Annotated in this window: 238 protein-coding genes, 1 riboswitch and 1 other annotated feature (1 of these 240 cut by a window edge); of the genes, 213 read left to right on the top strand and 25 right to left on the bottom strand. The window is 41.4% G+C overall.

Going from position 1 to position 230,686, the window contains the following annotated elements:
• Positions 1-133: 133 nt before the first annotated feature.
• On the bottom strand, positions 134-1,051 hold the full coding sequence (locus M2369_RS10210; RefSeq protein WP_144678863.1) for a coiled-coil domain-containing protein: 918 nt from the start codon (positions 1,049-1,051) through the stop codon (positions 134-136).
• An 83-nt stretch (positions 1,052-1,134) separates the two neighbouring features.
• Here M2369_RS10210 and M2369_RS10215 point away from each other — a divergent pair, with 83 nt between their 5' ends.
• From M2369_RS10215 to moaD, 6 genes are read left to right on the top strand one after another with little or no spacing between them, the layout of a single operon-like run.
• Positions 1,135-1,716, top strand: a complete 582-nt coding sequence (locus tag M2369_RS10215; RefSeq protein ID WP_019743805.1) for a molybdenum cofactor guanylyltransferase — start codon at positions 1,135-1,137, stop codon at positions 1,714-1,716.
• 29 nt (positions 1,717-1,745) lie between these two features.
• On the top strand, positions 1,746-2,762 hold the full coding sequence (locus tag M2369_RS10220) for a MoeB/ThiF family adenylyltransferase (RefSeq protein WP_024719562.1): 1,017 nt from the start codon (positions 1,746-1,748) through the stop codon (positions 2,760-2,762).
• Positions 2,763-2,771: 9 nt separating this feature from the next.
• Positions 2,772-4,046 carry a molybdopterin molybdotransferase MoeA gene (locus M2369_RS10225; RefSeq protein ID WP_259254147.1) on the top strand — a complete coding sequence of 425 codons (1,275 nt, stop codon included), beginning with the start codon at positions 2,772-2,774 and terminating at the stop codon, positions 4,044-4,046.
• Positions 4,028-4,555, top strand: a complete 528-nt coding sequence (gene mobB / locus M2369_RS10230; RefSeq protein WP_259254148.1) for a molybdopterin-guanine dinucleotide biosynthesis protein B — start codon at positions 4,028-4,030, stop codon at positions 4,553-4,555. Before M2369_RS10225 ends, mobB begins: the two co-directional genes overlap by 19 nt.
• On the top strand, positions 4,548-5,039 hold the full coding sequence (locus M2369_RS10235; RefSeq protein ID WP_041092418.1) for a molybdenum cofactor biosynthesis protein MoaE: 492 nt from the start codon (positions 4,548-4,550) through the stop codon (positions 5,037-5,039). The genes mobB and M2369_RS10235 overlap by 8 nt, the downstream gene beginning before the upstream one ends.
• Positions 5,032-5,265 carry a molybdopterin converting factor subunit 1 gene (moaD, locus tag M2369_RS10240; protein WP_008345159.1) on the top strand — a complete coding sequence of 78 codons (234 nt, stop codon included), beginning with the start codon at positions 5,032-5,034 and terminating at the stop codon, positions 5,263-5,265. The genes M2369_RS10235 and moaD overlap by 8 nt, the downstream gene beginning before the upstream one ends.
• Positions 5,266-5,312: 47 nt before the next feature.
• Here the strand turns inward: moaD and M2369_RS10245 are convergent, their stop codons facing one another.
• Positions 5,313-5,690 (bottom strand): Rok-like winged helix domain-containing protein, encoded by a 378-nt coding sequence (locus M2369_RS10245; RefSeq protein ID WP_039168668.1) that lies wholly within the window; start codon positions 5,688-5,690, stop codon positions 5,313-5,315.
• 514 nt (positions 5,691-6,204) lie between these two features.
• Between M2369_RS10245 and yknW the strand changes: the two genes are divergently transcribed.
• The 8 genes from yknW to lepB all read left to right on the top strand — a co-directional run bounded on the left by yknW (position 6,205) and on the right by lepB (position 14,517).
• Positions 6,205-6,825, top strand: coding sequence for a YknW family membrane protein (gene yknW / locus M2369_RS10250; RefSeq protein ID WP_024719557.1), 621 nt, complete (start codon positions 6,205-6,207; stop codon positions 6,823-6,825).
• Positions 6,826-6,845: 20 nt separating this feature from the next.
• Positions 6,846-7,952, top strand: coding sequence for an efflux RND transporter periplasmic adaptor subunit (locus tag M2369_RS10255; RefSeq protein WP_259254150.1), 1,107 nt, complete (start codon positions 6,846-6,848; stop codon positions 7,950-7,952).
• Complete coding sequence (locus M2369_RS10260) at positions 7,949-8,635, top strand: ABC transporter ATP-binding protein (protein ID WP_045034218.1); 687 nt, start codon at positions 7,949-7,951, stop codon at positions 8,633-8,635. The genes M2369_RS10255 and M2369_RS10260 overlap by 4 nt, the downstream gene beginning before the upstream one ends.
• A complete protein-coding gene (locus M2369_RS10265; protein WP_178930107.1) occupies positions 8,636-9,829 on the top strand; it encodes an ABC transporter permease in 1,194 nt (397 codons plus the stop codon).
• Positions 9,830-10,164: 335 nt separating this feature from the next.
• The gene (locus tag M2369_RS10270; RefSeq protein ID WP_024719553.1) at positions 10,165-10,920 is read left to right on the top strand and encodes a DeoR/GlpR family DNA-binding transcription regulator; all 756 of its coding nucleotides are present in this window, start codon (positions 10,165-10,167) and stop codon (positions 10,918-10,920) included.
• Positions 10,917-11,828, top strand: a complete 912-nt coding sequence (pfkB, locus tag M2369_RS10275) for a 1-phosphofructokinase (protein ID WP_057079601.1) — start codon at positions 10,917-10,919, stop codon at positions 11,826-11,828. Before M2369_RS10270 ends, pfkB begins: the two co-directional genes overlap by 4 nt.
• A gap of 13 nt (positions 11,829-11,841) precedes the next feature.
• A complete protein-coding gene (locus tag M2369_RS10280) occupies positions 11,842-13,734 on the top strand; it encodes a PTS fructose transporter subunit IIABC (protein ID WP_008345139.1) in 1,893 nt (630 codons plus the stop codon).
• Between the two features lie 210 nt (positions 13,735-13,944).
• Entirely contained in the window at positions 13,945-14,517 is a 573-nt protein-coding gene (gene lepB / locus M2369_RS10285) for a signal peptidase I (RefSeq protein ID WP_235701813.1), read from the top strand.
• Positions 14,518-14,580: 63 nt separating this feature from the next.
• Here lepB and M2369_RS10290 read toward each other — a convergent pair whose 3' ends face one another.
• Positions 14,581-14,856 carry a hypothetical protein gene (locus M2369_RS10290; RefSeq protein ID WP_008345136.1) on the bottom strand — a complete coding sequence of 92 codons (276 nt, stop codon included), beginning with the start codon at positions 14,854-14,856 and terminating at the stop codon, positions 14,581-14,583.
• A 144-nt stretch (positions 14,857-15,000) separates the two neighbouring features.
• On the opposite strand from M2369_RS10290, the gene M2369_RS10295 reads away from it, so the two are divergent.
• Positions 15,001-16,620, top strand: coding sequence for an ABC-F family ATP-binding cassette domain-containing protein (locus M2369_RS10295; RefSeq protein ID WP_007498620.1), 1,620 nt, complete (start codon positions 15,001-15,003; stop codon positions 16,618-16,620).
• A gap of 40 nt (positions 16,621-16,660) precedes the next feature.
• Here the strand turns inward: M2369_RS10295 and M2369_RS10300 are convergent, their stop codons facing one another.
• From M2369_RS10300 to mreBH, 3 genes are all read right to left on the bottom strand, one after another.
• On the bottom strand, positions 16,661-17,893 hold the full coding sequence (locus tag M2369_RS10300) for an aminopeptidase (RefSeq protein ID WP_008345134.1): 1,233 nt from the start codon (positions 17,891-17,893) through the stop codon (positions 16,661-16,663).
• A gap of 106 nt (positions 17,894-17,999) precedes the next feature.
• A complete protein-coding gene (locus tag M2369_RS10305; RefSeq protein ID WP_003210922.1) occupies positions 18,000-18,131 on the bottom strand; it encodes a protein YkpC in 132 nt (43 codons plus the stop codon).
• Positions 18,132-18,205: 74 nt separating this feature from the next.
• Positions 18,206-19,213, bottom strand: coding sequence for a rod-share determining protein MreBH (gene mreBH / locus M2369_RS10310; protein ID WP_017359401.1), 1,008 nt, complete (start codon positions 19,211-19,213; stop codon positions 18,206-18,208).
• A 276-nt stretch (positions 19,214-19,489) separates the two neighbouring features.
• Here mreBH and M2369_RS10315 point away from each other — a divergent pair, with 276 nt between their 5' ends.
• The 5 genes from M2369_RS10315 to ade all read left to right on the top strand — a co-directional run bounded on the left by M2369_RS10315 (position 19,490) and on the right by ade (position 24,772).
• Entirely contained in the window at positions 19,490-19,768 is a 279-nt protein-coding gene (locus M2369_RS10315; protein WP_017359400.1) for a transcriptional regulator AbhA, read from the top strand.
• Between the two features lie 144 nt (positions 19,769-19,912).
• Positions 19,913-21,202 (top strand): ATP-binding protein, encoded by a 1,290-nt coding sequence (locus M2369_RS10320; RefSeq protein ID WP_024719547.1) that lies wholly within the window; start codon positions 19,913-19,915, stop codon positions 21,200-21,202.
• Between the two features lie 27 nt (positions 21,203-21,229).
• Positions 21,230-22,072 carry a gamma-glutamylcyclotransferase family protein gene (locus M2369_RS10325; RefSeq protein ID WP_144678854.1) on the top strand — a complete coding sequence of 281 codons (843 nt, stop codon included), beginning with the start codon at positions 21,230-21,232 and terminating at the stop codon, positions 22,070-22,072.
• Between the two features lie 37 nt (positions 22,073-22,109).
• Positions 22,110-22,778 (top strand): potassium channel family protein, encoded by a 669-nt coding sequence (locus tag M2369_RS10330; protein ID WP_008345123.1) that lies wholly within the window; start codon positions 22,110-22,112, stop codon positions 22,776-22,778.
• A 263-nt stretch (positions 22,779-23,041) separates the two neighbouring features.
• Positions 23,042-24,772: an adenine deaminase gene (ade, locus tag M2369_RS10335; protein ID WP_259254152.1), complete on the top strand. Its 1,731-nt coding sequence runs from the start codon at positions 23,042-23,044 to the stop codon at positions 24,770-24,772.
• Positions 24,773-24,871: 99 nt separating this feature from the next.
• Here ade and rnjA read toward each other — a convergent pair whose 3' ends face one another.
• Together rnjA and M2369_RS10345 are read right to left on the bottom strand one after the other, a co-directional pair.
• Entirely contained in the window at positions 24,872-26,539 is a 1,668-nt protein-coding gene (gene rnjA, locus M2369_RS10340; protein ID WP_012009818.1) for a ribonuclease J1, read from the bottom strand.
• A gap of 5 nt (positions 26,540-26,544) precedes the next feature.
• Positions 26,545-26,754, bottom strand: a complete 210-nt coding sequence (locus M2369_RS10345; protein ID WP_008345114.1) for a DNA-dependent RNA polymerase subunit epsilon — start codon at positions 26,752-26,754, stop codon at positions 26,545-26,547.
• Positions 26,755-27,148: 394 nt separating this feature from the next.
• Between M2369_RS10345 and M2369_RS10350 the strand changes: the two genes are divergently transcribed.
• Positions 27,149-27,928 (top strand): Cof-type HAD-IIB family hydrolase, encoded by a 780-nt coding sequence (locus tag M2369_RS10350; protein ID WP_024719544.1) that lies wholly within the window; start codon positions 27,149-27,151, stop codon positions 27,926-27,928.
• Between the two features lie 38 nt (positions 27,929-27,966).
• Here M2369_RS10350 and def (M2369_RS10355) read toward each other — a convergent pair whose 3' ends face one another.
• The gene (def, locus tag M2369_RS10355; RefSeq protein WP_039963315.1) at positions 27,967-28,524 is read right to left on the bottom strand and encodes a peptide deformylase; all 558 of its coding nucleotides are present in this window, start codon (positions 28,522-28,524) and stop codon (positions 27,967-27,969) included.
• Between the two features lie 112 nt (positions 28,525-28,636).
• Positions 28,637-28,816 carry a YjcZ family sporulation protein gene (locus M2369_RS10360; RefSeq protein ID WP_026050085.1) on the bottom strand — a complete coding sequence of 60 codons (180 nt, stop codon included), beginning with the start codon at positions 28,814-28,816 and terminating at the stop codon, positions 28,637-28,639.
• Positions 28,817-29,051: 235 nt separating this feature from the next.
• Between M2369_RS10360 and M2369_RS10365 the strand changes: the two genes are divergently transcribed.
• From M2369_RS10365 to lpdA, 5 genes are all read left to right on the top strand, one after another.
• Positions 29,052-29,720, top strand: a complete 669-nt coding sequence (locus M2369_RS10365; RefSeq protein WP_046343450.1) for a YkyA family protein — start codon at positions 29,052-29,054, stop codon at positions 29,718-29,720.
• Between the two features lie 567 nt (positions 29,721-30,287).
• Positions 30,288-31,403 (top strand): pyruvate dehydrogenase (acetyl-transferring) E1 component subunit alpha, encoded by a 1,116-nt coding sequence (pdhA, locus tag M2369_RS10370; protein ID WP_007498599.1) that lies wholly within the window; start codon positions 30,288-30,290, stop codon positions 31,401-31,403.
• Positions 31,404-31,406: 3 nt separating this feature from the next.
• Positions 31,407-32,384, top strand: coding sequence for a pyruvate dehydrogenase complex E1 component subunit beta (gene pdhB, locus M2369_RS10375; RefSeq protein WP_007498597.1), 978 nt, complete (start codon positions 31,407-31,409; stop codon positions 32,382-32,384).
• Positions 32,385-32,492: 108 nt separating this feature from the next.
• Positions 32,493-33,836: a dihydrolipoamide acetyltransferase family protein gene (locus M2369_RS10380; protein ID WP_072367712.1), complete on the top strand. Its 1,344-nt coding sequence runs from the start codon at positions 32,493-32,495 to the stop codon at positions 33,834-33,836.
• Positions 33,837-33,840: 4 nt separating this feature from the next.
• Positions 33,841-35,253, top strand: a complete 1,413-nt coding sequence (lpdA, locus tag M2369_RS10385; RefSeq protein WP_003211097.1) for a dihydrolipoyl dehydrogenase — start codon at positions 33,841-33,843, stop codon at positions 35,251-35,253.
• 326 nt (positions 35,254-35,579) lie between these two features.
• Here the strand turns inward: lpdA and M2369_RS10390 are convergent, their stop codons facing one another.
• The gene (locus M2369_RS10390; protein ID WP_223255627.1) at positions 35,580-35,960 is read right to left on the bottom strand and encodes a hypothetical protein; all 381 of its coding nucleotides are present in this window, start codon (positions 35,958-35,960) and stop codon (positions 35,580-35,582) included.
• 318 nt (positions 35,961-36,278) lie between these two features.
• Between M2369_RS10390 and M2369_RS10395 the strand changes: the two genes are divergently transcribed.
• Positions 36,279-36,398 (top strand): GapA-binding peptide SR1P, encoded by a 120-nt coding sequence (locus M2369_RS10395; protein ID WP_003212464.1) that lies wholly within the window; start codon positions 36,279-36,281, stop codon positions 36,396-36,398.
• Positions 36,399-36,441: 43 nt separating this feature from the next.
• On the opposite strand, the gene M2369_RS10400 is transcribed toward M2369_RS10395, so the two are convergent.
• Positions 36,442-37,914 carry an aminotransferase class I/II-fold pyridoxal phosphate-dependent enzyme gene (locus tag M2369_RS10400; protein WP_110487304.1) on the bottom strand — a complete coding sequence of 491 codons (1,473 nt, stop codon included), beginning with the start codon at positions 37,912-37,914 and terminating at the stop codon, positions 36,442-36,444.
• A 190-nt stretch (positions 37,915-38,104) separates the two neighbouring features.
• Here M2369_RS10400 and M2369_RS10405 point away from each other — a divergent pair, with 190 nt between their 5' ends.
• Positions 38,105-38,374 (top strand): UPF0223 family protein, encoded by a 270-nt coding sequence (locus M2369_RS10405; RefSeq protein WP_008345089.1) that lies wholly within the window; start codon positions 38,105-38,107, stop codon positions 38,372-38,374.
• Positions 38,375-38,600: 226 nt separating this feature from the next.
• On the opposite strand, the gene M2369_RS10410 is transcribed toward M2369_RS10405, so the two are convergent.
• Positions 38,601-39,236 carry a DUF1054 domain-containing protein gene (locus tag M2369_RS10410; protein ID WP_045034227.1) on the bottom strand — a complete coding sequence of 212 codons (636 nt, stop codon included), beginning with the start codon at positions 39,234-39,236 and terminating at the stop codon, positions 38,601-38,603.
• A 287-nt stretch (positions 39,237-39,523) separates the two neighbouring features.
• On the opposite strand from M2369_RS10410, the gene M2369_RS10415 reads away from it, so the two are divergent.
• The 6 genes from M2369_RS10415 to M2369_RS10440 all read left to right on the top strand — a co-directional run bounded on the left by M2369_RS10415 (position 39,524) and on the right by M2369_RS10440 (position 43,750).
• Positions 39,524-39,712, top strand: coding sequence for a hypothetical protein (locus M2369_RS10415; protein WP_008345085.1), 189 nt, complete (start codon positions 39,524-39,526; stop codon positions 39,710-39,712).
• A 133-nt stretch (positions 39,713-39,845) separates the two neighbouring features.
• On the top strand, positions 39,846-40,652 hold the full coding sequence (locus M2369_RS10420; RefSeq protein WP_039168628.1) for an inositol monophosphatase family protein: 807 nt from the start codon (positions 39,846-39,848) through the stop codon (positions 40,650-40,652).
• A 183-nt stretch (positions 40,653-40,835) separates the two neighbouring features.
• Positions 40,836-42,689 carry a hypothetical protein gene (locus M2369_RS10425; protein WP_259254153.1) on the top strand — a complete coding sequence of 618 codons (1,854 nt, stop codon included), beginning with the start codon at positions 40,836-40,838 and terminating at the stop codon, positions 42,687-42,689.
• Positions 42,679-42,942, top strand: coding sequence for a hypothetical protein (locus M2369_RS10430; protein WP_058337388.1), 264 nt, complete (start codon positions 42,679-42,681; stop codon positions 42,940-42,942). Before M2369_RS10425 ends, M2369_RS10430 begins: the two co-directional genes overlap by 11 nt.
• On the top strand, positions 42,942-43,460 hold the full coding sequence (locus M2369_RS10435) for a sigma-70 family RNA polymerase sigma factor (RefSeq protein WP_058337557.1): 519 nt from the start codon (positions 42,942-42,944) through the stop codon (positions 43,458-43,460). The genes M2369_RS10430 and M2369_RS10435 overlap by 1 nt, the downstream gene beginning before the upstream one ends.
• Complete coding sequence (locus M2369_RS10440) at positions 43,457-43,750, top strand: anti-sigma factor family protein (protein WP_058337387.1); 294 nt, start codon at positions 43,457-43,459, stop codon at positions 43,748-43,750. Before M2369_RS10435 ends, M2369_RS10440 begins: the two co-directional genes overlap by 4 nt.
• A gap of 43 nt (positions 43,751-43,793) precedes the next feature.
• Here M2369_RS10440 and M2369_RS10445 read toward each other — a convergent pair whose 3' ends face one another.
• Together M2369_RS10445 and M2369_RS10450 are read right to left on the bottom strand one after the other, a co-directional pair.
• Positions 43,794-44,429 (bottom strand): hypothetical protein, encoded by a 636-nt coding sequence (locus M2369_RS10445; RefSeq protein WP_072367717.1) that lies wholly within the window; start codon positions 44,427-44,429, stop codon positions 43,794-43,796.
• 273 nt (positions 44,430-44,702) lie between these two features.
• The gene (locus M2369_RS10450; RefSeq protein ID WP_003211596.1) at positions 44,703-44,882 is read right to left on the bottom strand and encodes a DUF5325 family protein; all 180 of its coding nucleotides are present in this window, start codon (positions 44,880-44,882) and stop codon (positions 44,703-44,705) included.
• 113 nt (positions 44,883-44,995) lie between these two features.
• Here M2369_RS10450 and typA point away from each other — a divergent pair, with 113 nt between their 5' ends.
• The gene (gene typA / locus M2369_RS10455; protein WP_012009833.1) at positions 44,996-46,834 is read left to right on the top strand and encodes a translational GTPase TypA; all 1,839 of its coding nucleotides are present in this window, start codon (positions 44,996-44,998) and stop codon (positions 46,832-46,834) included.
• A gap of 96 nt (positions 46,835-46,930) precedes the next feature.
• Complete coding sequence (locus tag M2369_RS10460) at positions 46,931-47,212, top strand: YlaH-like family protein (RefSeq protein WP_045034298.1); 282 nt, start codon at positions 46,931-46,933, stop codon at positions 47,210-47,212.
• 29 nt (positions 47,213-47,241) lie between these two features.
• Here the strand turns inward: M2369_RS10460 and M2369_RS10465 are convergent, their stop codons facing one another.
• Positions 47,242-47,472, bottom strand: coding sequence for a YlaI family protein (locus tag M2369_RS10465; RefSeq protein ID WP_008345063.1), 231 nt, complete (start codon positions 47,470-47,472; stop codon positions 47,242-47,244).
• Between the two features lie 309 nt (positions 47,473-47,781).
• On the bottom strand, positions 47,782-48,399 hold the full coding sequence (locus M2369_RS10470; protein WP_039168625.1) for a YhcN/YlaJ family sporulation lipoprotein: 618 nt from the start codon (positions 48,397-48,399) through the stop codon (positions 47,782-47,784).
• Between the two features lie 140 nt (positions 48,400-48,539).
• On the opposite strand from M2369_RS10470, the gene M2369_RS10475 reads away from it, so the two are divergent.
• Entirely contained in the window at positions 48,540-49,862 is a 1,323-nt protein-coding gene (locus M2369_RS10475) for a PhoH family protein (protein WP_259254357.1), read from the top strand.
• A gap of 15 nt (positions 49,863-49,877) precedes the next feature.
• Here the strand turns inward: M2369_RS10475 and M2369_RS10480 are convergent, their stop codons facing one another.
• Entirely contained in the window at positions 49,878-50,360 is a 483-nt protein-coding gene (locus M2369_RS10480; RefSeq protein WP_259254155.1) for a peptidyl-prolyl cis-trans isomerase, read from the bottom strand.
• A 120-nt stretch (positions 50,361-50,480) separates the two neighbouring features.
• On the opposite strand from M2369_RS10480, the gene glsA reads away from it, so the two are divergent.
• The 5 genes from glsA to M2369_RS10505 all read left to right on the top strand — a co-directional run bounded on the left by glsA (position 50,481) and on the right by M2369_RS10505 (position 58,495).
• Positions 50,481-51,410 (top strand): glutaminase A, encoded by a 930-nt coding sequence (gene glsA, locus M2369_RS10485; protein ID WP_019743436.1) that lies wholly within the window; start codon positions 50,481-50,483, stop codon positions 51,408-51,410.
• A gap of 122 nt (positions 51,411-51,532) precedes the next feature.
• Positions 51,533-51,814, top strand: a complete 282-nt coding sequence (locus M2369_RS10490; RefSeq protein WP_003212509.1) for an Fpa/YlaN family protein — start codon at positions 51,533-51,535, stop codon at positions 51,812-51,814.
• Positions 51,815-52,024: 210 nt separating this feature from the next.
• On the top strand, positions 52,025-53,236 hold the full coding sequence (ftsW, locus tag M2369_RS10495) for a putative lipid II flippase FtsW (protein ID WP_259254156.1): 1,212 nt from the start codon (positions 52,025-52,027) through the stop codon (positions 53,234-53,236).
• A gap of 79 nt (positions 53,237-53,315) precedes the next feature.
• Entirely contained in the window at positions 53,316-56,762 is a 3,447-nt protein-coding gene (gene pyc, locus M2369_RS10500; protein WP_144665342.1) for a pyruvate carboxylase, read from the top strand.
• A gap of 299 nt (positions 56,763-57,061) precedes the next feature.
• Positions 57,062-58,495, top strand: a complete 1,434-nt coding sequence (locus M2369_RS10505; RefSeq protein ID WP_259254157.1) for a cryptochrome/photolyase family protein — start codon at positions 57,062-57,064, stop codon at positions 58,493-58,495.
• A gap of 39 nt (positions 58,496-58,534) precedes the next feature.
• On the opposite strand, the gene M2369_RS10510 is transcribed toward M2369_RS10505, so the two are convergent.
• A complete protein-coding gene (locus M2369_RS10510) occupies positions 58,535-59,458 on the bottom strand; it encodes a COX15/CtaA family protein (RefSeq protein ID WP_024720295.1) in 924 nt (307 codons plus the stop codon).
• 389 nt (positions 59,459-59,847) lie between these two features.
• Between M2369_RS10510 and cyoE the strand changes: the two genes are divergently transcribed.
• The 6 genes from cyoE to ctaG all read left to right on the top strand — a co-directional run bounded on the left by cyoE (position 59,848) and on the right by ctaG (position 66,032).
• Complete coding sequence (gene cyoE / locus M2369_RS10515; RefSeq protein ID WP_007499825.1) at positions 59,848-60,765, top strand: heme o synthase; 918 nt, start codon at positions 59,848-59,850, stop codon at positions 60,763-60,765.
• 278 nt (positions 60,766-61,043) lie between these two features.
• Positions 61,044-62,111 carry a cytochrome c oxidase subunit II gene (coxB, locus tag M2369_RS10520; RefSeq protein WP_039168612.1) on the top strand — a complete coding sequence of 356 codons (1,068 nt, stop codon included), beginning with the start codon at positions 61,044-61,046 and terminating at the stop codon, positions 62,109-62,111.
• Positions 62,112-62,299: 188 nt separating this feature from the next.
• Entirely contained in the window at positions 62,300-64,171 is a 1,872-nt protein-coding gene (gene ctaD, locus M2369_RS10525; protein ID WP_007499823.1) for a cytochrome c oxidase subunit I, read from the top strand.
• A complete protein-coding gene (gene ctaE, locus M2369_RS10530) occupies positions 64,171-64,791 on the top strand; it encodes a cytochrome c oxidase subunit III (protein ID WP_007499822.1) in 621 nt (206 codons plus the stop codon). The genes ctaD and ctaE overlap by 1 nt, the downstream gene beginning before the upstream one ends.
• A gap of 2 nt (positions 64,792-64,793) precedes the next feature.
• A complete protein-coding gene (gene ctaF / locus M2369_RS10535; protein WP_003211520.1) occupies positions 64,794-65,123 on the top strand; it encodes a cytochrome c oxidase subunit IVB in 330 nt (109 codons plus the stop codon).
• A 30-nt stretch (positions 65,124-65,153) separates the two neighbouring features.
• Positions 65,154-66,032, top strand: coding sequence for a cytochrome c oxidase assembly factor CtaG (ctaG, locus tag M2369_RS10540; RefSeq protein WP_017367183.1), 879 nt, complete (start codon positions 65,154-65,156; stop codon positions 66,030-66,032).
• A gap of 31 nt (positions 66,033-66,063) precedes the next feature.
• Here the strand turns inward: ctaG and M2369_RS10545 are convergent, their stop codons facing one another.
• Positions 66,064-66,429, bottom strand: coding sequence for a YugN family protein (locus tag M2369_RS10545; RefSeq protein WP_008345035.1), 366 nt, complete (start codon positions 66,427-66,429; stop codon positions 66,064-66,066).
• Between the two features lie 161 nt (positions 66,430-66,590).
• Between M2369_RS10545 and M2369_RS10550 the strand changes: the two genes are divergently transcribed.
• The 9 genes from M2369_RS10550 to coaD all read left to right on the top strand — a co-directional run bounded on the left by M2369_RS10550 (position 66,591) and on the right by coaD (position 71,652).
• Positions 66,591-67,013: a CBS domain-containing protein gene (locus tag M2369_RS10550; protein ID WP_034646433.1), complete on the top strand. Its 423-nt coding sequence runs from the start codon at positions 66,591-66,593 to the stop codon at positions 67,011-67,013.
• A gap of 122 nt (positions 67,014-67,135) precedes the next feature.
• Complete coding sequence (locus tag M2369_RS10555; RefSeq protein ID WP_008345031.1) at positions 67,136-68,179, top strand: CAP domain-containing protein; 1,044 nt, start codon at positions 67,136-67,138, stop codon at positions 68,177-68,179.
• Positions 68,180-68,288: 109 nt separating this feature from the next.
• Positions 68,289-68,702 (top strand): YlbD family protein, encoded by a 414-nt coding sequence (locus tag M2369_RS10560; RefSeq protein ID WP_024720298.1) that lies wholly within the window; start codon positions 68,289-68,291, stop codon positions 68,700-68,702.
• Positions 68,703-68,721: 19 nt separating this feature from the next.
• Positions 68,722-68,970, top strand: coding sequence for a YlbE-like family protein (locus M2369_RS10565; RefSeq protein ID WP_017359376.1), 249 nt, complete (start codon positions 68,722-68,724; stop codon positions 68,968-68,970).
• 73 nt (positions 68,971-69,043) lie between these two features.
• A complete protein-coding gene (locus M2369_RS10570; RefSeq protein WP_007499810.1) occupies positions 69,044-69,451 on the top strand; it encodes a hypothetical protein in 408 nt (135 codons plus the stop codon).
• 57 nt (positions 69,452-69,508) lie between these two features.
• On the top strand, positions 69,509-69,958 hold the full coding sequence (ricF, locus tag M2369_RS10575) for a regulatory iron-sulfur-containing complex subunit RicF (protein WP_007499807.1): 450 nt from the start codon (positions 69,509-69,511) through the stop codon (positions 69,956-69,958).
• 65 nt (positions 69,959-70,023) lie between these two features.
• Positions 70,024-70,296: a YlbG family protein gene (locus tag M2369_RS10580; RefSeq protein ID WP_008345023.1), complete on the top strand. Its 273-nt coding sequence runs from the start codon at positions 70,024-70,026 to the stop codon at positions 70,294-70,296.
• Positions 70,297-70,608: 312 nt separating this feature from the next.
• On the top strand, positions 70,609-71,166 hold the full coding sequence (gene rsmD, locus M2369_RS10585) for a 16S rRNA (guanine(966)-N(2))-methyltransferase RsmD (protein ID WP_007499805.1): 558 nt from the start codon (positions 70,609-70,611) through the stop codon (positions 71,164-71,166).
• 3 nt (positions 71,167-71,169) lie between these two features.
• The gene (gene coaD / locus M2369_RS10590) at positions 71,170-71,652 is read left to right on the top strand and encodes a pantetheine-phosphate adenylyltransferase (RefSeq protein WP_007499803.1); all 483 of its coding nucleotides are present in this window, start codon (positions 71,170-71,172) and stop codon (positions 71,650-71,652) included.
• A gap of 13 nt (positions 71,653-71,665) precedes the next feature.
• Here coaD and ylbJ read toward each other — a convergent pair whose 3' ends face one another.
• Entirely contained in the window at positions 71,666-72,874 is a 1,209-nt protein-coding gene (gene ylbJ, locus M2369_RS10595; RefSeq protein WP_310503981.1) for a sporulation integral membrane protein YlbJ, read from the bottom strand.
• A gap of 156 nt (positions 72,875-73,030) precedes the next feature.
• Between ylbJ and M2369_RS10600 the strand changes: the two genes are divergently transcribed.
• Both M2369_RS10600 and M2369_RS10605 read left to right on the top strand, forming a co-directional pair.
• Positions 73,031-73,810 (top strand): patatin-like phospholipase family protein, encoded by a 780-nt coding sequence (locus M2369_RS10600; protein ID WP_007499796.1) that lies wholly within the window; start codon positions 73,031-73,033, stop codon positions 73,808-73,810.
• Positions 73,811-73,814: 4 nt separating this feature from the next.
• Positions 73,815-74,843 carry a SepM family pheromone-processing serine protease gene (locus M2369_RS10605; protein ID WP_017359372.1) on the top strand — a complete coding sequence of 343 codons (1,029 nt, stop codon included), beginning with the start codon at positions 73,815-73,817 and terminating at the stop codon, positions 74,841-74,843.
• A 34-nt stretch (positions 74,844-74,877) separates the two neighbouring features.
• On the opposite strand, the gene M2369_RS10610 is transcribed toward M2369_RS10605, so the two are convergent.
• Positions 74,878-76,125: a nucleotidyltransferase gene (locus M2369_RS10610; protein WP_396126110.1), complete on the bottom strand. Its 1,248-nt coding sequence runs from the start codon at positions 76,123-76,125 to the stop codon at positions 74,878-74,880.
• A 206-nt stretch (positions 76,126-76,331) separates the two neighbouring features.
• Between M2369_RS10610 and M2369_RS10615 the strand changes: the two genes are divergently transcribed.
• The 3 genes from M2369_RS10615 to gerR all read left to right on the top strand — a co-directional run bounded on the left by M2369_RS10615 (position 76,332) and on the right by gerR (position 77,723).
• A complete protein-coding gene (locus M2369_RS10615; RefSeq protein ID WP_008345010.1) occupies positions 76,332-76,850 on the top strand; it encodes a YceD family protein in 519 nt (172 codons plus the stop codon).
• Positions 76,851-76,871: 21 nt separating this feature from the next.
• On the top strand, positions 76,872-77,045 hold the full coding sequence (gene rpmF / locus M2369_RS10620) for a 50S ribosomal protein L32 (protein ID WP_008354700.1): 174 nt from the start codon (positions 76,872-76,874) through the stop codon (positions 77,043-77,045).
• A gap of 138 nt (positions 77,046-77,183) precedes the next feature.
• The gene (gene gerR / locus M2369_RS10625; protein ID WP_017359370.1) at positions 77,184-77,723 is read left to right on the top strand and encodes a sporulation-specific transcriptional regulator GerR; all 540 of its coding nucleotides are present in this window, start codon (positions 77,184-77,186) and stop codon (positions 77,721-77,723) included.
• Positions 77,724-77,776: 53 nt separating this feature from the next.
• Here the strand turns inward: gerR and M2369_RS10630 are convergent, their stop codons facing one another.
• Complete coding sequence (locus M2369_RS10630; RefSeq protein ID WP_007499784.1) at positions 77,777-78,256, bottom strand: N-acetyltransferase; 480 nt, start codon at positions 78,254-78,256, stop codon at positions 77,777-77,779.
• A gap of 210 nt (positions 78,257-78,466) precedes the next feature.
• Here M2369_RS10630 and M2369_RS10635 point away from each other — a divergent pair, with 210 nt between their 5' ends.
• The 59 genes from M2369_RS10635 to M2369_RS10925 all read left to right on the top strand — a co-directional run bounded on the left by M2369_RS10635 (position 78,467) and on the right by M2369_RS10925 (position 140,886).
• Positions 78,467-79,360, top strand: a complete 894-nt coding sequence (locus M2369_RS10635; RefSeq protein WP_073413397.1) for a 2-dehydropantoate 2-reductase — start codon at positions 78,467-78,469, stop codon at positions 79,358-79,360.
• A 65-nt stretch (positions 79,361-79,425) separates the two neighbouring features.
• The gene (gene bshC / locus M2369_RS10640; protein ID WP_058337376.1) at positions 79,426-81,045 is read left to right on the top strand and encodes a bacillithiol biosynthesis cysteine-adding enzyme BshC; all 1,620 of its coding nucleotides are present in this window, start codon (positions 79,426-79,428) and stop codon (positions 81,043-81,045) included.
• 128 nt (positions 81,046-81,173) lie between these two features.
• On the top strand, positions 81,174-81,605 hold the full coding sequence (gene mraZ, locus M2369_RS10645) for a division/cell wall cluster transcriptional repressor MraZ (protein WP_003211163.1): 432 nt from the start codon (positions 81,174-81,176) through the stop codon (positions 81,603-81,605).
• Positions 81,606-81,671: 66 nt separating this feature from the next.
• Complete coding sequence (rsmH, locus tag M2369_RS10650; RefSeq protein ID WP_007499781.1) at positions 81,672-82,604, top strand: 16S rRNA (cytosine(1402)-N(4))-methyltransferase RsmH; 933 nt, start codon at positions 81,672-81,674, stop codon at positions 82,602-82,604.
• Positions 82,605-82,640: 36 nt separating this feature from the next.
• Positions 82,641-82,988 (top strand): cell division protein FtsL, encoded by a 348-nt coding sequence (gene ftsL / locus M2369_RS10655; protein ID WP_025207292.1) that lies wholly within the window; start codon positions 82,641-82,643, stop codon positions 82,986-82,988.
• 7 nt (positions 82,989-82,995) lie between these two features.
• The gene (locus M2369_RS10660; protein WP_045034300.1) at positions 82,996-85,146 is read left to right on the top strand and encodes a penicillin-binding protein; all 2,151 of its coding nucleotides are present in this window, start codon (positions 82,996-82,998) and stop codon (positions 85,144-85,146) included.
• A gap of 125 nt (positions 85,147-85,271) precedes the next feature.
• Entirely contained in the window at positions 85,272-87,191 is a 1,920-nt protein-coding gene (locus M2369_RS10665) for a stage V sporulation protein D (protein WP_259254159.1), read from the top strand.
• Positions 87,192-87,402: 211 nt separating this feature from the next.
• Positions 87,403-88,878 (top strand): UDP-N-acetylmuramoyl-L-alanyl-D-glutamate--2,6-diaminopimelate ligase, encoded by a 1,476-nt coding sequence (locus tag M2369_RS10670; RefSeq protein WP_259254161.1) that lies wholly within the window; start codon positions 87,403-87,405, stop codon positions 88,876-88,878.
• A gap of 136 nt (positions 88,879-89,014) precedes the next feature.
• Entirely contained in the window at positions 89,015-89,989 is a 975-nt protein-coding gene (gene mraY, locus M2369_RS10675) for a phospho-N-acetylmuramoyl-pentapeptide-transferase (RefSeq protein WP_007499771.1), read from the top strand.
• A gap of 9 nt (positions 89,990-89,998) precedes the next feature.
• Entirely contained in the window at positions 89,999-91,345 is a 1,347-nt protein-coding gene (gene murD, locus M2369_RS10680; RefSeq protein WP_370539203.1) for a UDP-N-acetylmuramoyl-L-alanine--D-glutamate ligase, read from the top strand.
• 59 nt (positions 91,346-91,404) lie between these two features.
• Positions 91,405-92,505, top strand: a complete 1,101-nt coding sequence (gene spoVE / locus M2369_RS10685) for a stage V sporulation protein E (RefSeq protein ID WP_039166797.1) — start codon at positions 91,405-91,407, stop codon at positions 92,503-92,505.
• Between the two features lie 198 nt (positions 92,506-92,703).
• A complete protein-coding gene (murG, locus tag M2369_RS10690; protein WP_259254166.1) occupies positions 92,704-93,798 on the top strand; it encodes an undecaprenyldiphospho-muramoylpentapeptide beta-N-acetylglucosaminyltransferase in 1,095 nt (364 codons plus the stop codon).
• Between the two features lie 30 nt (positions 93,799-93,828).
• Positions 93,829-94,740, top strand: coding sequence for a UDP-N-acetylmuramate dehydrogenase (gene murB / locus M2369_RS10695; RefSeq protein WP_259254168.1), 912 nt, complete (start codon positions 93,829-93,831; stop codon positions 94,738-94,740).
• Between the two features lie 136 nt (positions 94,741-94,876).
• Positions 94,877-95,656 carry a cell division protein FtsQ/DivIB gene (locus M2369_RS10700; RefSeq protein WP_039166792.1) on the top strand — a complete coding sequence of 260 codons (780 nt, stop codon included), beginning with the start codon at positions 94,877-94,879 and terminating at the stop codon, positions 95,654-95,656.
• A complete protein-coding gene (locus M2369_RS10705) occupies positions 95,653-96,342 on the top strand; it encodes a DUF881 domain-containing protein (protein WP_046527247.1) in 690 nt (229 codons plus the stop codon). The genes M2369_RS10700 and M2369_RS10705 overlap by 4 nt, the downstream gene beginning before the upstream one ends.
• Positions 96,343-96,362: 20 nt before the next feature.
• Complete coding sequence (locus M2369_RS10710; RefSeq protein WP_259254170.1) at positions 96,363-97,088, top strand: DUF881 domain-containing protein; 726 nt, start codon at positions 96,363-96,365, stop codon at positions 97,086-97,088.
• Positions 97,088-97,456, top strand: a complete 369-nt coding sequence (locus M2369_RS10715; RefSeq protein WP_003210988.1) for a small basic family protein — start codon at positions 97,088-97,090, stop codon at positions 97,454-97,456. The genes M2369_RS10710 and M2369_RS10715 overlap by 1 nt, the downstream gene beginning before the upstream one ends.
• A 159-nt stretch (positions 97,457-97,615) precedes the next feature.
• The gene (gene ftsA, locus M2369_RS10720; protein WP_007499754.1) at positions 97,616-98,938 is read left to right on the top strand and encodes a cell division protein FtsA; all 1,323 of its coding nucleotides are present in this window, start codon (positions 97,616-97,618) and stop codon (positions 98,936-98,938) included.
• 33 nt (positions 98,939-98,971) lie between these two features.
• Positions 98,972-100,117 (top strand): cell division protein FtsZ, encoded by a 1,146-nt coding sequence (gene ftsZ, locus M2369_RS10725; protein ID WP_007499752.1) that lies wholly within the window; start codon positions 98,972-98,974, stop codon positions 100,115-100,117.
• Positions 100,118-100,414: 297 nt separating this feature from the next.
• Complete coding sequence (locus tag M2369_RS10730) at positions 100,415-104,734, top strand: S8 family serine peptidase (RefSeq protein ID WP_396126111.1); 4,320 nt, start codon at positions 100,415-100,417, stop codon at positions 104,732-104,734.
• Positions 104,735-104,983: 249 nt separating this feature from the next.
• Positions 104,984-105,913, top strand: a complete 930-nt coding sequence (spoIIGA, locus tag M2369_RS10735) for a sigma-E processing peptidase SpoIIGA (protein WP_017367198.1) — start codon at positions 104,984-104,986, stop codon at positions 105,911-105,913.
• A 59-nt stretch (positions 105,914-105,972) separates the two neighbouring features.
• A complete protein-coding gene (gene sigE, locus M2369_RS10740; protein ID WP_007499746.1) occupies positions 105,973-106,692 on the top strand; it encodes an RNA polymerase sporulation sigma factor SigE in 720 nt (239 codons plus the stop codon).
• 143 nt (positions 106,693-106,835) lie between these two features.
• Positions 106,836-107,615 carry an RNA polymerase sporulation sigma factor SigG gene (sigG, locus tag M2369_RS10745; protein ID WP_003211879.1) on the top strand — a complete coding sequence of 260 codons (780 nt, stop codon included), beginning with the start codon at positions 106,836-106,838 and terminating at the stop codon, positions 107,613-107,615.
• Positions 107,616-107,765: 150 nt separating this feature from the next.
• Positions 107,766-108,704, top strand: a complete 939-nt coding sequence (locus M2369_RS10750; RefSeq protein WP_024720314.1) for a sugar-binding transcriptional regulator — start codon at positions 107,766-107,768, stop codon at positions 108,702-108,704.
• A 243-nt stretch (positions 108,705-108,947) separates the two neighbouring features.
• Entirely contained in the window at positions 108,948-110,192 is a 1,245-nt protein-coding gene (locus M2369_RS10755; RefSeq protein WP_007499740.1) for an NAD(P)H-dependent oxidoreductase, read from the top strand.
• Positions 110,193-110,204: 12 nt separating this feature from the next.
• Positions 110,205-110,636 carry a transcriptional regulator GutM gene (locus tag M2369_RS10760; protein ID WP_008354650.1) on the top strand — a complete coding sequence of 144 codons (432 nt, stop codon included), beginning with the start codon at positions 110,205-110,207 and terminating at the stop codon, positions 110,634-110,636.
• A 17-nt stretch (positions 110,637-110,653) separates the two neighbouring features.
• On the top strand, positions 110,654-111,184 hold the full coding sequence (gene srlA, locus M2369_RS10765) for a PTS glucitol/sorbitol transporter subunit IIC (protein WP_003210918.1): 531 nt from the start codon (positions 110,654-110,656) through the stop codon (positions 111,182-111,184).
• Positions 111,185-111,197: 13 nt separating this feature from the next.
• Positions 111,198-112,208, top strand: coding sequence for a PTS glucitol/sorbitol transporter subunit IIB (srlE, locus tag M2369_RS10770; RefSeq protein ID WP_024720315.1), 1,011 nt, complete (start codon positions 111,198-111,200; stop codon positions 112,206-112,208).
• A gap of 26 nt (positions 112,209-112,234) precedes the next feature.
• Positions 112,235-112,591 (top strand): PTS glucitol/sorbitol transporter subunit IIA, encoded by a 357-nt coding sequence (locus tag M2369_RS10775; RefSeq protein ID WP_007499733.1) that lies wholly within the window; start codon positions 112,235-112,237, stop codon positions 112,589-112,591.
• A 128-nt stretch (positions 112,592-112,719) separates the two neighbouring features.
• Complete coding sequence (locus M2369_RS10780) at positions 112,720-113,496, top strand: ABC transporter ATP-binding protein (protein ID WP_259254179.1); 777 nt, start codon at positions 112,720-112,722, stop codon at positions 113,494-113,496.
• Between the two features lie 79 nt (positions 113,497-113,575).
• Positions 113,576-113,812: a YlmC/YmxH family sporulation protein gene (locus M2369_RS10785; RefSeq protein ID WP_008344958.1), complete on the top strand. Its 237-nt coding sequence runs from the start codon at positions 113,576-113,578 to the stop codon at positions 113,810-113,812.
• Positions 113,813-114,024: 212 nt separating this feature from the next.
• A complete protein-coding gene (gene pgeF / locus M2369_RS10790) occupies positions 114,025-114,888 on the top strand; it encodes a peptidoglycan editing factor PgeF (RefSeq protein ID WP_035700679.1) in 864 nt (287 codons plus the stop codon).
• A 6-nt stretch (positions 114,889-114,894) separates the two neighbouring features.
• On the top strand, positions 114,895-115,584 hold the full coding sequence (locus M2369_RS10795) for a YggS family pyridoxal phosphate-dependent enzyme (protein ID WP_026050091.1): 690 nt from the start codon (positions 114,895-114,897) through the stop codon (positions 115,582-115,584).
• A gap of 1 nt (position 115,585) precedes the next feature.
• Positions 115,586-116,044: a cell division protein SepF gene (gene sepF / locus M2369_RS10800; RefSeq protein ID WP_017359354.1), complete on the top strand. Its 459-nt coding sequence runs from the start codon at positions 115,586-115,588 to the stop codon at positions 116,042-116,044.
• Positions 116,045-116,053: 9 nt separating this feature from the next.
• Positions 116,054-116,332: a YggT family protein gene (locus M2369_RS10805; protein ID WP_370539204.1), complete on the top strand. Its 279-nt coding sequence runs from the start codon at positions 116,054-116,056 to the stop codon at positions 116,330-116,332.
• A gap of 54 nt (positions 116,333-116,386) precedes the next feature.
• Positions 116,387-117,163 (top strand): YlmH family RNA-binding protein, encoded by a 777-nt coding sequence (locus M2369_RS10810; RefSeq protein WP_259254180.1) that lies wholly within the window; start codon positions 116,387-116,389, stop codon positions 117,161-117,163.
• 26 nt (positions 117,164-117,189) lie between these two features.
• The gene (locus M2369_RS10815) at positions 117,190-117,684 is read left to right on the top strand and encodes a DivIVA domain-containing protein (RefSeq protein ID WP_008344947.1); all 495 of its coding nucleotides are present in this window, start codon (positions 117,190-117,192) and stop codon (positions 117,682-117,684) included.
• A 59-nt stretch (positions 117,685-117,743) separates the two neighbouring features.
• Positions 117,744-117,981: a binding site (T-box leader), on the top strand.
• 59 nt (positions 117,982-118,040) lie between these two features.
• Positions 118,041-120,806, top strand: a complete 2,766-nt coding sequence (gene ileS / locus M2369_RS10820; protein WP_008344945.1) for an isoleucine--tRNA ligase — start codon at positions 118,041-118,043, stop codon at positions 120,804-120,806.
• Positions 120,807-120,966: 160 nt separating this feature from the next.
• Positions 120,967-121,341 (top strand): TraR/DksA family transcriptional regulator, encoded by a 375-nt coding sequence (locus tag M2369_RS10825; RefSeq protein ID WP_008344944.1) that lies wholly within the window; start codon positions 120,967-120,969, stop codon positions 121,339-121,341.
• A gap of 94 nt (positions 121,342-121,435) precedes the next feature.
• Positions 121,436-121,903 carry a signal peptidase II gene (gene lspA, locus M2369_RS10830; protein ID WP_008344942.1) on the top strand — a complete coding sequence of 156 codons (468 nt, stop codon included), beginning with the start codon at positions 121,436-121,438 and terminating at the stop codon, positions 121,901-121,903.
• Entirely contained in the window at positions 121,900-122,814 is a 915-nt protein-coding gene (locus M2369_RS10835; protein ID WP_024720321.1) for an RluA family pseudouridine synthase, read from the top strand. The genes lspA and M2369_RS10835 overlap by 4 nt, the downstream gene beginning before the upstream one ends.
• A 170-nt stretch (positions 122,815-122,984) precedes the next feature.
• Positions 122,985-123,527, top strand: coding sequence for a bifunctional pyr operon transcriptional regulator/uracil phosphoribosyltransferase PyrR (gene pyrR / locus M2369_RS10840; protein WP_007499718.1), 543 nt, complete (start codon positions 122,985-122,987; stop codon positions 123,525-123,527).
• 156 nt (positions 123,528-123,683) lie between these two features.
• On the top strand, positions 123,684-125,012 hold the full coding sequence (locus M2369_RS10845) for a uracil-xanthine permease family protein (RefSeq protein WP_045034243.1): 1,329 nt from the start codon (positions 123,684-123,686) through the stop codon (positions 125,010-125,012).
• Between the two features lie 130 nt (positions 125,013-125,142).
• Positions 125,143-126,066, top strand: a complete 924-nt coding sequence (locus M2369_RS10850) for an aspartate carbamoyltransferase catalytic subunit (RefSeq protein ID WP_017367206.1) — start codon at positions 125,143-125,145, stop codon at positions 126,064-126,066.
• Positions 126,050-127,336: a dihydroorotase gene (locus tag M2369_RS10855; protein WP_035392124.1), complete on the top strand. Its 1,287-nt coding sequence runs from the start codon at positions 126,050-126,052 to the stop codon at positions 127,334-127,336. The genes M2369_RS10850 and M2369_RS10855 overlap by 17 nt, the downstream gene beginning before the upstream one ends.
• Entirely contained in the window at positions 127,333-128,427 is a 1,095-nt protein-coding gene (locus M2369_RS10860; protein ID WP_019743288.1) for a carbamoyl phosphate synthase small subunit, read from the top strand. Before M2369_RS10855 ends, M2369_RS10860 begins: the two co-directional genes overlap by 4 nt.
• Positions 128,412-131,627 (top strand): carbamoyl-phosphate synthase (glutamine-hydrolyzing) large subunit, encoded by a 3,216-nt coding sequence (gene carB, locus M2369_RS10865; protein WP_039166760.1) that lies wholly within the window; start codon positions 128,412-128,414, stop codon positions 131,625-131,627. Before M2369_RS10860 ends, carB begins: the two co-directional genes overlap by 16 nt.
• On the top strand, positions 131,624-132,400 hold the full coding sequence (locus M2369_RS10870; protein ID WP_007499709.1) for a dihydroorotate dehydrogenase electron transfer subunit: 777 nt from the start codon (positions 131,624-131,626) through the stop codon (positions 132,398-132,400). Before carB ends, M2369_RS10870 begins: the two co-directional genes overlap by 4 nt.
• Entirely contained in the window at positions 132,394-133,326 is a 933-nt protein-coding gene (locus M2369_RS10875) for a dihydroorotate dehydrogenase (protein ID WP_017359348.1), read from the top strand. The genes M2369_RS10870 and M2369_RS10875 overlap by 7 nt, the downstream gene beginning before the upstream one ends.
• Entirely contained in the window at positions 133,298-134,002 is a 705-nt protein-coding gene (gene pyrF / locus M2369_RS10880) for an orotidine-5'-phosphate decarboxylase (RefSeq protein ID WP_046527254.1), read from the top strand. Before M2369_RS10875 ends, pyrF begins: the two co-directional genes overlap by 29 nt.
• A 7-nt stretch (positions 134,003-134,009) precedes the next feature.
• Complete coding sequence (pyrE, locus tag M2369_RS10885; protein ID WP_017359346.1) at positions 134,010-134,648, top strand: orotate phosphoribosyltransferase; 639 nt, start codon at positions 134,010-134,012, stop codon at positions 134,646-134,648.
• A gap of 158 nt (positions 134,649-134,806) precedes the next feature.
• Positions 134,807-134,909, top strand: a riboswitch (SAM riboswitch).
• A gap of 74 nt (positions 134,910-134,983) precedes the next feature.
• Positions 134,984-135,130: a YezD family protein gene (locus tag M2369_RS10890; RefSeq protein ID WP_008344920.1), complete on the top strand. Its 147-nt coding sequence runs from the start codon at positions 134,984-134,986 to the stop codon at positions 135,128-135,130.
• A 45-nt stretch (positions 135,131-135,175) separates the two neighbouring features.
• Positions 135,176-135,877 carry a phosphoadenylyl-sulfate reductase gene (locus tag M2369_RS10895; protein WP_008344917.1) on the top strand — a complete coding sequence of 234 codons (702 nt, stop codon included), beginning with the start codon at positions 135,176-135,178 and terminating at the stop codon, positions 135,875-135,877.
• A gap of 13 nt (positions 135,878-135,890) precedes the next feature.
• Positions 135,891-136,955, top strand: coding sequence for a sulfate permease (locus M2369_RS10900; RefSeq protein ID WP_008344915.1), 1,065 nt, complete (start codon positions 135,891-135,893; stop codon positions 136,953-136,955).
• Between the two features lie 57 nt (positions 136,956-137,012).
• Complete coding sequence (gene sat / locus M2369_RS10905; RefSeq protein WP_045034247.1) at positions 137,013-138,149, top strand: sulfate adenylyltransferase; 1,137 nt, start codon at positions 137,013-137,015, stop codon at positions 138,147-138,149.
• Between the two features lie 13 nt (positions 138,150-138,162).
• A complete protein-coding gene (gene cysC / locus M2369_RS10910; RefSeq protein ID WP_008344911.1) occupies positions 138,163-138,756 on the top strand; it encodes an adenylyl-sulfate kinase in 594 nt (197 codons plus the stop codon).
• A gap of 28 nt (positions 138,757-138,784) precedes the next feature.
• Positions 138,785-139,540, top strand: a complete 756-nt coding sequence (gene cobA, locus M2369_RS10915) for a uroporphyrinogen-III C-methyltransferase (protein ID WP_144678834.1) — start codon at positions 138,785-138,787, stop codon at positions 139,538-139,540.
• Positions 139,541-139,616: 76 nt separating this feature from the next.
• Positions 139,617-140,402, top strand: coding sequence for a sirohydrochlorin chelatase (locus tag M2369_RS10920; RefSeq protein WP_146270213.1), 786 nt, complete (start codon positions 139,617-139,619; stop codon positions 140,400-140,402).
• Complete coding sequence (locus M2369_RS10925) at positions 140,383-140,886, top strand: precorrin-2 dehydrogenase/sirohydrochlorin ferrochelatase family protein (RefSeq protein WP_039166748.1); 504 nt, start codon at positions 140,383-140,385, stop codon at positions 140,884-140,886. The genes M2369_RS10920 and M2369_RS10925 overlap by 20 nt, the downstream gene beginning before the upstream one ends.
• Before the next feature lie 31 nt (positions 140,887-140,917).
• Here the strand turns inward: M2369_RS10925 and M2369_RS10930 are convergent, their stop codons facing one another.
• Positions 140,918-142,627, bottom strand: a complete 1,710-nt coding sequence (locus M2369_RS10930) for an Rqc2 family fibronectin-binding protein (protein ID WP_259254197.1) — start codon at positions 142,625-142,627, stop codon at positions 140,918-140,920.
• Positions 142,628-142,792: 165 nt separating this feature from the next.
• On the opposite strand from M2369_RS10930, the gene M2369_RS10935 reads away from it, so the two are divergent.
• From M2369_RS10935 to spoVM, 17 genes are all read left to right on the top strand, one after another.
• Complete coding sequence (locus M2369_RS10935; protein WP_259254199.1) at positions 142,793-145,468, top strand: calcium-translocating P-type ATPase, SERCA-type; 2,676 nt, start codon at positions 142,793-142,795, stop codon at positions 145,466-145,468.
• 83 nt (positions 145,469-145,551) lie between these two features.
• Positions 145,552-146,427 (top strand): YicC/YloC family endoribonuclease, encoded by an 876-nt coding sequence (locus M2369_RS10940; protein ID WP_007499682.1) that lies wholly within the window; start codon positions 145,552-145,554, stop codon positions 146,425-146,427.
• A gap of 76 nt (positions 146,428-146,503) precedes the next feature.
• Positions 146,504-146,773: an extracellular matrix/biofilm regulator RemA gene (remA, locus tag M2369_RS10945; protein WP_008344898.1), complete on the top strand. Its 270-nt coding sequence runs from the start codon at positions 146,504-146,506 to the stop codon at positions 146,771-146,773.
• A gap of 9 nt (positions 146,774-146,782) precedes the next feature.
• Complete coding sequence (gene gmk, locus M2369_RS10950; RefSeq protein WP_007499680.1) at positions 146,783-147,397, top strand: guanylate kinase; 615 nt, start codon at positions 146,783-146,785, stop codon at positions 147,395-147,397.
• Between the two features lie 3 nt (positions 147,398-147,400).
• Positions 147,401-147,604, top strand: coding sequence for a DNA-directed RNA polymerase subunit omega (rpoZ, locus tag M2369_RS10955; protein ID WP_008344896.1), 204 nt, complete (start codon positions 147,401-147,403; stop codon positions 147,602-147,604).
• Between the two features lie 115 nt (positions 147,605-147,719).
• Positions 147,720-148,937: a bifunctional phosphopantothenoylcysteine decarboxylase/phosphopantothenate--cysteine ligase CoaBC gene (coaBC, locus tag M2369_RS10960; protein ID WP_144678832.1), complete on the top strand. Its 1,218-nt coding sequence runs from the start codon at positions 147,720-147,722 to the stop codon at positions 148,935-148,937.
• Positions 148,934-151,342: a primosomal protein N' gene (gene priA / locus M2369_RS10965; RefSeq protein ID WP_178896652.1), complete on the top strand. Its 2,409-nt coding sequence runs from the start codon at positions 148,934-148,936 to the stop codon at positions 151,340-151,342. Before coaBC ends, priA begins: the two co-directional genes overlap by 4 nt.
• A gap of 15 nt (positions 151,343-151,357) precedes the next feature.
• Positions 151,358-151,840 carry a peptide deformylase gene (def, locus tag M2369_RS10970; protein ID WP_008344891.1) on the top strand — a complete coding sequence of 161 codons (483 nt, stop codon included), beginning with the start codon at positions 151,358-151,360 and terminating at the stop codon, positions 151,838-151,840.
• 5 nt (positions 151,841-151,845) lie between these two features.
• Entirely contained in the window at positions 151,846-152,799 is a 954-nt protein-coding gene (gene fmt, locus M2369_RS10975) for a methionyl-tRNA formyltransferase (RefSeq protein ID WP_017359336.1), read from the top strand.
• Complete coding sequence (gene rsmB / locus M2369_RS10980; protein WP_058337363.1) at positions 152,786-154,129, top strand: 16S rRNA (cytosine(967)-C(5))-methyltransferase RsmB; 1,344 nt, start codon at positions 152,786-152,788, stop codon at positions 154,127-154,129. The genes fmt and rsmB overlap by 14 nt, the downstream gene beginning before the upstream one ends.
• A 3-nt stretch (positions 154,130-154,132) precedes the next feature.
• Entirely contained in the window at positions 154,133-155,221 is a 1,089-nt protein-coding gene (rlmN, locus tag M2369_RS10985; protein ID WP_024720337.1) for a dual-specificity RNA methyltransferase RlmN, read from the top strand.
• A 3-nt stretch (positions 155,222-155,224) separates the two neighbouring features.
• Positions 155,225-155,995, top strand: a complete 771-nt coding sequence (locus M2369_RS10990; protein ID WP_034647887.1) for a Stp1/IreP family PP2C-type Ser/Thr phosphatase — start codon at positions 155,225-155,227, stop codon at positions 155,993-155,995.
• Entirely contained in the window at positions 155,989-157,944 is a 1,956-nt protein-coding gene (gene pknB, locus M2369_RS10995; RefSeq protein ID WP_041090547.1) for a Stk1 family PASTA domain-containing Ser/Thr kinase, read from the top strand. Before M2369_RS10990 ends, pknB begins: the two co-directional genes overlap by 7 nt.
• A gap of 12 nt (positions 157,945-157,956) precedes the next feature.
• Positions 157,957-158,853 carry a ribosome small subunit-dependent GTPase A gene (gene rsgA / locus M2369_RS11000; RefSeq protein WP_259254204.1) on the top strand — a complete coding sequence of 299 codons (897 nt, stop codon included), beginning with the start codon at positions 157,957-157,959 and terminating at the stop codon, positions 158,851-158,853.
• 3 nt (positions 158,854-158,856) lie between these two features.
• Positions 158,857-159,507, top strand: a complete 651-nt coding sequence (gene rpe, locus M2369_RS11005) for a ribulose-phosphate 3-epimerase (RefSeq protein ID WP_058337360.1) — start codon at positions 158,857-158,859, stop codon at positions 159,505-159,507.
• A 59-nt stretch (positions 159,508-159,566) separates the two neighbouring features.
• Positions 159,567-160,211 (top strand): thiamine diphosphokinase, encoded by a 645-nt coding sequence (locus tag M2369_RS11010; RefSeq protein WP_047947055.1) that lies wholly within the window; start codon positions 159,567-159,569, stop codon positions 160,209-160,211.
• A gap of 71 nt (positions 160,212-160,282) precedes the next feature.
• Positions 160,283-160,363 carry a stage V sporulation protein SpoVM gene (gene spoVM / locus M2369_RS11015; RefSeq protein WP_008354550.1) on the top strand — a complete coding sequence of 27 codons (81 nt, stop codon included), beginning with the start codon at positions 160,283-160,285 and terminating at the stop codon, positions 160,361-160,363.
• Positions 160,364-160,432: 69 nt separating this feature from the next.
• Here the strand turns inward: spoVM and rpmB are convergent, their stop codons facing one another.
• Positions 160,433-160,621: a 50S ribosomal protein L28 gene (gene rpmB, locus M2369_RS11020; RefSeq protein ID WP_003212514.1), complete on the bottom strand. Its 189-nt coding sequence runs from the start codon at positions 160,619-160,621 to the stop codon at positions 160,433-160,435.
• Positions 160,622-160,892: 271 nt separating this feature from the next.
• Here rpmB and M2369_RS11025 point away from each other — a divergent pair, with 271 nt between their 5' ends.
• From M2369_RS11025 to M2369_RS11395, 75 genes are all read left to right on the top strand, one after another.
• A complete protein-coding gene (locus M2369_RS11025) occupies positions 160,893-161,255 on the top strand; it encodes an Asp23/Gls24 family envelope stress response protein (protein ID WP_008344871.1) in 363 nt (120 codons plus the stop codon).
• A gap of 15 nt (positions 161,256-161,270) precedes the next feature.
• Entirely contained in the window at positions 161,271-162,944 is a 1,674-nt protein-coding gene (locus M2369_RS11030) for a DAK2 domain-containing protein (RefSeq protein ID WP_017367228.1), read from the top strand.
• A gap of 149 nt (positions 162,945-163,093) precedes the next feature.
• On the top strand, positions 163,094-163,756 hold the full coding sequence (sdaAB, locus tag M2369_RS11035) for an L-serine ammonia-lyase, iron-sulfur-dependent subunit beta (RefSeq protein ID WP_017367229.1): 663 nt from the start codon (positions 163,094-163,096) through the stop codon (positions 163,754-163,756).
• Positions 163,757-163,776: 20 nt separating this feature from the next.
• Positions 163,777-164,679: an L-serine ammonia-lyase, iron-sulfur-dependent, subunit alpha gene (sdaAA, locus tag M2369_RS11040; RefSeq protein WP_024720342.1), complete on the top strand. Its 903-nt coding sequence runs from the start codon at positions 163,777-163,779 to the stop codon at positions 164,677-164,679.
• Positions 164,657-166,705, top strand: coding sequence for an ATP-dependent DNA helicase RecG (gene recG / locus M2369_RS11045; protein ID WP_259254209.1), 2,049 nt, complete (start codon positions 164,657-164,659; stop codon positions 166,703-166,705). The genes sdaAA and recG overlap by 23 nt, the downstream gene beginning before the upstream one ends.
• Positions 166,706-166,817: 112 nt before the next feature.
• Entirely contained in the window at positions 166,818-167,384 is a 567-nt protein-coding gene (gene fapR / locus M2369_RS11050; RefSeq protein WP_008344859.1) for a transcription factor FapR, read from the top strand.
• 15 nt (positions 167,385-167,399) lie between these two features.
• Positions 167,400-168,398: a phosphate acyltransferase PlsX gene (gene plsX / locus M2369_RS11055; RefSeq protein ID WP_017359101.1), complete on the top strand. Its 999-nt coding sequence runs from the start codon at positions 167,400-167,402 to the stop codon at positions 168,396-168,398.
• Between the two features lie 15 nt (positions 168,399-168,413).
• Positions 168,414-169,358 (top strand): ACP S-malonyltransferase, encoded by a 945-nt coding sequence (gene fabD / locus M2369_RS11060; RefSeq protein ID WP_168948693.1) that lies wholly within the window; start codon positions 168,414-168,416, stop codon positions 169,356-169,358.
• Positions 169,358-170,101 carry a 3-oxoacyl-[acyl-carrier-protein] reductase gene (fabG, locus tag M2369_RS11065; RefSeq protein ID WP_168948692.1) on the top strand — a complete coding sequence of 248 codons (744 nt, stop codon included), beginning with the start codon at positions 169,358-169,360 and terminating at the stop codon, positions 170,099-170,101. Before fabD ends, fabG begins: the two co-directional genes overlap by 1 nt.
• Positions 170,102-170,182: 81 nt before the next feature.
• The gene (gene acpP, locus M2369_RS11070; RefSeq protein WP_003212028.1) at positions 170,183-170,416 is read left to right on the top strand and encodes an acyl carrier protein; all 234 of its coding nucleotides are present in this window, start codon (positions 170,183-170,185) and stop codon (positions 170,414-170,416) included.
• 184 nt (positions 170,417-170,600) lie between these two features.
• Positions 170,601-171,344, top strand: coding sequence for a ribonuclease III (gene rnc / locus M2369_RS11075; RefSeq protein WP_017367233.1), 744 nt, complete (start codon positions 170,601-170,603; stop codon positions 171,342-171,344).
• 105 nt (positions 171,345-171,449) lie between these two features.
• Positions 171,450-175,010 carry a chromosome segregation protein SMC gene (gene smc / locus M2369_RS11080; RefSeq protein WP_041507314.1) on the top strand — a complete coding sequence of 1,187 codons (3,561 nt, stop codon included), beginning with the start codon at positions 171,450-171,452 and terminating at the stop codon, positions 175,008-175,010.
• A gap of 21 nt (positions 175,011-175,031) precedes the next feature.
• Positions 175,032-176,018 (top strand): signal recognition particle-docking protein FtsY, encoded by a 987-nt coding sequence (ftsY, locus tag M2369_RS11085; RefSeq protein ID WP_144665388.1) that lies wholly within the window; start codon positions 175,032-175,034, stop codon positions 176,016-176,018.
• 141 nt (positions 176,019-176,159) lie between these two features.
• Complete coding sequence (locus M2369_RS11090) at positions 176,160-176,492, top strand: putative DNA-binding protein (RefSeq protein WP_008344844.1); 333 nt, start codon at positions 176,160-176,162, stop codon at positions 176,490-176,492.
• Between the two features lie 13 nt (positions 176,493-176,505).
• Positions 176,506-177,849, top strand: a complete 1,344-nt coding sequence (gene ffh / locus M2369_RS11095) for a signal recognition particle protein (protein WP_008344842.1) — start codon at positions 176,506-176,508, stop codon at positions 177,847-177,849.
• A gap of 105 nt (positions 177,850-177,954) precedes the next feature.
• On the top strand, positions 177,955-178,227 hold the full coding sequence (rpsP, locus tag M2369_RS11100) for a 30S ribosomal protein S16 (protein ID WP_003212139.1): 273 nt from the start codon (positions 177,955-177,957) through the stop codon (positions 178,225-178,227).
• A complete protein-coding gene (locus tag M2369_RS11105) occupies positions 178,227-178,472 on the top strand; it encodes a KH domain-containing protein (protein ID WP_012009937.1) in 246 nt (81 codons plus the stop codon). Before rpsP ends, M2369_RS11105 begins: the two co-directional genes overlap by 1 nt.
• A gap of 103 nt (positions 178,473-178,575) precedes the next feature.
• Positions 178,576-178,962 (top strand): YlqD family protein, encoded by a 387-nt coding sequence (locus M2369_RS11110; RefSeq protein WP_008344839.1) that lies wholly within the window; start codon positions 178,576-178,578, stop codon positions 178,960-178,962.
• 8 nt (positions 178,963-178,970) lie between these two features.
• The gene (gene rimM / locus M2369_RS11115; protein ID WP_008344836.1) at positions 178,971-179,495 is read left to right on the top strand and encodes a ribosome maturation factor RimM; all 525 of its coding nucleotides are present in this window, start codon (positions 178,971-178,973) and stop codon (positions 179,493-179,495) included.
• Positions 179,492-180,226, top strand: coding sequence for a tRNA (guanosine(37)-N1)-methyltransferase TrmD (trmD, locus tag M2369_RS11120; RefSeq protein WP_007499635.1), 735 nt, complete (start codon positions 179,492-179,494; stop codon positions 180,224-180,226). The genes rimM and trmD overlap by 4 nt, the downstream gene beginning before the upstream one ends.
• 137 nt (positions 180,227-180,363) lie before the next feature.
• Entirely contained in the window at positions 180,364-180,711 is a 348-nt protein-coding gene (gene rplS / locus M2369_RS11125; RefSeq protein ID WP_008344834.1) for a 50S ribosomal protein L19, read from the top strand.
• Between the two features lie 90 nt (positions 180,712-180,801).
• Positions 180,802-181,650 (top strand): ribosome biogenesis GTPase YlqF, encoded by an 849-nt coding sequence (ylqF, locus tag M2369_RS11130; RefSeq protein ID WP_007499632.1) that lies wholly within the window; start codon positions 180,802-180,804, stop codon positions 181,648-181,650.
• 76 nt (positions 181,651-181,726) lie between these two features.
• Entirely contained in the window at positions 181,727-182,491 is a 765-nt protein-coding gene (locus tag M2369_RS11135) for a ribonuclease HII (RefSeq protein WP_058337357.1), read from the top strand.
• Positions 182,492-182,519: 28 nt separating this feature from the next.
• Complete coding sequence (locus M2369_RS11140; RefSeq protein WP_259254216.1) at positions 182,520-184,253, top strand: glycosyltransferase; 1,734 nt, start codon at positions 182,520-182,522, stop codon at positions 184,251-184,253.
• A complete protein-coding gene (locus tag M2369_RS11145) occupies positions 184,250-184,525 on the top strand; it encodes a FlhB-like flagellar biosynthesis protein (RefSeq protein WP_008344827.1) in 276 nt (91 codons plus the stop codon). The genes M2369_RS11140 and M2369_RS11145 overlap by 4 nt, the downstream gene beginning before the upstream one ends.
• Positions 184,526-184,701: 176 nt before the next feature.
• Positions 184,702-185,862 (top strand): ADP-forming succinate--CoA ligase subunit beta, encoded by a 1,161-nt coding sequence (gene sucC, locus M2369_RS11150; RefSeq protein WP_008344824.1) that lies wholly within the window; start codon positions 184,702-184,704, stop codon positions 185,860-185,862.
• Positions 185,863-185,884: 22 nt separating this feature from the next.
• Entirely contained in the window at positions 185,885-186,787 is a 903-nt protein-coding gene (gene sucD, locus M2369_RS11155; RefSeq protein ID WP_007499624.1) for a succinate--CoA ligase subunit alpha, read from the top strand.
• 63 nt (positions 186,788-186,850) lie between these two features.
• The gene (gene dprA, locus M2369_RS11160; RefSeq protein ID WP_035700738.1) at positions 186,851-187,753 is read left to right on the top strand and encodes a DNA-processing protein DprA; all 903 of its coding nucleotides are present in this window, start codon (positions 186,851-186,853) and stop codon (positions 187,751-187,753) included.
• Positions 187,754-187,947: 194 nt separating this feature from the next.
• Positions 187,948-190,023 carry a type I DNA topoisomerase gene (gene topA, locus M2369_RS11165; RefSeq protein ID WP_008344821.1) on the top strand — a complete coding sequence of 692 codons (2,076 nt, stop codon included), beginning with the start codon at positions 187,948-187,950 and terminating at the stop codon, positions 190,021-190,023.
• A gap of 70 nt (positions 190,024-190,093) precedes the next feature.
• Positions 190,094-191,398 carry an FADH(2)-oxidizing methylenetetrahydrofolate--tRNA-(uracil(54)-C(5))-methyltransferase TrmFO gene (gene trmFO, locus M2369_RS11170; protein ID WP_007499618.1) on the top strand — a complete coding sequence of 435 codons (1,305 nt, stop codon included), beginning with the start codon at positions 190,094-190,096 and terminating at the stop codon, positions 191,396-191,398.
• Positions 191,399-191,460: 62 nt separating this feature from the next.
• On the top strand, positions 191,461-192,378 hold the full coding sequence (gene xerC / locus M2369_RS11175) for a tyrosine recombinase XerC (RefSeq protein WP_007499616.1): 918 nt from the start codon (positions 191,461-191,463) through the stop codon (positions 192,376-192,378).
• Between the two features lie 14 nt (positions 192,379-192,392).
• Complete coding sequence (hslV, locus tag M2369_RS11180) at positions 192,393-192,938, top strand: ATP-dependent protease subunit HslV (protein ID WP_007499614.1); 546 nt, start codon at positions 192,393-192,395, stop codon at positions 192,936-192,938.
• Between the two features lie 16 nt (positions 192,939-192,954).
• Complete coding sequence (gene hslU / locus M2369_RS11185) at positions 192,955-194,355, top strand: ATP-dependent protease ATPase subunit HslU (RefSeq protein ID WP_008344818.1); 1,401 nt, start codon at positions 192,955-192,957, stop codon at positions 194,353-194,355.
• Positions 194,356-194,389: 34 nt separating this feature from the next.
• Complete coding sequence (gene codY / locus M2369_RS11190) at positions 194,390-195,169, top strand: GTP-sensing pleiotropic transcriptional regulator CodY (RefSeq protein WP_007499612.1); 780 nt, start codon at positions 194,390-194,392, stop codon at positions 195,167-195,169.
• A 289-nt stretch (positions 195,170-195,458) separates the two neighbouring features.
• On the top strand, positions 195,459-195,848 hold the full coding sequence (flgB, locus tag M2369_RS11195) for a flagellar basal body rod protein FlgB (protein WP_017359092.1): 390 nt from the start codon (positions 195,459-195,461) through the stop codon (positions 195,846-195,848).
• Positions 195,848-196,300: a flagellar basal body rod protein FlgC gene (gene flgC, locus M2369_RS11200; RefSeq protein WP_007499610.1), complete on the top strand. Its 453-nt coding sequence runs from the start codon at positions 195,848-195,850 to the stop codon at positions 196,298-196,300. Before flgB ends, flgC begins: the two co-directional genes overlap by 1 nt.
• 11 nt (positions 196,301-196,311) lie before the next feature.
• The gene (gene fliE, locus M2369_RS11205) at positions 196,312-196,629 is read left to right on the top strand and encodes a flagellar hook-basal body complex protein FliE (protein ID WP_007499609.1); all 318 of its coding nucleotides are present in this window, start codon (positions 196,312-196,314) and stop codon (positions 196,627-196,629) included.
• Between the two features lie 50 nt (positions 196,630-196,679).
• Complete coding sequence (gene fliF / locus M2369_RS11210; protein WP_017359091.1) at positions 196,680-198,272, top strand: flagellar basal-body MS-ring/collar protein FliF; 1,593 nt, start codon at positions 196,680-196,682, stop codon at positions 198,270-198,272.
• 11 nt (positions 198,273-198,283) lie between these two features.
• Entirely contained in the window at positions 198,284-199,300 is a 1,017-nt protein-coding gene (gene fliG, locus M2369_RS11215; RefSeq protein ID WP_034281776.1) for a flagellar motor switch protein FliG, read from the top strand.
• Positions 199,293-200,057, top strand: coding sequence for a flagellar assembly protein FliH (gene fliH / locus M2369_RS11220; RefSeq protein ID WP_024720351.1), 765 nt, complete (start codon positions 199,293-199,295; stop codon positions 200,055-200,057). The genes fliG and fliH overlap by 8 nt, the downstream gene beginning before the upstream one ends.
• Positions 200,054-201,370, top strand: coding sequence for a flagellar protein export ATPase FliI (gene fliI, locus M2369_RS11225; RefSeq protein ID WP_008344803.1), 1,317 nt, complete (start codon positions 200,054-200,056; stop codon positions 201,368-201,370). Before fliH ends, fliI begins: the two co-directional genes overlap by 4 nt.
• A gap of 8 nt (positions 201,371-201,378) precedes the next feature.
• Positions 201,379-201,822, top strand: coding sequence for a flagellar export protein FliJ (fliJ, locus tag M2369_RS11230; protein WP_024720352.1), 444 nt, complete (start codon positions 201,379-201,381; stop codon positions 201,820-201,822).
• Between the two features lie 12 nt (positions 201,823-201,834).
• Positions 201,835-202,521, top strand: coding sequence for a MotE family protein (locus tag M2369_RS11235; RefSeq protein WP_024720353.1), 687 nt, complete (start codon positions 201,835-201,837; stop codon positions 202,519-202,521).
• The gene (locus M2369_RS11240) at positions 202,522-203,844 is read left to right on the top strand and encodes a flagellar hook-length control protein FliK (RefSeq protein ID WP_259254225.1); all 1,323 of its coding nucleotides are present in this window, start codon (positions 202,522-202,524) and stop codon (positions 203,842-203,844) included.
• Positions 203,844-204,287: a flagellar hook assembly protein FlgD gene (flgD, locus tag M2369_RS11245; RefSeq protein ID WP_041507305.1), complete on the top strand. Its 444-nt coding sequence runs from the start codon at positions 203,844-203,846 to the stop codon at positions 204,285-204,287. Before M2369_RS11240 ends, flgD begins: the two co-directional genes overlap by 1 nt.
• A gap of 21 nt (positions 204,288-204,308) precedes the next feature.
• The gene (gene flgG / locus M2369_RS11250) at positions 204,309-205,103 is read left to right on the top strand and encodes a flagellar basal body rod protein FlgG (RefSeq protein WP_008344796.1); all 795 of its coding nucleotides are present in this window, start codon (positions 204,309-204,311) and stop codon (positions 205,101-205,103) included.
• Positions 205,104-205,140: 37 nt separating this feature from the next.
• Positions 205,141-205,356 carry a swarming motility protein SwrD gene (swrD, locus tag M2369_RS11255; protein WP_008344794.1) on the top strand — a complete coding sequence of 72 codons (216 nt, stop codon included), beginning with the start codon at positions 205,141-205,143 and terminating at the stop codon, positions 205,354-205,356.
• Complete coding sequence (fliL, locus tag M2369_RS11260) at positions 205,353-205,781, top strand: flagellar basal body-associated protein FliL (protein ID WP_041507304.1); 429 nt, start codon at positions 205,353-205,355, stop codon at positions 205,779-205,781. The genes swrD and fliL overlap by 4 nt, the downstream gene beginning before the upstream one ends.
• Before the next feature lie 32 nt (positions 205,782-205,813).
• Complete coding sequence (gene fliM / locus M2369_RS11265; RefSeq protein ID WP_008354483.1) at positions 205,814-206,812, top strand: flagellar motor switch protein FliM; 999 nt, start codon at positions 205,814-205,816, stop codon at positions 206,810-206,812.
• Entirely contained in the window at positions 206,802-207,923 is a 1,122-nt protein-coding gene (gene fliY, locus M2369_RS11270; RefSeq protein WP_007499588.1) for a flagellar motor switch phosphatase FliY, read from the top strand. Before fliM ends, fliY begins: the two co-directional genes overlap by 11 nt.
• 27 nt (positions 207,924-207,950) lie before the next feature.
• The gene (gene cheY, locus M2369_RS11275; RefSeq protein ID WP_007499584.1) at positions 207,951-208,313 is read left to right on the top strand and encodes a chemotaxis protein CheY; all 363 of its coding nucleotides are present in this window, start codon (positions 207,951-207,953) and stop codon (positions 208,311-208,313) included.
• Between the two features lie 18 nt (positions 208,314-208,331).
• The gene (gene fliZ / locus M2369_RS11280) at positions 208,332-208,991 is read left to right on the top strand and encodes a flagella biosynthesis regulatory protein FliZ (RefSeq protein WP_024720357.1); all 660 of its coding nucleotides are present in this window, start codon (positions 208,332-208,334) and stop codon (positions 208,989-208,991) included.
• Positions 208,984-209,649, top strand: a complete 666-nt coding sequence (gene fliP / locus M2369_RS11285) for a flagellar type III secretion system pore protein FliP (protein ID WP_007499580.1) — start codon at positions 208,984-208,986, stop codon at positions 209,647-209,649. Before fliZ ends, fliP begins: the two co-directional genes overlap by 8 nt.
• A gap of 16 nt (positions 209,650-209,665) precedes the next feature.
• Entirely contained in the window at positions 209,666-209,935 is a 270-nt protein-coding gene (fliQ, locus tag M2369_RS11290) for a flagellar biosynthesis protein FliQ (RefSeq protein WP_003211206.1), read from the top strand.
• Between the two features lie 6 nt (positions 209,936-209,941).
• Positions 209,942-210,721 (top strand): flagellar biosynthetic protein FliR, encoded by a 780-nt coding sequence (fliR, locus tag M2369_RS11295; protein WP_007499578.1) that lies wholly within the window; start codon positions 209,942-209,944, stop codon positions 210,719-210,721.
• The gene (gene flhB, locus M2369_RS11300; protein WP_041507303.1) at positions 210,718-211,806 is read left to right on the top strand and encodes a flagellar biosynthesis protein FlhB; all 1,089 of its coding nucleotides are present in this window, start codon (positions 210,718-210,720) and stop codon (positions 211,804-211,806) included. The genes fliR and flhB overlap by 4 nt, the downstream gene beginning before the upstream one ends.
• A gap of 29 nt (positions 211,807-211,835) precedes the next feature.
• Complete coding sequence (gene flhA / locus M2369_RS11305; protein WP_008344782.1) at positions 211,836-213,869, top strand: flagellar biosynthesis protein FlhA; 2,034 nt, start codon at positions 211,836-211,838, stop codon at positions 213,867-213,869.
• The gene (gene flhF / locus M2369_RS11310; protein WP_039166667.1) at positions 213,869-214,987 is read left to right on the top strand and encodes a flagellar biosynthesis GTPase FlhF; all 1,119 of its coding nucleotides are present in this window, start codon (positions 213,869-213,871) and stop codon (positions 214,985-214,987) included. Before flhA ends, flhF begins: the two co-directional genes overlap by 1 nt.
• Positions 214,984-215,889 (top strand): MinD/ParA family protein, encoded by a 906-nt coding sequence (locus M2369_RS11315; RefSeq protein WP_259254233.1) that lies wholly within the window; start codon positions 214,984-214,986, stop codon positions 215,887-215,889. The genes flhF and M2369_RS11315 overlap by 4 nt, the downstream gene beginning before the upstream one ends.
• Positions 215,886-216,968: a protein-glutamate methylesterase/protein-glutamine glutaminase gene (locus M2369_RS11320; protein ID WP_024720361.1), complete on the top strand. Its 1,083-nt coding sequence runs from the start codon at positions 215,886-215,888 to the stop codon at positions 216,966-216,968. The genes M2369_RS11315 and M2369_RS11320 overlap by 4 nt, the downstream gene beginning before the upstream one ends.
• Before the next feature lie 5 nt (positions 216,969-216,973).
• The gene (locus tag M2369_RS11325; RefSeq protein ID WP_216895104.1) at positions 216,974-219,001 is read left to right on the top strand and encodes a chemotaxis protein CheA; all 2,028 of its coding nucleotides are present in this window, start codon (positions 216,974-216,976) and stop codon (positions 218,999-219,001) included.
• A gap of 24 nt (positions 219,002-219,025) precedes the next feature.
• The gene (locus tag M2369_RS11330; protein ID WP_045034266.1) at positions 219,026-219,487 is read left to right on the top strand and encodes a chemotaxis protein CheW; all 462 of its coding nucleotides are present in this window, start codon (positions 219,026-219,028) and stop codon (positions 219,485-219,487) included.
• A 12-nt stretch (positions 219,488-219,499) separates the two neighbouring features.
• Entirely contained in the window at positions 219,500-220,126 is a 627-nt protein-coding gene (locus tag M2369_RS11335) for a chemotaxis protein CheC (RefSeq protein ID WP_007499567.1), read from the top strand.
• On the top strand, positions 220,126-220,626 hold the full coding sequence (locus tag M2369_RS11340) for a chemotaxis protein CheD (protein ID WP_173407999.1): 501 nt from the start codon (positions 220,126-220,128) through the stop codon (positions 220,624-220,626). The genes M2369_RS11335 and M2369_RS11340 overlap by 1 nt, the downstream gene beginning before the upstream one ends.
• Positions 220,627-220,650: 24 nt before the next feature.
• Positions 220,651-221,418 (top strand): FliA/WhiG family RNA polymerase sigma factor, encoded by a 768-nt coding sequence (locus M2369_RS11345; protein WP_007499565.1) that lies wholly within the window; start codon positions 220,651-220,653, stop codon positions 221,416-221,418.
• A 21-nt stretch (positions 221,419-221,439) separates the two neighbouring features.
• The gene (locus M2369_RS11350) at positions 221,440-221,979 is read left to right on the top strand and encodes a hypothetical protein (protein ID WP_045034267.1); all 540 of its coding nucleotides are present in this window, start codon (positions 221,440-221,442) and stop codon (positions 221,977-221,979) included.
• Between the two features lie 155 nt (positions 221,980-222,134).
• The gene (gene rpsB, locus M2369_RS11355) at positions 222,135-222,869 is read left to right on the top strand and encodes a 30S ribosomal protein S2 (RefSeq protein ID WP_007499561.1); all 735 of its coding nucleotides are present in this window, start codon (positions 222,135-222,137) and stop codon (positions 222,867-222,869) included.
• Positions 222,870-222,960: 91 nt separating this feature from the next.
• A complete protein-coding gene (tsf, locus tag M2369_RS11360; protein WP_007499558.1) occupies positions 222,961-223,842 on the top strand; it encodes a translation elongation factor Ts in 882 nt (293 codons plus the stop codon).
• A 134-nt stretch (positions 223,843-223,976) separates the two neighbouring features.
• Positions 223,977-224,699 carry a UMP kinase gene (gene pyrH / locus M2369_RS11365; RefSeq protein ID WP_008344767.1) on the top strand — a complete coding sequence of 241 codons (723 nt, stop codon included), beginning with the start codon at positions 223,977-223,979 and terminating at the stop codon, positions 224,697-224,699.
• 1 nt (position 224,700) lies between these two features.
• Positions 224,701-225,258 (top strand): ribosome recycling factor, encoded by a 558-nt coding sequence (frr, locus tag M2369_RS11370; RefSeq protein WP_008344764.1) that lies wholly within the window; start codon positions 224,701-224,703, stop codon positions 225,256-225,258.
• 129 nt (positions 225,259-225,387) lie between these two features.
• Positions 225,388-226,170: an undecaprenyl pyrophosphate synthase gene (locus M2369_RS11375; protein WP_110487244.1), complete on the top strand. Its 783-nt coding sequence runs from the start codon at positions 225,388-225,390 to the stop codon at positions 226,168-226,170.
• A 12-nt stretch (positions 226,171-226,182) separates the two neighbouring features.
• Positions 226,183-226,977 (top strand): phosphatidate cytidylyltransferase, encoded by a 795-nt coding sequence (locus tag M2369_RS11380; protein WP_007499550.1) that lies wholly within the window; start codon positions 226,183-226,185, stop codon positions 226,975-226,977.
• A gap of 39 nt (positions 226,978-227,016) precedes the next feature.
• Complete coding sequence (dxr, locus tag M2369_RS11385) at positions 227,017-228,168, top strand: 1-deoxy-D-xylulose-5-phosphate reductoisomerase (protein WP_259254239.1); 1,152 nt, start codon at positions 227,017-227,019, stop codon at positions 228,166-228,168.
• Between the two features lie 6 nt (positions 228,169-228,174).
• Entirely contained in the window at positions 228,175-229,440 is a 1,266-nt protein-coding gene (gene rseP, locus M2369_RS11390; protein ID WP_173408001.1) for an RIP metalloprotease RseP, read from the top strand.
• A gap of 80 nt (positions 229,441-229,520) precedes the next feature.
• A protein-coding gene (locus M2369_RS11395) for a proline--tRNA ligase (RefSeq protein WP_041507297.1) crosses the window boundary here: on the top strand, positions 229,521-230,686 show its 5' portion. Its footprint extends 532 nt past the window's final position; the window shows 1,166 of its 1,698 coding nt (coding positions 1-1,166); its start codon is at positions 229,521-229,523; the stop codon falls past the right edge of the window.

Here is a 230,686-nt window from a genome sequence, read left to right on the forward strand (position 1 = left end):
AGAAAAAACACCTCCATGTTTTATTTCGGATCACAACGATCCGTTTTCAAACTTGAAGGTGTTTTTTATTTGTCTCATCTTATGGGGTCAGTCCCAATGCCAGCAGTTTTTTCTTGCGTACGTGATGAACTGATCACTTTTTTTGATCAACTGTATAGACAATCTTTCGTTCTTTGGGCATGTTGTCGCGCTGTTTTTTAAATCCATCGATCTTCACTGTCATGACCTCTCCACTCCGCTGCACCGCATCAACTTTTGCCTGGAGCGTTTCTACTTGTTCGTTTAGTTTCTTCAAAATCGGTCCTATTTCTTCGGTTGTTTGCAAAATAGGGTCTTGTGAGATCGGCTCGGCATTTGTTTGGGCTGACTGGTCGATATCAGCAAAATGAGAAGCGATCCATTCCTCGCTTTCGGCTAACTGTTTTTGGTAGCTCGTGAGTGTTTCATAAAAAATGGCTTCTTTTGCTTTTTCGATTTGCAGTAATTTTTCTTGTGTTTCATAAAAACGCTCCTGTAGATGCCGCACGCCTTCTTGTAATAAATGAAGCTCTGCGTTTTTATCGCCTAGAGTTTGTTGCAGTTTTTCAATCACAGCGGATAAAGTATTTCCTTTTTTCTCCTCTTTTGCAAGCTGTTTATCTTGGTCTAGTAATCGCTCCTGTAGTTGCTGAGACATTTCCTTATATTTTACAACCTTCAAATGCAATCGGTGCTTTTCCTCTGTTTCTTTTCGTCTATGATAGGTTTCCTTTTGCAGCATTTCATGAAGAAGGACGATTTTATGTAATAATTCCGATTTGCTATAAGAGAGATCCTGTATTTTAGATGATGCTTCGTCCTGGTCAATGGTCATTTCATCCAATTGTTGTTTTAATTGAGTGAAATCCTTTTTCATCTCATGATATTCTTGAGATAGCTTCTTGTTTTTAGCATACGTATACGTGGACTGTAAATCTGAAATCATCTGTTGATATTTGGCCGTTTCAGCTTTTAAAAATAGATTTTCTTGAGACAGATCATGGAATAGGGGAGAAGCATGGCGCCGGTTCATAGGTAGACCCTCCTTATTCATGTTATCAATAAAGTATGCGAAATGAGTGCGATTAGAACAACCATATCAAAGGGGATGAGATGATGAGAATAGTGAATGTGATACTAGCCGGAGGTGCTTCTAGGCGTTTTGGAGAGCCAAAGGCAAGTCATGTCTATCAGGGGAAACCACTATATGAACATGTGAAAGAGCAACTTTTGAAAGGGGAAACCATCATCATCAGTCACCCGAAGCTTCTGCCTTTTTTCAAAGCGAGAGGGGAACAAGCTGTTTGGTTAGATGATGAACAGGTGCGTGGGTATGGCCCGCTTGCAGGCATATATACCGCTATGCAAAAGCAAGAAGCAGAGTGGTATTTAGTGACGGCATGTGATATGCCATTCATACGAAAAGAGACAGCCGTCGCTTTATCTTCTTATTGCCATGAGCATGTAGATGCTGTGGTCCCGATGGTGCAGGAAAGATTACAGCCGTTATTTGCGCTTTATCACCGCCGCAGTCTTCCGTTTATTTCTGCGTGCTTAAAAGAGAATCAATTAGCTATCAAAGACTTATTACAAAAACTTCACGTCCAGGTTGTTCCAGCCGACGAACTGAACGTGGCACCAAATGAATTTCACAATATCAATAAAAGAAGCGATTTACCTGAAAACGGTATGATATGATACATAAAAACGAGGAGGAGAGAACAATATTGAACGAGCGATATTCAAGGCAAATCTTGTTCACTCCGGTAGGGGAAAAAGGGCAGTCTGCGCTTGCCGAAAGCCATGTCCTTATTGTTGGAGCTGGTGCACTTGGAACAGCGTCTGCTGAAGGGCTTGTCCGTTCAGGAATTGGTACTTTGACGATTGTAGATCGTGATTATGTCGAATTCTCAAATTTACAGCGGCAGCAGCTGTACACTGAATACGATGCAAAGATGCATGTGCCAAAAGCGGCAGCAGCTAAAAAACGTCTCCAAGAGATCAACCATGAAGTGACCATTCACGCTCTTATTGAAGATGCAGGAGTAGAGCTGTTAAGACCTTTATTCCGAAAAGCAAATATCGTCATTGATGCGACTGATAATTTTGAGACAAGAATGGTGATGAATGACTTATCTTTAGAAACAAATACGCCTTGGATTTACGGTGCCTGTGTGAGCAGTCAGGGAATGTATATGACCATTTTGCCGGGCAAAACACCTTGCTTATCCTGTGTGTTTACCTCAATGCCTGTTGGGGGTTTGACATGTGATACAGCTGGTATTATTTCTCCTGCTGTCCAAATGGTGTCGGCTTATCAGCAAACAGAGGCATTAAAATATTTAACAGGGCATGAAGAGCAAATGGAGCGAAAGTTTGTCACGTTTGATTTGTGGCAGTCGTCTTCGTTTAAAATGGATGTATCTCGTACGAAGCAGGAGAGCTGTCCTTCTTGCGGCACAAATAGAACGTATCCATATTTACAGGAACAGCGCAAAAAAACAGCGGTTCTTTGCGGACGTGACACCGTTCAAATCATATCGAAGGATTTAGAAAACCTTTCATTTCAGCATGTAAAAGAGCGTCTGTCCTCTATTTGTGAGGTGGAAGTGAACGATTTTTTAATTCATATACGCTATGAAAGACACCGTATCGTTTGTTTTAAAGGAGGACGTGTATTAATCCATGGGACAAATGATGAAAAAGTAGCCAATTCATTACTAGCAAGACTGCTAGGCATATAGGAGTGAGAAGTGATGGAAAGACGACAGCCAATTCCAGTAGAAGAGGCAGTAAAGAAAGTCCACCAATTTCAAAAACATGGACAAGTCGAATGGGTTCCTTTAAAGAATAGCCTTGGAAGATATATTGCAGAAGATATTTTAGCAGACCACGATGTTCCTGCCTTTGATCGTTCTCCGTATGATGGTTTTGCACTTCGAGCAGAAGATACAAAGGATGCATCGAGCGAGCATCCGGTTGAATTTGAGGTCATTGATCATATAGGGGCAGGTATTGTTTCTGCAAAAACGATCGGCCCTTTTCAAGCGATTCGCATCATGACAGGAGCGAAGATTCCAAAAGGAGCAAATGTTGTGATCATGCTCGAATTGACGAAAACGTTTAAAAAAGACGGCAAATCAATGATGTCACTTAAAAGACCTCTGAAAAAGGGAGACAATATTTCTCGGCAAGGAGAAGAGACCCTCAAAGGGAAAGTCATGATCAAAAAAGGCTCAAAAGTTACCCCAGGCGTGACGGCGATATTGGCAACGTTCGGGTATGCGGTTGTGCCGGTCGTCAAAAAACCGGTCATCGGTATCATCTCAACAGGCACCGAGCTCCTACAAGTAAGTGATGCCATGGTGGACGGTAAAATTAGAAATAGTAACCTGAGTATGGTGTACGCCCAGGTTCTTGAAGCTGGAGGAGAACCGCTTGATTTAGGCGGTGTATCCGATGATTTTGATCAAAGCTATGAAGCCGTAAAAGCAGCCTTAAGCAAAGTTGATATGCTCATCACAACAGGTGGTGTATCGGTAGGTGATTTTGACTTTTTACCTGCTATTTATGAAAAACTAGGTGCAGATGTGTTGTTTAATAAAGTCGCCATGAGACCTGGAAGTGTGACGACCGTTGCTGCGTTGCCAAATGGTCAATTGCTTTATGGGCTGTCAGGAAATCCAGCTGCCTGTTTTGTTGGCTTTGAACTATTTGTCAAACCGATCATTTATAAATGGTGTTTGAAAGAAAATCCATTTCCCGTTTTTACTGAGGCGAAGCTGACACATGATTTTCCAAAAGCCAATCCGTTCACACGATTTGTTAGAGCATCACTTGATTTCGCTGGCAGCCAGCTGAGTGTGACGCCAACAGGTCTTGATAAATCTAGTGCGGTGACATCGATTGCTCATGCTGATTGTTTCATTGTTTTGCCCGGAGGAACAAGAGGGTTTAGTGCAGGTGACCAGGTCAGCGTTCTGCTATTTCACCACGAAGGCGGTGCTCCATGTTGGATGACAAATTAAACATTCTACAAGTCGTGGGCTATCAAAATAGTGGTAAAACGACGCTGATCGAAAAATTATGTCAGCTGGCGGATGAAGAAGAAATGAAGCTAGGCTGCTTCAAACATCACGGACATGGTGGAAAGCCAGACCGTCTGTTCAAACAAAAAGATACGGATCGATATGTTCAAGCGGGGGCATTTGCCGCAGGTGTGGAGGGAGAAGGTGAATGTCACTTTTTCATAGGGCATATGACATTCGCACAACTACTCAATATGTGTCAGTATCTTCCTTTAGATGCCGTCTTGATCGAAGGATACAAACAGGCGCCTTACCGCAAAATCCTGTGTGTCAAAGACGAACAGGAACTCATTGATCTTTCAACACTTTCTCATATACAAGCAGCCATTTATTTCAATAAAGAAATACAATTCACTGAGAAATACCCGTTTCCTGTGTTTTCAGCATTTGATAAGCGCGGGATCACATTTGCTTTTAATTTATTGAAGGGGGAAGCCTCGTATGAATGAACTTTTTAACATCACAAAAGAGCCAATTGATGTGAATGAATTGATTCAGCATGTCACAAGACGCAAAGCGGGAGCCATTACGACATTCATAGGCACGGTAAGAGAATGGACAAATGGCAAAAAAACGCTGCGTTTAACATATGAAGCATACATACCAATGGCGGAAAATATGTTGAGTCAAATTGGACAAGAAATTAAAAAACGCTGGCCCGATACAGAAGCTGCTATTGTTCATCGTATTGGCACTCTTGAGATATGTGACATTGCAGTGGCAATAGCTGTTTCATCACCTCATCGGAAAGCTGCATACGAAGCCAATGAATATGCGATTGAACGAATAAAGGAAATCGTTCCTATTTGGAAAAAGGAATACTGGGAAGATGGAGAGGCTTGGATAGGTGATCAGCTTGAAACCGTTTCATACCCGGAAGGAAAACCTAGTACTCTCCAACTTAACGAGAAAGAAGGGAAGCGGCATGATTAGCGTATTATTGTTCGCCGGCCTTGCTGAGAAGGCCGGTAAACAACAAATCATCATTCAAAAAGATCAAACAACGGTTGATGAGATTAAAATAGAATTACAGGAGGTATATGGTGTTGATACTGCACAAAACGTGATGGTTGCAGTCAACGAAATATATACGAGGGGAAATGCTGAAGTGCGTAGCGGGGACACTGTTGCACTCATTCCTCCTGTAAGTGGTGGATAATAGATATTAGAGGACTTGGTTATGGCCGGCGGCTGTAACCAATTTTTTTATGTGTGAAAAGATTGTAGAGGTACTTGGGTATGATCTTCGTAAATAAAACATCCCCGGCGTGCTTTAGAAATGTGAGGATCGAGCTGTTGAATGAGATCATACAATTCGCTGATTCGTCTCACATTGAAATCTGTTCGTGCTTGAAGCTGTTCTTTTAATTCTTTTGTGCTCACAATGCTTCCCTTTTTTTCTTTAATAATATCTACACACCTTGCTGCGTAGTATATTTTGTCATTAGAAGGTCTGCTCTCTTTCATATCAAGTAATTTAAGCTCATGATAAATCAGTTCTCTTTCCTTTCGAAAGTATTGCCATGCTTCTTGTTCCTTTTCATAAAGTAAAATCAATTGCAGTTTCAATTTTTCTCTTAACATTCACTTGACTCCATTTCCACTATCATTTAACCTACCTCTATTTTACATTATATGAAAAAATAACATTTGATCAAGTAAAATCCTTTTATTTTTATTTTTTTAATATGAAAGTATTGTTACTAAAGGCTCATCTGTTCTATAAAAGGCGCTAAACATAGTCCTATAAAGCCGGGATTCATTGAAATTACTAGGAATATTTTAACAAAAAATTGTTGTGTCTAACTGAGACCATCTGAATCCAAAGGAAAAGGATATTTATTCCGAAAGACATGTTGACTTCATAAAATGTTTTTCAGTCAGTAAAATCATGATTTTTTCATATGAATATGGTCGGTCCAAGTATCATTTGAAGGATGTCGTTCATGAAAATAGAATAATAGATTCAATCCTATCACTATGAAAATAAGAAAATCAAATGATCTATCACTTATTGGCAATCTTTTGATAAAATAGAAACAACAAGAGTATGAAAAAACGTTTCCATACTTACAGCACATGGAGAGGATGACATTTGATGAAAGAAACAACGCAAAAACCCACAATTATAGGCGTAAGCACAAGACCATCAGAGCATTTAAAAAGAGTGTGGGAGCAGCCATTCGTTTGGTGGCCTTTATCATGTGTGCTTGTATTAACAGTTGTTGTCACTTATTTGTCTCAGCTAGTGAATGAAGGAATGTGGGCAGATTTAATTTTACCAATCCCTTTCGTTTATGTGATCACGCTCATTGGTTTGGTCATTGGGATTGTCATTAATACTGCCGTATACAAGTTCATCGTCTTTTTAGCAAAAGGTGATGCAACGTTTCAGCAGCTATTTTCAGGTGTGCTTTATATCACACCTATTACGATCATTGGTACGATCATTTCTCATTTAGCGATCATCATGTTTCATGTGCCAAAAGATATCACTATTACCTCATTAAACGCATTCATTCGAATGTCTGGTTCATGGCATGCTGTGTTAGGAAATATTGACCTTTTTGTGATCTGGAATCTTGTTTTAACAGGCTTTTTATTGATCAAGGTCGGCCGCATTTCGCCAAGAATATCTTGGATTATTGTGAGTGTCTTTTATGTATTATCTTTAATTTTTCAATATGTAGGAACTACGATCACCATCAACATGCAGTAAGCTGGGGGTAGAATGTTTTTATGAGAAAGAAAATCATCATCGGATCCATTTTGATTATTGTGATTGGTTTATTTATTGGATTTAACATTGCAAAAAACCAATCAAAACCTGTGTCTACGGCAGCATTTAAAACAGTTAAACTCACACCAAAAGAAATAACTTCTAAGGTGATGACGCCTGGAACACTTTCATTCTCGGAGGAGCAATTTATTTATACAGAAGAGGAGAAGGGAAGCCTGAATCATATCGCTGTGAAAGAAGGAGAAAAAGTGAAAGCTGGAACACCGCTCCTTACATATGAAAATAAGGAACTGGAGCTTGAAGAACAGCAGCAAGCACTTGCGGCTGAATCAAGTACACTAAAGCTTGAACAATTACAAAATAGACTCAATTCATTAGATGAAAATCAGGGAAAAAAGGCGGGCTCTGATTCGAAAAACGAGCGAGATCAGCTTGAACTCGAACTCAAAGCTGCTGAATTAGAGCAAAAACAAGCGGAGCTTAACCAAGAAAAAGTAAAGGCACAAATAGAAGATTTAACGATACATAGCAAAATTGAAGGAACAGTCATCTCCATCGAGCAAGATGCTGGCGCAGGGAAGCTAGAAGAGAGACAGCCGGTAATCCATATTGGCAATGAGAAAAAAATGATTGTACGAGGCTTAATCAGTGAGTATGATGCTATGAAAGTCAAAAAGAAACAAAAAGTAAAGGTAACGTCTGATGTCATTCGCGGAAAGAGTTGGCAAGGAGTGGTGAAAAAAGTGGGCGCTGTGCCTGCCGAGTCAACAGCAGAAACAGCTGCTAGTGATCAAACCGTACAATATCCAGTCGAAATTGAAATAAAAGGGAAAAAGCCGGATGCAAAACCAGGCTTTAAAATGATCATGGAAATTGAAACGGACAAGCGTCAAGTGCACACAATTCCTGAAACAGCTGTGAAAAAAGACAAAGATGGTTCATACGTTTATGTTGTTGAAAAGAATGCACTGAAGAAAGTAAAAGTGACATTAGGTGAAACGTCAGGTCAAGATCTTGAAGTGACGAAAGGTTTAACAAAAGAAGATCAAATCATTGCAGAGCCATCAGATGATATGTATGACGGAATGGAAGTGAATGCTGAATGATTCAGCTTTCAAACGTGACAAAAAGCTACGAAGTCGCTGAGGAGACATTTGATGTATTAAGTGAAGTGGACCTCGTCATTGGTAAAGGCGAGTATATGTCCATTATGGGCCCGTCCGGTTCTGGAAAATCAACGTTAATGAATATCATTGGCTGTTTGGACCACCCGACCTCCGGACAGTACCATTTTCAAGGTATGGAGCTGTCGGCAGCAAAGGATCAAGAACTGGCAGTGATTCGAAATCGATCCATTGGTTTTGTTTTTCAACAATTTTATTTACTGCCTAGATTAAATGCGAGGCGAAATGTTGAACTTCCGATGATTTACGCTGGTATCAGTCAAAAGGAAAGAAAAGAACGTGCGGAAATGGCACTTGAAAAGGTTGGTTTGGCAGATCGAATGAAGCATATGCCAAACGAGTTGTCAGGGGGTCAAAAGCAAAGAGTAGCCATCGCACGTGCGATTGTCAATGAGCCGGAGCTCATCTTGGCAGATGAACCAACAGGCGCTCTTGATTCAAAAACGAGCGGCTCGATTATGGAACAGTTTACAAAGCTCAATGAGGAAGGAACAACGGTTGTGCTCGTTACTCATGAAGAAGAAATAGCTGCGTATACAAACCGGATAGTCGTTGTAAGAGATGGACGCCTCGCTCAAGATAGATTGATACAAGGAGACGAATGAATGAAACTCTTTGAAAATATCAAAATAGCGCTGAATTCTGTCCTTGCTCATAAATTGCGGTCTATTTTAACGATGCTTGGCATTATTATTGGGGTTGGCTCGGTGATTGCAGTCGTTGCCATCGGTCAAGGCGGCGAGCAAATGCTGAAAGAATCAATTTCAGGGCCAAACAATACCATTGATATGACCTATACACCCTCTGATGAGGAGTTAAATGCGAATCCGAATGCGTTATTTGAAACCACATTTACTGAAGAAGACATTCAAAGTGTTCAAGCATTGAATGGGGTTAAACAGGTTGCCTCCTCCACGGCACAAGGCATGCAATTAAGATTCCAAGATACAACAATAGATGCAACGGTCAATGGGATTAATGAAGGCTACACGAATGTACATTCATTACATATAGCAGAAGGACAGGACTTACGTGAAATCGATTTTAGGAGCGGAAGAAGGGCAGCTGTTATTTCAGAAGGGATACAAAAAGAATTGTTTAATGGAGAGAAGGCAGTAGGCGAGTTGATTTGGATGAATGGACAGCCGGTTGAGGTGATCGGGGTTTTAGCAAAACAGGAAGGGCTGTTTTCATTTGATATGAATGAAATATATGTCCCTTTTGCAATGCTGACAACTGCATTTGGTGTGAAAGAATATGATAAGTTGTCTATTCAAGTTGCACATGTTGATCAAATGAAAGAAGTAGGAAAGAGTGCGGCTGCACGCTTAAATGAAAATCACCATACAGACGATGCTTACGAAATGATCAATCTGGAAGAGATTGCAGCAGGCATTGGTCAGATTACGTCTGTTATGACAACAATCATTGGCTCAATTGCTGGTATCTCATTACTTGTCGGCGGCATTGGTGTCATGAATATTATGCTCGTATCTGTCACAGAAAGAACAAGAGAAATCGGAATTCGAAAGGCACTTGGGGCAACTAGGATTCAAATACTCGTTCAGTTTTTAATTGAGTCTGTCGTTCTTACACTGATCGGTGGGTTACTTGGAATCGCGCTTGGCTTAGGAGGTGCTTCACTTGTGTCACTGTTTGCAGGGTGGCCTTCTCTTGTATCGTGGCAGATCGTATGTGGAGGCGTCCTATTTAGTATGCTCATTGGTATTATTTTTGGACTGATTCCTGCCAATAAAGCAGCGAGGCTCGATCCTATTGAATCACTTAGATATGAATAATCCTAAAGTTAACGTTCAAGGTGCTGACAAGAAGGTAGAACGAGATATGTTGCCTGCTGTTCCGCACCTGAAGCCTTTATGCAAAACGCATAAAGGCTTTTTTTCGTTCAATTGAATGAAATGAAAAATGATAGAAATGCTAATATCATGACTTTCTTCTCAATGTCACATATTTTTCAGTTTACAAATGGTACATATAAAGGTAAGATGACCATTGTGAAAGATTTTGATAGTTATTGAATGTATTTGATTGTTTTGTATTGATAATGTTGAAAAAAGCGATTACAATAAAGGTGCGCGCAAAATGAATACGTTTTCAAAAGGGGGTGTTTTCAATGCTAACACCAGAAAGACATCAACTCATTATCGACTATTTAGAAGAAAACGATGTCATCAAAATACAGGACTTAACGATTATGACGGATGCGTCTGAATCTACAATTAGAAGAGATTTGTCAGCCCTCGAAGAAAAAGGTTTTCTTAAAAGAGTTCATGGAGGAGCTGCTAAAATATCTAGTATTCGTCTTGAGCCAGATGTGTTTGAGAAATCTGCCAAAAACCTTCATGAAAAGTCATTGATTGCAGAGGCAGCTGCATCACTTTTAAAACAAGGCGATTGTATTTACTTAGATGCTGGTACGACAACACAGCAAATGATTGACTTTATCGATCCAGATCAAGATATCGTGGTGGTGACAAATGGTGTCATGCACATTGAAGCACTCATGAGAAAAGGCATTTCTTTTTACCTGATAGGCGGATCAGTGAAACATCGAACAGGAGCCATGGTGGGAGCCGCAGCTTTGACAGCTATGGAAAATTACCGTTTTGACAAAAGCTTTGTTGGGACGAACGGCATTCATCCCGAGGCAGGGTTTACAACACCTGATCCAGAAGAAGCGCTCATTAAAAAAAGAGCTATAAAGCAGGCGAAAAAAACCTACATTTTAACAGATGCCTCAAAGTTTGGCGAAATATCGTTTTCAACCTTTGCTAGTTTACAGGAAGCCACCATTATCACAAACGACGCAAAAGAGGATTCATTCGATAATTACCATGAAAAAACGGTTATAAAGGTAGTGAAAACATGATTTATACAGTTACTTTAAACCCATCAGTTGATTACATCGTACACGTGGAGGATTTTGCGGTCGGCGGTTTAAATCGTTCAACCTATGACAAAAAATATCCAGGTGGTAAAGGAATCAATGTCTCAAGGCTTTTAAAACGGCACGGTGTTGAATCAAAAGCACTTGGATTCATTGGCGGTTTTACAGGCAAATATATTCAAGACTTTTTACAAAACGAACAATTACAAACAGCCTTTCATGAGGTGCCAGAAGATACACGTATCAATGTGAAACTAAAAACAGGCGAAGAAACGGAAATCAATGGGCTCGGTCCAAGTATTACTGAAGCACAGTTCGATTCGTTTTTATCCCAATTCACTTCATTAACAGAAGGCGATGTCGTTGTATTAGCAGGCAGCATTCCTTCTTCGCTGCCTCATAACACATATGAGCGCATTGCTGAAGTATGTGCGAAGCAAGGGGTAAGAGTAGTACTTGATATTTCTGGAGAAGCCTTAAAAAAAGCAGCAGATCTGAAACCATTCTTAATGAAACCAAACCATCATGAGTTAGGTGAAATGTTTGAAACCAGTATTTCATCTGCAGAAGAAGCCATTCCTTATGGGAAAAAGCTGTTGGAACAAGGTGCTGAACATGTCATTGTATCTATGGCTGGAGACGGCGCTCTCTTATTCAGTAAGGAAGGGATCTTTCAATCTAATGTTCCAAAAGGCAAGCTGATCAACTCAGTTGGTGCAGGTGATTCAGTCGTTGCAGGATTCTTAGCTGGCGTTTCTAAAGGCCTTTCCATAGAAGAATCATTTAAGCTTGGCGTCACATCAGGAAGTGCTACAGCATTTTCTGAGGAACTTGGAACAAAAGAGCTTGTCGATACATTATTGCCACAAGTAAAAGTCACACGCATTTAAAGGAGGAGTCATCATGAAAATTACAGAACTACTCACGAAGCATACGATTAAGCTTCAATTAGACAGCCAGCAAAAAGAAGCCGTTATTGAAGAACTGGTCACTGTATTAGATACAGCTGGTAAATTAAATGATAAAGAAGGCTACAAAGCAGCTGTTGTTAATCGTGAAAAACAAAGCTCTACGGGAATCGGAGAAGGAATTGCGATTCCTCATGCGAAAACAGCAAGTGTGAAAGAACCTGCTATTGCATTTGGTCGTTCAACAGCTGGTGTAGATTATGAATCATTAGACGGACAGCCAAGTCATCTTGTCTTTATGATTGCAGCAACTGAAGGCGCAAACAACACGCATTTAGAAGCACTTTCTCGTTTATCCACACTTCTCATGCGTGAAGAGATCCGAAAGCAGCTTCTTGAAGCGGCTACTGAAGATGAAATCATTGAAATTATCAATACACATGATAAAGACGATGAAGAAGAAGAGGAAGTCAAAGAGGAACCGGCTGCACCGGGAAAACCTGCTAAAATTTTAGCGGTGACAGCTTGTCCAACAGGCATCGCGCATACATTTATGGCCGCAGATGCTTTGAAAGAAAAAGCAAAAGAAATGGGCGTTGACATTAAAGTTGAGACAAACGGCTCTAGTGGAATTAAACATGCCCTGACAGCAAAAGAAATTGAAGAAGCGCCAGCTATTATTGTGGCAGCTGATAAACAAGTGGAAATGGAACGCTTTAAAGGCAAACATGTCATTGAAGTACCTGTGACAGCTGGAATTCGCCGTCCGCAAGAATTGATCGAAAAAGCCATCAATCAAGATGCGCCGATTTATAAAGGTTCAGGCGGCAGTTCTTCAAAAGATGAAAATGAATCATCAGGCAAGGGAAGAAGTGGATTCTATAAGCACTTAATGAGCGGTGTAAGCAACATGCTTCCGTTTGTTGTTGGGGGCGGTATCCTCGTTGCGATTTCATTCTTCTGGGGAATTAACTCAGCTGACCCTAAAGATCCTTCTTTCAATTCATTTGCAGCTGTTTTAAAAGGAATTGGCGGAGATAATGCGCTTGCCTTAATCGTTGCTGTATTAGCTGGATTTATCGCAATGAGTATTGCAGACCGTCCAGGTTTCGCACCAGGTATGGTTGGCGGATTCATGGCCTCTGCAGCAGGAGCTGGATTCTTAGGCGGATTGATTGCTGGTTTCCTTGCTGGTTACATCGTGGTGCTACTCAAAAAAGTATTCACTTTTGTACCACAGTCGCTCGATGGAATTAAACCAGTTCTGCTCTATCCATTGTTCGGTATTTTCTTTACAGGGATTATCATGCATTACATCGTCAACACACCTGTTAAAATGGTAATGGACGGCTTAACACACTGGCTTGAATCACTTGGTACTGGAAACCTTGTATTAATGGGGATTATTTTAGCTGGTATGATGGCCATTGATATGGGTGGTCCGATTAACAAAGCGGCCTACACATTTGGTCTTGCGATGATTGCTGCTGGCAACTATGCACCGCATGCTGCGATTATGGCAGGCGGAATGGTGCCGCCTCTAGGAATTGCCCTAGCGACAACGATCTTTAGAAACAAATTCTCTAAACGTGACCGTGAAGCAGGTATTACATGTTACTTCATGGGAGCTGCGTTCATTACGGAAGGGGCGATCCCGTTTGCAGCGGCAGATCCTCTGCGCGTCATTCCTTCAGCTGTGATTGGTGCAGCAGTTGCAGGTGGATTAACAGAATTCTTTAGAGTGACGCTTCCTGCACCGCACGGCGGACTATTCGTTTTCTGGGTAACAAACCATCCAGTTCTTTACATCATCAGCATCTTAATCGGTGCCATTGTTACAGCGCTACTTCTCGGAATTCTAAAAAAACCAGTCCGACAAGAAGCTTAATTTGAAAAGAAGCATCGTGAAGAGCGGTGCTTCTTTTTGTTTAATTATCAGCAAATTAGGAAAAAATATCTAATTGAATGGTTGTCTTGTGAATTTTTAAATGACATGTGATAAAGTAAAGTTATTCAATTCGCGTTTCAAGTCTTTTAGCAGAAAGTCTTAGGAGGAAGCAGTATTTTGAACGAAGAAAACAAACAAAACGAAAATGACATTCAATCTGATGGGAAACAAGCCAAAACAGAGAAGAAAAGTTCTCTGTTTGAATGGATCAAAGCCATTTTAATTGCACTTGCCCTCGTCCTCATCATCCGTACGTTTATTTTTGAGCCGTATGTGGTGGAAGGAGAGTCAATGGAACCAACCCTTCATGATGGAGAAAAGCTGTTTGTTAACAAAACCATCAACTATCTCGGTGGAGTCAAACGTGGTGACATCGTGATTATTAACGGAAAAGACGGTCAGAAAATTCATTATGTCAAACGATTGATCGGCCTTCCAGGCGACACGATTGAAATGAAGGATGATACGCTTTACATTAATGGTAAAAAAGTAGATGAGCCTTATTTAAAAGAGAACAAGGCGCATGCCAAAGAGTATGAGGTACATTTAACAGGAGATTTTGGTCCAGTGAAAGTACCGAAAAACGATTACTTTGTTATGGGTGACAACAGACTGAATTCTATGGACAGTCGAAATGGACTCGGACTCATTGAAAAGGATCGGATTGTCGGCACATCAGAATTTGTTTTCTTCCCATTTGGCGATATTCGACAAACACAATAAATACACCTTTCTCAATGCGTAAGAAAGGTGCTTGAATGGACGACCCTTCATGTAGGGTCGTTTTTAATTTGGTGTGAGCATCGTGACAATGATGACAATGGCCAAAACAGAAGCGAAAACGGACCCAGTAATCGCCAAAACAGAACGGAATAATCCAATTTTCACATTGTCTTTTCCGCGCTTTTGTAAAAAGCGTTTTGAAAAGATATGGACCAGTGTGTAAATGAGGACAAGCCCAATATAAAGGCCAAAGTCTCTTGCATTAAAGCCAGTCGCCGATAAATAAATGCCCATAAAGAAAATCAATAAACAGTATTCCATGAGTGTGAGTAATCTCAAATCGCCCGAACTCCTTCAACAAAAACATTCCCACTTATTATACCATATTGGACAAAAAGCCTTTGTTCTTAGCGAGAGACGTTTCTATCAATCGCTATTCATGTTATACTTCATATTGATGAATGAGTGATGGAGGATTAATAAATGATTGCAGTGAATAATGTTAGTTTGCGATTTGCTGATCGTAAATTATTTGAAGAAGTAAATATTAAGTTCACTCCTGGCAACTGCTACGGACTAATTGGTGCCAATGGAGCTGGTAAATCAACGTTCTTAAAGATTCTTTCTGGAGAAATTGAAGCTCAAACGGGCGATGTTCATATGAGTCCTGGTGAACGTTTAGCGATTTTAAAACAGAACCACTTTGAATACGAAGAGTTTGAAGTGTTAAAAGTCGTCATCATGGGTCACAAACGTCTATATGATGTGATGCAGGAAAAAGATGCGATTTATATGAAACCTGATTTCTCAGATGAAGACGGGATTCGTGCAGCAGAGCTTGAAGGTGAGTTTGCTGAGTTAAACGGATGGGAAGCGGAAAGTGAAGCTGCGATCTTATTAAAAGGTCTTGGCATTCCAGAGAGCTTGCAATCGAAGAAAATGTCTGAGCTTGGCGGATCTGAAAAGGTAAAAGTATTGTTAGCACAAGCTTTATTCGGTAAACCTGACGTTCTCCTTCTCGATGAGCCAACGAACCACTTGGACTTACAAGCGATCCAGTGGCTGGAAGAGTTCCTCATTAACTTTGAGAATACCGTCATCGTCGTATCGCATGACCGTCATTTCTTAAACAAAGTATGTACGCATATTGCAGACCTTGACTTTGGAAAAATTCAAGTGTATGTCGGAAACTATGATTTCTGGTATGAATCAAGCCAGCTGGCATTAAAACTCAGCCAGGATGCCAACAAGAAAAAAGAAGAACAGATTAAGCAGCTTCAAGAATTCGTTGCTCGGTTCAGTGCGAACGCATCTAAATCGAAGCAAGCGACATCAAGAAAAAAATTGCTTGATAAGATTTCGCTAGATGACATTAAACCATCTTCTCGTAAATATCCTTATGTTCATTTTGCGCCAGAGCGTGAAATCGGAAATGATGTCCTTCAAGTAGAAGGTCTATCAAAAACGATTGACGGTGTAAAAGTACTGGATAACGTCAGCTTTATTATGAATCGTGAGGATAAAATTGCGTTCTTAAGCCGTAATGAGCTTGCTGTCTCTACTTTATTTAAAATCCTTGCTGGTGAAATGGAGCCAGACAGCGGGACGTTTAAATGGGGCGTGACAACATCTCAAGCCTTTTTCCCTAAAGACAACAGCGAATATTTTGAAGGAAGCGATTTAGATCTTGTTGATTGGCTTCGTCAATATTCTCCTAATGATCAAAGTGAAAGCTTCCTGCGTGGTTTCTTAGGCCGTATGCTTTTCTCTGGGGAAGAAGTGAAGAAAAAAGCAAGCGTCTTATCAGGTGGAGAAAAGGTTCGTTGTATGTTATCAAAAATGATGCTGTCTGGAGCGAATATTTTGCTGTTAGACGAGCCGACGAACCATTTAGACCTAGAGTCCATCACAGCGCTGAATAACGGTCTAATGAGCTTTAAAGGGGCTATGCTCTTCTCATCTCATGACCATCAGTTTGTTGAAACAGTTGCAAACCGTATTATCGAAGTGACGCCAAATGGCATCGTTGATAAACAAACAACTTATGATGAGTTCTTATCAGATCAAGAAATTCAAAAAAGACTACAAGAACTGTATGCATAAACATAAAGAAAAGACATCCACATGAGGATGTCTTTTTTCTTTAAAAAGCCCAATTTCCATTTCGGAAAATCGGTTCACGTTTACCATCTTTTGTGATCCCATCAATATTCATTTCCTTTGAACCAATCATGAAATCGACGTGTGTAATACTGCTGTTCACACCAGCTGCGTCTAATTCCTCACGTTTCATCTCTTTACCGCCTTCGATATTAAATGCATAACCGCTGCCGATGGCAAGGTGATTGGATGCATTTTCATCGTAAAGTGTATTGTAATAGAGGATATTTGAGTTAGAAATTGGTGAATCATCTGGTACAAGGGCAACCTCACCTAGATAATGTGAGCCTTCATCTGTTTCAACGAGAGAGGTTAAAATGTCTTCGCCCTCTTTGGCTTTCACATCTACAATACGCCCATTTTCAAAGGTTAACGTAAATTCATCGATAATGTTTCCTGCATAACTAAGTGGCTTAGTGCTAGAGACAGTCCCGTTTACACCATCTTTTTTAGGTACGGTAAAGACCTCTTCTGTCGGCATATTGGCCATGAATGATACGCCGCGTTCACTCACGCTGCCAGCACCTACCCAAATATGCTGCTCTGGAAGTTCAATCGTTAAATCTGTACCTGGTGCTTCATAGTGCAGCTTGTGGTAGTGACGTTCATTTAATACTTTTACTTTTTCATTTAGTGATTCATCATGCTTTTTCCACGCTTCAACAGGATCTGGCTGATCAGCGCGGGCGACTTTAAAGATTTGATCCCATAATAATGCAACAGCTTCTTCATCTGCATGCTCAGGGAAAATCTTTTTCGCCCAATCTTTTGATGCAGCACCGACGACTGTCCATGCAACTTTGTCAGATTGAACGTATTGACGATATGTATGAAGTGCTGAACCTGCAGCTTTTTGCTGTGAAGCAATTTTTTTCGAGTCAATGCCACTTAGAAGATCAGGGCTTTCTGACAAGATCGTAATAAAAGCACCGCCACGTTTTGCGATGGTTTCCATCATCTGTGCTTCCCATTCTGGAAATTGCTCAAACACATCTTGTGGGGCATGTTCATATTTTAAACGGGTCAGGACACCATCACTCCAGCGGATATGTACGTTTTTCGCTCCGCGCTCATATGCGTGTTTTGCCACAAGACGGACAAGGTCTACAGATTCAGTGAACGCAGATACGACCACTTCTTGACCACTTTGAACATTTACACCTACTTCAACGATGGTTTTTGCATATTGATCTAGTTGTTTTTCAAATGAACTCATAAAAAACCCTCCTTTAGTCATGTTCATCATATCAGATTTAAGACCGAAAAGGAAAATGGGGAGCCGTCCCGAAGCAAAATAAAAAAGCCGCTTTCGTGCGGCTTTTTTAGCGGTTCAGTTGTTTCACAGGCTGTGCATTAGAAGGGGGCATATGTGAAAACGACAGGCTCATTCCTCCTAAAATAATACCGGTTAAAATGACTGTGACAACGACCCGTTTACCTAAATCAAGCAACATGTTCTTCCTCCTTCACGTTTATCCATTCATCACGATATGATCGAAATGAAGAAAAAAGAAGTAGAACATGAAGATTATTTTAATGTTTTTTGCAATTTGTCGATTACTTCTAATGAACGACCTGTTCCAATTGCGACAGATTCAAGAGGATTTGCTGCGATATGAACTGGGACGACAATTTCTTGAGAGAGCCATTCTTGAATGCCGTTTAATAGTGCACCACCGCCAGTTAGAATGACGCCACGATCTACGATATCACCACTCAGTTCTGGAGGGCTGTCTTCTAATGTAGCCCGAATCGCCTCTAAAATATGAAGAAGTGATTCTCGCATAGCACCTTGAATTTCTGTTGATTCAAGTGTAATTGTTTTTGGAAGACCTGTGACAAGGTCGCGTCCACGAACTTCTAATGACTCAGGTTCGTGTTCAATGAGTCCATAACCAATTTCCATTTTTACCTGTTCAGCTGTCCGTTCACCAATCAGTAAATTGTATTTTTTTCTCACAAAAGTAATGATATCTTCATCCAGTTGATCTCCGCCAATTCGGATCGAGTGGCAAGAGACAACTCCGCCAAATGAAATGATCGCTACCTCTGTTGTTCCTCCGCCAATATCTACAACGACGTTGGCAACAGGCTCGTCCACCGGGAGATCAGCACCGATTGCAGCTGCGACGGGTTCTTCAATTAAATGCACATGCTTTGCTCCGCAATTTTTGACAGCATCGCTGATCGCGCGGCGTTCGACAGCTGTTGAACCTGATGGTGTACAAACAACCACAGTCGGCTTTCTAAAGGTAAACCCAATATTTTTTCCTGCTTTTTTCATAATTTGTTTGAGTAAATCGGTTGTCATATCATAATCAGCGATGACACCATCTTTCATCGGACGGATCGCTACAATTTTTCCAGGTGTTTTCCCAATCATCTCTTTTGCTTCTGACCCCACTGCAAGGACAGTTTTTGTTTCCGTATCTACTGCCACAACGGATGGTTCATTGAGAATAATTCCTTTATTTTTACTGTAAACCAATATGTTAGCTGTTCCTAAATCAATTCCAATTTCGGCATTTTGAAACATGTTTTCACCCAATCTCTATTTTTGCTGTTTTAAACAATTTTACATTTAAAAGTTCAGAGGGTTGAGGTCATTTGTGGGGGTTTGTGATCACCTTGAAATGAATCTGTAAAATTCAAGTCTCATTTTGACAATCACAATAAATTTTCCCTTTGGTTTTTCGATTTTGAAAAAAATTTTTATGCAGGAGAAACCTTTTAAGAATCTCTTACGTCTACGATATATCAATTGGTGAAAAACAGATTGATCTTGAGCTAATGAAAGAAAGAGGGAACGAAATTGAAATCTATCGGAGTTGTAAGAAAAGTAGATGAACTAGGGCGTATTGTGATGCCAATCGAATTGAGAAGAGCACTTGATATCGCTATTAAAGACAGTATGGAATTTTTTATAGATGGAGATAAAATCGTCTTGAAAAAATATCAGCCAGAGGGCGTCTGCCTGATGACTGGTGAGATTACTTCTGAGAACCACGAGTATGGAAATGGTCAAATTACATTAAGCGCTGAAGGCGCAGAACTACTGCTAAAAGAGCTTCAAGAAGCCCTTCAGCAGTAAATAAAAATAGCCTGTTCTCTCCCATTGTGCTGAGAGCAGGCTATTTTTTCTAAAAAAGTTCCTTAAAAATGCCGCATCTCCCTCAAAAAATAAGTGGAAAATGGTACAATTGACAAAGAATCTCAGGGCGGCAGGTGGAATTATTTGAACAAAACATATCAAGTACGGATCCTGTTATCCGTTCTTGCATTTATATTAATTTTGAGCTGGGATTTCTTTTATTATCTTAGCGGCTATCACATTAATTGGCCGCTCGATCTAGCCTTTACAGTCGTTGTTTTGGCCGGTATTTGGAGCATCTCAGGCTATGTGGACCGGTTGAATTTGCTTGTATCAGATTTAAATAAACGAGAAAAAGAAGCACACGAACTGACAGAGCGGCTGAATCGAATAACAGATAACTTGCAAGAAATCGTCTTTGAAACCAATGAAAAAGGTGAAATCATTTTTTTAAATCAAGCATGGAAACAAATGACGGGTTACGACATAGAGGAGTGTCTAGGTACGATGTATAATCAGTACTTTGATCAAGAAGAGCATGTCGTTCAGCATTTGTTGTCTGTGATCAAAGAGCATAAGGATGAGGGGCGGGTGGAGCTGCAGCTTCTCCATAAAGAAGGAAAAAAGGTATGGGGAGATGTGCATTATAAGCTTTATTTCGATGAACAGCACCAGTTTACTGGAGGTATTGGAACGGTTGCAGATATCACGAAACAAAAGCAGGCAAAGCTTGAACTTGAAAGATCAAATCAGCAATTACAAATGCAGGCACAAAAGCTGGCTGTTGCAGGACAAATAGCTGCTGGCATTGCCCATGAAGTCAGAAATCCGCTCACCTCAGTCAATGGATTTTTGCAGCTGATGAAAACGCAATATCCTGAAAGAACCGATTATTTTGATATCATCTTTTCTGAAATTAAACGCATTGATTTTGTTTTAAGTGAGCTGCTTGTCTTAGCAAAACCTCAATCGGTTCAATTTCAAGAAGTACAGCTCCATGATTTGCTAGAGCAGGTGATTACGTTATTAAAGACCAATGCCGTTCTTTCAAATATTGATCTCAAACAGCCATTTAAAAAGCAGGATGCTGGCACGATATTAGCAGACGCCAATCAAATGAAGCAACTGTTCATTAACTTAATCAAAAATGCGATCGAGGCGATGCCTGAAGGCGGCAGTATATACATATCAACAGAAAAAGTGATGAATGAATGGAAAATCACGATTCAAGATGAAGGAAAAGGAATGTCCGAAGAGGACATTCTGAAAATATATGATCCTTTCTTTTCGACTAAAAAAGAAGGTACAGGACTTGGTTTAACGATCTGTGCGACGATCTTAAAAGATCACCATGGAAGAATGGATGTAAAGAGCGAGCTCAGCAAAGGGACGGCTTTTGATATTTACTTACCTGTGTATCAAAAAAGCAGATAGTAGCAAGGTGAGAGGATGTGATGTGTGATGACGAAAGAGACAAAGACGTTATTTGTGTATGGGACACTTTTAAAGCACGAAAAGTATCACGAGACATTGATGAAAGAAAGCAGTCCATTAGCAGCATCTGCTTGGATAAAAGGGAGACTGTACGATACAGGTGAGGGTTACCCTGTGTGTGTTGTCTCGGAACAAAACACAGTATATGGAGAATTGTATGAGGTCAGTGATGAAACGCTGCATAAGATAGATGAGCTAGAGGAAGGGTATGACCAGCAGGAAATAGAGGTTATGACAGACCAGGGGCCAAGGTCAGCCGTTGCTTATACAATATGTAAGCAGAAGGCATCGAGCCTGAAGGAGATTGAAAGCGGCTGCTGGAAGTCATATCAACTATGGGAGCGCAAACCGTCTTCCTTCTATTATTTTGCCTATGGGTCCTGTATGGATGATGCAAGGTTTAAGCTTGCGAAAGTGGAACATTATTTCAAACAAATCATCGGCGGCGGCACACTTGATCGTTTTACCACAAGGTTTACATTGGTGCGCCCTGATGGATCAAGAGCAGATTTGGTAGAAGACGGCGGAGAAACAGAGGGTGTTCTATATGAAGTACCTTTTGATGCCATTCGTTATTTGTACAAACGAGAAGGTGTAAATGAAGGGACTTATCGTCCAGCATTTGTCGATGTCACAGTAGGTGATCAAGTGTATGAGGACTGCTTGACGTTTCTCGTTTTAAAAAAGAGCGAAGAAATTGCGCCTCCTGGTCATTATCGCAGTGAAATCGAAAAAGGAGCAGACCTTTACTTAAGTGAAGCGTTCCGTAAAAAAATACGGTCGCATATGGATTCATTAATGAAACCGTAGTAAAATGCATGGTAAGTGATATAAAAGGAGTCTGAACATGAAAAAGGAATATGCAGTCATTGGTCTTGGACGCTTCGGCGGAAGTATCTGCAAGGCGCTAAGCGAAGAAGGACTTGAAGTCATGGCCATGGATATGAATGAAGATCGTGTGAACGAATATGCTAAAATTGCATCACATGCCGTGATTGGTGATTCGACGGACGAATCTGTCCTAAAAAACCTAGGCATCCGCAATTTTGATCATGTGATCGTGGCGATAGGTGAAAACATTCAGGCGAGTATTTTAACAACGATTATGCTGAAAGAGCTTGGTGTCAAAATGGTCACAGTGAAAGCTCAAAATGACTACCATGAAAAGGTTTTGAATAAAATTGGTGCGGACCGTATTGTCCATCCTGAACGAGACATGGGCAGACGGATTGCACATAAAATTATTTCTAACAACGTGCTTGATTATTTAGAGCTGTCAGATGAGTACAGCCTCATTGAAATCGTCGCCAACAGCAGACTTGCTGGGCACTCTTTGTTAGATCTCGACATTCGTGCAAGGTACGGGATCAATATCGTGGCAATTAAACGCGGGAAAGAAGTGATCGTTTCACCGCTCGCAGATGAAATGATTCAAAAAGAAGATATCCTCATTGTCATTGGGGCAGTGGCAGATATCGGGCGCTTTGAAAAACGGGAAATGCAGAACGACTATTAAACACTCCGAGAAGGGGTGTTTTTTTGCTTTAGAAGTGTACATATGGGGCGGACATTGTGGGAGAGAACAAAGTGGAAAAGAGCCGTTTACTTTCTAAAAGAACAGCAAAATAGAACATGGTTATTTTTCAGCCAATTATCACTATTCAGAAATAAAAATCAATCTTTTGATATGGTTGATTTTCTCTAAATGTCATTGACTGGGCAAACAGATTCGTTTACGATAAGAAACATTATATTGTTTACTCGGAGGAGGCAGTGTCGTTGGATAAGGAGCTTTTCAGACATCAAATTGAGGTAGCTGCAAAGAGAAAAAAAGCAGCCCTAGTGATTAAACATGCGAAGGTTATGGACGTGTTTAACCAGGAATGGATAGACGCTGATGTCGCTGTTGAAAATGGAAAAATAGTAGGAATTGGGGAGTATGAAGGAGAACAGGAGCTGGATGCAACAGGTCAAATGCTTGTTCCCGGTTTCATTGACGGCCACGTTCATATCGAATCCTCGATGGTGACTCCTGCTGAATTTTCCAAAGCTGTCGTTCCTCACGGTGTGACAACTGTTGTAACAGACCCGCATGAAATTGCCAATGTATCCGGTGTTGCAGGTATCCGTTTTATGCTCGAAGAAGCGAGAAAAGCTGCTCTAAATATATATTTCATGCTGCCATCCTGTGTACCGGCAGTCAGCTTTGAACGATCAGGTGCTACACTAAAAGCAAAAGATTTAAAGCCTCTTTATCAGGAGAAAGAAGTGCTTGGTCTTGCCGAAGTGATGGATTATGTCGCGGTGGAACAAGCGGAAGAAGATATGCTTCAAAAACTGCTTGATGCTCAACATGAACATAAACTCATTGATGGCCATCTAGCAGGATTAACGGACCGATTAATTAATGTGTACCGAACAGCTAATGTCCAAACGGATCATGAGGTGACAACAGCTCAAGAGGCCCTTGAACGTGTCAAAAGAGGCATGTATGTCATGCTGAGAGAAGGCTCTGTTGCTAAAAACGTGAAAAACGTATTGCCTGCTGTCAATGAGAAGAATGCGAGACGCTTTTTCTTTTGTACGGATGATAAACATTTAGATGATTTAATGGCTCAAGGAAGTATTGATGAACAAGTACGGATGTCGATACAAGAAGGATTGGACCCCTTTTTAGCATATCAAATGGGAAGTTTAAACGCAGCGGAGTGCTTCGGTCTCAAAACAAAGGGAGCAATTGCACCAGGCTTTGACGCGGACTTTATGCTCATTTCTGACTTACATGAGGTAGGAATTACAAGCGTCTTTATCGCAGGAGAATTGGTCTCTGAACATGGAGAATATTTGCCAAGTGTCGACAAGATCACGCCAAATTCTTCGCTCATGCAATCGGTACATGCAGTGGACGTTCAAGAGAAAGATCTAACGCTGCCTATAACAGATCACCAAAAGATGAATGTCATTCGCATTATACCGAATCAGCTTGAAACGAAATTAGAACAAATATCTCCTTCTGGAAGCGATGGACAATTTACGAGTGATATTGATCGAGATGTATTAAAAATAGTACTTGTCGAACGCCATAAAGGTCTATCTGAAATTGGGATAGGGGTCGTCAGCGGTTTCGGCTTAAAAGAGGGGGCGATTGCAACAACAGTTGCCCATGACTCGCATAACTTAATTGCTGTTGGAACAAATGATGCTGATATGATCAAAGCCATTGAGACGTTAAAAGAAGCAGGGGGCGGTTTGACCGTTGTAAAAGACGGAGAAGTTCTTCATACGCTTCCATTACCGATTTCCGGTTTATTATCAGATCAACCTGCACATACGGTCAATGAAAGCCTTCATGCACTCCATGATGCTTTAAAGGAAACAGGCTTTGCCTTAGACTTTAATCCGTTTTTGACATTATCCTTCTTGGCACTGCCAGTCATTCCTGATGTGAAAATGACAACACAAGGATTGTTTGATGTGAGAAGTTTTCAGCATCTCCCGATTCAATCGTAAAACAATGACTGAACCCGCACGTATCGTACAGATATGCGGGTTTTTTTATTACGCATAAAAAAGAGACACAGCCAATTGGCTGTGTCTCCTTGTACGTCATTACACTTCCATAATAATCGGTAAGATCATTGGGCGGCGTCTTGTTTTTTCATAAAGGAAAGGAGCAAGAGTGTCAGTAATCTCGTTCTTAATTTCTGACCATTGAGTCGTCTTACGTTCCATTACTTTTTCAAGATGCTTTGAAATGAGATCTTGTGCGTCGTTGATGAGGTCGCCAGATTCTCTCATGTAGACAAAGCCTCTTGAGATTAAATCAGGACCTGCAGAAATTTTGAATTCTTTCATATCCATGCTGACAACAACAATGACAAGACCTTCTTCTGAAAGAATGCGGCGGTCTCTTAACACGATGTTGCCGATATCACCAATACCGCTACCGTCGATATACACGTTGCCTGATGGAATTTTGCCAGCGACACTTGCTTCGTCACCTTTCAGTGCAAGTACTTCACCGTTATCCATGATAAAGCAGTTTTCCTCAGGGATTCCGCAATCATTCGCAAGTTTAATATGCGTTTTTTGCATGCGGTACTCACCGTGAATCGGCATGAAGAATTTTGGTTTAATTAAACGGAGCATCAGCTTTTGTTCTTCCTGCCCGCCGTGTCCAGAGGTATGAATATTATTGAGTGAGCCATGAATGACTTCAGCACCAGCACGATAAAGCTGGTTAATGGTACGGCTTACGCTAATATTGTTACCTGGGATCGGTGAAGACGAGAAGACAACAGTGTCTCCAGGGTTAATTGAAATCTGGCGGTGCGTACCGTTGGCAATACGAGAAAGAGCGGCCATCGGTTCGCCCTGACTACCAGTACAAAGAATGGTTACTTTGTTTGCTGGAAGGCGGTTAATTTCATTGTGTTCAATGAACGTGTTTTTTGGACATTTAATGTAGCCAAGATCTTGTCCAATATCAATAGCAGACTCCATACTTCGTCCAAACACCGCAACTTTTCGACCGTTGGCAACAGCGGACTCGATCACTTGCTGAAGTCTGTGAATGTTAGATGCAAATGTAGCAAAGATAATACGTCCATCTACTTTTCTGAAGATGTCATCAATGCTTTCACCTACACGTCTTTCGGACATCGTAAATTCTGGAATTTCACTATTTGTACTGTCAGATAGAAGACAAAGAACGCCTTCTTTTCCGATCTCAGCCATTTTCGTTAAATTGGCAGGCTCGCCAACAGGAGTAAAGTCAAACTTGAAATCGCCTGTATGTACGATGTTACCAGGAGGTGTCTTCACGACAATTCCATAAGAATCTGGGATACTGTGCGTCGTTCTAAAGAAAGACACAGCTGTTTTTCTAAATTTGATCGTATCTTCTTCTTCAAAGATGTGAAGTTTGGTCTGTCTTAATAGACCATGCTCTTCCAATTTGTTACGAAGTAGGCCGATTGCGAGTTTGCCTCCGTAAACTGGAATATTCACTTGCTTGAGAAGGTAAGGGATACCGCCGATGTGGTCTTCATGTCCGTGAGTAATAAAAAGACCTTTGATTTTATCTTCGTTTTTAACTAAATACGTATAGTCAGGGATGACGTAATCAATTCCAAGAAGTTCATCTTCAGGGAACTTAATACCAGCATCAATCAAAATGATTTCATCTTGAAATTGAACGCCATACGTGTTTTTACCGATCTCGCCTAATCCGCCGAGCGCAAAAACTGCCGCCTGATCGTTTTTTACAAATTTCATTCCTCTCATAGCTCCAATACTTTAAAATTTTCACTTTCTCGTTCATAGTCTAAAAAAGCACCGTCTACAGGCTGAATGAATTCAATATTGTAGTTATGTTTTTTCAACTTATCGCGTACGTCTCTTTCAGAAACCGCTTCAACGTATAGTGAATCTGTGTGTTCTCTCACAGGTACCTCAGTCGTACTTGCCTGAAAAAATACCTTATATATCATCCAAATCTCTCCTTAAATACCGTATGTTACACTCGCTTATTCTATTATATTAAAAAAACGCGCATAAGAAAAGTCTCAGAGAAAAAAGGACCTTCAGCAAATGTGCGGAAGATCCTTTTAAGCAATCGATTTTTTACGAAGCATGTCCTTCCATTGTCTTCGAATTTTCTTGCGCAGACGACGAAGCATCGCGGATCGCCTCCTTTCGGTATGAGTCTCATTCAGCCATTTGTTCCGTTCTCTCTATATACTTGTATTATATGATGTTTCCACTTAATGTTACATGGTTATATGTGGGAAATGGGCGTTTTAAGAGGAAGTGGTTTCGTCAGTGAAGATCTTTCTGTATGATGAAGGGGAGAGGGTATACATAACAAGAGACAGGAGACGAGATATGAATAAAAAAGTCATCTTCTTTGATATCGACGGTACTTTATATGACCATGATAAAAAAATACCTGAATCAACGAAGCGAGCTGTTCGTTTATTAAAAGAAAAAGGGCATCATCTCTTCATTGCATCTGGTCGTTCGCCTTTTCTCATCCAGCCTATTTTAGAAGAAATAGGGCTTGACTCATTTATTGCTTATAACGGTCAGTATGTCATGTACGAAGGAGAAGTCATTTACGGCAATCCGCTTAAGCAAGAGCTGATGGATAAAATTTATGAAACAGCGGATCAACATGATCATCCGCTTGTTTTCATGGGAGAGAAGACGATGAAGGCGTCTGTGCCGAACCATCCATTTATCCATGAAGGGATTGGCACTTTAAAAACAGAGCATCCCGAGCATGATTTGTCATTCTTTAAAGAAAACGTCATTTATCAAATGCTGTTATTTTGTAAAGCAGAAGAGGAACATCTATATGAAGCGTTCCGTGAAGAAATTGATCTCGTCAGGTGGCATGAGCTGTCTACTGATGTCCTGCCAAAAGGTGGATCAAAGGCTGAAGGAATTAAACGAGTCATTGAAAGACTTCCTTACGATCAAAAGGACACAATTGCCTTCGGTGACGGGCTGAACGATCGAGAAATGATTTCTTTTGTTGGAACAGGCGTTGCGATGGGGAATGCAGTCAATGAATTAAAAACATTAGCTGACTTTGTCACCAAACCTGTAGATGAGGATGGCATATTCCACGCTGTGACTGAATTAGGCCTTATTGATGAATAAAAAACAAGACCCGCTGATGGACGGGTCTTGTTTTTATATTATGATCTGCCGATCGCAACCGCGTTTTCTGGCTCGGCGAATGGATGATCTTTTTGAATATGATCATAAAACATAATGCCATTTAAGTGGTCAATTTCATGCTGAAAAACGATGGCCGGAAACCCTTTTAGGCGAATATCAATGTCTTCACCTTCAAGCGTTGTACCTTTCACCCTGATTTTTTCATAGCGCGGGACGAATCCAGGGATGGCTTCATCAACAGATAAACAGCCTTCTCCAGTAGCTAAATAAGCTCTTTTGACTGAATGGCTAACAATGCGAGGATTGAATAATGCATAGCTGTAAAGTTCTCCGCCCTCGTCTTCACAGTGAACAGCGATCATTCGTTTACTGATATTGATTTGCGGAGCTGCTAGGCCAACACCGGGTCTAAGTTCATATTTTTCAGCAATGTCTGCATCCTGACTGTTTTTGACAAATTCAATCATGTCAGCTAATTGCTGTTTTTCTTCTTCTGTTGGCGGGAGTTCGACCGCTTCAGCTGTTTGTCTTAAGACGGGATGCCCGTCTCGTACGATATCATCCATGGTAATCACAAAACTTCACTCCTATTTCCTTTGTATGTAAAGTATATAAAATGATACACAACATATGCAATGAAATAAAGAAGACCGGTCGTATGAGACCGGTCAGAGGCTTATTCAGCCATTAGCAGCAGCCACCGCCGCCTAAGAATGCTGCGCCAACAATGATCAATAGAATGAATAGGACGACGATTAAAGCGAATGTACGTCCACCACCGTAACCGCAACCGTATCCACCACCATAACTTGGATAGCAACAACCGCCGCCGTATCCATAACCGTAACCGCCGTATCCACCATACATACTTCCATGACTATAATTAGACATACTTTTGACCTCCTTTGGAAATACACTCGGCCTCTCATAAGTGAAGGCGAAGCGTGTAATATAAACTATGTATGAATGCACTATTTGTATAGTCATGAGCCTAGAGCATGAAAAAAATCTTCTTTCCCCTCAAAAAACCATCCTCTTTCCTTGTCACAACCGCCCTGAAAAATTATAGTGGTATGTGGAGATGTAAAGGGGGACCTTGTAATTGAAACAGATGAAAAGAAGAATAAAAGCAGGTGCAACTTTAGCGGGGATATGCACCCTCTTGCTTGCGGGCTGCGGAGGTCAAAATCCGCTTTATGAGATGCAAGATGCCATGACAAAAATGAGCGAAAAAGAAGCATCCTTTGAAAAAGAACAAGGCGCACTGCAAAGCTATGAGAAAAAAGAGCAGCAGTTGTATAAAAAAATGATTCAAACAACAAAAGACCACACAAAAACCGTCTCAAACTTGTCTGATCAAGCATTAGCATCGGCAGAAAAGCGTGAAGAACATTTAAAAACAGAAAAAGACAGCATGGATCAATCGAAAAAAGAATTTCAATCTGTAAAGGAATTCGCTGAACAGATAAAAGATGCGGAAGTAAAAGACAAAGCAGAACAAACAGTCAAATCAATTGAAAAAAGATATGCATCGTATGATCAGCTTTACCGTGAGTATCAAAAGGCGCTGAAACAAGACAAGCACTTGTATGAATCCTTAAAAAGAAAAGACTTAGGATACGCCGAACTGAAATCCAAACTGAAAACAGTCAATCGTTCCTATAGTAAAGTTAGAAAAGAAAGCAAGAAGTTCAATCAATATACAGATCAATTGAACGAATATAAACAAGCTTTATACAAAACAGCTCAGAAAGAATCACAAAATAGCTAAAAACAGTACTTGCATATTTGCTAGCTCTGTTTATCGCTGCTACTCACAAAGTGCCTGCGTGTCGTTACTCGTTTTTCCAAGATGTCAAACTGAAAAGAAGAGAGAGGGTTAAAATGAAGTTCATTTTAACCCTTTGTCCATCACGATCAAAAGAGCTGAAAATAGCTCTTTTTTTATTTTTCGACAAAAACAAACATGTGCTATTGTAGTACAGTGATCCACTCTATACTAGTACAGTTTGTGCTGTTGATTAAACAGATTGATACAGGTCACCATAAAAAGTAAAGCGAATACATTTATTTAAATAAAGCCGTTAAATCAATTGACGGACTATTTTTCTTGTTGTAAACTATTCCTTGTTAACAGAAGTTGTATTAGTTTTTTGTGAACTATCGTTAATACAGTTAGAAAAACTCAAAAGCAAGCGATCATCCAATGTTTCGACAATGATCTTTGTGGCTATTATATACAGGAGTCATATGAGCATTTTGGGTTATCCTATATCTGTATGTATAAATGGATTCACGACAAATTGACTGTTAAAAGAAAGGAAGAGGTGACTTTAGAATGGCTGCAAAAACAAAAAAAGCAATTGTTGATAGCAAAAAGCAATTCGATGCCATCAAAAAGCAGTTTGAAACGTTCCAAATTTTAAACGAAAAAGGCGAAGTCGTAAACGAAGCGGCAATGCCAGATCTTTCAGATGACCAATTAAAAGAATTAATGCGCCGTATGGTGTTTACACGTGTATTAGATCAACGTTCAATTTCATTGAACCGTCAAGGACGTCTTGGCTTCTATGCGCCAACAGCTGGACAAGAAGCTTCTCAGCTTGCAACTCACTTTGCACTTGAGAAAGAAGATTTCATTCTTCCAGGATATCGTGATGTACCACAATTAATCTGGCATGGTCTTCCACTAACAAAAGCATTCTTGTTCTCTCGTGGACACTTTGTTGGAAACCAAATGCCTGAAGATGTGAATGCACTTTCTCCGCAAATTATTATCGGTGCACAAATCATTCAAGCTGCTGGTGTAGCTCTTGGTTTGAAAAAGCGCGGTAAAAATGCTGTTGCAATCACTTACACTGGTGATGGTGGAGCTTCACAAGGTGATTTCTACGAAGGTATTAACTTTGCAGGGGCTTACAAAGCGCCAGCGATTTTTGTTGTCCAAAACAACAGATATGCGATCTCTACACCTGTTGAAAAGCAATCTGCTGCACAAACGATTGCACAAAAAGCAGCTGCAGCTGGTATCGTAGGCGTACAAGTTGACGGTATGGATGCATTAGCTGTATATGCAGCGACTGCTGAAGCTCGTGAGCGTGCTGTAAATGGTGAAGGTCCAACATTAATTGAAACTCTTACATTCCGTTACGGCCCACATACAATGGCTGGTGACGATCCAACAAGATATCGTACAAAAGAAGATGAAAATGAGTGGGAGCAAAAAGATCCATTGGTACGCTACCGCAAATTCTTGGAAAACAAAGGCCTTTGGTCTGAAGAAGAAGAGAATAAAGTCATCGAAGATGCAAAAGAACAAATCAAACAAGCAATCAAAGAAGCTGACGAACAGCCTAAGCAGAAAGTCACTGATTTGATTGAAAACATGTACGATGTGAAACCATTTAACTTGGTTGAACAGCTTGAAATCTACAAACAGAAGGAGTCGAAGTAAGCCATGGCGCAAATGACATTGATTCAAGCGATCACTGATGCGTTACGCACAGAACTGAAAAATGACGAAAACGTTCTTGTTTTCGGAGAAGACGTTGGTAAAAACGGCGGCGTATTCCGTGCGACTGAAGGATTGCAAAAAGAGTTTGGTGAGGATCGTGTATTCGATACTCCACTTGCTGAATCTGGTATTGGCGGTCTTGCAATTGGCCTTGGACTACAAGAATTCCGCCCAGTAATGGAAATTCAATTCTTCGGATTCGTTTACGAAGTATTAGATTCTGTTTCTGGACAAATGGCTCGTATGCGTTACCGTTCTGGTGGACGCTGGCATTCTCCAGTGACAATCCGTTCTCCATTTGGCGGAGGAGTTCACACACCTGAGCTTCACGCTGATAGCTTAGAAGGTCTTATTGCACAACAGCCTGGTATCAAGGTTGTTATTCCTTCAACACCTTACGATGCAAAAGGACTATTAATTTCTGCAATCCGTGACAACGATCCGGTTGTATTCCTTGAGCATATGAAACTTTATCGTTCTTTCCGTCAGGAAGTTCCTGAAGAAGAGTACACAATTGAAATCGGTAAAGCTGACGTGAAACGTGAAGGTTCTGACCTTTCAATCATCACTTACGGTGCAATGGTTCACGAATCACTTAAAGCTGCTGAAGAACTTGAAAAAGAAGGCGTTTCTGCTGAGGTCGTTGACCTTCGTACAGTGAGCCCGCTTGATATTGAAACAATCATCGCTTCTGTTGAAAAAACAGGCCGTGCGATCGTTGTTCAAGAAGCACAAAAACAAGCTGGTATTGCAGCAAACGTAGTAGCTGAAATCAATGATAGAGCAATTCTTAGCCTAGAAGCACCAGTACTTCGTGTAGCTGCACCTGATACTGTATTTGCTTTCTCTCAAGCTGAGAGCGTATGGCTTCCAAACCATAAAGACGTGCTTGAAACAGCTAAGAAAGTTCTTGAATTTTAATTAAATGACAGAGGGGAAAAGAATTTATTTCTCTTCCCCTTTATCAATTACATGACCGTGTAATGTTGACAGAACAAGGGTTTAACATAATCTAGGAGGCGAAAAACAGTGGCATTTGAATTTAAACTTCCGGACATCGGAGAAGGTATCCACGAAGGTGAGATCGTTAAGTGGTTTGTAAAACCAAACGACGAAATCAATGAAGATGACGTTTTAGCAGAGGTACAAAATGATAAAGCAGTTGTAGAAATTCCTTCACCTGTTAAAGGAAAAGTATTAGAATTAAAAGTTGAAGAGGGAACAGTTGCAACTGTAGGACAAACAATCATTACGTTTGATGCACCTGGTTACGAAAATCTTCAATTTAAAGGCAGCGAAGAAGAAGGCGAAGCGAAAACTGAAGCTCAAGTACAAGGTACTGCTGAAGCTGGTAACGAGCCTGAAAAGAAAGAAGTTGCTCAAGAAGAAGCGGCAGCAGCAACTGGTGCTGGCGCACAAGAGCAAGTAGATGCTGATCCTAACAAACGCGTTATTGCTATGCCATCTGTACGTAAATATGCGCGTGAAAAAGGCGTTGAAATTTACAAAGTTGCAGGTACTGGTAAAAATGGCCGCGTGCTAAAAGAAGATATCGACAGCTTCCTTAATGGCGGTTCTGCAGCACCTCAAGCAGCAGCACCTCAAGCAGCTGAAAGTGCGAAAGAAGAAGCGGCTCCAAAAGCGGCAGCAGCTCCAGTTCTAGAAGGAGAATTCCCAGAAACTCGCGAGAAAATGAGCGGAATCCGCAAAGCGATCGCGAAAGCAATGGTGAACTCTAAGCACACAGCTCCTCACGTAACATTAATGGATGAAGTTGATGTAACAAACCTTGTTGCACATCGTAAACAATTCAAACAAGTTGCAGCTGATCAAGGAATCAAGTTAACTTACTTGCCTTACGTTGTAAAAGCTCTAACTTCTGCTTTGAAAAAGTACCCAGTACTTAACACTTCTATCGATGATAAAACAGATGAAGTTGTTCAAAAGCATTACTACAACATCGGAATTGCAGCTGATACTGAAAAAGGCTTGCTCGTTCCAGTTGTGAAAAATGCAGATCGCAAAGCGATTTTCGAAGTATCTAATGAAATCAACGAGCTTGCAACAAAAGCACGTGATGGTAAATTGGCTCCAGCTGAAATGAAGGGTGCATCTTGCACAATCACAAACATCGGTTCTGCTGGTGGACAATGGTTTACTCCAGTCATCAACCACCCAGAAGTAGCGATCCTTGGTATTGGCCGTATCGCTGAAAAAGCGGTTGTTCGTGATGGCGAAATCGTTGCAGCTCCAGTCTTAGCTCTTTCCCTAAGCTTTGACCACCGTATGATTGATGGAGCTACTGCGCAAAATGCCCTTAACCACATCAAGCGTTTATTGAATGATCCACAATTAATTTTAATGGAGGCGTAAATTCATGGTAGTAGGAGATTTCCCAATCGAAACAGATACTCTTGTCATCGGTGCAGGTCCTGGTGGATATGTAGCTGCTATTCGTGCTGCACAGCTAGGACAAAAAGTAACAATCGTTGAAAAAGGAACACTTGGCGGCGTATGTCTAAACGTCGGCTGTATCCCTTCAAAAGCATTGATCAATGCTGGACATCGTTTCGAGAATGCAAAGCATTCTGAAGACATGGGTATCAAAGCTGAAAACGTAACAGTTGATTTCACAAAAGTTCAAGAGTGGAAAGCTTCTGTTGTAAACAAATTAACAGGTGGAGTTCAAGGTCTTCTAAAAGGAAATAAAGTAGACATCGTCAAAGGTGAAGCTTATTTCGTAGATAGCAACTCTGTACGTGTCATGGATGAAAATTCAGCGCAGACTTATACATTTAAAAATGCAATTCTTGCAACTGGATCTCGTCCAATCGAATTGCCTACATTTAAATACACAGACCGCGTGATTAACTCAACTGGTGCTTTAGCGCTTAAAGAAGTACCTAAAAAGTTAGTTGTCATCGGTGGTGGATACATCGGTACTGAGCTTGGTACTGCTTATGCGAACTTTGGAACAGAAGTTGTCATCCTTGAAGGTGGAGACGAAATCCTTCCAGGTTTTGAAAAGCAAATGAGCTCATTAGTGAAACGTAACCTGAAGAAAAAAGGAAACGTTGAAATTCACACAAACGCTCTTGCAAAAGGCGTTGAAGAAAAATCTGACGGTGTCACTGTTACTTTCGAAGTAAAAGGTGAAGAAAAAACTGTCGATGCTGACTACGTACTTGTGACTGTTGGTCGTCGTCCAAACACAGATGAGCTTGGTCTTGAGCAAGTTGGTGTTGAACTGACAGACCGCGGAGTTGTCAAAACTGACAAACAATGCCGTACAAGCGTTTCAAACATCTATGCAATTGGTGACATCGTTGATGGACCACCACTTGCACACAAAGCTTCTTACGAAGGTAAAATTGCTGCTGAAGCAATCGCTGGAGAGCCAGCTGAAATTGATTACCTTGGTATTCCTGCTGTTGTATTCTCTGAGCCAGAACTTGCAACTGTTGGATACACTGAAGCAGAAGCAAAAGAAGAAGGAATCGACATCGTTGCAGCGAAATTCCCATTCGCAGCGAACGGACGTGCACTTTCTCTTGATGCAACTGATGGCTTCATGAAGATGATCACTCGTAAAGAGGATGGTCTTGTGATCGGTGCACAAATCGCAGGTGTTGGTGCTTCTGATATGATTTCAGAGCTTAGCCTTGCAATTGAAGCTGGTGTGACAGCTGAAGATATCGCAATGACAATTCACGCTCACCCAACTTTAGGTGAAATCACAATGGAAACGGCTGAAGTAGCAATCGGAAGCCCAATCCATATCGTAAAATAATGAACGTTGAAACCCTCTCCACACGGAGAGGGTTTCAGATTGTTGACAAAGGGCTAAAATGAACTTGATTTTAGCCCTTTGTCTTCTTTTCAGCGTGATAGAAAAACTTTGAAGTCTAGGAAGGACGAGTACTGGCGCGGAGCGAATTTGACATTCGTGAGCACCAGCACGCAGGACTGACAAAGAATGCGAGGGTTTGTCTACACGCTGAAGCCCTCTCCACATGGAGAGGGTTTTTTTATGTATGTGAAACCTCGCTGAAAACGAAAAGCCCTCATGAGCTGAGGGCTTTTTTCATATGGATATATAAGTGCAAAGTCGAACCGTTAATTTGTATTCACTCGATCTAATGCTTGGCATATGGGTGATAAGATATCCTCTTTACTTCGGACATTACCTTCCACCTTCACAATGACCTTTTCATTATTGACAAGTAAAATAGCCGGCAGTTCGTCTACTTCATTTTTCCAGCCTTTACGATCTTCTTTGACAATCATCTTGGACATTTCCTTCGGATATTCATTTTTTAAATCGAGCACTGCGTCATAATAAGGACTTTCTTTATCAAGATTTTCTGCATCAGTAAAAAAGAGAATTCTCGGCTTTTGAATATGACTGACCTGGTCTGTCTGATTCGGTATGATATACGCAAATGAGCATGAACTAAGTACAAAGAGCATAGGGAATATAATGAGAAGGGTCCTCATAAAATTCAATCTATTCACCTCAAAATCCTTTGGGGTTGTACCAACATTTTTAGGAGCCAGTTCCCTGTTAGTCACTCTAGTGTATCACGTCCTTTTTGACAATTTTCGATTGTTACTCAATTGTTACAGAATTGATATGAAGCAAAATACATTTGAAACGTTTCCTCAATATGTTGAGAAAAAAGCATATTTTTATAAAAAATGATTAAATGTGTCATACAATTAACCGTTGACAACTTAAATGTGACATCATATTATAGAGATATGAAATAGATTAAACGCTTTCAAACTTTGAGTAAAGAAAAGGGGAATGTACAAGTGGGTACAATTATTTGTCAAGATTGCAATGAAACCATTGATCAATTTGAAAATGAAAAAGTGACAACACTTTATGGAACATGTGGTCACTGTCATTGCTGTGATGAAGCCTCTGAATAAATAAAAAAGCATGCAGCTCCAATTGGGGCTGCATGTTTCTTTTTTATAAAATGGCTTTTTGTTCTTTAATGACACGAATCATATCTAGTGTGGAATCTTCAGGTCCTTGAACAGGAAGACCGATTTCGATATTTTTAAAGATATAGGAGATATTTTCTTCTGTGATGATTTCTCCTGGTATAAAAATAGGAATACCAGGCGGATAAACCATGACAAATTCTGCAATGATCCGGCCAGCCGCTTCTTTAAATGGAATGACTTCCGTTGTTGCGTAAAAAGCGTCACGCGGCGTCATCGCAAGCGAAGGGATCTCAGGCAGTAACACTTCTGTCACGGCTTGTTTGCCGCCTTGACGTGCAGAGGTTGCCGCAATTTCCTCCATAGCCGTTACAAGCGTATCGATCGTCTCATCACAATCGCCAGGCGTTACGATACATAAAATGTTGTATAGGTCAGAGAGCTCTACTTCAATTCGGTAGCTTTCTCTTAGCCATTTCTCCACATCATGGCCATTGAGTCCAAGGTCTTTAATGGAGATGATTAATTTTGTTGGGTCATAATCGTAAGTAGAAGGTGAACCGAGAATTTCTTGACCAATACAAGTAATACCTTCAATTTCGTTTAAACGAGTTCTTGCTGATTCAGCTAATCGAATGGCTTCATCTGCAAGTGCCTTTCCTTCAGTCGCTAATCGCTTTCTAGCGACATCCAGGGAGGCTAAAAGCAAATAAGAAGTAGACGTAGTTGTCAGCATGCTTAAAATAGATTGTACTCGATCCTTTGAAACAAGCCCTTCTTTTATATTTAAAATCGAGCTTTGGGTGAGAGAGCCGCCAAGTTTATGCACACTTGTTGCTGCCATATCAGCTCCCGCCTGCATCGCAGACAATGGAAGCTCATCGTGAAAATGAATATGCACACCATGTGCCTCATCTACTAGAACAGGTACGTCATATGAATGAGCAATCTCTACAATGGTTTTTAAATCAGCTGAAATGCCAAAATACGTTGGGTTAATTACAAGCAGCCCTTTCGCATCTGGATGTTTAGTCAGCGCTCTTTTAGCTGACTCTGGCGTGATGCCATGAGAGATGCCAAGCTCTTTGTCAATTTCCGGGTGAATAAAAACAGGTACTGCACCAGAAAATACAATAGCAGACATAATCGACTTATGGACATTACGAGGAACAATAATTTTGTCTCCAGGGCCACAGACGGTCATCACCATTGTCATGATCGCACCGCTTGTTCCTTGTATAGAGAAAAACGTATGGTCGGCACCAAATGCTTCTGCTGCAAGCTCCTGTGCTTCTTTGATCATTCCTCGAGGCGAATGTAAATCATCAAGAGGTTCTATATTAATAAGGTCAATGCTTAATGCATTGTCTCCAATGAATGCTCTAAATTCAGGATCCATTCCGGCTCCTTTTTTATGGCCTGGAATGTGAAATTGGACTGGATTGGTTGAAGCGTGTTTTTTTAGTCCAGTGTATAAGGGTGTATCATGTTGTGACAATTGCTTTCCCACCTTCATCGAAATACCTGCTATTATTATCCCAATAACAGCAGATTTCATTGCATAAAACAAAAGAATTATATTATGAACTGATCGGAATGTAAAGCATAAAATCAATCGGATTCTGATCAAACAGATGCTATAATAAAAGTTCAAATAAGAAATGTGGATTAAAGTGAGGGACAAGTAAATGGAATATCAATATCCAATGGACGTCGACTGGACAACTGAAGAAAAGATGGCGGTCATTTCATTTTTTCAAGCCGTTGAAAAAGCCTATGAAACAGGAATTGCGAAACAAGCGTTACTAGAGGCTTATAAACGATTTAAAGAAGTTGTACCATCAAAAGCAGAAGAAAAGACGCATTGTGCGGCGTTTGAAAAGGGAAGTGGGTATTCCCCTTATCGCACAGTAAAAAGTGCAAGAGAGGCTGAAGAAACAGCTATGATACGGATGTGAAAAACGAGCCAATATAGGCTCGTTTCAGCGTGTAGACAAACCCTCGCATTCGTTGTCAGTCCTGCGCGCTGGTGCTCACGAATGACAAATTCGCTCCGCGCAAGTAGCTGTCCTTCCTAGACTGCAAAGGTTTTCTATCACGCTGAAAAGAAGACAAAGGGCTAAAATAAAGTTCATTTTAGCCCTTTGTCAACAATCTGAAACGAGCCAACATAGGCTCGTTTTTTTATACAGATTCTTTTTGTGTAAAGCGGTATAGATAAGTTACTGTGCGGAAGGCATCTTCAATTTTTGATAAGAATTCTTCATTATTCATTTGAATAACTTCTTCTCTAGGAAGCTGGATGCCGCAAAGGAGTTCGGCCTTTTTGACTGTTTGAACACGTTCAAATAGTGTTCTCAGCTGTTCAGCATCAAGTTCGCTGTGGCGGAGGACGTCCGGTTTCATATGATCCTTAGACCAAACAAAGTCTTGCGGTATTTTCTTTTGGATCGTGTCCAGCTCTTTTTCGAATAGTTGCCCATATTCACCTTTCACTGGAGATTCATAAATGAGCGCAAACCATACAAATACATGAGTTTTCCAAAGCCCAATTTGAAAATGAGGGAGCTTTTTATACCCACGCTTACTGTTAGCGAAAGCCACCCAAGTGTCATTTGGCGGGTTGACTGATCTTCTTGCATGTTTTGCCACGTGGACAAACATTTCGTCACCTGTAATAGAAGAAAGAAGCGGTGCAAAATGTTCACCAAGTGCTTCAAGCTTTGGACGGACTCTCTCTTTTAATACGGTCATACGTTCATCTAAACCGTCTACTGTGAATGTTTCAAAATCTTCATCTCTAAAACGCATTTCACTCATGTTATGCCTCCTGTATCTTTTCGCTGATCATATTTTATCATAGCTTGGGTCAAGCTCAAAAAAAGATGCACTTTAAAGAGAAAGATAGCAGGGATCTTGGTTCGGCGTTTAAAAACTTCGATTTTGTGGTACATAACAAATAGGTAAAAACACAATTTTCAGAATGTCGTTGCGGTTATGCGATCGCTTCATACGATATAAGCAAGAACCATTTCTCTTATCGATTGTATTTTTTATCAATGAAAACTGACAAGGAATGAATCATTCTCTGGAAGGGGCGTTGACCAGTGAAGCAAATCGTGAAGCATGGGTATAGACAAGAGAAGAAGAATCGCATCGCTGTGTGGAGATTAGAGGTTGATTATGAGCTTTCTACGCTTCATGAAGCCATCGAGCAAAAAGATGATATCCAGGTAGAACGCAGCAAACGAAAGCTTGAGCGCCTAAGAAAAGAATGGGAGCAGCTTCAAGGGTAAAACAAGGTGAGGTAAAAACGAACCAATTCATCGGTTCGTTTTTGTATGAAGCTGCTTTTTTCTTGCTTTTACGTACATAATATCAGTATGCTAATACAAATAGGTACTACATAGAAAAGAGGTTTACAGTCCGATGACAAACTGGGTGGAAATTGACCGACTTGCAAAGCTTTGGGTAAAAGAAGCGGGTAGCCGCATTAAAGCATCCATGCAGGAAGGTCTATCAATTGAAACAAAATCAAATCCAAATGATCTTGTCACAAACATCGATAAAGAAACAGAACGTTTCTTCATTGAAAAGATACAGTCGACATTTTCAGATCATCATATTTTAGGAGAAGAGGGCCAAGGGGAAGAAGTGACCTCTCTAGACGGGATAGTATGGATCATTGATCCAATTGATGGCACCATGAACTTTATCCATCAAAAACGAAATTTTGCCATTTCAATTGGGATATTTGAACATGGTGTGGGGAAAATCGGCCTTATTTATGACGTCATCCATGACGAGCTCTATCATGCAGTCAAAGGAGAAGGGGCGTATATGAACGATACCTTACTCCCGCCTTTAAAAGATGTTGCCATTGAAAAAGCCATTGTCGGCATTAACCCAACATGGGCGATTGAAAGCCCCCATTTTGACGCTAAGCCGTTTGCCCGTCTCGTACGCGATGTGAGAGGAACACGAACGATTGGGTCAGCTGCACTTGAACTAGCTTATATTGCAAGCGGAAGAAGCGACGCATATGTCACGTTAAGGTTAGCGCCTTGGGATTATGCGGCTGGATGTGTGTTACTTGATGAAGTAGGCGCTGTTTACTCGAATATTCACGGCGAACGCTTGACATTTCTAGAGAAAAATAGCATTGTTGCTGGAAATCGATCCGTCTGTGAAAAAATCTTGCATGATTACATAAAGGGAAGCGGAAATAAAAAATAAACAACATCACTTCATGAGAATGAAGTGATTTTTTGTATTTGATGAAACTTTTTGACAAGTCAAATGTCTATACGAACGAGGCCTTAATTTGAAGTAAAGGATTGTGTAGCGATGTTTGATTTGTTTAGTGATTTATCCCTCCATTTTGAAAGGTTTTTTATTTTAAATGAGTACAGTATTCACATGATTCAATGGTGTGTGCTTGGACTATTTGTCCTTTTCATTACACTTCCCATATGGAAAGAAAAGAAGAGTATTTATGTATTTTATGCTGGAATCGTATTAAGAGTAGTTCTGCTAGGGAGTATGACACTTGAGATGATTCACCAAGTGCTAGCTAGACAGTATACGATCGAAACATTTGAAGTGCTGACAGATTTCATGCAATTTCTCATCTATGGATATGTCTTGCTTGCATCACTTTTCTATGTGATTTCTCTTCCTTATTTAAAAAATAGGGGCATGTTTTTTGCATTTGATTTATCTGTGTTACTTCTGCCTTTATGTCAAACGGTATTTATTGTGTTAGTTGAAAGCAAAAAGTTCTTTCTCAGCGGTGATACGGAGCTGATATGGAGAAATTTGATGACCATTGTGCTTATGATTGGCTTTGCCGCTTTGGTACTTTACCTATTCTTTCGTTTGTTTTGGCATCAGAAGTGGAAAGAATTGCTGTTTTTCTATGGCCTGATTTTCGCTGCGCTGCTGTATATTTTTTATCCTTCTATCTCGAAGCATGAGCTGCAATCTTCGTTTAAATCCATTGTGATTTTAGTAGCGGCCGCAGGAAGCTTTATGACATTACATTTGTTATGTGCGTTACTACAAAACAAGGTGAAGTTGAGAAAGTGGGGTGCTTGGGGAATTGTCGTCTTTTTTATGCTAATGCTAAACCCGGTCCTAAATCTCCCACATATCATGTTTCAATTTACTAAAACGGAACTGACAGATACTTTCTCAGAAGAATATCGCCCTTTATCTGAAGCAAGTGCAAAAGCATTCGCTTCAAAGTTTGTACCAGCGGACACTACATTATATTCAACGACTATTAAACAGCCGATCTCTGATAACTACGTGTTTGCAGCCGATCAGTATGAAGTGAATGTTTCTGCGTTTACAGGTGAATTAAACAGCTATTTTTATCATGGTCGCGCAAAGGGTCAGCATTTGACCGATAAAGAATATAGGGAAAAAACCATTGAATTTTTTGAAAGAAGCGGCCGATCCGTTGATCTAGACCGCATTCATGTAGTGGTTGAAAAAGAAGACGGGGAGACAAGCGTTCTTCTTTTGCCAAAAATGTCTCAGAATAAAGATGAGAGCTTAGCGTTTGCCACCTGGAAAAAAGAGACGCTTCGACAAGCGCAATATGGGAACGCCATCTTTCAATTGAAGGATGTAGACGGGATCAATTTAACAAACAAAGAAATGAAAACGAAAATTAATCGTATTTATAAAAAGTTAAATTTACAGCCCCCAGCTTACCAGATCACAGACGTTGATGCTTTTTATTTTGAATGGCAGCATGAAGTGGCGGTAAAGACAGCCGATCAATCTGAATTTCTGTTTAATGGTTCAACGAAAGAATTGCTGAAAATACAGCTATCAAAAGCGATTCTTCAACAGAAAAAAGGAAATATCAGTGACGAAGATTTGTTGGAATTGATAGGGGAACAGTCAAAAGACGTGAAGATAGAAACAGGAACTCGTGAACACAAACAATATACTTTTCACGGATCATCAAATTTACTTCATGTGACGAGAGATGCCGATGGAATTGAGTTGAATTGGCAATCAGACTCTTCTTTACCGCATACGGTATCGAATCAAGAACGTGATGAAGTCTATCAGCAAGTTCTCAAAAAGTATGAACCTTATGCCATCTATAAAAAACAAATCAAGCCGGTGAGAATGATCGACAAAGAGGGGAAAATGAGCATTTCGTGGTTTGTGATCATTCAAACCTTCGGATCGAATGAGCGGAAAATATATGAAGTAAATGGACGAACAAAAGAGGTGCAACGTTTTGACAGATAAAGAAAAACAAGCCATCTTTCAAGACTTATATGAATTGTATCAGGAAGGGGAGCTTGGAGAAGAGGCTTCTAACTGGATGAAGACGCATGAAAAGCAGTTTCAGCATTCTGTTAAGGGAAACGAGTTTGCTCCTGTCCACACTGAGGATCAGAGCGATTATCACGAATTAAAACGCATGAAGTGGTTTATTTCTTCGTTATACTTCTTTTTTATCGTTTTATCAATTTGGATGACTGTGTGGTTTTATTTTTGATGTCTAGACCGACCAATCAAATTGAAAAAATATATGAAGAATATTTTCAGGAAATCACCAAATATTTATATCGCAGAACGGGAAATGTCGAAACAGCCAAGGATCTTGCGCAGGATGTATTTATCAAGGCACTGCATGGATTATCCTCTTTTAAAGGACATTCAAGCATTAAAACATGGCTTTACACCATTGCTTATCATACATTTGTCAACGACTATCGCCGAAAAGTAAAACGAACTTTTACGGATGTAGAAAAAGCTGACTTTTTAGAGCAGCAGATATTCATGACACCTGAAGCGCATTTAGAAACTCAAGCTGATATTCAAAGGCTGTGGAGCCATATCAATCAATTGAAGGATTCTTACCGAGAAGTCCTCATTTTAAGAGATATTCAGGAATTATCGTATGAAGAAGTAGCGGAAATTTTGAATTGGACTTTATCTAAAGTAAAGACAACCCTTCATCGAGCAAGATTAGAGCTGAAACGAAAGCTACATTGTGAGGAGTTCAACAAATGAACTGTTATTTGATTGAAGAACTATTACCACTTTATATAGAAGGGGACACGAGTGAAGAAACAAATCAATTAGTGAATGAGCACTTACGTTCATGCAAAAAATGCCTTCATCTATATGAAGAAATGAAAGAACCAGTCTCTATTGCAAAGTCAACAGATTTCATACCGTTCATAGATGAAAAAGAAGAAAAAAGAAAGTTTGAAATGCGCTACTATGGAAAACTGTTATTACGGGCAAGTATCGTTTTTAGTATCGTCTATCTCATCATGCTCTTGATCTATTGGATATAAGAAAGAACCCCCATCTGGATGAACCGGATGGGGGTTTTTGAGCTCAGTTCAATTTTTCTTTAGCAATTTGAACTGCATCATAGAATGTTTTTAATTGCTCTTGAGGAATTTTCTTAAGCAATTGGTTGAAAACAAGTAATTCAGTAGAGCTGAATCCAAGACCTTTAGCGATTTTAGAATCAATTACAACGTTTCCTTTTTTGTCTAGAACAAGTGCATCACCAGCAAGATCAGCAATTCTGATCACTGATTTGAAAAGCTTTTCGAATTTAGTTGCTTCTTCTTTAGTTAGACCAAGTTCAACAGCTTTCGCTGCATCAAAAACCAATTTCCCTTTTTCGTTTTTAGAGATGCTTTCACTGAAAACGATTGTAAGAACAGCTGCGCGATCTAAGAATTTCTCAGCAGTCGCCGCTTCTTCTTCAGTCAAACCGAGCTCAACAGCTTTTTTCACATCAAATGTGTAGTTGTTGTCTTCCTCAACAAATGAATTGATGAGAATGTTGATAACACGCTCGTTTTTCTCCAATAATTCTTTAATAATTTGTTGCTGCTCAAAAGGAATCCCTTTGAAAGTTGCAGCACTTGCTTGCCCAGGAGCTACTGTTGTGAAAGTAAAAATGATAGCTAAAGCGAAAAATACAACAGAGCTGAGCGATTTGCTCAAAAACTTCTTCATGCTTCTTTTCTCTCCCTTTTCTGTTAAATTTTGTTGCAAGAACAGCATACCATGAGAAACTTTGTGGAAGAATAGGAAAAATGTAACTTTGTGTTTGATTTTGGAGAACTATAAAAGTTCTTGTCGAAAAATGGAAGAGTTCAGATTGCTTAGATTTGCCAACACTATATGAATTTTTTAGTTGAATCATTAGGATTACATAGGTGGTTGGTCTTGTTTTTACCCAAAATAAAAGCCTTCTACATGTAAAATGTAAAAGGCTTTTCATAAATTTTATGATTGTACGTTTAATTTTCGTTTTAATGTAAATCCTGTACCCATGAAAATCATGGCGAACACAATACTTAGACAAATACCCAGCACGTTTTTTTCTGCAAGAGTTACCCCAATAAACGCCATACTGACAACCGCAAGTAATGCACATAATAATAGAAGCCATTTGATTTGTTTCATTTGTCTCCATCCCTTTTTTTAGAGTTAATATAAGTTTACAGAAAAACGATCGGCATTTAAAGGGGATTGTGATATAATATGAAAGTTATCTAATTATTTTAGGAGATGAAAATGTGAAACTTCGAAAAGACCTTCGCAACATCGCAATTATTGCCCACGTTGACCATGGTAAAACGACGCTTGTTGACCAATTGCTCCATCAAGCTGGTACTTTCCGTGCGAATGAAAATATCGCTGAGAGAGCCATGGATTCAAATGATTTAGAGCGAGAGCGCGGTATTACGATCTTAGCTAAAAATACTGCGATCCATTATAAAGATACACGCATTAATATTTTAGATACACCAGGACACGCCGATTTCGGTGGTGAAGTTGAGCGTATCATGAAAATGGTAGATGGTGTACTTCTCGTTGTGGATGCATATGAAGGTTGTATGCCTCAAACACGATTCGTGCTAAAAAAAGCACTTGAGCAAAACTTAACACCAATTGTTGTTGTCAATAAAATTGACCGTGACTTTGCTCGTCCAGCTGAAGTAGTCGATGAAGTCATTGACTTGTTCATTGAATTGGATGCAACAGAAGAACAGCTTGAATTCCCAGTTGTATATGCATCAGCAATCAATGGTACAGCAAGTAACGATGCTAGTAAGCAAGATGAAAACATGGAATCGTTGTTTGAAGCGATTGTCAACCATATCCCATGCCCAGTCGACAACCATGAAGAGCCGCTTCAATTCCAAGTGGCGCTACTTGATTACAATGATTATGTTGGAAGAATTGGAATTGGCCGTGTATTTAGAGGAACGATGCAAGTAGGACAGCAAGTTGCTCTAATGAAAGTGGATGGCAGTGTAAAACAATTCCGCGTGACGAAGATTTTTGGTTTCCAAGGGTTAAAACGAGTGGAAATCAATGAAGCGAAAGCTGGAGATCTTGTCGCAGTATCTGGTATGGAAGACATCAACGTAGGTGAAACAGTCTGCCCGGTAGAACACCAAGAGGCTTTGCCGATCCTTCGTATTGATGAGCCGACACTTCAAATGACATTTGTTGTGAATAACAGCCCATTTGCAGGCCGTGAAGGAAAGTACGTGACATCACGTAAAATTGAAGAGCGTTTAGAACAGCAGCTTCAAACAGACGTAAGTCTTCGTGTAGATCCAACGGATTCACCTGATGCTTGGGTCGTATCAGGACGCGGTGAGCTTCACTTATCCATTCTGATTGAGAATATGAGACGTGAAGGATTTGAACTGCAAGTATCGAAGCCAGAAGTTATTGTAAAAGAAGTTGACGGTGTTCGATGTGAGCCTGTTGAGCGCGTTCAAATTGATGTACCAGAAGAGCACACTGGCTCTATCATGGAATCAATGGGCGCAAGAAAAGGTGAAATGATTGACATGATCAATAATGGTAATGGTCAAGTTCGCCTGATCTTTACAGTGCCATCACGTGGTTTAATCGGATATACAACTGAATTTCTTTCATTAACTCGTGGTTTTGGTATTTTGAACCATACGTTTGACAGCTACCAGCCGATGCAGTCTGGTCAAGTTGGCGGACGCCGTCAAGGTGTACTTGTTTCAATGGAAACAGGTAAAGCAACTGCTTACGGAATCCAAGGCGTTGAAGAGCGCGGTGTGATTTTCGTTGAGCCGGGTGTTGAAGTATACCAAGGAATGATTGTTGGTGAGCATAACCGTGAAAACGATCTTGTTGTCAACGTGAGCCGTATGAAACAACAAACAAACGTACGTTCAGCGACAAAAGATCAAACGGTTAGTATGAAAAAACCACGTATTATGTCACTTGAGGAATCTCTTGAGTACTTAAATGAAGACGAATACTGTGAGGTTACACCGGAATCTATCCGTTTAAGAAAGAAAATTTTAGATAAAAACGAACGTGAGAAAGCAGCGAAGAAGAAAAAGCTAGCAGGATTATCGTAATTCCATGAAGAATTAAAAAGATAGAACCCTGAAAGATAAGGGGAGGGAATCTTTTTGAATGATCAGGAAGTAAGTGAGAATCTATCCTTTTTCGCGATGCTGTTTCGTGTCGATGAAAATCCGCAAACAGGGATGTGGCTCTTATATGGCACCATCCTTGTTTTAGCGATTATTGTTTTTAAACTCGGCTTTGCTAGACGTTTACCGATTTTAAAAGCACTTGTCATTTATTTGTTTTTGATTTTTGGCTGCACGTTTCTCACATTTCTAGGTATCTTCTTGCCAGTCGCAGAAGGCCTGGTTGTGGCAGCTGTCATTTTGATTATTTATAAAATACGGCTGCATCGTGCGAAAAAAGAAGGAACAGTAAGTACGTAAAAAAGACCTGAACTTGTGTCAGGTCTTTTTTACGTCTTCTGTTCTTTTTTTCCTTTTTTCTTCTTTTTCTCTTTCGTCGCAGGATCTTGATAAAGAGAGAATCTGCCAGTTTTGATGCGTGCCTCTGTCTTTACTTTAATTCTTTCCTGGCAGTCATCGCACATATATGTATGAATCGGTCGATTTCTTAACCGTTTAGCAACAAGTGTATCATCATTAATGGTTTCAAGCTTTTCACATAATGAGCACTTCACTCTCATCATTTTCACCTCACTTTGGTCATGCCTTCATTATAGCATGTTTTTTGAGCCACTTAAAATCAGCATAAAAAAGGCTTATATCACAAGAGATATAAGCCGCAGCGTGTAGACAAACCCTCGCATTCGGTGTCAGTCCTGCGCTTCGGTGCTCACGAATGTCAAATTCGCTCCGCGCCGATGCTCGTCCTTCCTAGGGCTGCAAAGGTTTTCTATCACGCTGAAAAGAAGACAAAGAGCCAAAATAAAGTTCATTTTAGCCCTTTGTCAACAATCTGATGATTATATCACAATAGATATAAGCCGTTCTCATTATTTCTTCTGATTCATATGATGGTTTGATTGATCATTTTGGTTTTTTTCTAATTGCTTTTGATCTTGTTGTTTGAGCTGATGATTCGGATCATTTGTCGGATCTATTTCGTTACGGTCGATTTCATTTCGAGGCATTTCTGGCATAACACGGCCCACAATAGCTGCTAATTCGTCCATAATTCCACTTACTGGCCTGCCAGCTTGTATTTCTTTGCCCATTTCCTTTAAACGGCTCACTGTATCAGGGTCAGCGACGACAACAGCATTCGCACCTTCTGGGTCATTTTTCAGTGCTTTGGCGACTGAATATTTAATGGTTTCAACTTTGCTTCTATCTAAATCATCTTTTACATCAATGCCGACGACAGCATACTTGCCGATGACGATCGCTGTTGCGTCATTTACATCTGCTACATGCTCAGTCACATTCACTAGGTGCTTTGCCACATCTGTTGATGGGCGGGCTTTGTCAGTGTTTTTCTTGGATGAGTCTGATACTCTTACTAAATGCTTGTTTCCGTCTTGATGTTCTTGTGCCAAAGGCTTCTCTTGATGCTGGCAAGCGCCTAATAAAAGAATGGTTTGAACCATGAATAACGTCAAAAATAGTCGCATGTGTATTCCCTCCTTCACAAACTGCATGATTTATTTTATTGTTGAATTAACCTTCTAACTTTATTCATGAAAACATATATTTTAACAATCGTTTTTGGAAAGACAAGGATGAATGAAACCCCGATCAGGAGGCGAAGGACCTGAGTAAAATTTATGTATTAGACACAAATGTGTTATTACAGGATCCGAATTCAATCTTTTCATTTGAAGACAACGAGGTCGTGATTCCGGCCGTAGTGTTAGAAGAAGTAGACTCGAAAAAAAGATATATGGACGAGGTTGGGCAAAATGCACGACGTGTCTCACGTTTAATCGACGGGTTGAGATCGAAAGGGAGACTGCATGAAAAAATTACGCTGGAGTCAAAAGGAACGCTGCGTATTGAGCTGAATCATCGCTCTTTCCATGAACTTCAAGAAATTTTCATCGAAAAAACAAACGATAACCGGATTTTGGCTGTTGCGAAGAATTTGAGCTTAGAGGAAGAAACAAAACCGGATGGCCGGCCTGTTATTTTGGTCAGCAAAGATGTCCTAGTGCGAGTAAAGGCGGATGCCATTGGTCTGCAAGCAGAGGATTTCTTAAGCGATCGAGTGCTACAAAATGAAGACATTGATAACGGCTATCACGAGCTCTATATTCCGACTGAGCAGCTGAATACATTTTATAAGCAAAATCAGTTACCGATAAAAGAAGTCACCCAGGCGCCATTAAACCCTCATCAATTTATCATTATGAAGGGAAATGAAGGTGGTTCTGCTTTGGGGATGCTTGATCAAAAAGCAGAGCATGTGAAACGGCTTATTTATGACCAAGAACATATTTGGGGAATTCGCCCAAAAAATGTCCAGCAAACGATGGCGCTTGAGTTACTTTTACGCCGCGATATTCCGCTTGTGACACTTATCGGAAAAGCGGGAACAGGAAAGACACTGCTTGCACTTGCTGCTGGATTAATGCAGACAGAGGACCTCGGCATGTTTAAAAAGCTCATCGTGGCCCGCTCCATAGTTCCTGTTGGTAAGGACTTAGGGTATTTGCCAGGCGAAAAAGAAGAGAAACTCAGACCGTGGATGCAGCCGATTTATGACAACCTAGAATTTTTATTTAACACAAAAAAACCTGGTGAACTCGATGCGATACTAGCGGGCATCGGTTCAATTCAAGTGGAAGCTTTAACGTATATTCGCGGGAGAAGTATCCCTGATCAATTTATCATTATCGATGAGGCGCAAAATTTAACAAAACACGAAGTAAAAACATTATTAACGCGGGTTGGTGAGGGAAGTAAAATTGTGCTCATGGGGGACCCAGAGCAGATAGATCACCCTTATTTAGACAGCTTAAATAATGGGCTCACATATGTCATTGAGCGTTTCAAAGGGCAGCAAATATCTGGACATGTCAAGCTTGTCAAAGGAGAAAGGTCTGGACTTGCACAGCTTGCAGCTGATTTATTATAGTCCAGACCCGTCATCTTATGTAATGATTAACTCTTTGACGCCTTTAATCGGCTGAGTGATGTTGGACTGATCCTCGAAATATACGTGGATTGGTCCTTCTTCTGTTATAGGCTTTCCATTTTGGCTGAAATGGGCAATGCTATCCATCGCCTTAGAGAGCGGAACAGCAATTGTTTCTGTTTCTGTGACAAATTCACACGTCTCCGCTTGTTCGAGCGGTTCTGCATTTTTTATCATGTCGCCAAGTTTCATCCCGAAGCTGCCTGTGACAAGTCTTTCTTTTTCGTACTTTTTCTCTGTTTTTAATGTGGGTGGAAGTGTTTGACCTTCTCTTATGACCCGCTCTTGATCGAGCTCCTGATCGAGCTGCTGCTCTTCGCTTGCTTCACTTTTCTCAAAAAATGAATCCATTAAAAATTTACGGTCATCAAAAATCCATACACTCGGATCAATGGTGATCTTGTATTGTACGTTCCCCTTGATTTGAATAATGCTCATGTTCAAGACAACCCCTTTCCAACATAAATTATAGAAGTTTTCGCCCGCTTTGTCACTTTCATAAACATGCACCTCCTTGTACACACTACGATTAGACGAAAAATAGGGAGGATTTTGGGCATGGCATGTCGTGACAATGAAGAGCTTCAGCGATTTGTAGAAGAGGCAAAAAAGGTGGCCAAAAATGGAAAGGTAGCATCCTATATTCCGGCACTCGGTAAAGCGGATCAATCGGATTTATCTGTCGCTGTTTATCATGTGAGTAATACGTGCCACTCAGCGGGAGATGTTGATAAACGATTCACCCTGCAAAGTATTTCAAAAGTATTAGCCCTGGCGCTCGTGCTCTCAGAAGAAGGACCGAAAAAAGTGTTTCAATATGTTGGACAAGAACCGACTGGCGACCCGTTTAATTCGATGATTAAACTAGAGACTGCAAGCCCCAATAAGCCGCTTAATCCAATGATTAATGCAGGAGCACTTGCCGTTACAAGTTTAATAAGAGGGGCAACGCCGCAAGATCAGCTGAACCGGCTGCTTGGTTTTATTAGAGAGCTTGCCAATGACACCACCATTACATATTGCAAAGAAACCGCTGCATCCGAATTTGAAACATCAATGATTAACCGCGCAATGTGCTATTATATGAAGCAATATCATATCATTAAAGGGAATGTAGAAGAGGTGATGGATGTCTATACGAAGCAGTGCGCCGTCATGATGAATAGCCTGGATTTGGCGAAGATCGCGTGTGTTTTTTCATTAGATGGCAGGCATCCAGAGACAGGAAAGCAAATCCTTTCGAAAGATGTTGCTAGAATTTGTAAAACGTTTATGGTCACATGCGGTATGTACAATGCGAGCGGGGAATTTGCGATCAATATCGGAATCCCTGCTAAAAGTGGTGTTTCAGGCGGAATTATGGGGGCGGCGCCATACGACTTTGGGATAGGTATATTCGGGCCTGCTTTGGATGAAAAAGGGAATAGTATTGCGGGTATTAAGCTGCTTGAGCTCATGAGTGAAAAATATGAGATGAGTATCTTTTAATGACGAATGGCTTCTTTTTATTTTTACAGAGCGAACTGTACAAATCTGCTTGCAATTTTGGGCGTTTCGCTTTATGATAAATAGAAGAATTAGGTACTCGCCTGGGGAACGGAGGGATACTTTTGGCGTCAGAAATTTTAGTCGATCATCGGCAAAAAGCACTGGCTTTATTAAAATTGGATGCAGATAAAATTTTAAAATTGATCCAAGTGCAAATGGACAACTTAACGATGCCGCAATGTCCTCTTTATGAAGAGGTTTTAGATACTCAAATGTTCGGATTATCGAGAGAAATTGATTTCGCTGTCCGGCTTGGATTAGTTGATCAACATGAAGGCAAAAAACTACTCGATAAACTTGAGAGAGAACTATCCGCACTTCATGATGCGTTCACAAAAAAATAATGATTGAAAACTCAAACTTCCACAACATAAGTTTGAGTTTTTTTGTCCGCCTTTTTATTTTGATTGATGCCCAACGGACTTGATTGTCTCATGAAAGACGAACAATATAAAGAGGTAAAACGGGATCAAACGGAGAAAATGTAGTAGAATAAGAACAGCTAAGAGAAGAGAATATCAAGCAGTAGAAATAGACGTTAGGAAGAGGATTATATGTTAAAGAGAATGCTAAAATCGTATGACTACTCATTATTGTTCGCCATTATATTAATTAGCGCATTCGGCTTGGTGATGGTGTATAGCTCAAGTATGATTACATCTGTGATCAGATATGATGCTGCGCCAGATAATTTTTTCAAGAAACAGCTTTTATTTATGATTGTCGGGTCGGTCATCTTGATTTTTACAGCCCTCATTCCGTATCAGCTGCTCTTAAATAAAAGATTCCAAATTGTGATGCTTTTGCTATCTGTGTTTTCTCTCATCTATGTGTACTTTGGCGGTCACATTGCAGGGAATGCTAGAAGCTGGATCAAATTTGGGCCTTTTAGTCTTCAGCCAGCGGAATTCGTGAAGATCGTTGTCATCATTTATCTTGCTGCTGTCTATGCAAAGAAGCAGCATTATATTGACCATATTTTAAGAGGGGTTACACCTCCAATTGTGGTTGTCTCCATCCTATGCGGATTTATTATTTTGCAGCCAGACTATGGGACAGCTTTTATCATTGGTATGATTGCCCTTGCGATGATTTTATGCTCAGGGTTTAGCGGTAAAACGCTGGCCAAGCTGCTCGCTTTATTTAGTGCGGTGATGGTTGTTGTGACACCGTTTATTATTCTTTTTTGGGATAAAATTTTTACGCAGAATCGTCTTGGACGTTTTGAGAGTTTCCAAGACCCATTTAAAGACGCAGGCGCTTCTGGGCATCAATTGATTAATTCATATTATGCGATTGGATCAGGCGGCTTTTTTGGGCTTGGTCTTGGAGAGAGTGTACAAAAGTATGGATACCTTCCAGAACCGCATACAGATTTTATCATGGCAATTATCTCGGAAGAGCTTGGTTTTTTCGGTGTATTTTTTGTCCTTGCTCTCCTTGGCTTTATTGTTGTGAAAGGTTTTTACATTGCGAGAAAGTGTGAAGATCCGTTTGGAAGTTTGCTTGCAATAGGAATTTCTTCAATGATTGCCATCCAAACGTGTATTAATTTGGGCGGTGTTTCAGGTCTCATTCCGATCACTGGGGTCACACTTCCGTTTATCAGCTACGGGGGATCCTCTATCATTTTACTGAGTGGATGTATGGGAATATTGCTGAATATCAGCATGTTCACTGAATATAAAGAGCGTTATAAAAAGAAAAAATCAATCAGCAAACCATCGCTTCAAAAAAATGGATTGCAGAAAACTTTGAATCTTTAGAAAACAAAAGTGTACAGTTTTCATTTCTTCCTTTATTATAGAGTACATATAAAATTTTAAGGGATATGGAGGAGTGAGAATGTCACAGAGAACAATTCAAAAGGTTCTAGTTGCAAACAGAGGGGAAATCGCTATCAGAGTCTTTAGGGCCTGTACGGAGCTCAACTTACGTACAGTGGCCATTTACTCCAAAGAAGACTCGGGCTCTTATCATCGCTATAAAGCCGATGAAGCATATCTAGTTGGAGAAGGGAAAAAGCCGATTGATGCCTACCTTGATATCGAGGGGATCATCGAAATTGCAAAACGAAATGACGTGGATGCGATTCATCCAGGATACGGATTTTTATCTGAAAACATTCATTTTGCAAGACGATGCGAAGAGGAAGGCATCCAATTCATCGGCCCAACTTCTCAACATTTAGATATGTTTGGAGATAAAGTAAAAGCGAGAGATGAAGCGAAAAAAGCTGGGATTCCAGTCATTCCAGGAAGTGACGGGCCAGTTGATTCGGTCAAAGAAGTCGAAAAATTCGGTGAAGAATACGGTTACCCGTTTATTATTAAAGCTTCACTTGGAGGCGGCGGCCGAGGTATGCGGATTGTCAGATCAAAAGAGGAGCTGAACGAAGCCTATGACCGTGCAAAGTCAGAGGCGAAAGCGGCTTTTGGAAATGACGAAGTATACGTTGAAAAGCTGATTGAAAATCCGAAACATATTGAAGTGCAGGTGATTGGAGACAATCACGGCAATATCATTCATTTATACGAGCGTGACTGCTCTGTTCAAAGGCGTCATCAAAAAGTCATTGAGGTTGCGCCAAGTGTGTCTCTTTCTAATCAATTACGTGAAGATATCTGTGAAGCGGCTGTTCAGCTGGCCCAGAATGTATCGTATATCAATGCAGGGACTGTAGAATTCCTAGTGGCAAATGGGGAGTTTTATTTTATTGAAGTCAATCCTAGGGTCCAGGTGGAACACACGATCACAGAAATGATCACAGGTGTCGATATCGTCCAAACCCAAATTCTTGTCGCAAAAGGACATGACCTTCACAGCAAAGAAGTCGGGATACCAAAACAAGAAGATATCTTTACACATGGATTTGCCATTCAATCAAGGGTCACAACAGAAGATCCTTTGAATGATTTTATGCCAGATACAGGAAAAATCATGGCTTACCGTTCAGGCGGTGGTTTTGGTGTACGTCTTGATACAGGGAACAGCTTCCAAGGTGCGGTGATTACACCTTATTACGATTCACTGTTGGTCAAGCTGTCAACTTGGGCACTTACATTTGATCAAGCTGCGGCTAAAATGGTCCGAAATTTACAAGAATTCAGGATTCGTGGCATTAAAACAAATATCCCGTTTCTTGAAAACGTCGCAAAGCACGAGAAGTTTCTAAGAGGGGAATATGATACATCGTTTATTGATTCAACACCTGAGCTATTTAACTTCCCTAAGCAAAAAGACCGCGGAACGAAAATGCTTACTTATATTGGTAACGTTACCATTAATGGGTTCCCTGGTATTTCGGAAAATAAGAAGCCTCATTTTGATCAACCAAATGTGCCGAAACTTGCTGTCCATGAAACGATACCTTCTGGAACAAAACAATTGTTAGACAAGCATGGACCTGAGGGGCTCGCCAATTGGGTGAAAGAGCAAAGCGGTGTACTCTTAACAGATACAACCTTTAGAGACGCGCATCAATCGCTGCTTGCAACACGCTTTAGAACACACGACTTAAAGAAAGTTGCGCAGCCAACAGCAGGTTTATGGCCAGAGTTATTCAGTATGGAAATGTGGGGCGGTGCTACATTTGATGTGGCATATCGTTTCTTGAAAGAAGATCCTTGGGAAAGATTGAAAGAGCTTCGTCAAGAAGTGCCAAACACTTTGTTCCAAATGCTATTAAGATCATCAAACGCTGTCGGATATACAAACTATGCGGATAATGTGATTAAAGCATTTGTAAAGGAATCGGCAGAGGCAGGCATTGACGTTTTCCGTATTTTCGACAGTCTAAACTGGGTCAAAGGTATGACGCTTGCCATTGATTCTGTTCGTGAATCAGGCAAAGTGGCAGAGGCAGCGATTTGTTATACAGGTGATATTCTTGATCCATCACGTCCGAAATATGATTTGAAATATTATGTCTCTCTTGCGAAGGAGCTTGAATCCGCAGGCGCTCATATTTTAGGCATTAAAGATATGGCGGGATTATTAAAACCGCAAGCGGCTTATGAGCTTGTATCGGCTCTAAAAGACGAGCTCACGATTCCAATCCATCTTCATACACACGATACGAGTGGAAATGGACTCTTCACCTATGCAAGAGCGATTGATGCAGGTGTTGATATTGTTGATGTTGCAGTCAGCTCTATGGCGGGGCTCACATCACAACCAAGTGCGAGCTCATTATATTATGCTCTAGACGGACATGAAAGAAAGCCAGAAATGAATGTTCAAGCGGTTGAACGTCTTTCTCAATATTGGGATTCCGTCAGAAAATATTATCATGAGTTTGAAAGCGGAATGAATTCACCGCATACAGAAATTTATGAGCATGAAATGCCTGGCGGTCAGTATAGTAACCTGCAGCAGCAGGCGAAAGGGGTCGGCCTTGGCGAACGCTGGAATGAAGTAAAAGAAATGTACAGACGTGTAAATGACATGTTTGGTGATATCGTGAAGGTAACACCGTCTTCTAAAGTGGTCGGAGATATGGCACTTTATATGGTGCAAAACGATCTGACAGAAGAGGATGTCTATGAAAAAGGAGCAACACTGGATTTCCCAGATTCGGTTGTTGAATTGTTTAAAGGTTATTTAGGGCAGCCTCATGGCGGATTCCCAGAAAAGCTGCAAAAGCTGATTTTAAAAGGGGAGGAGCCGCTTACTGTCAGACCGGGTGAGAAACTGAAGCCTGTGGACTTTGAAGAAATCAAAAAGCAGTTCAAAGAATCACATGATCTGACGCTGACAGAACAAGATGCCATTGCATATGCTTTATACCCGAAAGTCTTTTCTGAATTTGTTCAAACAGCAGAAAGCTATGGAGACATCTCTGTTCTTGACACACCAACCTTCTTCTACGGGATGAGACTTGGTGAAGAAATTGAGGTAGAAATTGAAAAAGGGAAAACCCTCATTGTCAAACTCGTGTCGATTGGAGAACCGAATCCGGACGCTACAAGAGTGCTTTACTTTGAATTGAATGGACAGCCGCGTGAAGTGGTCATTAAGGATGAAAGCATCAAATCCTCCGTTCAAGAAAAAATGAAGGCAGATCGCTCAAATCCAAATCACATTGCCGCATCGATGCCAGGCACTGTGATCAAAGTGCTTGTTGAAAAAGGACAGAAAATTTCTCAAGGTGAGCACTTGATGATCAATGAAGCGATGAAAATGGAAACGACGGTACAAGCACCGTTCTCAGCAATCGTGGATGAAATTCATGTCACGAATGGAGAAGGGATTCAAACTGGAGATCTGTTGATTGTCTTAAAGCCTGAATAATGAGTGAGACACATCCACTGCGATGTGTCTCAGCGTGTAGACAAACCCTTGCATTCTTTGTCAGTCCTGCGTGCTGGTGCTCACGAATGTCACATTCGCTCCGCTCCAGTACTCGTTCTTCCTAGACTTCAAGGGCTTTCTATCACGCTGAAAAGAAGACAAAGGGCTAAAATAAAGAGCATTTTAGCCCTTTGTCAACAATCCAAGACACATCCACTGCGATGTGTCTTTTTTTGAGCGCATTAAAATGTGCAGCCGCCTGCTAGAGTGATTACACTATAGAATGAGGTGAAGAAAGAGTGGAAATTGTCGTGATTTGGTTTCGCCGAGATATGCGATTGGATGATCATATCGCCTTATCAAAAGCGATCACATATGCAAAAAAACGTCAGTACCGATTATTTGCTTTTTATCATCTAGATCCATTTTTTACAGAAATGGAACTGGATTTGAACAACGAACATTTCTTTCAAAACTTGGCCAATTTCGTCAAGGAAGCGAGAGAATCTCACATGTATGTTCATCTCATTCATGATGATATTTTGTCCGCTTTTCAAAAGCTCATGAATGCTTATGACATCAATGCGGTCTTTTTTAATGAGGACGAAGTAGGAAATGGTCGAATTCGTGATGAGCAAGTGACCTGTTTCTTAGAAGAAAAGGGCATTCATGTGTCAAAGTGGCAAGATACGCATCTGCATGGGGCGAGAGATATTTTAAAAGCGGATGGGACTCATTATCAAGTGTTTACTCCATACTATCAAGCGTGGCGGAAGCAGGAGAAGCAGTCTGTGATAAAAGTTGACAAATCATTTCTGAGCAGCAAGCATACGATTTGTGATGAGTCACTTTCTGAAAAGGGAGATGCGAAACTAAGGGACATCATCAAGAAATGTACAAGGAAGTTCGATCAGATTGGGCCAGACAAAGCGATGAGCACGCTAGGCGGCTTTATTCAAGAAAGATTGACGCGTTATCACGAGAAACGAGATATTCCGTCTGTTTTTGGGACGAGCAAGCTGTCTCGGTTCTTAAAAACCGGAACCATTTCTATTCGCACAATCTTTCATGCGGTCAATGAGGAAGAACTTTTTGAAGATAAGGGCAAGGAAACATTTATGAAAGAGCTAGCGTGGCGTGATTTTTATCATATGATCTTTGCGCATTATCCAGAGATGAAAGAAAAAGAAATCAACTCCTCCTTTCAACATATAAAATGGAATGATGATGAGACACTTTTTGAAGCTTGGTGTAAAGGACAAACAGGCTTCCCGCTCGTTGACGCTGGGATGAGACAGTTAAATGAAGAAGGCTGGATGCATAACCGTTTGAGAATGGTGACGGCTTCATTCCTGACAAAAGATTATCTCATCGATTGGAGAATGGGCGAAGCGTATTTTGCGAGAAAACTTGTCGACTATGATGAGGCTTCGAATATTGGAGGATTTCAGTGGGCAGCCTCTGTCGGAACGGATGCTGTTCCTTACTTCCGTATTTTTAACCCAACGACCCAGTCGAAACGATTTGATCCAAGCGGAGAATATATTAGAAGGTATGTACCAGAACTAAAGCATGTGAATGAAAAATGGATTCATGAACCGAGTAAAATGCCGATAGATGAGCAAATGAAATCGGGATGTGTGCTGGGGGATACATATCCTCTGCCTACAGTCGATCATCAAGAAAGACGAAAAAAGGCCATTTCGCTATTTGAAGAAGCGAAACAAACATAAAAGAAATCCCCCTTTTCGGATGAAAGGGGGATTGTATGTTTATCTGAAAGGCTCTCTATTTTCATATTTAAACCGGGCAATGAGTAAGCAGAAGTAGCATAGTACCCCAAACAAACAAGAAATAAAGAATGAATGAGCAAGCGCATAACCGAGTGCGAGCTGAGAATAAACAGACATGACACCTGAGATCGCTTGAAGTGTAATCAGAATGGCTGAAATGATCCATCCATAATACAGCTGCTTTTGTTCTTTATAATGTTTAAGGGCATGGAACATCGCAACAAATATCCAAACGAATAAAAGAAGGGCTGCTGCTCGGTGAGACATTTGAACCCATTGATTAAAATACGCTGGAAGTGCGCCGTCTTTTGAACAAAATGGGAAGACAGAGCATGCAAGACTTGATTTTGTATGTCTCACATAGGCGCCCGTATACACCACAATATACGTATATGTGATCAACCCATAAATATGGAACTGCATTCTTTTGCCGATATGAAGCGGCTTCACAAGCTTTGTTTCAGATCTGGTGGCTTCAAACACAAGCAGTGCCAGCAGTAAAACGGAAGCAAAAGAAATCAGTGAAATACCGAAGTGCAGTGCCATGACAAGTGCGTTAGAACCAAACACAACGGCGAGTGCCCCTAACAGCGCTTGAAGCAGTAAGAATATAATGGACATGATGACCAAAAATTTGGTTTCACGGAATACTGGACTGATTTTTTTCCAGCATAAGACCGCCAGTGCCAATACAAGAATGGTGGAAACTCCTGTTGACATGCGGTGGCTCCATTCGATAATGGAAGCAGGGTTCATTTCTGGAAAGAAACGACCGTGGCAAAGGGGCCATTGTCTGCCGCAGCCAAGACCGGAGCCAGTTTTCGTCACAAGCGCACCGCCAATCAGAACGATCAGCATCACAAATGTTGTGACAACGCTCAATAACCTTAAAGCAAATTTCATCAAATGATTTCACCTTCTCTAAATAACTTCTGATCTAAATGAAAACCTCACATGCTCTCAAGTTTAAGCCAAATGCGTGTTCTGTTGCAATTCATAATGACCAAAGTTCACAAAAAAATGATATGTTAGTTCACAAAGTTTACAGATTTAGAGTGCTTGATCTTTCTTTGACAGTCTGATAGAAATAGAGGAGAGAATATTTCATTTTGCACCGCCTTCTGAAACGCACATCCTAATAAATTCACGAAAAGTTCACAAATAACTTCAAGTTTGTCGTTTATTATTTAATAGGATGTTTTTTTACAGCTCTTTATCTTGTATGATAGAGTTGTAACGATTTTACGTTTTATTCGTTCGTTTGAAGGTTTGGGCAAGGGAGGTTATACACATTGGCAAATTCCAAAACAGCCGCGGAAGCAGCTATTCATGGACAAATAGAAGAAACAACCGCTTTAAAAGATTTTCTTGCTCTTATTAAAATGGGCATCGTCAATTCCAATTTCATTACAACATTTACTGGAATGTGGCTTGCTTTTTATTTTACAGATATGAGTTTTCTTGGGAATCTTGATATTGTGCTGTTAACAATGATTGGTTCTTCTCTTATTATTGCCGGTTCATGCGCCATTAATAATGCGTTTGACCGTGATATTGATATACTAATGGAAAGAACAAAAACAAGACCGACGGTGACAGGTAAAGTTCAGCCAGGTCAAGCGTATGCATTTGGTATTCTGCTTGTTGTACTTGGACTGATTATGCTTCTGATGACAACTGTTACATCAGCAGTGATTGGATTTATCGGTGTCTTTACTTATGCAGTTCTATACACGATGTGGTCTAAACGTCATTACACCATTAATACAGTCATTGGGAGTGTATCTGGTGCGGTTCCGCCATTAATTGGCTGGACAGCTGTTACAGGCACCATCGACACAACGGCTTGGGTCCTGTTTATGATTATGTTCATCTGGCAAATTCCGCATTTCTTATCACTTGCGATTAAGAAAACGGAAGATTACCGTAAAGCAGGTATTCCAATGCTGCCAGTTGTTTACGGCTTTGAAGTCACAAAACGCCAAATCATCATTTGGACAGCATGTCTTCTTCCGCTTCCATTTTTCTTAGGTGGATTAGGATGGCCGATTGTCGCACTTGGCACATTGCTGAACATTGGATGGCTCGTCATTGGGCTTATGGGCTTTAAAATGAAAGATATCATGAAGTGGTCAACACTCATGTTCGTTTATTCATTAAACTACTTAACGATCTTTTTCGTTGCGATGATTATTATTACACTATTCTAGAGTGAAATACACTTTGATCACATCAAAACAATGGCTATATCTTATAACACAACATTTTCTTACAACTATGAAAGCCGCCTGATATTCAGTTCTATTTAGGCGGCTTTCTGTTTATACATAGATGGTATTTTGAGTAAAAACATCATTTTTTTATGAAAAGAGGAAATGTAAGTGCTTTTATAAGAGGCGGGGGTTATGGATGGGTGAAAGGTGATTTTATAAATAAGAGGTAAAAGCGAAAGGCAAAGGAGATCAAGCAAAAGGGGTTGGGACAAATTATGATAAGAAAATGGCGTGTTTATTCACTGTTTCTCTTACTGACGCTCGTTTTGGCGGGCTGCGGTGAACCATACTTATCAACACTCAAGCCAGTTGGGGAAGTAGCAGATAAACAGTTTTTCCTAACGGTACTGAGTACACTTATTATGGTTCTTGTCGTTATTGTTGTATCGATCATTTTCTTTTACGTCATCATTAAATTCAAACGTTCTAAAGTGGGAGAAGATACGATTCCTAAACAGGTAGAAGGGAACCGTAACCTCGAAATTACGTGGACAGCGATTCCGATACTTCTACTCATTATTCTCGTTGTACCTGTTGTGGCATACACGCTTGAGCTAGGGGATACAAGCGCCATGGATAAGAAAAAACGAGATCCTGAAAAGACACTTGTAGTGAATGTAAGAGCCAGCTTATATTGGTGGGAATTTGAATACCCTGATTATGGGATTGTGACAAGTCAGGAATTGATTGTTCCAACTGATCAAAAGGTTTATTTTAAGCTGAAAGCATCTGATGTGAAACACTCATTCTGGATTCCATCAGCTGGGGGTAAAATTGATACAAATACAGACAACGAGAACAAGTTTTATTTAACGTTTGACTCAAAACGAACGAAAGATGCTGGAGAATATTTCTATGGGAAATGTGCAGAGCTTTGTGGTCCATCACATGCTTTAATGGACTTTAAAGTTAAAACGCTTTCTCAAGATGAGTTTTTAGGCTGGACGAAAAAGATGACAGATTATAAGAAGCCTGCATCTACGTCAGATCTAGCCCTTGAGGGTGAAAAACTCTTTAAAGAGAAAAACTGTTTAAGCTGTCATGCGGTAGAGCCTGGAGATGAACGGCCAGAGGCGGCAAGGACTGCACCAAACCTTGCAACCTTCGGAGAGCGGACAAAAGTAGCTGGAATTAAAGACATGAACAAAGAAAATGTCAAAGCATGGCTGAAAGATCCAGAGAGCTTTAAACCAGGTAATAAGATGACAGGGACGTACCCTAAACTAAATGACTCAGAAGCAGACGCACTCTACGAGTATTTAAAAGGTCTTAAAATACAGTAAATGCCTTGAGCAGCTTGAAGTTGCGTACATTCAAAAGGGTATACGATCTATGTGAAGTTTTTGTTAAGAGCTCCCGAATAAGTCTCTACATCCAAGAATAAGTCATCTGTCAGATATAGTCTGTTTTTAGAACGTGAAGATAGACATTGATATGAAAAGGGGCAAATGGGAGATAAGAGGGGGATTTCATGGTGAGTACAATAGCTAAAAAGCGGGGGTTTGGCGCTGTCTTATGGGATTACTTAACGACGGTTGACCACAAAAAAATTGCCATACTATATTTAGTGGCAGGGGGATTTTTCTTTTTAATTGGTGGCCTGGAAGCGATGATTATCCGTATTCAGCTAGCCATCCCTGAAAATGATTTTGTGAGTGCAGGGTTTTACAATGAAGTCATGACGATGCATGGAACAACGATGATTTTCCTTGCAGCAATGCCGCTTTTATTTGCATTAATGAATGCGGTTGTACCCATTCAAATTGGTGCACGTGACGTAGCGTTTCCATTTGTGAATTCACTTGGTTTTTGGCTGTTCTTTTTCGGAGGTATTTTCTTAAACCTTGGATGGTTTATGGGCGGAGCACCTGATGCAGGCTGGACTGCCTATGCGTCGCTCACGCTGAATTCAGAAGGGCACGGCATGGATTTCTATATTTTAGGGTTGCAGATAGCGGGTATTGGTACGCTAATTGCCGGAATCAACTTTCTTGCAACGATTATTAATATGAGAGCGCCAGGTATGACGTATATGAGAATGCCGCTCTTTACCTGGACGACGTTTGTGGCATCTGCACTAATTTTATTCGCATTCCCGCCGCTGACAGCAGGGCTTGCGATGCTGATGCTTGATCGAATGTTTGATACGAGCTTTTTTAATCCAGAGCTCGGAGGAAATACAATCATCTGGGAGCATTTGTTCTGGATTTTTGGACACCCAGAAGTGTATATCTTGATTTTGCCGGCATTTGGGATTTTCTCTGAGATCATTCCGGTGTTTGCAAGAAAAAGATTGTTTGGTTATTCGTCCATGGTGTTTGCGACTGTATTAATTGGTTTCCTTGGATTCATGGTGTGGGCGCATCACATGTTCACAACAGGACTTGGTCCAATTGCCAATGCGATCTTTGCCGTAGCCACAATGGCGATTGCGGTGCCAACTGGAATTAAAGTATTTAACTGGTTGCTCACCATATGGGGCGGTAATGTGAAGTTTACAACGCCGATGCTATATTCCGTTGCGTTCATTCCGTCATTCTTACTTGGCGGTGTAACCGGCGTCATGCTTGCAGCAGCAGCAGCGGATTATCAGTTCCATGACACGTACTTCGTTGTGGCGCATTTCCACTATGTCATTATCGGTGGTGTGGTCTTCGGTATTTTAGCTGGTGTGCATTATTGGTGGCCGAAGATGTTTGGGAAAATACTGAATGAGAAGCTTGGGAAAATTGGCTTTGTGCTGTTTTTCGTCGGTTTCCATTTAACGTTCTTTATCCAGCATTTTCTCGGTCTTTGGGGCATGCCGCGCCGAGTCTTTACATTCTTGCCAGGTCAGGGTCTAGACCTTGGGAACTTGGTGAGTACGATTGGGGCACTGTTCATGTTTGTAGCAGTTGTCATCATGCTGATTAATATCATCTGGACGACAGCAAAAGGGGAGCGTGTATCGGGCGATCCTTGGGGAGATGGAAGAACGCTTGAATGGGCAGTATCTTCACCTCCGCCAGAATATAACTTTAAGCAGCTGCCTCTTGTACGGGGACTTGATCCATTATGGATTGAGAAAATGGATGGTAAAAAAGGAATGACAGCATCTGAACCGCTCGATGATATTCACATGCCGAATAATTCCATCTTGCCTATCATTATCTCATTCGGTCTATTTGTGTCAGCGTTTGGTTTTATGTATCGTCAAGAACACAGCTGGGGTCTACCGGTGATCTTCATTGGTCTTGGCATCACGTTTGCGACCATGCTCGTTCGCTCTCTTAAAGATGATCATGGATACCATATTCACAAAGAAGATTTGACGGATGACGATGACAAAGGGGTGAAAGCATAATGGAACCACAAAAAATGACAGCGGAAACCTTTCCAGCTTCTCCTGAGAAAGCCACGTTAGAAGGAAAGAATAAGTTCGTCGGGTTCTGGTTGTTTCTTGGGGGAGAAACGGTCCTGTTTGCATCTTTGTTTGCCACTTATTTGGCGCTGAAAAATTCAAATGCAGGCGGCGCAACAACAACTGAAATGTTTGACCTCACACTTGTCTTTATTGCCACAATGCTTCTGTTAACGAGCAGTTTAACGAGTGTGTATGCTATGTATCATATGAAAAACTTTGCCTTTAAAAAAATGCAGCTTTGGCTAGGTGTAACCGTTCTTTTAGGTGCTGGATTTTTAGGGGTAGAAATTTATGAGTTTTATCATTATGTGCATGCGTATGAATTTACCATTACGAGCTCTGCACTTGGCTCTTCCTTCTATACGCTTGTTGGAACACACGGGGCTCACGTCGCATTTGGACTTTGCTGGATCACCGCTCTGATGATTCGGAATATGAGACGCGGACTCGATTTATACAATGCACCAAAATATTATGTGGCAAGCCTTTATTGGCACTTCATTGATGTTGTGTGGGTCTTCATCTTTACCGTTGTATATTTGATGGGAATGGTGGGATAAGAATGGGAAATAAAAACACAAATCAGTCCAAAGTCGATCTTGTCTATCGGAAAAAGAAAAATGCCGAAGAAATGAAGCATCAGCTCATTTCTTTCGGCTTGATGATTGGTTTAACGTTTGTTGCCTTTTTAACAATCGCCTCTGAAGACGTCGGAAATTGGTTCGCTGTCCCTTTTATTTTACTGCTTGCAGTGATTCAGGTCGCTTTTCAGCTTTATTATTTTATGCACATGAACCAAAAAGGGCATGAAACACCCGCGTTGTTTCTTTACTCAGGTGTGTTTGTCGCGTTTATTACCGTTTTAGCCTTTTTGACCATTATTTGGTGGTAAGCTCGCTTTGCCCTTGAAGGAGGCGCAGCAATGGAAAACTTAGAGATATTTGGATTTCGTGCATTATGGAGTCCTTACTATTTGACATGTATTGTAGCAGCAGCCGCTTTTTATCTGCTTCTCGTGACGAAGGGGAAGCACCGTGCGACGGTGAAAGAGAAAACGCTGTTTCTCACGGGACTTGTGCTGCTTTATGCAGTGAAGGGGAGCCCGATTGATTTAATGGGGCATATTATGTTCAGTGCGCATATGGCGCAAATGGCAGTGCTCTATTTGGTCATCCCGCCCCTTCTTATTACAGGTTTACCTGCGGCGATTTGGGAGCGGATCATTCAAACACGGGGTATTCAGCCGATTTTCCGCTTGTTTTCTAAGCCGTTGATTGCCTTACTCGGTTTTAACGGGTTGTTTTCGCTGTATCATATTCCGCTTGTGTTCGATTTTGTCAAAACAGATCCGTTTTATCACGCATTGATGACGGTTGTCATTTTTATCGCTGCCTTTTTCATGTGGTGGCCGCTTGTCCATAAAGTGCAAAGTCAGCCGCAGATTACAGGCATTTTAAAGCTTGGATATATTATGGCAGATGGGATTTTAATGACACCTGCCTGCGCACTCATTATGTTTAGTGAAGCGCCTATCTATGCCACTTATTCAGATGCCGGCGCATGGATACAAGCACTGCACCTATGCGTACCGAGTGATATGCTTGCTGGTCTTGCACTTACGGGACCTGACATGTTTCATACATTGCCGCTGCTAGAAGATCAGCAGCTAGGTGCTATTTTGATGAAAATCATTCAGGAGATTGTATACGGATCGATTCTTGCTGTTGTCTTCTTTGACTGGGCGAGAAAAGAAAGAGCGAAAGATGCCGTACCAGATGCGCTCATTCCGAAATATGAATAAATGAAAAGCACAGCCGCAAGGGCTGTGCTTTTTATGCTTCAGCAGTTATCGCTTCTAGTTTTTCTTTCAATTGGTTCAGTGTTTTTTTGCTGGATTGAATAAGAGATTTAGGGAAATCTTCGCCTTCTCCATATTCAACACCATGCGGATAATAGTGTTTTCCAAGTAAAGGTGTCAGCAGCTGGATGTGGGCTTTTTTGGAGCCGACATCTCCCTCAGTGGCGTAGCCAGAGATCCGTAAGTAAAACGTCCCCTCTACCATGTTATACTTCCTATCGTACGTCACACGCTCATAATCCCATTGATCGGCTCGTACAAATCCTTCACTTTCCATAATGAAATCCAATTTATTTAAGTCAGCTGATACCTTTTCAATCCCCGTACCTTCAAACTTCACCCAAAACCCCTCCTTATAAAAATTCCCTTTACTGACAATCATAGTATGAAAGCGTTAAACTTTCAACTGTGAAGGGTATGTTCTTTTATAAGCTGGTTACAGTAATAAAGAAAATAACGGATGGAGGAATCAACGTGAAAACGAAAAAAATCAAAGATATCATGACGAAAAAAGTAGTGACGTTGCAAAAGGACGACAACGCGTATGAAGCGGCAGTCAAAATGAAAGATGCTGATATTGGTGCCATTCCAGTAGTCGACGGAGATCAGCTTGTTGGTATTGTCACAGACCGCGACCTTGTACTTAGAGGTATTGCTGAGAAAAAGCCGAACTCACAAGAGGTTGGTGCCATTATGACGAAGGAAGTTTTGACAGCTGAAGAAGATGCAACCCTAGAAGAAATTGTCCGGTTGATGTCAGAACATCAGCTCCGCCGTATCCCGGTTGTCAAAAACGGGGCACTCACAGGGATCGTAGCCCTTGGGGATTTATCAGTTGAAGATTTATCAAACGATCGTGCAGGTGATGCCCTGACGGAAATCTCTCAACAAGACCAGGATCATGGCCAAGGATTTCTTCATTAGGAGGGGCATATTTTAAATTCGTGTTAAATAGGCTGTATTGTCGTTGATAAATGGAGCAAGTTTTGTTTAAATGACAGTAGAAGGTACTTTTTGTACCTTGCCAATTTAACGGAGGTGTTTATTTGAAAACTGTGCTGAAAACACTCTTCATCCTCCTGATTATATCTGGAACGTACGTTCTGTTTATTCAATATGGATCTTCACCAGAAAAAGAAAACAGCAATGAGCCGAAGGTGTCTAATGAAGAAACATCTAGCGATAAGCCGATCAACATTCCGAAAAAAGGTCTCATGTCCTTTATGGGGAAGTCTTCAAACGAAGTGCTTAAACAGCTAGGGGAACCAGATCGCATTGATCCTTCCGCATATGATTATGACTGGTGGATATACAATCAATCGAAGAAGCACTATATTCAAGTAGGGGTAAAGGACAGTAAAGTGGTGACCTTGTTTGCGACAGGGGACGGGCTGAATGTTGAGCCGTTTAAAATCGGTCAAGCCACAAGTGAAGTGTTTAAAAAAACACAAATCGCTCCTTACATTCATGTAGAGGACGAGGGAAATTCATATCGCTTTGAATTCTCAGAAGATGATATGAATACCAGGCCGACGGTGAAAGTGGGAGATGATGTGTATGTCCAGCTCTACATGGATAAGTTTGAAAGCACTCTTTCGAGCATTCGAGCCTTTAACGCAGATACATTTGTCAAACAAAAGCCGTATGAAGTCGTTTATCGAGGTCAATTAATTGAACCTGAGGCGATATCAGGCGAAAAGTGGAAGGATATTGAAGCGTCGAGTCAAAAACAAATTTTTGATATGACCAATATTATCCGCCATAAGTACAAACTGCCGACCTTAAAGTGGGACGATGAAACCTCTGAAGTGGCATTCATGCATAGTGAGGACATGAAGGATCATCATTATTTCTCCCATGAATCTAAAAAATACGGCACGCTGAAAGACCGGTTAGAAAGAGGCGAGGTCGCATTTCAGCTTGCGGGGGAAAACATTGCGTATAATTATGTTGATGGCCCTGCAGCTGTAGAAGGTTGGCTGAATAGCGAAGGTCACCGGAAGGCATTGTTAAATCAAGATTACACGCACCTTGGCGTTGGTGTGAAAGAAAAGTATTATACACAAAACTTCATTAAGAAAACGTCTTAATCCTCTAAACAGCTGCGCACAGATGGCGGCTGTTTTTTTATGAAAAGGGCTCACCAAAATAGACCCAGATGTATATAGTATAGTAGGCATTTGTATGGGGGGTGAGGATATGACAAATAAGCAAAAGCAAACATCCATTGATGAATTTAAACAGTTCGTCAGACGCCATCCGAAATTAATTCAAGAAGTGCAGACGCAAGAAAAAAGCTGGCAAAGTTTATACGAGAATTGGGTCATGTTTGGTGAGGAAGATGACATGTGGTCTCCTTACCGGCAAACACAAACGGAAGAAGCAAAAGAAGAAAAAGCCGCTAAGCAAAGTGAACCGGGAAAAGCAGATTTTATGTCTAAAATGGTTTCTGCAGTGAAAAAAATGGACGCTGATCAGATGAATGAACAAATTAATAAAATGAGCCAGTCTATTTCCTCTTTACAAAGCTTACTCGGTCAATTTTCATCAAATGGCTCAAAGAAGGGTTCATCTGGAGGCAGCCAGCACCCATTCTCCTTCAGGAAAGATTAATTGAAAGGGGATGCTTTTGGTGCGGAGAGAAGTACAAGAGTTTGTCATGGCCGAAGAGGATCGAATCAAATTCATCAGGCAGCGCCCACTCTGGTATAGACAGTTAACGCGGCATCCTGAAAATGTCACTTCGTTTGAATTAGATAAAATGAACTTTTACGAAAAAACCATTCCTCATCGTGTGAGCCAGTTGAGCAATAGTGTCCAAATGGCTGAAATGATGATCCAGATGTTCCAAGCAATGCGCAATCAAAATGGAGCCGGGTGAGGCTTTTTTTGAGTTGATTAAGATGTCTATTTCATGAGCATCCTATGAAAGTAGACGAAAGGAGAATCAGAACATGAAATGGATGCTGTCAATATGCGCATTGCTTTTTCTTCTCACCGGATGTCAAAGTCAACATGATCAAGAGCAAGTAACTAGGCAAGAACCAGCAGTACCAGTCATGCAGCAGACGCAAAGTGAAATGAAGCAGCAAGGCTTTTTAAAATACAAAGTGCAGGGATCTGTTGTGTATATAGAAAGTACACTTCAAGATTTTCACCTTGAACCTTCACCCCTAAAAAAGGATAAGAAGGCTGGGTATTTTACTGTGTATGTAGACGGGAAACGGGCAGGCAATGAGTATACTGCGGCGTTTGTGGTCAAGCACCTTTCAAAAGGAAAGCATAAAATGACCGTTGTGCTAAATTCTCGTCACCCTGAATATAAGCAGAAAAGAGAGACGTGGGATGTATTTGTGACGTAAAAGCATTTTCTGATCCATAGGTTTCGTGGTAAACTATGAATTGGAGGTGCAACATTTATGTATGCGACAATCGAATCTGTGGAGCTCCAAGAGGAAGCAAATCAATTGGCTGCCATGATTCTTCAGTCGGAGGAGGCTGAACATTACCGCAACTGCTTTAAGCGTCTCCAGCAAGACGAAGAAGCCCAACAAATTATTGCCCATTTTACAAAAGTAAAAGAGCAATATGAAGATGTGCAGCGGTTCGGCAAATACCATCCGGACTATAGAACGATCTCAAAAGAAATGCGTGAGGTCAAAAGAAAGCTAGATCTTCACGATACAGTGGTTGATTTCAAAAAAGCAGAAACAGCGATTCAATCCATCTTAGATGAGATTAGTATTGAAATCGGTCAAGCTGTATCAGCATATATTAAAGTTCCAACAGGGAACCCATATTTTGATGGTCTATCATCATGCGGCGGTGGCTGTGGATCAGGAGGCAGCTGTGGCTGTAAAGTATCTTGACGAGACTTGAACGTCTCGTCTTTTACATAATGAACGGAAAGAATTGAAAAGCGGAAGGTGAAAAGATGGATACCAAACGTCAAGGGATGGTCGTTTGGCTGCATTCGTTAAAGCAGTCAAAAGCGCTAAGGAAATTTGGGAATGTTCACTATATTTCAAGGAAAATGAAATATGCAGTGATTTATTGTGATATGAATGATCTTGAGCGCCACATGGCAAAGCTCAGTTCATTGCCATTTGTAAAACGTGTTGAGCCTTCCTATAAACCTTTTATTAAATTAGAGTACGAATCGAAATTGGACAAAGCAAAAGAGTATGATTATAAGGTGGGCTTTTAAAGACACAAAAAAACCCCCGCGGCATCACCCGCGGGGTCCTTCTATTCTTAATGATTCATTAAGGAGAAGGCAAAGGGAGAGGAGAAACCGGAGGAAGAACTTATGGGGAAACGTAAGTCTTCTCCGCGGTTGGCAACAGCACCACATCAGATGCTGTTAACAGTAGTATGACCCTCTCTTTTGTGATCTATACATAGAAAATGAATGGAATTCAGTGCATTGTCCCATGTGGAGTGGATATGGTAAGATAATGTTGAATTTTTTGTCATCAAACAATATTCAATAGATGCAAGCAGAAAAAGTGGTGGAAAAATGAGAGTGATTTCTGGAACAAAAAAAGGCCGCACGCTGAAAGCCGTACCCGGCCAATCAACAAGACCAACAACAGATAAAGTAAAAGAATCCATTTTTAATATGATTGGACCGTATTTTGATGGGGGATGGGCCCTTGATTTATTTGCTGGAAGTGGTGGTTTAGGAATTGAAGCGCTTTCTAGAGGATTCGATCATTGTATATTTGTGGATCGAGATATGAAGGCGATTCAGACGATTAAAGGCAACTTGAATCAATTGTCGCTGATGGATCAAAGTGAAGTGTTTCGAAATGATGCAAACCGTGCACTCGCCGCTGTAGTGAAGCGAGAAGAATCTTTTCAAGCCATCTTCCTGGATCCGCCGTATAAAGATCAAAAGTTGAAAGCACTTCTTGATACGATTGATGAGCATTCCTTATTAGCAGATGATGGCGTCATTGTGTGTGAGCATGATAAAGATGTGACACTGCCAGAGGAAGCAGGACAGCTGCATATCTCAAGGCAGGAAATGTACGGAATGACTGGCATTACGATCTATAGAAAGCGGGGAAATTAAAGCATGGGGAATATAGCCGTTTGTCCGGGTAGCTTCGATCCAGTCACATTGGGCCATTTGGATATTATCAAAAGAGGGGCAAAGATTTTTGATGAAGTATATGTGTGCGTCCTCAATAACTCGTCAAAAAAGCCGTTGTTTACTGTTGAAGAGCGATGTGAACTCATTCGTCAAGCAACAAAGGAGCTACCAAATATCAAAGTGGAATCCTTTCATGGACTGCTCGTTGATTATGCGAAACAAAAAGAGGCGAAAGTCATTTTGCGCGGACTTAGAGCGGTGACGGACTTTGAATACGAGATGCAAGGGACATCAATGAACAAAGTGTTGAATGATGACATTGAAACGTTCTTTATGATGACGAATAATCAATACTCCTTCTTAAGTTCAAGCATTGTTAAAGAAGTAGCGAAATATCATGGATCAGTCAAAGAGCTTGTACCGCAAGAGGTCGAAGCTGCGCTGAAAGAAAAATTTAATGGATGAGTGCATTGTGCACTCATCCATTTTTTAATTTCTGATAATAGAGCGCAATATACACGATCAGACTGAACAAGGTGATGAGAGGACCAGCAGATACAAGCTGATTCCATAACATGCTGCTAAACATCACGACTTGCTCGCTTGTTTCAAATGCCCCTGCTGGAAGCGCCATGTCTGCTTTAGAGACATAAAGGGGTTTGAATAACAAAAAAGTAAAGACGGCTGCGTAAATACCGTGAAGCAAACGGGCGAAGAAAAACGGTTTAAAGCGTATATCGGTGGCTGCCAAAATCCCGGCTACCTGAGCTTGAACGGAGAATCCGCTAAATCCTAAAATAAAGCTGACCACAATTGTTTTAGCGAGCATGGAAACCTCTTGTGATCCTGTGAGCTGACTTCCTAATGTGATTTCAAATAGACCCGCAATCATGGCTAGATCTAATTCCGGCGGAAGGTGCATCGTTTTCAGTATAGAGCCGATCCCGATAGAGAGAAGATCTGTCACATGAACGACAGCGAGCATTTGACTAAAGACAGAAAATAAAATGATAAAGCCGCCAATCATTAAGAGCGTTTGAACAGATGACATGACAGCGTCACTTAATATTTGGCCAAGTGGTCTTTTTTCTGCAAGTCTTGCCGTATGAAGAGCGCTGAATGCTTCTCGAATTGGAGGCAATAAAAATCCTTTTCGGCTTCTGAGGTGCGCATCATGACGTGCTTTATATCCGCGCATCGTCACCCCAACCGCGAGATTTCCTAAATAATGTGCACAGGCTAACACAATGCCTATAGCTGGGTGATGAAAAAATCCTACAGCCACTGCTCCAAAAATGAACAAAGGGTTTGAAGAATTGGTAAATGACACAAGGCGTTCTGCTTCAATTCTTGTCAGCTGTCCTTCCTGCCGAAGTCTTGTCGTCAATTTAGCGCCAGAAGGAAAACCAGAGGCCATTCCCATCGCCAGTACAAATCCGCCGACACCAGGCACCCGAAAGATAGGCCGCATAAATGGCTCTAATAATACGCCGACAAATCTGACAATCCCGAAACTGATTAATAGCTCGGACAAAATAAAAAAAGGTAGCAGCGATGGAAAAACCACTTCCCACCACATTGCAAGTCCATTTTTCGATGCTTGCAAAGAGGCTTGTGGATGTGTAATCACAGTGGCTGTTAAAAAGATAAAAAAAGCAGCGATGAACAGAGTGTTCCATTTTTTCATGGAGATGTCGCTCCTTGCCGTTATAATCTATTGGCGAGCTCGTGATTAAAGAAAAAGAGATGCTAGCCGAGCCTGTCTTCTATTACTATACGATGAGAAGGGGCATGTTTAGACCTATAGATTCGTATATATGCATAGAAAGAGGAGGGTGGATTCATGAAACGACCGATTATCGGGCTTGCGCTGGGCTCCGGGGGTGCCAGAGGGATGGCGCATATCGGGGTTTTATCTAGTCTTGAGAAACAAGGAATTCAGGTGGATATGATCGCAGGAAGCAGTATTGGTGCTCTTGTGGGGAGCTTTTATGCAGCAGGACAAGACGTAGAAAAAATGAAAAAACTTGCACTTGTCTTCAGAAGAAAGTATTATGCTGACTATACACTGCCAAAAATCGGTCTGTTAAAAGGAAATCGAATTTTGCAACTGATTCACACGTTTACATATGGGAAGAATATTGAAGAAATGCGCGTGCCTCTTGCGATTGTCGCCTGTGACCTTCAGACAGGGGAGAAGGTTGTGTTCAAAGAAGGGTCTGTCTCACAAGCAGTCAGGGCAAGCATTAGCATTCCGGGTGTGTTTGTTCCGCATGAAATAGGCGGCAGGCAATTGGTGGATGGAGCGGTAGTGGACCGCATTCCTGTTTCTGTTCTCAAAGAAATGGGGGCAGATCTCATTATCGCCTCTGATGTATCAAGGGTGAAAAAAACAGAAAAGGCAACGAGATTATCGGATGTCATTATGCAAAGTTTGGACATCCTTCAAAATGAATTGGTTCGTCACCAAACCATTCATGCAGATCTCATGATTCGGCCGAAGCTCGAGACCTTTAGCTCTAGTGCGTTTACACAGGTTCAAGAAATGATTGAAGCAGGTGAACTCGCCGCCGACCAACTAAAAGAAAAACTGAAAGATGTCATTGATAAATGGGAGTGTTAATCGAATGAAAAAATTAAATATTCGCTGGCTCAGCTTTTTTGCTGTTGTTCTAGTCTTATTTGGCTTAACTTTTGTGAAACTGCCCTATTACGTCACAAAGCCAGGTGATGCAACAGAAATTGCGCCACACATTCAAGTAGACGGAGGATATGGCGAGAAAGGCAGCTTTTCTCTTATGACCATTAAAGTAGGTCCAGCCAATCCATATACGTATTTACTTGCAAAAATGAACAAGTATGACGAAATCGTTCCAGAAGAAAATATTAAAGCGGACGGAGAGTCTGATGAGGATTATATGAAACGGCAGCTGCAGCTCATGAAAAGTTCTCAAGAAAATGCAATGATTGCCGCTTATACAAAAGCGGGGAAAAAAGTAGATTATACGTTTAATGGGGTATATGCGAGCTATGTGATGAAAGGAATGCCTGCATATGGGAAGATTGAAGTTGGCGATAAGATCAAAAGCGTCGACGGCCATACATATGAGTCAGCAGATAAAATGGTTTCGTATATCAGCAGTAAAAAAGCAGGCACGACTGTCCGTTTTGTACTTGAACGTAATGGCAAAGAAATTACGCAGAACGTGACGTTAAAACCATTTAAAGAAGAGCCAAAACGAGTGGGAATTGGCGTATCACTATTTACAGACCGTCATGTGAAAGTGTCTCCTTCTGTGAAAGTGGATATTGAAAACATCGGCGGTCCATCGGCTGGTTTAATGATGTCACTTGAAATTTACAATCAGCTGACAAAAGAAGATGAAACACATGGCTATGCGATCGCAGGAACTGGAACGATTGATGCAGATGGTACAGTCGGACCGATTGGCGGAATTGATCAAAAGGTTGTTGCAGCAGACAAAGCAGGGAAAGACATCTTCTTTGCACCGAATGATAAAGGTGACCCAAACTCTGACTACAAAAATGCAGTCAAAACAGCAAAAGATATTAAAAGTGATATGAAAATCGTTCCTGTGGATACCATGCAGGACGCACTAAACTATTTAAACAAATTAAAAGAGAAAGCATCATAAAAAAGAGCAGCCTGACTTGCAGGCTGCTTTTTTTCTATCGAGATGAAAAGAGTCCGCTCTCTTCATCATATCGAATCGGTGATGTTTTAAACTCTGCTTTTGTTAACTCTGTTTGCATGGGTTCACAGATGGGAAGGCTAAACACCCTTGAAGCGCGAATATCAAGATCAAGGGCGGGATGTGAAAAGGAAGACAGTTTACTCACAAGTGGTACATCCAACTCTTTTTTTACAAGAGACAAGTACTGTTGTCCTTTCCTTGTCATTCCAAGTAAACGAATATAGGGCGCTTTTTTCTCTTCAAGCAGCTCGTGCATCGTCTTTTTCTTCATGTTCATTAATAGATGCGTATTCATCCGCTGTAACCTTGTCCACGTATATCGTTTTGTTTTGACAAGTGATAGATACTCATCGTAGGAAGACGCATGTGTTATGGCTTTTTGCATGCGGTGTTCAATGCCTTCTTCAATTTCATAGATGCCCTCTAATTCACTCGTATCCATTGTATGAAAAACATGTTTCAGAAAGCGAAAATAGGCTTCTTGCGTATGTAAAAGACCATATGAAGAATGATAGTCGTGTAATTGCTTTAAAGTAGCGTCTGGTAGGTAGGGCGTGACTTCTTGAAATGAGCTCTGTTCTTTTAATGCTTTTCGGATACTTGTGGCGCTTGCGATTTTTTGGTTGTCAGGCAGTTCTTCATCATGATAATCAGATGCAATTCTTTGAGACGTAAAAGGCTGCATGTGAGGAGCTCTCTCTAAGATGGCTTTAACATAATGAAAGCCTAAAATGTTATTTGGTTTGGACAAATCCAGTAAGTGTTCAGAATGAATGGCCTCTTGAAATGCACCTGCTGCTGCTGCGGGATAACTAAGACCTTCTTTCACCTTTTCTTTTGTTAAAAGATCAATCTCTGCCTTTTTTTCATGCCAAGCGTGTGCTGTGCGCTCAAATGCGTTGATCTCTCCATCCTCACTGCCGAAAAAAAGAGAATGGCATTTTAATGCATCGAGGATGGACACAGCGCCATTGGCGAAGGTTTCTGCCTTTTGTACGGCATATATGTATGGAAGCTCACACACAATGTCTACACCGTTTTGCAGTGCCATTTTTGTACGTGCCCATTTTGAGACGATGGCAGGCTCCCCGCGCTGGAGGAAAGAACCGCTCATGACGGCAATGGCAACATCTGAGGAGGTTTGTTTTTTCGCCTGATTCACATGATAGGCATGCCCATAATGAAATGGATTGTACTCGACAACGACTCCCACTGCTTTCAATAGATGTTCCGCCTTTCTTGCTATGGTTAAATGGTCTGTGCTACAGTAGCATAAGGGAAAAATGAAGACCATTTTTTTCAGTGTAGGCATTCCGAGAACTGATGTCAAACAGCCCTTTGACATCATGAAGGACTGTAAAGAAAAAATATTGACAAATAGCATGATGAAAGCTATAATCATGTTTGTTGCTCTTAGAGGTGATACAATTGAAATGGACAGTTTATCAGTTACATCAAAAAGCTAAAAACAGCTTCGATTTTCATGAGACGGTTGACTTAAATGAACTTACTAGCCTTCATTCAGATATACGTCGCATTTCACCAGTAGAGGTGAAAGGGACTGGAGTGATCGAATCAAAGCAAGTCGCATTTGATTTAACCATCACAGGTGAAATGACATTGCCTTGTTCAAGAACGCTTGTTGATGTAAATTATCCATTTGCGATTTCAACAAAAGAACTATTTGTACTTCATAAGACAGACGATATAGAAGATGAAGACGTATCTGTTGTAGAAGACGATATCATCGACTTAACGCCTATAGTCAAGGAAGAAATTCTTCTTGAAGTGCCCATGCAAATCTTTTGCGACCAAGCTGACGTAAAAGGTGCTGCACCACAGGAAGGGAATGACTGGGCGGTCATTTCGGAAGATGCACATCAAAACCGAATTGATCCTCGTCTGGAAGGCTTGAAGAAGCTCTTAGAAGAAAATAATGAATCTTAACTCTTTAAGGAGGTGGGAATAATGGCTGTACCTTTTAGAAGAACTTCTAAAATGAAAAAAAGATTGCGTCGTACGCATTTCAAACTACAAGTACCTGGTATGGTAGCTTGCCCAGAATGCGGTGAAATGAAAATTTCTCATCGTGTCTGCAAATCTTGCGGAACATACAAAGGCAAAGACGTAAAAAGCAACTAATGCTTGATAAAAAAACGTGAGGGAATCTTCCCTTGCGTTTTTTTATTGATCTATTTTTTAGGTTTCTCTCCTGCAAATAGTCTATCTACTCTAGTAAGCGCATATGATGTGGTATTCAGATTCAGGGGGGATGATGAGTTGACGATTACACGGCAGGACGCATGGACACAAGATGAAGATTTACTTTTAGCAGAAGTTGTTTTAAGGCATATCCGAGATGGGGGTACCCAGCTTTCAGCATTTGAAGAGGTTGGAAAAGCATTGTCAAGAACAGCAGCAGCATGTGGATTCAGGTGGAATTCTTACGTCAGAAAGCAGTACCAGGCAGGCATTGAGCTTGCCAAAAAACAGCGAAAAGAACTGCGTAAAAAAATTGGTATCCATTCTTCGGGTTTACCGCAGCATGCGTTCACCATAGAAGAGAAGGCATCTTCTGATCAGACTGAACTGACGCTTCGAGAAGTAATTCGGTTTCTAGAGCAGCTTGAGAAAGAACCATCTGGTCCAGCTTATTTACGGGAGGAGCTTAAAGATGCACAGCATCAATTAAAATCACTCACCGAAGAAAATGAACAGCTGAAACGTCAATTAAAAATGACAGAAGAAGATTACCGGGCACTTATTGGTATTGTTGAAAGAGTCAAACAGAATATCAGCTTAAAAGATTACGCAAAATAAGAAAACGCCCCTCACAGATGGAAAGAGGGGCGTTTTCTTAATGATTAAAATGATTAAGCGGACTCACCTGTGTTCTTTTGAATATGTGCCGGCTCCCAAATGAGTGGGTTTTCTCCTTTATCGCGTTCCATATCATATTTCACCGCTTCAAAGCCCATTTTATCCCAAAAACCGGCAGATTTGACGCGTGGATTCGTTCGAATTGGAAGGCCAAAAGATTTTGCGAAATCAACAAGTGCTTCGCCGTAACCTTTACGCTGATATCCTGGCAACACTTCTAGCTTCCACAGCTCTAGATAATCATGATTATGGTCAAAATACGTCGTCGTCGAGCCATCTACTTGATAGAGGCTCATACGTGCCACAAGCTTATCTCCAAAGTAAATCCCATAAAATGGAGAGTTGCTGTCATTTTCAATCATATTACTTTCTAGGTCTTCAAGCATGGAAAGTTCTTGTATGCCATATTCCTTAAATTGTTTAAATTCCTCTAATGTTTTGTAGTTAATCAGAAGACGTTTTACTTGTGTCATGTGATCTTCCCCCTTACACACATAATGTCGACAGTGATGTCATTGAAGGCGTTTTCATCCCATCCGCCTAAAAAAGTTTTTACACTTATTATTATAGTTTTTTAATTAAAAAAATTCAATCATAGCGCGTTATCTGCTTTTTGCATCGTAGCACGAAACTGGTAAAATAGTTGATAACATGAAGTAAACAGAAAAAGGGAAGTGCGGCAATTGAAAATTGGAATCATTGGCGGTGGTGCGATTGGTCTGCTTTGTGCCAGTTATTTATCAGAACATCATGACATCACCGTCTTTACAAGAAGGAAACAGCAGGCAGAAGAAATTCGAGCATTAGGCATTGAACGAATGGTAAGAGGGGAAACCATTCAATCAGCTGTTGGGGCCGATACGGGGGTCAAAGGAATATTTGATTTGCTGATTGTGACAGTGAAGTATCATCATCTGCAAGATGTTCTAGGGGAATTATCGGGACTGCCTCGTCATCGGATCTTATTTTTGCAGAACGGAATGGCCCACCTCGTCGATTTAAAGAACTGGAAAACGGCACATCAGTTATATATTGGTGTAGTAGAGCATGGCGCAATGAAGGTGTCTGATCGCGCAGTAAACCATACAGGAATTGGTGTCATCAAGTGGGGAGCATTTCTGCATGAGGAAAAAGAACCTATGGGTAGTGAACTATCAACGTGCGATTTTCAAATGGTTTATACAGATGAATGGAAGAAAGTACTGGAGGAAAAGCTGCTCGTCAATGTGTGTATTAATCCGTTGACGGCTCTATTACATGTGAATAATGGGGAATTGGTATCGAACCCATCATATGAACATATGATGACATGTGCATTTGAAGAAGCGGTTTCCATTCTAGGGTTGCTTGAGAAAGATCGTCTATGGGCTCATGTGAAATCAATTTGCCATCAAACGGCTGCCAATCAATCGTCAATGCTACAAGATATCGTCAAAGGCCGCCAAACTGAAAGAAAAGCAATCATTGGCTACCTTTTAAAAAAAGCTCAAGGTCAAGGGATGACGCCGCCATTCCTCACTTTCTTGAATAGAAGCTTGGAAGTATTGGAAAAAAAGCAAACAAAATCTTTTGAGTGAGCTCATTTACATGCTATACTTTTTTCGGGAAACTAACTATTTATTGAAGAAAGGAAGTTCTAAACATGCAATTGACTGAACTTTCCATCCGAAGTCAGAATTTATTCATACGTGATTATATAGAAGAAAAAAAAGAGATGACTGCTTTTTTTGATTATGATATACATTCTGAGCACACATGGAAAAAGAGATACGACGATCTCATGGAAAGGAGCTTCCCGCGCGAGGCTTTAGCGGATTATATGAGCGCATATCATGCAAAATTTGATTCGGCTGCGATGCGTGAGAATATTGAGAAGATACGTGATGAACGGAGCGTCATGGTGGTTGGAGGACAGCAGGCAGGCCTACTGACAGGTCCGCTTTATACCATACATAAAATCATTTCCATTATTCAGTTTGCCAAAGAAAAAGAATCAGAGCTTGGCGTTCCTGTTATTCCGGTCTTTTGGGTAGCGGGTGAAGATCACGACGTAGACGAAATTAACTTTGTGTACACGTCTGGCGAAAAAGGCCCAGTCAAACAAAAGCTTCCATTACATCATGTGAAAAAAACAGCTGCGAAAAGAACACCTCTCCACCAAGAGAAAACAGAGAGATGGCTTCGTGATGTATTTTCAACCTATGAGGAATCTGCTTACACAAATGACTTGTTTGATCAGCTTCTTCGATGTTTACGCAAATCAGAAACGTTTACTGATTTCTTTGAGTGGATTGTTTGCGATCTATTTGAAGAAGATGGACTGCTGTTATTGAATTCAGGAGACTTCGGCGTGAAGCCACTTGAACGTACGTTATTCAAGCAAATTGTGGAGTCGAGTGATGCGATCGTGGCTCACTTAAATAACACGCAGGCTGCCATGGAACAAGCGGGGTATCAGCCGATTATTGAAGCTGGTGACCATCAAGCCAACTTGTTTTACGAATATGATGATGAGCGTTTCCTCATTGAACAAGAGAATGGCCAATTTTCTATATCTGAAGTGGGGCTTACTTGGACAAAAGATGAGCTTTTGCAGGAAGTCGAGGAGCACCCAGAGCGGTTTAGCAATAATGTGGTGACCCGTCCATTGATGCAGGAAACCCTTCTTCCAACGCTTGCTTTTATGGCTGGACACGGTGAAGTGAACTATTGGGGTGAGCTGAAAGGCATCTTCGAGTACTTCGATGTCAAAATGGCACCCGTTCTTCCAAGATTGCACGTCACCATTCTTGAAAGGCATATTGATAAGAAGCTGCCGATAAGAGAATTGTCGGTTGAAGAAGTGCTGACAAAAGGCGTGAAAGAAAAGAAGGATGCGCACTTTCAGCAAAGTCTCCCAGACAGCTTCGTTCAATCGGTTCAACATGCCAAACGTGAATTAGCGAATGTTCACGAGGCAATGAGACAAGAAGCGCTAGAGATCGAACCAAGCTTTGAACAGCTATTAGATAAAAATGCCAAATTTATAGAAGACCAGCTTCAATTTGTTTATCAAAAGGTTGCAAAGCGTGTGGAAGAGAAGGAAGGATACATCCTTCGAGATTTTGAACGGATTGAAAATAGCTTAAAACCACTCGAAGCACCACAAGAAAGAATTTGGAATATCATGTACTTTTTAAACAAATATGGTCCAGAATTCTTCAAAACGTTCAAAAATCTGCCATTTTCATTTCAAAACAAGCAACAAATTGTCAAACTTTGAAATAAAGTTTTAATGAACCCTGACTAGTTCAGGGTTTTTTTTTATGTAGAAACAGTGTAAAATAAGTTTTGTGGAGAGAAGTGGTGGATAGTGGAGAGTATAGGTGAGAAAGTGGGGCTCTGATGATCATGTTCATGGGTGAATACCAACATACGATTGATACAAAAGGGCGCATGATCATCCCTGCTAAATTTAGAGACGGTCTCGGAGAACAGTTTGTGCTGACGAGAGGGCTTGATCAATGTTTATTTGGCTACCCTATGAGTGAGTGGAAACTAATTGAAGAGAAACTCAAAGCACTGCCGCTAACGAAAAAAGATGCACGTGCGTTTACCCGGTTCTTCTTCTCCGGCGCAGTTGAATGTGATCTGGACAAGCAGGGGCGCATTAACATCGCATCCAACCTACTCCAATATGCAAAACTCGAAAAAGAATGTGTGGTCATCGGCGTTTCAAATCGAATTGAGTTGTGGAGTAAGTCGATCTGGGAACAATATACAGAAGAGCAAGAAGATTCTTTTGCTGAAATTGCTGAAAACATGATTGGATTTGATATATAATAATCCCTTGTGCAGCAAGCTTTCTACACATTCATTTCTATTTGAAAAAGGTGGGACCATATCATCATGTTTCAACATGAGACAGTATTATTAAAAGAAACAGTTGACGGTTTAAACGTCAAAGAAGACGGTACATATGTGGACTGCACGCTAGGCGGCGCAGGTCATAGCTCATATTTACTATCTCAATTATCAGAAAAAGGTACATTAATTGGGTTTGACCAAGACGATGCTGCACTGGATCATGCACGAGAGAAGCTCGCACATGTTAAAGCGAACATTCTTTTCATAAAAAGCAACTTCCGATATTTAAAAGAACGTCTGAATGAACAAGGAATTACAAGCGTAGACGGTGTGATTTTTGACCTTGGGGTTTCATCACCTCAGCTTGACACACCAGAGAGAGGCTTTAGTTATCACCATGATGCACCTCTTGACATGCGAATGGATCAAACCGCTGCTTTGTCGGCAAAACAAGTGGTGAATGAATGGCCATTTGAAGATCTAGTTCGGATTTTCTACAAATATGGGGAAGAAAAGTTCAGCAAGCAAATCGCACGCAAAATTGAAGAAGCCAGAAAAAAAGCGCCAATTGAAACAACAGGAGAGCTTGTCGACATTATTAAAGAAGGAATTCCCGCACCTGCAAGACGAAAAGGCGGACATCCAGCGAAAAGAGTATTTCAAGCGATCCGAATTGCCGTAAATGATGAATTGAAAGTATTTGAAGAAGCACTAGAACAAGCAATAGAGTTACTCAATCCGAAGGGGAGAATTTCTGTCATTACATTCCATTCACTTGAAGATCGGATTTGTAAAAGTACATTTAAAGAAATGTCTTCTCTTCCAGAACTTCCGCACGGACTGCCAGTAATTCCAGAAGGACTTGAACCAAAACTGAAGCTGATCACGAGAAAACCAATCGTTGCATCAGAACAAGAGCTGGAATATAACAACCGTGCCCGTTCAGCGAAGCTCCGAATTGCAGAAAAAAAGTAAACGACACCATAGATGATGATAAAAAGGAGGTTTCTTATGAGTAATTTGGCTTACCAAAGAGAAGTAAAGCAACATCAAACCGAGCAACAAGGTCAATCGGTTGTGATTAGAAGAAGAGGTTCTATTACACTTGGTGAAAAAATCTTACTTGTCATGTTTGTCATGGCTCTCATGTGCAGCTCGATCCTCATTATTTCTAAAGCCTTTGCTGTTTATCACGCAAATATCGAAGTGCAGAAGCTAGAACAGCAAGTGTCTTTAGAATCGAAAAAGATCACTGAACTGCAAAAGCAAAAAGATTTACTAAGTGAACCAGAGAGAATCATTGAAGCCGCTAAAAAAGCAGGCTTAAGCATGTCGAAAGATGTTAAGAAGGTCGATTAACATGGCGATGCCTAAAAAGAATAAAATGATGAACAGAGGCGCGGCAATTGCGAGTATTTGCTTCGCCCTGTTTTTCTTTATCATCCTTGCACGTTTTATTTATATTCAGATTACGGGAACCGTCGATGGACAAGTGTTAGCTGCAAAAGCCAATGAACAATATCAATCGAAAAAAACACTTGAAGCCAAAAGAGGGTCCATTTTAGACAGAAACGGAAATGTGATTGCAGAAGATACATCTGTGTATAAACTGATTGCGATCATGAGCAAGAAAATGACGGTCGATCCAAAGCATCCGATGCATGTCGTTGACAAAGAAAAGACAGCAAAAGAGCTGTCAAAAGTCATTGATATGAGTGAGAGTGAAATTTTAAAGCGTCTGAATACAAAGGATGCGTTCCAAGTCGAGTTTGGTAAAGCCGGAAAGGATATTAGTTTTTCAACTAAGGAAAAAATTGAAAAGCTAAAACTTCCTGGGATCGCCTTTGAAAAAGATACAAAGAGGTATTATCCAAACGGCATGTTTGCTTCGAACTTAATCGGTTATGCTAGATTAGATGAAGCCACCAAGGACATGTCAGGCGCAATGGGTCTAGAAAAGGCTCTGAATAAATATTTAAAAGAAAAAGATGGCTATGTAACGTATAACAGCGACAGAAGCGGATGGGCACTTCCGAATAGTAAAGAAGACATCGTTGCCCCAAAAGACGGGAAAAACGTCACACTGACCATCGACCAAAAAATTCAAGCATTTCTTGAAGAAAGTATGACGCAGGTCGCTAAAAAATATAAGCCGAAGAAAATCATTGCGACAGTCGTTGATCCGAAAACTGGAAGAGTTCTTGCAATGGGACAGCGGCCAAGCTTTAATTTAAATGAACTCGACATTACGAATTATAACAACGATGTCATTTCTTACGCATTTGAACCAGGTTCAACGATGAAAATTTTTACACTTGCTGCTGCTATCCAAGAAGGAGTGTACCAAGGCAGTGACAAGTATCAGTCTGGTACTTATAAAGTAGGCGGCGGTCTTGTAAGAGACCATAACAACGGAAATGGCTGGGGAAAAATTGATTTTCATGAAGGTGTTCTACGTTCTTCAAACGTAGCTTTTGCGAAATTGGCAAAAGAAAAATTAGGTTTCACACGCTATGAACAATACTTGCAAAAATTCCATTTCTATGACAAAACAGGCATAGACTTGCCGAACGAAGCGTCTAGTAAAATCAATTTCAGATACGAATATGACAAAGCATCGACTGCTTATGGTCAGGCGTCAGCGATTACCCCAATTCAGCAAATTGAAGCGGCGACAGCCATTGCAAACGGTGGAACGATGATGAAGCCATATGTAATCGATCATATTACAGACCCGAACACGAACAAAACAATTTTACAGCACGAACCAACAGTAGCAGGAAAACCAATTTCTTCTGATACAGCGAAGCAAGTCCGTGACATTTTAGGTGAGGTCGTTTCCTCAAAAATTGGCACTGGACAGCCATACCAAATCAAAGGTTTTGATGTCGCTGGGAAAACGGGTACAGGACAAATTGGCGGTGCTGGCGGCTACCTTCAAGGGAGAAACGATTACGTCTTTTCATTTATGGGAATGGCACCAAAAGATGATCCGAAGCTGCTCGTTTATGTGGCTGTCCAACAGCCTCAGCTATCTGAAACACAAACGGGCTCTGCCCCTGTTTCAGAAATCTTTAACCCTGTGATGAAAAATAGTTTGCTCTATTTAAATATCGCACCAACAAAAACAGACGATAAAAAATCTGGCAAACAGAAAATAAAACAAGAAACAATGCCGTCATTCCTAGATTTAGAAGTGAAACAGGCAGAAACAGAAGCAAAAAACAAAAAGTTATCACCTGTTGTCATTGGTGACGGTCTATCCATTAAACGCCAATGGCCAAGTGCGGGCTCTGAATTCTCTGAAAGCCAGAAAGTCTTTTTGAAAACAGCAGGGAAAACCATTAAAATGCCTGATATGACAGGCTGGTCCAGAAGGGAAGTTCTTCAATATGCGTCTATTTCAGGTGTGCATATTGAAACAAATGGACAGGGATATGCTGTCAAACAAAGCGTGAAAAGTGGAGCGGAGATTTCAGATAAAGTCGTCACAGTGACCTTCAAAAGTCCAAATTAACTTGAAAACCTAGCAAATCATTTGCTAGGTTTTTTTCTTTTGCTTGAGCGATGGACGAGATCGTTCTATAAAAAGACGAGCCTGCATATGATGAAAACAAGCCATATGTAAGGAGTGAACCGGGCGTGCGAGTGTCAAGTGTAACAGTGAGAAAACGATTGCTTTTCGTGCTGCTGTTTGGGGTGATCATTTTTTTCATCATAGATACTAGATTAGGATATGTGCAGTTTATTATGGGCGAGAAGCTGACAAGTTTAGCGAAAGATTCATGGAGCCGTAACCTCCCATTTGAACCAGAACGAGGAGATATTTTGGACCGAAATGGGGTGGAGCTTGCGACGAACAAAAGTGCTCCCTCTATTTTAGTCGTGCCGCGGCAGGTGAAAGACCCAGCAGAAACAAGCAAAAAATTAGCTGCAGTACTGAATATGTCTGAGGAGAAAGCGTACAAGCATGTCACCAAGAAAACGTCTATAGAACGAATTTCCCCAGAGGGGAGAAAAGTATCTCATGAAAAAGCAAAAGAAGTCAGAGAACTTGATTTAGATGGAGTCTATGTAGCAGAAGACAGCATCAGACATTACCCGTTTGGAAGTTTCTTATCTCATGTATTGGGTTTTGCTGGAATTGATAATCAAGGCTTACTTGGACTAGAAGCGTACTATGATGATGACTTAAAAGGTGAAAAAGGCTCTGTGAAATTTTATTCTGATGCAAAAGGGAAGAAAATGCCAGATGAAGCAGATGATTATACACCGCCTAAAGATGGGCTTGATATGAAATTAACAGTTGATTCAAAAGTGCAAACCATCATCGAACGAGAACTAGACAATGCTCAGGCAAAATATAACCCAGATGGCATGATTGCCATTGCCATGAATCCGAAAAATGGTGAGGTGCTGGGAATGTCGAGCAGACCTGACTTTGATCCGGCTGACTATCAATCAGTTGATTCAAAAGTATTTAACCGAAACTTACCGGTGTGGAGCACATATGAGCCAGGATCGACGTTTAAAATCATTACACTGGCAGCTGCCCTGGAAGAAAATAAAGTAAATTTAAAACGTGATCAATTCTTTGACAGCGGATCTGTGACAGTGGATGGCGCAAGGCTCAGATGCTGGAAAAAGGGAGGACATGGATCACAGTCGTTTCTAGAAGTGGTACAAAACTCTTGTAACCCAGGATTCGTCGAGCTAGGCGACCGTCTTGGAAAAGATAAACTATTTTCTTATATTAAAAATTTCGGCTTTGGTCAAAAGACAGGCATCGACCTTCAAGGAGAAGGTAGAGGAATTTTGTTCCCGCTTGATCGTGTTGGTCCTGTAGAACAGGCAACAACAGCCTTTGGTCAAGGTGTATCTGTTACGCCGATTCAACAAGTAGCTGCAGTGGCAGCCGCAGTAAATGGAGGAACGCTTTACACGCCGTATATTGCAAAAGAATGGATCGATCCAATTACAAAAGAGGTAGTTAAAAAGCAATCACCAATTGCCAAGAAGAAAGTCATTTCAGCGGAGACGTCTAAAGAAATCAGGTATGCCCTTGAAAGTGTAGTCGCTCAAGGAACTGGCCGGAATGCATTCGTTGAAGGATATCGGGTGGGCGGAAAAACAGGAACAGCACAGAAAGTAAAAGACGGAAAGTACATGGAAAATAACCACATTGTGTCATTTATCGGGTTTGCACCTGCGGATGATCCAAGCATTGTTGTATATGTAGCAGTAGATAACCCAAAAGGCACGATTCAATTTGGTGGGACAGTAGCCGCACCTATTGTGGGCCATATTATGCGAGACAGTCTGCCTGAAATGGGCGTGAAAAAAAGAAAAGGACAAATTGAAAAGAAGTACCAATGGCTGGACACAAAAACCATTGAGGTACCGAATCTTGTAGGAGGATCTGTTTCTGACCTTGAATCACTCCTGATTAATTTAAAGATTGATGCTTCAGGAACTGGCAGTAAAGTGGTGAAGCAATCGCCTGCTGCCGGCACAAAGGTTAAAGAAGGTTCCACGATCCGATTATACTTAAATGATGAATAATAAAGAATGAACAGAGGGTAGCCGCACTCATTCGGCTGCCTCTTTTTGTTGAAAGAGAAGGGTCGCTTAAAAAAAAGAGCATAAAGTGTGCTTTTTCCAAGAGAAACTTAAGGAATACGCTGGATGTATCCTTTTTTTTACGATAAAATATAGACTGTGTGTTTTTTTCACAAGACATGCACGTGAACGAATTTGAGAGGTTTGATATGAAATGAAATTACAAGAACTCCTTACATACTTTAAAAGTGAAAACAGTGAACTGATAAACGAAAATCCGGAGATTACTTCCATTGAAATGGATTCAAGAGAAGTGAAAAAAGGGAGTCTTTTTGTCTGTATAAAAGGCTATACAGTAGATGGACATGATTACGCTGAAAAAGCTGTGAAAAGCGGGGCTGCAGCGATTGTAGCAGAACACCCACTTCACCTAACAGATGTACCAGTCATTATTGTAAAACACTCTCAAAGAGCACTTGCAAGAATGGCAGATGCTTTTTACGAACAGCCAACTCATAAACTCAATCTAATTGGTATTACAGGAACGAACGGGAAAACGTCTACAACACACATGATTGAGCAAATCATGAGAAAAGCCGATAAAAAAACAGGTTTAATCGGTACGATGTATATGAAGGTAAACGATGAAATTCTCGAAGTGAAAAACACAACACCTGAGAGTGTCACGCTTCAGAAGACCTTTAAGCAGATGCTTGATCAAGACGTAGATACGGCCATTATGGAAGTATCATCACATGCTTTGCATCTTGGGCGTGTTCATGGATGTGATTATGATATTGCCGTCTTTACAAATCTTACCCAAGATCATCTGGACTACCACAACACAATGGAAGAATATAAACATGCGAAAAGCTTGCTCTTTTCCCAGCTCGGAAGTGCCTTTCAGCACGATAAGCCGAAGCATGCCATTTTAAATGCAGATGATGAAGCGTCTAATTATTTTGAAAAAGTCACAGCAGCTGAAATTATGACGTATGGCTTAGAGCAAGAATCAGATGTAATGGCAAAGAACATTCAAATCAAACCAAAGGGAACACAATTTGATTTGATCACCCCAATCGGCACAAAAAATGTGACGGTTGCCCTTATTGGGAAATTCAATGTGTATAACATTCTAGCAGCTGTATCAGTAGGAATTGTATCAGGCTTAACGTTTGAAACGATCGTTAGTGCCATTGAAGAACTTGAGGGAGTCAAAGGAAGATTCGAACTTGTGAATTTTGATCAAGACTTCCCAGTCATCGTTGATTATGCGCACACACCTGACAGTTTAGAAAATGTACTGACTACGTGTAGAGAATTAACAGAAGGTAGAATTTTCTGTGTAGTTGGCTGCGGGGGCGACCGTGATAAAACCAAGCGCCCTCAGATGGCCCAAATCGCTGTGAAATATGCAGATGAGCCTGTTTTCACATCAGATAATCCAAGAAGTGAAGATCCATCAGCCATTTTGAAAGACATGGAAAATGGCGTGCCAAACGCCTATTATCACAGCTTTGTGAACCGGAAACAGGCCATCTTTTTTGCCATTGCTAATGCAAAAAAGGGCGATACAGTCTTAATAGCTGGAAAAGGCCATGAGACGTACCAAATCATTGGTGATCAAGTCTATGACTTTGATGATGCCAAGGTGGCAGCGGACGCTATTTTAGATCTAAACAAATCTTAAAAATGATGAAAAGAGTGTAATGAAATGAAGCATTTTGTACAAAAACAACATACGAAAGACACGAATGAATATCATAATAATGAATGCTATTTTCTAATGGAAAACGGCTTTGGAAATTCGGAAGGAGTAAAGAACAATGCTTGAACAGGTGATATTGTTTACAATCATAATGGGATTTTTAATCAGTGTTCTTTTATCCCCGATTTTTATTCCGTTTTTAAGAAGACTTAAATTTGGTCAAAGTATTAGAGAAGAAGGACCTCAGTCTCACCAAAAGAAATCTGGTACCCCAACAATGGGCGGAATTATGATTATCTTTTCTATTACAATTACAACGATCGTAATGATTAACAAATTCTCTGAGATTAGTCCAGAAATGTTTTTATTGTTATTTGTCACCCTTGGCTACGGATTATTAGGATTTTTAGATGATTATATTAAAGTAGCGATGAAGCGAAATCTTGGCTTAACATCGAAACAAAAACTGATCGGGCAAATTGTGATTGCTGTGATTTTCTATGCAGTCTTCCATTATTATGAGTTTGCAACGACTATTCGCATTCCAGGAACAGATGTCAGCTTTGACTTAGGATGGGCATACTTTATCCTCGTCGTTTTCATGCTTGTCGGTGGTTCTAATGCGGTAAACCTTACGGATGGACTTGATGGTTTATTATCTGGAACAGCTGCTATTGCATTCGGAGCTTTTGCTATATTGGCTTGGAATCAATCTCAGTATGATGTGGCGATCTTTTCGGTAGCAGTAGCAGGCGCTGTCCTTGGGTTCCTTGTCTTTAATGCGCATCCTGCAAAAGTATTTATGGGTGATACGGGATCGCTTGCTTTAGGCGGTGCCATAGTGGCCATTGCCATTTTAACGAAACTTGAGATTTTACTCGTCATTATTGGAGGAGTATTTGTTGTTGAAACGTTATCCGTTATCCTTCAAGTCATCTCCTTCAAAACAACTGGAAAAAGAATCTTTAAGATGAGCCCGCTTCACCACCACTATGAGTTAGTTGGCTGGTCTGAGTGGAGAGTAGTTGTCACCTTCTGGACAGCTGGTTTATTGCTTGCTGTTTTAGGAATTTACATCGAGGTGTGGTTATAATTGAATAGGATGCAAATGTTAAAAGACGAACATGTACTAGTACTAGGCCTTGCAAAAAGCGGATATGCGGCAGCCTCAATTCTTCACGAACACGGAATAAACGTGACGGTCAATGACCAAAAAGCTTTTGAAGAAAACGAGCCTGCTCAGTTACTTTCTGAAAAGGGGATTGATGTCATTTGTGGCAGTCATCCTCTTCGTATGTTCGACGATAAAGAAATTACGATTTTAATTAAGAACCCTGGAATTCCTTATGAGAATGTGATGGTTCAAGAGGCGCTTCGCCGAAAAATTCCAGTTTGGACTGAAATAGAATTGGCGTATCATTTGACCTCATCTCCTTTTATTGGGATTACCGGATCAAATGGAAAAACGACCACGACCACTTTGATTTATGAAATGTTGAAAAAAGACAGCCAAAAAACATTGGTAGCAGGTAATATCGGAACGGTCGCAAGTGAAGTTGCCGCGCGTGCAGCGGGCGATGAATGGATCGTAACTGAGCTCTCTTCATTTCAGTTAATGGGAACCGTTGAATTCAGACCTAAAATCAGCTTAATATTAAATATTTTTGACGCACATTTAGACTATCATCACACGCGTGAAGAATACGAAAAAGCAAAACAGAAAGTGTATGCACATCAACAAGAAGATGACATAGCTGTGGTTAACCTAGATGATCCATCTGTTGTCAAACTAGCAGAAGATTCGAAAGCGCAAAAAGTGTTTTTCTCTGTTAAAGAGCCGGTAGCACATGGAGCGTTTATTAAAGATGGTGCCATCTACTATATGAATGAACATGTCATTGACCTCAAGGATGTTGTTCTTCCTGGTGAGCATAACCAAGAAAATATTCTAGCAGCTATTTGTGTTGTGAAAAATGCAGGCTGCTCAAACGAAGCGATTGCGCAAGTTCTTACTACATTTAGTGGAGTGAAGCATCGTTTGCAATTTGTGGAGACGATTCAAAATAGAAAATTTTATAATGACAGTAAAGCGACCAATATACTGGCAACAAGTAAAGCTTTGTCTGCCTTCAAGCAGCCGACCATTTTACTAGCAGGTGGACTGGATCGTGGCAATGAATTTGATGAATTAAAACCTTTTATGAAGAATGTAAAAGGAATGATTACATTTGGTGAGACTGCGCCTAAGTTTGTGAAGCTTGGTGAAGAGCTGGGAATACATCACGTAAAACATGTCGATAATGTTGAACAAGCAGTACCTGCGGCGTTTAGCATATCTGAAGAAGAAGACGTGATTTTATTGTCTCCAGCTTGTGCAAGTTGGGATCAGCATAAAACATTTGAAGAACGTGGAGACATGTTTGTAAACGCCGTGCATATGCTTAAATAAGGGCTTGTCTCTCATATGACTGACAGCCCAAATGAAATTATGCTTGGGGTGTCGGTCTCTTGACGAATAAGAAAACTTCTCCGGATTTTTTGCTTGTTGTCATTACGTTACTTTTATTGACGATTGGTTTAATTATGGTGTACAGCGCAAGTGCTGTGTGGGCATCGTATAAATTTGATGATTCGTTTTATTTTGCAAAAAGACAGCTTTTGTTTGCCGGAATCGGAGTTATCGCAATGTTTTTCATTATGCGGGTCGATTATTGGACGTGGCGGACTTGGTCAAAGATACTGATTGCAGTGTGTTTTCTCCTTCTCGTGCTTGTCTTGATTCCTGGTATCGGTATGGAGAGAAATGGTTCAAGAAGCTGGATTGGTGTCGGTGCGTTTAGTATTCAGCCCTCTGAATTTATGAAGCTTGCGATGATTGCGTTTCTTGCAAAATTCTTATCTGAAAAACAAAAGAATATCACATCCTTTCGTAAAGGTTTCGCCCCAGCACTAGGCATTGTGTTTTCTGCATTTGCCATCATTATGCTACAGCCGGACCTAGGTACAGGAACGGTTATGGTTGGAACCTGTATTATTATGATATTTGTTTCAGGTGCGAGAATCGCTCACTTTATCTTTCTCGGTCTTTTAGGGCTTAGCGGATTTGCCGCACTTGTCTTATCAGCACCCTATCGAATAAAACGAATTACATCTTATTTAAATCCTTGGGAGGATCCACTTGGCAGCGGGTTTCAAATTATTCAATCCTTATACGCTGTCGGTCCAGGCGGTCTGTTTGGAATGGGGCTAGGTCAGAGTAGACAAAAATTCTTCTATTTGCCTGAGCCTCAAACAGACTTTATCTTTGCTATATTGTCTGAAGAACTTGGATTTATAGGTGGATCACTCATTTTGCTGCTCTTTAGTGTTCTATTGTGGAGAGGCATTAGAATAGCCCTCGGTGCACCAGATTTATATGGAAGTTTCTTAGCAGTGGGCATCATCTCAATGGTTGCCATTCAAGTAATGATTAATATCGCAGTTGTCACTGGTCTCATCCCTGTGACGGGCATCACACTCCCATTCATAAGTTATGGCGGTTCATCACTGACATTAATGCTGATGGCAATTGGCGTACTTTTGAATGTAAGCAGGTATGCTAGATATTAATGTGCTGATAGTTCATGAAACCATATAGACTTTTATTTTGCAAAAGTATGAAAAAATGATTTGAAGAGTGAAAATGGCAGTTTCTGTTTCGAAAACATGATGATTGACTCTTCTTTACAGGTTTTGACGGAGCCCTGTTGTTTAAAACAGGGTTTATACTTTGTTCAGAGCAGAAAAAAATTGAGGGGAAATGGTATAATGCGTATAGTTATTAGTGGAGGCGGAACAGGCGGGCATATTTATCCTGCTCTAGCTTTTATTAAAGAAGTGAAAAGACTGCATCCTGATGTGGAATTTTTATATATTGGCACTGAGAATGGGCTTGAAAAGAAAATTGTAGAAAGAGAAAATATCCCTTTTAAATCAATTGAAATTTCAGGTTTTAAAAGAAAGCTTTCCTTTGATAATGTAAAAACAGTGATGAGGTTTCTAAAGGGCGTCCAAAAAAGTAAATCTTATTTAAAAGAATTTAAGCCGGATGCTGTTATTGGAACAGGTGGTTATGTGTGTGGTCCTGTTGTTTATGCTGCGTCTAAGCTAAAAATCTCGACGATCATTCACGAACAAAATAGCCTGCCAGGCATCACAAATAAGTTTCTGGCACGGTATGTGAATAAAGTAGCCATCTGTTTTGAAGAAGCAAAGGAACACTTTCCTTCAGAAAAGGTTGTTTTTACGGGAAACCCAAGAGCCTCTGAAGTCGTCTCTATTAAAGAGGGAAAATCTCTTAAAGAGTTCGGGCTGGATGAGAAGAAAAAAACGGTTCTCATTTTTGGCGGGAGCAGAGGTGCAGCTCCAATCAATCAAGCAGTGATTGACATGCAAGATGAATTAAAGGCAAAGAACTATCAGCTTTTATATATTACAGGTGAGGTTCATTATGAAAAAGTGCTGAACGAATTAAAAGAAAAAGGTGAAGCACCGAATATGATCACAAAGCCTTTCTTGCATCAAATGCCGGAGTATTTAAAATCAATTGATGTCATTGTTGCAAGAGCGGGAGCCACAACGATTGCTGAAGTGACGGCACTTGGAATTCCGACCATCTTCATTCCAAGTCCATACGTGACCGCAAATCATCAAGAAATTAACGCAAGATCACTTGAAAAACATGATGCTGCGATCGTTTTAAGAGAATCAGAGCTTTCTGGAGATCGCTTGCTTCATGCAATTGATGAAATTGCTGGTAATGACGAGAAACTACATCAAATGAGCCGTTTAACAAAAGAACTCGGAGTACCAGATGCGGCCACACGTTTATATAATGTGTTAAAAGAAATTACGACTTCATGATGAATGATATGAGGTAAGGCGGAGGGTAATATGGAGAACTTGAAGAATGAATTATTAGAAGCGCAAGTTGGTAAAGTACTTGAAAATGAACCGCTTGCAAATCATACGACAATGAAAATAGGCGGACCGGCCGATCTATTAGTCATCCCTAAAGATGTCGATGCTGTCAAAACAATTATGGATCAGGTGAAAAAACATGATACTCAATGGACGGTCATTGGGAGAGGATCCAATTTACTTGTCCTTGATAAAGGAATTCGCGGGGTCGTTTTAAAGCTGGGCGCTGGGCTTGATCACTTAACTGTCAATGATGAAGAGATTACAGTTGGTGGAGGCTATTCAGTTGTAAGACTCGCGACGTCTCTTAGTAAGCAGGGGCTGTCAGGATTGGAATTCGCAGCTGGTATTCCAGGATCTATTGGTGGTGCTGTTTATATGAACGCAGGGGCACATGGATCTGACATTAGCAAGATTCTTGTGAAAGCGAGAGTCTTATTTGAAGATGGAACGATCGAGTGGTTAACTAATGAGCAAATGAATTTTAGCTATCGAACTTCTGTGCTTCAAAAGGAACGCCCTGGAATTGTTCTCGAAGCAGTGTTCAAGCTTAAACAGGACGAACGTGAGAAAATCACAAAGAAAATGCAGCAAAATAAAGATTATCGCAAGGAAACACAACCGTATAATAAACCATGCGCCGGCAGTATTTTCCGAAATCCATTACCTGAATATGCAGGACAGCTTGTAGAAAAGGCGAATTTAAAAGGATATCAGATTGGCGGCGCTAGAATTTCTGATATGCACGGAAACTTTATTGTCAACACTGGTGGGGCGAAGGCTCAAGATGTACTCGACTTAATTCAGTACATTCAAAAGAAAATCAAAGATGACTACAATGTAGAGATGCATACAGAAGTAGAAATTATTGGTGAAGCAAATTAAAGGCTACTACTTATGAATGATGGTATCACAGGAAAACAAACGGCATTTTTTCATGCCGTTTGTTTTCTAATCAATATGAGATAAAGAATGATCCAAAGGTGCGGACAAGCAGCTTTGAATGAGGTGAAGAGTATATATGCGGCCTGATCATGAAAATGAAAAGATCGTCAATATAGAAGAGCGAATCCCTAAAATTAAAGAACAAAGGAAGCAGAAAGCGAATCGGAGATTAATCTCTTTTATTCTGCTGTTTTTTATCATGGTTTTAATTATTGTCTATTTGCAAACACCAATCAGTAAAATTTCTTCTTTAACCATTACCGGTAATGAACATGTACCAACAAAACAGCTCGTTAAACTTTCGCAAATTAAAGAAGGCGAGACAGAGTTTTGGAATTTAAATAAAGATATAACAGCAGACCATATAAAGCAAAATAAATTGATTAAAAGTGTCAGTATCAAAAAACATTTCCCTAATAAGGTCAGTATTGCTGTCAAAGAGTATGCAAATATTGCGTATCTGCAAAAGGGACATTTTTATTATGAGCTTCTTGAAAACGGGACGGCTTTGCCAGATGAAGTAACACCAAGTCACGCAGGACCTATTTTTGTCGATTGGGACAATAAAGAGAAATTGAAGCAAACAGTGAAAGCTCTAAATCAACTGCCGGCTTCTATTCAGGAACTAATCTCAGAAGTATATTACGTACCGACTAGCTCCAATCAGTGGCTCGTTAAATTTTATATGAATGATGGAAACACCGTTATTGCATCAATTAAAACATTCGCAGATAAAATGACGACGTACCCTGCCATTGTCAAAGAGCTTTCGTCCTCTGAGAAAGGTACGATTCATATGGAAGTAGCTACGTATTTTGAAGCTTTTAAATCTAAGAAAAAGGAAGATGAACGTTGAGAGGCAAAACCGTCATATTCTCAATTGTAATGCTTGTTCTTGGATTTCTGATTTCTTTTTCATACCAATATACGAAGCAGCATCGAGCAGATGTCAATCGAACAGAACAATGGAAAAAAGAATATTCTTTGAAAAGTCAGCTAACAAAGCAAGAAAAGGCGAATCAAAAACTTGAAAAAGAACTTTATCGTCTTCAATCAAAGGTCCAAGCAACAGAGTTTGGTTTGAAAAATGAAAAAGAGCAGTATTTTAATGTTTTGGAAGATGTTGAGAAATACAGAATGTTTACAGGAGAAATAGGTGTAAAAGGGAAAGGGGTAAAAGTATCTCTTGAAGATGCATCTTATATCCCGAGTGGACAAAATGTCAATAATTACATTGTGCATGAGAGCCACATTTTCCATGTGATAAACGAACTATTTATATCAGGGGCATCTGCTGTAGCTATAAACGGACAAAGAATCACACACCAATCATACATACATTGTAACGGTCCAGTCGTCACGGTTGATGGTGTTCAACATCCAGCACCATTTGTCATTTCTGCTATTGGAGATCCAGCTGTTTTAATTCCTGCATTAAACATTGCAGGCGGGGTGGTTGATCAGCTGACAAGTGATCATATTTCCATGACGATTGAAAAGAAGGATATTCGTATGAATCCTCTTCTAAGAAACAAAGATTAAATGTGAAAAGGTGAGTGGTGTTGAGGAAAAAGAAGCCATTACTTAGTTTGACAGTCCTGATGGTCATATTTGGCATCATGGTCTCCATCCAGTTTAACTCTCTACAAAAGCCTAAAGTTCGCGATACTCGAGACGTTTGGGAATTAAGAGAGGATTTATCTGCATCTAAAAGTAAAGAACTGGATTTATTGAAAGAAATTGACAAATATGATGAAATGCTAAAAAAGTATGGCAACCAAGAAGATCAATCAAAAGAAGCACAATTAACAAAAACGTTGAAGGATTTGAAAGAAAAGGCTGGTTTTACAGAGGTAACGGGTGAAGGAGTTGAAATAGAAATTACTCAGCTTTTTTCTAAGGAACTTACCGGAGAAGAAGTCAAAAATATACCACCTGATCTTCTGAAAAAATTAATCAACGAAGCCAATATGTTTGGGGCAAAACATATTTCCATTAATGAACACCGGGTGATTAACACCAGTGTTATTCGAGATATTAATGGTACGACGAAAATGGATGGTTACAGCATAGATGGTGATACAGTCACGATTAAGATGGTCAGTGAGCAGGCCGATAAATTATACAGCCGTTTAAATGTATCAGATATTGGTGATTTGTTTGCTCAGGAAAATTTCAGTTTGAGTATTAGACCGCCGAAGAAAAAAATTCATTTAAAAGCATTTGTCGGTACAATTCAATTAAATGAATTGAAGCCTCTTGACGATGTAAAGGAGGGAAAATCTTAATGTGGCTTCCTGTACTTGGTTTAATCATAGGAGTTGCGATCGGTTTCTTAACGAATTTTACGATACCGAATGAGTATTCTAACTATCTTTCCCTCGCTGTACTTGCTGCGCTTGATACATTGATTGGTGGAATCAGAGCACATCTGCAAGGGGCATACGATGAACTAGTGTTTGTATCAGGTTTCTTCTTTAATATTATACTCGCAATAAGTTTAGCTTTTCTGGGCGTCCATCTTGGTGTAGACTTGTATTTAGTCGGAATGTTTGCATTCGGTGTTAGATTGTTTCAAAATATCGCCGTTATTCGAAGAATTCTACTAACAAAATGGACAATTTCTAGAGAAAAAAAGAAAAAAAGTGAGTCATAAAAAAGGATATACATATGATGTAACGAATATTTTCAGTAATCCTAATAAAAAATGTTGATTTTTTAAGTTTTGTTACACACTTGTAAAAACACATTCATTGTATTGTTGTTCAGCAAATAATAGAATAGAAAGTATTGATATGTGAGGAGGTGCCATAGAATGAACAACAATGAAATTTACGTCAGCCTTGACATCGGTACATCCAATATAAAAGTCATCGTCGGAGAAATGGCGGATGATTCGCTTAACATTATAGGTGTTGGAAATGTCCCTTCAGAGGGGTTAAAAAAAGGATCGATTGTTGATATAGATGAAACAGTTCATTCTATTAGACAAGCATTTGAACAGGCTGAGAGAATGGTAGGTTTTCCTTTACAAAAGGCGATAGTCGGAATTAACGGAAACCACATTCATATTCAGAATACGAGCGGCGTGGTCGCAGTGTCTAGTGAAAATAAAGAAATACATGCTGAAGATGTGAGACGTGTCTTGGATGCTGCACAGGTAGTATCTATTCCGCAAGAACATCTCGTAGTAGACGTAATTCCGAGACAATTTATCGTCGACGGAAGAGATGAGATCACAGATCCGAAAAAAATGCTAGGTGTACGGCTAGAAGTGGATGGATCGTTAATCACAGGTTCTAAAACGATTCTACATAACTGGCTCCGATGTGTAGAGCGGGCTGGTATTGAAATTATGGATATTTGCTTGCAGCCACTCGCATCGGGTTCAGCGGCGTTATCGAAAGATGAAAAAAATCTAGGGGTAGCTCTTGTCGATATTGGCGGCGGCTCTACTACGATATCCGTATTTGAAAACGGGCATCTCTATTCTACTCACAGTATCCCATTGGGCGGAGAGAACATTACAAAAGATTTGTCTATAGGACTTAGAACTTCCACTGAAGAAGCTGAACGAATCAAAAAGCAATTTGGGCATGCATTCTATGATGAGGCATCGTCTGAGGAGACATTTGAAGTTTCCGTCATCGGTACGGACCAAAAACAGACGTATACACAACTTGAAGCAGCCAATATCATTGAAGCACGATTAGAAGAGATTCTGCTTTTTGTGGCAGAGGAATTACGCAATATGGGTGTCCATGATTTGCCTGGCGGATTCGTTCTAACAGGTGGACAGGCAGCTATACCAGGTATCCTTTCTCTGGCACAAACGGTCTTACAAAACAATGTAAGAATCGCAAGTCCTAATTATATTGGGGTCAGGGAACCTCAATATATGACAGGAGTGGGCCTGATCCATTTTGCTTATCGCAATGCAAAGATTCAGGGCAGACAGGTTGGATTCCAAATGCCGGATGAAGCATTTCATGAAGTAGGCGCGTCCATGGAGCCGGTTTCTTCTACACCACAAGTAAAAGAAGCTCAGCCAAGACCGAAAGTGAAACAAAAAGCGCAACAAGAGACAAATAAAAAACCGGGCAAAATGAAAAAACTATTTAATATGTTCTGGGAATAGAACTAGATTTTCGACGGATTAGGAGGATTCAGCATGTTGGAGTTTGAAACAAATATAGACGGCCTAGCATCAATTAAAGTAATCGGTGTAGGTGGCGGTGGAAATAACGCTGTCAACCGAATGATTGAAAATGACGTACAGGGTGTCGATTTTATTGCAGTGAATACAGATGCACAGGCGTTAAACTTATCAAAAGCAGAAACAAAAATGCAAATCGGTGCTAAGCTGACAAGAGGGCTTGGAGCAGGTGCGAATCCTGAAGTCGGTAAAAAAGCTGCTGAAGAAAGCAAAGAACAAATTGAAGAAGTCCTAAAAGGCGCTGACATGGTCTTTGTGACAGCCGGTATGGGCGGTGGAACTGGTACGGGTGCTGCACCTGTCATTGCGAAAATCGCAAAAGATTCTGGAGCCTTGACAGTTGGAGTTGTGACTCGTCCTTTCACATTTGAAGGAAGAAAGCGTCAGCTTCAAGCAGTTGAAGGGATTGCTTCTATGAAAGAAGCAGTTGATACGTTAATCGTGATTCCAAACGATCGCCTGCTTGAAATTGTCGATAAAAACACGCCAATGCTTGAAGCATTCCGTGCAGCAGATAACGTGTTAAGACAAGGTGTTCAAGGGATCTCAGATCTCATTGCAACACCAGGTTTAATTAACCTTGACTTTGCTGACGTGAAAACGATCATGTCTAACAAAGGTTCAGCTCTTATGGGAATTGGTGTCGCAACAGGCGAAAACCGTGCTGCTGAAGCAGCGAAAAAAGCCATTTCTTCACCACTTCTTGAAACAGCGATTGATGGAGCACAAGGTGTTATCATGAATATTACTGGTGGTACGAACCTTAGTCTTTATGAGGTACAAGAAGCAGCGGATATTGTTGCATCAGCCTCTGATGAAGATGTCAACATGATCTTTGGATCTGTCATTAATGATAACTTGAAGGATGAAATTGTGGTCACAGTCATCGCAACCGGTTTTATTGAGCAAGAGCCGGAAGTGACAAAACCTCAAAGAAATCCATTAGGACAAGGATTAAAGCAAAATCAATCCATTCCACAAAAGCGTGAAGTGAAACGTGAGGAACATCAGCAAACATCATCACAACCAAGACAAAATACACAGTCAAGTGATGATACATTGGATATCCCAACGTTCTTACGTAACCGCAACAAACGATAAGCAGGCACGATTCATCCCCTTCCTTTGGAAGGGGTTTTTTTATGTCTGCACGGTGAGAAGATCCTGCGTCTGATTGATATAAAAGTCTTGTTTCTGCGTGTTATTTGGATCTATCGTATGTGTTTTAGCTTGAGTCTTTTAAGTCAAAAGAATCATTTTCAATTCCCTTTACAAAAAACGACAAAATGTTGAACTTTATTTGACTACATTAATGAGAACACCATGAATCTTGTCATGATCAAAAAGAAGGGGAGGGGCAGGATACACTGTTTGACCATTTGAGGAGGAGGGATTTTATTGAAAGTGAAGTTTCGCAAAACCGCCGTCTATCGTTTCATGAGTCTTTTGGTGATTGGTACTTTAACGATGACAAGCTTTGGGATGGTTCAAGCAAAATCGACTTCTACCTCATATCAGGAGGAAGCCGTTTCCTCTAAGACAACAAAAGCCAAGATTTCTTCGAGATTAAAGAAGCAGTTTCAAAAGGAAGATAAGGTGACCTTCTTAGTCAAAATGAAGGAACAAACGAATGTACAAAAAGTAGCAAAAGAAGCTGTATCAAAAGCAAAAAAACAAAAATTAACTGCGGCTAAAACGCAGTACACAAAAAGATCAGCCGTTGTATCTGAGCTGAGAGCAACATCTGATGAAACGCAGCAAGCGCTCCTAGCGTATTTACAAAAGGAAAAAAAGAATAAGCAAGTGAAAGATATTCATTCCTACTATATTGTGAATGGTCTAGCTGTGACGGCAACAAAAGAAGTGATGGAAAAGGTTGCTTCTTTTCCAGAAGTAGCTCAAGTGCTGCCGAATGAAACACGTCAACTTCATCGTCCTGTTGATTTGAAGCATGCTAAGCCAAACAAACAAATCAAAGCAGTAGATGGAGTCGAATGGAATATTGCTCAGGTGCATGCACCAGAAGCGTGGGATTTAGGCTATGACGGGACTGGAACCGTTGTGGCAAGTATTGATACTGGTGTCGAATGGGATCATCCTGCGCTAAAAGAAAAATACCGCGGGTTTGATCCTGCTCGTCCGAACGAACCATCTCATGAACTGAATTGGTATGATGCCACGACAGGCTCTGAAGTCCCTTATGATGACTTGGAGCACGGGACCCATGTGACAGGCACAATGGTTGGTTCTGAGCCAGATGGAAAGAATCAAATTGGGGTCGCACCGGGAGCAGAATGGATTGCAGTGAAAGCTTTTTCAGAAGATGGCGGTACAGATGCTGATCTGTTAGATGCCGGTGAGTGGATTTTAGCACCGAAAGATCATAACGGAAATCCTCACCCAGAAAAGGCACCTGATGTTGTGAATAATTCGTGGGGCGGTGGGCCAGGTCTTGATGATTGGTATAAAGATGTAGTGAATGCTTGGAGAGCAGCAGACATCTTTCCAGAATTTTCAGCCGGTAATACCGATTTATTCAATCCAGGCGGCGCGGGTTCGATTGCAAATCCCGCTAACTATCAAGAAGCCTTTGCTACAGGCGCAACAGATCATGACAACAAGTTAGGGTCTTTCTCCCTTCAGGGTCCTTCTCCATATGGCGTAATGAAACCAGATATTGCTGCTCCGGGAGTAAACATTCGTTCTTCGATCCCGGGAAAAGGATATGAGGATGGATGGAATGGTACATCGATGGCAGGTCCGCATGTCTCAGCTGTTGTTCTTCTTCTTCGCCAAGTGCAATCAGACCTTTCTGTTGATGAAATTCAGCAAATTCTCATTGAGACAGCGAAACCACTGACAGATCAGCAATTTCCTGAATCCCCTAACAACGGCTATGGGGCAGGGTTAGTTGATGCAAGAGAGGCGATTACGGCTTTAACCAATGGAATCGGTACGATTGAAGGCCAGGTGACAAAAGAGGGAGAAGATACAGAACCACCTGTTTTTTCACATAAAGGTCCGAATGAAATTTTTGCTGCAACGCCAACCCCATTGACCATCACTGCAGAAGATGGGATAGCAGTGACAAATGTTTCTTTGACTTACCGAGTAGATCAAGGTGAATGGGAGACATTGCAAGCCAACCGCACGGATGGAAATCATTTAAAAGGAACCTATACGGTGCAGCTCCCTGAACTTGAGGGGGAAAACGTGACGTACCGATGGATTGTGAAAGATTTTGGAGAAAATGAAGCGGCATCAGATTCTTATACACTTCCAATTAAAACATCCATCACCACTGGCTACTCACAAGATTTTGAAGCATGGCCAAGTGGATGGTTCAGTGGTGGAACAAAAGATCCGTGGCAGTGGGGAAAACCGTCCACAGGTCCAAAACAAGCATTTAGCGGGGAACATGTCTATGCCACCAATTTAGACAGTCCTTATGAAAATAAAACGGACGCCAATTTGTCTATGCCGCTCATTGCTGTACCAGATTCAGGTTCTTCCTACCTGCAATATCAATACTGGCATGATCTCGAAGCCAATTATGATTATGTGCATGTCTATGTACAGCCAGAGGGTGAAGACGCCGTTCAAGTGACAGCTTATACGGGGAAAACAAATGCGTGGACAGCAGGCGAAGTTGATTTATCTGCTTATAAAGGGCAAAAAGTGAGAGTCCTGTTTCAGATAAGAACAGATGGCAGTGTCACAAAAGATGGCTTTTATTTAGATGATGTGAAAATCACAGATGAGGCTTTGTCTCAACAAGCTAAGAACCAGCTAGGTGTGATCAAAAAAGAAAAATCCACAAGCCAGAATAAGAAATCAGTTGATCCAAAAAAGGCAAAGCCTGCTAAAGTAAAAAATAAACATGTACACATTCAAAAGCAAAACAGTCATGATGCTCCATCTATTCAAGCTCTTCCAATGAAAGCGCAAATCAGTGTTCTAGAAAGCGGAAAATCAACTTCCACCGATGAAGCGACAGGGAAATATCAGCTGTCTCAAGGAGCAGGAGAATGGACAGTGAAAGCGGAAGCTTACGGCTTTGAATCACGGTCCCAAAAAGTCAAAGTGGCATCAAAAGAAACAGCAGAAGCGAATTTCTCCTTACAGCCGCTAGAGAAACGAACGATCTCCGGCACGGTCGTCAATGAAACAACTGGTGAAAAGGTGAAGAATGCAACTGTTTATCTTGTGGAGGACGCAAAAATTGAGCCGGTGAAAACAGATGAATCCGGTGAATTTTCTCTAGAGGCATTAAGCGGTGTCTATACAGTCAAAATTTTTGCAAAGGGGTTTAAAGGCTATACGTTTACAGCGGATGTGACGGAAAAGCCACTTGAAAAGTCAGTGAAACTTGAGCCTTTTATCGGTTTTCCGGGAGAGATTGGCTACGATGATGGAACGGCTGAAAATGCACGGGCTTTCTACGATCCTGGCAATGGCTGGGCTGTAAAGTTTTCATTAGAAAAAGGAAAGAAACAAGCACAAGTCACAGGTGGTCTTTTCCGGTTTTGGACATCAGAATGGCCAGCTCCTGGAGGCGATGAATTTGCTGTTGAAGTATATGATTCTTCTGGGAAGGGTGGCGCACCAGGTGAGAAAATCGCAGGACCTTTAAAAGCAAATGCGCTGCGTAATGGTGAATGGACAAAAGTAGATTTAGAAGATCAAGCCATTACAGTGGATGGAGATTTCTATCTTGTTTATATTCAAACGAAAAAGAATACCGAATCTCCGGGACTTGCCACAGATGAAGATGGCCCTAATGCTGAAAGAAGCTGGCAGCTGACGAGCGGTGCTTTTTCTCCTTCTCCGAAAGAAGAGGGGAATTATATGATTCGTGCGCTCGTAAACTATGAAGCAGATGTACCAGAAATCACTTCTCCAAAGGAAGGAACCATTACAAATAAAGGTGAATTGACGATTGAAGGCACAGCCTCTCCGGGTCTCGATGTGGCCATTTATCAGAATGATGAAGAGGTGGCCAACGTCAAATCAGATGAGTCGGGTACTTTCAAAGAAAATGTATCTGTTCCAAGTGGAGAGCATGTCTTCACGGCGGCGACTGTAACGGATAAAGGCTCAACAAAACATTCCAAGCCAGTCAAGGTGATCATCGATCAAACAGCACCGACATTGACCATTGATACACCGAAAAAAGGCGACAAGTCTAATAGAGAATCACTCACGGTGGAAGGGAAAGTAGCGGATGATTATCTAGATCAAGTCACAGTCAATGGAAAAAAAGCGACCGTAAAGGATGGGGCATATTCTGCAAGGGTGCTGCTTGAGAACGGGAAAAATACAATCAAAGTGACAGCAAAAGATGCAGCTGGAAACAAAACGACTAAAAAGGTCGACATCGATGTTCAATATGATGCACCTGTCATTTCTGAATTAACGCCAAAAGATAATATGAATCTATCATCAGGTGAATCGGTTAAGATTTCATTTAAAAGCAGGGAAAAGCTAGATGCCACCTTTGTTCTTCATATGCCGCTGACAAATGCTAGATCAAAACTTCAAAACACAACCGAACTGCCGATTCGTGAAGTAGCACCGGGAACGTATGAAGGCTACTGGACGGCGACATCTATTGCAAAAGCAAAAGGTGCAGTGATTGAAGTCATTGTCAAAGATGATTATGGAAATGTCACAAGACAGAAGGCAGAAGGAACACTCACCATCAATGAGAAAGAATGACAGCGAAAAAGACACGACTCTTCGGAGCGTGTCTTTTTTTGTGCAATGGATAGAGGAGACACTTGTCCAACAAATCATTCGGATGTTCTTTCTGTCTCCTACGTCGACAAAAACGATAACAATCCACCAAAAGTTCTCTATCATCCCCTACAAGAATTGACAGACTTCCATCCGATGACTGTTTTATACTGGTACAAACAAGTGCAAGTACTGCTTTTGATTCTTTGTTTCAGATGAAAGGAGCAGAAGGTGGTCATTTATTTAGATGTCATTTGGCTGTTAAACTTTTGTTTTGATCTATTGCTGCTCTTACTCACGGCATTTATTCTCAAACGACAAGTGAAAAAAAGGCGATATATGTTAGGAGCTCTCATTGGATCGAGCATTGTTCTCTTGCTCTTTACGCCATTTGCAATGATTGTGTCGCACCCATTAGGCAAACTGCTTTTTTCTGTCTTGATCGTGCTTGGAACCTTTGGCTTTCAAAGATTTCGTTCCTTTTTTCAAAACCTGTTTGCTTTTTACTTTGTCACATTTTTGATGGGAGGGGGCATGATCGGGGTTCATTCGTTTTTGCAGACAAATACAGTCATTCAAGATGGACTGCTTATTTCACAAAATGATGGATTTGGTGATCCCATTAGCTGGCTTTTTGTTCTCACTGGCTTTCCGGCCATTTGGCTGTTTTCAAAGAAACGATTAGGAGAGGTTGGTGCGAAAAAAAGACAATATGACGAACAAGTACTTGTGGAGATACACATTCAAGGAGAAACAATCCGCTTAAATGGGCTGGTCGATTCTGGAAATCAGCTGTATGATCCATTGACGAAAACACCTGTCATGATCGTCCAGCTCGATCAGCTCACATCTATTTTTGGAGAGCCATTTATAGAAAAAATGAAACAGTTTCATCCTGTTGAAGTGATGCAAAAGCTCGATGACCATTTTCCGCTGCTTGATCGTTTAAGACTCGTTCCGTATCGCGCAGTCGGTCATGATCACGGGTTTCTACTATGCTTTAAACCAGATACGGTCGTCCTTTATACAAAAACGCATATGATCCAGCCAGCGAAGTGTTTTGTTGGGATGAGTCTAAGCGGATTATCAGCAGATCAGGAATTTCAATCCATCATTCATCCAGAGATGTTAGACGGAAAAATGATACAAGGGGTGTCGTAGTTTTTTTGTGATGTCTTTTATCTTACGAAGTCAACTGGACATTTAGAAGGGAGAAGAAGATGAAAAAATTAAAATTTAAACTCACTTACTACTGGTATAAACTCCTCATGAAGCTAGGGCTAAAGAGTGATGAGATTTATTATATTGGTGGAAGTGAGGCACTGCCTCCGCCATTATCAAAGGATGAAGAACAAGAATTGCTCGTTAAATTACCTAAAGGGGATCAAACAGCAAGAGCCATTTTGATCGAAAGAAACTTGCGATTGGTCGTTTATATCGCAAGAAAATTTGAAAACACAGGCATTAATATTGAGGATTTGATTAGTATCGGAACGATAGGCCTCATAAAGGCAGTAAATACGTTTAATCCAGAAAAAAAGATCAAACTGGCCACATATGCGTCTAGATGTATTGAAAATGAGATTTTGATGTATTTGCGCCGAAATAATAAAATCCGTTCAGAAGTATCGTTTGATGAGCCGCTTAACATTGACTGGGACGGCAATGAATTGCTTTTATCAGATGTACTTGGGACAGATGATGATATTATCACCCGCGATATTGAAGCAAATGTCGATAAAAAATTACTGAAAAAAGCGTTAGAACAATTAAACGATCGTGAAAAACAGATCATGGAACTGAGATTCGGTTTAGTTGGCGGTGAAGAAAAGACCCAAAAAGATGTTGCCGACATGCTTGGTATTTCTCAGTCCTATATTTCAAGGCTCGAAAAAAGAATTATTAAACGATTGCAAAAAGAATTTAATAAGATGGTCTAAAAAAAAATTTTTGAAAGCTTTATCCCTGTACTGTCAAAGGGATCACCATTTTTTCACATATTTCTCGTCATAGACCGTGCATATTTTTCCATCCCACGGAGATACTGAACTTTGTACAACAGCTCCTGTAGGGAGGGAAAAAAGTGTCCAGAAATAAAGTGGAAATCTGCGGAGTCGACACCTCCAAACTGCCTGTTCTGAAAAACGACGAGATGAGAAAATTATTCAGACAGCTGCAAGATGAAGGTGACGATACAGCAAGAGAAAAGCTAGTCAATGGCAATTTGCGGTTGGTTTTAAGTGTGATTCAGCGTTTTAACAACAGAGGCGAGTATGTTGATGATCTCTTCCAAGTAGGCTGTATCGGATTAATGAAATCAATTGATAATTTTGATTTAAGCCACAATGTCAGATTTTCAACTTATGCGGTCCCTATGATCATAGGAGAAATCCGTCGATACTTGCGCGATAACAACCCAATCCGGGTGTCTCGTTCACTAAGAGATATTGCCTATAAGGCGCTTCAAGTCCGTGAGAGACTGATTAGTGAGACAAGCAAGGAACCAACGGCAGAAGACATTGCCAAAGTGTTAGAAGTCCCTCATGAGGAAATTGTTTTTGCCCTAGATGCCATTCAAGATCCTGTTTCTTTGTTTGAACCGATTTATAATGACGGAGGAGATCCGATTTATGTGATGGATCAAATTAGTGATGAACGGAACAAAGATACACAATGGGTAGAAGAATTGGCCTTAAAAGAGGGAATGCGCAGATTGAATGATCGAGAAAAAATGATTCTTCGTAAACGCTTCTTCCAAGGCAAAACACAAATGGAAGTGGCAGAAGAAATCGGCATTTCTCAAGCACAAGTATCAAGGCTTGAAAAAGCAGCAATCAAACAAATGAATAAAAATATTTTTTAAAGCCGCCGCTAATGTGCGGCTTTTTTCATTCTTTTTAGAGAACCCATCTGTAGTATTGACTCTGTTATTTTTTTCATTTAATCTGTTTTTAACAAATGTTATTTAAAATATCATTTGTGAGGGAATAGAGAAGCGGAAAGAAGGGTTATTATGACATTCCATGATGAAAGAAGGCTGCTCATTAAGGTTGCGCATATGTACTATGAAGAAGGCGCCACTCAATCTAAAATTGCAGAAGCTGTTGGGGTTAGCCGTTCGCTCATATCGAAATATTTGGCAAAAGCACGTGAAGCAGGAATCGTGGAAATCATTATTCATGATGAAGTAAATCAACAATATGGTTCGTTAGAAAGAAAAATAGAGCGGAAATACGGGCTGCGAGAAGTCGTGTGTGTGGAATCTCTCAGTCAAGAAACAACAAAAAGTCGAATAGGAGCTGCGGCTGCGGGCTTTTTATTAAAAGTCATGAAGGATGGACAAGTCATCGGTTTTTCATCAGGGACAACCTTGCATGAAATGGCGAAAGCGCTTACGTCTGTTCAGCATTTTCCATCTGTGACATTTGTTCCGCTTGTCGGAGGCGTCGGAAATGAAGATGTTGATATTCATGCCAACTATATTATTGGAAGATGCTCAGAAGCACTCAAATCCAAATGTGAGTTTTTACATGTGCCTGTCATGCTTGATACGAAAGAAGCGAAAGATGTACTCATTAGACAGCCGTCGATCAAAAAAGTCATTGAATTAGGAGAATCATCAAATATCGCGGTCGTAGGAATAGGCGGGGTTCCGCAACATTCAACGATGGTGAAATCCTATATGACAAGTGGTGAGGAAGATATCCTGCAAGCGAAAGATGTCGCGGGTGACATTTGTTATAACTTTATTGATCATAAAGGTGAAGTGTATCCGCATCCGTGGAACGACCGGGTGATGGGGATCAGTCCTCTAAAACTGAAAGAGATCCCTCTTGTGATTGGTGTCGCTGGAGGAGAAGAAAAAATTGAAGCGATCAGGGCAGCGTTAGAAGGTGGATTAATTCATGTGTTAATTACAGATGAACAAACCGGAGATGCCCTATTAAAGTAACTACCTAAGCCGATTAGGTAGTTTTTTTGAGTCTTTAGACTCAAAAAGATTGAGAATTTTATCGATTTTATCTTGACACAAAGTTGACACATCATATAAACTAAGTTCATAACAAATGATAAATAAAATAACAAATGTTACAGTAAACAGATTTTTGTTAATTTTTATAACATTTGTTAAAAGTTTCAGATTATTTTTCTAGCAATCTATTGTGAAGCAAGAAAACCTGAAAGGATGATTTAGATGTCAATTTATCAACAATTGTTAGCACGAGAACGCAGCGGAGATCCAATCAAAGTTGGGATTATCGGGGCAGGCCAAATGGGGTTTGGACTCATTTCACAAATTTCTAAAATTCCAGGCATGATTGTCGCAGGTGTTTGTGATATTCATCTTAGTGCAGCTGAGAAAGCAGCGAATTTTTACAAGCAACATGCGAAACCACATCAAATGGTCGTCACAAATGATTACAGAGAAGTGATTCAATCAGATTCTGTGGAAGTCGTTGTGGATGCAACAGGTGTTCCAGAGGTCGGAGCAAACATTTCTTTGGAAGCGCTTAATTCAAAAAAACATCTCGTTCTTTTAAATGTAGAAGTCGATATTACGATCGGCTTGGTCATGCATAAATTATTCACGAATGCAGGACTTGTTTACTCTGGATCAGCTGGAGATGAACCAGCAGCAACGCTAGAACTATACGAATTTGCAAAAACAATGGGGCTTGAAGTATTGGTTGCTGGGAAAGGTAAGAACAACCCATTCTTCCCAGAAGCAAACCCAGATACGTGTAAAGCTGAAGCAGATAGTAAACATATGAGTGCCCACATGCTGGCAGCATTCCAAGACGGAACAAAAACGATGGCAGAAATGAACCTATTAAGTAATGCAACAGGACTTTTGCCTGATAAAGTCGGCATGCATGGAGTAGAAGCGAATTTAGAAAATGTAGCAGATAAATTAAATCAAAAACAGCAAGGCGGCGTACTGGATAACTTCGGAGTCGTTGAATATGTAAACGGACTTGCACCAGGTGTCTTTGTCATCGTCAAGAGTGATCTTGAGCCAGTAGATGAAGAACTTCGCTACTTAAAAGTTGGAAAAGGTCCTCACTACACACTGTATCGTCCTTTCCACTTAGCAAGTCTTGAAACACCAGTGACGATCGCAAAAGCAGTCTTACAACACGATTCTTCAATCCATCCAATTGGTGTACCAGTATCAGAAACTGTCGCTGTGGCGAAAAGAGATATTAAAGCAGGAGAAACACTTGATGGTATTGGCGGATACTCCGTAAGAGGTGTACTTGAAACACATCAAGACATGAAAGCGAACGGCCACATCCCAATTGGCTTAATCAGCGGAAAAGTGGTAGCGAAAAAAGATATCAAATTGGGGCAATTCCTATCTCATGATGATGTAGAACTTGATGCAAGCACAACGGTCTGGAAGCTGCGTTCATTACAAGATCACTTATTTCAATCATAAGGACGTGAGGCTATGGAAAAATTAGCAATCGTACTTTGTATCATTTTGATTGTGCAGTATGGTTTATCGTTTATTCAAATCAAGTACTACCGCAAGAGCATGGATTCACTGATTGACGACTATAAAGGGAAACAAGGCTATCACTTGTTTTCAGGAATGGAGCGGCGCAAATTTGGTCCTGGAGCCATTGCGCTCATCATTGTCGATGAATCATACATCATTCAAAAGTGTCATGTGCTGGGTGGCGTCTCGATTTTGTCTAAATTTAAGGAACTGCCTTCCTATGAAGGAAAACATGTGGGGGCTGTGCTTGATGAGCATCACATGATGAAACAAACATTGAAAAAGCGCAAAAGGGGACCAGCTGTCATGCAAGCACTCTCCATGGCAGCGGAGCAGGCGCTTGTCTCGATTTCTAAAAAAAATATAACAAATGTGAACTAAGAAAGGGGAGATGAAACATGGAATGGATTCAATGGTTTGGAGAGCACTTTATCGGGATGTTTGAAGCCGGCGGAAAGCAGTTCATGGGTCTTGTTACAGGTATCGTTCCAACGCTTGTTGTGTTACTTACTTTCACTTATGCTGTCATGAAGTTTATTGGAGAAGAGCGAGTGAATAGAGCGATTCAGTTTGCAGCGAAATATACCATTTTGCGCTATACGTTAATGCCGATCTTATCCGTTCTTATTTTGACAAACCCAATGGCTTATACGTTTGGCCGCTTCTTACCTGAAAAACAAAAACCAGCATTCTATGATTCAGCTGTTTCATTTGTTCATCCGGTGACATCGCTGTTCCCGTATGCCAACGCAGGAGAACTGTTTGTCTACTTAGGAATTGCGAACGGGATTAAAGAAGCTGGATACTCTATGTCAGAGCTGGCTGTTCGTTACTTCTTAGTCGGGATCGTTGTCATTTTACTTCGCGGAATCATTACGGAATGGATCACAAAGTACTTAGCAGGAAAAATGAAAGCGAATTCACAATAGGGGAGGGTTAGACATGACAAACCACAAAGTATTTGTTGCAAAAGGTGCTGGCGGATGGGGAAAAGGATTAGAGCTTGAACCAACCGGTAAAAGAAGAAAGGTCGTTTCCATTACAGGAGGAGGCATTCACCCAGTTGCACGAAAAATTGCAGAAATGACAGGGACAGAAGCATGTGATGGCTTTAAAAATTCTATACCAGAAGATGAAATGATGTGTGTTGTCATTGACTGCGGAGGAACAGCGCGAATTGGGCTTTATCCAATGAAACGCATTCCTACTGTCGATGTGCTGGCATCCTCTCCTTCTGGACCGCTTGCAAAACATATTACAGAGGATATCTTCGTATCAGGTGTCACAGAAAAAGATATTTCCTTTGCTGAAGCATCTGATAGTGAAGGGAATGTAGAAGGTCAAGAAAGCAGCGGCCCAATTGACAAAGAGAATTTCAAAGAAACCTATTCAAAACTGAAAGAGGAAAATATCGAGCGTCAAGAAAAAGGGAATTTCCTCATGAGATTCTCAAGAGGAATCGGAAAAGTAACCGGCACATTCTATCAAGCTGGTCGTGATTCTGTTGATATGCTCCTTAAAAACATTATTCCATTCATGGCCTTTGTCAGTATGTTAATTGGAATTATCAATTATACAAAAATCGGTGATCTGATTGCCCATTTCCTTTCACCTTTGGCAGGATCTTTATGGGGGCTCTTACTGCTCGTTGTTGTCTGTACCTTACCGTTCCTATCGCCTGTCTTAGGACCTGGGGCAGTCATCGCACAAGTCATCGGTGTACTGATTGGTAGTCAAATTGCACTAGGAAACATTCCGCCTCAATTTGCTCTTCCAGCACTGTTTGCAATCAACGGTCAAGTAGGGTGTGACTTTATCCCGGTGGGGCTATCACTTGGTGAAGCGAAGCCGGAAACGGTACAATATGGGGTACCAGCTGTTTTGTATAGCCGTCTCATTACAGGCGTTCTATCTGTTGTGATCGCATACGTTGCCAGCTTCGGTATGTATTAAACGTATTAAAGGAGGAATCGAGATACATGGTAACACAATCTGTCGTAAAAGAAATTGGGATCTTAGTCCCGCAGTTTAAAGAAGATAAGCTGATTGTTTTATTTGGACCAGCAGCGCCGCAGGAATTAAGAGATATGTCTGTCATTCATGAGTTTGAACACTTAGAAGAAGAGCCGCTGAAATTAGGCGGAACGATTCAAGTGGGCGACCAAACTTATACCATTACTGCTTTAGGCAATAAAGCAAATGACAACTTTAAGGAACTCGGCCATATTTCGATCTACTTCCAAGAGCCGTTTGATGATGTATTACCGGGAGCTGTCTTTGCATCCCCGCATACGTTTCCTGATATTAAAGAAGGCGTACGAATTGAAATTTCGTAACCATGGAAAAAAGCTGTTCCTTATAGGGAGCAGCTTTTTTGCGTTAGGTTTACTGATTGAAACATTTGCGATATGCTGTAGACGTTATTATTTGTATATTCAGAATTTTTATTCAGGGGGAAAAGATCGTGTCGCTTGACTTGAAGGATGTTTCTTTAAAACGAAATGGAAAATGGCTGCTTCGTTCTATTGACTGGCAGGTGAAAAACCAGGAACACTGGGTGCTTTATGGTTTAAATGGTGCTGGGAAAACGGCTTTATTAAATATGCTTTGCTCATATTATTTTCCAACGTCAGGTGAGATGACGGTGTTAGGCCATGTGTTTGGCAAGGAAGCGCTTGGTGAAAAACTAAGGAAGAAAATTGGTCTCATCTCTGCTGGTCTTGAAAAGAAGCTGCACAGAGATGACAATGCATTTGAAATTGTTTTGAGCGGGGCATTTGCTTCCATCGGACTTTATGAAACACCGACAGATGAGATAAGAGAGAAGGCGATTGATTTATTAAAAACATTTGGCTCGTTTCAATATGCCAATCGCACGTATGAAACCCTGTCGCAAGGAGAGAAACAAAAAGTGCTCATCGCAAGAGCTTTAATGAATGATCCGAAGCTTCTGATCTTAGATGAACCTGTGACGGGTCTTGATTTTTTAGCAAGAGAACAGGTGCTAGAGACGATCTCATTGATTGCATCAAAACCAGATGTGCCCACATTGCTCTATACGACCCACCATGCAGAAGAGATTCTCCCGATTTTTCAGCACACCTTATTATTAAAAGAAGGTACTGTTTTTCATAAAGGGGAGACAAAGCAGATGATGACAAGTGACTTGCTTTCTTCCTTTTTTGAATGTCCAGTCGAAGTCATGTGGCAAAACGGCCGCCCTCACTTAAGTAAATTGTAGATAAGAGAAACTATTGGTCTGCTTCCCTGCTTTTCCATCATACATATTATAGTAGAAAACGAAAGGCGGGGAAGGACAGATGATCAGTATTTCTGAATTCCAAATCAAAGATGTCGTCGATGTGTCCAGCGGAAAAAAATTAGGTACTATTGGAGACATCGATATCAATGTCACGAGCGGTAAAATACAAGCGATTATCATTGGCGGTACAGGTAAAATGATGGGATTTTTCGGAAAAGAAGAGGAAATGATTGTCCCGTGGCGAAATATAGTAAAAATTGGCGAAGATGTGATACTTGTCCGTTTGTCTTCTTAATTTGTGTAAATTCCTCAACTAATAGATCAAATTTTCCTTAAAACAAGCTCTCCATTCTCAGCAATCAATGTCTTTTTCGGGTAAAAAGATTACGTTTTCATATCAATTTGAAAAAAAACCTGTAGAAAGGGCACATTTGAGTGTAATATTTAATGAATCCCACTAACTGTCTTAGCAGGTCTTGTGGTAAAATAGGAGCGATATAAAGAGAGATGAATGAAAGGTGGGAGGCAGCTTTGATAGACAAATATGACCCCTTTCAGCAGAAATCACCTTATGCAATGCTGATTCATGATTGGACGAACATGACATGTTCTGGAAAAGAGATATTGGCCGGTTTTACGACAAAAAATGGCGGCTTTAGTCTTTCTCCATATCAATCAATGAACACTGGACTCCATGTAGGAGATGATGCTTCTAGTGTCCAAATGAATCGTCAAGTCATTGCAGATGCTACTGCTGTGCCGCTCTCTAATTGGGTGTTTGCTGACCAAACACACGAGGATCGCATCATGAAAGTCACGAAGGAACAAAAGGGAAGAGGAAGTCTTCAGTATGATGAAGCGCTCTCTAGAACAGATGGTTTATACACCTCTGAACCAAACATCATGCTCGCTCTTTGTTTCGCTGACTGTGTTCCGCTTTATTTTCTAGCGCCGCAATCTGGGCTGATTGGAACGGCTCATGCCGGCTGGAAAGGAACCGTCAAACAAATTGGCGCCAACATGGTTGATGCATGGGTTCGCCAAGAAGGCGCTGATGCCGATCATATACAAGTCGTCATTGGACCATCCATTGGCAGCTGCTGCTACATAGTAGATGATGTTGTCATAGATCAAGTGAAACAGCTTCCTTTTTCAACAGAGGATGTGTATTCCGAGATGTCACAAGGACAATACAAAATTGACTTAAAAACACTAAACAAAAACGTATTACTTCATGCAGGATTAAAAGAAGAAAACATACATGTCAGTTCGATGTGCACAAGTTGCAATGAGCAACATTTCTTCTCACACCGGCGTGATCAAGGGAAAACAGGACGTATGATGTCTTTTGTCGGGTTTAAGGAGGCATAAGTGCAATTGAATGTACGAGAGAATCTCAGACAAATAAATGAACAAATAAACGAAGCATGTAAAAGAGCAGGTAGACATCCAGACGATGTATCGGTTGTCGCTGTCACAAAGTATGTCTCGATTGAACGAGCATTAGAAGCCAAGGATGCCGGAATTTTGCACTTTGGTGAAAATCGTGACCAAGGGTTACTTGAAAAACAGGCAGCCATAACCGATGAAAACATTAGCTGGCACTTCATCGGCAGTTTACAGACGCGAAAAGTGAAATCTGTCATTCAGACCATTGACTACTTACATTCGCTAGACAGAATGTCTCTTGCGAATGAAATTGAAAAAAGAGCGGATCACACGGTTCGCTGTTTTGTACAGGTGAACACATCACTTGAGGAGTCAAAACACGGCTTACAAAGCGAAGACGTGATTCCATTTGTCAAACAGCTGGCTGATTTCAAACATATTGAAATTGCTGGACTCATGACGATGGCTCCATTTACAGATGATCACACGGTGATACGAAACTGTTTTAAAACATTAAAAAGCCTTCAACAAGAGGTAAAACAACTGAACCAAGTAAATGCACCTTGTCAGCATTTATCGATGGGCATGTCAAACGATTTTGAAATTGCAATTGAAGAAGGTGCGACATTTGTTCGGATTGGCTCTTCACTTGTTGGAAATGAAACAGGAGGTGCGTGACATGAGCATAAAAAATAAGTTTAAAAGCTTCTTCACACTCGATGATGAAGAGTATGAGTACGAATATATTGATGAAGAAAGAGAACCAGCACAAGAAGAAAAAAACACAAAAGATAAAGCGGCATTTCAAGAGCGTCCTCAGGCAGGAAAACAAAATGTCGTCAGCTTGCAAAGCGTGCAAAAATCCTCTAAAGTGGTGTTAAGTGAGCCACGTGTTTATGCAGAGGCACAGGAGATTGCAGATCATATTAAAAATCGGCGTGCAGTCGTCGTCAATTTGCAGCGCATTCAGCACGATCAAGCAAAGCGAATCATCGACTTCTTAAGCGGAACGGTTTATGCAATCGGTGGAGACATTCAGCGTATTGGCTCGAATATATTCCTCTGCACTCCTGATAATGTGGATGTATCTGGCACAATATCAGAGCTATTGACAGAGGAAGAACCTCAGAGGTGGTAAATCATAGTTATTCTAAATTTCATTTTTAATATTTTGGGTACGGTATTAACGATTTACTCATTCGCGATCATTATTTACATCTTTATGTCATGGGTGCCATCTGCAAGAGAAACAGCGATTGGCCGCTTCTTGACAAACATTTGCGAACCGTATTTAGAACCATTCCGTAAAATTATTCCGCCAATTGGCATGATTGACATCTCGCCGATTGTGGCATTGCTTGTGATTCGTTTCGCATCATCGTATGGACTAACGGGTCTTTATAATATGATTGTACGATTCATGTAAACAGGCTGCCGGGCTTGGCATCTGCCAGGCTCTTTTACATAAAAGGGGAACAAAATGAGCGATATTTATCAACATTTTAGAAAAGACGAACAGCCATTTGTCGACCAAGTATTAGGCTGGAAAAACATCGCACTCGAACAATATCGAATGAAATTAACAGACTTTCTTGATCCGCGTGAGCAGTTCATTACCCAGTCCGTGATTCAGCATTCTGATGAACTGGGTCTCATGTTTTTTGGCGGGTATGAGGAAGCAGAGCGGAAAAGGGCTTTGATCTATCCTGACTATTTAGCACCGACCATACAGGATTTTGAACTGACTTATTTTCAGGTGAACTATGCGAAAAAGTTTATTTCGATAGAACACCCCAACCTTCTCGGTTCGCTCATTGGGACAGGCCTGAAGCGTCAAAAATTCGGTGATTTGTTGTTTTCAGAGGACAGCGTGCAATTTATTTGTACAAGCGATGTTGCCGATTTTGTTCGGGCTCAGCTGACGCATGTCGGCAGAGCATCTGTTTCATTAGAGGAAATCAGCAAGGCAGATCTTCAGCCAGTCATCAGCAAAACCGATATCAAAGAAGATACGATTGCTTCACTGCGGCTTGACGCTGTATGTGCTGCTGTCAGCCGTCAGTCTCGGCAAAAAGCACAGCTTTTGGTCAAAAATGGTCTTGTCAAAGTAAACTGGAAAGTCACTGAAGACCCTTCCTTTACAATTGGTGAAGGTGATCAGCTCTCTGTCAGGGGATTTGGCCGCTTTAGCTTAAAAACAATTGATGGGAAGACGAAAAAAGATAAATTCAAAGTAACATTTGAGCTTCTGACATAACGAATTTGAATCTGGAGGTGGCAAGAGTGCCATTAACACCTAATGATATTCATAATAAAACGTTCACAAAAAGTTTTCGCGGCTATGACGAAGATGAAGTAAATGAGTTTTTAAGCCAAGTACGTAAAGATTACGAGATCGTACTTCGCAAAAAGAACGAGCTTGAAGACAAAGTCAACGAGCTTGATGAAAGACTAGGCCATTTTGCAACAATTGAAGAAACATTAAACAAATCCATTCTTGTGGCGCAAGAAGCAGCAGAAGACGTGAAGCGTCATTCTGATAAAGAAGCGAAATTGATCATTCGTGAAGCTGAGAAAAATGCAGACCGTATTATCAACGAAGCGTTATCAAAATCAAGAAAGATTGCAATGGAAATCGAAGAGCTCAAGAAACAGTCGAAAGTCTTTAGAACTCGTTTCCAAATGCTCATCGAAGCTCAGCTTGATCTTCTGAAAAATGATGATTGGGATCATTTGCTGGAATATGAAGTTGACGCTGTCTTTGACGAAAAAGAATAAGCGCATCACCTTGACATGACGTGCTCATGTTGCATATAATACCATCATAAATTAACAAGAGATAAACGTTTGAAAGGGACACTCGCAGCGGTTACATGCGTAATAAAGCGAATCAGGGACGGTGGAAGCCTGACATTACGAAACGCTGCAATGAGATCACCCCTTTAGTTCCTTTTCTGAAATGAATGAGTAAGAAAAGGCGTCAGATCACGTTACGATTTTAGAGTGGATAAGCGGCAATTTCAAAGCGCTTGTCTAAAAGGGTGGTACCGCGAGACAAGCCTTCTCGTCCCTTATGGGATGAGAGGGCTTTTTTTATTGTTTTTTAATACGAATTTGCATGTGGAGGAATAGGTATGAACTACAAAGACACCTTATTAATGCCAAAAACAGAATTCCCGATGAGAGGGAACTTGCCGAACAAAGAGCCTGAAATCCAAGAGGAGTGGGCAGAAAAAGACATCTATCAAATGGTTTTAGAGCGGACAAAAGGACGCCCAACCTTTATTTTGCATGATGGACCTCCATATGCGAATGGTGACATTCATATGGGGCACGCACTCAATAAAATCCTCAAAGATTTTATTGTCCGTTTTAAATCAATGAATGGATTCCATGCACCGTACGTACCGGGCTGGGATACACATGGCTTACCGATTGAAACAGCCCTTACGAAAAATAAAAAAGTCAAACGCAAAGAAATGTCGACAGCAGAATTCCGTAAACTATGTGAGGAGTATGCTTGGAAACAAATCGAAGGTCAGCGCAATCAGTTTAAACGTTTGGGCGTAAGAGCAGACTGGGATAATCCATATGTGACATTGAAGCCTGAATACGAAGCGCAGCAAATTCTTGTCTTTGGTGAAATGGCGAAAAGAGGCTATATTTACAAAGGTCTTAAGCCTGTTAACTGGTCTCCTTCAAGTGAATCAGCACTTGCTGAAGCAGAAATTGAATACAAGGACAAACGTTCACCATCGATTTACGTATCATTTAAAGTGAAAGATGGCAAAGGCGTACTTGAAAACGGCGAGCAGTTCATCATCTGGACAACAACACCTTGGACACTTCCTGCAAACCTTGGCATTTGTGTTCATCCAAACCTAGAGTACAGCGTGCTTCAAGTGGGTGCTGAGCGATATGTCATCGCATCTGAGCTAGTTGAACAAGTGGCAAAAACACTTGGATTTGAAGAGTACGAAGTTGTGAAAACCTTAAAAGGTAAAGAATTAGATAAGGTCGTTGCAGCACATCCAATTTACGATAGAGATTCTCTAGTGATGCTTGGCGATCACGTCACAACAGATGCAGGAACAGGCTGTGTTCACACAGCGCCAGGTCACGGGGAAGATGACTTTATCGTAAGTATGAAGTACGGTCTTGATGTGTTATGTCCAGTAGATGAAAAAGGTGTGATGACAGAAGAAGCACCTGGTTTTGAAGGACTATTCTATGAGGATGCCAATAAAGCCATCACAGAACAGCTTGAAGCAAAAGGCGCATTGAAAAAGCTCGACTTTATCACGCACTCCTATCCGCATGACTGGAGAACGAAAAAACCAACAATTTATCGTGCAACTGCTCAGTGGTTTGCTTCCATTAAAGATTTCAGAGAAGCACTATTAGATAATATTAAAGAAACGAAATGGGTTCCAGCTTGGGGCGAAACGCGCCTGTTCAATATGGTGCGTGACAGAGGTGACTGGTGCATTTCAAGACAGCGTGTATGGGGCGTTCCAATCCCAGTCTTCTATGCTGAAAATGGTGAGCCAATCATCACAGATGAAACGATTCAGCACGTCTCTCAATTATTTAGAGAACATGGCTCGAATATTTGGTTTGAAAAAGAAGCAAAAGAATTATTGCCTGAAGGCTTTACACATCCAGGCAGCCCGAACGGTGAATTTACAAAAGAGCAAGATATCATGGATGTATGGTTTGATTCTGGTTCTTCTCACCAAGCGGTATTAGAAGAACGAGATGATCTGGTTCGTCCGGCAGACCTTTACCTTGAAGGTTCTGATCAATATCGCGGCTGGTTTAACTCATCTTTATCTACAGCAGTTGCAGTCACTGGAAAAGCGCCATATAAAGGTGTTCTCAGCCATGGCTTTACGCTTGATAAAGAAGGACGCAAGATGAGTAAATCATTAGGCAATACGATTGATCCGACGAAAGTGGCGAAGCAGCTTGGTGCGGAAATTCTTAGACTTTGGGTATCTTCTGTCAACTATCAAGCCGATCATCCAGTGTCTGACGACATTTTAAAACAAGTCGCAGAAGTTTATCGTAAAATTCGTAACACGTTCCGCTTCTTGCATGGTAACCTGTTTGACTTTGATCCAGCAGTCAATGCAGTACCAGTCGAAGAGCTTCGCGAAGTGGATCAGTATATCTTAATCAAATTAAACAAATTGATTGATAAAGTGAAAAAAGCTTATGATGATTACGAATTTGCGGTTGTCTATCATGCCATCCACAACTTCTGTACGATTGAGCTTAGCTCTTTCTATCTCGATTTTGCAAAAGATGTGGTATACATTGAGCATGCGGATCATCCAGACCGCCGCAGCATGCAAACGGTTTTCTATGAAACATTAATGGCGTTAGTGAAGCTAACAGCACCAATTCTTCCGCATACAGCAGATGAACTATGGAGCCACTTAAGCTTTGTTGAAGAGCCAAGTGTTCAGTTAACAGATATGCCAGAAGGTGTAGCTGTTCCTCAAGCAGAAGCGACAGAAGTGAAGTTTGACCGCTTTATGGAAGTACGTGACGATGTGCTAAAAGCGCTGGAAATTGCGCGTAATGAGAAAGTCATCGGACGTTCACTTGAAGCGAGTGTGACCCTTTATGCAACAGAGGAAGTGAAAAACCTTCTTGCATCCATTAAAGAAGATGTGAAGCAGCTCTTTATCATTTCTGAGTTAACAGTAGAAGATGAGAAGCATGCAGACGCATCAGCGCCTGAATACACATCAGGACGTATTGTTGTTCAAAAAGCAGAAGGCGAACTGTGCGAACGCTCCCGCATTATTTCAAAAGATGTTGGCGCAAATCCAAAATACCCAACATTGTCGCTCAAAAATGCTGAAATCGTGGAGAAATATTACCAGAATTAACAGCGTGATATCACCAACTAGCGCCCCGCATATAGCGGGGCGTTTTTGATATAGAGAAAATGACAGCGTTTAGAACGAAAGGAAAAATCTTATGGCTTTAAAGTGAACAGGCGGGGCAACAATATGATTATCACGACAGGGCAGGAGTTGAAACAGCGACATGAATGGCGATCTAGAGACGATTTACATGGAACTCCTTCAAATGAGAGAAGAACTGCAATCGAAACTGTTTGAATATGCATCATTGCGTTCACCCGCTGAACATGTCACGTTCGATCAAGCAAAAACGACCACGCTTCTTTATCACATCAAAGAAGAACTGCAAGATGTTTCGCTCGCGATTGCAAAAATTGAACAAGGAACTTATGGCATATGTGAGGCGACAGGGCATACAATGCCCATTGAACAAATGAGTATTCTTCCGACAGCTCGTACGACTGACGACTTTTTATATCATAAGCAATACGAGAAAAAAGCATTCACCCCTTATCCTTATGAATCAAACGATTCTCATTTTGAAGCCTTCCACATGTAGGGAGGTTTTTGTCTGTCAACTAAAGTTTCTTTACTCCATCCTGTTTTCTTGATAAAATGCATAAAGACCAAAGTATGAAGATGGAGGAACGTGTGTGTTCTATTACATAATCGCATTCGTGATAATTTGTTTAGATCAATTAACAAAATGGCTCATTGTCAAACATATGATGCTCGGTGATTCTATTCCTGTGATTGATGGCTTCTTTTACATCACATCCCACCGAAATTCAGGAGCCGCATGGGGGATTCTCCAAGGACAAATGTGGTTTTTCTATGTGATCACACTCGTTGTTATTGCAGGAATTGTTTATTATTTGCAAAAACATGGACAAAAGGACAAGCTACTTGGCGTAGCGCTTGCCTTAATGCTTGGCGGAGCGATTGGAAACTTTATTGACCGTATTTTCCGTCAAGAAGTGGTTGATTTTGCTCATTTCGTATTTGGGGATTATCATTATCCAATCTTTAATATCGCAGATTCCTCTCTATGTGTGGGGGTCATTCTGCTCTTTATTCAAATGCTGTTAGATGGAAAGAAAAATAAGGAGTCAACTACATGAATCAAGTAAACATTGCCGTTTCAGAAGAACAAACGAGTGAACGGCTTGATAAATTTTTAAGCACAACTGAACCAGAATGGTCAAGAACCCAAGTCCAGCAGTGGGTGAAAGATGGGCTCATCGAAGTAAATGGAAAACAAGTGAAGGCCAATTATAAAGTACAAGCTGGAGATCAAATCAAAGTAGAGATTCCAGATCCAGAAGCACTAGATGTAGAAGCGGAATCAATGGATCTTGATATTTATTATGAGGATGAAGATGTACTAGTGGTTAATAAACCAAGAGGAATGGTCGTTCATCCAGCACCAGGACATGTGACAGGTACTCTTGTCAATGGCCTCATGGCTCATTGCAATGATTTGTCAGGCATTAATGGTGTGATGAGACCAGGAATTGTCCACCGGATTGATAAAGATACTTCAGGGCTTTTAATGGTCGCAAAAAATGATATGGCGCATGAATCACTCGTCAATCAGCTGGTGGCGAAAACGGTCACTAGAAAATACACGGCCGTTGTTCATGGCATCATTCAGCATGATACTGGAACGATTGATGCACCAATTGGTCGAGACAAAAAAGATCGCCAAAGCATGACGGTCACAAAAGAAAATGCAAAGCAGGCAGTCACTCATTTTGATGTGATGGAGCGCTTTAAAGACTTTACCGTTGTAGAATGCCGCCTTGAAACAGGAAGAACCCACCAAATTCGTGTTCATATGAAATACATTGGCTATCCTCTTGCCGGAGATCCAAAATATGGCCCGAGAAAAACTGTTGATTTCAATGGACAACTGCTGCATGCAGGCGTGTTAGGATTTGATCACCCTAGAACAGGAGAATATATGGAGTTTACAGCTCCAATTCCAGCTGATATGCAAGCTTTTATCGATTCATTAAGAAATAACGATTGACAGGCCGTTCTTTTTTTGAAATAATAAACGAAGAAATTGAGATTCTTTAAAACAGTCCAGAGAGGCTGAGAAGGATAACGGATCAATTTGTGCACGAGTATGCACAAATGAGCGCCCCTCTCTGCCCTTTGCAGAAGGGGCTTTTTATTTGTCAAAAAGAGGTGTAAAAGATGGAACAAAAAGCAGTCATTCTTGATGAACAAGCGATAAGACGAGCGCTTACCCGTATTGCACATGAAATGATTGAGCGCAACAAAGGGATGAAGGATGTCATCCTGGCCGGGATCAAGACAAGAGGTATTCATCTTGCAAAGCGCCTTGCAGAGCGCATCGAGCAAATTGAAGGAAACCCCGTGACTGTGGGTGAACTGGATATTACGCTATACCGTGATGACCTGACAAAAAAGACAGAGAATCAAGACCCACTTGTCAAGGGTGCAGACATTCCAGCTGACATTAATGACAAAACACTCATTGTCGTGGATGATGTGCTGTTCACAGGCAGAACGGTGAGAGCAGCTATGGATGCGCTTGTGGATGTAGGAAGACCATCTTCCATTCAGCTGGCTGTTTTAGTCGACCGGGGACACCGGGAGCTGCCGATTCGGGCAGATTATATCGGAAAAAACATCCCGACATCAAAAGCAGAGACAGTCATGGTTCAGCTCAATGAAGTAGATCAAAACGACCTTGTCGCTATATATGAAAAATAACCTTTTTAAATGCATTCCAGAGAGTTTGCAAAGAGGGCATTAACAAGAGACACCGAGCACACGGCTAAAGTGACGTGTACGGTTTTTCTAGGCCTCTTTGCGCATACTCGCAAAGAGGCTTTTTTAATGAAAAAGGACACATCTAGGAGGAAAATCATGAGTCAGCAAAAAGCCAATTTAGGCATTCGAGATATCCCAAAACCGTTCACATGGCTGTCACTCAGCCTGCAGCACTTGTTTGCCATGTTTGGTGCAACCATTCTTGTACCAAAGATCATTGATATGAGCCCAGCCGTTGCGCTCATATCAAGCGGGGTTGGAACCATTGTGTACTTAATCATCACAAGAGGGCAAATTCCGGCGTATCTTGGATCGTCCTTTGCCTTTATCGCCCCTATCTTGAATGTAAAAGCCACCGGCGGCCCAGGAGCCGCAATGGTAGGTGCCTTTATGGCGGGTGTGGCATATGCACTCATCGCATTATTTATCAAATGGCTCGGCACAGGCTGGCTAATGAAGCTTCTGCCGCCTGTCGTTGTAGGACCCGTTATTATGGTCATCGGACTCGGACTCGCTGGAACAGCTGTTAACATGGCGATGTACGTGGATCCAAATGCAAAGGAGCTTGTTTACAGCCTGAAGCATTTAATGGTTGCAGGCTTCACGCTCGCTGTCACCATTATTAGTATGATCTTCCTAAGAGGATTCCTTAGCTTGATTCCAGTCTTAATCGGCATTATCAGCGGCTACCTTTTTGCTTTAACACAAGGCATTGTGAACTTCCAGCCGGTCATTGACGCAAAATGGTTTGCTGTACCAGACTTTGTTGTGCCATTTGTCGACTATACACCTGCTGTGACCTTAAGCATTCTCACAGTGATGGTGCCGGTTGCCTTTGTGACCATGTCTGAGCACATCGGCCATCAAGTCGTGTTAAGCAAAGTTGTTGGACAAGATTTTATTAAAAAGCCAGGTCTTCATCGCTCCATTTTAGGAGACAGTGCGGCGACAATCTTCGCTTCACTCATCGGCGGACCTCCAACAACGACTTATGGAGAGAACATTGGCGTCCTTGCGATCACAAGAGTGTTCAGTATCTTCGTCATCGGCGGAGCAGCGGTGTTTGCGATCTGCTTCGGCTTTGTTGGGAAAATTTCAGCATTAATCAGTACAGTACCGTCCGCGGTTATGGGGGGCGTTTCGTTCCTGCTCTTTGGAATCATAGCCTCAAGCGGACTGCGAATCCTGATTGATCATAAAGTGAACTTTGAAGAAAAGCGCAATCTCATTATCGCATCAGTCATCTTAGTCATTGGAATTGGCGGGGCATTCATTGAGGTGAAACAAATCAATCTGACGCTGTCAGGAATGGCACTCGCTGCCATTACTGGCGTCCTGTTAAACCTGATTCTGCCGCATCAGAAGGCAGAAGATGATGAGTCAAATGAATCGAATACTGAAAACCTTTTAAAAGAAGTCCAGTGAGGCTGACAAGGGTTCTAAACGGAGCAGAACGTGCGAAAGCACCCCTGCTTCTTTTGGAGAACCCTAAGCTGCCGAGGCTTAGGGTTTTTTTGAACCTGAAAGTGATGAAAAACTAGAGGGGGCAGAAAAAATGAATGATTTATCGACAATGAGCAGCTTGTCAAAGGAAGAAATTTTACAGCTGATTGAAGAAGCATGTGCATTGAAAAAAGGGAAACAGGAACATGGTTTAGCAGGTGAATTTGTAGCGAACCTCTTCTTTGAACCAAGTACAAGAACGCGTTTTAGCTTTGAGGTGGCAGAGAAGAAACTTGGAATGAATGTGCTGAACCTAGACGCAGCAAGTACCTCTGTTCAAAAGGGAGAGACCCTTTACGATACAGTGAAAACACTTGAATCCATCGGAGTTAAGGCATGTGTCATCAGAGACAGTACAGACGAATATTACAAAGAGCTGATTGGGAAGGTCGGGATTCCAATCATTAATGCGGGAGATGGCTGCGGTCAGCATCCTACCCAATCATTGCTGGATTTGATGACGATCTTCGAAGAGTTTGGCGGCTTTGAAGGATTAACGATCTCGATTCATGGTGATATCAAACATAGCAGGGTGGCAAGGTCCAATGCTGAAGTCCTCGCAAGACTAGGAGCGACAGTGCTCTTTTCAGGACCAGCTTCTTTCCAAGATGAACAAAATCCTCATGGAACGTATGTCGAAGTGGACGAAGCCATGAAGCGGTCTGACGTGGTGATGCTGCTGAGAATTCAGCATGAAAGACACTCAGAAAAGATGGGCAACGAGGGTTACTTATCGACTTATGGATTAACAGTAGACAGGGCAAGCAAAATGAAAGAAAGAGCAATTATTATGCATCCAGCACCAGTAAATAGAGGTGTTGAAATAGATGATTCATTAGTAGAGTCAAAACAGTCAAGGATTTTTAAACAAATGGAAAATGGTGTGTATATCCGAATGGCTGTGTTAAAAAGAGCTTTTCAAAATAGCAGACTACATCAAAAAGGGAGAGATTCTGTCTATGTCATATCTCATTAAAAACGGTTTTATCTTAACAAGCACAGGGGAAAGAGTGCAGCAGGATATTAGGGTAGAAGGAAAAGTAATCCAAGCAATGGGTCACTTAGAAAGAGAAGACGGAGAAGAAGTCATTGATGCAGCAGGGCTATTTGTATCACCAGGTTTGATTGATCTGCATGTGCATTTAAGAGAGCCAGGCGGCGAGAAAAAAGAAACCATTGAAACAGGTTCTAAGGCAGCAGCAAGAGGCGGGTATACGACCATTGCAGCAATGCCGAATACACGACCAGTTCCAGATACAAAAGAACAAATGGAATGGCTGATGAATCGAATCAAAGAGACCTCCTCTGTAAGAGTACTGCCATACGCTTCCATCACGACGAGACAAATTGGCGAAGAGATGACAGACTTTGCAGCGTTAAAAGAAGCGGGCGCATTTGCCTTTACGGATGACGGTGTTGGTATTCAAACCGCGGGCATGATGTACGAAGCAATGAAAAAGGCAGCAAGCCTTGATCAAGCCATAGTGGCGCACTGTGAAGATAACTCACTCATTTATGGAGGATGCGTTCATGAAGGAGACTTTTCAAAAGCAAATGGGTTAAACGGAATACCATCAATTTGTGAATCGGTGCATATTGCAAGAGATGTCCTCTTAGCAGAAGCAGCGAATTGTCATTATCATGTATGTCATATCAGTACAAAGGAATCCGTCCGAGTGGTACGCGATGCAAAAAAAGCAGGCATTCGTGTGACGGCTGAGGTCTCTCCACATCACCTTCTCTTATGTGATGCAGACATTCCAGGTCTTGACACAAACTATAAAATGAATCCGCCGCTCAGAGGAGCAGAAGATCGCGAGGCACTGATCGAGGGACTTTTAGATGGCACGATTGATTTTATTGCCACAGACCATGCACCGCATACAGAAGAAGAAAAGAACGAAACGATGCAGAGGGCACCATTTGGGATTGTCGGACTTGAAACAGCGTTCCCGCTTCTGTACACACGTTTTGTGAAAACAGGGGAATGGACATTAAAAGAACTAGTTGATTATATGACCATCAAACCAGCAGAAGCCTTTGCTCTTCCATACGGAAAGCTGGAAGAAGGTCAAATCGCTGATATCACACTGATTGATTTAAACAAAGAAATGGCAATTGACAAAAAAAGCTTCTTATCTAAAGGGCAAAATACACCGTTTGACAAATTGACTGTATCAGGATGGCCGGTCATGACACTTGCATCTGGGAAAGTCGTTTATGAAGAGGGGAGACTAGTAAAATGAAGAGACGCTTAGTGCTAGAAAACGGAACAGTATTCGAAGGAACAGGCTTTGGCAGCTTAGAACCGTCAGTCGGAGAAGTCGTCTTTAACACAGGGATGACAGGCTATCAAGAAATTTTGTCTGACCCGTCGTACTGCGGACAAATTGTCACACTCACTTACCCGCTGATCGGCAACTATGGCATTAACCGTGATGATTTTGAATCGATCACACCGTTTGTGAAAGGGCTGATCGTGAAAGAGCTTTGTGAAAAGCCTTCAAACTGGCGCTCTTCATACTCACTTGATGAGTATTTAAAAATGAAAAATATCCCGGGTCTTAGCGGCATTGATACACGCAAGCTCACGCGCATGATTCGAAGTGCAGGTACATTAAGAGGAGCTTTTGCAGGACCGGATGAACAAGTAGAAGACGTTGTGAGCCGCCTTCAAACGATGCAGCTACCAACAGATCAAGTAAGCCAAGTATCTGTGAAAAATGCGTATCCAAGTCCAGGAAGAGGCAAAAGAATTGTGCTTGTCGATTTCGGCATGAAGCATGGCATTTTGCGCGAACTCAATAAGCGAGATTGTGATGTCATTGTGGTGCCATACAATATCACGGCAGATGAAGTATTACAGTTAAAACCAGATGGCATCATGCTTTCAAACGGACCTGGGGATCCAGTCGATGTGCCAGAAGCGGTTGAAATGATTCAGCAGCTGATTGGAAAGGTACCACTCTTTGGTATCTGCCTAGGACACCAGTTATTCGCGCTTGCGTGCGGCGCAAGTACAGAAAAAATGAAATTTGGGCATAGAGGATCCAATCATCCAGTCAAAGAACTAGCAACTGGCAAGGTAACCTTGACGTCTCAAAACCATGGCTACACGGTTAGCGCCATTAATGAAGACGTGCTTGAAGTCACACATATTGCGCTAAATGATAATACGATTGAAGGATTAAAACATAAAGAAGCACCAGCATTCACTGTCCAGTATCACCCAGAAGCATCACCGGGTCCAGAAGATGCGAACTACTTATTTGACGAGTTCATGGACATGATTCATACAACTGAGAAAGAAGGGGAAGAAGTATGCCAAAACGCGTAGATATCAAAAAGATTTTAGTGATCGGTTCAGGTCCAATCATCATCGGTCAGGCAGCGGAGTTTGACTATGCAGGCACACAGGCTTGCTTAGCGCTAAAAGAAGAGGGCTATGAAGTCGTTCTTGTGAACTCTAACCCTGCGACGATCATGACGGATACAGAAATGGCCGATAAGGTATACATCGAACCACTGACACCAGAATTTTTAACACGAATCATTCGAAAAGAACGTCCTGATGCGATTTTGCCGACACTTGGCGGACAAACTGGATTGAACCTTGCTGTTGAATTATCAGATCTTGGTGTACTCGCTGAATGCGGTGTTGAAGTACTAGGCACCAAGCTGTCAGCTATTCAAAAAGCAGAGGACAGAGATTTATTCCGTAATCTAATGAATGAATTAAATGAACCTGTACCAGAAAGTGAAATCATCCATAACCTTGAAGAAGCGATGGCATTCACAGATCAAATCGGTTTCCCGGTCATTGTTAGACCAGCCTATACACTAGGCGGAACAGGCGGCGGAATTTGTACAAATGAGCAAGAATTAAAAGAAATCGTCGAGAATGGACTGAAGTTAAGTCCGGTGACACAATGTTTGCTTGAAAAAAGTATCGCAGGCTTTAAAGAAATTGAATATGAGGTCATGCGTGACAGCGGAGATCATGCCATTGTGGTTTGTAACATGGAAAACTTTGATCCTGTCGGCATCCACACAGGCGACAGTATCGTTGTGGCACCAAGTCAAACGCTAAGTGATCGTGAATATCAGCTGCTTCGTAATGTGTCACTCAAGCTGATCCGTGCACTTGGCATTGAAGGCGGATGTAACGTACAGCTGGCGATTGACCCAGACAGCTTCCAATACTATATTATCGAAGTAAACCCGCGCGTGAGCCGTTCTTCTGCTCTTGCGTCTAAAGCAACTGGATATCCAATTGCAAAACTTGCAGCGAAAATCGCAGTCGGCCTAACACTTGATGAAATGATGAACCCAGTCACAGGCAAAACATATGCAGCGTTCGAGCCAGCACTTGACTATATTGTTTCAAAAATCCCGCGCTGGCCTTTCGATAAATTTGAATCTGCCAACAGACGACTTGGAACACAAATGAAAGCAACGGGTGAAGTCATGGCGATTGGCCGCACATTAGAAGAGTCTCTTTTAAAGGCTGTGCGTTCACTTGAAGCGGATGTGCATCACATTGAATTAAAAGACGAAGCGGACATTACAAACGAAGTGCTTGAAAAGCGGATTATCAAAGCAGGAGATGAGCGTCTGTTTTATATCGCTGAGGCGCTAAGAAGAGGCTATACTGTCGAACAGATTCATGAATTCTCGAAAATTGATTATTTCTTCCTTCATAAACTGGAAGGCATCATCGCTTTTGAAAAGACACTAAAAGAAAACAAAGGCAATGTAGACGTTTTAAAAGAAGCGAAAGAAAAAGGTTTCTCAGATATTTATATTAGCCGCGAATGGAATATGAATGAGGCAGATGTCTATAACCTAAGAACAGAAGCAGGCATCGTTCCTGTGTATAAGATGGTGGACACATGTGCGGCAGAATTTGAATCAGAAACACCGTATTTCTACAGCACATATGAAGATGAAAATGAATCCGAACGAACAGATAAGAAAAGTGTCATCGTGCTAGGCTCAGGTCCAATCAGAATCGGACAAGGGGTTGAATTCGATTATGCGACCGTTCATTCAGTGTGGGCAATCAAACAAGCAGGCTATGAAGCCATTATTATTAACAACAACCCTGAAACCGTCTCAACAGACTTTAGTATTTCAGATAAGCTCTACTTTGAACCACTCACTGTAGAAGATGTGATGCACATCATCGACCTTGAACAACCAGAAGGTGTCGTCGTTCAGTTTGGCGGACAAACAGCGATTAACTTAGCAGATGAATTATCAAATAGAGGGGTTAAGATTCTTGGAACTTCGCTTGAAGACCTTGACCGTGCGGAAAACCGTGACAAGTTTGAACAAACATTAGAAACACTCGGCGTGCCGCAGCCAAATGGTAAGACAGCAACGTCTGTGCCAGAGGCAGTAGCGATTGCGAATCAAATCGGTTACCCCGTGCTTGTCCGTCCTTCCTATGTATTAGGCGGCCGTGCAATGGAAATTGTGTATCAAGAAGCTGAACTCCTTCACTACATGGAGAATGCGGTGAAAGTCAATCCGCAGCATCCAGTGCTCATTGACAAGTATTTGACAGGAAAAGAAATTGAAGTAGATGCTGTGTCTGACGGAGAAACGGTTGTCATACCAGGCATTATGGAACACATTGAAAGAGCCGGCGTTCACTCTGGAGACTCCATTGCGGTCTACCCGCCGCAAACTTTGTCTGAGGACATCAAAGCGAAAATCGCAGAATACACGATTAAACTCGCAAAAGGCCTTAACATCATTGGGCTTTTGAACATTCAATTTGTTCTATCAAAAGGTGAAGTGTACGTACTTGAAGTGAATCCGCGTTCAAGCCGGACTGTCCCATTCTTAAGTAAAATTACAGGCATTCCAATGGCGAACTTAGCTACAAAGGTTATTTTAGGAGAAAAACTGAAAAACTATGGCTACCAAGAAGGGCTTCATGTTGAGCAAGAAGGCGTATATGTTAAAGTTCCAGTCTTCTCTTTTGCAAAACTAAGAAGAGTAGATATTACACTAGGGCCTGAAATGAAATCAACAGGTGAAGTCATGGGGAAAGATGTCACAATCGAAAAAGCCCTCTACAAAGGATTGATTGCATCAGGCATTCAAATTCCAAAAGACGGAACGGTTCTCCTGACAGTGGCTGATAAAGATAAAGAAGAAGGACTTGAGATTGCAAGAAGATTCCATTCCATCGGCTATCATATTTTAGCAACAGAAGGAACAGCGAATTACTTAAAACAAGCTTCCATTCCATCAAGTGTTGTCGGCAAAATAGGAGAAGAAGGAAAGAATCTGCTGGATGTCATTCGAAATGGTGAAGCCCAATTTGTCATCAACACCTTAACAAAAGGAAAACAGCCAGCAAGAGACGGCTTTAGAATTAGACGTGAATCTGTTGAAAATGGTGTCGCTTGCTTAACGTCACTAGATACAGCGGAAGCGATTTTAAGAGTGCTAGAGAGCATGACATTTAGAGCAGATGAAATGCCAGAAGTGAAAACGAATGCTGAGGTGACAGTAACGATATGAAAAAAGCATACTTGACGGTCGTCTCGAACCGAGAGATCGCTGATCATATTTACGAAATGACATTAAAGGGTGATCTTGTTGAATCCTTTCAAACAGCTGGACAGTTTCTTCATATAAAGGTCAGTGAATCCATGACACCGCTGCTGAGAAGACCGATCAGTATTGCCAACATTCATGCCGAAAAGCAAGAAGCAACCATCATTTACCGCGCAGAGGGAGAGGGCACAAAGCTCCTTTCCCAAAAGCGGGCGGGAGAGTCAGTCGATGTGTTAGGTCCGCTTGGAAACGGCTATGACCCTTCAGTCGTTCAGGCTGGACAGACCGCATTATTAGTCGGTGGAGGAATCGGTGTGCCTCCGCTATATGAACTGTCTAAGCGGTTAACGAAAAAAGGCGTCATCGTAAAACATGTTCTCGGTTTTCAATCGAAAAAGGATGTATTTTATGAGGAGAAATTTCAAGCACTCGGAGATACGTTTATCGCAACCGTTGATGGGACATATGGTTCGAAAGGTTTCGTGACAAATGTCATTGAAGAGAATGAGCTGGACTTTGATGTCTTGCTTTCCTGTGGACCGACACCTATGTTAAAAGCACTAAAAGACTCTTATCCCGATAAGCCTGTCTATATTTCAATGGAAGAACGAATGGGCTGCGGAATCGGTGCATGCTTTGCTTGTGTCTGTCATACCGATCAGCACGAGAAACCGTACGTTAAAGTTTGTCTGGATGGACCTGTTTTTAAAGCGGAGGAGGTGGCGCTATCATGCTAAACATCGAATTACCCGGCTTATCTTTAAAAAATCCAATCATTCCTGCATCAGGCTGTTTTGGATTTGGAAAAGAATTCGCATCATTATATGACCTTTCCTTGCTGGGCGGCATCATGATTAAAGCCACGACCCTTGAACCGAGATTTGGCAACCCGACACCGAGGGTAGCTGAGACAGGAGCCGGTATGTTGAATGCGATTGGTCTCCAAAATCCAGGTCTAAAAGGCGTGCTTGAACATGAATTACCTTGGCTTGAGCAGTTCGATACCCCTATTATTGCCAATGTTGCTGGATCACAAGTTGATGATTATGTTGAAGTAGCAAAGCAAATTAGTCAAGCAAGCAATGTTCACGCCCTTGAACTGAATATCTCGTGTCCGAATGTGAAAACAGGCGGAATTGCCTTTGGGACCGATCCAGAAATGGCGGCTACATTGACAAAAGCTGTTAAGGAAGTTTCCTCCGTTCCTGTTTATGTGAAACTGTCACCTAATGTAGCCAATATCGTTGAGATTGCTAAAGCGATTGAATCGGCTGGAGCGGATGGACTCACCATGATCAATACCTTGATTGGGATGCGTTTAGATTTAAAAACAGGCAAACCCATTCTTGCTAATAAAACAGGCGGATTATCAGGTCCTGCTGTAAAACCTGTAGCCATCCGAATGGTGCATGAGGTCAGTCAGGCCGTTTCTATTCCGATTATTGGGATGGGCGGGGTGCAAAGCGCTGAAGATGTACTTGAATTTTTACTAGCTGGCGCAAGTGCGGTAGCTGTTGGGACAGCCAATTTTGTGAACCCATTTATTTGCCCGGAAATCATTGATGAACTACCGAATGTGTTAGCGGCTTATGGGTATTCATCTGTAGAGGAATGCATCGGAAGGAGCTGGAAACATGAAGCACTTGCCCATCATCGCGCTTGATTTTCCATCAGGACAGGAGGCGCACGCCTTTATAGATCGTTTTGAAGGCACTCCATTATTCGTAAAGGTCGGCATGGAGCTGTTTTACCAAGAAGGTCCTGCCATTATTGATGCACTGAAAGAAAAAAATTGCCGTATTTTCCTTGATCTGAAGCTTCATGACATTCCAACAACTGTGCAAAAAGCGATGAACAGACTTGCTGCACTTGGTGTTGATTTGGTGAATGTGCATGCAGCCGGCGGGAAAAGAATGATGCAGGCGGCCATAGAGGGGCTTGAAAGCGGAACCCCTGCCGGGCAAAATCGCCCAGGCATTATTGCAGTGACCCAGCTGACAAGCACGTCAGAAGATATGATGAAAAAAGAATTACTAATTGACCGCCCATTGCAAGAGGCTGTGCTTCATTATGGACAATTGGCATATGAAAGTGGACTTGATGGTGTGGTGTGCTCTGTTCATGAATCAAAACAGCTTCATGAACAAATCTCTCCTTCCTTTCTCACTGTGACGCCAGGAATTCGCTTACCAAATGATCAAACGGATGACCAAAAGCGTGTGGCGACACCTGCCTTTGCCAAAGAACAGGGTGTTTCACAGATTGTTGTGGGAAGATCGATCACAAAAGCCACAAACCCAGTGGAAGCTTATCAACAAATTTTGAAAGAGTGGGAGTGACTGCCGGATGAAAACGAAAATCGCGAAGCATTTATTACAAATCAAAGCTGTCTCTTTAAAACCAGACGAACCATTTACATGGGCGAGCGGTATCAAATCACCGATTTACTGTGACAATCGCCTCACCTTGTCTTATCCTGAGGTCAGAGGGGACATTGCGGAAGGTTTAAAAGACTTGATTCTCACTCATTTTGAAGGAGCGGAAGTTGTCGCAGGTACAGCTACAGCTGGCATTCCTCATGCGGCATTAGCAGCTGATCGTCTGAATGTACCGATGTGTTATGTAAGAAGTAAACCAAAAGCACACGGAAAAGGAAATCAAATTGAAGGAGCCGTATCACCTGGACAAAAGGTGGTTGTCGTAGAAGACCTCATCTCAACTGGAGGCAGCGTTCTTGAAGTTGTGGCTGCTCTAGAAGAAGAAGGCTGTGACGTACTCGGAGTTGTTGCGATCTTTACTTATGGACTGCCAAAAGCAGCTGCGGCTTTTCAAGAGAAAAACATTCCCTATGTCACGCTGACAGACTATGACACACTGACAGAAGTGGCACTTGAGCTAAAAGCAATTGAGCCTTCTGCTATGAATAAACTAAAACGCTGGAGACAGGATCCTTCGTCTGAATCTTGGATGGAAGAAACGGTCTAAAAAGCTTGTCTTGTTTTAAAAAAGCTGTGCTGCACTGCACAGCTTTTTATTTGGTTAAAAATAGTAAAATAGACTCAAATTTAAATAAAAACTAATCCTATCAATAAAGTCGGGTTGACTTTTGTTTGAATTGTGTTAATATTTAATACAAATTAAAACTCTTATCCAGAGAGGTGGAGGGACTGGCCCGATGAAGCCCGGCAACCTGCGATTTGCAAGGTGCTACTTCCTGCAAAATGATTCTATTTTGAAAGATAAGGAAATCGTGAGCTTCCTCATCTTTCTTTCGGACTGAAAGAAAGTTTTTTTATTTTAACGGTGAGGAGGAAGAGGAGATGGAACTGAAACAAAACCAGGATGAGGACTTAGTGAAGCATATGCAAGAGCTGATTGGGGATATGAAATTCGGTTCAATTACGTTGATCGTTCAGGACGGTCAAGTGATTCAAGTGGAAAAAAATGAAAAAATCAGATTAAAGTAGTGCGGAGAATAGCAATAGAAGCAGTACTCCGGAAGGGGAGAAACAATGTTAACTTATGAAAATTGGCAAGAGCCGTCCATTACATTTCAAGAGGACGATTTGTATAAAGGGGCCCTATCTGTGCTGAAATGGGCGTACGGCCACTATGGTGATCAGCTCGTTTATGCATGCAGTTTTGGCATTGAAGGCATTGTCCTGATCGATCTTATTGCGAAAGTAAAAAAAGATGCAAGAATTGTCTTTTTAGATACAGGTCTGCATTTCAAGGAAACATACGACACCATTGATGCAGTTAAGGAAAGATATCCTGGGTTAGACATCGTGCTGAAAACACCTGAGCTGACGGTGGAAGAGCAGAATGAGCAGCATGGTGATAAATTATGGGAAACGAATCCTCAAAGCTGCTGCCATATGAGAAAGGTCATTCCATTGCAAGAGGCACTATCTGGCTATCCGGCATGGCTGTCTGGTTTAAGAAGAGAGCAGTCGCCTAAACGAGCAGGTACGAACTTCTTAAATAAGGATGAAAAATTCCAATCAGTCAAAGTATGTCCGCTCATCCACTGGACGTGGAAGGACATATGGAGATATGCGTCTAGAGAGGATCTTACTTATAATCCGCTACATGACCAAGGATATCCAAGCATCGGGTGTGCACCTTGTACACAGCCGGCATTTACTGCTGATGATTTGCGTTCTGGAAGATGGTCAGGGACAGCAAAGACTGAGTGCGGATTACATGAGTAAGGGAGCATAATGTATGGAAATCGCCGCAATTTTATTTAGCTTATTCTTTGCTTTAAATATTGGCGCAAGCGGAGCAGCCGCTTCGATGGGCATCGCATATGGTTCAGGTGCGATCAAAAAGCCAATATACGCGCTCAGCGTTTGTGCGGTTGGAATATTAGCAGGTTCAGTGATTGGCGGCGGCGAGGTCGTCAAAACGATCAGCTCCGGGATTATGCCTGAATCTGTCATCACACTTGAAATTGTGTGTATCATCATTGGCTCGGCCGCATTATCACTTTTCATAGCGAACCTCTTGGCCATTCCTTTATCCACAAGTGAGGTCACAGTAGGAGCTGTGGTCGGTGTGGCAGCCGCATATAAAGTGCTGTATGTGAAATCGATCTTAGTCATTGTCTCTTTTTGGGTGATTATTCCGATTGTTGCCTTTGTTTTTACCTTTGCTGTTGTCAAAATCATCAGATTGTTCCCTAAACGGACATTATCCAAAAAAGGTACATTGATCTTATCTGTTGTTTTGATTATCAGTGGGTTTTTAGAAGCATTTTCAGCCGGCATGAACAATGTCGCCAATGCGGTCGGCCCGCTTGTCGCATCAGGTGTTTTATCAGTCGGGCAAGGAACCCTTTACGGCGGAATCTTTGTGGCCATTGGGGCGCTGCTTCTAGGAAGAAGGGTACTAGAAACAAACGGAAAGAAAATTACACGCTATCAAACGGGTGAAGGCATTCTATTATCGAGCACCGGTGCAGGACTTGTCATCGTCAGCTCTATATTCGGACTCCCTGTTCCCCTTACTCAAATTACCTCCTCGTCCATTATTGGGCTTGGTATGGCAAAGGGTGGACCGAACATTTTTCATAAACATGTTGTGAAAAAAATGCTGAAGGTATGGGTTGTGTCACCTTTCTTATCACTTAGTCTATCTTATTTGTTGGTAAGCCTTTTCTTAAAAGGAGACTATTACTCTATCTTTATCATGATGAGTGTACTGCTTGCTTCACTAGGTGCACTGAGTCTTATGAAGGCAGTTAAAAATGAGAGCAGCTCGATTCATGAACAGGGCGGCGGGATTTAAATATAAATCCGACTATTAACATCTAATAAATATGAACATTGAGAGGAAGATGAACAAATGAGTTTAACACCACATGGTGGCGTATTAATTAATCGAGTAAATGAAGAATTTGATCTAAGCACAGCTGCGAAAGAAATTGAGCTGGATGCCATCTCTTTTGCAGACCTTGAACTCATCGCAATTGGCGGGTATAGTCCAATTGAAGGGTTTTTAACGAAAGCTGATTATGAAGCAGTTGTCAGCAGTATGCGACTAGCAAGTGGTGTCGTTTGGTCTCTTCCGATTACTTTGCCTGTCACAAAGGAAAAAGCAGCGGAGATCAATCAAGGTGACATTGTTCGTCTATCGTATAATGGAACAGTATACGGGGTCATTGAGGTGGAAGATCAATACACACCTGATAAGGAAAAAGAAGCAGTGAATGTGTATAAAACAGATGACCGCAATCACCCAGGCGTGAAAAAATTATTTGAACGCGGTGATACGTATATTGGTGGTAAAATTACACTGACGAAACGCAGCGAAAAACCTTTCCCGCAATTTACGTATGAGCCAGAAGAAACAAGAAAACAGTTTAAAGAAAACGGCTGGAAAACCATTGTCGGTTTCCAAACGAGAAACCCAGTCCATCGTGCGCATGAATACATTCAAAAGACAGCACTGGAAACAGTGGATGGTCTATTTCTAAATCCACTTGTTGGTGAAACAAAATCTGATGATATTCCAGCAGATGTAAGAATGAAAAGCTATCAAGTGTTACTGAACGGTTATTACCCGAAAGACCGCGTCTTTTTAGGTGTTTTTCCTGCTGCCATGCGTTATGCTGGACCAAAAGAAGCCATTTTTCATGCGCTTGTGCGTAAAAATTATGGCTGTACACATTTTATTGTCGGCAGAGATCATGCAGGTGTTGGTGATTATTACGGCACATACGAAGCGCAGGAGCTATTTGAACAATTTACAAGCGAAGAAATTGGGATCACACCATTAAAATTTGAGCACAGCTTTTACTGCAATACATGTGAAGCCATGGCAACACCGAAAACATGCCCACATGATAAAAGCGAACATGTCATTCTCTCAGGTACAAAGGTCAGAACGATGCTGAGAAATGGTGAATTACCACCGAGCACGTTCAGCCGAAAAGAAGTCATTGAAACATTAATCGAAGGATTAAAAACGACGGTATCTTAAAGGAGGATATGACATGAGCAACGAACATATCGTGTGGCATGATTCATCTATTACTAAAAAAGAATATCAACAGAAAAACAACCATACAAGCGGGATCATTTGGCTGACAGGTCTAAGCGGTTCAGGTAAATCGACGATCGCCAACGCAGCGGCTCGAGAGCTGTTTGAACAGGGGTACCAAGTGACAGTTCTTGACGGCGATAACGTACGCCATGGACTCAATAAAGACTTAGGCTTTTCAGATGACGACAGAAAAGAGAACATTCGGCGCATCGGTGAAGTGGCGAAATTATTTGTTGAGCAAGGAACGATTGTTATTACTGCTTTTATTTCACCATTTCAAGAAGACCGCCAAATCGTAAGACAGTTAGTCGAAGACGGAGAATTTCACGAAGTGTTTGTGAAATGTGATCTGAACGTGTGTGAAGAGCGTGATCCAAAGGGATTATATAAAAAAGCAAGAAACGGCGAAATTCCATTTTTCACGGGAATCGATTCACCATACGAAGAGCCAGCTGCGCCTGAGCTCGTCCTAGATACAGGTGAATTATCACGCGAGGAGTCAAAACAGCGCCTTGTTGATTATGTAAAGGATAAAACGAAATAATCGCCTGATGGCAGGGGGAGAAAGCAAGATGGGGAAAGTATACATTGTTGGTGCCGGACCGGGTGACCCAGACTTAATTACACTAAAGGCCCATAAGGCAATACAGCAGGCAGATGTCATTTTATATGATCGTCTTGTCAATCAAGAGATTCTTGCCCATGCCAAACCGGAGGCGGAGTTGATCTATTGCGGCAAACTGCCGAATCATCATACGATGAGACAGGAAGCGATTAACGAAGCACTTGTTGCTCATGCGAAGGAAGGGAACATAGTCGTTCGTCTAAAAGGCGGTGATCCCTTTGTATTTGGCCGTGGCGGTGAAGAAATCGAATGCTTAGCTCAGCATGGTATTCCGTATGAAGTTGTCCCGGGGATTACTTCTGGCATTGCAGCCGCTGCTTATGCAGGCATTCCAGTCACGCACCGAGAATTCAGCTCAAATGTTGCGTTTGTGACAGGGCATTATCAAAAGGATGAACATTTTGAAGAAAAGTGGGAAGCGCTGGCGACGGGGATTGATACCCTTGTCATTTACATGGGCGTCAAAAACGTGGAAAGAGTTCAGCGGCTGCTTTTGAAAAATGGGCGGAATCCTGAAACCCCAGCTGCGTTTATTCACTGGGGAACGACCACAAGGCAAAAGACGACTTGCTGCACGGTGGCGACACTATCTGAAACGGTTGAAAAAGAAGGGATCGAGCACCCAAGTTTAATCGTGGTAGGAGATGTCGTTCACTTTCATCAAAAGTTGAACTGGTTTGAACCAGCACTGATTGAGAAATGAGAACAAAGGTGAAAAGACACGTGTGGACATCGTGTCTTTTCGTCTGAATAAAACTAGGGTTGCAAGGAGGAGTCAAATGAAACAAGCTGTCCTTTATGTTGGGCATGGAAGCAGGGTAAAAGAAGCACAGGATAAAGCCATTTCTTTTATGAAAAGCTGTATGCCGTTAGTCGAAGCAGATATCCAAGAAATTTGTTTTTTAGAGTTGACGGACCCTTCAATCGAAGAAGGGTTTGAGACTTGTGTACAAAAAGGAGCAACCCACATTGCGATCGTCCCGCTCCTCCTTTTAACTGCCATGCACGCCAAATCAGATATTCCAGATGAGATTGTGAAAGTACAAAAACGTTTCCCACAAGTGAAGGTAACATATGGAAGACCTATAGGCGTGAACCAAGAAGTCACGAAAGCGGTTATCGCAAGGATTGAAGAAGCAGGATACAAGGGAGAGCGTGCAAAAATTCTCTTAATTGGCCGCGGAAGCTCTGATCCAGATGTAAAGCGGGATGTGTTTGGCATTGCAGATGATGTCCGAAGCATGTTGCCTTGTGCAGAGGTTTTTCCGTGTTTTATTACAGCGTGTGAACCGAATTATCGTGACGTCTTAGCACAGTTAACAGTAGATAATGATACGCCTGTCTATCTCGTGCCTTATCTTTTATTTACCGGCATTTTAATGAAAGAGATTGAGAGTGAAGCGAATCAGGCGAGAGAGCGGCTGCGAGATGTCCGTGTCTGCCGATATATTGGGTTTCATCCCCATGTAAAAGCAGCTTATATTGAACGTGTGCAGGAAACCATCTTAAACAAAGAGGATGCGTTTCGTTTTCAAGGAGAAAGCCATGCTTCCAGTTCATCTTGATCTAACCAATAAACATGTGCTAATTGCCGGCGGTGGAAGGATTGCGGCTAGAAGGACGAGTGCGCTATGCATGGAGCCATGCAGCATAACCATTGTGAGCCCTGACATTTGTGATGAAATGGCGAATCTCATTGAGACATATCAGCTGACTTGGAAGAAAAAGAAAGTTGATGCGGAAGATGTAAAGGATGCATTTTTAATTGTCGCCGCTACAGATGATCCTTCAGTAAACGAGTGGATGACGCAATCAGCGCTTCCGCATCAGCTCGTCAACTGTGTGAGTCAGTCAGAGCTAGGCAATGTGATTGTGCCAAAGGTTGTAAGGGCAGGAAAAGTGACAATCTCCATATCTACGAGTGGTGCAAGCCCAGCCCGTACTAAACAGCTGGCTGCGGCCATTGAGACCTTGCTTGAACAAGAGGATGTAGATGCACTGGATGAGCTCTATATAGAAAGAAAAAAAAGACAAAGAAAAAGCCGATAAAATCTCATCTAAAGATTTAATCGGCTCTTTTTTATTTTCTCAGCTTTAGGACAACATCCTCATCAGGCGTCACAAATAATGTTTGCTGTTGATCATATGTGACAAAGCCCGGTTTTGCTCCGTTTGGTTTTTTCACATGCCGGATTTTCGTATAATCGACAGGGACGGAGCTTGATTCTTTTGCCTTCGAGAAGTAGGCAGCAATTTGTGCCGCTTCAAGCAAGGTTTGTTCATCAGGCGCTTTGTGACGAATGACAACATGTGATCCAGGAATATCCTTTGTGTGCAGCCAAATGTCATCACGAGCTGCCGCCTTTGTGGTCAAATATTCGTTTTGCTTGTTGTTTTTTCCAACGAGAATCGGAACACCTTGAGAAGATTCATATGCTTCAAGCTGAATGGCCGATGGTTTTTTCTTTTTGGCGTTGCGTTTTTGTTTGGGACGCAAATATTTTCCTTCCACCAGTTCTTCTCTTATTTCCTCTAAATCTTTTGGTGAGGCAGAGGACAGCTGCTGGATCAGCTCGTCAAAATAAACAATTTCTTCATGTGTTCGCTTGATTTGTTCATTTACGGCCTCTACTGCATTTTTTGCCTTTTGGTATTTTGTAAAATACGCTTGTGCATTTTCAGAAGGGGTTTTGTTTGTTTTGAGCGGGATCGTGATCTCTCCGCCTTCTTCATCATAATAATTGATGACAGTTGCTTCTTTATCCCCTTTTTTAATCGCATATATATTGGCAGTAAGCAATTCACCATAAAGCTGATACTTATGCGCATTTTGAGATTCTTCAAGTGTTCTTGTTAGTTTTTTCAGCTTGTTTTCATTTTTCTTTTTTTCATTGGTAACAAAACGTTCAAGATCAGCCGCCTGCTGTTTGACTCTGTCTCTTTCAGCTTTTCCGAAATAAAAACGGTCAAGTAGCTCGCTAAGAGAATCAAACGTCTTCATGTCACCATCGACGTGCTGAAGTTCTAATAAATAAAAATACTCTTTCCCGTCTTTTCTCGTGAGCTGAGGGGTAAAAGAATGCGCCTGAATGAGCTGAAACATCTCGAGCAATGTACTTGGAATCGTTTCCTGATTGGCAAGACCGGCCCTGTGGACAGCTTCCTTAGCAAACAGCGGAGAAACCCCAGAGAATGTATCGACAATTTGATTGGCGATTTTCCCTTCTTGAAAACGTAAATGCTTTAAAATATCTTCCTTCGTCACGTTAAAAGGATTCAGCTTTTGCTGTGCCGGCGGCAGAAGATATTGATGTCCTGGTAGCACCGTTCGATAGCTGTTCACAGATGGAGAAAGATGTTTCAGTCCGTCAATGATCTGCTCCGTTTCGTCCTCCACGAGAATTAAGTTGCTGTGCCGGCCCATAATTTCAATATACAGCTTACGGGTTTGTTCATCGCCAATTTCATTTCGGCTTCGCACGTGCAGCACGATCACCCGATCTAACCCAATTTGTTCAAAACGTTCAATGAACCCACCCTCAAGATGTTTTCTGAGAAGCATACAAAACATTGGCGGTTCGCTCGGATTATCATCATGGTGCTCAGTGAGCTGTACCCTTGCATAGCTCGGGTGAGCGGATAAAAGAAGCTTATGATTCTTCCCCTTTGACCGGATATGAAAAATCAGCTCATGCTTGTAGGGCTGATGTATTTTCGAAATTCTTCCGCCAGTTAATGTTTCTTGCAATTCATTTGTCATACCGTATGTAAAAATGCCGTCAAATGACATGTTGGATACACCCTCTTCTTTCACACAAATCTACTGAAAGAACCTTACGTTTTCTCGTTCTTTAGGCAGTCTTATTATTATAGCATGATTTAGGACGAGTCTGAATAAACTGGCTTATAGAACACTGCATAAGAGAGAGAACAAAAGAGGAGTGGACGAGGTCAAATGAATTGGCATGAACTGAACCAAACCGATTTATTAAAAACAATGAATACATCGATAGGTGACGGACTGTCAGAAAAAGATGTGCAAAAGCGGCTTGAAAAGCATGGGCCAAATGAATTACAGGAAGGGAAAAAGGTGTCGGCGTTCGTTATTTTTTTGGCGCAATTTAAAGACTTTATGGTGTTAATCCTGCTTGCGGCAACGATTATTTCTGCTTTTTTAGGTGAATACATTGATGCTGTGGCGATTGTGGCGATTGTGCTGATAAATGGTGTGCTTGGCTTTTATCAGGAACGCCGTGCAGAAAAGTCCCTCCAAGCACTAAAGGAATTATCAACGCCGCATGTCTATGCAAGGAGAAACAATGAATGGGTCAAGATCCCATCCAAGCACCTCGTGCCGGGAGATATTGTGAAGTTTTCAAGCGGGGACCGAATTGGGGCAGATATCAGATTACTAGAAACAAAGAGTTTGGAAATTGAAGAATCTGCCCTCACCGGAGAGTCCATCCCAGCGGTCAAACATGCGAGTCCGCTCTCACGAGATCATGTCTCGCTTGGAGATTTGACGAATATGGCCTTTATGGGGACGCTTGTTACAAGAGGAAGCGGTGTAGGGGTTGTCATTGGTACAGGGATGAATACGGCGATGGGACAAATTGCCGGTATGCTGGATTCAGCAGGTAATATGGAAACACCGCTGCAAAGACGCCTTGAGCAGCTGGGGAAAATTTTAATTGTTGCTGCATTATTTTTAACTGTTCTTGTGGTTGTTCTTGGTGTGGTGCAAGGTCATGATTTGTATCATATGTTCTTAGCGGGTGTATCTCTCGCTGTTGCTGCGATTCCAGAAGGACTGCCGGCGATCGTCACTGTCGCACTTTCCCTAGGTGTGCAGCGGATGATTAAACAAAAATCCATTGTCAGAAAGCTGCCGGCTGTGGAAACACTCGGCTGCGCCTCGATTATTTGCTCAGATAAAACAGGCACAATGACACAAAATAAAATGACAGTGACACATGTATGGGCAGAGGGGAAAACATGGAATATTTCTGGCACTGGGTACGAGCCGTCAGGTGATTTTACCTTAAACGGAGAACTTGTCCATGTAGACAAACATCCAAGCCTGCAAAAGGTGCTATTATACGGAGCACTTTGTAATACATCGACCATCGTTGAAAAAGACGGAGAGATGAGACTTGATGGCGATCCGACAGAAGGAGCACTTCTAACCGCTGCGCGTAAAGCGGGTTTTACAGAGCAATTCATCGAAGCGGGATTTCGTGTGGTGGAGGAATTCCCTTTTGACTCTGAAAGAAAAATGATGTCAGTCGTCGTGGAAACGAATCAGAAGGAGCGGTATGTCATTGCCAAAGGGGCGCCAGATGTGCTGATGAACCGTTCAAGTCATATGATGCACGGCGGACGCACCGCCTCATTTTCAAAGGCCCACCGGCAAGAAACAGAAGCTGCCATTCAAGGTTTAGCAAGACAAGCGCTTAGAACCATTGCGATTGCATATAAAAAAGTAAGCCTGACAGAAAAAATTACCTCTGTTCAGCAGGCAGAAACTGGCCTCACATTTATCGGTCTAGAGGGCATGATTGATCCACCTCGTCCTGAAGTGAGACGAGCGATTAAAGAATGCCGGGATGCTGGCATTAAAACAGTGATGATTACAGGCGATCACGTAGAAACGGCCAAAGCGATCGCTAAAGATTTAAGTCTCTTACCGAAGCAAGGAAAGGTGCTTGATGGAAAAGCTCTGGATCAGCTAAGTGACAAAGAGCTGGAGCAAACAGCAGAAGATGTGTACGTCTTTGCCCGTGTATCACCTGAGCATAAACTGAGAATTGTGAAGGCCTATCAAAAAAATGGCCATATTGTCGCGATGACAGGTGATGGGGTGAATGATGCGCCAGCGATTAAACAGGCGGATATCGGCATATCCATGGGGATTACCGGAACAGACGTTGCCAAAGAAGCTTCTTCTCTTATTTTGCTTGATGACAACTTTGCGACCATTAAATCCGCTATTAAAGAGGGCCGGAATATTTATGAAAACATTCGCAAATTTGTCCGCTATTTGCTGGCATCGAATGTGGGAGAAATTTTGGTCATGCTGTTTGCGATGCTTCTTGCGCTTCCATTGCCTCTCGTTCCAATTCAAATTTTGTGGGTAAACCTTGTCACAGACGGCTTGCCGGCTATGGCACTTGGAATGGATAAACCAGAAGGCGATGTCATGAAGAGAAAGCCGCGGAACATGAAAGAGGGGATTTTTGCAAGAGGGCTTGGTTGGAAGGTCATATCAAGAGGGTTTCTGATCGGGATTGCCACTTTGTTAGCCTTTATGTTTGTGTATCACCGTGATCCGAACAATCTTCAATATGCGCAGACGGTTGCATTCAGCACACTCGTTTTTGCGCAGCTCATTCATGTGTTTGACTGCCGCAGTGAACGGTCTATTTTTGAACGCAATCCATTCGGGAATATGTACTTGATCGGCGCCGTTGTGTCTTCACTGCTGCTGATGCTTGTGGTCATTTATTATCCGCCGCTTCAGCCGATTTTCAAAACGGTGGCGGTCGCACCAGTCGATTGGCTTCTGATCATCGGTATGTCTGCATTGCCAACTTTTTTACTGGCGGGATCACTTTTGACAAGAAAAAAATAATTGGTTATGGTATAATTTTGAGGTAATAGTGTCTGCTATTACCTTTTTCATTTTATTAATATGAAAGAATTGGGTGTTTTCACATGATACGCAGTATGACGGGATTCGGCCAAGCGAGTAAAACGGATGGTGAACTGACAGTGTCAGTTGAGCTAAAATCGGTCAATCACCGTTTTAAAGAGGTTCATGCCCGTTTGCCGAGGCCGCTTTTATATTTCGAAGATACATTAAAAAAAATCATTCTTCGTCACGTGCAGCGCGGTCGAATTGAGCTGTTTGTTACGATTGAAGGCGGTAAACTTGCAAGCCGGTCTTTACAGATTGACTGGCCGCTGCTTGATGAATATATGAAAGCCGCAAAAGACCTTGAGGACCGCTATCATATTTCAGGTATTCAGCATGCACATGACTTACTGAAGCTGGAACAGGCTGTTCAGGTGGAAGAGTCAGTCAGCCGAAATGAGCAGCTGGAGCATTTGCTGATAGACACTTGTGAAGAAGCTGTCAAGGAGCTTTGCTTTATGAGAGAGCAGGAGGGAACATCACTTCAAAAAGACTGTGAACTCAGGCTGTCAGAACTCGAGGCATTTACAGAAGAAATCAAAGTGTTTGCACCAGAGGTTGTGAGTCAGTACAAAGAACGATTGAATCAAAGATTGCAAGAATGGATCGGAGAGGCGCTTGAAGAGAGCAGGCTGACCACAGAAGCGGCCATCTTTGCTGATCGCTGTGACATTACAGAAGAGATTACGAGGCTGAAAAGTCATTTTCAGCAGTTCCAGCAAATTTTGACGCAAGGCGGCGCTGCCGGACGAAAGCTTGACTTTCTTGTACAGGAGCTCAACCGTGAAGTGAACACGATTGGATCAAAAGCAAACCATCACCATTTAACAAAGCTGGTGGTTGAAATGAAAAGCGCTATTGAAAAAATAAAAGAACAAGTGCAAAATATAGAATAGTCATTGTGTATGCTGTTTACAGTGCGTCTCTTTCGGCGAGACTAGAGACGTTTATATTACAGGGGGACGAAAGAAGATGACCATAAAGTTGATCAATATCGGATTTGGAAACATCATTTCAGCGAATCGGATGATTTCGATCGTCAGTCCGGAATCAGCACCGATTAAACGAATGATACAAGACGCAAGAGATCGAGGCATGCTCATTGATGCGACATACGGAAGAAGAACCCGTGCTGTTGTCATTATGGACAGTGACCATGTCATCTTATCTGCCGTTCAGCCTGAGACTGTCGCGCAAAGACTTTCTGTAAAAGAAGAAATCATAGATGAAGGGCAGGGGTAATACGCCATTATGAAAGAAAGAGGACTTTTAATCGTTCTCTCTGGACCTTCGGGAGTTGGAAAAGGAACGGTCAGACAAGCCATTTTCTCCCAGGAAGATACGAAATTTGAATACTCTATTTCTGTGACAACCCGCAAACCGCGTGAAGGTGAAAGAAATGGTGTTGATTATTTCTTTAAAACCAGGGAAGAATTTGAACATATGATTGAAAACAAAAAGCTGTTAGAATGGGCAGAATATGTCGGGAATTACTACGGCACGCCTGTTGACTATGTAGAACAAACATTGAGCGAAGGAAAAGATGTTTTCCTTGAAATCGAAGTGCAAGGTGCACTTCAAGTAAGAGAAGCATTCCCGGAAGGTCTCTTTATTTTCCTTGCACCGCCAAGTCTTTCAGAACTTCAAAACCGCATTATTACACGCGGGACAGAATCTGAGGATCTCATCCGTAACCGAATGGCTGCTGCAAAAGAAGAAATTGAAATGATGGATGCTTATGACTATGTCGTTGAAAACGACGATGTCGAGCTTGCATGTGAAAGAATTAAAGCGATCGTCCTTGCAGAGCACCTGCGAAGAGACAGAGTCGCACCAAGATATAAAAAAATGCTGGGGGTAGAATAAACCATGTTAGATCCTTCAATTGACTCATTGATGAACAAACTTGACTCAAAATATACACTTGTCACAGTGTCTGCACGCCGTGCACGTGAAATGCAAATCCATCAAGATCAACAAATCGAAAACACAAAATCCTACAAATTTGTAGGGAAAGCTCTTGAAGAAATCGATGCTGGTCTTTTGACATTTGAAAAAGAAGAGCAAGAATAACATCGCTTCTGCTATGCAGATACGATACGTTCAAAAAAGTCAAAACTATGATTGGTTTTGACTTTTTTGAATTGTAGACGAATTTGTGAAAAAGGCCGTTAAGGGGGACAAACAAATGTTACAGTCAAAAAATATTTTGCTCGGCGTCAGCGGAGGAATCGCCGTATATAAAGCAGCTGCACTCACTAGTAAACTCGTACAGGCAGGCGCAAACGTAAGAGTGATTATGACAGAATCTGCCCGTGAGTTTGTGTCTCCGCTCACCTTTCAAGCCCTATCTCGGCATGAGGTGTATGTGGATACATTTAAAGAAAATAATCCAAAAGTCATAGCGCATATTGATGTAGCTGACTGGGCCGATCTCATTCTTGTTGCCCCTGCAACAGCACATACCATTGGTAAAATGGCCGCAGGACTTGCTGATGATATGCTCACAACGACCTTGCTTGCTTCAACAGCTCCTGTATGGGTTGCACCGGCTATGAATGTGCACATGTATGACCATCCAGCTGTCAAGCGGAACATCCGCACTTTATATGAAGACGGCTACCGGTTTATAGAGCCAAGTGAAGGCTATTTAGCATGCGGCTACATTGGAAAAGGACGCTTAGAGGAGCCTGAAAAAATTGTTGAACACATCCGTGCGTTTTTTGATGAGCCAACCAGCTTGCCGCTTTCAGGCAAAAAAGTTGTGGTCACAGCTGGTCCTACACGAGAAGTGATCGACCCTGTTCGTTTTCTTTCAAATCGATCTTCTGGGAAAATGGGCTATGCCATTGCAGAAGCTGCCGAGCAAATGGGGGCTGATGTCACGCTCATTTCAGGACCTGTTTCGTTAACTGCGCCTGAGCATGTGAATGTGGTGCAAGTGGAATCGGCTGAGGAGATGTATCAAGCAGCGTTAGAGGTGTACGAGACAGCAGATATAGTGATTAAATCAGCAGCCGTTGCCGATTATACGCCTGTCACGACGTATTCTCATAAAATGAAAAAACAAGACGGTGAACTAGCGGTTGAATTTAAGCGGACGAAAGATATTTTAAAAGAGCTTGGGAAGAGAAAAGAACATCAGGTGCTAGTCGGCTTTGCAGCTGAGACGCAGGATGTAGAATACTATGCGAAAAAGAAAATCGAATCCAAGCATTTAGATATGATTGTCGCGAACAATGTTGCAGCAGAGGGCGCGGGCTTTGGCACAGATACGAATGTCGCAGCATTGATCAAAGCAGACGGAACAAAAAAAGAGCTGCCAATGATGAGCAAAAAAGACCTTGCCTTTGAAATCTTACAGGAGGCAAAGCAGCTGCTGCCAAAAGAGCGTGATCGAGCATGATTGCTGAAGTGATCGTCGATGTCACAACGAAAGCCATTGACAGGCCATTTGACTATCGTGTGCCAGACCGCTTTAAAGGCCTTGTCAAGGCTGGTATGAGGGTAGTGGTTCCTTTTGGCCCAAGGAAGATTCAAGGGTTTGTGACAAAAATCAAAGAAGAAACAGACGTACAGTCAGGAAACATCAAGGACATTGTCGATTTATTTGATTTATCTCCTGTTCTGACAGATGAGCTATTGGAGCTTTCCCACTGGCTGACGGAAAAAACATTGTCCTATCATATTACGGCGCTTCAATCGATGCTTCCAGCAGCGATGAAAGCCAAATATGAAAAAGAAATTCAGGTGTTATCAGCTGAGGAACTTCCGCAGTCATTGAAAGAGCTTTTCGGTCAGCAAGAGAGCATCCTTTACGCTGACATTCCGCCTGAACAGCTGAAGCCTATTCAAAAGCATGTCCAAAAAGGCCATCTAGAAGTCAGATATCACGTCTCACAAAAATCCGGAAAGAAAAAGGTGCGGACACTTCAGATAGCAGTTACGAAAGAAAAACTTGAAGAAAAGCAGGAACAGTTAAAGAAAAATGCGGTGAAACAGAAGGCGCTGCTTACCTTTTTATTTCAAGCGAATGAAACGACGTTTTTAGCAAAAGATTTGCAGCAGCAAACAGGTGCTAGTTCTCAAACGATAAAAGCCTTGATTCAAGAAGGTCTGTTAACAGAAAGCTATGAAGAGATTTATCGAGATCCTTATCGGGATAGGGAGTTTACACCGTCTACTCCTCTTGATCTCACAACAGAGCAAGCAGAAGCGGCAAAACCCATTCATCAAGCAGTGAGCGATGAAAAACATGAAACGTTTTTACTGCACGGGGTCACAGGAAGCGGTAAAACCGAAATTTATTTACAGACGATTGATCATGTCCTCCAAAAGGGAAAAGAAGCGATCGTCCTAGTTCCTGAAATTTCATTAACGCCTCAAATGGTCCAGCGTTTTAAAGAGCGCTTCGGCTCCAATGTGGCTGTCCTTCATAGCGGCTTATCGACTGGGGAAAAATACGATGAATGGCGGAAAATCCACCGCAAGGAAGTCAAACTTGTCGTTGGCGCAAGATCGGCTGTTTTTGCCCCGTTTGAGAATCTAGGAATGATCATTATAGATGAAGAACACGAATCGTCATATAAACAAGAAGAAATGCCTCGGTATCATGCGAAAGATGTGGCCATTGAACGAGCAGGGCGGCACCAATGTCCGGTTGTATTAGGCAGTGCAACGCCTTCACTTGAGTCATATGCGCGTGCGAAAAAGGGTGTGTATACACTGCTGACGCTCAAACGGCGCGTCAATCAGCAGCAGCTGCCGCACGTTTCTTTAATTGATATGAGAGAAGAATTAAGAAACGGCAACCGCTCCATGTTCTCAGAAGAATTAATGCTCAGGTTAAAAGAAGTACTTGAAAGGAAAGAGCAGGCAGTTTTATTTCTCAATAAAAGAGGTTATTCATCCTTTGTGATGTGCCGGGATTGCGGATATGTGGAACAATGTCCTCATTGTGAGATCTCTCTCACTTATCACCGCTTTCAAAAACGGCTGAAGTGCCATTACTGCGGTCACGAAGCTCCTGTACCTGCAGAATGTCCAGAATGCCATAGTGAGCATATTCGCTATTTTGGTACAGGCACGCAGCGTGTGGAAGAAGAGCTGACGAAGGTATTGCCAGAAGCAAGGGTCATCCGAATGGATGTAGATACAACCTCTCGGAAAGGTGCGCACGAAAAGCTTCTCACGTCCTTTGGTAATAAAGAAGCAGACATTCTGCTTGGGACGCAAATGATTGCAAAAGGATTAGACTTCCCAGATGTTACACTTGTCGGTGTCCTTAGTGCGGATACGTCTCTTCACATCCCTGATTTTCGTTCAAGTGAAAAAACGTTTCAGCTTCTTACACAAGTAAGCGGACGTGCGGGACGTCATGAAAAAGCGGGATCAGTCATTATTCAATCATATACACCTTCGCATTATAGTATTGAATTAACCAAACAGCATGATTATGAAGCCTTTTATGAGCAGGAGATGTTGCACCGTCGTCATCAGTCCTATCCGCCATTTTATTTTTTGGCGATGGTGACTGTATCACATGAAGAAGTGACAAAGGCAGCGCATGTCACAGACAAAATTGTTCAGTTCCTGAAAATGAATTGTGCACCGAATACAAGAATTCTCGGTCCTGCTGCTTCTCCGATCGCTAAGATCAAAGATAGATATCGATATCAATGCGTGATAAAATACAAAAGGGAAAATGAACTGGCAAGTTTATTACGAAAAATACAAGATCATTATCAAAAAGAAATGGAACAAAAACAGTTGATGATATCAATCGATATGAATCCATATATGATGATGTAAAACGGAGGTCTTTTCGTGGCAATCAAACCGATAGTCTTACATCCTGCAGACGTGCTTGAACAACAAACAGAGCTTGTTGATACATTCGATAAAAAACTGAAAAAACTGCTGGATGATATGTATGATACAATGCTTGAACTAGATGGAGTCGGCCTAGCCGCACCACAAATCGGCATCTCAAAAAGAATCGCCGTGGTCGATATCGGAGAAGATTCTGGGAGGATTGACTTAGTAAATCCTGAGATTCTTGATGTGGAAGGGAGCCAGACAGACATTGAAGGCTGCCTGAGCTTTCCATCTTTGTACGGAACGGTTGAAAGACCAAATTATGTGAAGGTGAAAGCCTTTGATAAGAAAGGCAAACCATTTACAATAGAAGCAGAAGGATTTTTAGCAAGAGCTTTATTGCATGAAATTGATCACTTAGACGGCGTATTATTCACGTCGAAGATCATTCAAACCTATACAGAAAAAGAACTTGCGGAAATGGAAGGGTGAAGAAAATGGCACGTATCGTATTTATGGGAACCCCTGATTTCTCAGTACCTGTGCTGCAAACACTTATAACAGAAGGATACGAAGTTGTCGGGGTCGTCACACAGCCAGATCGCCCGAAAGGCAGAAAACGAGTGCTCACGCCGCCTCCTGTAAAAGTAGAAGCCTTAAAACACGGCATTCCAGTTTTACAGCCTGAAAAGGTACGTCTTGATGAAGAAATTGATAAAGTGCTTGCGTTAAAGCCAGATTTGATCGTAACAGCAGCATTCGGACAAATTTTGCCAAAAAGATTACTTGATGAACCTGAATTTGGCTGTATCAACGTTCATGCCTCACTGCTGCCAGAACTAAGAGGCGGTGCACCGATCCATTATGCGATCCTGCAAGGCAAAAAGAAAACAGGCGTGACGATCATGTATATGGTAGAAAAGCTTGATGCAGGTGACATGATTAGCAAAGTAGAAGTAGAAATTGATGAATTAGACAACGTCGGAACACTGCATGATAAATTAAGTGTGGCTGGTGCGGCCTTATTAAAAGACACAGTTCCAAATGTGTTAAGCAGGTCTATCTCGCCAATTCCGCAAAATGAAGAGGCAGCAACGTATGCACCAAATATTAAGCGGGAGCAGGAAAGGCTAGACTGGACCAAGCCAGGAGAAGAGCTTTACAACCAAGTTCGCGGCTTAAATCCATGGCCAGTTGCCTATACTGAATGGAACGGTGCTAACTTAAAAGTATGGGAAGCGAAAAAAGTTCCGCTTCAAGCACCAGAAGAACCTGGGAAAGTGATTGAACTTCAAAAAGAAGGACCAGTCGTTGGAACAGGAAATCAGCAAGGCCTTTTATTAACGAGTGTACAGCCCGCTGGAAAGAAAAAAATGAGCGGTGAAGACTTCTTAAGAGGCGCAAATATCGAAATTGGACAGAAATTAGGGCTAATCAATGAAGAAAAGTAATGTGAGAGAAGTAGCGCTAGACGCTTTAATCAAACTCGAACAAAATCAAGCCTACAGTAACTTGCTTTTGCAGTCAGTGATGAAAGAGAAAGAACTCTCCGATCAAGACAAACCGCTATTAACAGAACTTGTATACGGTACACTGCAAAACAAGCTGGCACTTGATTATATGCTCACACCCTTTGTGAAAAAACCGCAAAAAGTGGCTCCTTGGGTGATGCAGCTTTTACGGATGTCTCTTTATCAGATGGTTTATCTTGAAAAAATTCCAGATCGTGCAGCCATCCATGAAGCAGTGGAACTCACGAAAAAGCGCGGACATAAAGGTATTTCTTCACTAGTCAACGGCGTTCTTCGTTCTGTGCAAAGAGAAGGCGTGCCATCATTTGATGCGATCAAAGATCCGGTCAAGCGGCTATCGGTTGAGACAAGCCATCCATTGTGGCTCGTACAAGAATGGGTGGAGGCGTACGGTTTTGAAGCAGCAGAAAGCATGTGCCGTATTCATTTAGTCCCGCCAAAGCAGACATTGCGTGTCAATCAAATGAAAAAAAACCGCACTGCACTGCAGCAAGAACTCATGGATGCAGGAATTGAGACAGAACTCGGCGATCTCTCTGAGGATGCACTCAAACTCATGAAAGGATCTATCGTATCCACTCCTTTCTTTCAAGAGGGCTTTGTCACGATCCAAGATGAAAGCTCCATGCTTGTCGCAAGAGCGCTGGACCCTCAGCCGGGAGAAATGGTGCTTGATGCCTGTGCCGCCCCTGGTGGTAAATCAACACATATTGCAGAGCGAATGAACGATGAGGGGAACATTGTGTCTCTTGATTTACATGAGCACAAAGTAAAACTGATCAAACAGGCGGCAAAGCGTCTAAACTTAACGCATATTGAGGCAAAAGCGCTTGATGCAAGAAAAGCATCCGACCATTATGATGATGCTTCGTTTGACCGTATTCTCATTGATGCACCATGTTCAGGTTTTGGCGTCATCAGACGAAAACCAGATATGAAATATACAAAGTCCTCGGAAGACTCAGCAAGACTTGCGACAATTCAGCAATCGATCTTGCATGAAACAGCCCAGCTGCTAAAGCCAGGCGGAACCCTTGTATACAGTACATGTACAATGGATCCAACAGAAAATCAACAAGTGATTCATGCGTTTTTACAAGAACACCAAGACTTCGAACCCGATCTATCTCTTAATGAACGGCTGCCTGAGCAGGTTGCTCCGTTTGTTCAAAACGGAAGTGTACAAATACTTCCTCATTATTTCGGAACAGATGGTTTCTTTATTTGCAGCATGAGAAAGAAGGGATAAAAAATGACAGAACAAAAACAAAAAGTAAGAAAAGAACTGAAAACAGACATGCCGTCGATCTACTCATTTGAACTAAATGAAATCAAAGACTGGTTAAAGGAACAAGGCGAAAAGCCTTTCCGTGCAACACAAATTTTTGAGTGGCTTTATGAAAAACGCGTCACATCCTTTGATGAAATGTCTAACCTTTCAAAGGAATTAAGAGAAAAATTAAAAGATCAATTTGCCATCACGACTTTAAAAACAGTGATCAAACAAACATCTCAAGATGGAACGATCAAGTTCTTATTTGAATTACACGATGGCTATACCATTGAAACCGTGCTAATGCGCCACGAATACGGCAACTCTGTCTGCGTCACAACACAGGTAGGCTGCCGGATTGGTTGTACATTCTGTGCATCTACACTTGGTGGTTTGAAACGTAACCTTGAGGCGGGAGAAATAGTGGCCCAAGTATTGAAAGTACAACAGGCGCTTGATGAAACAGATGAACGCGTCAGCTCAGTTGTCATCATGGGAATTGGCGAACCGTTTGATAACTTTGATGAAATGCTTGCATTCCTTAAAATCATTAACCATGATAACGGCTTAAATATTGGAGCACGTCATATTACGGTTTCGACGAGCGGGATCATTCCAAAGATTTATCAATTTGCGGATGAGCAAATGCAAATCAACTTTGCTGTCTCCCTGCACGCACCAAATACAGAAATTCGAAGCCGCCTCATGCCAATCAATAAGGCATACAAGCTGCCAAAATTAATGGAAGCTATCGAATACTACATTCAAAAAACAGGCAGACGCGTGAGCTTTGAATACGGTTTGTTTGGCGGAGTCAATGATCAAGTTCATCACGCAGAAGAACTTGCTGATTTATTAAAAGGAATCAAATGCCATGTAAACCTCATCCCGGTGAACTATGTACCAGAAAGAGATTACGTGAGAACACCAAGAGAACAAATCTTCCTATTTGAAAAAACGCTGAAAGAACGAGGCGTAAACGTAACGATTAGACGAGAGCAAGGCCATGATATTGATGCTGCTTGCGGTCAGCTAAGAGCGAAGGAGCGTCAGGAAGAGACGAGGTGACGAATGTTGATAAGGGCAGCCTTTCAAACCGATACAGGAAAAGTCCGTCAGCATAATGAAGATGATGCAGGTATTTTTGAAGCAAAAGAAGACACACTTCTAGCTGTTGTAGCAGATGGAATGGGAGGTCATCTTGCTGGTGATGTAGCCAGCAAGATGGCAGTTTCTTCTTTAAAAGAATACTGGCAGGAAACATCTTCAATTCCAAATAAACCAGCCGATCAAGAAAATTGGTTAATCTCAAAAATTAGCGACATTAATGACCAAGTATACGAACATGCGAAAAACAATGAGGAATGCCAAGGAATGGGGACGACCATCGTTTGTGCGCTCGTTCATTTGCAAACGGTCACAATTGCCCATATTGGTGACAGCCGCTGCTATTTGCTAAGAGAAGGCGCGCTGACCCAATTAACAGATGATCACTCACTAGTGAATGAGTTAGTGAAAACAGGAGAGATTTCAAAAGCGGATGCAGAATATCATCCGAGAAAAAATGTGCTGACCAAAGCGTTAGGAACGGATAAACACGTTCAAATTGATGCACGAACTTTTGAAGTGGATCCAGGAGATCAAATTTTGCTTTGCTCAGACGGATTATCGAATAAAGTAGAAGAAGAACATTTGATTCAGATTTTATCGCAAACAACCGCACCAGATGAAAAAGTAACAGAGTTAGTTCAAACAGCGAATGACAACGGCGGTGAAGATAACATTACAGCAGTACTGTTAGAAATCTCCTCCCAAACAGAGGAGGGTGACAGCAAGTGTTGATCGGAAAAAGGATCAGCGGCCGTTATCAAATTCTTCGCGCCATAGGCGGAGGCGGAATGGCCAACGTTTATTTGGCGGAGGATATGATTTTAGATCGCGAAGTGGCGATTAAAATTTTACGGTTTGACTTTGCAAGCGATGATGATTTTATTAGACGGTTCCGGAGAGAAGCGCAATCAGCAGCCAGCTTAGATCATCCGAATATTGTCAGTATCTACGATGTAGGAGAAGAAGATGACATTTATTATATTGTCATGGAATATGTCGAGGGGATGACGCTGAAAGAATACATACACGCCAATGGACCGCTTCATCCAAAAGAAGCCGTTCGCATCATGGAGCAAGTCGTTGCGGCGATGGAAGAAGCCCATGCGAAACAGCTCGTCCATAGAGACATTAAGCCTCACAATATATTAATAGACAACTTGGGGAATATCAAAGTCACTGATTTTGGCATTGCCATGGCACTTAGCTCAGCGACCATTACCCATACGAATTCTGTTCTTGGCTCCGTGCATTATTTGTCCCCAGAGCAAGCGCGCGGCGGTCTTGCAACGAAAAAGTCAGACATTTATTCACTTGGTATTGTTCTTTATGAGCTGATTTCAGGACGCATGCCATTTGAAGGAGAATCCGCTGTCAGTGTGGCACTGAAGCATTTGCAATCAGAGCCGCCATCTGTGAGAAGATGGAATCCTTCTGTTCCGCAAAGCGTGGAGAACATCATTTTAAAATCGATGGCCAAAGATCCATTCTATCGATACGAAGATGCATCTGAAATGCAAAAAGACTTAAAAACGGCTTTTGACCCTGCAAGACTAAAAGAAAAGCGCTTTGTCATTGAAGAAGATCATGAAGCAACAAAAGCCATTCCTATTATAAAAGATCATCAAGTCGATCAAGACAATGAAAAAACAGCCGTCCACCCGGTTCAAAAACCAAAGAAAAAAGAGAAACAAAAACCGAAGAAAAAACGGAAAAAATGGCCGTGGATTGTAGCATCGATCTTATTTGTTTTGACGGCTGCGACCATTTTAGCGATCACGGTCTTCCCAGGATTACTCTTTCCAAAAGACGTAGAGGTAACCGATGTTTCTGGCATGACGGTTGAAAAAGCGGAAGACACCTTGAAGAAAGCCGGATTTACCGTCGCTTCTGAACCCATTGATATTGCCGACGAGAAGATTGAAAAAGGGCTGGTTGTCAAAACAGACCCGAAAATCGGAACGAAGGTAAAAGAAGGGACAGAAATTCAGCTTTATCAAAGTACAGGTAAAGAAAAAACCGAATTACCTGATGTAACTGGTGAAAAGGTCGAGAAAGCAAAAGAACTATTAGAGAAAAAAGGGTTTAAACAGGTTGTTGTAGAGGAAGTGAATGATAATGACACAGAATCAGGCATTGTCATGGAACAGAAACCTTCCGCGAATACAGAACTTGTCGCAGCAGATGAAGAAGTCACATTGACCGTCAGTATAGGCCCTGCCGATATTACCTTACGGGATTTAACGACGTATAGTAAACAGGCTGCATCAAATTATCTAGAGGATAATGGACTAAAGCTAGATGAAAAAGAAGCATATTCTGACGATGTGCCAAAAGGTGAGGTTATGAAGCAGGAACCGGGAGCTGGGACAGCTGTTAAACCTGGTGATACGGTCAAAATTACGTTCTCTCTTGGCCCAAAAGAGAAACCGGCTAAAACGGTGACTGAAAAGATTGCGATCCCGTATGAACCAGAAACAGAAGGACAAGAAATGAATGTTCAAATATCCATTGACGATGCAGAACATAGCATTTCTGATTTATATGAAACCTTTAAAATCACTGCGCCTACTGAGCGAACGATTAAATTTAAGATAGAACCTGGTCAAAAAGGATACTATCAGGTGACAGTGGATGATAAAGTAGTAAGCTCCAAAACGATTGAATACCCTGATGATGAATAAAGGAGGGACTTTATGCCTGAGGGCAAAATTATTAAAGCATTAAGCGGATTTTATTATGTGCTGGATGAGTCTCTAGAAAGTGGCAAAGTAATTCAGTGTAGAGCAAGAGGGATTTTTCGTAAAAACAAAATAACCCCGCTTGTTGGAGATTATGTCGTCTATCAAGCAGATAACGATAAGGAAGGCTATTTGCTGGAAGTAAAAGAGCGGACCAATGAGCTGATTCGCCCGCCTATTAGCAACGTTGATCAAGCGGTGCTCGTTTTCTCAGCAGCAGAGCCGACCTTTAGTACATCGCTGTTAGACAGATTCCTAGTGCTTGTTGAAGAGAGCCAGATTGAACCGATTATCTGCATCACAAAAATGGACTTGCTGAAAACAGAGCAAGAGCGAGAAATGATTCAAGCCTATGCAGAAGACTATCGCCAAATTGGATACGACGTTCATTTAACATCGACGATCGAAGGGGATGGAATTGAAAAGCTGACCCCGCATTTCCATCACAAAATTACTGTATTTGCAGGTCAATCAGGTGTAGGGAAGTCTTCTCTCTTAAATGCGATGAGTCCTGATTTAGCACTGAAAACAAATGATATTTCCTCCCATCTTGGCAGGGGGAAACATACAACAAGACATGTGGAACTCATTCGAACGGCTGAAGGGCTCATTGCCGATACACCAGGATTCAGCTCACTTGAATTTACAGGTATCGAAGCGGAAGATTTAGGGCTCTATTTCTTAGAAATCAGAGAGAAGAGTGCAGAATGTAAATTCAGGGGCTGTTTGCACGTAAAAGAACCTGGATGTGCGGTAAAAGAGGCAGTAGAAGACGATCGCATCAGAGAGTATCGCTATCAGCATTATTTAGAGTTTTTAACTGAAATTAAAGACAGAAAGCCGAGGTACTAAATCATGGTTTATATTGCCCCATCCATTTTATCAGCCGATTTTGCCAATCTGGAGAAAGATATCCGTGATGTGGAACAAGGTGGAGCGGATTATATTCATATTGATGTGATGGACGGTCATTTTGTACCGAATATGACATTTGGACCAAATGTAGTGGAGGCGATCAGGCCGCATACAAAGCTGCCGCTCGATGTTCACTTAATGATTGAGCAGCCAGACCAGTATATCCCTGCATTTGCAAAAGCGGGCGCTGATATTATTTCTGTTCATGTTGAAGCGTGTCCACACTTACATCGCACGATTCAGCATATAAAAGAACAAGGTGTCAAAGCAGGGGTTGTTTTAAACCCGCACACACCCGTTTCTCAAATCGCGCATGTATTAGAGGATGTTGACCTAGTCTTATTCATGACGGTGAACCCTGGTTTTGGCGGACAGGCGTTTATTCCATCTGTTCTCTCAAAGGTAAAAGAAGTAAAGACACTTAGTGAACAAAAAGGCTTAACTGATTTACTCATTGAAATAGATGGCGGTGTCAATGTAGAGACAGCAAAGAGCTGCAAAGAAGCAGGCGCTAATCTACTTGTTGCCGGCTCAGCGGTATATGGGAAAGAAGACCGCGCGGCGGCCATTCAGGCCATTCGAGAAGCATAAGAAAAAGAACCAAAGTCATTGTGATCTTTGGTTCTTTTTCAATGGAGAGGAGCGTAATCATGCACATACATATCGTAGCCGGCGGTCCTTTTGCGTACATCCCGCCGCTTGATCATGAAGCATCTGAGGAGGACATTCTCTGGGTCGGCGTAGATCGGGGGACCCTTTTCTTACTAGAGCATGGCATTGTACCTGACAGAGCATTTGGTGATTTTGATAGTGTGACAGAAGAAGAGCTTCATGAACTGAAAAAGAAATTGCCTGCACTCAATCTATTTCAGGCAGAGAAAGATGAAACGGATTTAGAACTTGCGCTGAACTGGTCTTTGCGTCAGAATCCAGCACATATTCAAATTTACGGCATCACAGGCGGAAGAGCAGATCATTTTCTTGGGAATATCCATCTCCTTTACAAAGGCATTCAGCACAAACAGAGCATGACCCTTGTAGATAAACAAAATATCATTCAAATGTTTGGACCTGGTACATACGAAATCAAACAAGACTCGGATAAAAAATATGTGTCGTTTTTGCCCTTCGGTACATCGGTTGAAAAGCTGACATTAAAAGGTTTCAAATATCCTCTGAAAAATTGTCATATTGAGCCTGGTTCCACACTATGTATTAGTAACGAACTCATCCACTCAAATGGTACTTTTTCTTTTCATGAAGGCATATTAATAATGGTAAGAAGCAAAGATTGACCAACCTATCAATGTGGATGGCTGATTAAGCTCAATTGTGCTGCAAGCGGTACTTTTAGGAGGGGGACAAAATGAAATTTTATACAATCAAACTGCCTAGATTTCTTGGCGGCATTGTCCGTGCGATGCTTGGTTCATTTAAGAAAGATTAATGAGTAATCTCCTTTATTTCCACATAAAAACGCCTGCTACAGTTAAATGTAGCAGGCGTTTACTCTTGCTTATACACGCTCAACTTTACCAGATTTCAAAGCTCGAGCTGATACATATACTCTTTTAGGCTTACCGTCCACTAGAATACGAACTTTTTGAAGGTTCGCGCCCCATGTACGTTTTGTAGAGTTCATTGCGTGAGAACGGTTGTTCCCAGCTTTTGTTTTTCTGCCTGTAATAACGCATTTACGTGCCATTTGTTTCCCTCCTAACTGCGAAAACATCATCATATTCTTCATATACGTACTTAGAGATGCCTCAAGATACTTTAATAATTTACCACAGCTTCAAGGGGTTTGCAAGGATTGTTTGCTCCTCTTTCAAGAAAAATACCTTGACATCTTGATAAAAAATCAAGGCTATAGTATAAGTAGGATTGGGTCGGATTGAATGATTTCTTTTAAAAAGAAGGGTCTTATAGTAAAATAGTGATAACTCAGGGCAATTTCTCAAAAAGGGGGAACCAATGTGTCCATTGAACTTAGAACGAAATACGGACAAATTGATATATCAAATGAAGTCATTGCAATGGTGGCAGGAGGCGCTGCGATCGATTGCTATGGTATTGTTGGCATGGCGTCCAAAAATCAAATAAAGGACGGCTTGACGGATATTCTCCGCAAAGAGAACTTCAGCCGGGGTGTTCTTGTGCGTCAAAAAGAAGATCGCATTCATATTGATATGTACATCATCGTCAGCTACGGTACAAAAATATCAGAAGTCGCACATAATGTTCAAACGAAAGTCAAATATACGATTCATCACACGATTGGACTTTCAGTTGACTCAGTCAACATTTATGTACAAGGAGTAAAAGTTACGAACCCGTAGTAAGGAGGAAATATATTGTCTATTAGAAATCTGGGTGGCCGCTCATTTGCAAAAATGATTCTTGCAGGTGCTCACCATCTTTCTCAAAACGCACAAATTGTTGATGCGTTAAATGTTTTTCCAGTGCCAGACGGAGACACGGGGACAAATATGAATTTGTCAATGACTTCAGGGGCAAAAGCAGTTGAAGAAACAAATACCGATCACATTGGTAAGGTCGGTGTGGCTCTGTCGAAAGGGCTGTTAATGGGGGCAAGAGGAAACTCAGGTGTGATCCTGTCTCAGCTCTTCAGAGGTTTCAGCAAAAATATAGAACAAAAAGAAACAATTGACGCAAAAGAATTTGCGCTTGCCTTGCAGGCTGGTGTTGATACAGCATATAAAGCCGTCATGAAACCGATTGAAGGAACCATCTTAACGGTTGCAAAAGACGCAGCAAAGAAAGCGGTTGCTGTTTCAGCAACAGAAGACCAAATCGATCGTGTGCTTGAATTAACGATTGAGGAAGCAAGAGCATCACTTGACCGCACACCAGATCTCCTTCCTGTTTTAAAAGAAGTCGGCGTTGTAGATAGCGGCGGTAAAGGACTTCTTTGTGTATATGAAGGTTTCCTTGCTTCATTAAGAGGAGAAGAGCTTCCTCCTAAAACGGCCTCTTTGCCAACATTAAAAGAATTAGTGAGTGCAGAGCATCATAAAAGTGCACAAAGCCATATGAACACAGAAGATATTGAATTTGGCTATTGTACAGAATTTATGGTGAAATTCGAAGAAGACAAACAGTCCTTTGACGAAAATGCCTTCAGAGAAGAATTAAGCGAATTCGGAGATTCACTTCTTGTGGTATCTGATGATACGCTTGCAAAAGTTCATATTCATGCAGAGCAGCCAGGAGATGTCTTATCATATGCACAGCGCTACGGCAGCTTGATTAATATGAAAATTGAAAACATGAGAGAGCAGCATAGCTCGATCGTCAATGAAGAAAAAGATCACTCGCCTGCTGCACCAAAAGCAACAGCTGCTGAAAAACAGCGTTTTGGAGTAGTGAGTGTCGCAATGGGAGAAGGGATTGCTGACTTGTTTAAAAGTATCGGAGCATCCGTCGTCATTGAAGGCGGACAGACAATGAATCCGAGCACAGAAGACATTGTCAAAGCAATTGATAGCATTCATGCCGAAACCGTCTTTATCTTACCTAATAATTCTAATATTGTCATGGCAGCTAAACAGGCGGCAACTGTCTCAAGTCGTGAGGTCGTTGTTATTCCGACAAAGACCGTTCCTCAAGGAATGTCGGCACTTCTTTCTCTAAATGAAGCAGCTTCAAATGAAGACAATGAAGCAGCGATGTTAGAAGCGATTGATCATGTGAAAAGCGGCCAAATTACCTTTGCAGTGAGAGATACTCAAATTGATGGGATCGACATTGCCAAAGGCGATTATATGGGCCTATACAATGGAAAAATCACCTTAACAGCTAAAAATCAATTAGATGCAGCAAAAGAGCTTTTGACCCAAATGGTGACAGAAGATGATGAGATTGTCACAATCATCAAAGGGGAAGATGCATCATCTGATGAGATGGAAGCTTTAGAAGCATATATTGAAGAAACATTTGAAGATGTAGAAGTTGAAGTCCACGATGGAAAACAGCCGCTTTATTCATATATTTTGGCTGTTGAATAAAGAAAGAAGGGCACATGAAGCCCTTCTTCTTCTTTTGCATTTTTTTACTATGTGTTCATCGGTGAAATGAGTTGCGGGAATCGAATGAATCCATTAGTCTAAAGGGAGTAACAAACCAATCTGTGATTGGTGATGAGAGGGGAAGACCTATGAAATTTAGAAGTGTGTTTGATATTATTGGACCCGTCATGATTGGTCCATCAAGTTCGCACACGGCGGGTGCGGCTCGTATTGGAAGAGTGGCTCGCAGCTTGTTCGGAAGAGAACCGAAACGAATTACTGTATCGTTTTATGGCTCTTTTAAAGATACGTATAAAGGACACGGGACAGATGTAGCCATTATCGGCGGTGTTCTTGACTTTGATACATTTGATGAACGAATTAAAACAGCGATCGATATTGCAAAAAGCAAAGAAATCGACATTGAGTTTAAAGAAGAAGATGCGGTACCAGCGCATCCAAATACAGCAAAAGTAGAAATTTCAGATGCGAATGGAAGCCTTGAATTAATCGGGATTTCCATTGGCGGAGGTAAAATTGAAATCACAGAATTAAATGGCTTTGAACTGAGACTCTCAGGGAATCACCCGGCCATTCTTGTGGTTCATAACGACCGTTACGGGACGATTGCAGCAGTTGCCAATGTGTTAGCGAAATTCGCCATCAACATTGGTCATATGGAAGTGGCACGTAAAGAGGTCGGGCAAGAAGCACTCATGACGATTGAAGTGGATCAGAATATTGATCCAGCGGTTTTAACAGAGCTTGAGACGCTGCCAAACATTATTCAAGTCACACAAATTGCAGAGTAACAACAAGGAGGTTATGTATGATGTTTAAAAACGTCAAAGAACTCGTGCAGCTAACAGAAGAACGGAATACCTCCATTTCAGAAATTATGATTACTCAAGAAATGGAAGTGACAGGGAAGTCACGTGAAGACATTTTCTCACAGATGTACCGCAACCTAGAAGTGATGGAACAGGCCGTTGAAAACGGACTGAAAGGTGTGAAATCATTATCTGGTTTAACAGGCGGGGATGCGGTGAAACTTCAAGCATATATCGCATCAGGCAAAACATTGTCTGGTCATACCATTTTAGATGCTGTCAGTAAGGCAGTGGCAACAAATGAAGTGAACGCAGCAATGGGAACGATCTGTGCAACGCCTACAGCTGGCTCAGCAGGTGTTGTGCCAGGAACGCTCTTTGCAGTGAAAGAAACATTAAAGCCAACAAAGGAACAAATGGTCAGATTCCTATTTACATCTGGTGCATTTGGTTTTGTTGTCGCCAATAACGCAAGTATCTCTGGTGCAGCAGGCGGCTGTCAGGCAGAAGTAGGATCTGCATCAGGTATGGCAGCAGCAGCCATTGTAGAAATGGCAGGCGGTACGCCACAGCAATCCGCTGAAGCCATGGCCATCACCCTAAAAAATATGCTAGGTCTTGTTTGCGATCCAGTCGCAGGACTTGTGGAAGTGCCATGTGTGAAACGAAACGCAATGGGCGCTTCTAATGCGATGATTGCAGCAGATATGGCACTTGCCGGCATTACAAGCCGCATCCCTTGTGATGAAGTCATTGATGCGATGTACAAAATTGGTCAAACGATGCCAACCGCTCTTCGTGAGACTGCACAAGGCGGACTTGCTGCAACACCGACAGCTAGGGAGCTTGAAAAGAAGATTTTCGGAGGTGTGACCTCATCTCGTGATACAGAAATTGCAAGATAAGATCTCTGCCTTGAAAGGGATTGGAGAAGAAACAGAAAAAACCCTAAATGAACTTGGAATCTACACAGTAGCCGATTTACTCGGCTACTTTCCTTATCGATATGACGACTATGAGCTTCGCAACTTAGAAGAAGTCAGGCATGACGAACGTGTCACAGTTGAAGGAAAAGTGCACAGTGAGCCCGTTCTCACCTATTATGGAAAAAAACGAAGCAGGCTGACATTCAGGCTGCTTGTCGGTCGTTTTTTGATTACAGCCATATGCTTCAATCGCCCTTATTTAAAACGAAGTCTTGTTTTAGGCGATACGGTATCCGTCACAGGGAAATGGGATAAAAACCGGCAATCCATTATGGTTCAGGAATTTAAAAAAGGAACACACGAACAAGATGGCAGTATAGAACCTGTTTATTCGGTCAAAGAAAATGTAACCGTGAAAATGATGAGGCGTTTTGTGAAACAAGCGTTGTCACTCTATGTAGACCATGCAGAAGATCCACTGCCAAAGCAGCTTGTAGCTGCTTATAAACTCATGTCTTATCAAGAAGCACTAAAAACCATTCATCTCCCTGAAACGAGAGACTCGCTCAAGCAAGCAAGACGACGCTTCGTGTACGAGGAATTTCTCATCTTCCAGCTGAAGATGCAGGCGATCAGAAAAAAAGAACGAGAAAAAACATCAGGCATCCAGCATCCGTTCTCAAAAGAGGCGGTCTTTGAGTTTGTTCATAGCCTGCCGTTCCCGCTGACAAAAGCACAATCAAGAGTGCTGGATGAAATTATGTCAGATATGGCATCCCCGTACCGAATGAACCGGCTTCTTCAAGGGGATGTTGGATCGGGGAAAACAGCTGTAGCGGCAATTGCCCTTTATGCCGCTCATTTATCCGGCTTTCAAGGTGCGCTGATGGTGCCAACTGAAATTTTGGCTGAACAGCATGCCGATTCACTGTATCAGTTATTTGAAAAATGGGGGCTAAATATTGCTCTTTTGACGAGTTCAGTGAAAGGAAAGCGCCGCAGAGAACTGTTTGAACGTCTGAAAGAGGGAGATATTGATATTTTAGTCGGCACGCATGCCCTTATCCAGGACGAAGTGGAATTTCAGCAGCTTGGTCTTGTTATTACAGATGAACAGCACAGGTTCGGCGTGGAACAGCGGAAAAAACTGCGAAGCAAAGGACAGGACCCAGATGTTTTGTTTATGACCGCAACGCCGATTCCAAGAACGCTTGCCATCACAGTATTTGGAGAAATGGACGTCTCTGTCATTGATGAGCTGCCAGCTGGCCGAAAGCAGATTGAAACGTATTGGGTGAAGCATGACATGCTTGAGCGGATTCTTGCTTTTGTTGATAAAGAGCTGAGAAAAGGCAGACAAGCGTATATTATTTGTCCACTTATAGAAGAATCAGACAAACTGGATGTCCAAAATGCGATTGATGTTCACAGCATGCTGACAGAGGCGTATCGCGGAAAATGGTCGATCGGCTTAATGCACGGGAAACTTGCAAGTGATGAAAAAGATCAAGTGATGAGAGATTTCACTTCCAATGAAGTGCAAATCCTTGTGTCAACGACAGTTGTTGAAGTTGGAGTCAACGTGCCAAATGCGACCATCATGGTCATTTATGATGCGGACCGTTTTGGGCTGTCACAGCTTCATCAGTTAAGAGGCCGGGTCGGACGCGGAGAGCATCAATCTTTTTGTATTTTAATGGCGGACCCTAAATCAGAGACCGGTAAAGAGCGCATGCGGATCATGTCTGAAACAACGGATGGCTTTGAACTGTCTGAAAAGGACTTAGAACTAAGAGGCCCTGGCGACTTCTTTGGCAAAAAACAAAGCGGAATGCCTGAATTTAAAGTGGCAGATATGGTTCATGACTATAGAGCGCTTGAAACCGCTAGAAAAGATGCGGCAGAGCTCGTGCAGTCTGAAGCCTTTTGGACAGACCCTGAATACAAAGAACTTAGGCAAACACTCGTAGACAGCGGTGTGCTTGGCGGAGATAAATTGAGCTGATCAAGTGCTGGAGGAATTTTCTTGTCTTTTTGAAACAAGGATTGATTTATCATCTATGAGATTATATACTACTATTAGTACCTAGTCATAAATGTACGGATGGTGTCTGCATATGAAACTAAATAAAAAAGAACGACAAAGGCTTCTCCAGCAAACGATCAGCTCGACTCCGTTCATTACTGATGAAGAATTGGCAAGTAAGTTCGGTGTAAGCATTCAAACAGTTCGTCTTGACCGTTTGGAGCTGTCAATCCCTGAATTACGCGAACGAATTAAGCACGTGGCCGAAAAGACATTAGAGGATGAAGTGAAGTCTCTTCCGCTGGATGAAGTCATTGGAGAAATGATTGATGTAGAGCTTGATGATCAAGCGATTTCCATTTTTGAAGTAAGAAAAGAGCATGTATTCAGCCGTAACCAAATTGCCAGGGGACATCATCTTTTTGCCCAGGCAAATTCGCTGGCAGTAGCCGTCATCGACGATGAACTGGCTTTGACAGCAAAAGCAAATATTAAGTTTACAAGGCAGGTCAAACAAGGCGAAAGAGTCGTCTCAAAAGCCAAAGTTGCCTCACATGATAAAGAAAAAGGCAGAACCGTAGTTGAAGTAAACAGCTATGTAGGTGAGGAAGTTGTCTTCTCAGGCGATTTCGTCATGTATCGCTCAAAACAAAAGTAAAAGGTGGCACATAATATGAGAATTGCAGTCGATGCAATGGGGGGAGATCATGCCCCTAAAGCCATTATTGACGGTGTGCAAAAAAGCTTAGAAGCATTTTCAGATATCGAGATTACACTAGTCGGCGATGAAAGCAAGATCAAATCATACATAACAAATCATGAACGCATCACGATCTTAGATGCAAAAGAAGTCATCGAACCAACGGATGAACCAGTGCGTGCAGTGAGACGTAAAAAGGATTCTTCTATGGTGAAAATGGCGCAGGAAGTTTCAGAAGGAAGAGCAGATGCCTGTATTTCAGCTGGAAATACTGGGGCACTCATGACAGCAGGCCTGTTTATCGTAGGCAGAATTGATGGCATTGACAGACCAGCACTTGCTCCGACGTTGCCAACACTTGATGGCAGCGGGTTCTTATTGTTGGATGTCGGCGCAAACGTTGATGCAAAGCCAGAGCATCTTGTGCAATATGCCATGATGGGATCTATTTACGCAGAGCATGTCTTCCCGAAGAGCAATCCACGCGTTGGACTTTTAAATGTCGGGACAGAAGATAAAAAAGGCAACGATTTAACGAAAAAAACCTTTGAATTATTAAAAGCATCAGATTTGAATTTCGTAGGAAATGTAGAATCGCGTGACTTATTAGAGGGTGTAGCTGATGTCGTTGTCACAGATGGTTTCACTGGGAATATCGCCCTTAAAACGATCGAAGGCACAGCCCTTTCTGTTTTTAAAATGCTGAAAGAAACCTTAACATCCAGCTTCACAGCTAAAATAGCAGCAGGTATGATGAAGCCAAAATTAATGCAGATGAAATCTAAAATGGATTACTCCGAATATGGTGGTGCCGCATTATTTGGTTTAAAAGCACCCGTTATTAAAGCGCATGGTTCCTCTGATGAAAATGCGATTTTTCATGCCATTCGTCAGGCGCGCGACATCGTTAAAAAAGACGTTTCAGCTATCATTCATCAAGAAGTTCAAAAAGAAGACACGAATGAGTCGTAATGGAGGTAGAGCAGCATGAGTAAAATTGCTTTTTTATTCCCAGGCCAAGGCTCTCAAAAAATTGGCATGGGAAAAGATTTATTTGACCAAGAAGCAGCATCTAAAGCTGTGTTTGAAAAAGCAGATCAGACCCTTGGTTTTGATTTATCTTCAATGATTTTTGAAGGAGATGCAGAAGAACTGACGCTGACATATAATGCACAGCCAGCTCTTTTAACGACAAGCATCGCGATCTTAAAGAAATTTGAAGAGAGCGGAATCAAAGCAGATTATGCAGCAGGGCACAGCCTGGGTGAATATACGGCCCTTGTTGCAGCGGGAGCTCTTTCGTTTAAAGATGCCGTTTTCGCAGTGAGAAAGCGCGGCGAATTAATGAATGAAGCCGTTCCAGCAGGAGAAGGCGCAATGGCGGCAATTCTTGGCTTAGACCAAGCAGCGCTTGTAGAAGTGACAAAAGAAGTGACAGAAAGCGGTCATCTTGTAGAACTTGCGAACTTAAACTGTCCGGGCCAAATCGTCATCTCTGGTACAGCAAAAGGTGTGGAACTTGCATCAGAGAAAGCGAAAGAAAAGGGCGCAAAACGTGCAATTCCACTTGAAGTGAGTGGACCTTTCCATTCTGCATTAATGAAACCAGCAGCTGAAAAATTCACAGATGTATTATCTAAATTAGACATTTCTGATGCCGCGACGCCAGTGATTTCAAACGTAACAGCAGACATCGTGACATCACGTAATGAAATTGAAACGAAGCTGATTGAACAATTGTATTCTCCTGTTCGATTTGAAGAAAGTGTAGAACGCCTGATTGACTTAGGCGTGACAACATTTATTGAAATTGGTCCTGGTAAAGTGCTCTCAGGTCTTGTGAAAAAAGTCAATCGCCGCCTGACGACCATTTCCGTATCAGATCAAGAAACAATTGAAGCAGCCATTCAAACACTCAAGGGGGATTCTTGATGCTTACAAATAAAACAGCCGTTGTCACAGGTGCATCTCGCGGTATTGGTCGTTCGATTGCGATCGATTTGGCGAAAAAAGGTGCCAATGTTGTGGTGAACTATTCAGGCAACGAAGCAAAAGCAAATGAAGTCGTAGATGAGATCAAAGCACTTGGCCAGCAGGCTTTTTCTGTCAAAGCGGATGTGTCAAATGCAGAAGAAGTACAGGCATTAATGAAACAAGCCGTTGATACATTTGGTTCAATCGACATTCTTGTGAATAATGCTGGAATTACAAAGGACAACCTGCTCATGAGAATGAAAGAAAATGAATGGGATGATGTCATTAACATAAACTTAAAAGGTGTCTTCAACTGTACAAAAGCTGTGACACGTCAAATGATGAAACAGCGCAGCGGAAGAATCATCAATGTAGCATCTGTTGTCGGCGTTTGCGGAAACCCTGGACAAGCAAACTACGTTGCAGCAAAAGCTGGTGTGATCGGTTTAACGAAAACAACAGCGAAAGAGCTGGCAAGCCGTCATATTACAGTCAATGCCGTAGCACCAGGCTTTATTTCTACTGATATGACTGACAAGCTTGATGAGAATGTTCAAACAGAAATGCTGAAGCAAATCCCGCTCGCACGCTTTGGTGCGCCTGAAGATATAAGCAACGTTGTTGTCTTTTTAGCTTCAGAAGGAGCAGGTTATATTACAGGCCAAACCATCCAAGTAGATGGCGGAATGGTTATGTCCTAAGAAATATCAAAATTTCGTTACGTTTTCTCTAGTTTTTTAAAAACGAATCAACTATAATACTTTGAGGGGAGGTGAAAGGCAATGGCAGACGTATTAGAGCGTGTATCAAAAATTATTGTAGACCGCCTTGGCGTTGATGAGGCTGACGTGAAAATGGAAGCTTCATTTAAAGAAGATTTAGGCGCTGATTCCCTTGATGTAGTTGAGCTAGTTATGGAACTTGAAGATGAGTTCGATATGGAAATTTCTGACGAAGATGCTGAAAAAATTGCAACAGTCGGTGACGCTGTGAACTACATAAATAGCCAGCAATAAGCGTAACAAAGTCCCGTCTATTTTCATGGCGGGACTTTGAAAATTTATGTTAGTTTCAACATATTCAGCTGATCAATTGTCAGCCTTTTTCAGATGCTAAGGAGCACGGTTTCCTTGCATGTAGAAAGAGAGACTCCATATAATCAGTATCCTTAAAGGCGATGACGCCTACCTGGAGGTTGCTATGCCAAAACACTATAAAGACAAACAGAAACAGAGCAAAAAACTAGAGCAATTCAGAGAATTTCAGCAGCGCATTTCTGTACACTTTAAAAATGAAAAACTACTCTATCAAGCCTTTACACATTCCTCTTATGTGAATGAGCATCGGAAAAAACCTTATGAGGATAATGAAAGACTTGAATTTTTAGGGGACGCTGTTTTAGAATTGACGATCTCACAGTTCTTATTTGCAAAGTATCCAGCCATGAGCGAGGGAGATTTAACAAAATTGAGAGCGGCGATCGTATGTGAGCCATCACTTGTGTCATTAGCACATGAGCTGTCCTTCGGAGACCTTGTTCTTTTAGGAAAAGGGGAAGAAATGACAGGCGGCAGAAAGCGTCCGGCACTCTTAGCAGACGTATTTGAGGCGTTTATCGGAGCGCTTTATTTAGATCAAGGACTTGAGCCTGTTGAACGATTCCTAGAAGCCTATGTGTACCCGAAAATTAATGACGGGGCATTCTCACATGTTATGGACTTTAAAAGCCAGCTTCAAGAATTTGTTCAGCGAGATGGAAAAGGTGTACTTGAATACCGAATCCTGCATGAAAAAGGCCCAGCACATAACCGGGAATTTGAAGCCAATGTATCCCTTAGAGGAGAAGTGCTCGGAATTGGAAATGGCCGTTCAAAAAAAGAAGCGGAACAGCATGCTGCACAGGAAGCACTTGCTAAATTACAGAAACATCATATGAACCAATAAAATCCCCCTCGTGATTCAGGGGGATTTCACTCTGTTTTCCATCATCTTTTTTCAGTTCATATGGTAAGATAATAGTACTTTAAATACATAAGGAGGATCACTCTCATGTTCCTCAAACGTTTAGACGTGATAGGATTCAAATCTTTCGCACAGCGGGTGACTGTAGACTTTGTCAAAGGGGTTACAGCTGTTGTTGGACCAAACGGAAGCGGCAAAAGTAATATTACTGATGCGATCCGCTGGGTACTTGGAGAGCAATCAGCAAAAAGCCTCCGCGGAGGAAAAATGGAAGACATCATTTTTGCAGGAAGTGACTCAAGAAAACGAGTCAACTTAGCAGAAGTGACATTAACGCTCGATAACGAAGATCACTTTTTGCCGATCGATTTTCACGAAGTCAGTGTGACAAGAAGAGTCTATCGTTCTGGAGAAAGTGAATTTCTCATTAACAATCAATCTGTCCGCTTAAAGGATATTATTGATCTTTTCATGGATTCAGGTCTTGGAAAAGAAGCTTTTTCGATCATCAGCCAAGGTAAGGTAGAAGAGATTCTATCGAGTAAAGCTGAAGAAAGACGTAGCATCTTTGAAGAAGCAGCTGGTGTCCTGAAATATAAAACAAGAAAGAAAAAAGCCGAGAATAAACTGTTTGAAACGCAGGACAACTTAAACCGGGTAGAAGATATTCTGCATGAACTAGAAGATCAAGTAGAACCACTAAGAATGCAGGCATCTATTGCAAAAGACTATTTGCAAAAGAAAGAAGAACTTGAAAATGTAGAAATTGCTCTCACCGTCCATGATATTGAAGCACTGCACAAAAAATGGACAACACTTGGTGAAGCTGTCGAGCGGTTCAAACAAGATGAAATGAAGCAGTCCACAGACATTCAAGCGAAGGAAGCCAAAATCGAAGAATCGAGAGACCGTATTCAGGCACTTGACGATTCGATTCATGACCTTCAAGAAGTCCTCCTTTTCACAAGTGAAGAACTAGAAAAACTTGAAGGGAAAAAAGAAGTTCTAAAAGAACGGAAAAAAAATGCGGCCGCTAACCAAGGTCAGCTAGAAGATACGCTCGTGCGTTTAACCGAAAAACAGGCGTTGTTAACGGAAAAGATTGAACAGCAGAAAGTCACACGTGACAGCCTGCAAACAGAAGTGCAGCAGCTAAAAGATGAAGTGAAAACAAAACAGCATCAGCTGTCTCTTCATAGTGAAGATGTGGAAGGGCAAATTGAACAGCTGAAAAGCGATTATTTTGACCTATTAAACGAGCAAGCTTCTATCCGAAACGAACGTAAATTACTAGAAGAACAGCAGCGCCAAGCAGCCTTGCAGCTAGAGCGGTTAACGCAAAATAATCAGAAACATATCGAAGAACGGGTATCTGTGAAGGAAAAGAAAACAGAAGCCGAGAAGCAACTTTCAGAACGAGAAGAAGACATTTTGGCTCAGGTGAAACGCTTTAGAGAAGCGGAACAAAAGCTAGAGCAGATGAAACGTCAATACGAGAAAAAAGAAACAGCTCTTTACCAAGCCTATCAATATGTACAGCAGGCAAAATCTAAAAAAGAAATGCTTGAATCCATGCAGGAAGACTTCTCAGGATTTTTCCAAGGAGTGAAAGAGGTTTTAAAGGCAAAGGACCGGTTAGGCGGTATTCACGGGGCGATTGCAGAGCTGATTCAAACAGAGCAGCAACATGAAACAGCGATTGAAATTGCACTTGGCGCAGCCACGCAGCATGTCGTTACTGAAAATGAAGCGGCTGCCAGACAGGCCATTGGATACTTAAAGCAGCATTCCTTTGGGCGTGCGACCTTCCTGCCGATGAACGTCATCAAAGAACGAACCATTCAGTTCAGAGATATTCAAACAGCTGAGCAGCATGACGCATTTATCGGCGTGGCGAGTCAGCTCGTTTCCTTTAACGAAAAGTATGAAAAAGTCATTCGGAATTTGCTTGGAACGGTCCTGATTGTTCAAGACTTAAAAGGTGCCAACGAGCTAGCGAAAATGCTTGGACATCGTTATCGTATCGTGACCCTTGATGGGGACGTCGTGAACCCAGGCGGTTCAATGACTGGGGGAGGCGTAAAGAAAAAGAACAATTCCCTCCTGTCCAGAAACCGAGAGATTGAAACATTAACAAAGCAGCTCGTTGAAATGGAAGAAAAAACAACGATCCTTGAAAAAGAAACAAAAGAAACGAAGCAATCGATTGCCGAAAGCGAAGTCCAATTAAATGAATTGCGTCAGCGCGGCGAAATGCTTCGAGAAAAGCAGCAAGAGTTAAAAGGGACATTATATGAACTGCAAGTAGCTGAAAAAAATATTAACGCTCATCTAGAGCTCTATGATCAAGAAAAAGAAGAGTTGCAGCAGCGCTCTAGCGAACTTGCGAGCAAGGATAAAGAGCAGGCAGCCCTTGAAACATCTATAGGTGAGAAACTGACCTCTCTTGATGAAGAGATCAACACGTTAACAAAACGGAAACAGACCCAAAGCTCAACGAAAGAAACCATTTCTTCCGAATTAACAGAGCTGAAAATCTCGCTTGCCAAAAAAGAGCAGTCTTTAGCAAATGAACAAGAAAAACTGTCGAGCTTAACGGCTGAATTAGAAGAGGCTGAAAAGACGCTGACAGAAACAAAAGAAGATTTGTCCCTCTTAACAAGTGAAATGTCATCCAGCTCAAGCGGCGCCGAACAACTGGAAGAAGCGGCAAAAGAGAAACTGGAACATAAAAACAAAACGACAGCGCTTATCTCAGAGCGACGCAAACAGCGCCTGGCTCTTTCTGAAACATTAGAATTCGCTGAACGTGAACTGAAAGAGCAAAAACGCCTGTATAAACAGCTCACGACAAGCTTAAAAGATGAAGAGATCAAGCTTGGCCGCATGGAAGTTGAACTTGATAACCTCATCGCCTATTTAAACGAAGAGTATGCCCTTTCGTTTGAAGGAGCAAAAGAAATGTATCATCTGACGCTATCGCCGGATGAAGCAAGAAAACGCGTGAAATTGATCAAACTAGCCATTGAAGAGCTTGGAACAGTGAACTTAGGCAGCATTGACGAGTATGAACGTGTGAATGAACGTTTTCTCTTCTTAACTGAACAGCGCAATGATCTGACAGAAGCGAAAAATACGTTATTCCAAGTCATTGAAGAAATGGATCAGGAGATGACGAAACGTTTCTCTGAGACATTCTCTCAAATCCGCGGGCATTTTGAATCTGTTTTCCAAGCATTATTTGGGGGAGGAAGAGCAGACCTTAAGTTGACAGATCCAAACGATTTACTAAACTCAGGTGTCGATATTGTGGCGCAGCCGCCGGGGAAAAAGCTGCAAAATCTAAGCCTGCTTTCAGGCGGAGAAAGAGCATTAACAGCCATCGCTTTATTATTCTCGATCTTAAAAGTGAGACCAGTACCATTCTGTGTGCTAGATGAGGTAGAAGCGGCGCTTGATGAAGCGAATGTGTTCCGCTTTGCTCAGTATTTAAAGAAATACAGCCAAGAAACACAGTTCATTGTGATTACACACCGAAAAGGAACCATGGAAGAAGCAGATGTTCTGTACGGTGTCACGATGCAGGAGTCAGGTGTCTCAAAACTGGTATCTGTCAAACTAGAGGAAACGAAAGAGCTTGTCCAGTAATTAAAGGAGGTTTTTGAACCCATGAGCTTTTTTAAGAAATTAAAAGAAAAATTTACGCAGCAAACCGATTCAGTATCAGAAAAGTTTAAAGATGGACTTGAAAAAACGAGAAATTCGTTCCAGGGAAAAGTAAATGAACTCATTTCTCGCTATCGTAAAGTGGATGAAGACTTTTTTGAAGAACTAGAAGAAGTGTTAATCGGTGCGGATGTTGGTTTCACGACTGTGATGGAACTGATTGATGAGCTGAAAAAAGAAGTGAAATTAAGAAACATTCAAGACCCAAGTGAAGTACAAGCAGTCATCTCTGAAAAACTTGTGGAGATTTACAATAGCGGTGAGGAACAAATCTCTGAACTGAACCTTGAAGACGGCCGTTTAAATATTATTTTATTTGTAGGCGTGAACGGTGTCGGTAAAACCACAACCATTGGTAAGCTGGCAAACAAGCTGAAAAATGAAGGGAAATCCGTCATTTTAGCAGCAGGTGATACGTTCCGTGCGGGGGCGATTGAGCAGCTTGAAGTATGGGGCGAGCGCTCTGGTGTTCCTGTCGTTAAACAAACAGCAGGCTCTGACCCGGCAGCGGTCATCTATGATGCCGTTCAATCAGCTAAAGCCAAAAAAGCAGATGTCTTGATCTGTGATACAGCAGGCAGACTGCAAAACAAAGTCAACTTGATGAAAGAGCTAGAGAAGGTCAAGAGAGTCATTGAACGCGAAGTGCCCGATGCACCGCACGAAGTACTGCTTGCTCTTGATGCGACAACGGGTCAAAATGCGATGGCGCAAGCGAAGGAATTTTCTAAAGCGACAAACGTGACAGGTATCGCTTTAACAAAGCTTGACGGTACTGCAAAAGGCGGGATTGTTCTTGCCATTCGCAATGAGCTCAACATCCCTGTAAAACTTGTCGGATTAGGTGAAAAAGTAGACGATCTGCAAGAGTTCGATGCTGAATCGTATGTGTACGGATTATTCTCAGACATGATTGATCAAGAAGACTAATCAAAATGCCGGCAAAACTGCCGGCTTTTTTATGTAAATATCGCCGCAGGAAGTGACAAGATAAAAACTTGACACATAGATCAGAACCGTGTAAACTTAGTTGTTGTAAAGGGAATGAACTTAACAAAGGGGAGAGAGCCCATGACGCTTGAAAAGACAACGAGAATGAACTACTTGTTTGATTTCTATCAATCGTTGTTGACCGCAAAACAAAAGAGCTACATGTCGCTTTACTACCTAGACGATTTTTCCCTCGGTGAAATTGCGGATGAATATGAAGTATCAAGACAGGCTGTTTATGATAATATTAAACGGACTGAAGCGATGCTTGAACAATATGAAGAAAAGCTGCTCTTGTTTAAGAAATTTAAAGAGCGTAAAGAACTTCTCACAAAAATGAGAGAGCTTGTAGCAGATTCCGCGCAAAAGGAAGAAGCAGAAGCTTTAATTGAATCGCTTGAGAAATTAGATTAGGAGGCGGCACAGTATGGCATTTGAAGGATTAGCCGACCGACTGCAGCAGACGATTTCAAAAATCCGCGGCAAAGGAAAAGTGTCAGAGCAAGATGTAAAAGAAATGATGCGCGAGGTGCGCCTTGCCCTTCTTGAAGCTGACGTCAATTTTAAAGTAGTCAAAGACTTTGTGAAAAAAGTAAGCGAGCGGGCAGTTGGACAAGAGGTCATGCAAAGTCTTACCCCAGGACAACAGGTCATTAAAGTTGTAAAAGAAGAACTCACTGAATTAATGGGCGGGGAAGAGAGTAAAATCGCTGTAGCGAAAAAGTCTCCAACTGTCATTATGATGGTTGGTCTTCAAGGGGCAGGTAAAACGACCACAACTGGAAAGCTTGCCAACTTACTTCGCAAAAAACATAATCGCAAGCCGATGATGGTGGCCGCTGATATTTACAGACCAGCAGCGATCCAGCAGCTTCAAACGCTTGGGAAACAGCTTGATATGCCCGTATTCTCATTAGGTGATCAGGTCAGTCCTGTCGAAATTGCCAAACAGGCAATTGAAAAAGCGAAAGAAGAACATCACGATTATGTCATTTTAGATACAGCAGGACGTCTTCATATTGATGAAGACTTAATGGATGAACTTCAGAAAGTAAAAGAAGTCGCAAATCCAGAAGAGATTTTCCTCGTTGTTGACTCGATGACTGGTCAAGATGCTGTCAATGTCGCAAAAAGCTTTAATGAACAGCTTGGTTTAACAGGTGTCGTTCTGACAAAACTAGACGGTGATACGCGAGGCGGGGCAGCACTATCAATTCGTGCAGTCACAAATACGCCGATTAAATTCGCCGCACTAGGTGAAAAGCTTGATGCAATTGAACCATTCCATCCGGAGCGGATGGCATCAAGAATTCTTGGCATGGGAGATGTGCTCACGCTTATTGAAAAAGCACAAGCAAACGTTGACCAAGATAAAGCGAAAGAGCTTGAACAAAAAATGCGGACAATGAGCTTCACGCTCGATGATTTCCTCGAGCAGCTTGGGCAGGTTCGCAACATGGGTCCACTTGATGAACTGATCCAAATGATGCCGGGAGCCGGTAAAATGAAAGGGCTCAAAAACGTCCAAGTAGACGAAAAGCAGCTCAATCACATCGAAGCGATCATTAAATCAATGACGACCGAAGAAAAAGAACAGCCAGAGGTCATCAATGCAAGCCGAAGAAAACGGATTGCAAAAGGAAGCGGGACATCTGTACAGGAAGTCAATCGCCTTTTAAAACAATTTGACGAAATGAAAAAGATGATGAAGCAAATGACCAATATGTCCAAAGGAAAGAAAAAAGGCGGCTTTAAATTACCATTTATGTAATTGGTTATACATGATAAAACCGTTGTTAAGAAAAAACACTTTACAAACCCTTTTATCATTGTTAATATACTATCTTGTTGAAATATTTTCGGAGGTGCTAGTAAAATGGCAGTAAAAATTCGTTTAAAACGTATGGGATCAAAAAGATCTCCTTTCTATCGTATTGTTGTAGCAGATTCTCGTTCACCACGTGACGGTCGTTTCATCGAAACAGTTGGAACATACAATCCAGTGTTATCACCAGCTGAGGTGAAAATCAACGAAGAATTAGCGCTTAAATGGCTTCAAAATGGTGCGAAACCATCTGATACAGTTCGTAACCTTTTCTCAAGCCAAGGAATTCTTGAAAAATTTCATAATGCGAAAAACAGCAAATAATGAATGAGCTGTCCTTGGAAGAATTGATTGTGTCCATCGTCGAGCCACTTGTTGATTTCCCTGAAGATATTCACGTATCTTCATTAGAAAAAGATGAGCAGGTCATTTACACACTGTCTGTCAATGCTGAAGATACCGGAAAAGTGATCGGAAAGCAGGGACGTACAGCTAAAGCGATACGAACAGTCATGTTTGCAGCAAGTGCAGAGTCTTCTAAGAAAGTTCAACTTGAGATTGCTGACTAAAAAGGGAGAGGGCTTAGGACCTCCCCTTTTTTTACACGTTTAAATCTATTTTTCGTTATACTGTAGAGGACAAATGCCTTCGGATAGGGGGACAAAAAGGAAGATGCAGATCATTCAACATGTCACCGTCATGCAAGTATTAACTGAAAGCAGTAAGGACAAACTGTTAACGACTTTTTTGGAGAAAAAAGAAAGACTAGAACGTGAGTGCAATCAACTATATTTTCAACTCAAAAAGCATGAAAAAGAACCACATCAGCAAGAAGCCATCCCTCAATTTCAAAAAGCCATTGAAAAAAGACAAGAGAAAATGAGGCAAATTGACTTTCAAGTCGAGCAGCTGCATATCTTGCCTCTTGGCAGTGAAATGAAAGAAACAGAAGTGGATGCGCTGATTGAAGTGAAAATAGGTGATAAATGGGATGACAAAATGCAAGACAATGTCATCGTCGTGAAAGACGGCACCATTGTGGAAATACGTCAGGGGTGATTGAGAACATGGAGCTAGAATGGTTGAATGTCGGAAAGATCGTCAATACACATGGAGTGCGTGGAGAAGTACGTGTTGTGTCAAAGACTGATTTCCCAGAAGAACGCTACAAAAAAGGCAGCGTCCTTTATATTTTCAAACAAAATCAAAAAGAACCGCTAAAAGTGACTGTCGCATCACATAGACAGCACAAACAATTTGATTTACTGACATTTGAAGAAGTCGGCTCGTTAAATGAAGCTGAGCAATTAAAAGAGTCGATTTTAAAAGTAGAAAAAGAACATCTTGGTTCATTAGATGAAGGGGAATTCTATTTCCACGAAATCATCGGCTGTGAAGTATATGATGAAGAGGACAAACTGATTGGTCAAATCAAAGAAGTTTTAACGCCAGGGGCAAATGATGTATGGGTGGTTGGAAGAAAAGGCAAAAAAGATGCCCTCATCCCGTATATTCCATCTGTCGTCAAAACAGTTGATATTTCATCCAAGAAAGTACACATTGAAGTGATGGAAGGACTCATTGACGAATGAAAATTGACTTTTTAACACTGTTTCCTGAAATGTTTGAAGGAGTGCTTCACTCATCGATCTTAAAAAAAGCTCAGGAAAAAGATGCGGTCTCATTTGATGTCGTGAATTTTAGGGAGTATTCCGATCATAAACATAAAACAGTGGATGACTATCCGTATGGCGGCGGTGCTGGCATGGTTCTGAAAGCACAGCCTGTATTTGATGCGGTAGAAGATTTAACGAAAAAAGCAAACAAGAAGCCCCGCATTATTCTTGTCTGTCCTCAAGGAGAAAGATATACACAAAAGAAAGCAGAAGAGCTTGCAAAAGAAGAGCATCTTATGTTCATTTGCGGCCACTATGAAGGCTACGATGAGCGCATCAGGGAGCATCTTGTCACAGATGAAATCTCAATCGGAGATTTCGTTCTCACAGGCGGAGAGCTGCCGGCGATGATGATTGCAGACAGTGTGGTCAGGCTTTTGCCTCATGTGCTTGGAAAAGAAGCGTCTCATATCGAAGATTCATTTAGTACAGGTCTGCTTGAGCATCCGCACTATACAAGACCAGCTGATTATAAAGGATTGAAAGTACCAGATGTGCTTCTTTCTGGAAATCATGCCAAAATTGAAGAGTGGCGGCGTAAAGAATCGTTGAAGCGAACCTATACAAGACGGCCAGATTTGATCGATTCTTGCAAAACATTAACGGATGAAGAAAAAAGATGGCTTTGGCAGCTTCATAATGACTAGATTGTATTGCACAAGGTATACAGGTGTGGTATGATACTACTTGTGACTTGGACGGCTTGCCGATTCAAGTTTGAAAACGATGTTCCGCTGCAATGAAGAAAGAGGACATGAGCATCTGTTGGAAGGAGTTGAAAACGATGCAACAATTGATTGAAGAAATCACAAAAGAACAATTACGCACTGATCTTCCTGCGTTCCGTCCTGGTGACACTTTACGTGTACACGTGAAAGTTGTCGAGGGTACTCGTGAGCGTATCCAGATCTTTGAAGGTGTTGTAATTAAGCGTCGTGGTGGTGGAATCAGCGAAACTTTCACAGTTCGTAAGATCTCTTACGGTGTAGGCGTTGAGCGTACATTCCCTGTACACACACCAAAAATCGCTAAGATCGAAGTTGTACGTCACGGTAAGGTACGTCGTGCGAAACTTTACTACCTACGTGAACTTCGCGGTAAAGCGGCTCGTATCAAAGAAATCAGACGATAATGATATCAAAGGAAAGAGCTTGTTACCTGTAACAGGCTCTTTTTTTGTACAATGTATAGAGACAACCGTTAGAAGAGAGAAGGTGCACATATGACAATTCAATGGTTTCCAGGCCATATGGCAAAAGCAAGACGGGAAGTCACAGAAAAATTAAAGCTCATCGACATCGTATTTGAATTAACCGATGCAAGAATTCCGATGTCCTCTAGAAACCCAATGATTGAAGAAATCCTCCAAAACAAACCGAAAATTATGCTTTTGAACAAAGCAGATAAAGCAGATCCTCGTATGACAAAAGAGTGGCAGGCACACTTTGAAGCGCAAGGTGTACGGTCACTTGCCATTAATTCTGTCGATGGACAAGGGTTAAATCAAATCATAACGACATCAAAAGAAATCTTAAAAGAAAAGTTCGATCGAATGAAAGCAAAAGGTGTTAAGCCGCGTGCCATTCGAGCTTTGATTATCGGAATTCCCAATGTCGGCAAATCAACGCTGATCAATCGGTTGGCAAAGAAAAATATTGCGAAAACAGGAGATCGACCTGGTATTACGACGTCACAGCAATGGGTGAAGGTCGGAAAAGAACTTGAACTGCTCGATACCCCCGGAATTCTCTGGCCGAAATTTGAAGATGAACAAGTAGGTCTTAGGCTGGCCGTCACTGGAGCGATTAAAGACTCTATCATCAACTTGCAGGATGTCGCAGTGTATGCGCTCCGCTTTTTAGAAGAGCACTATCCAGAGCGGTTAAAAAAACGCTATGATTTAGCAGAAATACCTGAAGATACAGTTGAGCTGTTTGATGCCATTGGCACAAAACGCGGCTGTCTGATGAGTGGAGGATTCATTAATTACGACAAAACGACCGAAATCATTATTCGGGATATTCGAACGGAAAAATTTGGTCCCCTCACTTTTGAGAAGCCTGAAAGCTAAAAGACACGCAGCTCATGCGGGTCTTTATTTTTTGCGAAAAACTGCCGATATAAAGAAGGAGGCTGCGGAAAAGCCAATGTACACGGTCAAACAAATAAAAGAATTAATAGAACAACATGCTGACGACGAGTCATACATTCGTGAACTATTGAAAGACGATACAAGAAAAAGTGTCCATAAGCTGATGGACAAATGGAACAAAGAGAGAGAAAAGCAGCAAGAACTACGTGCAGCATGGAAGCAAATGCTGCAATTTGAAACCAAAGCAAGAGCTCAAGGATACAATTGTATTGCAGGCATAGATGAAGCAGGAAGAGGACCACTTGCTGGCCCAGTTGTTGCGGCAGCTGTGATATTAAAAGAGGATACCGTCCTACTCGGTTTAAATGATTCAAAACAGCTATCTGAGAAAAAAAGAATGACCTATTATGAGCTCATTCAAAAGGAAGCACTCGACATCGGCATCGGCATTGTTGATGCGGCAACGATTGACGAAATAAATATATACGAAGCATCAAGACTGGCGATGGTGAAGGCTGTAAAGCAGCTCACTCACACACCTGATTATCTACTCATAGATGCGATGACGCTCCCGCTTCCTACTCAACAGGAGAATATCATCAAAGGAGATGCTAAAAGCGCATCCATCGCAGCTGGTGCATGTATTGCCAAAGTGACAAGGGACAAAATGATGGAAGAGTATGGACGCCAGTACCCTGAGTATCAATTTGAAAAACATAAAGGGTATGGAACGAAAGAGCACCTGGCTGCCATTCAAACACATGGCGCCACACCTATCCACCGGTTATCATTTGCACCAGTGAAATCTGTTATTTCATAAATATTTTGACACAAGGAGGCTGCCTGTGATGACAAGAGTTGAAGATATACATACTGCACTGAATAGTCGGCTGAATACAGCAGAATCTGTTCCGCTTAACACGGAAGGAAAGGAAAATATTCACCGGCTCATTCTCGGCAAAGTACTGAAAATGCTTGGGGATGATACAGCACTTGTTCAAATAGGTTCGACCAAAATCAAAGCGCAGCTAGCGGCTCAGCTAAAAGCCGATTCTTTCTACTGGTTCCAATTAGAACAAGAAGGTGGAGGCAGTCTGAGTAAATTAAGACCTGTTCAGCAATTTGACCAAGATCCTAAAACATTAAAGGATGCCGCAGCTAAACTACTAGAAGGTCTGTCGCTTAAAAATGGACTTGAACAAATGTTAACAGCTACAGCCTTTTTAAAAGAAAAACCGGTCATCAACGAAGCAGAGTTAAAAACGGCAGTAAAATGGATTGAACAACTTCAAGGCGCGGATATCAAAAAAGGCCTGCAAGCACTTCTTTTTGCTTTAAAGAAAGATTTGCCGATTCAACAAGGAGTACTCCAATCAATATTAGCGATGAAATCCCCCTCTACACTTCATCAGGATGTGACAGCACTGCTAGATCGATTAACACAGCTTCCGAAGCAATCAGAAGCCACACAGGCTCTTACACAGGCCGTTCGTACGGTTGTAAATGCTGAGACAACTGTTCATGCAGAAAAGCTCTTATCGGTGCTTCTAGGAGCAAAAGAAGGTCAAACGAAGCAAGGAGAAAGCTTGCAGCAGGTGCAGCCTCATGTCAATCCGGCTCAGCAAACAAAGCAGAGCCAGCCCGCCGCTATACAAGGGCGACAGGTGGATACAGTGAATCAGAACAGCGTGCAGCAATTATTAAGTCCAAAACAGCTCCCGCTTCAGCAAATAGAACGCATTCTGACAAGCATCACAAAGCAAGGCACAGACGGACAGCAGCAGCTTGATGTAAAACAACTCACATCACTGGTTCAAGCAGTCCAGCAGGCAGGGCCACAGGCTGACGCAAAGGCAGCCGTGCTTCAAAAGGAATTTCCGTTTCTTTCAAAAACAGAGGCGAACGCATTGGCAAAGGTCATTCAGCAGACTGAACCAGCATTAAGCAATAAAACCGATGTACTCGATTTACTGATGACGATGAAAAAAGCGATAGGTGTACGAGATGAAATTGGGATGCTGAAATTACTGGAAAAGGGCAGCCAAGATGTCAAAAGCCAAGAGCTTCACCAATTAAAGATGGTTTTAAATGATGCAAGGCAAGCTGATGTTCCGGAACCCGTAAAAAAAGAAATGGATCAATTATTCCATAGATTAAATGGGCAGTTACTAGTGCATCAGGAAAACCAAACAGTTAGTCAAATGATGGTTTCTTACCCTCTTTTCTCAAAACATAGTGTTCAAGATTTAACCTTTATTCTAAAAGGGCATAAGAAAAAAGATGGCTCTATTGATATTTCTCAGTGCCGTTTAATGTTTTATTTAAACATGGAGAACTTAGAAGAAACGTTAATAGACTGTACGATTCAGCAAAAAGTGATGTCAATTACAGTCGAGACGGCTCACGAACTTCAAGGGACCATTAATCCAATGGTTCCAGCTGTTCGAGAGAATTTAAATGCCCTAGGGTATAGTTTAACGGGGATTACAGCGAAAAAGAGAGAAGAGCCAATTGATCCGTCTGACTTTCTAGATGAACACTTTCATAAAATCAGCGAGAAAGGGCTGGACTTACGAGTATGAAAGATTCAAAACCGCTTAGAAGAGCGGTCGCTCTACACTATGATGAAGAAAAACAAAAGGCGCCAAAAGTCGTTGCAACAGGCAGCGGCTATGTGGCTGATCATATTATTGAAGAAGCTCAAAAAGCTGGCGTCCCTATCCAAGAAGACCGTAATTTAGTAGAACTGATGCGCCACTTAACGCTCGATGAGGAAATCCCAGAAGCGTTATACGATACTGTAGCAGAAATATTTTCATTTATCTATCGGTTGGATCAAAAAATGAAAAAATAAGGTAAAATAAGTGTTTTGACTGAAAAATTTATATTTTTAATAAAATAAAAGTTTGAATGTTTAGAAGGATTTTACGATTTTACATAGAACCCTAGACATTCTCTTTTTTATTCTTTAAAATGAAAGCGCAGTCTATTTTATAATTTTTGTTTCTACATATGTTGGGAGGATGGGAAATGAATATCCATGAGTACCAAGGAAAAGAAATCCTAAGAAAATATGGGGTTTCAGTTCCAAATGGTAAAGTAGCATTTACACCTGATGAAGCAGTGAAAGCATCAGAAGAGCTAGGAAGCTCTGTATATGTCGTAAAAGCACAGATTCATGCAGGCGGCCGTGGTAAAGCAGGTGGGGTAAAAATTGCAAAAACAAAAGATGAAGTGAAAGGGTTTGCAGAGGAATTGCTCGGCAAGACACTTGTCACACATCAAACAGGGCCTGAAGGGCGCGAAATAAAACGCTTACTTATTGAAGAAGGCTGCGATATTCAAAAAGAGTACTATGTAGGACTCGTTTTGGATAGAGCGACATCAAGAATTGTTTTGATGGCTTCTGAAGAAGGCGGTACTGAAATTGAAGAAGTAGCAGAAAAAACGCCAGAAAAAATCGTGAAAGTGGTCATCGACCCAGCGATTGGTCTCCAAGCCTATCAGGCGAGAGAAGTTGCGTTTAAAATTAATATTCCAACAAAATTAGTTGGTCAAGCTGTTAAGTTTATGACAAGCCTTTACAATGCGTTTATTGAAAAGGATTGTTCAATTGCCGAGATAAATCCTCTTGTTGTAACAGGTGATGGAAAAGTCATGGCACTTGATGCAAAATTAAACTTTGATAGCAATGCCTTATATAGACAAAAAGATATATTAGAATACCGTGACCTTGATGAAGAAGATCCAAAAGAGATTGAAGCATCTAAATATGACCTAAGCTACATTTCTTTAGATGGGAATATTGGCTGTATGGTGAATGGAGCAGGCCTTGCGATGTCTACAATGGATATCATCAAGCATTACGGCGGGGACCCTGCAAACTTCCTTGATGTTGGCGGCGGTGCAACTGCTGAAAAAGTAACGGAAGCATTTAAAATCATCTTATCTGATCAAAATGTCAAAGGGATTTTCGTGAACATTTTTGGCGGCATCATGAAATGTGATGTCATCGCAGAAGGTGTTGTTGAAGCGACGAAACAAGTCGGCTTAACATTACCACTCGTTGTACGTCTTGAAGGAACAAACGTTGAATTAGGGAAGAAAATCCTGAGTGATTCAGGCTTAAATATCACTTCTGCTGAGTCTATGGCTGACGGGGCAGAAAAGATCGTATCTTTAGTCAAGTAGAGCAGAAAGGCAGGGAACCTAAATGAGTGTATTTATTAATAAAAATACGAGAGTAATTGTTCAGGGGATTACCGGTTCAACCGCATTATTCCATACAAAACAAATGATTGAGTATGGAACAAATATCGTTGGCGGTGTCACACCTGGAAAAGGTGGAACTGAAGTAGAGGGAGTTCCTGTATTTAATACTGTATCTGAAGCAGTACAGACAACTGGAGCAAATGCTTCTGTTATCTATGTACCAGCACCATTTGCAGCAGACGCCATTTTAGAGGCTGTTGATGCAGAAGTGGATCTAGTGATTTGTATCACAGAACACATTCCAGTTCTGGATATGGTTAAAGTGAAACGCTATATGGAAGGTAAGAAGACAAGACTTGTTGGACCGAACTGTCCTGGCGTGATTACACCTGAAGAATGTAAAATTGGCATCATGCCTGGCTACATTCATAAAAAAGGTCATGTTGGTGTTGTGTCTCGTTCTGGAACGCTTACATATGAAGCGGTACATCAGCTTTCAGAGGCTGGTGTTGGTCAATCAACAGCTGTAGGAATTGGCGGAGACCCTGTCAATGGCACGAACTTTATTGATGTATTAAAAGCCTTCAATGAAGATCCTGAAACGCATGCTGTGATCATGATTGGTGAAATCGGTGGTACTGCTGAAGAAGAAGCAGCTGAATGGGTAAAAGCAAATATGACCAAGCCGGTTGTTGGTTTTATTGGCGGTAAAACAGCGCCTCCAGGAAAACGTATGGGACATGCTGGTGCCATTATTTCTGGTGGTAAAGGAACTGCTGATGAAAAAGTAAAAACAATGCGTGAATGTGGAATTGAAGTGGCAGAGACACCATCTGTCATGGGAGAAACCTTAATTAAAGTGTTAAAAGAGAAGAATCTCTTCGAAGCTTGTAAAACGCATTAATGACACAAGAAGACTTGTTCTTTGACAAGTCTTCTTCTTTCTATCTTAAACTGGAGGAATGGTATGTACAACGTGTCCGAAAGAATGATTTTTCACCGCTTAAAAGGCCTCATCTCACCCTCTTTGTTAACAAAATGGTGGAAAGTCGATCCTGAGCTATATATAAATGAAGAAACACATCATTTCAAACAGGATCGATCATTACAAAAGATCGACTTTACCCGCTTACAACAAGCTGAAGAAAATGAATTCCCCATTTTTCAACACATCGTTCAAGCCTATTTAAAGCAAAATATTCACATGGTTCCCATCACATCACCTTTATATCCCAGCTCACTAAAACACATTTATGATCCTCCCCCAGTATTATTCCTAAAAGGAAACGTTACCTATTTAAATGAAGAAAAAAGTTTAGGTGTAGTAGGTACACGAGTGCCATCCTCTTATGGAGAAGCGTGCGTGAAGAAAATTGTTGGAGAACTTGTAGAGGAAGATTGGATGATTGTGAGTGGTTTAGCAAAAGGAATTGATGGACTTGCACACAAAGAGTGCATAAGAAAAAAAGGAAAAACGATTGGTGTTGTAGCTGGCGGCTTTCAACATGTATATCCAAAAGAACATGTGCAAATGGCTCAATATATGGGAGAACATCATTTACTGTTGTCAGAGCATCCGCCTTATATCAAACCAGAAAAATGGCATTTTCCAATGAGAAACCGATTAATTAGTGCCCTGACAAGAGGAACCATCGTGGTCCAGTGCAAAGAAAAGAGCGGTTCGCTTATTACAGCCTACCAGGCATTAGAGCAAGGAAAAGAAGTGTTTGCTGTTGCAGGATCGATCTTTGATTCTAATTCTATAGGTCCAGCTAGACTGATTCAGCAAGGTGCCAAGCTTGTTCATTCAACGAAGGATATTTTAGAGGAATTCTCCTTGAGTGGTGTTCAATATACTGAACTCCCATAAAAATATCGTTTGACAAAAGACATCGGAATATTTAATAATAGTGAGGATTTAAGTTTACACATTGTTTTTCGTGTTTATAATGATGTTCATCATAAAGAATTTTTAACGATTGCCTGTTAGATAGGTGCAATTAACATAAATATAAATTTGTGAAATGGATAAAGAGAGAACACCTCTTAAGGGGGATTTTGAGTATGGCTGATTATTTAGTCATCGTTGAGTCGCCAGCAAAGGCGAAAACGATTGAGCGTTATTTAGGAAAAAAGTATAAAGTAAAGGCTTCAATGGGGCATGTAAGGGATTTACCGAAAAGTCAGCTTGGTGTTGACACTGAGCATGACTTCGAACCGAGATATATTACGATTCGAGGAAAAGGTCCAGTCTTAAAAGAATTAAAAACAGCAGCGAAGAAAGCAAAAAAAGTATATCTCGCAGCTGACCCCGACAGAGAGGGAGAAGCGATTGCTTGGCATTTAGCCCACAGCCTTGACCTTGACCTCTCTTCAGATTGCCGCGTTGTCTTTAACGAGATTACAAAAGATGCAATTAAAGATTCCTTTAAACATCCACGTATGATCGATATGGACTTGGTTGATGCGCAGCAGGCAAGACGAATCTTAGATCGTCTCGTTGGATATAAAATCAGCCCAATTTTATGGAAGAAAGTCAAAAAGGGCTTAAGCGCCGGTCGTGTTCAATCAGTTGCACTCCGCCTGATTATTGACCGCGAGAATGAAATTAATGAATTCAAACCAGAAGAATACTGGACAATTGATGGTACCTTCCTAAAAGGGAAAGAAAGCTTTGAAGCGAGTTTCTTTGGCGTAAATGGCAAAAAACATCCGCTAAAAACAAAAGAAGATGTAAAAGAAATCCTTTCGAAATTAAAAGGAAGCAAGTTTTCTGTTGAAAAAGTGACGAAAAAAGAACGTAAACGCAACCCAGCTGTTCCGTTTACAACATCTACCTTACAACAAGAGGCAGCGAGAAAACTAAACTTCCGTGCGAAGAAAACGATGATGATTGCACAGCAATTATATGAAGGAATTGATCTTGGTAAAGAAGGTACAGTAGGTCTCATTACATATATGAGAACGGACTCGACACGTATTTCCAATACGGCAATTGAAGAAGTATCTGCTTTCATTGATCAAACGTATGGCAAGAATTTCTTGAATACAACAAAACGTACTGCCAAAAAGAATGAAAATGCACAGGATGCTCACGAAGCCATCCGTCCGACTTCTACGCTAAGAAAACCAGCAGATGTCAAACACGTGCTAAGCAGAGATCAGCTTCGTCTTTATAAATTGATTTGGGAACGTTTTGTGGCAAGCCAAATGGCACCAGCTGTTCTTGATACAATGAGTGTGGATCTTGAAAATAACGGGCTTACTTTCCGTGCAAATGGGAGTAAGGTGAAATTCCCTGGATTTATGAAAGTATATGTTGAAGGGAAGGACGACCAGTTAGAAGAAAAGGACAAAATGCTTCCTGATCTGAAAGAGGGAGATACCGTTCTTTCAAAAGATATTGAACCAGAGCAGCACTTCACGCAGCCGCCTCCACGCTACACTGAGGCAAGACTTGTCAAAACCCTTGAAGAGCTGGGTATCGGCCGCCCATCGACGTATGCACCAACATTAGATACCATTCAAAAGCGCGGCTACGTGGCACTTGATAACAAACGGTTTATTCCAACAGAGCTTGGAGAGATTGTGCTCAACTTAATTATTGAATTCTTCCCTGAAATCATTAACGTAGAATTTACTGCGAAAATGGAAAAAGAACTTGATAGCGTTGAAGAAGGTACGATTGAATGGGTACGCATTATCGACAGTTTCTATCAAGATTTTGCAAAACGGGTAGAAAAAGCAGAAGCAGAGATGCAGGAAGTTGAGATCGAGCCTGAATACGCCGGAGTTGATTGCGAAGAGTGTGGTCATCCAATGGTGTACAAAATGGGGAGATACGGTAAGTTCATGGCATGCTCTAATTTCCCTGACTGCCGTAACACAAAACCAATTGTCAAAGATATTGGTGTCAAATGCCCGACTTGTCACGAAGGAAATATCGTTGAACGGAAATCTAAGAAGCGCCGCATTTTTTACGGTTGCGATCGTTTTCCAGAGTGTGAATTCGTCTCTTGGGACAAACCAATTGAAAGAAAGTGTCCAAAATGCGAAAATATGCTTGTAGAGAAAAAGCTGAAAAAAGGCATTCAAGTTCAATGTGTGAACTGTGATTATAAAGAGGAACAACAAAAATAGCGGTGAGCAGCCTTGTTCACCTGCTTTTTTATGTCATCAAATAGAACTTACGAAATAGGAGAGTTGTACAATGAGTCAATTTGTAAATGTGATCGGAGCAGGTTTAGCAGGAAGTGAAGCGGCATGGCAAATTGCCAAGCGCGGAATTAAAGTTCATCTGTATGAAATGAGACCTGTTAAACAAACACCAGCTCACCACACTGATAAATTTGCGGAGCTCGTATGCAGTAACTCATTGCGTGCGAACGCTTTAACAAACGCAGTAGGTGTACTAAAGGAAGAAATGCGTCATTTAGACTCAGCAATCATCGCAGCAGCAGATGAAAGCTCGGTTCCTGCTGGTGGAGCGCTTGCAGTAGATCGTCATGAATTTGCAGCTAACGTCACAGACCGCGTGAAAAATCACCCGAATGTGACGGTCTTTCAAGAAGAAGTGCAAAGCATTCCAGAAGGTCCGACGATTATCGCAACGGGTCCTCTAACATCAGAAGCACTTTCAAAAGAATTAAAATCCTTAACAGGTGAAGAGTATTTATATTTCTACGATGCAGCAGCGCCGATCCTCGAGAAAGACAGCATCGATATGGATAAAGTGTACTTGAAATCACGTTATGATAAAGGGGAAGCGGCTTATTTAAACTGTCCGATGACAGAAGAAGAATTCGATCGTTTTTATGAGGCGCTCATTTCTGCTGAAACTGTGCCGTTAAAAGAGTTCGAAAAAGAAATCTTCTTCGAAGGCTGTATGCCCATTGAAGTCATGGCCAAAAGAGGGAAAAAAACCATGTTGTTTGGCCCGATGAAACCAGTTGGACTTGAAGATCCAAAAACAGGGAAAAGACCTTACGCTGTTGTTCAATTAAGACAGGATGATGCAGCAGGTACTTTATATAATATTGTTGGTTTCCAAACACATCTAAAATGGGGCGATCAAAAGGAAGTATTCCGTTTGATCCCAGGTCTTGAAGAGGCAGAGATTGTTCGCTATGGTGTGATGCACCGTAATACATTTATTAACTCGCCAAGCCTTCTAAAACCGACATATCAATTTAAAAATAGAGACGACTTATTCTTTGCCGGACAAATGACTGGTGTTGAAGGATATGTTGAGTCCGCGGCTTCAGGACTAGTGGCTGGAATCAACGCAGCTCGTTTTGTTAAAGGAGAAGAGCTTGTGACACTTCCAGAAGAAACAGCGATTGGCAGTATGGCTTACTACATCACATCAACAAACAAGAAAAGCTTCCAGCCGATGAATGCAAACTTTGGCTTGCTGAAAGATCTTGGCGTTCGAATTAAAAACAAACAAGAGCGCTATGCAGAGTACGCTAAACGCGCAATCGAAACTATTCAAACTATTTCGAAATCTCTGTAGTAAAACATTGCACGGGAAGCAAGATATGTGATACCATTTAAAAGCCTTAAAGAGGTGTAAAAATGACAGATAAACAGCGTCTTGTCCACTTATTCATTGAATATTTGCAGATTGAAAAGAACTATTCAGCTTTAACGATCTCGGGTTATACTGAGGCGATTGAAGAGTTTGTCAGATTTATGAACATTCAAGGAATAGACGGTTTTGAAGAGGTATCCTATCAAGATACGAGAATTTATTTAACAGAAGCTTATGAAAAAGGCCTTACAAGAAGAACGATTAGTAAGAAAGTCTCTGCACTTCGCAGCTTTTATAAATTTTTATTAAGAGAACAGCTTGTGAAAGAAAATCCTTTTTTACTCGTTAGCTTACCAAAGCAGGATAAGCGAATTCCTTCATTTTTGTATGAAGAGGAACTAAAAGAGCTATTTACAGTTTCTGATGTAAATACACCGCTTGGTCAAAGAAATCAAGCCATTTTAGAACTTCTTTATGCAACAGGTATGAGGGTCAGTGAGTTATGTTCATTAAAAGAATCTGATCTTGATTTATCGATGGATACAGTGCTTGTTCATGGGAAAGGCAGCAAACAGCGGTATGTACCTTTCGGCTCTTATGCACATGAAGCGCTCTCCACATATTTAGAGGATGGAAGGCAGAAGCTGAAAGTGAAGGGAAAGGATCGTGCTGATTCACATGTGTTTTTGAATCAGCGCGGAGCTCCTCTTACAGACAGAGGCGTTCGATTCATTCTAACTGAATTAATGAAAAAGGCGTCTGGCACATTACATATCCATCCTCACATGTTAAGGCACACCTTTGCTACGCATCTTTTAAACGAGGGAGCAGATTTAAGAAGTGTTCAAGAACTTCTTGGTCACTCAAATTTATCATCAACACAGGTGTACACGCATGTATCAAAAGATTCTTTAAGAAAAACGTACATGTCTCATCACCCAAGGGCTTTTAAACGATCCTAAAAGGAGGTTTTTTCATGTCATCATTTCATGCAACCACAATCTTTGCCGTTCAACATAAAGGAAAAAGTGCGATGGCTGGAGACGGTCAAGTCACTTTTGGGCAGGCTGTCGTCATGAAACACACAGCAAAAAAAGTGCGCCGTCTTTTCGGAGGCAAAGTACTCGCAGGTTTTGCTGGTTCAGTTGCAGATGCATTTACACTCTTTGAGAAGTTTGAAACGAAGCTTGAAGAATACGGTGGTAACCTAAAACGAGCAGCTGTAGAACTGGCGAAAGAATGGCGAAGTGACAAGATGCTCAGACAGCTTGAGGCCATGCTGATCGTCATGAATAAAGAAAGCATCCTGCTCGTATCTGGAACAGGAGAGGTCATCGAGCCAGACGATGGCATTTTGGCTATCGGGTCAGGCGGTAACTACGCGCTTAGCGCCGGGAGAGCACTCAAAAAACATGCAGGTGACCATCTCTCAGCTCGAGAGATTGCAAAGGCGGCTCTTGAAACGGCCGGAGAAATCTGTGTCTACACGAACGATCAAATCACTTTAGAAGAGCTTGAATAGAAAGGACATGAGACGTATGGAGAAAAAGCCGTTCACCCCAAGAGAGATAGTTGAAAAGCTCGATCAGTACATTATTGGTCAGCTTGATGCGAAAAAAGCAGTGGCGGTGGCTTTAAGAAACCGTTACAGAAGAAGTCTTTTACATGATAAGCTAAAGGATGAAGTCGTTCCTAAAAACATCTTAATGATTGGTCCGACAGGTGTGGGGAAAACAGAAATTGCCCGCAGAATTGCAAGGATTTCTGGTGCACCTTTCATTAAAGTGGAAGCGACGAAGTTTACTGAAGTTGGATATGTCGGACGTGACGTAGAATCAATGGTCAGAGATTTAGTGGAAACAGCAATCAGACTAGTCAAAGAAGAAAAAATGAAGGATGTTCAAGAAGAAGCGGAAAAACAAGCAAACAAACGGCTTGTTCATCTACTTGTTCCTGGAAAGAAAAAAAGTCAGTCTGTGAAAAATCCTTTTGAGATGCTGTTTGGTGGTTCTGATGCTGATGAAAGTGATCGAGATCACTCAAGTGAAGAAGTAGAGCTTGAGTCGACGAGAAAACGCATTGCGCACCAGCTGGCGATGGGTGAACTTGAAGACCATTACGTCACGATTGAAGTCGAAGAGCAGCAGCCTTCCATGTTTGATATGCTTCAAGGCTCGGGTATGGAGCAAATGGGTATGAACATGCAGGATGCGCTTAGCAATCTCATGCCTAAAAAGAAAAAACGCAGAAAGCTGACCGTCAGAGAAGCGAGAAAAGCGTTAACTGCTGAGGAAGCTTCAAAACTGATTGATATGGATGAAGTCGGTCAGGAAGCCGTGCAAAAAGCAGAGCAGCAAGGAATAATCTTTATCGATGAGATCGATAAAATTGCCAAAAGCGGTGGTGCATCGTCTGCAGATGTTTCTCGTGAAGGGGTTCAACGTGATATTTTACCGATTGTAGAAGGTTCCACTGTGATGACGAAGTATGGGGCTGTGAAAACAGATCATGTTCTATTTGTAGCAGCAGGCGCTTTTCATATGGCGAAACCCTCGGATTTGATTCCAGAGCTTCAAGGGCGCTTCCCAATCCGTGTAGAATTAGATAAATTAAGTATAGAAGACTTTGTGAAAATCTTAACGGAACCAGATAACGCGTTATTAAAGCAATATAAGGCTCTACTTGAAACAGAAGGTATATCTCTTGAATTTTCTGACGATGCTATTCATAAGATTGCCGAAGTGGCTTATCACGTCAATCAGGAGACGGATAACATCGGTGCAAGAAGGCTTCACACCATACTTGAGAAGCTGCTTGAAGAGCTCTCATTTGAGGCGCCTGATATTACAATGGAAACAGTGACCATTACCCCTCAGTATGTAGAAGAGAAGCTAGGAAAGATTGCAAATAATAAAGACTTAAGTCAATTTATACTTTAACAAATGAATAAAGTAATCTAGGAGGATCATTATTATGGCGTTACTACAAAAAACAAGGATTATTAACTCGATGCTGCAAGATGCAGCGGGGAAGCCGGTTAATTTTAAAGAAATGGCAGAAACATTGAGAGATGTCATTGATTCAAACATTTTCGTATTAAGCAGAAGAGGGAAGCTTCTTGGCTACTCTATTAACCAGCAGATTGAAAATGCACGTATGAAAAAAATGCTGGAAGATCGTCAGTTCCCTGAAGAATATACAAAAAGCTTATTCAATGTCCCTGAAACATCTTCAAACCTTGACATCAATAGTGAGTACACAGCTTTCCCGATTGAGAACCGTGATTTATTCCAATCAGGTTTGACAACGATTGTACCAATCATCGGAGGCGGAGACCGCTTAGGGACGTTAATCCTTTCTCGTTTGCAAGATACATTCACAGATGATGATTTAATTCTTGCTGAATACGGCGCAACAGTTGTTGGAATGGAGATTCTTCGCGAGAAAGCGGAAGAAATTGAAGAAGAAGCAAGAAGTAAAGCGGTTGTTCAAATGGCAATCAGCTCTCTTTCATATAGTGAGCTTGAAGCGATTGAGCATATCTTTGAAGAACTTGATGGAAACGAAGGGCTGCTTGTGGCAAGTAAGATTGCTGACCGTGTAGGAATCACTCGTTCAGTGATCGTAAACGCACTTCGTAAATTAGAAAGTGCAGGCGTTATTGAATCTCGTTCTCTTGGAATGAAGGGAACATACATCAAAGTGTTAAACAACAAATTTTTAATTGAACTTGAAAATTTAAAATCTCACTAATCAAAAAAACCCTTTTCGGCCGAAATAAACGCTGAAAAGGGTTTTTTTGTATAAAAAATGAGGATTTGTCCGAAAAATGACACTCTTTTTTCCAAGAAACCCCTTACAATTCTGTAGTGCTTTGAATCTAGGTCTTTATACCTATTTGTAAAATAGATATATATTACGAGTTTTTTTTACAATTACATCATAGACTTTAATCCTATTATTTCTTACAATGAACATATGGTTTTACAAATCTCGACATGATTAAATGGAATGAAATACATATGATTGGAGGTATATGGTTTTGGATATATTTTCTGGAACGATAAGTAACCTTGAGAATGCCTTGGGCAGAGCGAACGTTAAGCAAAAAGTCATAAGCAATAATATCGCGAATATAGACACACCGAACTACAAGTCTAAAAAAGTTGCATTCCACGACATGCTAAATGATGCGTCAATCAAATTAGATGCTAAAAAAACATACCAAGGTCACATTGATTTCTCTAAAACAGGGTCTAATTATTCAGTTGTTTCGAGTAACCGTACTTCTTATCAAGAAAACGGAAATAATGTCGATATTGATCAAGAGATGAGTGAACTCGCTAAAAACCAAATTCAGTATAATGCGTTGGTTGAAAGAATGAGCGGAAAGTTCAATTCTCTTAAAACAGTTTTGACAGGAGGTAAGTGATGTCGATTTTTTCAGGCGTGAACGCTTCGGCCTCAGCATTAACAGCACAGAGGCTCAGAATGGACGTTGTATCCTCTAACCTTGCGAATATGGATACAACAAGAGCTAAACAGGTTGATGGCAAGTGGGAGCCTTATAGACGCAAGCTCGTCACATTACAGCCGTCAGGTGAATCATTTTCATCTATATTGAACTCAAGCATGAATTCGAGCGGCAAATTAGGAAACGGCGTCAAAGTAACAAAAATTACTGAAGACGAAACTCCATTCAACCTTCAATATGATCCTACAAATCCCGATGCCAATGAAAATGGATATGTTCAAACACCAAACGTTGATCCATTAAAGGAAATGGTTGATCTCATCAGCAGCTCAAGATCATATGAAGCAAACGTGACTGCGCTGAATGCGAATAAAAGCATGCTGATGAAAGCTTTAGAAATAGGAAAGTAAGGTGAAAAGAATTGGTTAACGCAATATCTCCTTTCCAGCTTCAAACCGCTCAGCAAGCAAGTGAATTGACGAATGCATCGTCTGTGCAGGCGGCTGCACCTAAAAGTCAAACGAATTTCTCTGATGTGCTGAAGAATTCCATTGAGGCATTAAATCAATCACAGCTGAAATCAGACCAGTATACGAATGCTCTCGCACAAGGGAAAGATGTCAATCTCGATGAAGTCATGATTGCTTCACAAAAAGCGAGTGTGACACTCACAGCTGCAACCGAGTTTCGGAATAAAGCAGTCGAAGCGTACCAAGAGATTATGAGAATGCAGATGTAGGAGGTGCTGGTGGACAAAAAATAGACTGAATGGAATGACCGGGGGTTAAGATGAATCGTACTTTAATGCAATTAAGAACAAAAACAGTTGAGTTTTGGCGAAATCGATCAAAATTACAAAAAATACTCATGATTGGCGGCGTAGCTGCCCTAGCAATCATTATTACGGTTGTTAGCATCTTTGCTTCTTCTGAAAAAATGGTTCCGTTGTTTAGAGATTTGTCTGAGGCAGAAGCAGGGCAAATCAAACAGGAACTGGATGGCAAAAACGTTAAATCGGAACTTGCAAATAACGGAACGACGATTTTAGTTCCAGAAAAGCAAGCAGACACTTTAAAAGTAACACTTGCATCAGAAGGACTTCCTAAAACAGGGAATATTGATTACTCCTTCTTTGCGAACAATTCCGGCTTCGGTTTAACAGATAATGAATTTGATGTTCTGAAAGTAGACGCAACTCAGACAGAACTATCCAATCTGATCAACACGATTGATGGGATTAAAGATTCAAAGGTTATGATTAACCTGCCAAAAGATTCCGTTTTTGTTGGAGAAGAGCAAAGTAATGCATCAGCATCAATTGTGCTGCAAGTTCAACCAGGCTACACGCTTACTCAGCAACAAGTAAAAGGCCTTTATCATCTTATTTCAAAAAGTGTGCCGAATTTAAAAACAGAAAACATTGTCATTATGGACCAAGATTCCAACTACTATGACTTAAACAGCAGCTCAGATTCCTATGCAAGTGGAATGGATGCACAGCAGCAGAAAAAAGAGGAGATTGAAAAGAATCTTCAACGAAAAATTCAACAGCTGCTTGGAACGATGATGGGTCAAGAGAAAGTTGCCGTATCGGTCACTACAGACATTGATTTTACTGAAGAAAAAAGAAAAGAAGATCTTGTCGAACCAGTTGATCAAGAAAACATGCAAGGAATTGCTGTCAGCGCTGAAAAGATTGCTGAAACTTATTCAGGCAATGGCGCAGCAGCTGGAGGCACCGCTGGAACAGGTGACGATGATGTCACAAATTATCAAGGCGCCGATGGAACGAACGGAAGCGGAGATTACGAAAAGAGCGAAGATCGTATCAATTATGAAGTCAACCGCATTCATAAAGATATCAAAGAAAGTCCTTATAAAATCAGAGACGTTGGCATTCAGGCACTGGTTGAACCGCCTACTGCAAACGATCCGAATTCATTAACTGCTGAAAGGCAGGATGATATCAAAAAAATTCTTTCAACCATCATCAGTACATCGATTGATAAAGAATACACAAACGGTCAAGCGCTCACTCAAGCTGACTTAGATAACAAAATCGTTTTATCTGTATCAAAATTAGACGGTAAACAGCAAACGGCAGCAGAAAACCCTTCAAACAATATTCCAATTTGGGTTTATATTGTTGGCGGTGTGCTACTACTCGCCATTATCGCTCTCATCATTCTTCTCGTACGTAAGCGAAGAAAAGAAGAGGAAGAAGAGTTTGAGTTTGATGAACGTACACCAATTCATGTTCCTGATATCGATACTGAGCCAGAAACAGAAGAAATGGTGAGAAAAAATCAGCTTGAAAAAATGGCAAAAGATAAACCAGAAGACTTTGCTAAATTGCTACGCAGCTGGCTGTCCGAGGATTAGGAGGAATACACATGTCGAGAAAAGATCCAAATCGACTAACAGGCAGACAAAAAGCAGCAATCCTAATGATTTCCTTAGGGCTAGACGTGTCAGCATCTGTATACAAACATCTGTCTGAAGACGAAATAGAAAAATTAACATTAGAAATTTCAAATGTACGAAGTGTAGATACTGCTAAAAAAGATGAAGTCATCGAAGAGTTTCACAGCATTGCCATCGCGCAGGACTACATATCACAAGGCGGCCTTATGTACGCAAGACAAGTGCTTGAAAAAGCGCTTGGTGAGGACAAAGCGGACAGTATCTTAAATCGCTTAACATCCTCACTTCAAGTGAAACCATTTGATTTTGCTAGAAAGGCTGACCCAGAGCAAATTTTAAACTTTATCCAGCACGAGCATCCACAAACCATTGCGCTCATTCTTTCCTACTTAGATCCAGTACAGGCTGGACAGATTTTATCTGAGTTAGGCGAGGAAGTACAAACTGAGGTTGCAAGAAGAATTGCTTTAATGGATCGCACATCTCCAGAGATCATCAATGAGGTGGAACGTATTCTTGAACAAAAGCTTTCTTCAACCTTTACGCAAGATTATACCCAAACGGGCGGAGTCGAAGCGGTAGTCGAAGTACTGAATGGTGTAGACCGTGCAACGGAGAAAACCATTTTAGATACACTGGAAATTCAAGATCCTGAGCTTGCTGATGAAATTAAGAAACGTATGTTTGTCTTTGAAGACATTGTTACTCTTGATAGCAGAGCCATTCAGCGCGTGATTCGAGATGTTGAAAATGACGATTTACTACTTGCACTCAAAGTGGCAAGCGAAGAAGTCAAAGAAATTGTCTTCCGCAACATGTCGCAACGTATGGTCGAAACGTTCAAAGAAGAAATGGAGTTTATGGGACCTGTCCGGCTTAGAGATGTCGAGGAAGCACAGACTCGTATTGTCAGCATCGTAAGACGACTTGAAGAGGCTGGAGAAATCGTCATAGCTCGAGGTGGAGGAGACGATATCATTGTCTAGGATTATCAAACATGAAACATCTGTTATTCCTGAACAAGGCCGTCAAACCATTCCCTTGCAGCAAGTGGAATTCAAAAGAGAACATCACGAAGAAGAGCTTGTCAACGAGACAGAAGCATCTCAGCTTGTATTAAGTGATGCACAAGATGAAGCAAGCCGTATTTTAGAACAAGCAAATCGTGAGCTGGAACAAACAATGGCTGAAATCAATCAGCGGCGAGCTGATTTTGAAGCAGAAAGAGTACAGCTCATTGAAGAAGCGAAACAAACAGGATATCAAGATGGTTTTCAAAAGGGCGAAGCAGATGCGAATTTACAGTATCAATCGATTCTTGATCAAGCGAATGACATTGTCAGCCTTGCAAAGCAGGACTATGAAGCAAAAATCGAAAGCTCTGCTGAAGAAATTGTCGAACTTGCGTTTGAGCTCGCTAAACGAGTATGGAATGCAGCTGAGGACACAAAAGAACAATTTTTAACGCTAGTGAAGCAGGTCGTTTCAGAAGTGAAGGAATATGACGATATTTCCATCTATGTAGACCCTGCACATTACGAACATGTGATGGAATATAAAGACGAATTAAATAGAATCCTTCAAAAGAATACACATCTTGCCATTTACTCGGATGAAAAAGCACCAAAAGGTACTTGTTACGTCGAAACAAGCTTTGGAAAAGTGGAAGCGAGTGTTGATACCCAAATGAATCAGTTAAAAGAAAAGTTATTAGAAGTCATTGATTCAGGTGATCACAAATGAACATAGATGTGCTAAAAGAAACGATTGAAACCGCCGATCCTTACAAACGTTTTGGTAAAGTCAATCGAGTTGTTGGACTGATGATCGAGTCCAAGGGGCCAGAAAGCTCAATCGGTGATGTATGTCTTATTCACAAAAAAGGGAGTAAGAACCATCCGATAAAAGCAGAAGTCGTTGGCTTTAAAGATGAAAACATTCTACTCATGCCCTACGTAGAAGCCTCTAACATCTCACCAGGCAGTCTTGTTGAAGCAACAGGTGAATCGTTAAAGGTCAAAGTAGGAACTGGTTTAATCGGGCAGGTTGTTGATGCCTTCGGTGATCCACTGGACGGCAGCATGCTTCCTAAAGGACTTGCACCTGTCTCAACAGAACAATCTCCTCCAAACCCGATGGACAGACCGCCTATTCGTGAAAAAATGGGCGTTGGTGTCAGAGTGATTGACAGCTTGCTCACAGTCGGCACTGGTCAAAGAATTGGCATATTCGCGGGAAGCGGTGTTGGTAAAAGTACCTTGATGGGGATGATTGCCAAGCAGACAGAAGCGGATCTCAATGTCATTGCACTTGTTGGAGAGCGTGGACGTGAAGTTCGCGAGTTTATCGAAAAAGATTTAGGAGCTGAAGGACTGAAGCGTTCGATTGTTGTTGTCGCAACTTCAGATCAGCCCGCACTGACAAGACTAAAAGCAGCCTATACTGCAACAGCTATTGCCGAATATTTCAGAGACAGAGGCAAAAATGTCATGTTTATGATGGATTCTGTCACAAGGGTCGCCATGGCACAGCGGGAAATAGGACTTGCAACCGGTGAACCGCCAACAACAAAAGGATATACGCCTTCAGTGTTCGCTATACTGCCAAAATTGCTAGAACGAACTGGTACAAATCAACTTGGTTCCATCACAGCGTTTTACACAGTGCTTGTTGATGGTGACGATATGAATGAGCCGATCGCTGATACAGTGCGGGGGATTTTAGATGGCCACATAGTACTTGATCGTGCACTGGCCAACAAAGGACAGTTTCCAGCTGTCAATATTCTGAAAAGTATCAGTCGTGTCATGAGTAATATCGCAAGTCATGATCACAAGGAAGCGGCTAACCGGTTCCGCCAGCTTTTATCCACATATCAAAACGCTGAAGACCTCATTAACATTGGAGCATATAAAAAAGGCTCCTCTAAAGATATTGATGAGGCCATGCAAGCTTACCCACAACTGATTTCATTTTTGAAGCAGGATGTTGAAGAGGCTGTATCGATTGAAGACAGCGTGAGGATATTGCTCAGTTTGATGAATAGAGAGGATTGACAAAAACAGTGAGATATCAATACAAATTTCAAAAGCTCTTAGAATTGAAAGAAAGTGAAAAAGACAAATCACTCGCAGCGTATCAACAATCCGTTTCGGCATTTGAGCAAGCCGCTGAAAAACTCTATGAAAATATGAGTAAAAAAGAGCTAATGGAAAAGAGCAAAGAAGAAAAGCTGAGAAGTGGGATGAGTGTTCAAGAAATGCGTCATTATCAGCAATTTGTGACGAATTTAGATAACACCATTCATCATTATCAGCAGCTTGTGATCATGAAACGCCATCAAATGAATGAAAAACAATCTGATTTAACTGAAAAAAATATTGAGTTTAAAAAGTTTGAAAAAATGAAAGAAAAGCAATTTGAAAAGTTCTCCCTTGAACATAAGGCAATTGAAATGAAAGAAATGGATGATATCTCTATCAGCCAATTCATGTTTCAAGGACATTAGGAGTCGAGATGAATGCCTAAGAAGGAAAAAACAAAGGAATCAAGCGGCGGCGGTAAATTTCAATGGATCTTGTTTATTGTCATTATCCCATTGGTTGTGCTTGTGATTGTAACGGGCACAATCCTTTATATGGCAGGTTATGATCTAAAGAAACCGCTCCAAAACATTCCAGGGATTAGCAGCTTGGTTGGATCAGATGACACATCAAAAACGTCATCTTCAAATAACGATCAACGTGATACAGAGTTGAAAGCGTTGAAAAAGACGATTAAAGAACAAGAGAATGAACTTGAAATTGCTCAAAAAGACTTGAAGACAAGTGATGAAGAGATTAAACGATTGAATCAAAAAATCAATTCACTTGAAAAAACATCTGATAAAGAGAACACGTCAGCAAGTGACAGTTCATCAAACAGTACATCATCAAGTAATAACGGATCAGGATCTTCAACTGATTCGTCAGCATCTTCTAATCAGCAATCAAAAGGAAAGGTCGCCAGCATTTATGAAAGCATGGATGCAGGAAAATCTGCCAAAATTCTATCAGAGCTAAGTGATAAAGAGGCTTTGAAGATCCTTGAAGAGCTGAGTAAAAATAAGCTGACGGACATATTAGCAAAACTGACACCTCAGAAGGCAGCAACGTTCACGAAGGAGCTTGCCAAAAAAGAAGAAAGTGAAAATGGAGGTGGACAATAAGTGAAGCTATTGGAAATTGGAGCCTTACAGCAATCTTCCCAAGGTCTCTCGGGGCTAAAGGGAGAGGGGGCAGTATCTGCTCGCGGCCTGTTTAAACAATTGTTAAATGGCGCAGGTATTCAAAGTGGTCCAGCTATTTCTCAGCCAGCGGAAACCAATCTATCCATGAATGATGCGATGCAAATCATTGAAAAATGGATGCAATCACCTGAAGAAGGAATAGATGGAGATCTTCTTGCGGCACTTCAGGCGCTGCAAGGGCAAAAGCTTGAAGGGGCTGACTTAAAGTCACTTGAAGAGCTATTTCAAAAGATGGAATCGGTTATCTATGGCGATCAGGATAAGAAGCCAGTTGCTGAACATAGTGAACAGCTCATACAAGTCCACTTTTTCTTATATCAAATACTGAATCAGCAGCCGGTGAGCTTTGATGCAAAATTTGTACAGGATATTCAAGCAAAAGGTGAAGAGTTCATCAAGTTTCTAACGAAAAACGGAGCAGATGAAAAGCTCATTCAACAAGTAAAAGAGCAGTTCTTCTCGCAAGGATCGGCACCTAAGCTGAATAATATGTCACAAAGCGAGCTGAAACACTTTAATCAGTTAATCGATCATATGATGGCGAATGCGAAAGGGTCAGATAAAGAGTGGAAAATTTCCTTAGGAGAGTTAAAAGAAATGGTTGCTCCAAGGCAAGAATCTTCCTTCTCATCTCCAGCAAAAGGTGTTGCCTCACTTGAATGGCTTCTGAAAAAAGAAGTCACCAAAGGTCAAGGCACTACGGCACCTGCTTCTGAAAAAACAATCACCCATACGCTGCTTCCAGGGCATAAACAGTTCTTCCAACTGCAATCAGCTGCTCCTGTGCAGCAGACGCAAACAACTGACGAAAAGCCAGGCACGGTTGATCAGCAGATTTTAAATACGTGGAAACAAATGAAGTTCACACCATTTGGCAATTCAAGCGGACGGTTTACCGTACGATTAAATCCAGAAAATCTAGGGTTTATTACCATCCAGCTAACGAAACAAAACGGGATGTATGCGAGTAAAATTACAGCTTCAACGCAAGCAGCAAAAGAGCTGCTCGAGCATCATCTGCCGCAGCTCAAGCAGGCGCTACCGAATATGTCGGTTCAAGTTGACCGTTTCCATATACCGCTTCAGTCAAATGAGCAGCCGTCTTTTGGACAATTTAATGAGGAAGGCAAGCAGCAGCCATCAAAAGGACAAAGTTTCCAGCAGCCTGATGAACAGGAAGCTGAATTCCAAGATGTACTAGATGCGCTTGTTGGATCAGAAGAAGAAGAGGAGGAGATCTAATGGCAACGGTTGATGCGACGAATAGAACAGCCGCACAAGCGGACACTTCTTCAAACGCAGCAAAGAAAACAGATACACTTGGCCGAGATCAGTTCTTGAAAATCTTGCTTACGCAGCTTCAAAACCAAGATCCGACAAACCCGATTGATGACCGTGAGTTTGTCACACAGCTTGCAACATTTTCTTCTTTAGAACAGCAAATGAATATGAACGAATCTATCACTCAAATGAATCAGATCATGTCTACATTTGTTGCACACCAAGATCCATTTACGACATATGTAGGCTGGATTGGTAAAGAAGTAGCGGGCAAACAAGATGATAAAGACATATCTGGCACTGTGAAGTCTGTGAAAAACATAAACAATGAATACTTCCTATATTTAGAAGATGGAACGAAAATCAGCCCATGGGATGTTACAACTGTTGGAGAAAAATCGTAAGCAAATCGAGGAGGAAAATAAATGTTACGCTCACTTTACTCAGGAATTAGCGGAATGAAAAACTTCCAAACAAAATTAGATGTTGTAGCCAATAACGTGGCCAACGTCAATACACATGGATACAAAAAAAGCCGTATCACTTTTAAAGATATGGTCAGTCAAACCATTGCAAGTTCTGGTGGACCGACGAATAACTCTGGTTCAATCAACTCAAAACAAGTTGGATTAGGATCAGCTTTATCTTCTATTGATAAAATCATGACATCAGGTTCTTCTCAAAATACAGACGAACCATATGATTTCTATATTAATGGAGATGGATTTTTCCGTATTGAAAAGCAAGGTGAAATCCTTTTTACAAGAACAGGGAACTTCAAACCTGATTCAAATGGGGATTTGGTAACATCTGATGGAAACTATCTTCTTGGTATGGATGGGCAAAGAATCAACATTCCACGAGACAATGTGTCAAGTGTTAGTGTTGGGCCAGATGGGACCGTTTCTGTTGTTGAGAACAACGTTTCTCGTACTGTTGGACAAGTATCACTTGTGTCTTTCAGTAATGCAGGAGGACTAGATAAAGTTGGGGATAACTTATATCGCCAAACACTCAGTTCCGGTGCACCAAGTAATGCCATGGCTCCTGGAACTCAAGGAACAGGTGAACTTCAAACAGGTAAACTTGAAATGTCAAACGTTGATTTAACAGACGAGTTTACAGAAATGATTATCGCACAGCGTGGATTCCAATCGAATGCAAAGACGATCACAACATCTGATGAAATTCTGCAAGAACTTGTGAATCTGAAACGATAGGAGGTAGGGGGAGCGGTTTATCGCTTCTCTGCTTAATATGATTGAAGTGACAAGATTAAATGGCAAAGGATTTATGCTCAACGCTCTCCATATCGAGCAAATCGAAAGCTTTCCAGACACGACCATTACACTCGCCAATGGAAAGAAATTCGTTGTGAAAGAAGATGAAGAGCAGCTTCAGGAGAAAATCATTTCTTTTTATAGAAAAATCCAAGTCATTTCATTGAATCAAGGAATAGAGGAGTTTGAATGAAGAAGAAATTAGTCGTAGTAATGCTAATCATGATTATTGCTATCGTCGGAATTGGAGCAGGTATTTTCTTTCTGGTGAATGGGTCAGACGAAGCAAAAGCAGAAAAAGAGCCAACAGCAGATGAAGTCGTAAAAGCTTCTGTTGAAATTCCTGAGATTGTGACCAATTTAAAATCTGAAGGAAATGCGGTTAAACTTGTACTAAATATTGAAACTGATTCAGAAAAAGCCAAAGAAGAGCTTGAAAAAAGAAGCTTCCAAGTGAAAGATGCCGTGATTGACATTTTATCAGACACGAATGCAGATGAACTTGATGGCAAAAAAGGCAGAGAACATTTTAAAACACAGGTCAAAAACAAAGTGAATAACTATTTGCAAGATGGCAAGGTGAAAGAAGTTTATATAACCTCCTTTAATCTGCAATAGAGGCGATTAATTGACACGATGGAGGTGAAGAAATGTCAGGAGAAGTGCTTTCCCAGAATGAGATCGACGCATTATTATCCGCCATATCAACAGGCGAAATGGATGCAGAAGAGCTGAAAAAAGAAGAAACGACGAAAAAAGTGAAAGTGTACGACTTTAAACGTGCACTGCGCTTTTCAAAAGACCAGATTCGAAGTTTAACAAGAATTCATGATAACTTCGCTAGACTGCTTACCACACACTTTTCAGCGCAGCTAAGATCATATATTCAAATTTCTGTCAGCTCGGTTGACCAAGTGCCATATGAAGAATTTATTCGTTCGATTCCTAATATGACATTATTAAACTTATTTTATGTCAGCCCGCTTGAAGGAAGAATCATGCTTGAAGTGAACCCAACGATTGGCTATGCCATGATGGATAGGCTGATGGGCGGGATTGGCATTAGTCATAATAAGACAGAATCACTGACAGAAATCGAAACAAAGATTATCTCAAACATGTTTGAGGGAGCTTTGGAAAACTACAGAGAAGCGTGGCAGTCCATAACCGACATCGAGCCAGAAATGGCAGATTTCGAGGTAAATCCCCAGTTTGTTCAAATGGTGTCACCAAACGAAACAGTTGTCGTCATTTCTCTTAATACACAAATTGGTGAGGTCAGCGGGGTTATTAACCTCTGTATTCCTCACGTAGTATTAGAGCCCATTATTCCGAAGCTGTCTGTACACTACTGGATGCAATCTGAACGAAATGAACCGAAACAAGAAGAAACAAAGGCCATTGAAAAACGGATTATGACGGCGAAAATACCGGTAGTCGCAGAGCTTGGACAATCGGAAATGACGGTGGAAGAGTTTTTGAATTTGGAAATTGGTGATTGTATTGCCTTGGACAAACCAGTAAATGCGCCTCTTACTGTTATGGTCGGAAATAAACCGAAATTCTTGGGACAGGCCGGCCGCGTGAATCGGAAACAGGCGATTCAAATTCTAGATCACGACATAAGAGGTGAAGAAGATGGAGAATAACGGAAGTAAATTATCACAAGATGAAATCGATGCGCTCCTTAAAGGAGGCAGCAATGACGATATAGAGCCTGATACACTCCTTTCTGCAATGGAACAAGATGCCATTGGAGAAATCGGAAATATATCATTTGGAAGCTCTGCAACAGCACTTTCAACCCTATTAAGTCAAAAAGTGGAGATTACAACTCCAACTGTCACAGTGATTCAAAAAAGCAAGCTGAATGAGGAATTTCCTCATCCGTATGTCGCGATTGAAGTGAATTATACGGAAGGCTTCAGCGCTAGTAACCTGCTTGTCATCCAGCAAACCGATGCGGCAGTCATTGCAGATTTAATGATGGGCGGAGATGGAACAAATGCTGACCCGTCGTTAAGTGAAATTCACTTAAGTGCAGTACAAGAAGCGATGAACCAAATGATGGGTTCAGCAGCGACGTCCATGTCAACAGTCTTTAATAAAAAGATTGATATTTCTCCGCCTCGCGTTGAGTTGCTTGATGTGAAAGAAGGAGAAGGCACAGACCGCATTCCAGCTGAAGAGATGCTTGTCAAAGTGTCCTTTAGATTAACAATAGGTGAACTCATAGATTCAAATATTATGCAGCTTTACCCTATTACGTTTGCGAAAGATTTGATTGCAGAATTAACAGACCCAGCGGAAGAAGAGCCGGTTCAAGAAGCACCTCAGAGTGCACCTGAACCACAGCAGGCTGCTCCGCAAGCACAATCTGCTCCTATGCAGCAATCGGCACCGCCGAAAAGACAGGCGAAGCCAAAGCCGGCAGAACCTGTCAATGTGGCGCCAGTTGAATTTGAGGCATTTAGTGAGCCTCAGCATACAACAAGTCAGCTCGGTAATCTTGATATGCTGATGGATATTCCACTTTCCATAACAGTGGAGCTTGGAAGAACGCAGCGCAGTGTGAAAGAAGTACTTGAACTTTCCGCTGGAAGTATCATTGAACTGGACAAACTTGCAGGTGAGCCAGTCGACATTCTGGTCAACAAACGAATCGTCGCCAAAGGAGAAGTTGTTGTCATTGATGAGAACTTTGGTGTACGTGTGACTGACATTTTAAGTCAGTCTGAAAGACTTTCTAATTTAAAATAAACAAACATATAGGGAGAGAATAAGTAAATGGCTACTAAGGTATTAATCGTAGATGATGCAGCATTCATGAGAATGATGATTAAGGATATTCTTGTAAAAAACGGATTTGATGTAGTAGGAGAAGCAGAAAACGGCGCACAAGCTGTTGAAAAATATAAAGAAACATCTCCTGATCTAGTCACAATGGATATCACAATGCCAGAAATGGACGGGATCACAGCATTAAAAGAAATTAAACAAATCGATGCTTCTGCAAAAATCATTATGTGCTCAGCGATGGGACAACAATCAATGGTTATTGATGCCATTCAAGCAGGTGCAAAAGACTTTATCGTGAAGCCATTCCAGGCAGACCGTGTACTTGAAGCAATTAATAAAACGTTAGGCTAAAAAAGGGTGTAAGACTTGTTGAAAAAACGTTTGATATGTATAGCAATGATCAGTTTTATGCTTTTCTTGACAGCGCAGCCAGCCTCACTGTTTGCTGAAACAAAAGATCCTGAAAATGGCACAGTGAATGACTGGCTCAAAGATGAGAAAGAAAGCAAAAAGGATACAGAAAAGAAAACCACTGACAATCAAACGAATCCGGCAGAAGAAGTTCCCTCTTCTTCTGTCTCCATTATGGATTTTGTCAAAATGATTGGTGCCTTACTTTTTGTCATCCTGCTCATTTACGGATTGGTGAGATTTGTTGGAAAGCAAAACCGCTTACTCAAGCCATTTCGCTATGTTGAAAATATTGGCGGAACGACGGTTGGTCAAAATCGTTCAGTTCAGCTGATCAAAGTGGGCAAACGAGTATTAGTTGTCGGCGTAGCAGACTCAATCCAGCTACTAAAAGAAATCGATGATGAACAAGAATGCGAAGCGATTGTGAAACAATACGAAGAAGCGATGGAAAGTAAGACTGACTTACCGAAAATGATGCAAAAATTAACATCGCAAGTGAAGAAACACGATCAGCCGACCACTTCTTCTTTTTCAGCCAATTTAAAGGCGCAGCTAGCCGAATTGAAAAAGACCCAATCAGAAGTCAGAAAGAAAGGCCCGAAACAAAATGAATGAGTTTATCGATTTATTTAATTCCAGTGGCGCAGGGAATATTAGCACATCTGTCCGTCTTCTTTTATTGTTAACTGTATTTTCAGTTGCACCAGGCATTCTTATTTTAATGACCTGTTTTACACGGATTGTGATTGTTCTTTCGTTCGTCAGAACATCACTTGCAACCAACTCAATGCCGCCAAACCAAGTGCTTGTAGGACTTGCTTTGTTTCTCACATTTTTTATTATGGCACCCACGTTCTCAGAGATTAATAAAGAGGCACTCACGCCGCTTTTAAATGATGATATTACGTTAAATCAGGCCTATGAAAAAGCCGAAGTGCCAATTAAAGAGTTTATGAGTAAACATACGAGACAGAAAGATTTGGCTTTATTTCTTAGTTACGCAAAAATGGATACCCCTGAATCGATTAAAGATATTCCCTTAACGGCGATGGTACCAGCATTTGCAATTTCAGAATTAAAGACGGCATTTCAAATTGGTTTTATGATTTTTATTCCATTTTTAATTATTGACATGGTGGTCGCAAGTGTCCTGATGTCGATGGGGATGATGATGCTTCCGCCGGTTATGATATCGCTCCCTTTCAAAATATTGTTATTTGTATTAGTTGATGGATGGTATTTGATTGTTAAATCTTTGCTGCAAAGCTTTTAGAGTAGGTGCTTAAAACATGAGTTCAGAATTTGTCATTACGATGGCTGAAAGATCAGTGTATGTTGTATTACTTGTCAGCGGGCCGCTTCTAGCGCTCGCACTAATCGTGGGACTAATTGTCAGTGTGTTTCAGGCGACAACCCAAATCCAAGAACAGACGCTTGCGTTCATTCCAAAAATTGTTGCAGTGCTCATTGGACTTGTTGTGTTTGGTCCGTGGATGCTTTCAACAATTGTGTCATTTACAACAGAGCTGTTCTCGAATTTAGATCGATTTGCAGGTTAATCAGAGATGTCAATCATAGAATTATTTCCTGCCTTTCTTCTCGTTTTCATTCGGATCACCGCTTTTTTCGTGACAGTGCCGCTATTAGCGCATCGAACGATACCAGCAGTTCACAGAGTTGGTTTTTCACTGTTTTTGGCTGTCATTAGTTTTAGCACAATTAAAGAACCGCCAGCACTCGATATCGACGGTCTTTACATGATGCTTGCCGTGAAAGAAGCAATGGTCGGACTTCTGCTTGGACTGATTGCATATATCATGGTGTCCGCAGTTCAAATTGCCGGCTCATTCATCGATTTTCAAATGGGTTTTGCGATTGCCAATATTATTGATCCACAAACAGGGGCGCAAACGCCGCTGATGGGGCAGTTTTTTTATACGGTGACCTTGCTACTGATGCTGGCAACAAATGCACATCATTTGCTGCTTGATGGAATCTATTACAGTTTTCAATATATTCAAGTTGATCAGTATGCGCTGAACTTCGGCAGTGAATCCTTTGCTTACTTTATTGCAAAGAGTTTCAACCAAATGTTCATCATAGCCTTTCAAATCTCAGCACCTGTTGTGGCTAGTTTGTTTTTAGTCGATTTGGCATTAGGAATTGTGGCACGTACAGTTCCGCAAATGAACGTATTTGTCGTTGGACTGCCCATTAAAATGGGCGTGAGTTTTATTATGATCATCATTTGTATGGGTGTCATCTTCGGGGTCGTCCAAAATACATTTGAAACGATTGTGCTCACCATGAGGAATTTCTTAGCATTGGTCGGTGGTTCGTCATGACGACAAGACTTAGACTCGACTTGCAATTTTTCGCAGGTGAAAAAACAGAAAAAGCAACACCGAAAAAGAGACGGGATTCACGTAAAAAAGGGCAGGTTGCCAAAAGTACCGACGTCAATACAGCCATCTCATTTCTACTAATCTTTTTATCATTCTTTTTTATTGGGCCTTTTATGAAAGAGCGTATTATTGCGCTCATTGAACGTTTTTATTCAACAACGATGCTAATGAAGGTTAGCACATCTAATATTCATCAACTATTTGTGGAATTGCTTCAGGAAACAGGACTCCTCCTCATGCCAATCCTTGGTGTTGGTATGCTGGCAGGGATCATTAGTAACTATTTGCAGGTTGGCTTTCTCTTTTCGACAGAAGTAATCAAACCGAAATTAGAAAAACTCGATCCAATCAAAGGGTTTAAACGAATATACAGTATTCGAGCCCTCGTAGAGCTATTAAAATCCATTTTGAAAATTGGTTTAATTGGTTTTGCGACATTTATTGCACTTTGGATGCACTTTGACGATATCCTGAGGCTTCCTTTATTAACAGCAGAGGAAACTCTTCATTTCGTGGCAAATATGACCTTGATTATGGGTCTATATGCAGCAGGTGCTCTCATGATCTTAGCAGGGCTTGATTACATGTATCAGAAATTTGATTATGAAAAAAACTTACGGATGTCTAAACAAGACATCAAAGATGAGTATAAAAAATCAGAGGGTGACCCGCTCATAAAATCAAAAATTAAACAGCGGCAAAGGGAAATGGCCATGAGACGGATGATGCAGGAAGTCCCAAAAGCGGACGTCATCATTACAAACCCGACCCACTACGCAATTGCCTTGAAATATGACGAAGAAAAGATGGACGCGCCCTATGTTGTAGCAAAGGGAACAGATATTTTGGCTTTGAAAATTAGAACAATTGCGAAAGAACATGATGTCATGACTGTAGAGAACCGGCCACTCGCCCGCGCCCTCTATGATCAAGTGGATATCGACCAAGCGGTGCCGGAAGAGTATTTTAAGGCGATCGCAGAAATTTTGGCTTACGTATATAAAACGAAACAAAAGATTTTATGAATTTTTGGTTTTAAAAGGAGAGAACAGGCATGTCAGCAAGAGATTTATCTGTTTTATTCAGTGTTATTTTAATCGTGGCGATGCTGGTCATACCGTTTCCGCCCATCCTATTAAGTATTTTAATCATTATTAATATTTCTCTTGCGCTTATCGTGCTTCTCACCACAATGAACATGCAAGAACCACTGCAATTTTCCATTTTTCCATCGTTACTTTTGCTCTTAACACTGTTTCGTTTAGGGCTTAACATCTCTACAACCCGTTCTATTTTATCAACTGGAGATGCTGGTAAGGTTGTAGAAACGTTTGGATCATTTGTTGTTGGGGGCAATATACTCGTTGGTCTGGTTGTCTTCCTTATTCTGATCATCATTCAGTTTATTGTCATCACCAAAGGGGCAGAGCGTGTATCAGAGGTTGCGGCCAGATTTACACTCGATGCGATGCCAGGTAAACAGATGAGTATTGACGCAGATTTGAATGCAGGAATGCTGACAGAAAGTGAAGCTAGAAACCGCCGTGAAAAAGTAGCCAGAGAAGCAGACTTTTATGGTGCGATGGATGGTGCAAGTAAGTTCGTTAAAGGGGATGCCATCGCAGGTATTATCATCGTTATTATCAATATTATTTTTGGCATCATTATTGGGATGATTCAGCAAGGAATGTCAATTCAAGAATCAGCTTCCCACTTTACTCTTTTAACAGTAGGGGACGGAATTGTTTCGCAGATCCCTGCACTTCTTATTTCAACAGCGACAGGGATTGTTGTCACGAGAGCGGCTTCTAACGGAAACCTTGGTTCAGACATTACGGGTCAGCTCTTTGCCTTCCCTGCCATGCTTTACGTCACAGCAGGTACGATCTTCCTGCTTGGATTGTTTACGCCAATTGGCGTACTTTTGACAGGGCCGATCGCAGGTTTACTTGCACTCGGTGCGTACATGATGTCGAAAAACAAACAGGATCAAGAAGAGATTGAAGAAGTACTGGAAGAACAGGCAGAGGTAGAAGAGATGAAAAGTCCAGAAAGCGTCATTCATCTCCTGCAAATGGATGCCATTGAATTTGAATTTGGCTACGGGTTGATCCCGCTTGCAGATGCCAATCAAGGCGGAGACCTGCTAGACCGAATTGTCATGATCAGAAGGCAGCTTGCTCTTGAACTAGGTCTTGTCATTCCAGTTGTCCGTATTCGAGACAACATTGCGCTGAACCCGAATGAATACAGGCTCAAAATAAAAGGGAACGAAGTGGCAAAAGGAGAGCTGCTGCTCGATCATTACTTAGCGATGTCTCCAACGCCTGATGATGATCCGATTGAAGGAATTGAAACAATCGAACCATCCTTTGGTCTGCCGGCAAAATGGATATCAGAAGCAGAAAAAGATCAGGCTGAAATGCTTGGGTATACAGTGGTCGATCCAGCATCTGTTGTGTCTACCCACATCACAGAGAAGATTAGACAAAACACCCATGAACTGCTTGGACGCCAAGAAACGAAGCAATTAATCGATCATCTGAAAGAAAGTTATCCAGTTCTAGTAGATGAGGTAACACCGAATCCACTAGCAGTCGGGGATATCCAAAAAGTACTTGCAAAACTTCTGAAAGAAAAGGTCTCCATTCGAAACCTTGTGACCATTTTTGAGACCCTTGCAGACTACGGAAAATTAACGACTGATACAGACTTGCTAACAGAGTATGTTAGACAGGCACTTGCAAGACAGATTACTGCACAGTATGCAAGAGAAAATGAATCACTGAAAGTCGTGACATGCTCTGGCCGAGTCGAAAAGGTGATTGCAGACAGCGTGCAGCAAACAGAGCATGGGAACTACTTATCGTTAGATCCAGAATCCTCTGAAAGTGTGATTCAATCAGTGGCGAGAGAAATTGAACAGCTTTCGCTTCGTCAGGAAACGCCGGTTCTATTATGCTCACCTCCTATAAGAATGTACGTCAAACAGTTGTTAGAAAGATATTTCCCAGATTTACCGGTACTATCTTATAACGAACTAGAAGCAAATGTGGAAGTACAGAGCATCGGAGTGGTGGATATCTAATGAAAATGAAAAAAATCACAGCGAATTCTATGCAGGAGGCAACGATCCAAATCAGGCAGCAGCTTGGGAAGGATGCCGTCATATTAAATTCGAAAACCGTTGTCAAACGAAAGCTGTTCGGTTTAAAGAAACAGCAAATGGTCGAAGTGATTGCAGTGCTGGATCAAGATTTTGAAGAAAGAGCCGGTAAAGGATTACAACCAGCAGCTGCGCCTATCCCGGTGTTACCGAAAAAGGAGCAGACTCAACACCTTACACAAGAGCTGCCGGCTGCTGCTCAAGCAGTCAAAGCAGCGCCTTCTCATTCTCAGCCTATAGAATATGCAAGAAACGAACGCCATGCCGGGATCTTACCGGATTCTCTCATGAAAATGGATCAAAAGCTAAAGGATCAAGGTCTTGATGCTGAGATTCGAGATGAGTGCTTAAAGGGTCTTTTAACAAAAGGTGCTGTGAAAGAAGAGCAGATTGAAAAAGAACTTGAAAAACTACTCACAGGGATGCTGCCGGCTCACACTTCTGATGAGCCGATGATTCGTTCGAAATACATTGTGTTGTTTGGTTCAACTGGTGCTGGTAAAACGACAACAATTGCAAAGCTGGCTGCGAAAACAGCTATTCAGCAGCAAAAGAAAATTGCTTTTATCACAACAGATACGTACCGGATTGCAGCGATTGAACAACTAAAAACATATGCTGAACTGCTGAATGCACCTCTTGAGGTTTGTTATTCAAGAGAGGACTTTGTGAAAGCACAGCAGACCTTTAAAGACTATGATCATATTTTCATCGATACAGCAGGCCGTAACTTTAAAGAAGAGGCGTACATCAAAGAGCTGACAGATATCATTCCATTTGATGAAAGCATTCAAAGTTTTCTCGTCATGAGTGCGACATCGAAATATCAAGATATGAAAGCCATGGTCAAACGTTTTGAACACGTTCCAATCGATCAATTTATTTTTACTAAAGTTGATGAAACAGACACGATGGGAACGATCTTTCAAATCATTGCAGAATCTCAAATCGGGCTCGGGTTTTTAACAAATGGTCAAAATGTACCTGAGGATATTCTTGAGAGTTCTCCCCTTGATTTGACAAGGATGGTCTTACAATGATGAAGCCTGACCAAGCCGAAGGTTTAAGAAAGCTTGTTCAGCAGAATCAACTGATTGTACCGAGCTCTCTTCATGCGAATGGACAGGCGAAAACCATTGCTGTCATGAGCGGTAAAGGCGGAGTAGGTAAATCGAATTTGACGCTGAATATGGCACTGTCTATCGCAAGTACGGGCAAGCAAGTGCTCATCATCGACCTCGACTTTGGCATGGGGAATATTGATATTTTACTAGGGAAAACATCGACCAGCTCTATATTAGACGTGCTTGTTAGAAAAAAATCCTTCCAAGCGGCTATGACAAAAGGAACGGACAATCTGTATTACATTTCTGGCGGAAGCGGGCTTGAACAGCTGTTTTCTTTAGAAAAAGATCAATGGTCGTTCTTTTTAGAAGAGATGGAGAAAATATTGAATGACTTTGATTGTATATTCTTTGATATGGGTGCAGGCTTGTCAAAAGATCAACTCCCCTTTGTCTTATCGGCAGGAGAGGTGGTCGTTGTGACAACGCCAGAACCAACATCCATCATGGATGCCTACAGCGCAATTAAGCACTTAGCCATTCATCAGTTTGAACAGTCTGTTCAAATCATCGTCAACCGGTGTAAAACCCCGTCAGAAGGGTCTGAAACGTACCGGAAATTAGCAGGAGTGGTGACATCCTTTCTACACCGAAAGCTTGTGTTTGCTGGGGCGGTGCCTGATGATCCTGCTGTTCCTAAAGCAGTCACTGAACAAATTCCATTTTATATGAAGCAGCCTCATTCAAGGCTAAGTAAAACCATTAAAATGCTGGCTGAAACACTGTATCATCAGCAGATAAGAGAGGCACGGAGAGAGCAGCATACGTTTATAGATAAGTTGTCCTCTTTTTTTAAAAGGAGGAAGGTGGACTCATGATTAGAGTGCTTGTAGTAGATGACTCGGCTTTTATGAGAAAACTCATCAGTGATTTCCTAAGTGCCGAGCAAGAAATTGAAGTCGTCGGAACGGCGCGAAATGGAGAAGATGCCTTAAAGCGGATTAAGGAATTGAATCCAGATGTTGTCACACTTGATGTGGAAATGCCTGTTCTAAATGGAACAGAAGCATTAAAACAAATTCTGGCTGAACACGACCTTGCTGTAATTATGGTGTCAAGCCAGACGAAGCAAGGGAAGGAATTAACCATCCATTGCTTAGAACTCGGTGCTTTTGACTTTGTGACAAAGCCTTCAGGAAGTATTTCGCTCGATTTACACAAAGTAAGAGGTCAAATTGTAGAGCGGGTACTTGCGGCAGGCCTGTCGAGAAAACGTACTGAGAAACAAGTTTCTCCTAAGCCGTTCATGAAGCCGCCAAGTCCAATTCCAGCGGTCGCTCCCCGCCTGCAAGAAGTAAGAAGCGGTTCATCACTCCGAAAGATTATTTCAATCGGAACTTCTACGGGAGGGCCTAGGGCGCTTCAACGAGTCGTCACGAAGTTGCCAAAAGACATAGAGGCGCCGATTTTGATTGTGCAGCATATGCCGGCAGGATTTACGGCATCGCTGGCTACTAGATTAGATCATTTATCACAAATTACGATCAAAGAAGCTCAAGATGGAGACATCGCTAAAAATGGAGTGGCTTACATAGCTCCTGGTGGATTGAATATGTCACTTCATGAACAAGGGGCAGCTTTAGTGATCAGGCTGTCCCCAGAAGACACTGACAGCCGTCACAAACCTTCTGTTAACTATTTATTTGAATCCATCAGCAACATAAAAGGTTACGAGAAAATCGCTGTCATTATGACAGGAATGGGTAGTGATGGCACAGAAGGTGTCAAAAAAATGGTCGCAAGCGGTCATACAAAAGTCATTGCAGAAAAAGAAGAATCATGTGTTGTTTTCGGAATGCCTAAATCAGTCATTAAAGCAGGCCTTGCACATGAAACAAGGCATGTGGATGACATCGCACATGCAATTATAAGCTCCATGAAAAAAGAGAGGGCGTGAACACGTTGGATGTAAACCAATACTTAGATATCTTTTTAGATGAAAGCAGAGAACACTTACAAACTTGTAATGAAAAACTTCTTGAATTAGAAAAGAACCCAACAGACTTGCAGCTAGTGAATGATATATTCAGAGCCGCTCATACACTGAAAGGCATGAGTGCAACGATGGGCTTTGATGATATGGCTCAATTAACACATCATTTAGAAAACATGTTTGATGCCATCAGAAACGAACAAATGATTGTCACTCCTGAATCAATGGATACGATGTTTGAAGCACTCGATCACCTTGAAGCAATGGTTCAATCGATTGCAGAGGGCGGGGATGGAAAACGTGATGTCACGGAGATTAGTAAAAAACTAGATGTGACAGGAAGCCATGCAGAAACAGCCTCTGCCGTTGAGACTGCTGAAGCATCATCAGCTGCAAGCGACCTAGACTATAACGAATTTGAACGAACAGTTCTTGATGAAGCGAGAGAACAAGGCTTTAAATGTTATGAGCTGAACGTGACATTAAGTGACGCATGCTTATTAAAAGCCGTTCGTGTCTATATGATTTTTGAAAGACTGAACGAAGCAGGAGAAGTTGTCAAAACGGTTCCGAATGCAGAACTTTTAGAATCAGAAGATTTTGAATCTGAATTCAGCATTTCTTACTTATCGAAACAGCCGATGGAAGAAGTGAAAAAAATCGTGACAGCGATCTCAGAGGTTGAACAAGTGGAGATTTCTGAAGTCTCTGCCTTTGAAGAAGTGGCTCAGGCTGAAACAAAAGCAGAGAAACCTGAGCAGAAAAATGAAGAAGTCGCAGCTCCTGCTGCTAAAGCGCCAGCAAACGATGCGCCAAAAGCAAATGGCAATAACGGTGCAGCTGCCGGCGGAACGAAAACGATCCGTGTCAACATCGATCGTCTAGATTCACTTATGAACCTGTTTGAAGAGCTGGTCATTGATAGAGGACGTTTAGAACAGATTGCTAAAGAACTTGAAAACAACGAACTCACGGATACAGTAGAAAGAATGTCCCGTATTTCTGGAGACCTGCAATCGATCATCTTGAACATGAGAATGGTGCCTGTAGAAACGGTGTTTAACAGATTCCCACGTATGATTCGTCAATTGACGAAAGAGCTCAATAAGAAAATTGAACTGATCATTGAAGGTGCTGAGACAGAGCTTGATCGAACAGTGATCGATGAAATTGGCGATCCGCTCTTACACTTACTTAGAAACAGTCTCGATCACGGGATTGAATCACCAGAAGAACGTGTGAAAAAAGGCAAACCAGAAAAAGGAACTGTTCTTTTAAAAGCATATCATAGCGGAAACCATGTCTTCATTGAAGTAGAAGATGATGGCGGCGGGATTAACCGTAAAAAGGTCCTTGAAAAAGCATTAGAGCGCGGGGTTATTACAGAAAGAGAAGCGGAAACACTTGAAGATCACCAAATTGATTCATTGATCTTTGCAGCAGGGTTCTCTACAGCTGATACGATTTCTGATATCTCGGGCCGAGGTGTAGGTCTTGACGTTGTGAAAAACAAGCTGGAATCATTAGGTGGTTCTGTGAGTATTAACTCAACAGAAGGTCAAGGCTCACTGTTCTCAATTCAGCTTCCACTCACATTATCGATCATTTCCGTACTTCTTGTGAAACTAGAGGAAGAAACATTTGCTATTCCGATTTCTTCTATTATAGAAACGGCTGTCATTAAGAAGAGTGACATCCTTCAAACGCATGATCGTGAAGTCATTGATTTCCGCGGATTTATCGTACCGGTTGTGTACTTGAAGAAACAGTTCAACGTACCAAATGCGAATGATTTAGAAGAAGAACTGCACATTATTGTTGTCCGTAAAGGAGACAAGCTAACAGCATTTGTGGTCGATTCGTTTATCGGTCAGCAAGAGGTTGTATTGAAATCACTTGGAGATTACCTACCAAACGTATTTGCGATATCAGGCGCAACAATCTTAGGTGACGGTCAGGTTGCACTCATCGTTGACTGTAATGCACTGATTAAGTAAAAAACAATAGAGGAGCGGTCTGAAATGAGTACAGATATCAAAACTGGCGAAAAGATGATTGTGTTTATCGTAAACAAAAAAGAATACGCCATTTCAGTATCAGAAGTAAAGTCCATTGAAAAATGGCAGCAGCCGACAAGAGTTCCTGGCGTTGCCCCTTATATATGCGGTGTCATTAATCTACGTGGTGTCGTGACACCTGTCATTGACCTTAGAGTGAGACTTGGATCAACTGACAACGAGATTACAGACGAAACAAGAATGATTATTGTACAAGTTGGTGACATTGAAGTCGGCTGGATTGTTGATGAAGCAAATGATGTCATTACTGTTCATCAGGAAGAGGTAGAAACTTCTACTGATTCAGCTGAAAAAGAAGGACTGTCATGGGTGACAGGAATTATTAAGCATGATCAGCGTCTATTCAATATCATTCATGCTGGTGCGGTCCTCGACAAGAGCGTGCAAGATGCACCTGTTCATTAAGGGGGATGTGAGATGAGCATTTTCAATGAAATTAAAGATGAACAGCTAGATATATTAAGTGAGGTTGGGAATATCGGAGCAGGCCATGCAGCGTCTGCTCTTGCCAGCCTATTGAATCGCAAAATTGATATGGCTGTTCCTTTTGTCAAAGTTCTCTCGTTTGAAGATTTAATGGATTTCTTTGGTGGAGCAGACCTTCCAGTTGCCAGTATCTTTTTGCGAATGGAGGGTGACCTTACCGGTTCAATCTTTTTCATTATGCCGTTTGAACAAGCTGAACAATTTGTAAGAGAGCTTGTTCAGGACCCAGCATTTGATATTGATACGATTCATGAACACATGCTAGGAACATCAGCGCTTCATGAGCTAGGAAATATTTTAGCAGGCTCTTATTTATCAGCACTTGCCGATTTAACAAAACTGCAGCTTCATCCAAGTGTTCCAGATGTCACGCTCGACATGTTCGGGGCTGTCATTAGTGAAGGATTAATGCAGTTTAGCCCTCTCGGCGATCAGGCGATTGTGATTGATACATCGATTTTTGATGATCAAAATCAGCAAGAGCTGAAAGGAAATATGTTTCTATTACCAGACTTTGAATCGTTTGAAAAACTGTTCAAAGCATTAGGTAACCTATAATGAACGTGCAGATTCCGGCAGTTGTAAAGGTTGGTATAGCGGATGTTCAGCTTGTGAAAACACCGGACCGTATTCGGACATCCGGTCTCGGTTCTTGCGTAGGACTTGTCCTTTTTGACCAAGAAAAAAAACTGGCAGGACTTGTCCATGTCATGCTTCCAGACTCCTCTCTTTCAAAAGGAGCGGTAGAGAACTTGGCTAAGTATGCAGATACAGGTGTCAAGTTTACAATTGATCTGCTCTTAAAAGAAGGAGCGCGCAAACATGCGCTAAAAGCGAAGCTTGCTGGCGGCGCAGAAATGTTTAAATTTAAGTCAACCAATGATCTGATGAGAATTGGACCTAGAAATGTATCAGCTGTGAAAGAACATCTGTCTCTTCATCATATCCCGATCATTAGTGAGGACACGGGCGGAAACAATGGACGCACGATTGAATTCGATCCGCTTACAACAGAACTTGAGATCCGCACTGTGAAACAAGGCATTATGAAGATATAACTAAGGAAGTATAGGGGGAGAAAGATGCAATCCTTAAATTACGAAGATCAGGCGCTATGGGCTAGATGGAAAGAGTGGAAGGACCCAGCTGCTGGAGATGATCTTATGCGCCGCTATATGCCGCTCGTCACATATCATGTTGGAAGAATTTCCATCGGTCTCCCGAAGTCAGTGCACAAAGAAGACTTGATCAGTCTAGGGATGCTCGGTTTATATGATGCCCTTGAAAAATTTGACCCCGGAAGAGATCTGAAGTTTGATACATATGCATCCTTCAGAATTCGCGGGGCCATCATCGACGGTCTTCGTAAAGAGGACTGGCTGCCTCGTACATCAAGAGAAAAAACAAAAAAAGTAGAAGCGGCAATTGAAAAGCTTGAACAGCGATATTTACGAAATGTGACACCAACAGAGGTTGCTGAAGAACTCGGCATGAGTGAACAAGATGTGGTCACAACGATGAATGAAGGGTTCTTTGCGAATTTGCTCTCGATTGATGAGAAGTTGCATGATCAAGAAGACGGAGAAAACGTTCAAGTCATGATTCGCGACGAAAAGACTGTGACACCTGAAGAAAAAATGCTGAAAGATGAATTAATTGAACAGCTTGCCGAAAAAATGACAGAGCTTTCGGAAAAAGAAAAGCTTGTGATTAGTCTTTTCTATAAAGAGGAATTGACGTTAACGGAAATTGGTCAAGTGCTTAATTTATCGACCTCCCGCATTTCGCAAATTCATTCAAAGGCATTGTTCAAGCTTAAGCATCTGCTTGATAAAGCCATTCAATCTTAAAGAGTTAGTGAGTGAAAAAATATGCTATGGCTGATTAGCTTTATGCTTCATGCTGCACTTATTTATTTTGTGATCATTTTATACACGAGAATGAATTCGCTGAAGGCAACAGAACAAAAGCAGCGAGAGCTTTTAGAAGAAACGGAAAATACCCTGGCTGCATTTTTGATGGAAGTCAAAGAAGAGAATGAAAAACTATCAAAAGCTGCAGCCACTTCCCCTGATTTTTCTGCTGAAGAGCTGAAATCGGATCTTCAGACACCAAAGCAGCCACAACCACCAATTGAATCCCAGCAATCGGTAGAAAGTGAAGATCCAGTTCCAGAGCACCTGTCGGCTCTCCTTAGCGAAGTTGAGGTGCAGGAAGAGAAGGTAAACGAACCCGTTTCAAGTCTCGAAACAGAAGCTTCTGCGCCTTCTGAAAGTGAAAGAGAAGAAACATTCGAGGATCAAGTAAAGGCCTTATATGATCAAGGGCTATCATTAGAAGAAATAGCGAAAGAATTAAAAACGGGCAAGACAGAAATCGAGCTTTTATTAAAATTTAGCGGAAAGCTGTAAAGGATTCTTGATTGTCAGTCCATCATGTGTTATATTATTTCTTGGTGTTAAATACACACGCTTAATGATTCGTATGAAGGTGCTGCCGTGGCGCAGTTTTATGTGAACATGACTTAAGCGGAGGAAAAAAAACCATTATATTAGGAGGCAACAACATGTCAGTTATTTCTATGAAACAATTGCTAGAAGCTGGTGTTCACTTCGGTCACCAAACACGCCGTTGGAACCCAAAAATGAAGCGTTACATCTTTACAGAGCGTAACGGTATCTACATCATCGATCTTCAAAAAACGGTGAAAAAAGTAGAGGAAGCTTACAACTTCACAAAAAACCTTGCTGCTGACGGAGGAAAAATCCTTTTCGTTGGTACGAAAAAGCAAGCACAAGATTCAGTGAAAGAAGAAGCAATCCGTTCTGGTATGTTCTATGTAAACCAACGCTGGCTTGGTGGAACGTTAACAAACTTTGAAACAATCCAAAAACGTATTAAACGTTTAAAAGATATCGAAAAAATGCAAGAAAACGGTACGTTCGAAGTTCTTCCTAAGAAAGAAGTCGTTCAACTGAAAAAAGAATTAGAACGTCTTGAAAAATTCCTAGGCGGAATCAAAGACATGAAGGGTCTTCCAGATGCACTTTTCATTATCGACCCTCGTAAAGAGCGTATTGCAGTTGCAGAAGCTCGTAAATTGAATATCCCAATTATCGGTATCGTTGACACAAACTGTGATCCAGACGAAATTGATGTTGTGATCCCTGCAAACGATGATGCAATCCGTGCTGTAAAACTTCTAACTGCTAAAATGGCAGATGCGATTCTTGAGTCTAAACAAGGCGAAGAAGAAGCTGTTGTAGAAGAAACGACAGAAACTGAAACAACAACTGCGTAACCTATTCAAAAGGTGATAAGAGGGAACTGCCTTTTATCACCTTTTTTTCACCTAGTAATCCGTGTTTTAACATAGAAGGAGGAAATGTAAAATGGCAATTACTGCTCAATTAGTAAAAGAACTGCGTCAAAAAACTGGTGCAGGTATGATGGACTGTAAAAAAGCGTTAACAGAAACTGATGGTGACATCGACAAAGCAATCGATCTTCTAAGAGAAAAAGGGATCGCAAAAGCTGCGAAAAAAGCAGACCGTATTGCGGCAGAAGGATTAACTCTTATTAAAACTGACGGCAATACTGGTGTTATCCTAGAAGTGAACTCTGAGACTGATTTCGTTGCGAAAAACGAAGGATTCCAAAATCTTCTTAACGAACTTGCTGATCATTTACTTGCTGCAAAACCTGCAACAATTGAAGAAGCACATGCTTCTAAAATGGAAAATGGTTCAACAGTTGAAGAACATATTACTTCTGCAATTGCGAAAATCGGAGAAAAAATTACACTGCGCCGTTTCTCAGTCATCACAAAAGAAGATAACGCTGCATTCGGTTCTTACTTACACATGGGCGGACGCATCGGTGTATTAGCGGTTCTTAACGGAACAACTGATGAAGAGCTTGCGAGAGACATCGCAATGCACGTTGCTGCTGTAAACCCTAAATACATTTCTCGTGACCAAGTGTCTGAAGAAGAAGCAAACCGTGAGCGTGAAGTATTAACACAACAAGCGCTTCAAGAAGGAAAGCCTGAAAATATCGTTGCTAAAATGGTAGAAGGCCGTCTAAACAAATTCTTCGAAGAAATTTGCTTACTTGACCAAGCATTCGTTAAAAACCCAGATGAAAAAGTGAAACAAGTTGTAGGTGCGAAAAACGCAACTGTTCAAACTTATGTTCGCTATGAAGTGGGCGAAGGTATCGAAAAACGTCAAGACAACTTTGCTGAAGAAGTCATGAGCCAAGTGAAAAAATAATGTTTGAAAAGCTCTCTGGGGCTTTTTTAGGGAGCACAAGCACTGTGTTCCCTATTTTTTAGAGGATATTGATTTACAAAAGACGGTTTCTTACGCATAATAAGAGACGGTATAGTTTACACTTGGAGGTTATCATGAGCAAACCGAAATATAATCGCATTGTACTGAAGCTAAGTGGAGAAGCACTAGCTGGTGATGCTGGAAATGGAATTAACCCAACTGTCATTCAATCAATTGCAAAGCAAGTAAAAGAAATTGCAGAACTTGATGTTGAAGTTGCAGTCGTTGTAGGCGGAGGAAACCTTTGGCGTGGTAAGACAGGCAGTGACTTAGGAATGGACCGGGCAACAGCAGACTATATGGGAATGCTTGCAACAGTGATGAATTCATTGGCATTACAAGACAGCCTAGAAACGCTTGGCATTCAGTCTAGAGTACAAACCTCTATCGAAATGAGACAGGTTGCAGAGCCATACATAAGAAGAAAAGCGATCCGTCACCTTGAAAAGAAACGTGTCGTGATTTTTGCTGCAGGTACTGGTAACCCTTATTTCTCTACTGATACAACAGCAGCACTTCGTGCAGCTGAAATTGAAGCAGATGTCATTTTAATGGCGAAAAACAATGTAGACGGTGTCTACAGTGCTGATCCTCGTACAGATGCGGATGCAGTAAAATATGATAAGCTTTCATATCTTGATGTACTAAAAGAAGGGCTTGCTGTAATGGATTCTACTGCGTCCTCATTATGTATGGACAATGACATTCCATTAATCGTCTTCTCTATTATGGAAGAAGGAAATATTAAACGTGCCGTCAATGGCGAATCAATCGGAACGATCGTGAGGGGGAAATAACGTGTCAAAAGAAGTGTTGAACCAAACAAAAGAAAAAATGGAAAAAGCCGTTCAAGCATACGGACGTGAACTAGCAACTGTCCGTGCGGGCAGAGCTAATGCTTCCCTTTTAGACAAAGTAACAGTGGATTACTATGGTGCGCAAACACCACTAAACCAAATTGCGTCAATTACAGTGCCAGAAGCACGTATGCTGATTATCACACCTTACGATAAAACAGCGATCGGTGATATCGAAAAGGCGATCCAAAAGTCTGATCTTGGTATCACACCAACAAGTGACGGAAACGTGATCCGTATTGCGATCCCAGCACTAACAGAAGAAAGACGTAAAGAACTTGTAAAAGTTGTGAGAAAATACTCAGAAGAAGCAAAAGTAGCTGTTCGTAACGTTCGTCGTGATGCAAACGATGAATTGAAAAAGCTAGAGAAAAATGGGGAGATCACTGAAGATGAATTAAGATCATCTACAGAGGATGTTCAAAAATTGACAGATGAATATGTCGCTAAAATTGATGAAGTGACAAAAGATAAAGAAAAAGAAATCATGGAAGTTTAAGAAAAAACTATGTACAATAGATAATAGTGAAAAGACCCTCTTCATGTTTACAGGGGGTTTTTTTGTTAATACTGTTGAGGACTATATTATTAGCGGGAACGCAACCTTTTTGGGTGATGGAGGAATCTCATGCTCAATATACTCAAAAATTGGAAGAATCAGCAAACAGCAGCTTCCAACTTAGAAAGCCTGACAAAAGAAGACATATTAAATGGAGAAATTCCTGAACATATCGCCATTATCATGGATGGGAATGGAAGATGGGCAAAGAAACGTGCACTTCCACGGGTAGCAGGACATCATGAAGGAATGAAAGTTGTCAAGCGCATGACCAAGCTTGCAAATGAGCTGAATGTCAAAGTGCTGACTTTGTATGCTTTCTCTACAGAAAATTGGAAACGTCCAAAACTAGAAGTAGACTTTTTAATGAAGCTTCCTGAAGAGTTTCTAAACATCTATCTGCCTGAACTTATCGAGGAAAATGTCCGTGTACGTTTAACAGGTGATCCAGACGGCCTCCCGCAGCATACGAAAAAAGCGGTAGAGAACGCAGTAAAGAGTACGGCGAATAATGACGGACTCATTTTAAATTTTGCGCTCAATTATGGAGGACGGACAGAAATTATTTCTGCATGCAGACAAATTTCTGAAAAAGTCAAAGAAGGCAAGCTTCGAGCAGAAGACATCACAGAAGAGATGTTTTCAGCTTATTTAATGACAGAATCTCTTCAAGATCCGGATTTGCTTATTCGCACGAGTGGAGAAATTAGATTAAGCAACTTTATGCTTTGGCAAATTGCGTACAGTGAGTTTGTCTTTACGGATGTGCTTTGGCCTGACTTTTCTGATGAGCATCTCATAGACGCTATCGGAGAGTACCAGCGCCGCGGCCGGAGGTTCGGTGGAATTTAGAGGGTGGTGCAGATGAAACAAAGAATTTTGACGGGTGTTCTGGCAGCTGCAGTGTTTTTACTTGCAGTGATTTATGGACAAATGCCATTTACCCTGCTGATTTATTTAATGGGAAGTGTCGCTCTCTTTGAGCTTCTTAGAATGAAAAAGATTTCGATTTTCAGCTTTCCTGGCATTGTCAGCTTAATATTGCTTTGGCTTTTAATGGGCGGAGAAAATAGCTTCTTCCCGAACGTAGACGCATCAAAAATGCAGATTGCTTTATTTGCAGTCTTAATCCTTTTAACTTATACAGTTCTGAGCAAAAACTCTTTCACATTCGATGAGGTTGCTTTTGTTATATTAGCCACATTATATATTGGCGTTAGTTTCTATTATTTTATTCAAATTAGAGGCTTGTATGGCATGAGTGCGATCTTCTTCGCAGCGGTGATTATTTGGTCCACTGACTCAGGTGCCTATTTTATTGGGAAATCTATGGGGAAACGAAAGCTTTGGCCAGAGATCAGCCCAAACAAAACAGTAGAAGGATTTATCGGCGGAATCGTCACAGCGGTCGTGCTGTCACTTGTGTTCCAGGCGGTTACAGGATTTTTGCCATCATATCTGCTTGTTATGTTTATTACTCTTTTGCTCAGTATTTTTGGACAGCTTGGCGACCTTGTGGAATCTGCTTTAAAGCGTCATTACCATGTGAAGGATTCAGGGACAATCCTCCCAGGTCATGGCGGAATTTTGGACAGGTTTGACAGCTTTTTATTCGTTCTGCCGTTTTTATATTTATTGCTGGCCACGTTTGCTAGCTAACCTCATAGAAACTAATTGAACGAGAGAAGGAGTGGCAATTTGAAATATATTTCGCTATTAGGCGCAACAGGATCAATTGGAGAACAAACATTAGATGTGATCATGCAGCATCCAGACAAATTCAAGTTGAAAGCGATGACGTTTGGCAGAAATATAGACAAGGCCATCCCTATCATTGAACAATTTCAGCCTGAATTTGTTGGATGTGTAGACGAAGCGACCTATCGCATGTTAAAAGATCATTCATTTCAATACGATGTCAAAATGGCTGCGGGTGATGAAGCGAACATCGAAGCAGCGACCTATGATGCAGTGGATGTTGTGGTCAATGCACTGGTAGGAAGTGTCGGACTTGTGCCGACATTAAAAGCCATTGAACAAAAAAAGACGATCGCACTTGCAAATAAGGAAACACTTGTGACAGCTGGTCATATAGTAAAAGAGTACGCCAAAAAGTATGACGTGCCTTTACTTCCTGTCGATAGTGAACACTCCGCTATTTTTCAATCCCTGCAAGGTGAACAAGCTAAAAACATTGAACGCTTAATCGTCACAGCTTCAGGCGGCAGTTTCCGAGATAAAAAACGCACGGAGCTTGAAGGTGTAACGGTAGAAGAAGCGCTGAATCATCCGAACTGGTCCATGGGCGCAAAAATCACGATCGATTCAGCGACCATGATGAATAAGGGGCTTGAGGTGATTGAGGCGCATTGGCTGTTTGATATCCCATACGATCAAATTGATGTGCTGTTACATAAAGAGAGCATCATCCATTCCATGGTGGAATTCCATGACAAAAGTGTCATGGCTCAGTTAGGTACACCTGACATGAGGGTTCCGATTCAATACGCGCTCACTTATCCTGATAGAGCGCCATTAAAAGAAGCGAAATCATTAAACCTTTGGGAGATTGGACAATTAAATTTCCAAAAAGCGGATTTTGACAGGTATCGCTGCTTACATTTTGCTTATGAATCAGGTAAAATAGGAGGGACAATGCCTACTGTGCTTAATGCAGCCAATGAAATAGCTGTTGATGCATTTTTAAAAGGCAAAGTAACGTTCCTGCAAATTGAAGAATTGATTGAAAAGGCACTGAACAGACATCATGTGATTTCAACGCCTAGTTTGCAAGATATCCATGAAGTGGACAAAGATACACGAGACTTTGTTCAATCAATCCTCGCATAAGGTGGTATGTTCGTGAATACAGTGATTGCGTTTATTATTATTTTTGGAACGCTCGTTTTTTTCCACGAGCTTGGCCATTTAATTATGGCGCAGCGCGCAGGCATTTTATGCCGCGAGTTCGCAATTGGTTTTGGACCGAAGATTTTCTCCTTTAAACGAAAAGAAACCGTCTATACCATCAGACTTCTGCCAATCGGCGGATTTGTTAAAATGGCTGGAGAAGACCCTGAAGTCATTGAAATTAAACCGGGTCATACAGTGGGGCTCTTATTCAATGAGCAAAATGAAGTAGAAAAAATCATTTTAAATGATAAAGAGAAATATCCTGATGCACTTGTCATTGAAGTTGAACAAATTGATTTAGATCATGCGATGAGAATTTCAGGATATGAGGCTGGAAATGAAGACATTCTCACTGGCTACAATGTAAGCCAAACAAGCTTCTATATTGCAGATGGTGAAGAAATTCAAATTGCGCCATACAACCGTCAGTTTGGTTCAAAAACAGTATGGCAGCGTATTAAAGCCATTGCAGCTGGACCGATTATGAACTTTATCCTGGCATATGTGATTCTAGTGGCTCTAGGATTTATCCAAGGTGTAACCGTGGATGATCCTGTACTTGGTAAGCTGACAAAAGACGGCCGCGCAGCGCAAGCTGGGCTTATGCAGGGAGATCATATCGTTTCAATTAATGGGGATAAAATGAATTCTTGGACAGACGTTGTTCAAACGGTTCAAAAGAACCCAGATAAAAAAATGAATGTCGTCATTGACCGAGATGGCAAAGAAAGCACCATCCAAGTTGTACCAGAAGCTGTGAAGGCCGAAGGAAAAACCATTGGCCGTTTTGGCTCTTACCCGCCAACAGAAAATGGCTTTCTCAAAGTCATCTCATCCTCAGGAACGACAGTGATATCTACAGCAGCTCTCATCTTAACAAACTTGCAAAAGATTGTCACAGGACAATTTTCATTAGATATGCTTGCAGGTCCTGTTGGAATATATGACATGACAGGAGAAGTAGCGAAACAAGGTGTGTTAACATTAATGCAGTTTGCTGCGTTTCTTAGTATCAACTTAGGGATCGTGAATTTATTACCGATTCCTGCATTAGACGGAGGAAGATTACTTTTCCTATTCGTTGAAGCCATTCGCGGCAAACCAATTAATCGTGAGAAAGAGGCACTTGTTGTCTTCATTGGTGTTGCGTTCCTCATGCTATTAATGCTAGTAGTGACATGGAATGACATCCAGCGATTATTTTTATAAAAACCAATGTCTCTTGTTTCTCATTCTGGGAAACAAGAGTTTTTGTGAGAAGTCCTATTTCTTAAATGAGGTGTAACGACATGAGACAATCCCTGACTTTCATTCCAACTCTTCGAGAGGTGCCGGCAGATGCTGAGGCAAAAAGTCATCAGCTATTAGTAAGAGCTGGATTTATTAGACAAAACACGAGCGGTATCTATCATTATCTGCCGCTAGCACATAAAGTGATTCAGCACATTCAATCCATTGTTCGCAAGGAAATGGAAAAGGCGGGAGCAGCTGAGCTGTTAATGCCAGTGCTGCAGCAAGCAGAAATGTGGCAAGAGTCAGGAAGATGGTATACATACGGTCCAGAACTCATGCGTATGAAAGATCGCCACGGCCGCGAGTTTGCACTTGGCCCAACACACGAAGAAGTGATCACATCACTCGTACGCAGTGAAGTCAAATCGTATAAAAAGCTTCCTTTGACACTGTATCAAATCCAATCTAAATTCCGTGATGAACAAAGACCTCGCTTTGGGTTATTGCGCGGACGTGAATTTATTATGAAGGACGCCTATTCATTCCACTCTTCACCAGAGAGCCTTGATGACACATACAACAAAATGTTTACAGCTTACTCGAATGTCTTTTCAAAAGTAGGTCTTAACTTTAGACCAGTCATTGCCGATTCTGGGGCAATGGGAGGAAAAGATACACATGAGTTTATGGCACTGTCAGAAGTAGGAGAAGATACAATCGCATACTCTGACACATCTTCCTACGCTGCGAACATTGAAATGGCTGAGGCTGTGTATCACGGAGAAGAAGCAAACCCTGCGGACTTCAAAGAACTCGAGAAAGTACACACGCCTCAGGTGAAGACGATACAAGATGTTGCGGTATTCTTAGAAGTGGCTCCTTCTACATGTATCAAATCTGTCTTGTTTAAAGCGGACGATGCGTATGTACTTGTCCTGACAAGAGGCGATCATGAAGTAAATGATGTGAAAGTGAAAAACTTAGTTGGAGCACAGCTTGTAGAGCTTGCTTCACGTGAGGAAGTACTAGACGTGATCGGAACAGAACCAGGATTTGTTGGACCAGTCAAGCTTGAAGCGGAAGTAACGATTTATGCAGACCACGCTGTCAAAGGAATGACAAATGCAGTTGCAGGTGCAAATGAATCGGATTATCACTATGTCAATGTTAATCCTGCTCGTGATCTGTCAGTGAAGGAATATACAGATCTTCGCTTGATTCA

Origin of the sequence: Bacillus sp. JUb11 (genome assembly GCF_024807925.1) — a bacterium.
Lineage (GTDB): Bacteria > Bacillota > Bacilli > Bacillales > Bacillaceae > Bacillus > Bacillus altitudinis.

Excerpts from the sequence above, each read along its gene's own strand:
- cysC (WP_008344911.1), top strand. The coding sequence starts at position 138,163 with ATGAGCAACGAACATATCGTGTGGCATGATTCATCTATTACTAAAAAA.
- M2369_RS10605 (WP_017359372.1), top strand. The coding sequence starts at position 73,815 with ATGAAAAAATTAAATATTCGCTGGCTCAGCTTTTTTGCTGTTGTTCTA.
- fliF (WP_017359091.1), top strand. The coding sequence starts at position 196,680 with ATGAATCGTACTTTAATGCAATTAAGAACAAAAACAGTTGAGTTTTGG.
- M2369_RS10550 (WP_034646433.1), top strand. The coding sequence starts at position 66,591 with ATGACGAAAAAAGTAGTGACGTTGCAAAAGGACGACAACGCGTATGAA.
- remA (WP_008344898.1), top strand. The coding sequence starts at position 146,504 with ATGACCATAAAGTTGATCAATATCGGATTTGGAAACATCATTTCAGCG.
- murB (WP_259254168.1), top strand. The coding sequence starts at position 93,829 with ATGGAGAACTTGAAGAATGAATTATTAGAAGCGCAAGTTGGTAAAGTA.
- M2369_RS10670 (WP_259254161.1), top strand. The coding sequence starts at position 87,403 with ATGAAATTACAAGAACTCCTTACATACTTTAAAAGTGAAAACAGTGAA.
- acpP (WP_003212028.1), top strand. The coding sequence starts at position 170,183 with ATGGCAGACGTATTAGAGCGTGTATCAAAAATTATTGTAGACCGCCTT.
- rpsP (WP_003212139.1), top strand. The coding sequence starts at position 177,955 with ATGGCAGTAAAAATTCGTTTAAAACGTATGGGATCAAAAAGATCTCCT.
- smc (WP_041507314.1), top strand. The coding sequence starts at position 171,450 with ATGTTCCTCAAACGTTTAGACGTGATAGGATTCAAATCTTTCGCACAG.
- M2369_RS10295 (WP_007498620.1), top strand. The coding sequence starts at position 15,001 with ATGATTGCAGTGAATAATGTTAGTTTGCGATTTGCTGATCGTAAATTA.
- rpoZ (WP_008344896.1), top strand. The coding sequence starts at position 147,401 with ATGTTAGATCCTTCAATTGACTCATTGATGAACAAACTTGACTCAAAA.
- murD (WP_370539203.1), top strand. The coding sequence starts at position 89,999 with ATGCAAATGTTAAAAGACGAACATGTACTAGTACTAGGCCTTGCAAAA.
- topA (WP_008344821.1), top strand. The coding sequence starts at position 187,948 with ATGGCTGATTATTTAGTCATCGTTGAGTCGCCAGCAAAGGCGAAAACG.
- rnjA (WP_012009818.1), bottom strand. The coding sequence starts at position 26,539 with ATGAAATTTGTAAAAAACGATCAGGCGGCAGTTTTTGCGCTCGGCGGA.
- tsf (WP_007499558.1), top strand. The coding sequence starts at position 222,961 with ATGGCAATTACTGCTCAATTAGTAAAAGAACTGCGTCAAAAAACTGGT.
- M2369_RS10715 (WP_003210988.1), top strand. The coding sequence starts at position 97,088 with ATGTGGCTTCCTGTACTTGGTTTAATCATAGGAGTTGCGATCGGTTTC.
- bshC (WP_058337376.1), top strand. The coding sequence starts at position 79,426 with ATGCAATTGACTGAACTTTCCATCCGAAGTCAGAATTTATTCATACGT.
- fabG (WP_168948692.1), top strand. The coding sequence starts at position 169,358 with ATGCTTACAAATAAAACAGCCGTTGTCACAGGTGCATCTCGCGGTATT.
- mreBH (WP_017359401.1), bottom strand. The coding sequence starts at position 19,213 with ATGTTTCAAAATGCCGAAATTGGAATTGATTTAGGAACAGCTAACATA.
- M2369_RS10920 (WP_146270213.1), top strand. The coding sequence starts at position 139,617 with ATGAAACAAGCTGTCCTTTATGTTGGGCATGGAAGCAGGGTAAAAGAA.
- srlA (WP_003210918.1), top strand. The coding sequence starts at position 110,654 with ATGGAATGGATTCAATGGTTTGGAGAGCACTTTATCGGGATGTTTGAA.
- spoVM (WP_008354550.1), top strand. The coding sequence starts at position 160,283 with ATGAAATTTTATACAATCAAACTGCCTAGATTTCTTGGCGGCATTGTC.
- mraY (WP_007499771.1), top strand. The coding sequence starts at position 89,015 with ATGCTTGAACAGGTGATATTGTTTACAATCATAATGGGATTTTTAATC.
- pyrE (WP_017359346.1), top strand. The coding sequence starts at position 134,010 with ATGAAAACGAAAATCGCGAAGCATTTATTACAAATCAAAGCTGTCTCT.
- rpsB (WP_007499561.1), top strand. The coding sequence starts at position 222,135 with ATGTCAGTTATTTCTATGAAACAATTGCTAGAAGCTGGTGTTCACTTC.
- M2369_RS10845 (WP_045034243.1), top strand. The coding sequence starts at position 123,684 with ATGAGTCAGCAAAAAGCCAATTTAGGCATTCGAGATATCCCAAAACCG.
- M2369_RS10750 (WP_024720314.1), top strand. The coding sequence starts at position 107,766 with ATGACATTCCATGATGAAAGAAGGCTGCTCATTAAGGTTGCGCATATG.
- flhF (WP_039166667.1), top strand. The coding sequence starts at position 213,869 with ATGAAAATGAAAAAAATCACAGCGAATTCTATGCAGGAGGCAACGATC.
- cobA (WP_144678834.1), top strand. The coding sequence starts at position 138,785 with ATGGGGAAAGTATACATTGTTGGTGCCGGACCGGGTGACCCAGACTTA.
- M2369_RS11140 (WP_259254216.1), top strand. The coding sequence starts at position 182,520 with ATGACAAGAGTTGAAGATATACATACTGCACTGAATAGTCGGCTGAAT.
- M2369_RS10755 (WP_007499740.1), top strand. The coding sequence starts at position 108,948 with ATGTCAATTTATCAACAATTGTTAGCACGAGAACGCAGCGGAGATCCA.
- M2369_RS10660 (WP_045034300.1), top strand. The coding sequence starts at position 82,996 with ATGCCTAAAAAGAATAAAATGATGAACAGAGGCGCGGCAATTGCGAGT.
- M2369_RS10600 (WP_007499796.1), top strand. The coding sequence starts at position 73,031 with ATGAAACGACCGATTATCGGGCTTGCGCTGGGCTCCGGGGGTGCCAGA.
- ftsA (WP_007499754.1), top strand. The coding sequence starts at position 97,616 with ATGAACAACAATGAAATTTACGTCAGCCTTGACATCGGTACATCCAAT.
- M2369_RS10940 (WP_007499682.1), top strand. The coding sequence starts at position 145,552 with ATGATACGCAGTATGACGGGATTCGGCCAAGCGAGTAAAACGGATGGT.
- pyrR (WP_007499718.1), top strand. The coding sequence starts at position 122,985 with ATGGAACAAAAAGCAGTCATTCTTGATGAACAAGCGATAAGACGAGCG.
- cheY (WP_007499584.1), top strand. The coding sequence starts at position 207,951 with ATGGCTACTAAGGTATTAATCGTAGATGATGCAGCATTCATGAGAATG.
- srlE (WP_024720315.1), top strand. The coding sequence starts at position 111,198 with ATGACAAACCACAAAGTATTTGTTGCAAAAGGTGCTGGCGGATGGGGA.
- fliG (WP_034281776.1), top strand. The coding sequence starts at position 198,284 with ATGTCGAGAAAAGATCCAAATCGACTAACAGGCAGACAAAAAGCAGCA.
- M2369_RS10210 (WP_144678863.1), bottom strand. The coding sequence starts at position 1,051 with ATGAACCGGCGCCATGCTTCTCCCCTATTCCATGATCTGTCTCAAGAA.
- fliP (WP_007499580.1), top strand. The coding sequence starts at position 208,984 with ATGAATGAGTTTATCGATTTATTTAATTCCAGTGGCGCAGGGAATATT.
- M2369_RS10445 (WP_072367717.1), bottom strand. The coding sequence starts at position 44,429 with ATGAAGAAGTTTTTGAGCAAATCGCTCAGCTCTGTTGTATTTTTCGCT.
- M2369_RS11335 (WP_007499567.1), top strand. The coding sequence starts at position 219,500 with ATGAGCATTTTCAATGAAATTAAAGATGAACAGCTAGATATATTAAGT.
- M2369_RS10700 (WP_039166792.1), top strand. The coding sequence starts at position 94,877 with ATGCGGCCTGATCATGAAAATGAAAAGATCGTCAATATAGAAGAGCGA.
- ricF (WP_007499807.1), top strand. The coding sequence starts at position 69,509 with ATGTATGCGACAATCGAATCTGTGGAGCTCCAAGAGGAAGCAAATCAA.
- M2369_RS11315 (WP_259254233.1), top strand. The coding sequence starts at position 214,984 with ATGATGAAGCCTGACCAAGCCGAAGGTTTAAGAAAGCTTGTTCAGCAG.
- hslV (WP_007499614.1), top strand. The coding sequence starts at position 192,393 with ATGTCATCATTTCATGCAACCACAATCTTTGCCGTTCAACATAAAGGA.
- ylqF (WP_007499632.1), top strand. The coding sequence starts at position 180,802 with ATGACAATTCAATGGTTTCCAGGCCATATGGCAAAAGCAAGACGGGAA.
- mraZ (WP_003211163.1), top strand. The coding sequence starts at position 81,174 with ATGTTCATGGGTGAATACCAACATACGATTGATACAAAAGGGCGCATG.
- sdaAA (WP_024720342.1), top strand. The coding sequence starts at position 163,777 with ATGTTTAAAAACGTCAAAGAACTCGTGCAGCTAACAGAAGAACGGAAT.
- M2369_RS10850 (WP_017367206.1), top strand. The coding sequence starts at position 125,143 with ATGAATGATTTATCGACAATGAGCAGCTTGTCAAAGGAAGAAATTTTA.
- M2369_RS10990 (WP_034647887.1), top strand. The coding sequence starts at position 155,225 with ATGTTGATAAGGGCAGCCTTTCAAACCGATACAGGAAAAGTCCGTCAG.
- M2369_RS10810 (WP_259254180.1), top strand. The coding sequence starts at position 116,387 with ATGAGCGATATTTATCAACATTTTAGAAAAGACGAACAGCCATTTGTC.
- rpe (WP_058337360.1), top strand. The coding sequence starts at position 158,857 with ATGGTTTATATTGCCCCATCCATTTTATCAGCCGATTTTGCCAATCTG.
- priA (WP_178896652.1), top strand. The coding sequence starts at position 148,934 with ATGATTGCTGAAGTGATCGTCGATGTCACAACGAAAGCCATTGACAGG.
- pyrH (WP_008344767.1), top strand. The coding sequence starts at position 223,977 with ATGAGCAAACCGAAATATAATCGCATTGTACTGAAGCTAAGTGGAGAA.
- pyrF (WP_046527254.1), top strand. The coding sequence starts at position 133,298 with ATGAAGCACTTGCCCATCATCGCGCTTGATTTTCCATCAGGACAGGAG.
- M2369_RS10570 (WP_007499810.1), top strand. The coding sequence starts at position 69,044 with ATGAAATGGATGCTGTCAATATGCGCATTGCTTTTTCTTCTCACCGGA.
- hslU (WP_008344818.1), top strand. The coding sequence starts at position 192,955 with ATGGAGAAAAAGCCGTTCACCCCAAGAGAGATAGTTGAAAAGCTCGAT.
- plsX (WP_017359101.1), top strand. The coding sequence starts at position 167,400 with ATGAGAATTGCAGTCGATGCAATGGGGGGAGATCATGCCCCTAAAGCC.
- ctaD (WP_007499823.1), top strand. The coding sequence starts at position 62,300 with ATGGTGAGTACAATAGCTAAAAAGCGGGGGTTTGGCGCTGTCTTATGG.
- M2369_RS10935 (WP_259254199.1), top strand. The coding sequence starts at position 142,793 with ATGAATTGGCATGAACTGAACCAAACCGATTTATTAAAAACAATGAAT.
- sdaAB (WP_017367229.1), top strand. The coding sequence starts at position 163,094 with ATGAAATTTAGAAGTGTGTTTGATATTATTGGACCCGTCATGATTGGT.
- ftsL (WP_025207292.1), top strand. The coding sequence starts at position 82,641 with ATGAGTAATTTGGCTTACCAAAGAGAAGTAAAGCAACATCAAACCGAG.
- rsgA (WP_259254204.1), top strand. The coding sequence starts at position 157,957 with ATGCCTGAGGGCAAAATTATTAAAGCATTAAGCGGATTTTATTATGTG.
- M2369_RS10855 (WP_035392124.1), top strand. The coding sequence starts at position 126,050 with ATGTCATATCTCATTAAAAACGGTTTTATCTTAACAAGCACAGGGGAA.
- mobB (WP_259254148.1), top strand. The coding sequence starts at position 4,028 with ATGTTGGATGACAAATTAAACATTCTACAAGTCGTGGGCTATCAAAAT.
- M2369_RS11350 (WP_045034267.1), top strand. The coding sequence starts at position 221,440 with ATGCTATGGCTGATTAGCTTTATGCTTCATGCTGCACTTATTTATTTT.
- M2369_RS10760 (WP_008354650.1), top strand. The coding sequence starts at position 110,205 with ATGGAAAAATTAGCAATCGTACTTTGTATCATTTTGATTGTGCAGTAT.
- M2369_RS11135 (WP_058337357.1), top strand. The coding sequence starts at position 181,727 with ATGTACACGGTCAAACAAATAAAAGAATTAATAGAACAACATGCTGAC.
- M2369_RS10330 (WP_008345123.1), top strand. The coding sequence starts at position 22,110 with ATGAAAAAGGAATATGCAGTCATTGGTCTTGGACGCTTCGGCGGAAGT.
- pdhA (WP_007498599.1), top strand. The coding sequence starts at position 30,288 with ATGGCTGCAAAAACAAAAAAAGCAATTGTTGATAGCAAAAAGCAATTC.
- M2369_RS10350 (WP_024719544.1), top strand. The coding sequence starts at position 27,149 with ATGAATAAAAAAGTCATCTTCTTTGATATCGACGGTACTTTATATGAC.
- coxB (WP_039168612.1), top strand. The coding sequence starts at position 61,044 with ATGATAAGAAAATGGCGTGTTTATTCACTGTTTCTCTTACTGACGCTC.
- flgD (WP_041507305.1), top strand. The coding sequence starts at position 203,844 with ATGGCAACGGTTGATGCGACGAATAGAACAGCCGCACAAGCGGACACT.
- M2369_RS11235 (WP_024720353.1), top strand. The coding sequence starts at position 201,835 with ATGCCTAAGAAGGAAAAAACAAAGGAATCAAGCGGCGGCGGTAAATTT.
- sepF (WP_017359354.1), top strand. The coding sequence starts at position 115,586 with ATGAGCATAAAAAATAAGTTTAAAAGCTTCTTCACACTCGATGATGAA.
- M2369_RS10510 (WP_024720295.1), bottom strand. The coding sequence starts at position 59,458 with ATGAAATTTGCTTTAAGGTTATTGAGCGTTGTCACAACATTTGTGATG.
- M2369_RS10460 (WP_045034298.1), top strand. The coding sequence starts at position 46,931 with ATGCTGTTTCGTGTCGATGAAAATCCGCAAACAGGGATGTGGCTCTTA.
- M2369_RS10875 (WP_017359348.1), top strand. The coding sequence starts at position 132,394 with ATGCTAAACATCGAATTACCCGGCTTATCTTTAAAAAATCCAATCATT.
- sigE (WP_007499746.1), top strand. The coding sequence starts at position 105,973 with ATGAAAAAATTAAAATTTAAACTCACTTACTACTGGTATAAACTCCTC.
- pyc (WP_144665342.1), top strand. The coding sequence starts at position 53,316 with ATGTCACAGAGAACAATTCAAAAGGTTCTAGTTGCAAACAGAGGGGAA.
- M2369_RS10360 (WP_026050085.1), bottom strand. The coding sequence starts at position 28,816 with ATGTATGGTGGATACGGCGGTTACGGTTATGGATACGGCGGCGGTTGT.
- M2369_RS11090 (WP_008344844.1), top strand. The coding sequence starts at position 176,160 with ATGACGCTTGAAAAGACAACGAGAATGAACTACTTGTTTGATTTCTAT.
- lpdA (WP_003211097.1), top strand. The coding sequence starts at position 33,841 with ATGGTAGTAGGAGATTTCCCAATCGAAACAGATACTCTTGTCATCGGT.
- M2369_RS10785 (WP_008344958.1), top strand. The coding sequence starts at position 113,576 with ATGATCAGTATTTCTGAATTCCAAATCAAAGATGTCGTCGATGTGTCC.
- ylbJ (WP_310503981.1), bottom strand. The coding sequence starts at position 72,874 with ATGAAAAAATGGAACACTCTGTTCATCGCTGCTTTTTTTATCTTTTTA.
- M2369_RS10235 (WP_041092418.1), top strand. The coding sequence starts at position 4,548 with ATGAATGAACTTTTTAACATCACAAAAGAGCCAATTGATGTGAATGAA.
- rsmD (WP_007499805.1), top strand. The coding sequence starts at position 70,609 with ATGAGAGTGATTTCTGGAACAAAAAAAGGCCGCACGCTGAAAGCCGTA.
- carB (WP_039166760.1), top strand. The coding sequence starts at position 128,412 with ATGCCAAAACGCGTAGATATCAAAAAGATTTTAGTGATCGGTTCAGGT.
- M2369_RS10390 (WP_223255627.1), bottom strand. The coding sequence starts at position 35,960 with ATGAGGACCCTTCTCATTATATTCCCTATGCTCTTTGTACTTAGTTCA.
- ctaE (WP_007499822.1), top strand. The coding sequence starts at position 64,171 with ATGGAACCACAAAAAATGACAGCGGAAACCTTTCCAGCTTCTCCTGAG.
- M2369_RS11145 (WP_008344827.1), top strand. The coding sequence starts at position 184,250 with ATGAAAGATTCAAAACCGCTTAGAAGAGCGGTCGCTCTACACTATGAT.
- flgG (WP_008344796.1), top strand. The coding sequence starts at position 204,309 with ATGTTACGCTCACTTTACTCAGGAATTAGCGGAATGAAAAACTTCCAA.
- ftsY (WP_144665388.1), top strand. The coding sequence starts at position 175,032 with ATGAGCTTTTTTAAGAAATTAAAAGAAAAATTTACGCAGCAAACCGAT.
- M2369_RS10580 (WP_008345023.1), top strand. The coding sequence starts at position 70,024 with ATGGATACCAAACGTCAAGGGATGGTCGTTTGGCTGCATTCGTTAAAG.
- M2369_RS10900 (WP_008344915.1), top strand. The coding sequence starts at position 135,891 with ATGGAAATCGCCGCAATTTTATTTAGCTTATTCTTTGCTTTAAATATT.
- sat (WP_045034247.1), top strand. The coding sequence starts at position 137,013 with ATGAGTTTAACACCACATGGTGGCGTATTAATTAATCGAGTAAATGAA.
- M2369_RS10215 (WP_019743805.1), top strand. The coding sequence starts at position 1,135 with ATGAGAATAGTGAATGTGATACTAGCCGGAGGTGCTTCTAGGCGTTTT.
- pgeF (WP_035700679.1), top strand. The coding sequence starts at position 114,025 with ATGAATGAAAGGTGGGAGGCAGCTTTGATAGACAAATATGACCCCTTT.
- yknW (WP_024719557.1), top strand. The coding sequence starts at position 6,205 with ATGAAAGAAACAACGCAAAAACCCACAATTATAGGCGTAAGCACAAGA.
- M2369_RS10870 (WP_007499709.1), top strand. The coding sequence starts at position 131,624 with ATGAAAAAAGCATACTTGACGGTCGTCTCGAACCGAGAGATCGCTGAT.
- coaBC (WP_144678832.1), top strand. The coding sequence starts at position 147,720 with ATGTTACAGTCAAAAAATATTTTGCTCGGCGTCAGCGGAGGAATCGCC.
- M2369_RS11330 (WP_045034266.1), top strand. The coding sequence starts at position 219,026 with ATGAGTACAGATATCAAAACTGGCGAAAAGATGATTGTGTTTATCGTA.
- rsmH (WP_007499781.1), top strand. The coding sequence starts at position 81,672 with ATGTTTCAACATGAGACAGTATTATTAAAAGAAACAGTTGACGGTTTA.
- M2369_RS10825 (WP_008344944.1), top strand. The coding sequence starts at position 120,967 with ATGAATGGCGATCTAGAGACGATTTACATGGAACTCCTTCAAATGAGA.
- M2369_RS10480 (WP_259254155.1), bottom strand. The coding sequence starts at position 50,360 with ATGAGCATTATTCAAATCAAGGGGAACGTACAATACAAGATCACCATT.
- M2369_RS11375 (WP_110487244.1), top strand. The coding sequence starts at position 225,388 with ATGCTCAATATACTCAAAAATTGGAAGAATCAGCAAACAGCAGCTTCC.
- M2369_RS11345 (WP_007499565.1), top strand. The coding sequence starts at position 220,651 with ATGCAATCCTTAAATTACGAAGATCAGGCGCTATGGGCTAGATGGAAA.
- fabD (WP_168948693.1), top strand. The coding sequence starts at position 168,414 with ATGAGTAAAATTGCTTTTTTATTCCCAGGCCAAGGCTCTCAAAAAATT.
- M2369_RS11110 (WP_008344839.1), top strand. The coding sequence starts at position 178,576 with ATGCAGATCATTCAACATGTCACCGTCATGCAAGTATTAACTGAAAGC.
- M2369_RS10435 (WP_058337557.1), top strand. The coding sequence starts at position 42,942 with ATGTCTAGACCGACCAATCAAATTGAAAAAATATATGAAGAATATTTT.
- fliQ (WP_003211206.1), top strand. The coding sequence starts at position 209,666 with ATGAGTTCAGAATTTGTCATTACGATGGCTGAAAGATCAGTGTATGTT.
- M2369_RS11340 (WP_173407999.1), top strand. The coding sequence starts at position 220,126 with ATGAACGTGCAGATTCCGGCAGTTGTAAAGGTTGGTATAGCGGATGTT.
- rsmB (WP_058337363.1), top strand. The coding sequence starts at position 152,786 with ATGAAGAAAAGTAATGTGAGAGAAGTAGCGCTAGACGCTTTAATCAAA.
- pdhB (WP_007498597.1), top strand. The coding sequence starts at position 31,407 with ATGGCGCAAATGACATTGATTCAAGCGATCACTGATGCGTTACGCACA.
- M2369_RS10410 (WP_045034227.1), bottom strand. The coding sequence starts at position 39,236 with ATGAGTGAAATGCGTTTTAGAGATGAAGATTTTGAAACATTCACAGTA.
- rlmN (WP_024720337.1), top strand. The coding sequence starts at position 154,133 with ATGACAGAACAAAAACAAAAAGTAAGAAAAGAACTGAAAACAGACATG.
- pfkB (WP_057079601.1), top strand. The coding sequence starts at position 10,917 with ATGATTTATACAGTTACTTTAAACCCATCAGTTGATTACATCGTACAC.
- M2369_RS10930 (WP_259254197.1), bottom strand. The coding sequence starts at position 142,627 with ATGTCATTTGACGGCATTTTTACATACGGTATGACAAATGAATTGCAA.
- M2369_RS11010 (WP_047947055.1), top strand. The coding sequence starts at position 159,567 with ATGCACATACATATCGTAGCCGGCGGTCCTTTTGCGTACATCCCGCCG.
- flhA (WP_008344782.1), top strand. The coding sequence starts at position 211,836 with ATGTCAGCAAGAGATTTATCTGTTTTATTCAGTGTTATTTTAATCGTG.
- trmFO (WP_007499618.1), top strand. The coding sequence starts at position 190,094 with ATGAGTCAATTTGTAAATGTGATCGGAGCAGGTTTAGCAGGAAGTGAA.
- M2369_RS10890 (WP_008344920.1), top strand. The coding sequence starts at position 134,984 with ATGGAACTGAAACAAAACCAGGATGAGGACTTAGTGAAGCATATGCAA.
- rpmB (WP_003212514.1), bottom strand. The coding sequence starts at position 160,621 with ATGGCACGTAAATGCGTTATTACAGGCAGAAAAACAAAAGCTGGGAAC.
- M2369_RS11105 (WP_012009937.1), top strand. The coding sequence starts at position 178,227 with ATGAATGAGCTGTCCTTGGAAGAATTGATTGTGTCCATCGTCGAGCCA.
- ftsZ (WP_007499752.1), top strand. The coding sequence starts at position 98,972 with ATGTTGGAGTTTGAAACAAATATAGACGGCCTAGCATCAATTAAAGTA.
- sucC (WP_008344824.1), top strand. The coding sequence starts at position 184,702 with ATGAATATCCATGAGTACCAAGGAAAAGAAATCCTAAGAAAATATGGG.
- xerC (WP_007499616.1), top strand. The coding sequence starts at position 191,461 with ATGACAGATAAACAGCGTCTTGTCCACTTATTCATTGAATATTTGCAG.
- fliY (WP_007499588.1), top strand. The coding sequence starts at position 206,802 with ATGGAGAATAACGGAAGTAAATTATCACAAGATGAAATCGATGCGCTC.
- M2369_RS10925 (WP_039166748.1), top strand. The coding sequence starts at position 140,383 with ATGCTTCCAGTTCATCTTGATCTAACCAATAAACATGTGCTAATTGCC.
- M2369_RS10260 (WP_045034218.1), top strand. The coding sequence starts at position 7,949 with ATGATTCAGCTTTCAAACGTGACAAAAAGCTACGAAGTCGCTGAGGAG.
- dprA (WP_035700738.1), top strand. The coding sequence starts at position 186,851 with ATGTACAACGTGTCCGAAAGAATGATTTTTCACCGCTTAAAAGGCCTC.
- fapR (WP_008344859.1), top strand. The coding sequence starts at position 166,818 with ATGAAACTAAATAAAAAAGAACGACAAAGGCTTCTCCAGCAAACGATC.
- M2369_RS10245 (WP_039168668.1), bottom strand. The coding sequence starts at position 5,690 with ATGTTAAGAGAAAAATTGAAACTGCAATTGATTTTACTTTATGAAAAG.
- M2369_RS10300 (WP_008345134.1), bottom strand. The coding sequence starts at position 17,893 with ATGAGTTCATTTGAAAAACAACTAGATCAATATGCAAAAACCATCGTT.
- rseP (WP_173408001.1), top strand. The coding sequence starts at position 228,175 with ATGTTCGTGAATACAGTGATTGCGTTTATTATTATTTTTGGAACGCTC.
- M2369_RS10405 (WP_008345089.1), top strand. The coding sequence starts at position 38,105 with ATGGAATATCAATATCCAATGGACGTCGACTGGACAACTGAAGAAAAG.
- ctaG (WP_017367183.1), top strand. The coding sequence starts at position 65,154 with ATGGAAAACTTAGAGATATTTGGATTTCGTGCATTATGGAGTCCTTAC.
- M2369_RS10345 (WP_008345114.1), bottom strand. The coding sequence starts at position 26,754 with ATGATATATAAGGTATTTTTTCAGGCAAGTACGACTGAGGTACCTGTG.
- rpmF (WP_008354700.1), top strand. The coding sequence starts at position 76,872 with ATGGCTGTACCTTTTAGAAGAACTTCTAAAATGAAAAAAAGATTGCGT.
- flgC (WP_007499610.1), top strand. The coding sequence starts at position 195,848 with ATGTCGATTTTTTCAGGCGTGAACGCTTCGGCCTCAGCATTAACAGCA.
- M2369_RS10470 (WP_039168625.1), bottom strand. The coding sequence starts at position 48,399 with ATGCGACTATTTTTGACGTTATTCATGGTTCAAACCATTCTTTTATTA.
- M2369_RS10895 (WP_008344917.1), top strand. The coding sequence starts at position 135,176 with ATGTTAACTTATGAAAATTGGCAAGAGCCGTCCATTACATTTCAAGAG.
- rimM (WP_008344836.1), top strand. The coding sequence starts at position 178,971 with ATGGAGCTAGAATGGTTGAATGTCGGAAAGATCGTCAATACACATGGA.
- fliI (WP_008344803.1), top strand. The coding sequence starts at position 200,054 with ATGAACATAGATGTGCTAAAAGAAACGATTGAAACCGCCGATCCTTAC.
- M2369_RS10860 (WP_019743288.1), top strand. The coding sequence starts at position 127,333 with ATGAAGAGACGCTTAGTGCTAGAAAACGGAACAGTATTCGAAGGAACA.
- M2369_RS10280 (WP_008345139.1), top strand. The coding sequence starts at position 11,842 with ATGAAAATTACAGAACTACTCACGAAGCATACGATTAAGCTTCAATTA.
- M2369_RS11320 (WP_024720361.1), top strand. The coding sequence starts at position 215,886 with ATGATTAGAGTGCTTGTAGTAGATGACTCGGCTTTTATGAGAAAACTC.
- flhB (WP_041507303.1), top strand. The coding sequence starts at position 210,718 with ATGACGACAAGACTTAGACTCGACTTGCAATTTTTCGCAGGTGAAAAA.
- sucD (WP_007499624.1), top strand. The coding sequence starts at position 185,885 with ATGAGTGTATTTATTAATAAAAATACGAGAGTAATTGTTCAGGGGATT.
- ffh (WP_008344842.1), top strand. The coding sequence starts at position 176,506 with ATGGCATTTGAAGGATTAGCCGACCGACTGCAGCAGACGATTTCAAAA.
- codY (WP_007499612.1), top strand. The coding sequence starts at position 194,390 with ATGGCGTTACTACAAAAAACAAGGATTATTAACTCGATGCTGCAAGAT.
- murG (WP_259254166.1), top strand. The coding sequence starts at position 92,704 with ATGCGTATAGTTATTAGTGGAGGCGGAACAGGCGGGCATATTTATCCT.
- rnc (WP_017367233.1), top strand. The coding sequence starts at position 170,601 with ATGCCAAAACACTATAAAGACAAACAGAAACAGAGCAAAAAACTAGAG.
- fliR (WP_007499578.1), top strand. The coding sequence starts at position 209,942 with ATGTCAATCATAGAATTATTTCCTGCCTTTCTTCTCGTTTTCATTCGG.
- trmD (WP_007499635.1), top strand. The coding sequence starts at position 179,492 with ATGAAAATTGACTTTTTAACACTGTTTCCTGAAATGTTTGAAGGAGTG.
- glsA (WP_019743436.1), top strand. The coding sequence starts at position 50,481 with ATGGCATGTCGTGACAATGAAGAGCTTCAGCGATTTGTAGAAGAGGCA.
- M2369_RS10465 (WP_008345063.1), bottom strand. The coding sequence starts at position 47,472 with ATGAGAGTGAAGTGCTCATTATGTGAAAAGCTTGAAACCATTAATGAT.
- coaD (WP_007499803.1), top strand. The coding sequence starts at position 71,170 with ATGGGGAATATAGCCGTTTGTCCGGGTAGCTTCGATCCAGTCACATTG.
- moaD (WP_008345159.1), top strand. The coding sequence starts at position 5,032 with ATGATTAGCGTATTATTGTTCGCCGGCCTTGCTGAGAAGGCCGGTAAA.
- M2369_RS10425 (WP_259254153.1), top strand. The coding sequence starts at position 40,836 with ATGATTCAATGGTGTGTGCTTGGACTATTTGTCCTTTTCATTACACTT.
- M2369_RS11380 (WP_007499550.1), top strand. The coding sequence starts at position 226,183 with ATGAAACAAAGAATTTTGACGGGTGTTCTGGCAGCTGCAGTGTTTTTA.
- ftsW (WP_259254156.1), top strand. The coding sequence starts at position 52,025 with ATGTTAAAGAGAATGCTAAAATCGTATGACTACTCATTATTGTTCGCC.
- fliL (WP_041507304.1), top strand. The coding sequence starts at position 205,353 with ATGAAGAAGAAATTAGTCGTAGTAATGCTAATCATGATTATTGCTATC.
- M2369_RS10775 (WP_007499733.1), top strand. The coding sequence starts at position 112,235 with ATGGTAACACAATCTGTCGTAAAAGAAATTGGGATCTTAGTCCCGCAG.
- M2369_RS10440 (WP_058337387.1), top strand. The coding sequence starts at position 43,457 with ATGAACTGTTATTTGATTGAAGAACTATTACCACTTTATATAGAAGGG.
- M2369_RS10305 (WP_003210922.1), bottom strand. The coding sequence starts at position 18,131 with ATGTTGCTTGATTTAGGTAAACGGGTCGTTGTCACAGTCATTTTAACC.
- fliM (WP_008354483.1), top strand. The coding sequence starts at position 205,814 with ATGTCAGGAGAAGTGCTTTCCCAGAATGAGATCGACGCATTATTATCC.
- M2369_RS10265 (WP_178930107.1), top strand. The coding sequence starts at position 8,636 with ATGAAACTCTTTGAAAATATCAAAATAGCGCTGAATTCTGTCCTTGCT.
- M2369_RS10450 (WP_003211596.1), bottom strand. The coding sequence starts at position 44,882 with ATGAAACAAATCAAATGGCTTCTATTATTATGTGCATTACTTGCGGTT.
- M2369_RS10325 (WP_144678854.1), top strand. The coding sequence starts at position 21,230 with ATGACGAAAGAGACAAAGACGTTATTTGTGTATGGGACACTTTTAAAG.
- M2369_RS10630 (WP_007499784.1), bottom strand. The coding sequence starts at position 78,256 with ATGACACAAGTAAAACGTCTTCTGATTAACTACAAAACATTAGAGGAA.
- M2369_RS10560 (WP_024720298.1), top strand. The coding sequence starts at position 68,289 with ATGACAAATAAGCAAAAGCAAACATCCATTGATGAATTTAAACAGTTC.
- M2369_RS10420 (WP_039168628.1), top strand. The coding sequence starts at position 39,846 with ATGACAAACTGGGTGGAAATTGACCGACTTGCAAAGCTTTGGGTAAAA.
- ileS (WP_008344945.1), top strand. The coding sequence starts at position 118,041 with ATGAACTACAAAGACACCTTATTAATGCCAAAAACAGAATTCCCGATG.
- fmt (WP_017359336.1), top strand. The coding sequence starts at position 151,846 with ATGGCACGTATCGTATTTATGGGAACCCCTGATTTCTCAGTACCTGTG.
- swrD (WP_008344794.1), top strand. The coding sequence starts at position 205,141 with ATGATTGAAGTGACAAGATTAAATGGCAAAGGATTTATGCTCAACGCT.
- M2369_RS10255 (WP_259254150.1), top strand. The coding sequence starts at position 6,846 with ATGAGAAAGAAAATCATCATCGGATCCATTTTGATTATTGTGATTGGT.
- ctaF (WP_003211520.1), top strand. The coding sequence starts at position 64,794 with ATGGGAAATAAAAACACAAATCAGTCCAAAGTCGATCTTGTCTATCGG.
- rplS (WP_008344834.1), top strand. The coding sequence starts at position 180,364 with ATGCAACAATTGATTGAAGAAATCACAAAAGAACAATTACGCACTGAT.
- gmk (WP_007499680.1), top strand. The coding sequence starts at position 146,783 with ATGAAAGAAAGAGGACTTTTAATCGTTCTCTCTGGACCTTCGGGAGTT.
- M2369_RS10270 (WP_024719553.1), top strand. The coding sequence starts at position 10,165 with ATGCTAACACCAGAAAGACATCAACTCATTATCGACTATTTAGAAGAA.
- M2369_RS10835 (WP_024720321.1), top strand. The coding sequence starts at position 121,900 with ATGAATCAAGTAAACATTGCCGTTTCAGAAGAACAAACGAGTGAACGG.